Origin of the sequence: Kaistia hirudinis (genome assembly GCF_014196455.1) — a bacterium.
Taxonomy (GTDB): domain Bacteria; phylum Pseudomonadota; class Alphaproteobacteria; order Rhizobiales; family Kaistiaceae; genus Kaistia; species Kaistia hirudinis.
The window spans coordinates 850011-1048639 of the sequence record NZ_JACIDS010000002.1 but is presented as its reverse complement, the minus strand read 5'-3'; the positions used below and the strand labels follow the sequence as shown (position 1 = coordinate 1048639).

198 protein-coding genes, 4 tRNA genes and 3 pseudogenes (1 of these 205 only partly in view) are annotated in these 198629 nt (G+C 66.2%); 89 read left to right on the top strand and 116 right to left on the bottom strand.

Annotation, left to right across the window (positions count from 1 at the left end; all coding sequences use genetic code 11):
- The 8 genes from GGR25_RS10065 to GGR25_RS10030 all read left to right on the top strand — a co-directional run.
- Positions 1-294: GDP-mannose 4,6-dehydratase (locus GGR25_RS10065; RefSeq protein ID WP_183398586.1), on the top strand; the 294-nt coding region annotated here is incomplete at its 5' end.
- 291 nt (positions 295-585) lie between these two features.
- Complete coding sequence (locus tag GGR25_RS10060) at positions 586-1908, top strand: alkaline phosphatase family protein (RefSeq protein WP_183398585.1); 1323 nt, start codon at positions 586-588, stop codon at positions 1906-1908.
- Between the two features lie 95 nt (positions 1909-2003).
- A complete protein-coding gene (locus GGR25_RS10055) occupies positions 2004-3191 on the top strand; it encodes a glycosyltransferase family 4 protein (RefSeq protein ID WP_183398584.1) in 1188 nt (395 codons plus the stop codon).
- An 89-nt stretch (positions 3192-3280) separates the two neighbouring features.
- Complete coding sequence (locus tag GGR25_RS10050) at positions 3281-4237, top strand: glycosyltransferase family 2 protein (RefSeq protein ID WP_183398583.1); 957 nt, start codon at positions 3281-3283, stop codon at positions 4235-4237.
- Positions 4238-4281: 44 nt separating this feature from the next.
- Positions 4282-5448 carry a glycosyltransferase gene (locus tag GGR25_RS10045; RefSeq protein WP_183398582.1) on the top strand — a complete coding sequence of 389 codons (1167 nt, stop codon included), beginning with the start codon at positions 4282-4284 and terminating at the stop codon, positions 5446-5448.
- Positions 5445-6041, top strand: coding sequence for an LbetaH domain-containing protein (locus GGR25_RS10040; RefSeq protein WP_183398581.1), 597 nt, complete (start codon positions 5445-5447; stop codon positions 6039-6041). Before GGR25_RS10045 ends, GGR25_RS10040 begins: the two co-directional genes overlap by 4 nt.
- A 36-nt stretch (positions 6042-6077) precedes the next feature.
- Complete coding sequence (locus tag GGR25_RS10035) at positions 6078-7043, top strand: NAD-dependent epimerase/dehydratase family protein (protein WP_183398580.1); 966 nt, start codon at positions 6078-6080, stop codon at positions 7041-7043.
- 26 nt (positions 7044-7069) lie between these two features.
- Positions 7070-7867 (top strand): GDSL-type esterase/lipase family protein, encoded by a 798-nt coding sequence (locus GGR25_RS10030; protein WP_183398579.1) that lies wholly within the window; start codon positions 7070-7072, stop codon positions 7865-7867.
- Between the two features lie 12 nt (positions 7868-7879).
- On the opposite strand, the gene GGR25_RS10025 is transcribed toward GGR25_RS10030, so the two are convergent.
- From GGR25_RS10025 to GGR25_RS09960, 14 genes are all read right to left on the bottom strand, one after another.
- Positions 7880-8527 carry an exopolysaccharide biosynthesis protein gene (locus GGR25_RS10025; RefSeq protein WP_183398578.1) on the bottom strand — a complete coding sequence of 216 codons (648 nt, stop codon included), beginning with the start codon at positions 8525-8527 and terminating at the stop codon, positions 7880-7882.
- Positions 8528-8632: 105 nt separating this feature from the next.
- Complete coding sequence (locus GGR25_RS10020; protein ID WP_246409392.1) at positions 8633-9169, bottom strand: DUF2076 domain-containing protein; 537 nt, start codon at positions 9167-9169, stop codon at positions 8633-8635.
- A gap of 27 nt (positions 9170-9196) precedes the next feature.
- Positions 9197-9922, bottom strand: coding sequence for a Bax inhibitor-1/YccA family protein (locus tag GGR25_RS10015; RefSeq protein ID WP_183398577.1), 726 nt, complete (start codon positions 9920-9922; stop codon positions 9197-9199).
- 32 nt (positions 9923-9954) lie between these two features.
- A complete protein-coding gene (locus tag GGR25_RS10010; RefSeq protein WP_183398576.1) occupies positions 9955-10719 on the bottom strand; it encodes an anti-sigma factor family protein in 765 nt (254 codons plus the stop codon).
- Positions 10703-11260 (bottom strand): sigma-70 family RNA polymerase sigma factor, encoded by a 558-nt coding sequence (locus tag GGR25_RS10005; RefSeq protein WP_183398575.1) that lies wholly within the window; start codon positions 11258-11260, stop codon positions 10703-10705. The genes GGR25_RS10010 and GGR25_RS10005 overlap by 17 nt, the downstream gene beginning before the upstream one ends.
- 103 nt (positions 11261-11363) lie before the next feature.
- The gene (locus GGR25_RS10000; RefSeq protein WP_183398574.1) at positions 11364-12647 is read right to left on the bottom strand and encodes an ArgE/DapE family deacylase; all 1284 of its coding nucleotides are present in this window, start codon (positions 12645-12647) and stop codon (positions 11364-11366) included.
- 77 nt (positions 12648-12724) lie between these two features.
- Positions 12725-14446 (bottom strand): hydantoinase B/oxoprolinase family protein, encoded by a 1722-nt coding sequence (locus tag GGR25_RS09995; protein ID WP_183398573.1) that lies wholly within the window; start codon positions 14444-14446, stop codon positions 12725-12727.
- Complete coding sequence (locus GGR25_RS09990; protein WP_183398572.1) at positions 14446-16470, bottom strand: hydantoinase/oxoprolinase family protein; 2025 nt, start codon at positions 16468-16470, stop codon at positions 14446-14448. The genes GGR25_RS09995 and GGR25_RS09990 overlap by 1 nt, the downstream gene beginning before the upstream one ends.
- A gap of 14 nt (positions 16471-16484) precedes the next feature.
- Positions 16485-17531, bottom strand: coding sequence for an Ldh family oxidoreductase (locus GGR25_RS09985; protein ID WP_183398571.1), 1047 nt, complete (start codon positions 17529-17531; stop codon positions 16485-16487).
- A 2-nt stretch (positions 17532-17533) separates the two neighbouring features.
- A complete protein-coding gene (locus tag GGR25_RS09980) occupies positions 17534-18349 on the bottom strand; it encodes an ABC transporter ATP-binding protein (protein ID WP_183398570.1) in 816 nt (271 codons plus the stop codon).
- Positions 18346-19233: an ABC transporter ATP-binding protein gene (locus tag GGR25_RS09975; protein ID WP_183398569.1), complete on the bottom strand. Its 888-nt coding sequence runs from the start codon at positions 19231-19233 to the stop codon at positions 18346-18348. Before GGR25_RS09975 ends, GGR25_RS09980 begins: the two co-directional genes overlap by 4 nt.
- A gap of 2 nt (positions 19234-19235) precedes the next feature.
- Positions 19236-20108 (bottom strand): ABC transporter permease, encoded by an 873-nt coding sequence (locus GGR25_RS09970; protein ID WP_183398568.1) that lies wholly within the window; start codon positions 20106-20108, stop codon positions 19236-19238.
- 3 nt (positions 20109-20111) lie between these two features.
- A complete protein-coding gene (locus GGR25_RS09965; protein ID WP_210299867.1) occupies positions 20112-21134 on the bottom strand; it encodes an ABC transporter permease in 1023 nt (340 codons plus the stop codon).
- A gap of 74 nt (positions 21135-21208) precedes the next feature.
- The gene (locus GGR25_RS09960) at positions 21209-22810 is read right to left on the bottom strand and encodes an ABC transporter substrate-binding protein (RefSeq protein ID WP_183398567.1); all 1602 of its coding nucleotides are present in this window, start codon (positions 22808-22810) and stop codon (positions 21209-21211) included.
- 424 nt (positions 22811-23234) lie between these two features.
- Between GGR25_RS09960 and GGR25_RS09955 the strand changes: the two genes are divergently transcribed.
- A complete protein-coding gene (locus tag GGR25_RS09955; RefSeq protein ID WP_183398566.1) occupies positions 23235-23870 on the top strand; it encodes a helix-turn-helix domain-containing protein in 636 nt (211 codons plus the stop codon).
- On the opposite strand, the gene GGR25_RS09950 is transcribed toward GGR25_RS09955, so the two are convergent.
- Entirely contained in the window at positions 23871-24776 is a 906-nt protein-coding gene (locus tag GGR25_RS09950; protein WP_183398565.1) for a LysR substrate-binding domain-containing protein, read from the bottom strand. It lies immediately after the preceding gene.
- A gap of 100 nt (positions 24777-24876) precedes the next feature.
- Between GGR25_RS09950 and GGR25_RS09945 the strand changes: the two genes are divergently transcribed.
- Both GGR25_RS09945 and GGR25_RS09940 read left to right on the top strand, forming a co-directional pair.
- Positions 24877-26043 (top strand): MFS transporter, encoded by a 1167-nt coding sequence (locus GGR25_RS09945; RefSeq protein ID WP_183398564.1) that lies wholly within the window; start codon positions 24877-24879, stop codon positions 26041-26043.
- A 33-nt stretch (positions 26044-26076) separates the two neighbouring features.
- Positions 26077-27114, top strand: coding sequence for an aldo/keto reductase (locus tag GGR25_RS09940; protein ID WP_183398563.1), 1038 nt, complete (start codon positions 26077-26079; stop codon positions 27112-27114).
- Positions 27115-27239: 125 nt separating this feature from the next.
- Here the strand turns inward: GGR25_RS09940 and GGR25_RS09935 are convergent.
- The 3 genes from GGR25_RS09935 to GGR25_RS09925 form a co-directional block, all read right to left on the bottom strand.
- A tRNA-Met gene (locus GGR25_RS09935) sits at positions 27240-27316 on the bottom strand.
- Positions 27317-27520: 204 nt separating this feature from the next.
- Positions 27521-29302 (bottom strand): aspartate--tRNA ligase, encoded by a 1782-nt coding sequence (gene aspS / locus GGR25_RS09930; RefSeq protein ID WP_183398562.1) that lies wholly within the window; start codon positions 29300-29302, stop codon positions 27521-27523.
- Between the two features lie 99 nt (positions 29303-29401).
- The gene (locus GGR25_RS09925) at positions 29402-30088 is read right to left on the bottom strand and encodes a Crp/Fnr family transcriptional regulator (RefSeq protein WP_183398561.1); all 687 of its coding nucleotides are present in this window, start codon (positions 30086-30088) and stop codon (positions 29402-29404) included.
- A gap of 415 nt (positions 30089-30503) precedes the next feature.
- Between GGR25_RS09925 and rnd the strand changes: the two genes are divergently transcribed.
- On the top strand, positions 30504-31664 hold the full coding sequence (gene rnd, locus GGR25_RS09920) for a ribonuclease D (RefSeq protein WP_183398560.1): 1161 nt from the start codon (positions 30504-30506) through the stop codon (positions 31662-31664).
- A gap of 12 nt (positions 31665-31676) precedes the next feature.
- Here rnd and ppx read toward each other — a convergent pair whose 3' ends face one another.
- The 4 genes from ppx to GGR25_RS09900 form a co-directional block, all read right to left on the bottom strand.
- Positions 31677-33221: an exopolyphosphatase gene (ppx, locus tag GGR25_RS09915; RefSeq protein ID WP_380146343.1), complete on the bottom strand. Its 1545-nt coding sequence runs from the start codon at positions 33219-33221 to the stop codon at positions 31677-31679.
- On the bottom strand, positions 33208-35403 hold the full coding sequence (locus tag GGR25_RS09910; protein WP_183398559.1) for an RNA degradosome polyphosphate kinase: 2196 nt from the start codon (positions 35401-35403) through the stop codon (positions 33208-33210). The genes ppx and GGR25_RS09910 overlap by 14 nt, the downstream gene beginning before the upstream one ends.
- Positions 35404-35488: 85 nt before the next feature.
- On the bottom strand, positions 35489-36199 hold the full coding sequence (locus tag GGR25_RS09905; protein WP_343068007.1) for a P-loop NTPase family protein: 711 nt from the start codon (positions 36197-36199) through the stop codon (positions 35489-35491).
- Positions 36200-36236: 37 nt separating this feature from the next.
- Entirely contained in the window at positions 36237-37367 is a 1131-nt protein-coding gene (locus GGR25_RS09900) for an AI-2E family transporter (protein ID WP_183398557.1), read from the bottom strand.
- A gap of 132 nt (positions 37368-37499) precedes the next feature.
- On the opposite strand from GGR25_RS09900, the gene purM reads away from it, so the two are divergent.
- Together purM and purN are read left to right on the top strand one after the other, a co-directional pair.
- A complete protein-coding gene (gene purM / locus GGR25_RS09895; RefSeq protein ID WP_183398556.1) occupies positions 37500-38573 on the top strand; it encodes a phosphoribosylformylglycinamidine cyclo-ligase in 1074 nt (357 codons plus the stop codon).
- Entirely contained in the window at positions 38570-39229 is a 660-nt protein-coding gene (gene purN / locus GGR25_RS09890; RefSeq protein WP_343068006.1) for a phosphoribosylglycinamide formyltransferase, read from the top strand. Before purM ends, purN begins: the two co-directional genes overlap by 4 nt.
- Here the strand turns inward: purN and GGR25_RS09885 are convergent, their stop codons facing one another.
- Both GGR25_RS09885 and GGR25_RS09880 read right to left on the bottom strand, forming a co-directional pair.
- Positions 39230-39985 (bottom strand): SDR family NAD(P)-dependent oxidoreductase, encoded by a 756-nt coding sequence (locus GGR25_RS09885; RefSeq protein ID WP_183398555.1) that lies wholly within the window; start codon positions 39983-39985, stop codon positions 39230-39232.
- Between the two features lie 9 nt (positions 39986-39994).
- Positions 39995-42088: a molybdopterin-containing oxidoreductase family protein gene (locus tag GGR25_RS09880; protein WP_183398554.1), complete on the bottom strand. Its 2094-nt coding sequence runs from the start codon at positions 42086-42088 to the stop codon at positions 39995-39997.
- A gap of 763 nt (positions 42089-42851) precedes the next feature.
- Between GGR25_RS09880 and GGR25_RS09875 the strand changes: the two genes are divergently transcribed.
- A complete protein-coding gene (locus tag GGR25_RS09875) occupies positions 42852-43598 on the top strand; it encodes a helix-turn-helix domain-containing protein (protein WP_183398553.1) in 747 nt (248 codons plus the stop codon).
- 272 nt (positions 43599-43870) lie between these two features.
- Entirely contained in the window at positions 43871-44278 is a 408-nt protein-coding gene (locus GGR25_RS24570; RefSeq protein WP_210299866.1) for a hypothetical protein, read from the top strand.
- A gap of 99 nt (positions 44279-44377) precedes the next feature.
- Here GGR25_RS24570 and GGR25_RS09865 read toward each other — a convergent pair whose 3' ends face one another.
- Both GGR25_RS09865 and GGR25_RS09860 read right to left on the bottom strand, forming a co-directional pair.
- Complete coding sequence (locus tag GGR25_RS09865; RefSeq protein ID WP_183398551.1) at positions 44378-44935, bottom strand: DsbA family protein; 558 nt, start codon at positions 44933-44935, stop codon at positions 44378-44380.
- 129 nt (positions 44936-45064) lie between these two features.
- Entirely contained in the window at positions 45065-46267 is a 1203-nt protein-coding gene (locus GGR25_RS09860; RefSeq protein ID WP_183398550.1) for a GGDEF domain-containing protein, read from the bottom strand.
- Between the two features lie 200 nt (positions 46268-46467).
- Here GGR25_RS09860 and GGR25_RS09855 point away from each other — a divergent pair, with 200 nt between their 5' ends.
- Entirely contained in the window at positions 46468-47334 is an 867-nt protein-coding gene (locus GGR25_RS09855) for a 23S rRNA (adenine(2030)-N(6))-methyltransferase RlmJ (RefSeq protein WP_183398549.1), read from the top strand.
- Here the strand turns inward: GGR25_RS09855 and GGR25_RS09850 are convergent.
- Entirely contained in the window at positions 47318-47947 is a 630-nt protein-coding gene (locus tag GGR25_RS09850) for a TetR/AcrR family transcriptional regulator (RefSeq protein WP_183398548.1), read from the bottom strand. The genes GGR25_RS09855 and GGR25_RS09850 overlap by 17 nt on opposite strands.
- Positions 47948-48068: 121 nt before the next feature.
- Between GGR25_RS09850 and GGR25_RS09845 the strand changes: the two genes are divergently transcribed.
- Positions 48069-48824 (top strand): SDR family NAD(P)-dependent oxidoreductase, encoded by a 756-nt coding sequence (locus tag GGR25_RS09845; protein ID WP_183398547.1) that lies wholly within the window; start codon positions 48069-48071, stop codon positions 48822-48824.
- Positions 48825-48864: 40 nt separating this feature from the next.
- Positions 48865-49899 (top strand): aldo/keto reductase, encoded by a 1035-nt coding sequence (locus tag GGR25_RS09840; protein WP_183398546.1) that lies wholly within the window; start codon positions 48865-48867, stop codon positions 49897-49899.
- A gap of 122 nt (positions 49900-50021) precedes the next feature.
- Here the strand turns inward: GGR25_RS09840 and GGR25_RS09835 are convergent, their stop codons facing one another.
- Positions 50022-50966, bottom strand: coding sequence for an alpha/beta hydrolase family protein (locus tag GGR25_RS09835; RefSeq protein ID WP_210299865.1), 945 nt, complete (start codon positions 50964-50966; stop codon positions 50022-50024).
- A gap of 139 nt (positions 50967-51105) precedes the next feature.
- Here GGR25_RS09835 and GGR25_RS09830 point away from each other — a divergent pair, with 139 nt between their 5' ends.
- Positions 51106-51486 (top strand): winged helix-turn-helix transcriptional regulator, encoded by a 381-nt coding sequence (locus GGR25_RS09830; protein ID WP_183398545.1) that lies wholly within the window; start codon positions 51106-51108, stop codon positions 51484-51486.
- A gap of 150 nt (positions 51487-51636) precedes the next feature.
- Here the strand turns inward: GGR25_RS09830 and GGR25_RS09825 are convergent, their stop codons facing one another.
- Positions 51637-52620: a LysR family transcriptional regulator gene (locus tag GGR25_RS09825; RefSeq protein WP_210299864.1), complete on the bottom strand. Its 984-nt coding sequence runs from the start codon at positions 52618-52620 to the stop codon at positions 51637-51639.
- Positions 52621-52709: 89 nt separating this feature from the next.
- On the opposite strand from GGR25_RS09825, the gene GGR25_RS09820 reads away from it, so the two are divergent.
- On the top strand, positions 52710-53189 hold the full coding sequence (locus GGR25_RS09820) for a cupin domain-containing protein (RefSeq protein ID WP_183398544.1): 480 nt from the start codon (positions 52710-52712) through the stop codon (positions 53187-53189).
- A gap of 41 nt (positions 53190-53230) precedes the next feature.
- Here the strand turns inward: GGR25_RS09820 and GGR25_RS09815 are convergent, their stop codons facing one another.
- Positions 53231-54205 (bottom strand): glutathione S-transferase family protein, encoded by a 975-nt coding sequence (locus GGR25_RS09815; RefSeq protein ID WP_183398543.1) that lies wholly within the window; start codon positions 54203-54205, stop codon positions 53231-53233.
- A 179-nt stretch (positions 54206-54384) separates the two neighbouring features.
- Between GGR25_RS09815 and GGR25_RS09810 the strand changes: the two genes are divergently transcribed.
- The 6 genes from GGR25_RS09810 to GGR25_RS09785 all read left to right on the top strand — a co-directional run bounded on the left by GGR25_RS09810 (position 54385) and on the right by GGR25_RS09785 (position 58370).
- Positions 54385-54828 (top strand): hypothetical protein, encoded by a 444-nt coding sequence (locus GGR25_RS09810; RefSeq protein ID WP_183398542.1) that lies wholly within the window; start codon positions 54385-54387, stop codon positions 54826-54828.
- A 15-nt stretch (positions 54829-54843) separates the two neighbouring features.
- Positions 54844-55539 carry a ribonuclease T2 family protein gene (locus GGR25_RS09805; protein ID WP_183398541.1) on the top strand — a complete coding sequence of 232 codons (696 nt, stop codon included), beginning with the start codon at positions 54844-54846 and terminating at the stop codon, positions 55537-55539.
- Positions 55540-55549: 10 nt separating this feature from the next.
- On the top strand, positions 55550-56152 hold the full coding sequence (locus GGR25_RS09800) for a glutathione S-transferase family protein (protein ID WP_183398540.1): 603 nt from the start codon (positions 55550-55552) through the stop codon (positions 56150-56152).
- 41 nt (positions 56153-56193) lie between these two features.
- Positions 56194-57036 (top strand): inositol monophosphatase family protein, encoded by an 843-nt coding sequence (locus GGR25_RS09795; protein ID WP_183398539.1) that lies wholly within the window; start codon positions 56194-56196, stop codon positions 57034-57036.
- A 271-nt stretch (positions 57037-57307) separates the two neighbouring features.
- On the top strand, positions 57308-57640 hold the full coding sequence (locus GGR25_RS09790; protein WP_183398538.1) for a DMT family transporter: 333 nt from the start codon (positions 57308-57310) through the stop codon (positions 57638-57640).
- Between the two features lie 85 nt (positions 57641-57725).
- Positions 57726-58370: a dihydrofolate reductase family protein gene (locus tag GGR25_RS09785; RefSeq protein ID WP_183398537.1), complete on the top strand. Its 645-nt coding sequence runs from the start codon at positions 57726-57728 to the stop codon at positions 58368-58370.
- Between the two features lie 79 nt (positions 58371-58449).
- On the opposite strand, the gene GGR25_RS09780 is transcribed toward GGR25_RS09785, so the two are convergent.
- Positions 58450-59100, bottom strand: coding sequence for an outer membrane protein (locus tag GGR25_RS09780; RefSeq protein WP_183398536.1), 651 nt, complete (start codon positions 59098-59100; stop codon positions 58450-58452).
- A 375-nt stretch (positions 59101-59475) separates the two neighbouring features.
- Here GGR25_RS09780 and GGR25_RS09775 point away from each other — a divergent pair, with 375 nt between their 5' ends.
- From GGR25_RS09775 to GGR25_RS09755, 5 genes are all read left to right on the top strand, one after another.
- Positions 59476-60231 (top strand): SDR family oxidoreductase, encoded by a 756-nt coding sequence (locus GGR25_RS09775; RefSeq protein ID WP_183398535.1) that lies wholly within the window; start codon positions 59476-59478, stop codon positions 60229-60231.
- Positions 60232-60308: 77 nt separating this feature from the next.
- On the top strand, positions 60309-62216 hold the full coding sequence (uvrC, locus tag GGR25_RS09770) for an excinuclease ABC subunit UvrC (RefSeq protein ID WP_183398671.1): 1908 nt from the start codon (positions 60309-60311) through the stop codon (positions 62214-62216).
- Between the two features lie 560 nt (positions 62217-62776).
- Positions 62777-63997, top strand: coding sequence for a putative bifunctional diguanylate cyclase/phosphodiesterase (locus tag GGR25_RS09765; protein WP_183398534.1), 1221 nt, complete (start codon positions 62777-62779; stop codon positions 63995-63997).
- A 53-nt stretch (positions 63998-64050) separates the two neighbouring features.
- Positions 64051-65769 (top strand): circadian clock protein KaiC, encoded by a 1719-nt coding sequence (gene kaiC / locus GGR25_RS09760; protein WP_183398533.1) that lies wholly within the window; start codon positions 64051-64053, stop codon positions 65767-65769.
- Complete coding sequence (locus tag GGR25_RS09755) at positions 65766-66068, top strand: circadian clock KaiB family protein (protein WP_183398532.1); 303 nt, start codon at positions 65766-65768, stop codon at positions 66066-66068. Before kaiC ends, GGR25_RS09755 begins: the two co-directional genes overlap by 4 nt.
- 39 nt (positions 66069-66107) lie before the next feature.
- Here the strand turns inward: GGR25_RS09755 and GGR25_RS09750 are convergent, their stop codons facing one another.
- Entirely contained in the window at positions 66108-67322 is a 1215-nt protein-coding gene (locus GGR25_RS09750) for a GTP-binding protein (protein WP_380146372.1), read from the bottom strand.
- 402 nt (positions 67323-67724) lie between these two features.
- Positions 67725-68687 (bottom strand): acetamidase/formamidase family protein, encoded by a 963-nt coding sequence (locus tag GGR25_RS09745; protein ID WP_183398530.1) that lies wholly within the window; start codon positions 68685-68687, stop codon positions 67725-67727.
- Positions 68688-68831: 144 nt separating this feature from the next.
- Between GGR25_RS09745 and GGR25_RS09740 the strand changes: the two genes are divergently transcribed.
- Both GGR25_RS09740 and GGR25_RS09735 read left to right on the top strand, forming a co-directional pair.
- Positions 68832-69245, top strand: coding sequence for an MbcA/ParS/Xre antitoxin family protein (locus GGR25_RS09740; protein ID WP_183398529.1), 414 nt, complete (start codon positions 68832-68834; stop codon positions 69243-69245).
- Positions 69239-69964, top strand: a complete 726-nt coding sequence (locus GGR25_RS09735; protein ID WP_210299901.1) for an RES family NAD+ phosphorylase — start codon at positions 69239-69241, stop codon at positions 69962-69964. The genes GGR25_RS09740 and GGR25_RS09735 overlap by 7 nt, the downstream gene beginning before the upstream one ends.
- Positions 69965-69980: 16 nt before the next feature.
- Here the strand turns inward: GGR25_RS09735 and GGR25_RS09730 are convergent, their stop codons facing one another.
- Positions 69981-70397, bottom strand: a complete 417-nt coding sequence (locus tag GGR25_RS09730) for a VOC family protein (RefSeq protein WP_183398527.1) — start codon at positions 70395-70397, stop codon at positions 69981-69983.
- Between the two features lie 554 nt (positions 70398-70951).
- On the opposite strand from GGR25_RS09730, the gene GGR25_RS09725 reads away from it, so the two are divergent.
- Positions 70952-71965, top strand: coding sequence for a hypothetical protein (locus tag GGR25_RS09725; protein WP_183398526.1), 1014 nt, complete (start codon positions 70952-70954; stop codon positions 71963-71965).
- Positions 71966-72002: 37 nt separating this feature from the next.
- On the opposite strand, the gene GGR25_RS09720 is transcribed toward GGR25_RS09725, so the two are convergent.
- Positions 72003-72344: a hypothetical protein gene (locus tag GGR25_RS09720; RefSeq protein WP_183398525.1), complete on the bottom strand. Its 342-nt coding sequence runs from the start codon at positions 72342-72344 to the stop codon at positions 72003-72005.
- 227 nt (positions 72345-72571) lie between these two features.
- Between GGR25_RS09720 and GGR25_RS09715 the strand changes: the two are divergent.
- Positions 72572-72787: pseudogene (locus tag GGR25_RS09715) on the top strand (slipin family protein); the annotation flags it as partial.
- Positions 72788-72853: 66 nt separating this feature from the next.
- Here GGR25_RS09715 and GGR25_RS09710 read toward each other — a convergent pair.
- The 5 genes and pseudogenes from GGR25_RS09710 to GGR25_RS24700 form a co-directional block, all read right to left on the bottom strand.
- Entirely contained in the window at positions 72854-73132 is a 279-nt protein-coding gene (locus GGR25_RS09710; protein WP_183398524.1) for a hypothetical protein, read from the bottom strand.
- 29 nt (positions 73133-73161) lie between these two features.
- A complete protein-coding gene (locus GGR25_RS09705; protein WP_210299863.1) occupies positions 73162-73479 on the bottom strand; it encodes a hypothetical protein in 318 nt (105 codons plus the stop codon).
- A 192-nt stretch (positions 73480-73671) separates the two neighbouring features.
- A complete protein-coding gene (locus GGR25_RS09700; RefSeq protein ID WP_183398523.1) occupies positions 73672-74094 on the bottom strand; it encodes a VOC family protein in 423 nt (140 codons plus the stop codon).
- A 108-nt stretch (positions 74095-74202) separates the two neighbouring features.
- Positions 74203-75090 (bottom strand): DUF1254 domain-containing protein, encoded by an 888-nt coding sequence (locus tag GGR25_RS24705; protein ID WP_343068016.1) that lies wholly within the window; start codon positions 75088-75090, stop codon positions 74203-74205.
- A gap of 102 nt (positions 75091-75192) precedes the next feature.
- Positions 75193-76536 (bottom strand): annotated as a pseudogene (locus GGR25_RS24700) (DUF1254 domain-containing protein); the annotation flags it as partial.
- 249 nt (positions 76537-76785) lie between these two features.
- Between GGR25_RS24700 and GGR25_RS09690 the strand changes: the two are divergent.
- Positions 76786-78306, top strand: coding sequence for an ATP-binding protein (locus GGR25_RS09690; protein WP_183398521.1), 1521 nt, complete (start codon positions 76786-76788; stop codon positions 78304-78306).
- A gap of 217 nt (positions 78307-78523) precedes the next feature.
- On the opposite strand, the gene GGR25_RS09685 is transcribed toward GGR25_RS09690, so the two are convergent.
- The 3 genes from GGR25_RS09685 to GGR25_RS09675 all read right to left on the bottom strand — a co-directional run bounded on the left by GGR25_RS09685 (position 78524) and on the right by GGR25_RS09675 (position 80951).
- Positions 78524-79228: an HAD family hydrolase gene (locus GGR25_RS09685; RefSeq protein WP_183398520.1), complete on the bottom strand. Its 705-nt coding sequence runs from the start codon at positions 79226-79228 to the stop codon at positions 78524-78526.
- Between the two features lie 381 nt (positions 79229-79609).
- The gene (rpsU, locus tag GGR25_RS09680; protein WP_183398519.1) at positions 79610-79867 is read right to left on the bottom strand and encodes a 30S ribosomal protein S21; all 258 of its coding nucleotides are present in this window, start codon (positions 79865-79867) and stop codon (positions 79610-79612) included.
- 79 nt (positions 79868-79946) lie between these two features.
- Entirely contained in the window at positions 79947-80951 is a 1005-nt protein-coding gene (locus GGR25_RS09675; protein WP_183398518.1) for a Tim44 domain-containing protein, read from the bottom strand.
- A 181-nt stretch (positions 80952-81132) separates the two neighbouring features.
- Here GGR25_RS09675 and trhO point away from each other — a divergent pair, with 181 nt between their 5' ends.
- Entirely contained in the window at positions 81133-81927 is a 795-nt protein-coding gene (gene trhO, locus GGR25_RS09670) for an oxygen-dependent tRNA uridine(34) hydroxylase TrhO (protein WP_183398669.1), read from the top strand.
- On the opposite strand, the gene GGR25_RS09665 is transcribed toward trhO, so the two are convergent.
- On the bottom strand, positions 81879-82148 hold the full coding sequence (locus GGR25_RS09665; protein ID WP_183398517.1) for a DUF3297 family protein: 270 nt from the start codon (positions 82146-82148) through the stop codon (positions 81879-81881). The genes trhO and GGR25_RS09665 overlap by 49 nt on opposite strands.
- Before the next feature lie 224 nt (positions 82149-82372).
- Between GGR25_RS09665 and GGR25_RS09660 the strand changes: the two genes are divergently transcribed.
- A complete protein-coding gene (locus GGR25_RS09660; protein WP_183398516.1) occupies positions 82373-82939 on the top strand; it encodes an NADPH-dependent FMN reductase in 567 nt (188 codons plus the stop codon).
- On the opposite strand, the gene GGR25_RS09655 is transcribed toward GGR25_RS09660, so the two are convergent.
- Positions 82920-83294 carry a diacylglycerol kinase gene (locus tag GGR25_RS09655; RefSeq protein WP_183398515.1) on the bottom strand — a complete coding sequence of 125 codons (375 nt, stop codon included), beginning with the start codon at positions 83292-83294 and terminating at the stop codon, positions 82920-82922. The genes GGR25_RS09660 and GGR25_RS09655 overlap by 20 nt on opposite strands.
- A gap of 204 nt (positions 83295-83498) precedes the next feature.
- Between GGR25_RS09655 and pgsA the strand changes: the two genes are divergently transcribed.
- From pgsA to GGR25_RS09625, 6 genes are all read left to right on the top strand, one after another.
- Positions 83499-84110: a CDP-diacylglycerol--glycerol-3-phosphate 3-phosphatidyltransferase gene (gene pgsA, locus GGR25_RS09650; protein ID WP_183398514.1), complete on the top strand. Its 612-nt coding sequence runs from the start codon at positions 83499-83501 to the stop codon at positions 84108-84110.
- A complete protein-coding gene (moaD, locus tag GGR25_RS09645; RefSeq protein ID WP_183398513.1) occupies positions 84107-84358 on the top strand; it encodes a molybdopterin converting factor subunit 1 in 252 nt (83 codons plus the stop codon). Before pgsA ends, moaD begins: the two co-directional genes overlap by 4 nt.
- Positions 84359-84361: 3 nt before the next feature.
- Complete coding sequence (locus GGR25_RS09640) at positions 84362-84823, top strand: molybdenum cofactor biosynthesis protein MoaE (protein WP_183398512.1); 462 nt, start codon at positions 84362-84364, stop codon at positions 84821-84823.
- A 75-nt stretch (positions 84824-84898) separates the two neighbouring features.
- Entirely contained in the window at positions 84899-85519 is a 621-nt protein-coding gene (locus GGR25_RS09635; protein WP_183398511.1) for a glutathione S-transferase family protein, read from the top strand.
- 112 nt (positions 85520-85631) lie between these two features.
- Positions 85632-86255, top strand: coding sequence for a glutathione S-transferase family protein (locus GGR25_RS09630; protein WP_183398510.1), 624 nt, complete (start codon positions 85632-85634; stop codon positions 86253-86255).
- A 102-nt stretch (positions 86256-86357) separates the two neighbouring features.
- The gene (locus GGR25_RS09625) at positions 86358-86801 is read left to right on the top strand and encodes a hypothetical protein (RefSeq protein ID WP_183398509.1); all 444 of its coding nucleotides are present in this window, start codon (positions 86358-86360) and stop codon (positions 86799-86801) included.
- Positions 86802-86864: 63 nt separating this feature from the next.
- Here the strand turns inward: GGR25_RS09625 and ndk are convergent, their stop codons facing one another.
- Complete coding sequence (ndk, locus tag GGR25_RS09620; protein ID WP_183398508.1) at positions 86865-87287, bottom strand: nucleoside-diphosphate kinase; 423 nt, start codon at positions 87285-87287, stop codon at positions 86865-86867.
- Positions 87288-87521: 234 nt separating this feature from the next.
- Between ndk and GGR25_RS09615 the strand changes: the two genes are divergently transcribed.
- The 7 genes from GGR25_RS09615 (at position 87522) to GGR25_RS09585 (ending at position 93757) form a co-directional block, all read left to right on the top strand.
- Complete coding sequence (locus GGR25_RS09615) at positions 87522-88037, top strand: DinB family protein (RefSeq protein WP_183398507.1); 516 nt, start codon at positions 87522-87524, stop codon at positions 88035-88037.
- A 55-nt stretch (positions 88038-88092) separates the two neighbouring features.
- On the top strand, positions 88093-88602 hold the full coding sequence (locus GGR25_RS09610; protein WP_183398506.1) for a pyridoxamine 5'-phosphate oxidase family protein: 510 nt from the start codon (positions 88093-88095) through the stop codon (positions 88600-88602).
- A gap of 553 nt (positions 88603-89155) precedes the next feature.
- Positions 89156-89377, top strand: coding sequence for a UBA domain-containing protein (locus tag GGR25_RS09605; protein ID WP_183398505.1), 222 nt, complete (start codon positions 89156-89158; stop codon positions 89375-89377).
- 12 nt (positions 89378-89389) lie between these two features.
- Positions 89390-89665, top strand: a complete 276-nt coding sequence (locus GGR25_RS09600; RefSeq protein WP_183398504.1) for a hypothetical protein — start codon at positions 89390-89392, stop codon at positions 89663-89665.
- Between the two features lie 220 nt (positions 89666-89885).
- Positions 89886-90602, top strand: coding sequence for a DUF4344 domain-containing metallopeptidase (locus GGR25_RS09595; protein WP_183398503.1), 717 nt, complete (start codon positions 89886-89888; stop codon positions 90600-90602).
- A 57-nt stretch (positions 90603-90659) separates the two neighbouring features.
- Positions 90660-92552, top strand: coding sequence for an ABC-F family ATP-binding cassette domain-containing protein (locus GGR25_RS09590; RefSeq protein ID WP_183398502.1), 1893 nt, complete (start codon positions 90660-90662; stop codon positions 92550-92552).
- Positions 92553-92596: 44 nt separating this feature from the next.
- Positions 92597-93757, top strand: coding sequence for a calcium:cation antiporter (locus tag GGR25_RS09585; protein WP_246409390.1), 1161 nt, complete (start codon positions 92597-92599; stop codon positions 93755-93757).
- 16 nt (positions 93758-93773) lie between these two features.
- Here the strand turns inward: GGR25_RS09585 and GGR25_RS09580 are convergent, their stop codons facing one another.
- Both GGR25_RS09580 and GGR25_RS09575 read right to left on the bottom strand, forming a co-directional pair.
- The gene (locus GGR25_RS09580; RefSeq protein ID WP_183398501.1) at positions 93774-94223 is read right to left on the bottom strand and encodes a DNA polymerase III subunit chi; all 450 of its coding nucleotides are present in this window, start codon (positions 94221-94223) and stop codon (positions 93774-93776) included.
- A 16-nt stretch (positions 94224-94239) separates the two neighbouring features.
- Positions 94240-95742, bottom strand: a complete 1503-nt coding sequence (locus GGR25_RS09575) for a leucyl aminopeptidase (RefSeq protein ID WP_183398500.1) — start codon at positions 95740-95742, stop codon at positions 94240-94242.
- A gap of 276 nt (positions 95743-96018) precedes the next feature.
- Here GGR25_RS09575 and lptF point away from each other — a divergent pair, with 276 nt between their 5' ends.
- From lptF to rsmA, 6 genes are all read left to right on the top strand, one after another.
- Complete coding sequence (gene lptF, locus GGR25_RS09570; RefSeq protein ID WP_183398499.1) at positions 96019-97188, top strand: LPS export ABC transporter permease LptF; 1170 nt, start codon at positions 96019-96021, stop codon at positions 97186-97188.
- A gap of 1 nt (position 97189) precedes the next feature.
- Positions 97190-98296, top strand: a complete 1107-nt coding sequence (gene lptG / locus GGR25_RS09565) for an LPS export ABC transporter permease LptG (RefSeq protein ID WP_183398498.1) — start codon at positions 97190-97192, stop codon at positions 98294-98296.
- Between the two features lie 35 nt (positions 98297-98331).
- On the top strand, positions 98332-100683 hold the full coding sequence (locus GGR25_RS09560; RefSeq protein WP_210299862.1) for an LPS-assembly protein LptD: 2352 nt from the start codon (positions 98332-98334) through the stop codon (positions 100681-100683).
- Between the two features lie 117 nt (positions 100684-100800).
- Positions 100801-101733, top strand: a complete 933-nt coding sequence (locus tag GGR25_RS09555) for a SurA N-terminal domain-containing protein (RefSeq protein WP_183398496.1) — start codon at positions 100801-100803, stop codon at positions 101731-101733.
- Between the two features lie 4 nt (positions 101734-101737).
- The gene (pdxA, locus tag GGR25_RS09550) at positions 101738-102796 is read left to right on the top strand and encodes a 4-hydroxythreonine-4-phosphate dehydrogenase PdxA (RefSeq protein WP_183398495.1); all 1059 of its coding nucleotides are present in this window, start codon (positions 101738-101740) and stop codon (positions 102794-102796) included.
- On the top strand, positions 102793-103662 hold the full coding sequence (rsmA, locus tag GGR25_RS09545) for a 16S rRNA (adenine(1518)-N(6)/adenine(1519)-N(6))-dimethyltransferase RsmA (RefSeq protein WP_183398494.1): 870 nt from the start codon (positions 102793-102795) through the stop codon (positions 103660-103662). The genes pdxA and rsmA overlap by 4 nt, the downstream gene beginning before the upstream one ends.
- 9 nt (positions 103663-103671) lie before the next feature.
- On the opposite strand, the gene gmk is transcribed toward rsmA, so the two are convergent.
- From gmk to fabD, 7 genes are all read right to left on the bottom strand, one after another.
- A complete protein-coding gene (gene gmk / locus GGR25_RS09540; protein ID WP_246409388.1) occupies positions 103672-104364 on the bottom strand; it encodes a guanylate kinase in 693 nt (230 codons plus the stop codon).
- A 13-nt stretch (positions 104365-104377) separates the two neighbouring features.
- Complete coding sequence (locus GGR25_RS09535; protein ID WP_183398493.1) at positions 104378-105265, bottom strand: YicC/YloC family endoribonuclease; 888 nt, start codon at positions 105263-105265, stop codon at positions 104378-104380.
- An 89-nt stretch (positions 105266-105354) separates the two neighbouring features.
- The gene (mltG, locus tag GGR25_RS09530) at positions 105355-106713 is read right to left on the bottom strand and encodes an endolytic transglycosylase MltG (protein ID WP_183398492.1); all 1359 of its coding nucleotides are present in this window, start codon (positions 106711-106713) and stop codon (positions 105355-105357) included.
- A gap of 133 nt (positions 106714-106846) precedes the next feature.
- Entirely contained in the window at positions 106847-108109 is a 1263-nt protein-coding gene (fabF, locus tag GGR25_RS09525) for a beta-ketoacyl-ACP synthase II (protein WP_183398491.1), read from the bottom strand.
- Between the two features lie 73 nt (positions 108110-108182).
- Positions 108183-108419 (bottom strand): acyl carrier protein, encoded by a 237-nt coding sequence (locus tag GGR25_RS09520; RefSeq protein ID WP_104218330.1) that lies wholly within the window; start codon positions 108417-108419, stop codon positions 108183-108185.
- Positions 108420-108685: 266 nt separating this feature from the next.
- The gene (gene fabG / locus GGR25_RS09515; protein ID WP_183398490.1) at positions 108686-109423 is read right to left on the bottom strand and encodes a 3-oxoacyl-[acyl-carrier-protein] reductase; all 738 of its coding nucleotides are present in this window, start codon (positions 109421-109423) and stop codon (positions 108686-108688) included.
- A gap of 14 nt (positions 109424-109437) precedes the next feature.
- On the bottom strand, positions 109438-110379 hold the full coding sequence (gene fabD / locus GGR25_RS09510; RefSeq protein ID WP_183398489.1) for an ACP S-malonyltransferase: 942 nt from the start codon (positions 110377-110379) through the stop codon (positions 109438-109440).
- 277 nt (positions 110380-110656) lie between these two features.
- On the opposite strand from fabD, the gene GGR25_RS09505 reads away from it, so the two are divergent.
- Positions 110657-110935: a hypothetical protein gene (locus tag GGR25_RS09505; protein WP_183398488.1), complete on the top strand. Its 279-nt coding sequence runs from the start codon at positions 110657-110659 to the stop codon at positions 110933-110935.
- A 5-nt stretch (positions 110936-110940) separates the two neighbouring features.
- Here the strand turns inward: GGR25_RS09505 and GGR25_RS09500 are convergent, their stop codons facing one another.
- Both GGR25_RS09500 and GGR25_RS09495 read right to left on the bottom strand, forming a co-directional pair.
- Complete coding sequence (locus GGR25_RS09500; protein ID WP_183398487.1) at positions 110941-111915, bottom strand: polysaccharide deacetylase family protein; 975 nt, start codon at positions 111913-111915, stop codon at positions 110941-110943.
- A 42-nt stretch (positions 111916-111957) separates the two neighbouring features.
- Positions 111958-113181, bottom strand: a complete 1224-nt coding sequence (locus tag GGR25_RS09495; RefSeq protein WP_183398486.1) for an MFS transporter — start codon at positions 113179-113181, stop codon at positions 111958-111960.
- A gap of 111 nt (positions 113182-113292) precedes the next feature.
- Here GGR25_RS09495 and GGR25_RS09490 point away from each other — a divergent pair, with 111 nt between their 5' ends.
- The 6 genes from GGR25_RS09490 (at position 113293) to GGR25_RS09465 (ending at position 117516) form a co-directional block, all read left to right on the top strand.
- Positions 113293-113466, top strand: coding sequence for a hypothetical protein (locus GGR25_RS09490; RefSeq protein WP_183398485.1), 174 nt, complete (start codon positions 113293-113295; stop codon positions 113464-113466).
- Positions 113467-113616: 150 nt separating this feature from the next.
- Entirely contained in the window at positions 113617-114096 is a 480-nt protein-coding gene (gene rpsF / locus GGR25_RS09485; protein ID WP_183398484.1) for a 30S ribosomal protein S6, read from the top strand.
- On the top strand, positions 114096-114371 hold the full coding sequence (gene rpsR / locus GGR25_RS09480) for a 30S ribosomal protein S18 (RefSeq protein ID WP_183398483.1): 276 nt from the start codon (positions 114096-114098) through the stop codon (positions 114369-114371). The genes rpsF and rpsR overlap by 1 nt, the downstream gene beginning before the upstream one ends.
- A gap of 129 nt (positions 114372-114500) precedes the next feature.
- Complete coding sequence (locus tag GGR25_RS09475) at positions 114501-115427, top strand: hypothetical protein (RefSeq protein ID WP_183398482.1); 927 nt, start codon at positions 114501-114503, stop codon at positions 115425-115427.
- Positions 115428-115477: 50 nt separating this feature from the next.
- Positions 115478-116038: a 50S ribosomal protein L9 gene (gene rplI / locus GGR25_RS09470; protein WP_183398481.1), complete on the top strand. Its 561-nt coding sequence runs from the start codon at positions 115478-115480 to the stop codon at positions 116036-116038.
- A gap of 218 nt (positions 116039-116256) precedes the next feature.
- Complete coding sequence (locus tag GGR25_RS09465) at positions 116257-117516, top strand: cyclopropane fatty acid synthase (RefSeq protein WP_183398480.1); 1260 nt, start codon at positions 116257-116259, stop codon at positions 117514-117516.
- A 17-nt stretch (positions 117517-117533) separates the two neighbouring features.
- Here GGR25_RS09465 and GGR25_RS09460 read toward each other — a convergent pair whose 3' ends face one another.
- Positions 117534-118757 (bottom strand): DUF1501 domain-containing protein, encoded by a 1224-nt coding sequence (locus GGR25_RS09460; RefSeq protein ID WP_183398479.1) that lies wholly within the window; start codon positions 118755-118757, stop codon positions 117534-117536.
- Positions 118754-120274, bottom strand: a complete 1521-nt coding sequence (locus GGR25_RS09455) for a DUF1800 domain-containing protein (RefSeq protein WP_183398478.1) — start codon at positions 120272-120274, stop codon at positions 118754-118756. Before GGR25_RS09455 ends, GGR25_RS09460 begins: the two co-directional genes overlap by 4 nt.
- A 326-nt stretch (positions 120275-120600) precedes the next feature.
- Here GGR25_RS09455 and GGR25_RS09450 point away from each other — a divergent pair, with 326 nt between their 5' ends.
- On the top strand, positions 120601-122088 hold the full coding sequence (locus GGR25_RS09450; protein ID WP_183398477.1) for a replicative DNA helicase: 1488 nt from the start codon (positions 120601-120603) through the stop codon (positions 122086-122088).
- A 25-nt stretch (positions 122089-122113) separates the two neighbouring features.
- On the opposite strand, the gene GGR25_RS09445 is transcribed toward GGR25_RS09450, so the two are convergent.
- Both GGR25_RS09445 and GGR25_RS09440 read right to left on the bottom strand, forming a co-directional pair.
- On the bottom strand, positions 122114-123073 hold the full coding sequence (locus GGR25_RS09445) for an ATP-grasp fold amidoligase family protein (RefSeq protein WP_183398476.1): 960 nt from the start codon (positions 123071-123073) through the stop codon (positions 122114-122116).
- 159 nt (positions 123074-123232) lie between these two features.
- Positions 123233-123631: a VOC family protein gene (locus GGR25_RS09440; protein WP_183398475.1), complete on the bottom strand. Its 399-nt coding sequence runs from the start codon at positions 123629-123631 to the stop codon at positions 123233-123235.
- A gap of 92 nt (positions 123632-123723) precedes the next feature.
- On the opposite strand from GGR25_RS09440, the gene alr reads away from it, so the two are divergent.
- From alr to GGR25_RS09415, 5 genes are read left to right on the top strand one after another with little or no spacing between them, the layout of a single operon-like run.
- Positions 123724-124896, top strand: a complete 1173-nt coding sequence (gene alr, locus GGR25_RS09435; protein WP_246409386.1) for an alanine racemase — start codon at positions 123724-123726, stop codon at positions 124894-124896.
- Between the two features lies 1 nt (position 124897).
- Positions 124898-126346 carry a DNA repair protein RadA gene (gene radA, locus GGR25_RS09430; RefSeq protein ID WP_183398474.1) on the top strand — a complete coding sequence of 483 codons (1449 nt, stop codon included), beginning with the start codon at positions 124898-124900 and terminating at the stop codon, positions 126344-126346.
- Positions 126347-126404: 58 nt separating this feature from the next.
- A complete protein-coding gene (locus tag GGR25_RS09425; RefSeq protein WP_183398473.1) occupies positions 126405-127124 on the top strand; it encodes a CvpA family protein in 720 nt (239 codons plus the stop codon).
- A gap of 37 nt (positions 127125-127161) precedes the next feature.
- Entirely contained in the window at positions 127162-128628 is a 1467-nt protein-coding gene (purF, locus tag GGR25_RS09420; RefSeq protein ID WP_183398472.1) for an amidophosphoribosyltransferase, read from the top strand.
- A gap of 49 nt (positions 128629-128677) precedes the next feature.
- Positions 128678-129415: an SDR family NAD(P)-dependent oxidoreductase gene (locus tag GGR25_RS09415; RefSeq protein ID WP_183398471.1), complete on the top strand. Its 738-nt coding sequence runs from the start codon at positions 128678-128680 to the stop codon at positions 129413-129415.
- 19 nt (positions 129416-129434) lie between these two features.
- Here GGR25_RS09415 and GGR25_RS09410 read toward each other — a convergent pair whose 3' ends face one another.
- The 5 genes from GGR25_RS09410 to panB all read right to left on the bottom strand — a co-directional run bounded on the left by GGR25_RS09410 (position 129435) and on the right by panB (position 133313).
- Positions 129435-129815 carry a helix-turn-helix domain-containing protein gene (locus GGR25_RS09410; protein WP_183398470.1) on the bottom strand — a complete coding sequence of 127 codons (381 nt, stop codon included), beginning with the start codon at positions 129813-129815 and terminating at the stop codon, positions 129435-129437.
- Positions 129805-130128 (bottom strand): type II toxin-antitoxin system HigB family toxin, encoded by a 324-nt coding sequence (locus GGR25_RS09405; protein WP_183398469.1) that lies wholly within the window; start codon positions 130126-130128, stop codon positions 129805-129807. Before GGR25_RS09405 ends, GGR25_RS09410 begins: the two co-directional genes overlap by 11 nt.
- Positions 130129-130168: 40 nt before the next feature.
- Entirely contained in the window at positions 130169-131581 is a 1413-nt protein-coding gene (gene der / locus GGR25_RS09400) for a ribosome biogenesis GTPase Der (RefSeq protein ID WP_183398468.1), read from the bottom strand.
- A 151-nt stretch (positions 131582-131732) separates the two neighbouring features.
- The gene (locus GGR25_RS09395; RefSeq protein WP_183398467.1) at positions 131733-132410 is read right to left on the bottom strand and encodes a tetratricopeptide repeat protein; all 678 of its coding nucleotides are present in this window, start codon (positions 132408-132410) and stop codon (positions 131733-131735) included.
- A gap of 84 nt (positions 132411-132494) precedes the next feature.
- On the bottom strand, positions 132495-133313 hold the full coding sequence (panB, locus tag GGR25_RS09390; protein ID WP_183398466.1) for a 3-methyl-2-oxobutanoate hydroxymethyltransferase: 819 nt from the start codon (positions 133311-133313) through the stop codon (positions 132495-132497).
- A 255-nt stretch (positions 133314-133568) separates the two neighbouring features.
- Between panB and GGR25_RS09385 the strand changes: the two genes are divergently transcribed.
- Both GGR25_RS09385 and GGR25_RS09380 read left to right on the top strand, forming a co-directional pair.
- Positions 133569-134009, top strand: a complete 441-nt coding sequence (locus GGR25_RS09385; RefSeq protein ID WP_183398465.1) for a L,D-transpeptidase — start codon at positions 133569-133571, stop codon at positions 134007-134009.
- Between the two features lie 120 nt (positions 134010-134129).
- Complete coding sequence (locus GGR25_RS09380) at positions 134130-134600, top strand: L,D-transpeptidase (protein ID WP_183398464.1); 471 nt, start codon at positions 134130-134132, stop codon at positions 134598-134600.
- Between the two features lie 158 nt (positions 134601-134758).
- Here the strand turns inward: GGR25_RS09380 and GGR25_RS09375 are convergent, their stop codons facing one another.
- On the bottom strand, positions 134759-135988 hold the full coding sequence (locus GGR25_RS09375; protein ID WP_183398463.1) for a hypothetical protein: 1230 nt from the start codon (positions 135986-135988) through the stop codon (positions 134759-134761).
- The gene (locus tag GGR25_RS09370; RefSeq protein WP_246409384.1) at positions 135985-136875 is read right to left on the bottom strand and encodes a DUF6502 family protein; all 891 of its coding nucleotides are present in this window, start codon (positions 136873-136875) and stop codon (positions 135985-135987) included. The genes GGR25_RS09375 and GGR25_RS09370 overlap by 4 nt, the downstream gene beginning before the upstream one ends.
- A 326-nt stretch (positions 136876-137201) precedes the next feature.
- On the opposite strand from GGR25_RS09370, the gene GGR25_RS09365 reads away from it, so the two are divergent.
- On the top strand, positions 137202-138551 hold the full coding sequence (locus tag GGR25_RS09365) for a glycosyltransferase (protein WP_183398462.1): 1350 nt from the start codon (positions 137202-137204) through the stop codon (positions 138549-138551).
- A gap of 13 nt (positions 138552-138564) precedes the next feature.
- Here GGR25_RS09365 and GGR25_RS09360 read toward each other — a convergent pair whose 3' ends face one another.
- The 19 genes from GGR25_RS09360 to GGR25_RS09270 are packed head-to-tail and all read right to left on the bottom strand — an operon-like array spanning position 138565 to position 156815.
- The gene (locus tag GGR25_RS09360; protein ID WP_183398461.1) at positions 138565-138822 is read right to left on the bottom strand and encodes a DUF1467 family protein; all 258 of its coding nucleotides are present in this window, start codon (positions 138820-138822) and stop codon (positions 138565-138567) included.
- Positions 138823-138825: 3 nt separating this feature from the next.
- On the bottom strand, positions 138826-139230 hold the full coding sequence (gene mce, locus GGR25_RS09355; RefSeq protein WP_183398460.1) for a methylmalonyl-CoA epimerase: 405 nt from the start codon (positions 139228-139230) through the stop codon (positions 138826-138828).
- A 49-nt stretch (positions 139231-139279) separates the two neighbouring features.
- Positions 139280-140959: a ribonuclease J gene (locus GGR25_RS09350; RefSeq protein ID WP_183398459.1), complete on the bottom strand. Its 1680-nt coding sequence runs from the start codon at positions 140957-140959 to the stop codon at positions 139280-139282.
- Positions 140959-141792: a biotin--[acetyl-CoA-carboxylase] ligase gene (locus GGR25_RS09345; RefSeq protein ID WP_183398458.1), complete on the bottom strand. Its 834-nt coding sequence runs from the start codon at positions 141790-141792 to the stop codon at positions 140959-140961. Before GGR25_RS09345 ends, GGR25_RS09350 begins: the two co-directional genes overlap by 1 nt.
- A gap of 2 nt (positions 141793-141794) precedes the next feature.
- A complete protein-coding gene (gene nuoN / locus GGR25_RS09340; protein WP_183398457.1) occupies positions 141795-143231 on the bottom strand; it encodes an NADH-quinone oxidoreductase subunit NuoN in 1437 nt (478 codons plus the stop codon).
- Between the two features lie 16 nt (positions 143232-143247).
- The gene (locus tag GGR25_RS09335; RefSeq protein ID WP_183398456.1) at positions 143248-144759 is read right to left on the bottom strand and encodes an NADH-quinone oxidoreductase subunit M; all 1512 of its coding nucleotides are present in this window, start codon (positions 144757-144759) and stop codon (positions 143248-143250) included.
- Between the two features lie 11 nt (positions 144760-144770).
- Positions 144771-146867: an NADH-quinone oxidoreductase subunit L gene (nuoL, locus tag GGR25_RS09330; protein ID WP_183398455.1), complete on the bottom strand. Its 2097-nt coding sequence runs from the start codon at positions 146865-146867 to the stop codon at positions 144771-144773.
- 8 nt (positions 146868-146875) lie between these two features.
- On the bottom strand, positions 146876-147184 hold the full coding sequence (gene nuoK, locus GGR25_RS09325) for an NADH-quinone oxidoreductase subunit NuoK (protein WP_183398454.1): 309 nt from the start codon (positions 147182-147184) through the stop codon (positions 146876-146878).
- Positions 147185-147204: 20 nt separating this feature from the next.
- Entirely contained in the window at positions 147205-147813 is a 609-nt protein-coding gene (locus GGR25_RS09320) for an NADH-quinone oxidoreductase subunit J (RefSeq protein WP_183398453.1), read from the bottom strand.
- 6 nt (positions 147814-147819) lie between these two features.
- The gene (nuoI, locus tag GGR25_RS09315) at positions 147820-148308 is read right to left on the bottom strand and encodes an NADH-quinone oxidoreductase subunit NuoI (RefSeq protein WP_183398452.1); all 489 of its coding nucleotides are present in this window, start codon (positions 148306-148308) and stop codon (positions 147820-147822) included.
- Positions 148308-149354 (bottom strand): NADH-quinone oxidoreductase subunit NuoH, encoded by a 1047-nt coding sequence (nuoH, locus tag GGR25_RS09310; protein WP_183398451.1) that lies wholly within the window; start codon positions 149352-149354, stop codon positions 148308-148310. The genes nuoI and nuoH overlap by 1 nt, the downstream gene beginning before the upstream one ends.
- Before the next feature lie 7 nt (positions 149355-149361).
- A complete protein-coding gene (gene nuoG, locus GGR25_RS09305) occupies positions 149362-151455 on the bottom strand; it encodes an NADH-quinone oxidoreductase subunit NuoG (protein WP_183398450.1) in 2094 nt (697 codons plus the stop codon).
- Positions 151455-151793, bottom strand: a complete 339-nt coding sequence (locus GGR25_RS09300) for a pentapeptide repeat-containing protein (protein WP_210299861.1) — start codon at positions 151791-151793, stop codon at positions 151455-151457. The genes nuoG and GGR25_RS09300 overlap by 1 nt, the downstream gene beginning before the upstream one ends.
- A gap of 2 nt (positions 151794-151795) precedes the next feature.
- Entirely contained in the window at positions 151796-153103 is a 1308-nt protein-coding gene (gene nuoF, locus GGR25_RS09295; RefSeq protein ID WP_183398449.1) for an NADH-quinone oxidoreductase subunit NuoF, read from the bottom strand.
- 9 nt (positions 153104-153112) lie between these two features.
- A complete protein-coding gene (gene nuoE / locus GGR25_RS09290; protein WP_183398448.1) occupies positions 153113-154042 on the bottom strand; it encodes an NADH-quinone oxidoreductase subunit NuoE in 930 nt (309 codons plus the stop codon).
- Positions 154042-155232, bottom strand: coding sequence for an NADH-quinone oxidoreductase subunit D (locus GGR25_RS09285; RefSeq protein WP_183398447.1), 1191 nt, complete (start codon positions 155230-155232; stop codon positions 154042-154044). Before GGR25_RS09285 ends, nuoE begins: the two co-directional genes overlap by 1 nt.
- An 8-nt stretch (positions 155233-155240) precedes the next feature.
- Positions 155241-155858: an NADH-quinone oxidoreductase subunit C gene (locus GGR25_RS09280; protein ID WP_183398446.1), complete on the bottom strand. Its 618-nt coding sequence runs from the start codon at positions 155856-155858 to the stop codon at positions 155241-155243.
- A gap of 7 nt (positions 155859-155865) precedes the next feature.
- Positions 155866-156459 carry a NuoB/complex I 20 kDa subunit family protein gene (locus GGR25_RS09275; RefSeq protein ID WP_183398445.1) on the bottom strand — a complete coding sequence of 198 codons (594 nt, stop codon included), beginning with the start codon at positions 156457-156459 and terminating at the stop codon, positions 155866-155868.
- On the bottom strand, positions 156450-156815 hold the full coding sequence (locus tag GGR25_RS09270; protein WP_183398444.1) for an NADH-quinone oxidoreductase subunit A: 366 nt from the start codon (positions 156813-156815) through the stop codon (positions 156450-156452). The genes GGR25_RS09275 and GGR25_RS09270 overlap by 10 nt, the downstream gene beginning before the upstream one ends.
- Before the next feature lie 564 nt (positions 156816-157379).
- Here GGR25_RS09270 and GGR25_RS09265 point away from each other — a divergent pair.
- Entirely contained in the window at positions 157380-158450 is a 1071-nt protein-coding gene (locus GGR25_RS09265) for an FUSC family protein (RefSeq protein WP_183398443.1), read from the top strand.
- Complete coding sequence (locus GGR25_RS09260) at positions 158450-159082, top strand: phosphoribosylanthranilate isomerase (RefSeq protein ID WP_183398442.1); 633 nt, start codon at positions 158450-158452, stop codon at positions 159080-159082. The genes GGR25_RS09265 and GGR25_RS09260 overlap by 1 nt, the downstream gene beginning before the upstream one ends.
- 24 nt (positions 159083-159106) lie before the next feature.
- On the opposite strand, the gene GGR25_RS09255 is transcribed toward GGR25_RS09260, so the two are convergent.
- The 6 genes from GGR25_RS09255 to lon all read right to left on the bottom strand — a co-directional run bounded on the left by GGR25_RS09255 (position 159107) and on the right by lon (position 166613).
- On the bottom strand, positions 159107-161755 hold the full coding sequence (locus GGR25_RS09255) for a bifunctional diguanylate cyclase/phosphodiesterase (RefSeq protein WP_183398441.1): 2649 nt from the start codon (positions 161753-161755) through the stop codon (positions 159107-159109).
- A 3-nt stretch (positions 161756-161758) separates the two neighbouring features.
- Complete coding sequence (locus tag GGR25_RS09250) at positions 161759-162874, bottom strand: TRAP transporter substrate-binding protein (protein WP_343068003.1); 1116 nt, start codon at positions 162872-162874, stop codon at positions 161759-161761.
- A 260-nt stretch (positions 162875-163134) separates the two neighbouring features.
- Positions 163135-163211 (bottom strand) — tRNA-Asp (locus GGR25_RS09245).
- A 303-nt stretch (positions 163212-163514) separates the two neighbouring features.
- Positions 163515-163590, bottom strand: a tRNA-Val gene (locus GGR25_RS09240).
- A 122-nt stretch (positions 163591-163712) separates the two neighbouring features.
- On the bottom strand, positions 163713-163985 hold the full coding sequence (locus tag GGR25_RS09235; protein ID WP_183398440.1) for an HU family DNA-binding protein: 273 nt from the start codon (positions 163983-163985) through the stop codon (positions 163713-163715).
- A gap of 198 nt (positions 163986-164183) precedes the next feature.
- The gene (gene lon / locus GGR25_RS09230; RefSeq protein WP_183398439.1) at positions 164184-166613 is read right to left on the bottom strand and encodes an endopeptidase La; all 2430 of its coding nucleotides are present in this window, start codon (positions 166611-166613) and stop codon (positions 164184-164186) included.
- A 287-nt stretch (positions 166614-166900) separates the two neighbouring features.
- On the opposite strand from lon, the gene GGR25_RS09225 reads away from it, so the two are divergent.
- Positions 166901-167992, top strand: a complete 1092-nt coding sequence (locus GGR25_RS09225; protein WP_183398438.1) for a linear amide C-N hydrolase — start codon at positions 166901-166903, stop codon at positions 167990-167992.
- 73 nt (positions 167993-168065) lie between these two features.
- Here GGR25_RS09225 and clpX read toward each other — a convergent pair whose 3' ends face one another.
- The 6 genes from clpX to GGR25_RS09195 all read right to left on the bottom strand — a co-directional run bounded on the left by clpX (position 168066) and on the right by GGR25_RS09195 (position 174682).
- On the bottom strand, positions 168066-169334 hold the full coding sequence (gene clpX / locus GGR25_RS09220; protein WP_183398437.1) for an ATP-dependent Clp protease ATP-binding subunit ClpX: 1269 nt from the start codon (positions 169332-169334) through the stop codon (positions 168066-168068).
- 234 nt (positions 169335-169568) lie between these two features.
- On the bottom strand, positions 169569-170204 hold the full coding sequence (locus tag GGR25_RS09215) for an ATP-dependent Clp protease proteolytic subunit (protein ID WP_183398436.1): 636 nt from the start codon (positions 170202-170204) through the stop codon (positions 169569-169571).
- Positions 170205-170445: 241 nt separating this feature from the next.
- Positions 170446-171801 carry a trigger factor gene (gene tig, locus GGR25_RS09210; RefSeq protein ID WP_183398435.1) on the bottom strand — a complete coding sequence of 452 codons (1356 nt, stop codon included), beginning with the start codon at positions 171799-171801 and terminating at the stop codon, positions 170446-170448.
- Positions 171802-171874: 73 nt separating this feature from the next.
- Positions 171875-171959, bottom strand: a tRNA-Leu gene (locus GGR25_RS09205).
- 125 nt (positions 171960-172084) lie between these two features.
- Complete coding sequence (locus GGR25_RS09200; RefSeq protein WP_183398434.1) at positions 172085-173056, bottom strand: phytanoyl-CoA dioxygenase family protein; 972 nt, start codon at positions 173054-173056, stop codon at positions 172085-172087.
- Positions 173057-173209: 153 nt separating this feature from the next.
- Positions 173210-174682 (bottom strand): NAD(P)H-hydrate dehydratase, encoded by a 1473-nt coding sequence (locus GGR25_RS09195; RefSeq protein ID WP_183398433.1) that lies wholly within the window; start codon positions 174680-174682, stop codon positions 173210-173212.
- Between GGR25_RS09195 and GGR25_RS09190 the strand changes: the two genes are divergently transcribed.
- From GGR25_RS09190 to glnA, 3 genes are all read left to right on the top strand, one after another.
- A complete protein-coding gene (locus GGR25_RS09190; protein WP_183398432.1) occupies positions 174681-174839 on the top strand; it encodes a hypothetical protein in 159 nt (52 codons plus the stop codon). The genes GGR25_RS09195 and GGR25_RS09190 overlap by 2 nt on opposite strands.
- Before the next feature lie 165 nt (positions 174840-175004).
- Positions 175005-175343, top strand: a complete 339-nt coding sequence (locus GGR25_RS09185) for a P-II family nitrogen regulator (RefSeq protein ID WP_073051175.1) — start codon at positions 175005-175007, stop codon at positions 175341-175343.
- Positions 175344-175465: 122 nt separating this feature from the next.
- Positions 175466-176875, top strand: coding sequence for a type I glutamate--ammonia ligase (gene glnA, locus GGR25_RS09180; protein WP_183398431.1), 1410 nt, complete (start codon positions 175466-175468; stop codon positions 176873-176875).
- Positions 176876-177023: 148 nt separating this feature from the next.
- On the opposite strand, the gene GGR25_RS09175 is transcribed toward glnA, so the two are convergent.
- Positions 177024-177197, bottom strand: a complete 174-nt coding sequence (locus GGR25_RS09175) for a DUF2735 domain-containing protein (protein WP_183398430.1) — start codon at positions 177195-177197, stop codon at positions 177024-177026.
- 435 nt (positions 177198-177632) lie between these two features.
- Between GGR25_RS09175 and GGR25_RS09170 the strand changes: the two genes are divergently transcribed.
- The 3 genes from GGR25_RS09170 to GGR25_RS09160 all read left to right on the top strand — a co-directional run bounded on the left by GGR25_RS09170 (position 177633) and on the right by GGR25_RS09160 (position 180082).
- The gene (locus tag GGR25_RS09170) at positions 177633-178667 is read left to right on the top strand and encodes a glutamine synthetase beta-grasp domain-containing protein (RefSeq protein ID WP_183398429.1); all 1035 of its coding nucleotides are present in this window, start codon (positions 177633-177635) and stop codon (positions 178665-178667) included.
- A gap of 172 nt (positions 178668-178839) precedes the next feature.
- Entirely contained in the window at positions 178840-179586 is a 747-nt protein-coding gene (locus GGR25_RS09165) for a 5-formyltetrahydrofolate cyclo-ligase (protein WP_183398428.1), read from the top strand.
- Positions 179587-179656: 70 nt separating this feature from the next.
- A complete protein-coding gene (locus GGR25_RS09160; RefSeq protein WP_380146345.1) occupies positions 179657-180082 on the top strand; it encodes an acyl-CoA thioesterase in 426 nt (141 codons plus the stop codon).
- Between the two features lie 15 nt (positions 180083-180097).
- Here the strand turns inward: GGR25_RS09160 and GGR25_RS09155 are convergent, their stop codons facing one another.
- Both GGR25_RS09155 and GGR25_RS09150 read right to left on the bottom strand, forming a co-directional pair.
- A complete protein-coding gene (locus GGR25_RS09155) occupies positions 180098-180712 on the bottom strand; it encodes a hypothetical protein (RefSeq protein WP_210299859.1) in 615 nt (204 codons plus the stop codon).
- A gap of 134 nt (positions 180713-180846) precedes the next feature.
- Positions 180847-181530, bottom strand: coding sequence for a DUF1045 domain-containing protein (locus GGR25_RS09150; protein ID WP_183398426.1), 684 nt, complete (start codon positions 181528-181530; stop codon positions 180847-180849).
- Positions 181531-181719: 189 nt separating this feature from the next.
- Here GGR25_RS09150 and GGR25_RS09145 point away from each other — a divergent pair, with 189 nt between their 5' ends.
- Positions 181720-182016, top strand: a complete 297-nt coding sequence (locus tag GGR25_RS09145; protein ID WP_183398425.1) for a hypothetical protein — start codon at positions 181720-181722, stop codon at positions 182014-182016.
- A gap of 74 nt (positions 182017-182090) precedes the next feature.
- Here GGR25_RS09145 and recO read toward each other — a convergent pair whose 3' ends face one another.
- Together recO and GGR25_RS09135 are read right to left on the bottom strand one after the other, a co-directional pair.
- A complete protein-coding gene (gene recO, locus GGR25_RS09140; RefSeq protein ID WP_183398424.1) occupies positions 182091-182843 on the bottom strand; it encodes a DNA repair protein RecO in 753 nt (250 codons plus the stop codon).
- 173 nt (positions 182844-183016) lie between these two features.
- Positions 183017-184339 carry a porin gene (locus tag GGR25_RS09135; protein ID WP_183398423.1) on the bottom strand — a complete coding sequence of 441 codons (1323 nt, stop codon included), beginning with the start codon at positions 184337-184339 and terminating at the stop codon, positions 183017-183019.
- Between the two features lie 391 nt (positions 184340-184730).
- On the opposite strand from GGR25_RS09135, the gene apbC reads away from it, so the two are divergent.
- Positions 184731-185864 (top strand): iron-sulfur cluster carrier protein ApbC, encoded by a 1134-nt coding sequence (apbC, locus tag GGR25_RS09130; RefSeq protein ID WP_183398422.1) that lies wholly within the window; start codon positions 184731-184733, stop codon positions 185862-185864.
- 3 nt (positions 185865-185867) lie between these two features.
- Here the strand turns inward: apbC and GGR25_RS09125 are convergent, their stop codons facing one another.
- The gene (locus GGR25_RS09125) at positions 185868-186752 is read right to left on the bottom strand and encodes an NAD(P)H-binding protein (RefSeq protein ID WP_183398421.1); all 885 of its coding nucleotides are present in this window, start codon (positions 186750-186752) and stop codon (positions 185868-185870) included.
- 218 nt (positions 186753-186970) lie between these two features.
- On the opposite strand from GGR25_RS09125, the gene GGR25_RS09120 reads away from it, so the two are divergent.
- Positions 186971-187354, top strand: a complete 384-nt coding sequence (locus tag GGR25_RS09120) for a winged helix-turn-helix transcriptional regulator (protein WP_183398662.1) — start codon at positions 186971-186973, stop codon at positions 187352-187354.
- 16 nt (positions 187355-187370) lie between these two features.
- On the opposite strand, the gene GGR25_RS09115 is transcribed toward GGR25_RS09120, so the two are convergent.
- Positions 187371-187754 (bottom strand): hypothetical protein, encoded by a 384-nt coding sequence (locus GGR25_RS09115; RefSeq protein WP_183398420.1) that lies wholly within the window; start codon positions 187752-187754, stop codon positions 187371-187373.
- A gap of 79 nt (positions 187755-187833) precedes the next feature.
- A complete protein-coding gene (locus tag GGR25_RS09110; protein WP_183398419.1) occupies positions 187834-188424 on the bottom strand; it encodes an NUDIX domain-containing protein in 591 nt (196 codons plus the stop codon).
- 121 nt (positions 188425-188545) lie between these two features.
- On the opposite strand from GGR25_RS09110, the gene GGR25_RS09105 reads away from it, so the two are divergent.
- Complete coding sequence (locus tag GGR25_RS09105; RefSeq protein ID WP_183398418.1) at positions 188546-189187, top strand: ThuA domain-containing protein; 642 nt, start codon at positions 188546-188548, stop codon at positions 189185-189187.
- A gap of 139 nt (positions 189188-189326) precedes the next feature.
- On the opposite strand, the gene GGR25_RS09100 is transcribed toward GGR25_RS09105, so the two are convergent.
- From GGR25_RS09100 to GGR25_RS25095, 3 genes and pseudogenes are all read right to left on the bottom strand, one after another.
- Positions 189327-190280: a helix-turn-helix domain-containing protein gene (locus GGR25_RS09100; protein ID WP_183398417.1), complete on the bottom strand. Its 954-nt coding sequence runs from the start codon at positions 190278-190280 to the stop codon at positions 189327-189329.
- Positions 190281-190419: 139 nt separating this feature from the next.
- Positions 190420-191061, bottom strand: a complete 642-nt coding sequence (locus GGR25_RS09095; RefSeq protein WP_246409382.1) for a LysR substrate-binding domain-containing protein — start codon at positions 191059-191061, stop codon at positions 190420-190422.
- A 54-nt stretch (positions 191062-191115) separates the two neighbouring features.
- Positions 191116-191301, bottom strand: a pseudogene (locus GGR25_RS25095) (helix-turn-helix domain-containing protein); the annotation flags it as partial.
- 91 nt (positions 191302-191392) lie between these two features.
- Here GGR25_RS25095 and GGR25_RS09090 point away from each other — a divergent pair.
- On the top strand, positions 191393-191575 hold the full coding sequence (locus GGR25_RS09090; RefSeq protein ID WP_183398415.1) for a hypothetical protein: 183 nt from the start codon (positions 191393-191395) through the stop codon (positions 191573-191575).
- Between the two features lie 29 nt (positions 191576-191604).
- The gene (locus tag GGR25_RS09085) at positions 191605-191775 is read left to right on the top strand and encodes a hypothetical protein (RefSeq protein WP_183398414.1); all 171 of its coding nucleotides are present in this window, start codon (positions 191605-191607) and stop codon (positions 191773-191775) included.
- Between the two features lie 10 nt (positions 191776-191785).
- Here GGR25_RS09085 and GGR25_RS09080 read toward each other — a convergent pair whose 3' ends face one another.
- The 6 genes from GGR25_RS09080 to GGR25_RS09055 form a co-directional block, all read right to left on the bottom strand.
- Positions 191786-193798: an aldo/keto reductase gene (locus tag GGR25_RS09080; protein WP_183398413.1), complete on the bottom strand. Its 2013-nt coding sequence runs from the start codon at positions 193796-193798 to the stop codon at positions 191786-191788.
- A gap of 92 nt (positions 193799-193890) precedes the next feature.
- The gene (locus GGR25_RS09075; RefSeq protein ID WP_183398661.1) at positions 193891-194739 is read right to left on the bottom strand and encodes a carbohydrate ABC transporter permease; all 849 of its coding nucleotides are present in this window, start codon (positions 194737-194739) and stop codon (positions 193891-193893) included.
- 14 nt (positions 194740-194753) lie between these two features.
- Positions 194754-195683 (bottom strand): carbohydrate ABC transporter permease, encoded by a 930-nt coding sequence (locus GGR25_RS09070; RefSeq protein ID WP_183398412.1) that lies wholly within the window; start codon positions 195681-195683, stop codon positions 194754-194756.
- Positions 195684-195782: 99 nt separating this feature from the next.
- Entirely contained in the window at positions 195783-197102 is a 1320-nt protein-coding gene (locus GGR25_RS09065; RefSeq protein ID WP_246409380.1) for an ABC transporter substrate-binding protein, read from the bottom strand.
- 692 nt (positions 197103-197794) lie between these two features.
- Positions 197795-198379, bottom strand: coding sequence for a nitroreductase family protein (locus GGR25_RS09060; RefSeq protein ID WP_183398411.1), 585 nt, complete (start codon positions 198377-198379; stop codon positions 197795-197797).
- Between the two features lie 65 nt (positions 198380-198444).
- Positions 198445-198629, bottom strand: the 3' portion of a protein-coding gene (locus GGR25_RS09055; protein WP_183398410.1) for a putative bifunctional diguanylate cyclase/phosphodiesterase. The gene runs 1975 nt beyond the window's last position; the window shows 185 of its 2160 coding nt (coding positions 1976-2160); its start codon lies off the right edge, out of view; the stop codon is at positions 198445-198447.

Below are 198629 nucleotides of genomic sequence, written 5' to 3'. Positions count from 1 at the left end.
CACACGGTGCGCTCCTTCGTCGAGAAGGCGTTCGCGGAAGTCGGCACGACGCTCGAATGGAAGGGCGTCGGCGTCGAGGAGAAGGGCGTCTGCACGAAGACGGGCAAGGTTCTGGTCGAGATCGACCCGCGCTATTTCCGCCCGACCGAGGTGGACCTTCTGATCGGCGACCCGGCCAAGGCGCACGCCAAGCTCGGCTGGAAGCACGAGACCGGCATCGACGGCCTCGTCAAGGACATGATGGCCGCCGATCTCCTCATCATGGCCAACGCCCCGGTCCTGCATAATGCGTAACGGCGCGATCCCCCGCTCACCCTGCCCCAACGGAGCCACCGGCTTCGCAGCGAGGCGGTGCCGCGGCGGGATTGCGCACCAACCCCACGACATGGCGGAGGCGCGAGCCGCCATGTTCCCGACGCGCCCCCTCGCGCCCGGTCGCCGCGCCGGACTTACGCGGCGGGATGAACGAATGAAATCCGCCCGATTCCGATCGCCCCACAAGATCGAGGTCCAGCCACTGTTTCGAAATGCTCATCTCGTTTGACGCATTGATAAAGTGATCTGATCAAGACACGAGGCCATCCGATGAACGCTGGAAACCAGTCCGTAATTTCGCTGGAGCTCAATGAAGTCAATTTCGATTTCATCAAGCTCTACATCGCGAAGGGCGAGCTTCCCAACTTCGCGAAGCTGCTCGAAAACTACACGCTCTTCGAAACGATTTCGGAGAAGCACTATCCCTATCTGGAGCCGTGGATCCAGTGGCCGACCGTCTATAGCGGCAAGAGCTACTCCGAGCACCAGATCTTCCGCCTCGGCGACGTCGTCGAGACCGACTACCCGCAGATCTGGGAAGCGCTGGAAGAGCGCAAGCTGCGCGTCGCGGCGATCTCGCCCATGAACGCGGCCAATCGCTGCGAGAGCGCGGCCTTCTTCGTTCCCGATCCCTGGACGGTCACCGATGTGACCGGCGACCGCCAGCTCAAGCAGCTCTACGAGCTGGTGCGCTTCATCGTGAACAACAATTCCTCGTCCAAGTTCTCGGTGTCGGTCCTCTCGCGCTTCCTGCTTGCCTTCGTGAAGACGCTGCGCCCGCAGTCGATCCCGCAATATATGCAGATCTTCAAGCTCGCGTCCAAGTACAAGTGGGCACGCGCCATGGTCCTGGATCGCCTCCTCGCCGACATCTTCATCGAAGCCTGGAAGAAGACGCGACCGGACTACGGCTCGATCTTCCTCAATGCCGGCGCGCATATCCAGCACCACCATATGTATGAATGCGCGGCCTATAGCGGCCAGGAATCGAACCCCGAGTGGTACAGCAAGGCCGGCAAGGACGGGGTCGACCCGGTCCTCTCTGTCTACAAGCTCTACGACCAGATCATCGCGGAGCTGCAGCGCCTGCCGCACACGCGCTTCATGATCACGACCGGCCTCAGCCAGACGCCGAATCCCAAGCGCGTGTTCCAGTATCGCTTCGTCCAGCATGAGAGCGTGCTGCGGCGGCTCGGCGTCGAGGACGCACATGTGGTGCCACGCATGTCGCGCGACTTCCTCGTCGAGTTCCCGAACGCGGAAGCGGCGGCCAAGGGCGCCGAGCGCATGCGCCAGGTCTATTGCGCCGGCGCGCCGATGTTCGAGGTCGAGGATCGCGGCGACAGCCTGTTCTGCAAGATCTGCTATTTCGGTGAGCGCGAAGCGTTCACCACGGCGACCGTCGGCAACCAGACCGTCGACCTCTCCAATGACGTGGTGCTCGTCTCGATCGAGAACGGCATCCACCAGTCGATCGGCTACCACGTCGACACCGGCTTCAAGAAGCAGAAGGGCGAGGATCGGCGCCAGATCCCGCTCACCTCGCTCTACGGCAAGACCCTCGAGGTCTTCGCCGTCGAAGAGGCCGCCTGAGCCATCGCCGCCGGCCCCCGCGAGGCGGCTGGCGACAGAACGAGGAGCCGGCTCCGCCCGCGGCGCCGGCTCATAGATCTGCCGAGGACTTCTTCTTGCGCATCATCGTGCACGACTATTCCGGTCACCTCTTCCCCGCGCAGCTCTCGCGCGCCCTGGCTCGGGAAGGACACGAGGTGTGTCACGTGTTTTCGGCGAGCTTCCAGACGCCCAAGGGCAATCTGGTCCGCCGCGACGACGATCCGGCCACGTTCCGCATCCGCCCGGTGCGCCTCGAAAAGCCCTTCGCCAAGGACAGCCTGTTCCGCCGCCGCGCGCAGGAGATCGAGACCGGCCAGCGGGTCGCCGAGATCGTGGCCGAGGAAAAGCCGGACGTCGTGATTTCGACCAGCGCCTCGCTCGACAGCCAGCGCATCATCCAGCGCCAGGCCAAGGCGAGCGGCGCGAAATTCGTGTGCTGGCTGCAGGACATCAACAGCGTCGCCATCGAGCGCGTCGTGAGCCAGAAGCTCGGCCCGATCGGCAAGCTCATCGGCCGCCACTATCACAAGATGGAATACGGCATCCTCGAGCGGTCGGACCACATCATCCCGATCACCGAGGATTTCGTCCCGATCCTGGTCGAGAACGGCATCGAGACGTCGCGCGTCTCCGTCGTCGAGAACTGGGCGCCGCTGGACGAGATCGTGCCGGTCGCGCGCGACAATGACTGGTCGCGCGAGAACATGCCCCATCCGGGCCTGCGGATCGTCTATTCCGGCACGCTCGGCTACAAGCACAACCCGCAACTGCTGATCGACGTCGCCCGCGCCGTCGATGGCCATGTCTATGTGTTTTCGGAAGGCGGCGCCGCGAGCGCCCTCGCCAGCCAGGCAGCCGAGCTCGGCGTCGCGAACCTTTCCGTGCATCCCTGGGTCCCGGCCGAGCGTCTCTCCGAGATGTTCTCCGCCGCCGACGTCTTCATCGCCATGATCGAGGAAGATGCGGGCATCTTCTCCGTTCCCTCCAAGGTGCTCGGCTATCTCTGCGCCGGCAAGCCGATCGCCGCGGCGATCCCGGAGAAGAACCTCGCCCGGCGCATCATCGAGCGCGAACAGGCCGGCGTCGTCGTCAATCCGGGCAGCGGCGCCTCGCTGGTCAAGGCCGTGAAGCCGCTCCTCGCCGATCAGGACATCCGCGTGCGCATGGGCCGGAACGGCCGCAACTATGCGCTCAAGACGTTCGACATCGGGCCGATCACGCAGAAATTCGAGGCCATTCTTGCGGATGTAAGGAAGGCCTGAACCGATGAGCTGCCAGGATCGTCCGACCGAAGACCATATCCGACCGGCGCCGTGCCGGCGGACGGCGCTTTGACATTCAGGGTACGACAATGCCGCACGTATCGATCGTCATCCGCAGCTACAACGAGGCCGAACATATCGGCAAGCTGATGCGCGGCATCGCCTCGCAGGGCTTCAGCGATCACGAGGTGATCCTGGTCGATTCCGGCTCCACCGACGAGACGGTCGCGATCGCCGAGGCGCATGGCGCGCGCATCGTGCATATCGAGAAGTCCGAATTCTCCTTCGGCCGCGCGCTCAATATCGGCTGCGCCGCGGCCAAGGGCGAAATCCTCCTGTTCGCCAGCGCCCATGTCTATCCGCTCCGCACCGACTGGCTGGAGCACATGGTCGCCCCGTTCGCCCGCGACGGGGTCGAGCTCGTCTATGGCCGGCAGGTCGGCAATGACGTCACCAAGTTCTCCGAGCACCAGGTGTTCGAATCCTGGTTCCCGGCGCGCTCGGTGCCGCGCCAGGCCGGCTATTTCTGCAACAACGCCAATTGCGCGATCCGCCGCTCTTCCTGGGAGAACCGGCGCTATGACGAGACGCTGACGGGCCTCGAGGATCTCGCCTGGGCGAAGCTCGCCCAGCAGCAGGGCGGCCAGATCGCCTATGTCGCCGATGCCGTGATCGCCCATGTGCATGATGAGAGCTGGGGCCGGGTGCGCAACCGCTACCGGCGCGAGGCGATCGCGCTGAAGCGGATCGAGCCGAGCATTCGCGTCGGCTTCCTCGATTTCCTGCGCCTGACGACGAGCAATGTCGCCGCGGACCTGCGCAGTGCGCGCGCCAGGCGTCAGCTGAAGCAGGAATGGGCGTCGATCCTGCTGTTCCGCTTCAACCAGTTCTACGGCACGTGGCGGGGCCACGCCGACAGCGCGCCGATCGACAGCGCGCTGCGCGAGCGCTTCTACTACCCGGCCGCAGAACCCCAGCACCACCATCCCCATGCGCATAAGGATGGCTCGGTCGCGGCCCTCGAGCGGAGCATCCAGTACGACTGAGACCGGCGCGTGCCGGTAACCGTACTCTGTCCGATCATGAGCCGATGAAGATCCTGAACCTCATTCCTTCGGTCGACCCCCGCCATGGCGGGCCGGTGGAGGCGCTCCGCATTGCGGCCGAGGAGCTCGGTCCGGCAGGACATGTCGTCGAAGCTTTGAGCCATGATCATCCCGGCGCCGAGCACGTCGCGCGCTTTCCGGTCAAGACGCATGCGAACGGCCCGGGCATGCTGCGCGGACGCCTCGTCCCGGAGTTCGCGCGCTGGCTCAAGGCGCATGGCCGCGAATATGACGTCGCCGTCGTGCATGGCCTGTGGACCTTCGCCGCCTATGGCGGCCATGGCACGCTGCGCGAGATCGGGCTGCCCTATGTCGTGTTCTCGCACGGCATGATGGACCCCTGGTTCAACAAGGCCTTCCCGGTCAAGAACCTCGCCAAGCAGGCTTTCTGGATGACCATTCAGGGCCCGGTCCTGCGCGACGCCGCCTTCGTGCTGTTCACCTGCGAGGAGGAGCGGCGCCTCGCGCGGCTGGCGTTCCGGCACAATGGCTATCGCGAGCGCGTGGTCGCCTTCGGCTCGGCGGATGCGCCCGATCGCCCGGCAGCGCAGCACGCGGCCTTCCGCGCGGCCCTGCCGCAGCTCGATGGCCGCCGCTTCCTGCTGTTCCTCAGCCGCATCCATCCGAAGAAGGGCTGTGACCTGCTCATCGAGGCCTTCGCGTCGGTCGCCTCGTCCGCCCCCGATCTCGATCTGGTCATCGCCGGGCCGGATCAGGTCGGCTGGCAGGCGAAGCTTCAGGCGCTGGCCGCCGAACGCGGCCTCACCGGACGAGTTCATTTCCCCGGCATGCTGGCCGGCGACGCCAAATGGGGTGCGTTCCGCGGCGCCGAGGCTTTCGTGCTGCCGTCGCATCAGGAGAATTTCGGCATCGTCGTCGCGGAGGCCATGGCCTGCGGCACGCCGGTGCTGATCTCCGACAAGGTCAATATCTGGCGCGAGATCGAAGCGAGCGGCGGCGGCCTGGTGGAGGACGATACCGTCGCCGGGACGAGAGCGTTGCTCGCGACCTTCCTCGCGCTGACGCCCGATGCGCGGCGGGCGATGGGTGCGAAGGCCCGCCTCGGCTATGAGCGCCATTTCGGGACCGTCGCTGCCGCGCGCGATCTCATTGACACTCTCAACGACGCCATCGCGGCGGGGGCCAGATGACGGATCCGAACGAACCTGTCCGGGCCGAAGGCGTGCTCGACGCGCGGGCCAGCAGCGCGGTCAAGGGCGGGGCGTATTTCTCGCTCAAGCATCGGCTGTTCCGCGCGGTCTGGAACGTCGTCTGGCTGCTGCTCGCTTCCTGGACGCCGCCGCCGCTGCATGGCTGGCGCGCCTTCCTGCTGCGCCTCTTCGGCGCCAAGATCGGCAAGCGCACGCGCATCTATGGCAGCGCGCGGATCTGGTATCCGCCGAACCTCGAAATGGGCGACTACTCCGTCCTCGGCTGGAAGGTGAACTGCTACAGCCAGGGCAAGGTGATCCTCGAGGATTACGCCAATGTCGCGCAATACGTCCATCTGGTGACGGGCACGCACGACATCGACGATCCGAGCTTCCAACTCTACACCAAGCCGATCCGGATCTGCCGCTATGCCTGGCTCGCCTCCGACTGTTTCGTCGGTCCGGGCGTGACGGTGCATGAGGGCGCGGTGCTCGGCGGGCGGGCGGTGGCGTTCAAGGATCTCGAGCCCTGGACCGTCTATGTCGGCAATCCGGCGCGCGCGATCCGCAAGCGGGCTCCGTTCGAGCTCTGATCTCAACAATCGACGGACAGAAGGAACGGCCGGGCCATGGGCGAGAAGATCCTCATTACGGGCGGATCGGGCTTCATCGGTTCGGAGGTCGTCGCCATCGCGCTCGCCCGCGGCGACGAGGTCCTCAATCTCGACATCAACCCGCCGCGCGACACGGCGCAGGCGCCCTTCTGGCGCCAGATCGACGTGCGTGACCGCGATGCCGTCATGGGCGCGATCACGGCGTTTACGCCGGACCGGCTGCTGCATCTCGCCAGCGACATCGACATCACCATTCAGAACCTCGCGGAATTCCGCACGACGATCGGCGGCACGGCCAATGTGCTGGCGGCCGCCGCGCAGCTGCCGCAGCTGAAGCGCTTCGTGCACGTCTCGACCCAGTTCGTGGTCAAGCCGGGCGTCGAGCCGCGCGACGAGCGCTTCCTCGATCCCTACACCGTCTATGGCGAGGCGAAGGCAGAGACGGAGAAGCTGGTCTGGAACGCCAACCTTTCGATGCCCTGGTTCATCCTGCGCCCGGTGATCATCTGGGGGCCGCACCACCCGACCTTCGCGCGCGAGATCTTCCGCCACATGCGCTCGGGCCGCTATCTGCACCCCGTCGACCGCACGCCGATCTCCCGCGCCTTCGGCTATGTCACCAATGTCGCCGACCAGATGATGGCCTTCGCCACCATGGACGCCGCGCAGGCGAAGCGGCACGTCTATTATGTCGGCGACGAATCGATCGACTACGACATGTGGGCCGATGCGTTCTCGGTCGGGCTGACCGGCAAGCGGGCGCGGCGCATTCCGGTCTGGCTGCTGAAGCTGCTCGGCAAGGCCGGCGACATCGCCAAGGCGGCGGGCGTCCGCTCGCCGATCGATTCGGGGCGCGCCTTCCGCATGTCGACGTCGAGCCGGGTGGATCTCGCGCCGACCATCGCGCTGACGGGCACGCCGCCGGTCGCATTCGACGAGGGCGTGAAACGGACGCTGGCCTGGCTGCGCACCGCATCCTGACCGGCGCTGGTGACGGAGAGCTGCCGTTGATATCGAGGATCGGCCGTGCCGTCCGCTCCCTGTGCCGGACCATCGCCCCGGCGCTGCTGCTGGCCGCCGCGATGATGGTTGCGGGCGGATCGGCACGCGCGGAAAACGCCTGCCCGCCGGCGGCGATCGCGGTCGCGACCACGCCCGTGCCCATGCAGTATGTCGCGAAGCTCGAAGCCCATCTCGACAAGATGACGCGGCTCGACCAGAGCGACGCGGAGATCGTGCTGTTCGGCGACAGCCTGGTGGAGGGCTGGCCCGCCGGCATGGCGCCGTTCGACCGCTTCAAGGTGGTCAATCTCGGCATTGGCGGCGACGCGACGCAGAACGCGCTCTGGCGGCTGCAGCAATACCAGCCCAACGCGCTCGCCCCGCGCTACGTCATCATGACGCTCGGCACCAATAATCTCGGCGCCGGCGACCCGCCCTGCGGCATCGCCGAGGGCGTGCGGCGGACGCTCGACGGGCTGCATGCGCTCTGGCCGAGCGCCGAGATCGTCTTCATCGCCATACCGCCGCGCGGCGACTATCTCGATTTCCGCGACGAGGACCGGCGCGCCGCGAACGACGAGATCCAGCGCTCGATCGCCGAGCGGCCCTTCACCAAATACGTCAATGTCGATGCGGTGATCAGCTGCGATTTCGCCGGCAATATCGGCTTCTTCGACCGGCTCGTCGGATGGCTCTTCCCGCCGGCCTGGCGCTGCGGCAATTACCGCGCCGACGCGATCCACTTCAACGCCAATGGCTATGCGACGCTCGGCGCCGTCCTCGGCGGCAAGGCGACGAACTGACGGCGCCGCCGTTCACGCGAACGCGTTGACGATGATGAAGATCGCCGATTTCACCAGCGCGTAGATGACGCCATAGACCAACAGCACCGAGGCCGCGGCCACGATCAGGCCGGCCACGATCCACACGCCGTCGCGCTCGAGCACGCCGAGCGCCAGCACGCAGATGGCGAGCGCCGGCAGCATGTTGCCGAGCGGGATCGGCAGGAACAGGATGACCGCGAGCAGAAAGCAGATCGTGCCGATCGCATATTCGAAGGGCGGACGGCTGATCACGCTGAAGCGGGGTCGCAACAGCCGTTCCGCGCGGGCGAGCCAGGGCGCGGCCCGCTGCATCAGCGCCGCGAAATCGCGCCGCGCGATCGAGCGATTGGCGATGAAGCCGGGAAGCCAGGGCCGGCGGCCGAGAGCCAGCTGCGCGGCGAGGAAGATCAGCGGCGCGCCGAGGACGGTCGAGGTCCCCGGCGGGGTCGGCAGGACATTGGGGATGGCGAAGATCAGCAGCAGCGCGCCGATCGCGCGGTCCTTCATCGCGATGAGCAGATCGGCGATCGAGATCCGGTGACGGCTCTTGTCTTCGGCGATATCGCTCAGCAGCTCAGACAGCCGACGCGGCCTGGCGGGCGCGGCATCCGCCGGGCTCTCTGACTCATCAACAAGCATGCGCTCTCTTCAGTCCGCAGGACGGGCGGCTTCCCGCACCAACCGTGCGTAGCATGAAGCCGGGACGGATGTCATCCGCCCCGACCGATCGGTAACATGTGCAGTTCAGAACTCGTCGTCGCCGCCGAAGAGGCCGTCGAAGAACCCGCCGCCCTCTTCCGCCGCCGGTGCCTCGGCAGGCGGCTCGGGCGCGGCCGGCTCGGCGGCCTCCGCCGTGCCGCTGCTGAACATTCCGGCGACGGCGTTGCCGATCAGCACGCCACCGGCGACGCCCATCGCCGTCTGCGCCGCGCCGGCGAGGAAGCCGTCGCCCCTGCCCGGCTGCATCGGCGGCCCGGGCTGCTCAGCCGGCGCCGCGCGTGGCGGCTGGCCGCCGCCGAACAGGCCGGAGAACAGGCCGCCCGCCGGACGGCTCGAGGCCTGCCGCTCCAGCTCCGCGATGCGGCGCTCGGCCTCCTTCAGCGCGTAGTCCTGCATGACGATGGTCTGCGCCATGAAATAGGGCGCGCCGGGCTGCCGCGCGACCCGCTCGCTGATGAGGGCATCGGCCTCCGCATCGCGCGGACCCGCCTGCCGCTCGACATCGCCGAGGCGGCCGAACAGCCCTTCGATCGCCTGACGGTCCTCATTGGCCAAAGCCATGACGCGACCTCCTTTCGCTTCCCGGTCCTATTCCTGCCTCTGGCCGGTGAGGCTCAGCAGCAGCTGGAACAGGTTGATGAAGTTCAGATAGAGCGACAGCGCGCCCATCACGGCGAGCTTCTGCTGGGTTTCGCCGTCGAAGTGCTCGGCATACTGCTCCTTGAGCGTCTGCGTATCCCAGGCGGTAAGGCCGACGAAGACGACCACGCCGATGATCGAGATGGCGAACTGCAGCGCGCTGGAGCCGAGGAAGATGTTGACGATGCTCGCGATGATCACGCCGATGAGGCCCATGATCAGGAACGAGCCGAAGCGCGAGAGATCCCGCTTCGTCGTATAGCCATAGAGGCTGGTGGCGCCGAACATAGCGGCCGCGATGAAGAAGGTGCGGGCGATGCTGGTCCCGGTGAAGACCAGGAAGATGGACGCCATGGAGAGGCCCATCACGGCGCAGAACGCCCAGAACATCATCTGCGCGCCGGACGCCGACATGCGCTCGATGCGGAAGGAGAAGAACAGCACGAAGGCGAGCGGCGCCAGCATCACGACCCATTTCAGCGGGGTCGAAAAGATCGGCACATAGAGCGCCGGCGTCGTGCCGACCAGGAAGGCGACGATGCCGGTGAGCACCAGGCCGAGGCCCATATAATTGTAGATGCGCAGCATGTGCTTGCGCAGGCCCTCGTCGAAGAGGGCGCCGCTCGCGCGCGCGCCGGCACCCTGCCAGCGAAATCCGGTGTTCGGGGTATTCATCCGTTGCTCTCCCTCATAAGGCATTCATTCGTTCAGTGCAGCGATCCGGCGAGCCGTTCCGCGGCCTTGCCGAGATCGTCGGTCGTGCTCGCGGCGACCAGCGCATAGGCGACATCGCCCATCTGCCAGTAGGCCGCGTTGAGATCGCCATCGTGGACCAGCGTCGCCGGCACGACGTCGAAGCGCCCCGGCCGCGCAGCGAAGAGCGAGACGGTGCCGAGGCCGCCGCTGCGGATCGCCATCTCGACGCTCGGCCCATAGGTGGCCGGGAAGATCTGCGCATCGGCGACCTTCCAGTCCTCCGGCAGGGTGGGAATGCTGATCGCCGTCGCGGCACGGATCTCCGCGGGGTCGAAGGCGGCGGACGCCGTCTGCGAGTGCATGCCGGCGCGCAGCAGCGCCGTGCGATGCGCCCGCAGCGCGTCGGCGACATAGTCCGGCGTCGCGGCCGAGGCGGCGACGCCGATCGGGCCGAGACCGGCATGGGCGATCCAGCCGAGACCGACCAGAACGGCGGCGGCCGCGACGCGGCGGAAACGGCGGAACAGGCGGTCCCGCGCGAGGCCGCGCTCCAGACGCCGCGCCGCATCCGCGGTGCCGATGCGCACGATGCGCGGCATCTCGGCGAGCGCCAGGCGCAGTTCGTCGCGGATGCGCAGATCGGCCATCATGCGCATCGCCGCTTCCGGATTGCCCGAGAGATAGGCCTCGACCTCGATCCGCCGCGCGGGCGGCAGCTGGTCCTCGACATAGGCTTCGAGATCGAACTCGGCGACCGCGTCAGGGCGATGTTCCATCGGACCCTCCCACCAGCTTCAGACTGGGCTTGGCGTCGGCGGCAACGCGCTTCGGCACATTTTCTTCCAGCGCCCGGAGCGCGGCGCGCGCCCGCCCGAGGCGCGACATCAGCGTTCCGATCGGGATGTCGAGCGCATCCGCCGCCTCGGCGAATGTCAGCCCCTCGATGGCGACGAGATGCAGTGCGGCGCGCTGCTCGTCCGGCAGCATCATGAAGGCCCGCCGCACCTGTGCGAGGCGCACGTGATGATCCTGCACCGGCTCGATATGCGGATATTGGAGTTCCGCAGCACGCTCGATGCGGGTCGATTCCGCGCGGCGGGCGCGCTCCCGATCGATGAAGGCGTTATGAAGGATCGACAGCAACCACGGGCCGAGCCCTCGTCCCTCTTGAAAGGTCGAGCGGCGCTCATAGGCCCTGAGCAGGGCGTCCTGGACGAGGTCCTCGCTCTCCGTGTCGCTGCGCGTCAGGGAGCGCGCATAGCGGCGGAGCGAGGCCAGATGCCCGATGACGTCGAAACGGCGGTTCTGCGCGACCATGACCCTTATACGGAGCCGGTCGCGTTCCTAATCCCGCGCGAACCACGAAATTTGCCGACGCGACCCGTCCCTCGTCCAGAGATGGGAACGCGGCGGCGGGATTTCAGGCGGAAATCGGCCGCACGCCGCACCACTCCGCGATGAAGAGCGCAATCGCCTTGGTCGTCTCGCGCATGCTGGCGAGGTCCGTCCGCTCGCTCGCCGAATGGCTGCCCGAACCGCAGGGCCCGTAACAGAGCGTCGGAATGCCGTAATAGAGATCGTATTGCCGCGTATCCGAGGTCGCGGTCATGCTGAAGCTCTCGAGCGCCGTGCCGAAGACGGCCTCATGCGCGCGCGCCAGCACCGCCTCGGCGTCCGTGCCGGGATGGAAGACATGGCCCTCGGCCTGGAAGCCGATCCAGGTGACCGCCGGTGACTTGTCCGCGCCGAGGCGCTCGGCCGTCGCCGCGACCGTATCCAGCACCCATTGCCGGACATCGGGCAGCGGATCGCCGGGCAGCACGCTCAACCGGCATTCGATCTCGCACCAGGCCGGCACCGAGCCGAGCCAATCACCGCCACGGATCTTGCCGCAGGAGAATTTGACCGGGTTCTCGATATGGCCGAACCAGGGATGCGTTTTGGCGCGCTCATTGATGCGCGCGGTGAGCTGCATCAGGTCGCCGATATAGTCATAGGCGGCGAGGATCGCGCTCGCGCCGGCCTGCGCCTGCAGGACATGCACGGGCTTGCCGAGGATACGGACGCGGAACCAGACGGAGCCGAGTTCGGCGCGCAGCAGACGGTTGTCCATCGATTCCGGGATGAGGCAGGCATCGGCGCGATAGCCGCGCTCCAGCGTCGCGAGCGCGCCATTGCCGGTGCACTCTTCCTCGCACACCGTTTCGACGAAGAGATCGGCCGCGGGCTCGAGGCCCATGTCGCGCAACGCGTCCAGCGCGAAGACCATGGTCGCCACGCCGACCTTCATGTCGTTGGCGCCGCGGCCATACATGAAGCCGTCCTCGATCTTCGGGACGAAGGGTGGATGGGACCACTGCTCTTCGGGGCCGGCCGGCACCACGTCGATATGGCCCTGCAGGATCAGGCTGCGACCCTTGGGCTCGCCGGCGCGCCAGCTTGCAACCACCTGGACGGCCTTGGTGTAGTCGACATCGACGATCGCGGACGCGCCCGGCTTGCCCTCGATGGGCACCTCGGAAATCGTGAATTTGTCCACGTCGCCGCCGCGCGCCGCGAATTCGGCGGCGAGCCAGTCCTGGCACGGCCCCTCATTGCCGCGCGTACTCGGGAAGGAGACGAGGCTGGCGAGCCAGTCGATCTGCTTCTGCCAATTGGCATCGACGGCCGCGGCAATCGCGTCCTTGAGGGCGTGGGTCGTCATGGACGCATCTCGATCCTGTTCGCATCAATGCGAGGAGTTCGCCGGCGCGTCGATCAAGACGATGCGCCGGCACTGCACTATTCGAAGGCGTGCGGATAGTTCGCGCGGGCGAACGCTTCCGAGATGTAGCCGGCCTTCAGGTCGCTCTCGACGGCCTCCTTGGTCCGCTCGGCCGGCGGGCCGTAGCCGCCGCCACCGCCCGTCGACAGTTCGAGCACGGCGTCCTTCGGCACGAGGAAGCGCGTCGTCTTGGGGATCGACACGAAATGTCCGTTCGGGAAGCGCACGCCGGCGCCGTTCGGCCGCGCCGTGCCACCGCCGACGAGGCCCCAGGGCGCGTTCTTGGTCCGCTCCACCGCCGTGGTGATGTAGGTGTCCTCGGTCATGCGGAAGTGGAAGTCGATGCCGGGGCCGCCGCGCCACGTGCCGGGGCCGCAGGAATCCTGCGCCAGCGCCATCTTGTCCATGATCCAGGGGTTCTTCGATTCCCAGACCTCGATCGGCGAGAAGCGCGTCGCGGATTCGGAGATGTGCAGCATGGTGCCGCCATCGCCGCCGTTCCAGGCGCCCTGCCCGGTCGGATGCGGCGAGCCGTCCGCCCAGGGCTCGCCCGTCGCCTGCCGCGTCCCCCAATAGACGACCGACGCGATGCAGCCGCCGCTCTGCGCGGGCACGGCGGTCGGCAGCGCCTTGGCGATCGCGTTGTAGATCACCTCGATCGCCTGCAGCGCCGGCCAGCCATAGAGGAAGCACGGCGCCGGCGGCAGCGGATGGAACATGGTTCCCGGGCGGGTCAGCACCTCGACGGGCCGGAAATGCCCCTCATGCGGCGCCTCGCCATAGCCGGCCAGCATGCTGATCGCGACGCGGCTTGCCGAGATGGTGGAGGGAACCGGGCAGTTGACGGGACCGGCCTGCGTCTCGGGGACATGGGTGAAATCGAGGCGCACATTGGAGCCCTCGATCTCGACCGCGACCTCGAACGGGATCGGATCGTCGGTGATGCCGTTCGAATCCATCTCGCCGCGGCCGACATAGCGCCCGTCCGGGATGGCCTCGAAATAGGACCGCACGACGCGCTCGCCGTGGTCGAACATCGCTTCGACGGCATGGCTGAAAGCCTCGCGGCCGAAGCGGCGCACTACCTCCTGGAAGCTCGTGGCGCCGACGCGGCAGCCGACCACCTGCGCATTGAGATCGCCGGCAACGAATTTCGGCACGCGGCTATTGGCGACGACCATGCGGTAGATGTCGTCGTTCAGCTCGCCGCGCTTGTAGATCTTCACGCCCGGATAGATCGTGCCTTCCTGGAACACGTCGACCGTATCGGTGCAGTAGGGATCCTTGCCGGCGATATCGAGCCAATGGCCCTTGATCGCCGTATAGCCGATCAGTTCGCCGTCCTCGAGGAAGACGGGATTGACCACGGCGAGGTCCTGCGGGTGCGAGCCCGTGCCATAGGGCCAGTTGTACATGATCATGTCGCCGGGGAAGACATTCGCCTCCCCGCCGACATTCTTCACCGCCTCCTCGACGCAGAAATTCAGCGTGCCCATGAACATGGGCAGGCTCGGCGCCTGGGCGAGCAGGCGCATCTGCGGATCGTAGATCGCGACCGCGAAATCGAGCACCTCATAGATGACCGGCGAAAAGGCCGTGCGCACCAGCGCGCGCTTCATCTGGTTGGCGGCCGAGTTGAGCGCGTGGCGCACCACCTCGGTGGTGATCGGATCGGCCTTGGCGGCATCGCCCGAACGCGCGACGCCGGCACGGTGAAGGACAGGGGTCCGGTCGAGCATCACTTCGCCTCCGCGCGGATCAGGTTGAGCTCGCCCTTGGCGCCGGTCTCGGCGGTCCAATGGGCGTCGAGATAGAGCGTTGCCGTGCTCTCGGTGACGATGGCGGGCCCGACGAGCGGCTTGGTGATCGCCGCGCGCGGCACGACGCGGAACGGCATGCGCCGCCCCTCCTCGAAGGAATAGGCGTCGAAGATCTCGTCGCCCGCGACGGCGTCGGCGGCCTTGAACACCTGTTCGCGGCGCGGCAGCGGCGCCCGCACCGTGGCGCGGATCGAGACGATCTCCACCACCTCGCTCATCGTGCCGCCGAAGGTGCGCAGATATTCGGCCGCGAAGGCGGCGCCGGCCTCGTCCGCGGTCCAGGCGATCGCATCGCCGGCGAGCGGGGTGTCGATCGAGAGCCAGTGCTCCTGGCCCTTGTAGCGCAGATCCAGCCGCGCGCTCCTGACCGTGCCGTGCTCCAGATGGTCGCCGCGGGCCGCGACCTCGGCGAAGAGGTCGGCGAGGATGCCATTGGCGACGGCGAGGTTGGCGTCGCCCAGATCCATGATGCGGGTGCGCGCCGAGGACTGGACCATGTCGGCGCCGAGCAGCCCCCAGGCCGAGAAGTTTCCGGCGAGCGGCGGCACGACGATGCGGTTCATCTTGAGCTCGTCGGCGAGCAGCGTCGCCATCAGCGGGCCGGCGCCGCCGAAGGGCAACAGCACCATGGCGCGCGGATCGAGCCCCTGCTCGACCGAGACCTCGCGCATCGCATTCGCCATGGACGAAGCGGCGATGCGGAGAATGCCGATCGCGGTCGTCTCGACATCCTGCCGGATGGCGGCCGCCACCGGCTCGATGGCGGCCTTCGCCTTGGCGAAATCGAGATTGATGCCCGAGGCGAGCTTGCCCGGCCCGAGCATGCCGAGAAAGGCCGCGGCGTCGGTCATGGCCGGCTCGGTGCCGCCCTTGCCATAGCAGGCCGGTCCCGGCGCGGCACCGGCGCTGCGCGGGCCGACGCGCATCAACCCGCCGACGTCGATGTGGGCGATCGAGCCCCCGCCCGAACCGATCGAGCGCACATCGACCCAGGGCGTCTGGATCGGCATATTGTCGATCACGCCCTCATAGAGCACCTGCGGCTGGCCATTGAGAATGAGCGCCGTATCGAAGCTCGTGCCGCCGACATCGGCGGTGACGAGGCCCTCGATGCCGAGCTGCGTCGCGATCTCGCTCGCGCCCTGCGCACCGGCGACGGGGCCGGACATGATCGTCTCGAACGGCCGTTCCTCCGCCTCCGCGAAGGTCATGGAGCCGCTGCCCGAGCGCGTGATCAGCGAGGTGCCGCGGAAGCCGAGTTCGCGCAGCCGCCCGTCCAGGCGTTTCAGATAGTTGGACATGCGCGCCCGCACGAAGGCGTCGATCACCGTGGTCGAGGTGCGCTCATATTCGCGGTATTCGCCCGAGATCTTGTGCGAGAGCGAGATACCGCCCGCGAAGCCGCCGGCCCGCAGCAGCTTCTCGACGGCCAGTTCATGCGCCGGATTGGCATAGGCATTGATCAGGCAGACCGCGATCGAATCGACGCCCTCGGCCTGGAGCGCGGCGAGCGCCGGGGCGACCGAGGCCTCGTCGAGCGGCCGGTAGACGCTGCCGTCCGCCTTGACCCGCTCGGACACTTCGAGACGCAGATGCCGCGGCACCAGCGGCTCGGGCTGGCGCCAGAAGAGGTTGTACATCTCGGCCCGATCGCCGCGGCGGATCTCCAGCACGTCGCGGAAGCCGGCGGTGGTGATGAGCCCGACCTTGGCGCCGCGCCGCTCCAGGAGCGCGTTGAGGCCGACCGTCGTGCCATGCAGGAAGAATTCGGCCTTCTCGATGACGGCGCGCGGCACATGCCCGCTCACCGCGGCCACGACGCCCTCTTCGGGCGCATGCGGCACGGTCGGCACCTTGCCTTCGACGGTCTCGCCGGTCTCGTCGTCGTAGTAGACGAGGTCGGTGAAGGTGCCGCCGATATCGACGCCAATCCGGGTGGCCATCGCTTCCTCCTGCTTCAGTCGGTTGGAGCGCCCGCGAGGGCGCTGAGTTCTTTGAGAAGGGCCGGCGCGATCGGAATGCCGATCTCGGCGGCGCGGCGGCGTAGTGCGTAGCGCCGATCGCCCGGCAGCCGTTCCTGGCCGGCATCGGCGATGCGGCCGACCAGCGTCTCGACGCGGTCGACGAAGCTGCGCCCCGCCCCCGCATCGGGATCGATCACGATGAGCAATTGCCCTGTCTTCGGCGTTTCCGCGCCGGGATGGGCCGACCAGTCGACCTCAAAGGAGAACTGGCCGCCCGTCAGCGCGGCGGCGAGGATCTCGACCATCATGGCGAGCGCCGCGCCCTTATAGCCGCCGAAGGGCAGCAGCGCGCCGCCATCGAGGATCGCCTTCGGGTCGGTGGTCGGCGCGCCGGTCCGGTCGACGCCGGAGCCGGGCGGCAGGCTGCGGCCCTCGCGCGCGGCGATGCGCACATCGCCATTGGCCAGCGCGCTCGCCGCCTGGTCGAAGACGATGGGATCGCCGCCGGCGCGCGGCGCGGCGAAGGCGATCGGATTGGTGCCATAGACAGGCTTCGAGCCACCGATCGGCACGACGCAGGCGAACGAATTGACGAAGGAGAGCGCCACGAAGCCCTGCCGCGCGAACGGCTCGACATCCGGCCAGAGCGCGCCGAAGTGATGCGACTGGCGGACGGCGAGCAGCGCGATGCCGCAGGCTTTCACCTTTTCGAGCAGCAGCGGCGTGCCGGCGGCGAGCGCGGGCTGCGCGAAGCCGTTGCGCGCATCGACGCGCACGAAGGCGGCCGCCACATCCTCGACGACGGGCTCCGCCTTGCCGTCGACCCAGCCGCTGGCGAGCGTCGAGAGATAGCCCGGCACGCGGAAAAGCCCGTGGCTCTTCGAGCCGTCGCGCTCCGCCGAGGCGCAATTGCGCGCCAGGATGGCGGCGACGCCGGGCGCAGTGCCGGCCTTGACGAAGATCGCTTCGAGCAGCGCGACGAGATCGTCGAAGGCGATATGCGCAATCGCTTCGCGCGACGAATTGGATGGGGATGTCATGGTCATGTTCCGGCGGCTTCCGATCCGGCGCGGATCGCGTCGCGAAGCTTCGCCTCTTCGGGCGTCACGACCGGCACCGCACCGATGAGCTGGCGGGTATAGGCGGTCTTGGGATCGGAGAATATGGCCTCGACCGGGCCGGTCTCGACCAGGCGGCCTTTCTGGAACACGCTGACCCGCGTCGCGATGGCGCGCACCACGGCGAGGTCATGCGTGATGAAGATATAGGTCAGGCCATGCGCGACGCGCAGGCGATGCAGGAGTTGCAGCACGCGCGCCTGCACCAGCACGTCGAGCGCCGAGGTCGGCTCGTCCAGCACGATCAGTTCCGGCTCGCAGGCGAGCGCGCGGGCGATCGCGATGCGCTGGCGCTGGCCGCCGGAGAGGCCGCGCGGCGAGCGGCGTGCCATCTCGCCGTCGAGCCCGACCTCCTCCAGCAGCGCGGCGACACGCCCGGCCCGCTCGCGCGAAGGGCCGATCTCATGCACGTCGAGCGGCAGGCGCACGCTGGCGCCCACGCTGCGGCGCGGATTGAGGGCGGAGAGCGGGTTCTGCTGCACGAGCTGGATCGCGCGCTTCTGCTGCCGCGAGCGGAGGCCCGGCAGCTTCACGCCGTTGAAGCGCACCTCGCCCTCGGTCGGCTGCATCAGGCCGAGCACGAGATTGGCGATCGTCGTCTTGCCGGAGCCGCTTTCGCCGACGATGGCGTGGCACTCGCCCCGCTCGAAGGCGAGCGAGACATCCGCCAGCGCGACGACGCTGTGCCCATCGGCCTCGAAGGTCTTGCCCAGCCGGTCGAGTTCCAGGATCGGCGTCATGCGCGCGCCTCCACCGGCTCGCCGCAGCCTTCATGAACGATGAGCGGACTCTCGAATTCGGGGCTGCGCTCCGGCAAATCGGGCAGGCCGCCGCCGGAGATTTTCGGGATCGCGGCGAGAAGCGCGCGCGTATAGGGATGGCGCGGCTCCGCGAACAGCTGCGCCGTGGTGCCGTGCTCGACGATACGGCCGCGATAGATGACATAGACGCGGTCGGAGAATTCGCGGACCACGCCAAGATTGTGCGAGATGAGCAGCACCGCCGTCCCCCGCTTCTCCGTCAGGTCGCTCATGAGGCCGAGGGTCTGCGCCTGCACCGTCACGTCGAGCGCGGTGCCCGGCTCGTCGGCGATCAGTAGCGCCGGCCGGTTGGCGAGCGCCATGGCGATCATCACGCGCTGGTTCATGCCGCCCGAGAGCTGGAACGCATAGGAATCGAGCGCGCGTTTCGGATCGGGGATCGAGACCTCGGCGAGCGCCGCCTCCGCCCGGCGATCCGCCTCGGCCGCCGAAATGCCTCGGTCGCCCGAGCGCAGCACGTCGCGGAACTGGCCGCGGATGCGGAAGGTCGGGTTCAGCGCCGAGGTCGGATCCTGGAAGATCATGGCGACGCGGTTGCCGCGCCGGCGCGCGATGTCCCGACCGCCGGAAATTGCCTCGATGCCGTCGAAGCGGATCGAGCCGGTCGCATGAACGCGCGGGCTTTCCTGCAGCAGCCCCATGGCGAGACGCGCGGTCACGGACTTACCGGAGCCGCTCTCGCCGACGAGCGCCACCTTCTCGCCGGCCCGCACATGCAGCGAGATGCCATGCAGGACCGGATGGCCGCGACGTCCGCCAAAGGCGAGACGGAGATCACGAATGGTGAGGACGGGTTCGCTCATGGTCAGCCCTCCGCCTCGAACGCTTCGCGGAGGCCATCGCCGACCAGGTTGAAGCCGAGCACGACGAGCAGGATCGCGATCGCCGGCCAGAGCGACAGCCACCAGGCGTCCGGCATGTATTTGGCGCCCTCAGCCACCATCGAGCCGAGATCCGGCGTCGGCGGCTGCACGCCGAGGCCGAGGAAGGAGAGCGAGGAGGCCATCAGGATGACGAAGCCGACATCGAGCGTCATCTTGGTCAGGATCGAGGGCCAGCAGTTCGGCAGGATCTCGCGGAAGAGGATATGCGCCGTCGACGCGCCGACCGTCTCGGCCGCCAGCACATAGCCTTCGGAGGCCTCGGCGCGGGTGACATTGTAGATGAGGCGCGCATACCAGGGCCACCACATGGCGGTGATCGCCAGCATGCCGTTCAGCAGCGTCGGCTCCAGGAAGCCCATGATCGCCATGGCGAGGACGAGCGGCGGCACGGCGAGGAAGACGTCCGTGATGCGCATCAGCACATATTCGGTCCAGCCGCCGCGATAGCCGGCGACGAGCCCGACGATGACGCCTATCGGCGTCGCGATCGCCAGCACCACGACTGCCATGATCAGGGAGAGGCGGTAGCCGTAGATGATGCGGGTGAAGAGATCGCGCCCCATCGTATCGGTGCCGAGCATATAGGGCGAGGCGGGCGCGGCGCTCATCGCCGCAAAATCGCCGATCGGCCCGACATGCTCCGGGAATGGCGTCACATAGTCCGCGGCGAGCGCCAGCAGCACGATCGCCACGACGATGACGAGCCCCGCCACGGAAAGCGGATTGCCGAAGAAGGCGGCGACGGCGCGGGAGCCGCCGCGCTTCGCGATGACCGGAGAGCCGGGTTCGGACATGCCTCAGCCCCTCCCCGCCGCAAGGCGGATGCGCGGATTGATGATCGAGACGAGGATGTCCACGACGATGTTCATGATCAGGAAGGCCGCCGCGATGATGAGGACGGTGCCGACGATCGCGTCGAGATCCTTGCGGATGATCACGTCGACGCCATAGCGGGAGATGCCGGGCCAGCCGAACACCTTCTCGACCAGGAAGGCGTTGCCGAGCATGGCCGCGAATTCGAGGCCGAGGATGGTGAGCGTCGGGATGAAGGCGGGGCGGAAGGCATAGCGCGTCGCGATGCGCAGAGGGCGGAAGCCATAGGCCCGCGCCATCTCGATATAGGGCCGGTCATAGACCTCGATCATGTTGGACCGGGTGAGGCGCGCGGTCTGTCCGAGCCCCGCCATGGCGAGCGCGACGGCCGGCAGGATCAGGTGATGCAGCGCGTCGAAGAAGGCGGGGACGTTGCCGGCCAGAAGCGTGTCGACGAGGAAGAAGCCGGTGACGTCCGGCGGGACCGGCGTCGATTCGAGCAGGCGGCCCTCGATCGGGAAGACCGGCCAGAAATAGCCGAAGAAGAGCTGCAGGATGACGCCCCAGACGAAGGCGGGCGTGCAGACGCCGATGAGCGCTATGAGGCGGCCGACATGATCCGGCAGGCGGCCGCGGAAATGCGCCGACAGGATGCCGATCGGCAGGCCGATCAGCACCATAATGATGGCCGACACGATGACGAGTTCCAGCGTCGCCGGCAGGAACTGCGCGATATCGGTCGTGACCGGCCGGTTGGTATAAAGCGACTTGCCGAGATCGCCGCGCGACAGCGCCTTGACGAATTCCCAATACTGGATAGGCAGCGGCGCATCGAGATGGCGCTCCGCGCGCAGCGCCGCCACCTGCGCAGCGCTGGCATTGGGGCCGAGCGCGATACGGGCCGGATCGCCCGGCATGACCCGCGCGATCGCGAAGATCAGCATCGAGATGCCGACCATGACGATGAGGGCGGCGCCGAGCCGCCGGAGGGCGGATTTCCAGATCATAGCCGATACTCCTGCGCGCGCCGCAGTCTCATCCGGGTATCCCGGCGGCCGAGGCCGCCGGGATGGGGCTCTGCCTATTCGGCGATGGAGATGTCGCGGAACACGAGGTTGAAATTGTCGAGCGTCTGCTTCGACTTGTCCTCGAGCTTCGGCACGCCGACCGGGTCGCGCACCACCATCACGCCGGTGAATTCATAGGCGTTGATGGCCGGCGCCAGATCGCGGAGCGTCTTGTTGAGCTCCTTGTAGATCGCCTCGCGCTTGGCCGGATCGGTCTCGGTGCGACCGGCCTCGAGCAGTTCGTCGACCTTGGCGTCCTTGAGATGCTCTGCGGACATCCAGGTCGGCGGGACCTTGGACGAATACATGTTGTAGAGCAGCGAATCCGGATCCGGCGTCACCGCGGCGACGGCGATCTCGACCGCATGCGGGGCCGTGTCGGGCTTGGTCACCTGCTCGGAGACGAGCGCCCAGGGCGTCTTGATGACCTTCACCGGGAAGCCGAGCTTGGAGAACTGCGCCTGCATCAGAAGCGCGATGCGCTCGCGGGCCGGCACCTCGGCGATCCAGGCGATGTCGATCGGGCTGGTCTTCGGATCATATTTGCACTTGGCGAGCTCTTCCTTCGCCTTGTCCATGTCCTGCTTGTAGTCCGGCAGGTCCTTGTCATAGCCGAGGAGGCCGCTCGGCAGCGGGCCCTTCATCGGGATGCCCTGCGCGTATTTGTCGTTGACCTTCAGGATCTTGAGCGTGGTCTCATAGTCGAACGCATAGGTCAGCGCGAGGCGGCAGTGCACGTCGTCAAGCGGGGCGCGGGCGGTGTTGAGCTTGATATATTCGCCCGTCGCGCCGCCGGCCTCGGTCACCAGCTTGATGCCCTTCTCGCCCGCCAGCGCACGGATGACTTCGGGCGGCAGCCACAGGTCCGAAATGTCATGCTCGCCGCGCGACATCAGCGCGCGAATGGTCGGCGCCTCGATGCCGTAGCGATAACGCACCTTGTCCGGCGCGTTCTCGGCGAAGCCGAGGAAATAGTCCGGGAACTTGACCATGACGGTCTCGGATTGCGGGTTCTGGCTCTCGACCTTGTAGGCGCCGGAGCCGGCGTCGTGCGACGACATCCAGGCCTCGGCATAATCGCCGAACTCGCCATATTTGCCTTCGGCCTTGTTGGCGAGGACGGTCTTGGAATCGACGATCGGCAGGCGGACCAGCGCAGCCAGGAACGGCGCATAGGGCTCGGTCAGCGTGAACTTGACGGTGGTCGGATCGACCGCCTCCACCTTCTCGACGCGGCCGGCGAAGAGGCTGGAGAAGCCCTGCCCCATCGCGATCATGCGGTTCAGCGAGAAGACGACGTCATCGGCGGTGAGCGGGTTGCCGGAATGGAACTTCACGCCGTCCTTCAGCTTGAAGGTCCAGGTCTTGCCGTCGGTGGTCCACTCGGTGGCGAGCAGCGGCTCGACGCCGGGGCCGCCGGCCTTCGGGTAGACCAGCGTGTCATAGATGTTCACGGCCAGAACGGTGTCGGCGTAGTCCGTCACCTTCGACGGGTCGATCTCGCCGATCGGCGATTCATCGAGACGCAGCACGCGCTCGGCGAATGACGGCGTGGCCAGGAAGGCGGGCAAAGCCAGCATCGCGACCGAGGCCAGCACCTTTGTACTGAGTTTCATCGCTAGTCCCCTCATCATTGATTGGAAGCCTTGCCAGATGTCCGCACCGGCGCGGCCCGAGGGGCCGCCGGCGAGCCTCTGCCCGCTTCTAGGCCTCAACCATAGCGAGGAAACAAATTTCGTATAGGCTATTCTTTCCGCATCGCCGCTTCACGCTTGCGCAAAATGACATTCTCTGTCGGCTTCGCATATTGGTTGCGCAAGGCGCCACGGCGTATATCGCGTTCGGAATCGCTATATATTTCTGGAGGTTGCCCGAATTGCGCTGATCGGACCGAGCTCGGCGACCGCGCATTTCGCGGCTGGAATCTGTGCACAAATTGTCGACGGAAATTTCGCGGGACGCCTGCGGAGCGCGCGCAGCCTGCTTTGCCAACGCGCAGGAAATCCTGTAGTTGAAAATTGTTTCCGATAGGAACTGTGCATGTCCCCCTCGACCAAGCCGCTTCGCAAGCCCAAGGCCGGCGACGCCGAAGCCGCAGCCCAGCGCAACGATTCCATCGCGCAGATCCTCCGCCGCCGGCGCCGCGATGCCGGCCTGACGCTGCAGGAACTGGGCGAGCGCTGCGCCCTCGCCGCTTCGACGCTGTCGAAGATCGAGAACGGCCAGATGTCACCGACCTACGACACGATCCTGCGCGTCGCGAGCGGGCTCGGTCTCGACATGGCGGAGCTCTTCACCGGCACCTCGTCCAACGACGTCACGGGCCGCCGCACCGTCACGCGGCGCGGCCAGGGCGTGATCCGCGGCACGGCGCAATATTCCTACGAGATGCTGGCCGCCGAGCTGTCGGGCAAGCAGTTCATCCCGCTCCTCACCACGATCAAGGCGCATACGATCGAGGATTTCCCGAGCCTCGTGCAGCATGTCGGCGAGGAATTCTTCTACGTCCTCTCGGGCAAGGTGACGCTCTACACCGAGCATTACGCGCCGACCGAGCTCGAGGCCGGGGACAGCTGCTATTTCGACAGCACCATGGGCCATGCCTGCGTGTCGTCCGGGGACCAGGACGCGCAGATCCTGTGGATCTGTTCGCGCATCGTCGCCCCGCTGATCTAGCTAGCCCACCCGTCCCCGCTCGGCGAGGAAGTCGAGCAGCGCTCGGACGCGGACCGGCAGGGGCCCGCCCTGGCCGATATAGACGGCGTGGAAGGCCTCGCGGTCGCCCGGGTTGAGATCCTCCAGCACCGGCACGAGGCGGCCCGCCGCCACATCCGCGCGCACCGTGAAGGCCGCGAGCCGCGCCAGCCCGCCGCCGCCGATCGCGATATGCCGCAGCGCCTCGCCATCGCTGGCCCGCACGCGTCCCGCCGCCGGCACGACGACGGTGTCTCCTGCCCTCCCGAGCGGCCAGCCGTCGACGGTGCGGACATAGCTGAAGCCGAGCCTGTTGTGGCGCTCGAGGTCCTCGATCGTCCGCGGCGTGCCCAGGCGTTCGAGATAGGCCGGCGCGCCGACGATGACCATCGCGGTCTCGCCGAGCTTGCGAGCGACGAGGCTCGAACTCTTCATCGGCCCCGCCCGGACGGCGACGTCGGTCCGCTCGGCGAGCAGGTCGACGATCACATCCGTCAGCATGAGGTCGATCGACACGCCGGGATAGGCGCCGAGGAATTCGGCGAGGATGGGCGATAGAATGTGCGTCGCATAGGAGGCGCTGGTGTTGAGGCGGATGCGCCCGACCGGCTGCTCGCCCGCCGCGGCGCCGCGCTCGGCATCCTCGATATCCGCCAGGATGCGCGCGGCCCGCTCATAGAAGGCCGAGCCCTCCGGCGTGAGGCGGAAGGCGCGTGTCGAGCGGTTGACGAGCCGTGTGCCGAGCCGCGCCTCCAGGCGCGCCACCAGCTTGCTCACCGCCGATGGCGTCATATGGCAGGCGCGCGCGGCGGCCGAGAAGCCGCCTTGCTCGACGACACAGACGAACACCTGCATCTCCCCCGAACGGTTGATCTCGCTGCGCGGCACTGGTCTTTCAATTCACAGATGATGTTCCTATCGGCAGTCTACGTCACGCCAGCCATGCGGTCTATCTCCTGAGCCGAAACGCGGCTTTGCGGGAAAGATCATGCCTCTAGCGCTTTATGCCCTGACGGCCGGTGCCTTCGGCATCGGTGTCACGGAATTCGTCATCATGGGTCTGCTTCTGGAGGTCAGCGCCGATTTCGGCGTCTCGATCGCCGCGGCGGGCCTGCTCATTTCAGGCTATGCGCTCGGCGTCGTCGTCGGCGCGCCGGTGTTGACCGTGCTCACGGCGCGCTGGCCGCGCAAGACCGTCCTCCTCGCCTTGATGGCCATCTTCGTGGCCGGCAACGCCGCCTGCGCGCTGGCGCCGAGCTATGGTCTGCTGATGGCGGCGCGCGTGCTGACCGCCCTCGCCCACGGCACCTTCTTCGGCGTCGGGTCGGTGGTGGCAACGAGCCTTGTCGCGGCGGATCGCAAGGCCTCGGCCATCGCGATCATGTTCACCGGCCTCACCGTCGCGACCATTCTCGGCGTGCCGCTCGGCACATGGATCGGCCAGCATCTGGGCTGGCGCGCCACCTTCTGGGCCGTAACGCTGGTCGGCCTGGCGGCGCTCGCGGTCATCGCCCTGCTGGTGCCGAAGGACGGCCGGCCATCCGATGTCGGCGACTGGCGCGCGGATCTCGCGGCCATCCTGCGCGCGCCGGTGCTGCTCGGCCTGCTCACGACCGTGCTCGGCTATGCCGGCGTCTTCGCGGTCTTCACCTATATCGCGCCGATGCTGACCGGGATCAGCGGGCTCGCCCCGGCAGCGGTCTCGCCGGTCCTGTTCGTCTTCGGCGGCGGCCTCGTCGTTGGAAACCTCGTCGGCGGACGCCTCGCCGATCGCAGCCTGCTCGCCACCGTCTTCGGTACGCTCGCCGCTCTCGCGATCGTGCTCGCCTTGATGACGCCGGGGCTTGCCTCGCCGATCGCGGCCGTCGCGCTGACCGGCCTTCTCGGCATGGCGGGCTTCGCCACCGTCGCGCCGCTGCAGATGTGGGTGCTGTCGAAGGCCGAAGGCGCGGGCCAGAGCCTCGCCTCCTCCTTCAACATCGCCGCGTTCAATCTCGGCAATGCCGTCGGCGCCTGGGCGGGCGGCGCCGTGATCGAGCATGGCCCCGGCCTCGCCGCCGTGCCGCTCGTCGCCGCCCTCTTCCCGCTCGCCGCGATCGCCATTGCCGCGATCGCAGCGCGCGCCGGCCGGCCGGCCCTCGGCACGGCGCACTAACCCCTCCTCTACCCTCACCGCAAGGAGCGATCCATGGACTATCGTTTTCTCGGCCGGTCCGGCCTCAAGGTTCCGGTCCTCAGCTTCGGCGCAGGCACCTTCGGCGGTTCCGGCCCGCTGTTCGGCGCCTGGGGCAACACGGATGTGGATGAGGCGCGCCGCCTCGTCGACATCTGCCTCGAGGCCGGCGTCAACCTGTTCGACACCGCCGACGTCTATTCGGGCGGCGCGTCCGAAGCGGTTCTCGGCGCCGCGCTCAAGGGCCGGCGCGATCAGGCGCTGATCTCGACCAAGACTAGCCTGCCGATGGGCGATGCTCCGAACGAGGCCGGCTCGTCGCGCCATCGCCTGATCCGTGCCGTCGAGGACGCGCTGAAGCGGCTCGGCACCGATTATATCGACCTCCTGCAGCTGCATGCCTTCGACGCCGCGACGCCGGTCGAGGAGGTCCTGTCGACGCTGGATGCGCTCGTGCGCGCCGGCAAGGTGCGCTATGTCGGCGTTTCCAATTTCTCGGGCTGGCAGATCATGAAGGCGCTCGGCGTTGCCGACCAGCATGGCTGGCCGCGCTATGTCGCCAACCAGGTCTACTATTCGCTGATCGGCCGCGACTATGAGTGGGATCTGATGCCGCTCGGCGCCGACCAGGGCCTCGGCGCGCTGGTGTGGAGCCCGCTCGGCTGGGGCCGCCTGACGGGCAAGATCCGCCGTGGCGCACCATTGCCCGAACAGAGCCGCCTGCACGAGACCGCGAGCTTCGGCCCGCCCGTCGACGACGAACTCCTTTATCGCGTCGTCGATGCGCTCGAGGAAATCGCCGGCGAGACCGGCAAGACCGTGCCGCAGGTCGCCCTCAACTGGCTGATCCAGCGCCCGACGGTTTCGAGCGTGATTATCGGCGCGCGCAATGAGACGCAGCTGCGCCAGAATCTAGGCGCCGTCGGCTGGACGCTCACGGCCGAACAGATCGCCACACTCGACGCGGCCAGCCGCGTGACCGCGCCCTATCCGCACTTCCCCTATCACCGGCAGGAAGGCTTCGCGCGGCTCAACCCGCCGATGATCGGCTGAAATCAGCCAAGCGGCCCGGCCCCGAATTGCATTGGGGTCGGGATCTTGGAGATGAACCAAGATCCGCAAGGTCGAGGCCAAAAAGAAAAACCCCACCAACTCATCGAGTTGACGGGGTTTTTACTTGGTTGCGGGGACAGGATTTGAACCTGTGACCTTCAGGTTATGAGCCTGACGAGCTTCCGGGCTGCTCCACCCCGCGGCAAGCGCGGCGTCGCCGTCGCGCAGTGGTGATATAGAGGTACCCACCTGCTTTGAGAAGCCCTCCAGGCGATATTTTCATTTCGTCCACAGGGCATGACGGCATTAGCCGGAAAAGAAACGGGCGGGCACCGTAGTGCCCGCCCGCGAAATCGAGTGAACCGGGGCACGTGCCGAGGCCGTGCCGCCGGGAAGCGCCGTGCCGTCAGTTCGGCAGGTTCAGGCGGATGTGCAGTTCGCGCAGCTGCTTGGTCGTCGGATCGTTCGGCGCGCCCATCAAGAGATCCTGCGCCTGCTGGTTCATCGGGAACAGCGTGATCTCGCGCAGGTTCTGCGCGCCGCAGAGCAGCATGACGACGCGATCGATACCGAAGGCGGCGCCGCCATGCGGCGGAGCGCCATACTGGAAGGCGCGATAGAGGCCGCCGAAGCGCTCCTCGACATCGGCACGGCTGAGACCGACCAGTTCGAACGCCTTGACCATCGTCTCCGGCGACTGGTTACGGATCGAGCCCGACGCGATCTCGAAGCCGTTGCACACCGCGTCGTACTGGAACGCCTTGATGGTCAGCGGATCCTGCGTCGTCAGCGCCTCGAGACCGCCCTGCGGCATCGAGAAGGGATTATGCGCGAAGTCGAGCGCCTTCGTTTCCTCGTCCCATTCATAGAGCGGGAAATCGACAATCCAGCACAGCTCATAGCGCTCGGTGTCGACGAGGTTCAGATCGGTGCCGACGCGCGTGCGCGCCTCGCCGGCGAACTTGTAGAACTTCCTCGGATCGCCCGCGACGAAGAAGACGGCGTCGCCCTCGCCGAGGCCGAGCTGCGTGCGGATCGCGTCGGTGCGCTCCTCACCGATGTTCTTGGCGACGGGGCCGGCCCCTTCCAATGCACCAGCCTCGGTGCGCCAGAAGATATAGCCGAGGCCCGGTTGGCCCTGCTGCTGCGCCCAGCCGTTCATGCGGTCGCAGAAGGCCCGCGAGCCGCCGCCCTTGGCCGGGATCGCCCAGACTTCGGCCTTCGGATCGGCCTCGATCATGCGCGCGAACACCTTGAAGCCGGAGCCGGCGAAATGCTCGGTCACGGCCTGCATCTCGATCGGGTTGCGCAGATCCGGCTTGTCGGAGCCGTATTTGCGGATCGCCGTGTCATAGGGAATGCGCGGCCAATCCTTGGTGACCGGCTTGCCGTCAGCGAACTGCTCGAAGACGGACGTCATGATCGGCGTCATCGTCGCCCAGACGTCTTCCTGCGTGACGAAGCTCATCTCGAGGTCGAGCTGGTAGAATTCGCCCGGCAGGCGATCGGCGCGCGGATCCTCGTCGCGGAAGCACGGCGCGACCTGGAAATAACGGTCAAAGCCCGCGACCATCAGGAGCTGCTTGTACTGCTGCGGCGCCTGCGGCAGGGCGAAAAACTTGCCGGGATGGATGCGGCTCGGCACGAGGAAGTCGCGCGCGCCTTCCGGCGACGAGGCCGTCAGGATCGGCGTCGTATATTCCGTGAAGCCGGCATCGCCCATGCCGCGGCGCATGGCCGTGATGATCTGCGACCGCTTGACGATGTTGGCGTGCAGGCTCTCACGGCGCAGGTCCAGGAAGCGGTATTTGAGGCGCGTATCCTCGGGATAGTCCGGCTCGCCGAAGACGGGGAGCGGCAGTTCCTTGGCGGCACCGAGAACCTCGATCCCCTCGGCGAAGACCTCGACCGCGCCAGTGGCGAGGTTGGCGTTGATCGTCTCCGGCGTGCGGCGCTTCACGACGCCGTCGATCTTGATGCACCACTCGGCGCGCAGCTCTTCGGCCGTCTTGAAGGCGGGCGAATCCGGGTCGGCGACGACCTGGGTGATGCCGTAATGGTCGCGCAGGTCGATGAACAGAACGCCGCCATGATCGCGGACGCGATGCACCCAACCCGACAGGCGGACGGTTTCGCCCGCGTGAGAGTCGCGGAGCTGGCCGCAGGTGTGAGTGCGATAGCGATGCATGGTCGGATCCGCCGGATTCTCGGGTGTTCCAGGTTCCTTGCGGTTCCTGGCGCGACCGCCGGCCGCGCGCGCGGAAAAGCGCACGCGTGACATCCCTTGTCAAGCAAGCGCCAGCGCGCCCGGTGCCCTGCGCGGCGCTTCGGCCGCCACCTTGCCGGCGAGATCGGCATTGAGCAGCGCGCCGAGCGCGATGCCGATCGCCGGCCGCCGCGCCATCAGCGCGGACAGCGCTTCGCGGTCCCACGAGACATAGCGGGCGCCGGGAGCGACTGTCACGGTCGCTGAGGCGAGCGTGCCGCGCAGCAGCGCGACTTCACCAATGAACGTTCCCGCCGGCACCGTGAAGCGCACGCCATCCTTGGAGATGCTGATCTCGCCGGAGATGACATAGGAAAGCTGCGTCACCGGCGCATTGCGCCAGGTCAGAAGCTCCGTTGCCTCGGCCGTATGCCAGCGCGCGATGCGCATCAGGCGGCGATACTCGCCAGGAGAGAAGAAGGAGAAGCTGCGGTAGAGCTCGATCTCGTCCGCATTGAGCCCGAACACCGAGCGATCGAGCAGGAGGAGCGCGATCATGACGCCGTTGACGCCAAACATCACGACGCTCCAGAAGACCGGGCCCCACAGCACCTCCGGCGGCACCGCGAAGAAGTAGACGGCATTCAGGACCGTTCCCGCGAGCAGGAAGACGCGCAGGAGCAACTGGCTCTTGAAGAACATGGCCGCGACGGAGAGAAGCGCCGCCACATGGACGAGGCTGTTCGCTACGATTTCGAGCGTCGACATTGGATTGCACCGAATGATGGGTTCGGAACGCCTGTCCCCGTGGCGCTCCACGACCGAGAGATGCCGCATCCCGCGTCTGCATCCTATGAAGGCGGTCACAGTGCGCTGCCGCGGCGCTTCGCCTCCGATGCCCCTTGCATTCCGCAAGCAGCACCCCATCTAGGGTTCATCCCGCAAGAGCAGGAAGCGTGCCGGTCAGACGGCGGCGCTCCAACGCCGGTTCAGGACGGATGTACTCCGGACCGGCGGGCTCAGGCAGGCGGCGCCGGCGCCGCCAAGCCAGGGGTCAGAGATCGCCCAGGCCCGTAGTCGATGCCACGCAGGAGAGTTCCCGCGGGCCTTCGCCGGAGCCTGGGCTTTCCTTTTGCCGACATGCGCGCGACAAGCGCATTTCGCTGCGCTATTAGAACAGGCCATGTCAAATCTGATCGTCTCGACCGAAGACCTCGCCGCCGCCTGCCAACGTTTCGCCACCCATTCCTACGTCACAGTCGACACGGAATTCATGCGCGAAACGACCTACTGGCCGAAGCTCTGCATCATCCAGATCGCGAGCGAAGACGAAGCCGTCATCATCGATGCCGAGGCGCCTGGCCTCGACCTCGCACCCGTCTTCGCGCTCATGGCCGATGAAAAGGTGATGAAGGTCTTCCACGCCGCGCGCCAGGACATCGAGATCGTCTGGCATCTCGGCGGGATCCTGCCGCATCCGATCTTCGACACGCAGGTCGCCGCCATGGTGTGCGGCTTCGGCGAATCGATCAGCTACGACCAGCTGGTCAGCCGCATCACCGGCCATTCGATCGACAAGACCTCGCGCTTCACCGACTGGAGCCATCGCCCGCTCTCGGCGCACCAGATCGACTATGCCCTCGCAGACGTCACGCATCTGCGCGACGTCTACAAGTCGCTCCGCGACAAGCTGGACCGCCAGCAGCGAAGCGAGTGGGTGAGCGAGGAGATGGCGGTTCTCACCTCGGTCGATACCTATCAGGTCGAGCCCGAGCAGGCCTGGAAGCGGCTCAAGCTTCGCATCAAGAAGCCGCTCCAGCTCGCCGTGCTGCAGGAACTCGCCGCCTGGCGCGAGCGCGAGGCGCAGGCCCGCGACGTGCCGCGCGGCCGCGTGATCAAGGACGATGCGATCTACGAGATCGCCGAGCAGCATCCGACGACCGCCGAAGCGCTCGGTCGCCTGCGCAGCATTCCCAAGGGTTTCGAGCGCTCGCGCGTCGGCGAGGAGATCCTCGCCATGGTGCAGAAGGCCGCCGCGATCCCGAAGGACAAGCTCCCCCGCGTGCCGAAAACCCGCTCGACCGCCGACAACAATGGCGCTGCGGTGGATCTGCTCAAGGTACTGCTCAAGATGACCAGCGAAGAGCACGGCGTCGCAGCGCGGGTGATCGCGACGGTCGACGAGCTCGAGGCGATCGCCAATGACGACAATGCGGACGTGCCGCCGCTCGCCGGCTGGCGCCGCGAGCTGTTCGGCGACAATGCGCTGAAGCTCAAGCGCGGCGCGATTGCGCTGCGCCTCGAAGGCCGGCGCGTCACGCTGATCGACAACGGCCGCGCCTGACCCGAAGCGACGCTATTCGATGATGATTGCCGGCCGCATGCCGGCGATCTTGGCGAGCTGCGCGATCCGGCGGCCGAGACGGCTGCCGGCGAGCATCTCCCGATCCGGCGGCAGCACCAGCGCGAGCTGGTCGCCGCGCGCCTCGATCCGCGTCCGCGGGATCACCCCGGCCATGGCGCCCGAGACGAGATAGGCGACGCGCAAAGCGGCGCCGAGCGCCCGCGCCCGTTCCATCAGCCGCGTCGATGCGAGTTCCCGGATGCGCGAGGAGAGATGCTCGTCGACGAGACCCTCGTGCCGATAGTAGTTCGCGAGCGCCAGATAGGCCCGGCCGGGATGGTCGATGCCGACGAAGGCGCCATGGGCGATCAGGTTCAGGCTCTGCTCGCCGCGATAATCCGGATGACCGCGCCAGCCGATATCCGCCAGAAGGCAGGCGGCGATGCGCAGCCGCGCCTCCTCTTCCGTCTCGTCCAGACCGAGCGCCGCCATGGCCTCGGCCGTCCACGGGCCGAGCTCGTTGGCGTGTCCCGGCGAGCGGGAGCGCAGCAAGGCGAGCTCGGACGAAGCGGAAATCAGCGGATCGCTCGCCCGTTCGGCCGGATCAAGCAGGTCGTACAGCAGCCCCTCGCGCACGCCGAGCGCCGAGATGATGATCTGCGAAGGCCGCATGGCACGGATCACCTGCTCCAGCACCACGGCGCCATAGGGCAGCAGGACACGGCGATTCTTCGACACCGCCTCGATCGAATCGAGCGAATCGGCGTCGCGCCGCGCAACCATGCGGCAGAACTCCAGCGCCTCGTCCGCCGGCATCGCATATTCATGCATGATGTGCAGCGGATAGGCCTTCTGGCGCATATGCAGCCGCGCCAGCGAGCGCCAGGTGCCGCCGATCGCATAGAAGGGCCGGCCGGCGCCGGTCGGCAGCACCTTGGAGGAGGACAGCGCCTCCGCGGCGATCTTCTCGGCCTTCTTCAGCGTCTTTTCGGAACTTTCCTCGAGCCGCAGGCCGCCGAGCGGGAAAGTCTCGCCGTCGCCGATCTCGTTGCCCCTGACATCGACCACCTCGAGGCTGCCGCCACCGAGGTCGCCGGCGATGCCGTTCGGATTGTGGATGCCGGAGAGAACGCCCATCGCCGAGAGGCGCGCCTCTTCACGGCCCGACAGCAGCGAAACCTCGACGCCGGTGATCCGCTCGATCTCGGCGAGGAAGGCGGGCCCGTTCGAGGCCTCGCGCGAGGCCGCCGTCGCCAGCACATGCAGCGACTTGACGCCCATCTGCTCGCACAGGCCCATGAAACGGCGGACCGCCGCGAGCGAGGCCGCGACCGCATCGTCGTTCAGCCGCCCAGTCGCGGCGATGCCGCGGCCGAGACCCGCCAGTTCCTTCTCGTTGAACAACGGCATCGGCGAGCGGCTCAGCCGCTCGTATACGACGAGGCGAACCGAGTTCGAACCGACATCGATGATCGCGATGGGGCCGTTGCCATCGAGACGACCGGGGGCGAACTCGCCGGTCGCCGTCACAGGGGCTGCGCGCTCAGTGCTTGGCACGGTTCCCGATCGAGCGCGGCGAGCTGGTCTTGAGCGATTTTCCACGTCCGGAGAGACTCGGGTTGGTCATGAAATACTGATGGGCGTTGAAGGGCTGCTCGCCCTTCTTCGGGTGGATGCGCCGCGAGGTGCCGTCCGAAAGAATCTCCCAGCTCTGCTGGTTGTCCTTCAGATTGGCGACCATGATCTGGTCCAGCACCTGCTCGTGCACCGTCGCGTTCTGCATCGGGATCATCGCCTCCACGCGGCGATCCAGATTGCGAGGCATCATGTCTGCTGAACCGATATAGACAATCGCTTCCGGCGAGGGCAAGCCGTGGCCGTTGCCGAAGCACAGGATCCGTGCGTGCTCCAGGAAGCGGCCGACGATCGACTTGGCGCGGATCCGGTCGGAAAGTCCGGGAACGCCGGGCCGCAGGCAGCATATGCCGCGCACGATAAGATCGATCTCGACGCCGGCCCGGCTCGCGTCATAGAGCGCGTCGATGATCTGCGGATCGACGAGCGAGTTCATCTTCATCCAGATCGCGCCCGGCCGCCCGGCCTTCACATGCTCGATCTCGGCATAGATCAGGTCGAGAATGCGCTTGCGCAGGAAATGCGGCGAGGTGGAGAGCGCTTCCATCTCGACCGGCTCGGCATAGCCGGTGATGTAGTTGAAGATCCGCGCGACATCGCGGGCGATGACCGGATCGTCGGAGAAAAAGGACAGGTCCGTGTAGATGCGGGCGGTGATCGGGTGATAATTGCCCGTCCCGATATGCACATAACTCCGGAGCGCCCCACCCTCGCGACGCACGACCAGCGAGAGCTTGGCGTGCGTCTTGAGCTCGATGAAGCCATAGACGACCTGCACGCCGGCGCGTTCCAGATCGCGCGCCCACTTGATGTTCGCCTCTTCGTCGAAGCGGGCCTTGAGTTCGACCAGCGCCGTGACGGACTTGCCGGCCTCGGCGGCCTCGGCCAGCGCCTGCACGATCGGCGAGTTCTTCGAGGTGCGGTAGAGCGTCTGCTTGATCGCGACGACATCGGGGTCGAGCGCGGCCTGGCGCAGATACTGCACCACGACGTCGAACGATTCGTAGGGATGGTGGACGATCAGGTCCTTCTGGCGGATCGCGGCGAAACAGTCGCCGCCATGCTCCCTTATGCGTTCGGGAAATCGGGCCTGATACGGCGGGAACTTGAGGTTCGGCCGATCAATCCCCACCAGTTGCGAAAGGTCGTTGAGCGCCAGCATGCCTTCGACGAGGAAGATCTCGTCCGGCAGCACGGCGAGCGCGCCAGCCACGAAGTTGCGAAGCGATTCGGGCGTCGCGGCCTCGATCTCCAGGCGGATCACAGACCCGCGGCGCCGGCGCTTGATGGCCGTCTCGAAGAAGCGGACGAGATCCTCCGCCTCTTCCTCGACCTCGAGCTCGGAATCGCGGATGACGCGGAAGGCGCCCTGCCCTTCGACGACATAGCCGGGGAACAGCCGCCCGGTGAACAGCGACACGAGCTGCTCGAGGCTGATGAAACGATCGACGCCCGGCGCCGAGTCCGGAAGGCGGATGAAGCGGTCGATCGTCATCGGGATGCGCATCAGCGCCGTCATGCGCGCGCCCGTCGCCGGCCGCACGAGCTGCAGCGCGAGCGAGAAGCCGAGATTCGGAATGAACGGGAACGGGTGCGCCGGGTCGATGGCGAGCGGCGTCAGGATCGGAAACACCGAATCGAGGAAATAGGCCTCGAGATAGGACTTGTCGGCGTCGGTCAGCTCGCTGACATCGACGGCCATGATTCCGACCGAGGCCAGCTCGGCGCGAAGCTGGACCCAGCGCTGCTGCTGGTCGCTCGCCAGGATCGAGACCGCCTCGCCAATGCGCATCAGCTGTTCGCTCGGGGTCAGGCCGTCATCGCTGTTCGGCCCGACGCCTTCGAGCTGCTGCCCGCGCAGGCCCGCGACGCGGACCATGAAGAACTCGTCGAGATTGTTCGCGGAAATCGACAGGAAACGCAGCCGCTCGAGCAGCGGATGGTTCGGATTGCCCGATTCCTCGAGGACGCGTCGGTTGAACTGAAGCCAGGAGAGCTCGCGATTGACGAAGCGCTCGGGGCTGTGCCGCAAGCGCTCAGCGTCGGCCTGCGTGGCGCTCAGGGCCTCGAGGGCCGCCTGGGCATCCGGATTGGTCTGGTCCATCGTGTCCTTCCCCTCGGTACGCGCCTGCTATACCGCGCCAATATGACGATTTCGTCATGGCTCGGCAAAGCCGTCTCACGATCGCTCAGAAAGGCAGTTCGGGCTCGTTGCCGAAGTCGCGGTCGAGCACCTCCGCCGCAAGCTGGCGCGTGACCGGCCGACCGGCGGCGAGCGCGGCCTCGTCGAGCGCGGCCACGACATGGTTGGCCGCCTCCAGCGAGCGTTCGATGCGGCGCACGATATAGGTCGCGAGCGCCGGATCGACGCGGAGCTGGCGGTCGGCGAACAGCTTGACCAGGACGCGCTCGAGCAGCGCGTCGTCGGGCGGCAGCAGTTCCACCAGCAGCGCGGCGCGAAGGCGCGAGATGAGATCCGGCAGGGCCAGCGCCATCGCCGCCGGCGGCTGGCGGCTCGTCAGCAGCAGATGCGCGCCGCGCTCGCGCGCCCGGTTGATCAGGTGGAACATCGCCGGCTCGTCGATGACGCCGCGATCGACATCCTCGACGAGCAGCCGCCCGCCGGCGAGCAGCGGCTCGACGTCCTGTTCCCGAAGGTCACGCGCCGCGATCTGCGCCGCGCCGGCCGCCTCGCTCCAGATATGCCCCAGATGCGTCTTGCCGGACCCGGCGGGGCCGACGAGCAGCACGATTCGGCTCTGCCAATCCGGGAAGCGGTCGATCAGGGCAGCCGCGTTCTCGTTCGCCGTGCCGATCAGGAAATCGGCCCGCGTCATCTGGGGGTTATGCGGCAGGCTGAGGGCGAGCTGGCGGACGCTGCCGCCTTGCGACGGGGACACTCCGGTCTCCTCGTCGCCCTCCCCGCCCGCTTCGGAGCTATTCATCGTCGTCTATGGTGCCGACACCGCGATAGATGGGGCTTGTGAGGTAGCGGGCGAGCGCAAAGCGCATCAGCACCGCGATCGCCGCCGTTGCCGGAACGGCGATCAGCAGGCCGATGAAGCCGAACAGGACGCCGAACGCGAACAAGCCGAACATCAGCCAGACCGGATGCAGGCCGACGGAGCGCCCCACAAGGCGCGGCTGGAGAATGTTGCCCTCGAAGAACTGGCCGGTGACGAAGATCGCCACCGTTACCGCAACCCAGATCCAGTCCGGCCAGAACTGCACCAGCGCCACGCCGACCGCGACGACGAAGCCCACCGTCGAGCCGACATAGGGAATGAAGCTCAGCATGCCGGCGCCGAAGCCGATCAGCAGGCCGAAATTGAGGCCGAGAATGGCGAGGGCGAAGCCATAGAACGCGCCGAGGATCACGCAGAGCAGGCCCTGGCCGCGCACGAAGCCGGCCACCGCTGTGTCGATATCCCGGGCAATCATGCGGATCGTCTCGACATGGTCGCGCGGCAGCCAGCTATCGATACGCGCGATCATTCGGTCCCAGTCGACCAGCAGATAGAAGGCGACGACCGGCGTCACCACCAGGAGCGAGACGACGTCGATCAGCGCCGCACCGCCGCTCCAGATCTGCTGCATCAGCGTGGTCAGCCAGCTCGCCGCCTGGCTCATGAGCTGGCCCATCGAGGCTTTCAGCTGCGCCTCGTCGATGCTGAAAAGCTGGCCGAAGCGCGTGTTCAGGAACGAGGTGAAGAACTGCTGCAGCTGCTGCGCATAGGTCGGGATCTTCTCGATGAAGGCGACGAGTTGGTTCGCAAGGATCGGCACCAGCACGACGAACAGCAGCACGAGCAGGACCACGAACACGACGAGAATGACGAGCGAGGCCGCAAGGCGGCTGAGGCCGAGCCGCTCCAGCCAGTCAGCCACGGGATCGAGCGCATAGGCCGTCGCCATGCCCGCGATGAACGGCAGCAGCACGGTGCGGAACATGAACAGAAAGATCAGGAAGACCGCGAGGGTCACGAGCCAGAAACCGATCTGTCGCTGCAAGGTCACGGCGCGGCTGCCCCAGGGGTTACGATCGGCGAGGCCGTTCAGGCTCGTCATCCAGATAGGGCGAGTGCGCGAGCCGGGTCAAGCCGACGAATATCGGGGCCGGCGGGGCGCCAATGCTCGATTTGCGGTTGACGCCGCGCCGCTGGCATGATCCTCCCTCGGCATCGAAACCGGGACGAGCCGATGAACGACAGGACGCGCGCGCCGAACGCCCTCCGCTATGCCGATGCCGGCGTGGACATCGATGCCGGCAACCGGCTCGTCGACCGCATCAAGCCCCTCGTCAAGGCGACGCGCCGGCCGGGTGCGGACGCGGAGATCGGCGGGTTCGGCGGGCTGTTCGATCTGAAGGCCGCTGGCTATTCCGATCCACTGCTCGTCGCGGCAAATGATGGCGTCGGCACCAAGCTCAAGGTCGCGATCGACAGCGGCATTCACGACACGGTCGGCATCGACCTCGTCGCCATGTGCGTCAACGATCTTGTGGTGCAGGGCGCCGAGCCCTTGTTTTTCCTCGACTATTTCGCGACGGGCAAGCTCGACGTGGACGCGGCGACGGCCGTGGTCGCCGGCATCGCCGAAGGTTGCCGCATCGCCGGCGCCGCGCTGATCGGCGGCGAGACGGCCGAAATGCCCGGCCTTTATGGCGACGGCGACTATGACCTCGCGGGCTTCGCCGTCGGCGCGGTCGAGCGCTCCGGCCTGCTGCCGCGCGCCGACATCGCGGCCGGCGACGTGCTGCTCGGCCTCGCCTCTTCCGGCGTCCATTCGAACGGCTTCTCGCTGGTGCGGAAGATCGTGGAACTCGCGGGCGTCGACTACGCCGCGCCTGCCCCGTTCGCTCCCGAGGCGACGCTCGGCCGTGCGCTGCTGGAGCCGACGCGGATCTATGTGAAGCCGATGCTCGCCGCGATCCGAAAGACCAATGCCGTCAAGGCGATGGCTCACATCACGGGCGGCGGCTTCATCGACAATATCCCGCGCGTTCTGCCCGATGAACTCGCCGCGGCCATCGATCTCGACGCGGTCGTCGTGCCGCCGGTCTTCGGCTGGCTCGCCCGGACCGGCGGGGTCGAGACGCGCGAGATGCTGCGCACCTTCAATTGCGGTGTCGGCATGATCGTGGTCGTCGCCGCCGAGGCGGCGGACTCGGTCGCGGCCAGCCTCCAGGTGGAGGGCGAGCGCGTGATGCGACTCGGTTCGCTGGTACCGCGGACGAGCGAAGGCGTCGTCTTCTCCGGGACGCTCTCGCTGTGAAGCGCAAGGTCGGCATCCTGATCTCGGGGCGCGGCAGCAACATGTCGGCGCTGATCGATGCGGCTGAAGATGCTGATTTTCCTGCCGAAATCGCTCTCGTCCTATCGAACCGCGCCGACGCCGGCGGCCTCAAGGTCGCCGAAGACGCAGGCCTCGCGACGGCCGTCGTCGACCACAAGGCCTATGCCGACCGCGCGAGCTTCGATGCCGCGGTCGATGCACGGCTGCGCGAGGCCGGGGTCGAGATCGTGTGCCTCGCCGGCTTCATGCGGCTGCTGACGCCTCCCTTCGTCGAGGCCTGGCGCAACCGGATGATCAACATCCACCCATCGCTGCTGCCGCTTTTCCCCGGTCTTCATACGCATGAGCGGGCGATCGAGGCGGGCATGCGGCTCGCCGGCTGCACGGTGCACTTCGTGCGCGCGGAGATGGATTCGGGACCGATCATCGCCCAGGCTGCCGTGCCGATCGCCTTTGACGATACGCCGGAAACCCTTGCAAAACGGGTACTTAGCGCCGAGCACGAGATCTATCCGCTGGCGCTGGCGCTGGTCGCGGGCGATCTCGTCTGGGTCGAGGGCGAGCGGATCGCCTATGCCAGCGAGCTGCCGCTGGACCTTCAGGACCTGATCACCGCGCCCGCATTCGAGGGCTGATCAGACCAGGAACTGGCCGCCGCTCGCGTCGATGCACTCGCCGGTCACCCAGCGCGCATCGTCCGAGACGAGAAACGCAACGATATCAGCGACATCGCCGGTTTCACCGACCCGGTTGAACACCGAGCGCGACGCCGCGATCGCCGCGCCTTCCGGCCGGTTCACCCAGGCGCTCATATCCGTGCGGATGATACCCGGCAGCACGGCGTTGACCGTGATTCCGCGCGGGCCGAATTCCTTTGCGAATGAACGGGTTAGGTGGTTGAGACCGGCTTTGGTCATGCCGTAGAGCATCGCATCCGGCAACGCTTTCCGCGACAGGCCCGAGGAGATGTTGACGATCCGCCCGCCGTCGTTGAGTTTCGGCGCCAGCGTCTGCGTCAGGAGAAACGGCGCGCGGAGATTGACCGCGACCAGCGCATCGAACGTCTCCGCATCGGCCTCAGGCCCCTCGGGAAGCTGATGGCCGGCATTATTGACGAGAATATCGAGAACGGCACCCTCGCCGATCTTGTCCTCGACCTGCGCCAGAATCGATTGGGCTGCCGAAACCTCGGCAAGATCGGCGCCGACGAGAAACGGCCGTGCCGCAAAGCTCGCGATTTCTTCAGCCAGCGCCGCAGCCGCATCGGCGTTCCTGGCATAATGAATGCCGACATGGGCGCCTTCGCGGGCGAGGCGCAGCGCGATCGCCCGGCCGATGCCGCGCGAAGCGCCGGTGACGAGAGCGGTTTGGCCGGATAATCTCGACGTCATTTCAATGCCTTAGCTCGCGATTGGCCGCAGCCAGACCTTGGTGTCGTGCACCGCCGCGCCGCCGAAGGGCGCGACCGGGTCGGCGCCCGTCAACGTATTGATTCCATTGCCATCCTCGAAGGCGCTGTTCGCCCAGATGCCTTCGGAGATCACGACGCCGCGCTTAAGCCCGTCGAAGAAGCGCGCATGCAGCCGCACGGTGCCGCGCTCATTGCCCATCGCCAGCAGGCCGCCATTGGCGATACCGAGCGCCGCCGCATCGTCGGGATGGATCATCACCTCGGGCCGCCCCTCCTTGGCGATCGATCCCGGCGTCTCGTTGAAGGAGGAATTCAGGAAGGAGCGCGACGGCGAGGTGGCGAGTCGGAAGGGATGGCGCGCATCGGCCGCCTCGATCGCCTCCCAATGGTCGGGCAGGTCCGGCATCGCCGCGAACGGACCGACCGTGCCGTAATTCTCGGTGCGGACCTTCGTCCAGTCGACGCGGAAATGATACTTGCCGTCCGGATGGCCGAAGCCGTCGAGGAAATGGGCGCGTTCGAACGGCGTCTGGCAATCGAGCCAGCGCTTCTCTTCGAGCTCCTCCAGCGTGCCGCGATTGGACCGGCGCAGCAGATCGTCGATCAGTTCGCGCTCGCTCATGAAGAAGCCGGGATGGGTGAGGCCGAGGCGGGTGGCGAGGCCGGTGATCACCTGATGGTTGGTGCGACAGCCTTCCGGCGGCTCGACCTGCTTGCCGCCGAAGATGATGTATTGGTGGCCGCCGCCCTTGTAGATGTCGTCATGCTCCAGGAACATGGTCGCCGGCAGCACGATATCGGCCATCTTCGCCGTATCGGTCATGATCTGCTCGTGCACTGCGACGAAGAGGTCCTCGCGCGCGAAGCCGGCCTTGACCTTGGTCTGGTCCGGGCAGATCGAGACCGGATTGGTGTTCTGGATGATCATGGCGGTGACCGGCGGCCCGCCCTTCAGCGCATCCGAGTCATTGGTCAGCACGTCGGCGGTGCGCGACTGGTCGAGCTGGCGCACGGAGCGGTCGATCAAATCCTCGCCCTCGATCACCGACGCGTCGAGCTTGAAGATGCCGCTGTTCGAATGGAACGCGCCGCCGCCCTCATATTGCCATGACCCGAGCACGGCGGGGATCGAGAGCACGGCATGCATCGCCACCGCGCCGTTCCTCTGGCGCGAGAAGCCATAGCCGATGCGGAAGAAGGTCCGCTTCGTCGTGCCGATCAGCTTCGCGAATGCCTCGATCTCGGCGACCGAGAGCCCGGTGATCGCGGCCGCCCATTCCGGCGTTTTCGCGCGAAGATGCGCCTCCAGCTCCGCCGGCGCGTCGGTGTAGCGCGCGAGATAGGCGCGGTCGGCATGGCCGTCGCGGAAGAGGATGTGCATCAGCGCGCAGGCGAGCGCGCCATCCGTGCCGGGCTTGAGGCAGAGCGCAAGATCGGCCTGCTTCATGGTCTCGTTCTGGTAGATGTCGATTGCAACGATCTTCGCGCCGCGCTCCTTGCGCGCGCGGATCGCATGCGTCATGGCGTTGACCTGCGTCGCCACTGCATTGGTGCCCCAGAGCACGACGCAATCGGCCTTCACCATCTCGCGCGGATCGGCGCCCGCGATCCGACCGGCCCCGGCGATATAGCCCGTCCAGGCCATGTTGACGCAGATCGTGCCATAGAAGCCGGAATAGCGCTTCTCATGCCGGAGGCGATTGATGCCATCGCGCTGCACGAGGCCCATGGTGCCGGCATAATAATAGGGCCAGACCGTCTCGGCGCCGAGTCGCGCCTCGGCCTTGATGAAGGCCTCCGCGATCTCGTCGAGCGCCTCCTCCCAGCCGATCGGCGCCCATTCGCCACCGCCCTTTTCGCCTTTGCGGCGAAGGGGTTGCGTCAAGCGGTTCGGATTATGAATCCGCTCGGCATAGCGCGCGACCTTGGCGCAGATGACGCCGGCCGTATAGTCATTGTCCTTCGCCCCCCGAACCCGCCCGATCCGCTTCCCGTCGAGCACCTCGACATCGAGCGCGCAGGTGGACGGACAATCATGCGGACAGGCCGAATGGCCGATACGAAGGGGAACGTGCTGGTTCATCGGGCGTGGGGCTCGCTGGTGGTGCGAGAGGTGTTATGGCGCGATGCGGCAGGGGTGTCGAGGGAGGGAACGACACCGCGCGGTGTCGTCGAGCAACACCGGCGCGTCACCCTGCAGTTTGAAAGCCGACGTGCCCTCGCACCTCTGTGTGATGCGAGTTCTAGGTTCAAGCTCATAACGTCTACCCACGAACGAGCCAGGCTGCACCGAAGGCTGGCAAGTTCATCTCCAGAGAACAGTCTTAGTGCCCCACGCCTGGGGGACAGAACGTTGCAACGAATCCAGAATGGCCCTTTTCCGTATTTCAGCCATTGATGTGGGTTCGCCGTTGATGCACGTTATAGACGCAGTCGGTTAGGCGCAGGTTGCGCCTTGCATTTCGCACCTTGTTACCCATATCGCAAAATTGAGATACGACCGAACATGCCGTGTATGATTATGTGCTTCCTCAAGGAGGACAAGAGGACTGACGTGATTGAGGAATGGTATGGCGCCCAGACGAAAGCAGTGCAGGGCGTGTTCATTTCTCGACTGCGGGTCATGTCCCAAGCGAGCCAAACCGACTGGAATATCAAACACGTCAAGCCGCTAAAGTCATTCAAGGGCCTGCTAGAGATTCGCTTTAAGGCCGATAATGTCCAACGGCGGATTCTGAGTACCCATCGACCCAATAGCGCATTCACTATGCTTTACCCGGCGACCGAAAAAAATGACAGGTTCGTCCCCCCCGATGCTCCCAACCAGGCCAAGCAGCGAAAGCTCATTGTCGAATCCGATAGCACAAGAGAGCGCCCGCACCCTTTCAAGTTGGGATGACGATTTCCTTGCTTTGCTCGATGACAAGGACTTTCGGACCGCATTTGCAGCGGATCATGTTCGCTCGTGGATTGCCACTCAAATTCGCGCCCTGCGCGAGCAGAGTCCTCGCAAGTGGACACAAGCCGAACTCGCCGAGAAAATGGGCACTCGCCAGAGCGTGATTTCACGCCTGGAGGATCCAGACTATGGCAAGATCACCTTGGCTACGCTTTTTGAGATCGCCTCGGCGCTGGACGTGCCCCTATTTGTAAGTTTTGTCGGCTGGAGCAAATGGCTTAAGGAGATGGCCGATGTTTCTCGTGAGGCGGCAGAAACCGAGAGTTTTGATCTTGCGTCAATTCGGAACGAGCGAGCACTTGAATGGGTAACTAGATGGCAGAGCCAAGTGACGCAAACGGTGTCCGATACCCTTTTTGAGACGCTTCGGCACCATCTGGATGTTATTCATTCAGGCCAATCTACTCGATCATCGGCTTTGTCGTTAAATTCGATGCCTATTGCTTATACTCACCGACCCACACCCTCCACGCAACTGGCCAACAGCTCTTGGCATCGCCAAGCGATTAACGAATTTCTTTCCGAAGAAAGTGGACCACCAGCGCGAATTTCTGCCAACGAACTAGATTTCTCTAGACAAGATTTGCCGGAAGGCTTTCCCCAGATGCCATATATGCAAGGTCCGGGCGAATGAAACTTGTCAATATAGAGACGTCTCGTGTCACTCGGATATATCCCCCAGATGAGATCCAGCCATGGGGCGGGTTTTACGCTCCTGCTTTGGCGAAGGCCATCGTCGACCACTATGAGTTCCAATCCCCACCCTCCCCGAACCCGGAGACTCCGAATTCTATAATATTGACAGGTGGTCGGGTACTGGTAGACGGCTCGACGCCCATTAACATCAAGTCGCTGGGACTATATCCTGACGGTTTCATTGTTGACACATATGAGACCGCCGGATCGATGGCCGTGGCCATGGAATTTGAAAGATGGCTCGTCGAGAATTTTGCGTTCCGCTACCCGAAAAAATCTCCAAGGAATCTATACGACAGCAATCTTATTGTAGACTTCGACGAGGACATCAGCAGATCGCTGGGTATATTAGTCAGTATGGGACAGGCAATTGGCGGCGCACTTTATCAGACATACGAGACTTATGTGCCCCTCGGCGTTCATGCGATTGCATTCTCAGCAGACCCGGAATACGTCACGACTCATGGAATTCAATTCAAAACTGATTTTTCCATAGTCAGGCGTCTAGGGCACCCGCATAGCGGCAATCGCTACTTCTGCACCGCGCCCTTGCCTAACCGTACTCACTTCGATCTTCTAATTAATCTTGAAAATATCGCACTGGGACGCATCGCCTAGACTGAGCGCAATATAAAAGCTGCGGATTCAGTGGGTGATGGTCGCGATGCATGATCCCTCCCGGATGGGTCAGTAGAATGGACGACACATCCCCCCTCCTCACCCCAACAACCGCTCCGCCCACTTCGCCACATCATCCCCGCTGCCGAGATCGGCCTGCACCAGCCCGTCGACCATGAAGGTCGGGGAGACGTGGATGCCGTTCTGGCGGGAGTATTTGGCGTGCCACTTGATCTCTTTTTCGAGCTCGCGCGCCTCATAGGCGTCCCAGAGCGGAACGCCGCTATAAGCAATGAGGCGGTCGATGATCTGGCGCGGGGTGGCGTCGAGATTGGGGCCGCCGAAATGGTGGTCGAACTCGAATTCCTCGCGATGCGCGGCGATGGCGTCCAGCACCTTGCGCGCCGTGTCCTTGCCGCCCGGCAGCATCGAGGCGGCGAGGATGCAGCGGACCAGCAGGCCTGAGAGCATGTGCCAGGGCTGCGAGACGAAGCGCAGCTTGACCGTGATCTTGTCCACGCCGGCGGCGGCCAGCAGCGCATCGACCTTGCCATAGGCGCGGCAGGAGAAGGGGCAGGTCGGCTCGAGGAAGATCTCGAAGAGGCGCGGGCCGCTGCCGAAGGTGAGCGGGTCGGCGTGGCGGGCGGCGTCGGTCATGTCGGGGTCTCCTGCGATGGCGTGGGCCGCGGTGCGGCCGAAGGCTTGGGGCAAGGAGCATGGCGCAGAAGGCGCGCCGCGGGAAGGCGCGAGGGCGCCGCGTCCACGGCTTCCGGCCGTCGGCCGCGCTCAGGCGCGGAGATCGGCGGGCGCGGTGCGGAAGGCGATCTCCTTCGCATCCGGCAGCCCCGCCACGGCATAGCGGTTGCGGCCGGCGGTCTTGGCGGCGTAGAGCGCGGCATCCGCGGCGGCGGTGAGCGCATCGCCGTTCTGCCCGCGCTGCCACTCCGCTCCGCCGATCGAGAGCGTCAGCGTGATCGCCTTGCCGTCATGGGCGAGCGGCGCGGTCTGCACGGCGCCGACCAGCGCGGCGGCCATGGCGCCGGCCTGCTCCGCGCTCGTGCCGGGCAGGACGACGCAGAATTCGTCGCCGCCCGTGCGGGCGATCATGTCGCCAGGCCGCAGCCGCGCCCGCACGGTGCGCGCGACATGCACGAGGCCGGCGTCGCCCGCGCCATGGCCGTGGCGGTCGTTGAGCTCCTTGAGCGCATCGAGATCGACGACGAGGAGCGCGAGCGGGCGGCGGGTCGCGTTGGCGGCCGCGATCTCGTCCGTGATGCGCTCGGCCAGCGCACGGCGATTGGGCAGGCCGGTCAGCTCGTCATGCAGCGCCTTGTGCTCGAGCCGCGCATAGAGGCGATCGACCACCATCAGCACCAGACCGAAATTCCAAAGCACGCCCGAGAAGACCACCACCAGCACCGCGCTCGGCTCGAGGGTGGCATAGAAGGCGCGGCTGGTGATGCCGAGCAGCGTCATGCCGTTGCCGATCGTCTCCATGCCATGGGCGGCGATGGCGAGGCCCATGGCGCCCATGGCGATCCGCCGGCCGACGCGCCGCCCGCTCGTGCGGTGCAGGTCGAGAATCGAGGCGACGAGCGGGATCGACTGCGCGACGGCATAGACGACGTTGCGCATGCTGTAGTCGGGATCGACGAAGGTCAGCGGGATCAGGATGAGGGCGGTGACCAGGACGAGCGCCGCGATCCAGGCCCAGGGGACGGGACGGCCCTCGAAACGGCGGATGCCGGCCCAGAACAGCGAGAAGGCGAACACGACGAGAAGGTTGCCGAGGAAGATCGGCAGCATGTCGTCCATGAACGAGGCGGAGGCGAGCGTCACGCCGCTCACCACTGCCGTGATGCATGCGAGCGCCCAGATTCCGGCGGCGCTCAGCTGCTCATAGGAGCGGTAGACGACGACCCAGACGATCGCCATCAGCAGCGAGTTCAGCAGGACAACGAAGTAGAGCGTCGTGAAGTCGAGCGCCATTGCGGCACGAACCTCCCCTGCGCGCCTTCCAGCGCCCCTTTGTCTCCTGTCGAGTCTGCCCTGCCCGCTGCGCTAACTGCCGCAAGTGCGCGGCCGGGTAAACCTCAAATTGCATCAGGGAGCGAACAAAAGGTTTCCGCCGCCTGGCCGGGCGGCGATCCGCGCTCCACTTGTTCGCCGATCGGCGGTAGAAGGCGGGCATGAACTATCGCCACGCCTATCACGCCGGGAACTTCGCCGATGTCGTCAAGCATGCGAGCCTCACGCTCGTCATCGAGCGGCTGAAGGCCAAGGACAAGCCCTTCCGCATCATCGATACCCATGCGGGGATCGGGCTCTACGACCTGGCCGGCCCGCTCGCCGCCAAGACGGGGGAATGGGAGCGCGGCATCGGCCGCCTCGTCGGGCCGGATCTTGCGCCCCGGCCGATGGCGAAGAAGCTCGCCGCCGCGCTGACGCCCTATCTCGCCGCGGTGCGGGCCGCCAATCCGGGCGGACGGCTCAAGCATTATCCGGGATCGCCGATGATCGCGCGCGCGCTGATGCGCCCGGTCGACCGGCTGACGGCGGTGGAGCTGCACCCGGACGACTATCGCACGCTCGCCGCCCGCTTCGCCGGCGACATCCAGGTCAAGGCGATCGAGCTCGACGGCTGGCTGGCGCTCGGCTCCTTCGTGCCGCCCAAGGAGCGTCGCGGACTGGTGCTGGTCGATCCGCCCTATGAGCAGGCGGACGAGTTCGCGACGCTGGCCGACGGCTTCATCAAGGCCTATCGGCGCTGGCCGACGGGCGTCTATGCGCTCTGGTATCCGGTCAAGGATCTCGTCGCCGTCAAGCGGCTCTGGCAGACCCTGGCGGAGAGCGGCATCCAGCGCCTGCTCGCCGCGGAGCTGTGGGTGCGCGACCGTGCGACGCCGGAGAGCTTCAACGGCACCGGCCTCGTCCTGTGCAACCCGCCCTATGAGCTGGACCGCACGCTGGACGAGATGCTGACCGGCCTCGTGCCGATCCTCGGCGAGGACGACAAGGCCGGCCGGCGCGTGTGGTGGATCAGGGGCGAGGAATAGCGGACGCCGCGCCGTAGCGCAGCCCGTCGACGAGCAGCGCGACCATGCGCTCGGCATGGCCGGGCCGATCTTCGCGCGCCTGCATGCCGAGGCGCGCGGCCGCGTTCAGAAGTTCATCGGCCTCGACATCGGCGCGGATTTCGCCTGCCGCGATCGCTGCGTCCAACAGCTGGCGCAGCGCCGGCACGAGCCGCGCCTGGAAATAGTCCGGCAGACAGCTGTAGGACGGATCGCCCGAATGCAGCGCGCCGGCGAGGCCGCGCTTGGTCGCGATGAACGCGGCATAGCGCTGCATCCACCGCGCGAGCGCCTCCCCGGGCGCGTATTCGGCGGCGAGGGCCGGCGCGGCGTCCGCACAGGCATCGACCTCGCGGCGGAAGACGGCGCCGACCAGATCGGCGCGCTGCGGAAAGTGGCGGTAGAGCGTGCCGACACCGACCCCGGCCTTGGCCGCGATCTCCCTGACGGGCGCATCGACGCCGGACGCTGCAAAGACCGCCAGGGCCGCATCCAGCAACGCACCCAGATTCCGCTGCGCGTCGGCGCGCGCGGGCTTGCCCTTCTCGGCCTGGCGAAAAGCGTCATCGCCCGGTTCGGCCGACTCCTGACTCATAACCCAAATCTTCTCTTGCTAAACGGAACAATGTTCCGTATTTAATCGGAATGACGTTCCGTTTCGTGAGAATAGCCCGATACGGCTGCGTTGACCACTCTTTCCCCTACAGGACACCCCTATGTCGCACAAACGCATCGCCCTCGTCACCGGGGCCAATCAGGGCATCGGATTCCAGCTTTCGAAGGAGTTGGTGGCCCATGGCGTCACCGTCCTGATGGGATCGCGCAATCTCGAGCGCGGCGAGGCCGCCGCCCGAGAGATCGGCGACGGCGCCATCGCGATCCAGATCGATGTGACCGATCCGGCCTCGATCGCCGCCGCCACGGCGCGCATCCGCACCGAGTTCGGGCGCCTCGACCTGCTGGTCAACAATGCCGCCATCTCGAACACGCGGGAGAGCGGCTTCACGATGGCGGACTACATCAAGACCAGCGGTGCCAGCATCGCCTCGCTCGACGAGATCCGCGCCGTCTGGGAAACCAATGTCTTCGGGGTCCTCGCCGTCTACCAGGCGATGCTGCCGCTGCTGCGCCTCTCCTCGGACGCCCGCATCGTCAATGTCTCCAGCGGCGCCGGCTCGCTCACCCTCAACGCCGACCCGTCCTTCCCCTACCGCTCGGTCTTCAACCCCGGTTATGGCGCCTCCAAGGCCGCGCTCAACGCCGTGACGCTCGGCATGATGATCGAGCTGGAAGGGAGCGGCATCAAGGTGAACCTCGTCTCCCCGGGCTTCACCAGCACGAACCTCAACAATTTCGAGGGCACGGAATCGCTCGAGGACGGCTCCCGCGAGGTGGTGCGCGTCGCCCTGCTCGGCCCGGACGGTCCGAGCGGCACCTTCACCATGTGGGAGAACGCGACGATCCCGTGGTGATCCGCCGCCGAACCCGTCCAGCCCATCCAAGGAGGCCGCCATGAACTACCGCACGCTCGGCAAGACCGGCATCAAGGTCAGCCCCTATGCCCTCGGTGCCATGATGTTCGGAGGGATTGCCAACGCCGATCACGACGACTGCATCCGCATCATCCACAAGGCGCTCGATTTCGGCATCAACTTCATCGACACAGCCGACCGCTACAGTGCCGGCGAATCCGAGGAAATCGTCGGCAAGGCCCTGAAGGGACGGCGCGACAGCATCGTGCTGGCGACCAAATTCTCGGGTCCGATGGGCGAGGATCCCAACCGGCAAGGCGCCTCGCGGCGCTGGATCGTGCAGGCGGTCGAGGATTCGCTCCGCCGCCTGCAGACCGACCATATCGATCTCTACCAGATCCATCGGCCGATGCCGGATACCGACATCGAGGAGACCTTGTCGACCCTCACCGATCTCATGCGGGCGGGCAAGGTGCGCGCCATCGGATCCTCGACCTTCCCGGTCTCCGAGATCGTCGAGGCGCAATGGGTGGCGGAGCGGCGCGGGCTGGCGCGCTTCCGCACCGAACAGCCGCCCTATTCGATCCTCGATCGCGGCATCGAGGGCGACATGCTGCCGACCTGCCAGCGCTACGGCATGGGCGTCGTGGTGTGGAGCCCGCTGTCGAAGGGCATGCTCACGGGCCGCTACCGCAAGGGCCAGCCGCTGCCCGAGGGCGGCACGCGCGCCCGGGTGTTCAGTCGGCAGATGTCGGATGAGCGCAGCCTCGACGCGGTCGAGCAGCTCATTCCGCTGGCGGCCGAAGCCGGGATGTCGCTCACCTACATGGCGATGGCCTTCGTCATGGCGCATCCGGGCGTGACGTCGGCCCTCCTCGGCCCGCGCACCATGGCCCATCTCGACGACCTGCTCGCCGGAGCCGAAACGCGCCTCACCGACGACCTCATGGACCGGATCGACCAGATCGTCCCGCCGGGAACCGATGTCGGGCTGAACGAGGCGGCCTACCGTCCCCCGGCGGTGACGCAGCCGGGCCTCCGTCGCCGCCCGGCCAGCGAGCGCGTCGCGGCCTGATCCCCGCGGCGCGCGGATCGGTTCGGTTGGCGCCCCTCAATAGCCCCGCGTGCCCGACGCGCTCAGGTCGAGCGCCGGGCCGGCCGGCGCCTGGGGTGGATCGGGGCGAGGAATAGCCGCCGTCATTTGACGAGCACGTGGCCCTGCGGCTCGGTCTCGTTCCGCAGCGCGTCGCAGGCATCCTGCCAGGCCGTGTCGCCGGGATAGAGTGCGCTGCGCAGGAAGGCCGCGCTCATGCGCTGGATCAGCGCGACCCGTTCGGGGCTCTCGTCCGAGGTCTCGGTGACCGTGTAGCCCGATATGCCGCCGAGCAAATGCTCCCCGCCATGGAGCGTCAGGAGGCCCCGGCCGTTCGGGCTGAGATAATAGGGATCATAGAACCAGTCCGGTCCGCGCACCGTCAGGGGCGAGCGATCCTGGTCGCCGGCAACGACCAGGGTCGGGACACGCAAGGGCGCGAAGTCGACACCGAGATAGGGTAGGTGTTCGGCGGCGAAGGCGCTGAGATCCTTGCCGCCGCGACCGCCGGCCGCCATCAGGATGCCGGCGCCGATCCGCGCATCGGACAGGTCTTCCCCCTCCCCGCCTTCCAGACCGATCATCCGGGCGCCGAGCAGCAGGGCCGTGGTATGGCCGCCGAAAGAATGGCCGACGGCCGCGATGCGTCCGTGATCGACCCGGCCTGCGAGCCCCGGCAATGCGCGTTCCAGAAGCGCGAGATGGTCGAGCGCCCGCTTTACGTCCTCGACGCGGATGCGCCAGATCGAGGCGCGGCGGGGATCGTCCTCGGCCAGCCCCATCCGCCGGGAATCGAGATGGGTCGGCTGGATCACGACGAAGCCGTGGGCGGCCCAATAGTCGGCGAGCGGCGCATAGCCATCCATCGACGAGCCGAAGCCGTGCGAAAAGACGATGACGGGCAGGTCGCGGCCCTCGACCGGAGCGGAAATCCGCAGTTGGAGATCGTCGCCGCGTCCCGGCGCAGCGAGGCGGATCGCGCGGACGGACGCCACCGGGATCGGCGCGTCCATATTGGCGTCTCGATAGATGCGGGTCGTCGGAATCATGGCCGTGTTCCTTCTGTCCGGGCGATCGGAACGCGGCGCGCGCCGGTTCGGATCGGGCCTCAGGTCTCAAATCTTGACCAGGACCGGATAGTCGACCATCAATTCGAGCGTCAAACGCATATCTTTAGGACCAGGTCATATGGGATTGACCACTGCCGGCGGCCCACGCTCCGATTGCCGGGGCATCAGCGAGGTGCTCAACCGCGTCGGAGACAAATGGACGGTACAGGTCGTCGTCGCCCTCCATGAGCGTCCGTGCCGGTTCAACGAGGTGAAGCGCAGCGTGAATGGCATCTCGCAGCAGATGCTGATCAAGACGCTGAAAACGCTGGAACGGGACGGCCTCGTCGAGCGAACCGTTCGCCCCAGCACGCCGCCCCAGGTCCAATATGCCCTGACGCCGCTCGGCCGTTCGCTGGCCGATCCGGTACACCGGTTGGCGGAGTGGGCGATGGCGCATCGGGACGCCATCCATGACAGCCAGGCACGGTTCGACGAACGCAGCACCGGAAACGACTGACGCTCCGCGGCTGCGCCCGCCCCTCAATAGCCCCGCGTGCCCGGCGCGTTCAGGTCGAGTACCGGGCCGGCCGGCGAGCGCGCGGCGGTTTGAGCCATCCGGGAGCTTCCGACGGAAAGAACCCTCAGCCCCCCGCGCACCAGCCGGCCGTCAGGGCGACGGGTGCCAGGCCTCGGCCGTGGCCTCGAAGCCCTGTCGGCGGACGATGTCGAGGATCATGCCGCGCAGCCAGCGGTGCCAGTCCTCCTCGGAATGGCGGGCGTGCCAATAGAGGCGGATGTCCGGAACCGCGATCGGGACCGGCGGGCGAAAGATCGCGAGGTCGAACTGCCGCGCCGCGATCTCTGCGAATTGCGACGGCACGACAGAGATGAGCCCGCCCTCGGCGACGCAGAGTGCGATCGCCGCAAATTGCGGCACCGCGACGACGACACGCCGCTCGCGGCCGATGGCGGCGAGCGCGAGGTCGGTCGCACCGGAAAAGCCGCCATCGATGGACCGCAGCGCATGGGGCTGCGCGCAGAATAGATCGAGCGGCATCTCGTCACCACTCTTCAGCCCCGAGGCCCGGATGGCGGGATCGTCGCGGCGGGCGATGACGGCGAAGGGGGAGCGGAACAGGATCTCCGAGGCGATCCAGTCGGGCATCACCAGCGGACGCTCCAGCGCGGCGTCGATTGCGTCGTCCTGCAGCATCCGCCCGACATCGCCGCGCGAACTGTCCAGCATGCGCAGGCGAATTCCCGGCGCGATCCCGGCGAACTCGCGGAAGAGCGCAGGTACGAGCGTCGTCGAGAAGAAATCCGCACCGAGCAGAGTCACCGTGCGCTCTACGCGCGCCGGGTCGAATGTCTCACCCGCGCCGAGGGCCGCCTCCAGCATGGCGAGAGCGCGCTGGACGCTCTCCTGCAGCGCTTCGGCGCGCGGCGTCGGCAGCATCTCGTTGCCGACACGCACGAGTAGCTGGTCGCCGAGATGATGACGGAGCCGGTTCAGCGCCGCGCTCACGGCCGGCTGGCTGAGGCCGATGCGCTCGCCGGCGCGCGTGACGCTGCGCTCCTTGAGCAAGGCGTCAAAGACACGCAGCAGGTTCATGTCGAAGGCATTGAAATTCACGTCAGCAATGACCTCCATATGATCTTTCGATTTCATCGCCCGACGGCGAAGCATTAGCAAATGGAGGACGAAAGCAATCGTCGATCCTCACAAACGGCAGACAGCAAATGCTTCACGTAAACGCCCGCAACGGCGGCGATGGGCGCCGCCATTTCCTTGCCACCAATGTCGAGGTCCTGGTCTCGGCGGATGACGGAGAGGACGCGATCTGCGTCGTCGAGCACCGCGTCCCGGCCGGGGACTCGCCGCCGCTGCATGTGCATCGCGACGAAGACGAGACCTTCGTCATCCTCGAGGGCCGCGTCCGCTTCCTGGTCGGCGACGAGGTCTTCGTGCTCCCGGCGGGCGCCGCCGCAGTGGCGCCGAAGGGCATCGCGCACAGCTATCGCGCCGAGTCGCCCGAAGGCGCGCGCTTCCTCACCGTGACGCGCGGCAGCGATTTCGAGACCCTGGTGAAGACTATCGGCCAGCGGACGGGTTCGACGGCGTTGCCGCCGCGGGTCGAGGTCACGCCGGAGATGGCAGAGGGCCTCGCCGCGGCCTGCGCCGCCAACGCCATCGACATCGTCGGCCCGCCGCTCACCTGACGGGGGATCTGCCATAAGCGGCCGGCCGGCGCGATATCAGGTCAGAGGCCCCGCGTGCCCGGCGCGCTCAGGTCGAGCGCCGGGCCGACCGGGACGATGCCGGTCGGGTTGATCGTGCGGTGGCTCTGGTAATAGTGCTTCTTGATGTGGTCCATATCGACCGTCTCGGCGATGCCGGGCACCTGGTAGAGCTCGCGCACATAGGACGACAGCGCCGGATAATCCGCTATGCGGCGGATGTTGCACTTGAAGTGCCCGACATAGACCGGATCGAAGCGCAGCAGCGTCGTCCAGAGCCGCCAGTCCGCCTCGGTCGGCGTGTCGCCGGTGAGATAGCGCTGCTTGGAGAGGATGCCCTCCAGCCAGTCGAGCGATTCGAACAGCGGGCCGACGGCCTCCTCATAGGCGGCCTGCGTCGTCGCGAAGCCGGCGCGATAGACGCCGTTGTTCACGGTCGGATAGATGCGCGCATTAAGCGCGTCGATCTCCGCGCGGAGCGGCTCGGGATAATAGTCGCCCGCCTTCGCGCCGATCCCGTCAAAGGCGGAATTCAGCATGCGGATGATCTCGGAGGATTCGTTCGAGACGATCGTCCGTCGCTCCTTGTCCCACAGCACCGGCACCGTGACGCGGCCCGTATAATGCGGGTCGGCGAGCGTATAGACCTCGTGCAGGAACTGCTTGCCGTTGATCTTGTCTTCCGTGACGCCGGGGCCGGGATCGAAGGTCCAGCCGTTCTCCAGCATCAGCCAGTTGACGACCGAATAGTCGATGATCCCCTCGAGGCCCTTGAGCGCGCGGAAGATCATGGTGCGGTGAGCCCAGGGACAGGCGCGCGCGATATAGAGGTGATAGCGCCCCGCCTCGGCCTTGAAGCCACCGGTACCGGTCGGGCCGGGACTGCCGTCGGCCGTCACCCAGTTGCGGAAGCCCGCGGCCTGCCGCTCGAAGCGACCGCCCGTGGTCTTGGTGTCGTACCACTGGTCTCGCCATTCGCCGTCGATCAAGAGGCCCATCGCCGCTCTTCCTTCCGCTCGCCATGCATTCTTGCTGCCCAACATGTGCGTCAGCGCGCGGCGTGTCACCAGAGGCACGCATGGCGACAAACCGTTCACAGTCCCGCGCGGTGCGCTTGACCCGCGCCCATCCGGGACGCATCGTTCGGCGGGTTTGACCTCAAGGGGGAATCGCGGCCATGGTCCGTGCGCTCTTCGCCATGCTGATGATCGCGCTGCTCGGCAGCGTCGCCGCGGCTGGAACGCGTGATCTCGACAATCCGGCCGTGACCGTCGGTCCGCTCTCGCGCGGCAGCGTGCCGACCTGCGACCAGAACTCGGTCCTCGGCAATGTCGCCAAGCGCTATCGCACCGTCCAGACCGATCTCTGGCAGACGGACCTCTCGATCGCGACCATCCGCAAGATCAACCAGACGGCCTTCCTGCCCGGCGATCCCGGCCTGCTGGATCGTCGCTTCTGCCATGCGAAGGTCGAGCTCTCCAACGGCCGGCCGGCCGACCTCTTCTATCTCATCGAGGAGCGGCAGGGCTTCGCTTCGATCGGCTGGGGCGTCGAATTCTGCGTCGCGGGCCAGGATCCGTGGCGCGTCTTTGACGGCGGCTGCCGCACCGTTCGCTACTAGGCCGGGAGGCGGCCGATGAGCCGGCTCGCGTCCCGCGTCGGCTCCCGTCCTGCCGGAGCCCTTGGCCGTCTGCTGGCCGCCCTCGCCGCGGCGGCGATCGTCTTCTTCTCCGCCGCCAGCCTGCCCGCCCGCGCCGACACGCCGGGCGATTTCGCCTTCTATGTCCTGTCGCTCTCCTGGTCGCCGACCTATTGCGAAAGCAACAAGGCCAAGGGCGACCGCCTCCAGTGCGGCGGGCGGCCCTTCGCCTTCGTCGTGCACGGGCTGTGGCCGCAATATGAGCGGGGCTATCCGAGCGACTGCTCGAGCCCGCGCGGCGATGGCGTCCCGCGCTCGATCGTCGACGGCATGCTCGACATCATGCCGAGCCCCGGGCTCGTTCGCCATGAATGGCGCCAGCACGGCACCTGCAGCGCGCTGAACCAGAGCCAGTATTTCGACGTCGTGCGGCGCGCCTTCGAGACGGTCAAGATTCCCGAGCGCTTCGTGGCGCCCGAAGCGCCCCTCACGGTCTCGCCGAACGAGGTCGAGGCGGCCTTCCGCGCCGTCAATCCGGGGCTGATGAGCAATGCGATCGCCGTTGCCTGCGACCAGCAGCGCCTCAAGGAAGTGCGGATCTGCCTGACGCGGAGCCTCGCCTTCCGCCCCTGCCCCGAAGTCGACCGCGGCGCCTGTCGCCGCGATCGACTCGTCATGCCGCCTGTGCGCTGAAAGACCTTTCATGCTGATCCTTCGATCGTCCGACGCCTCGCCCTTCGGCCGCAAGGTGAAGATCGCCGCGCATCTGCTCGGCCTCTACGACCGGATCGAGGTCGTCGCGACCGATACCGGCGATCCCGCCGACACGATCCGCAAGCAGAATCCACTCGGCAAGATCCCGGCGCTCGTCCTCGAAGACGGCAGCGTCGTCTATGATTCGCGCGTGATCGTCGAATATTTCGACCATCTGGCCGGCGGTGGCCGCATCATCCCGCAGGCGGCGGAGCGGCGCTTTCCCGCGCTCGTGCTGCAGGCGCTGGCCGACGGCGTCCTCGATGCGGCGCTGCTGCAGGTCTATGAAAAGCGCTGGCGCGACGAGCCACTGCGCAGCGATCGCTGGCTGGCGCACCATGCCGACAAGGTCGCGCGCGGGCTCGCGGCGCTGGCCGAGACCGATCTTTCCGGCGAAACGCATATTGGTCACATCGCCGTCGCCTGCGCGCTCGGCTATCTCGACCTGCGGTTCGAGGGAAGCTGGCGCGCGCAATATCCCGGCCTGGTGGCCTGGCTGGATGATTTCGCGGCCCGCACGCCCTCCTTCGCCGCGACGCGGCCCAAGGGCTGAGCTGCGCCGCGACACCGATCTGACCCTGGGGAGCTAGACCAATGCGTTTTTCGGTTCGCGACGCCGACACCGTCGCCGAGATTCTGCGTGAAGCCGCCGCAACCGAGATCATGCCGCGTTTCCATCACCTCGGTGCCGGCGCGATCCGCGAGAAGACCTCGGCCGAGGATCTCGTCACCGATGCCGACGTCGCGGCTGAAAAGGTCATTGCCGCGGCACTGGTGAAGGCCTTCCCCGGCTCGATCGTCATCGGCGAGGAGAGCGTGTCGGCCCGGCCGGCGCTGCTCGATGAGCTCGACGGCGCCGATCTCGCCTTCGTGGTCGACCCGGTCGACGGCACCAAGAACTTCGCCTCCGGCCTGCCCCTGTTCGGCGTCATGGCGGCGGTTGTCGCCCGCGGCGAGATCGTCGGCGGCATCATCCTCGACCCGGTGGCCGGCGACTGGTCGATCGCCGTGCGCGGCGAAGGCGCGTTCACGGTCGGCAAGGACGGCACGCGCGTGCCGCTCGAGGTCGCGCCGCCCAAGCCCGCCGCCAAGATGTCCGGCACGGCCTCCTGGTCGACCCTGCCCGAGCCGCTGCGCTCGCAGCTCTGCGCCAATCTCGCCAACACCCGCTCGGCGGCGAATTATCGCTGCGCGGCGCAGGAATACCGGATGATGGCGAGCGGCAATTCGCATTTCGCCGTCTATTCCAAGATCAATGTCTGGGATCATGCAGCCGGCTGGCTGATCCACCGCGAAGCCGGCGGCTATTCGGCCCGCTTCGACGGCACCCCCTATCTCGCCGCCCACCGCGACGGCGGCCTGCTGTTCGCGCCGACCGAGGAGTCCTGGCACGATCTGCACAAGGCGCTGTTCGTCGGGACGCAATACGCTGGTTGAGAGAGGGGCGAAGGGGCCGCCAAGGGACGCCCTGGCAGGCGTGAAGCGTCCGCCCTTTAGCCCGGAACGCCGTCATTCCGGCGAAAGCCGGAATCCATACAGCCTGAGGCGTATGATCGTTTGCCGCTTCGGCTGAATGGATCCCGTGTCGAGCACGGGATGACGGCGGAGACGGTGGCGCCTCGTCGCCCGCGTCCTTGTTCACGACAAGGTGAACGTGACGCCGTTGCGCGGAATTGTTCTAAGATCCGCCTCCAGCGGGGGATTGATCATGCCTGCCTATCTATATCTCGGTATCGCGATCGTGTCGGAGGTCATCGCGACCTCGGCCATGCGTGCATCGGATGGGTTCACCAAGCTGATCCCCTCCCTCGTCGTGATCGTCGGCTATGTGATTTCGTTCTACTTCTTGTCGCTGACGCTGAAGGTCTTGCCGGTCGGCATCGCCTATGCGATCTGGTCCGGCACGGGCATCGTCCTGATATCCGGCGCCGCCTGGCTGCTCTTCGGACAGAAGCTCGACGCCGCGGCGTTGATCGGCATCGGCCTGATCATCGCCGGTGTCATCGTCATCAACGCCTTCTCCCAGTCCTCGGCGCATTGAACGGGAGGCGCCGCCTCACCGCCGCTCCTGCTTGACTGTTTCTTCCTTCTATTTATCCATTCGGTTAAATCGAGGAGGACCGTTCATGCGGCCGCTGATCCTGAAAATGTCGATGTCGGCCGATGGCTTCGTCTGCGGGCCGGAGAACCAGGTCGAATGGGTGTTCGCCTCCATGGACGAGGGCGCCAATGCCTGGACCATGGATCTGCTCTGGAGCGCCGGCGTCCATGTGATGGGCAGCCGGACCTATTACGACATGGCCAGCTACTGGCCCTATTCGACGGAAATCTACGCCGCGCCGATGAACGAGATCCCGAAGGTGATCTTCTCGCGCGCCGGGCTCATCGAGCCGCCGCGCGCGCGGCTCGCCATCCGCCAATCAGACGGTGCCATCTCGCCGGGGGAGACGGCGGCGACCGACGCCGACCGCGCGCTGTCGCCCGTCGAGGCGGCCTGGGCCGAGCCGCGCGTCTCCGGCGATCTCGAAGGCACGATCGCGCGGCTGAAGGCCGAAGGCGGCAAGCCGATCCTCGCGCATGGCGGCGTCCGCTTCGCGCGCAGTCTGATGGCGGCGGATCTCGTCGACGAACTGCGCCTGCTGGTGCATCCGGTGCTGCTCGGGCGCGGCAAGTCGATCTTCAGCGAGCTGGCGGCGCCGAAGACGCTGAAGCTCCTCAGCGCCTCGGTCTTCGCGACCGGCGCCATGGCGCAGGTCTATCGTCCGGCCTGACCATCCCCCCGAAAAGACGATGCCCGGGACGGGCCCGGGCATCTTCTCGCGTGCGGGGTGGGAGCGCGCGGCAGAAAGGTCAGAACTTGTAGCCGACGCCAGCGCGGATCGTGCTGGTGTTGAGGTCGACATTCTGGCCGGTGAGCGGGCCGGTCTGGTAAAACTGCTCGCCGAAATCCGCGTACTGATATTCGAGGCGCGCGGTGACATGGTCGGTCACGGCCGCCTCGACGCCGGCGCCGAGCGTCCAGCCCCAATGGGTGTTGTCGGTTTCGTAGCCGCCCTTGCTGACGGTCGCGCCCGAGACGGCGCCGCCGCCCGTGCCATAGGCCATGACGCGGCCGAAGGAATAGCCGGCGCGGCCCCGCAGCGTCCCGTCCCAGTTCTGCTTCACCGAGCCATCGAAGCCGTAATTGCCACGGACATTGTCGATGTTCAGGTCGCCTTCGACGCCGAGCACGACGTTGTTGCCGAGGTCGTAGTTGTAGCCGCCATAGACGCCGATCTTGCCGCCTTCCGCGGTCGGCGTCGCCGGGGCGAGATTGTTGCGGACGTCGAAATCGCTCCAGCCATAGCCGAGGATCGCGCCGAGATAGGGCCCGGTCCAGGTGAAGCCCGTGGGGGCCGTGACGAGCGGCGAGGGATTATAGGAAAGGTCGGCGGCAAGCGCCGGGACCGCGCCGAGCGCGAGAGCCGCGGCGGCGAGCGAGAAAGTGCGGATACGCAGCATCGTGTTCTCCAGCGGTACACAACATGAAACACCACGGCCACGCACCGGAGACGCATCGGCCGATGCCCCAATCAACCGCCGCAATGCGGCGGAAGGGCAAGCAAATTGGGGCGACTTCGGGACAATGAACAGCGTTGCCGTAGAGCCGCACATTCCGCCCAAGACATTGTTTTCATGGATCTTTCTTGCGCGGCTCAAACGGCGACACCGAGGCCACGCCACATTGACGGCACAGGTGTTTCCGCCCGTTCACCATGCGGCGCGTCATAGCGTCCCGATCCGGGCAAGTGACAAACGGGCGGGCGCTTACCGAATCCGCGCGCCCGTCCTATCTAGGAGTACCGGCGAATGGGCGGCGGGGAGAGAAGTGCGGATATGGACAGGATAGCGCTCGTCACGGGCGGGGCTCGGCGGATCGGGCGGGCGATCGTCGAGGATCTGGCGGCGAACGGCTATGCGGTCGCGATCCACTGCAATCGCTCGGAGCGCGAGGCCAATGCACTCGCCGAGGCGATCCGCGCGCGCGGTGGCAGGTCCACCGTCGTCGTTGCCGATCTCGCGGACCTTGAGGCGACGCGGGCGCTGCCGGCCCTCGTGGCCGAGCGACTCGGGCCGGCGACGCTGCTCGTCAACAATGCTTCGATCTTCGAGGCGGACGGGATCGGCGACTTGGATCCCGAACGCTTCCAGCGCCAGCTGGCCGTGAACCTGACGGCGCCGGTGCTGCTGGCGGATGCCTTCGCGAGCGCCCTGCCCGCGCCGGCCAAAGGCCTCGTCGTCAATATGGTTGACCAGCGCGCCTGGAAGACGACGCCGCATTTCCTGTCCTACCAGCTTTCGAAATCGGCGCTGCTCACCGCGACGCGGACGCTGGCGCAGGCGCTTGCCCCGCGCATCCGCGTGAACGCCATTGGCCCCGGCCCGACCCTGCCCTCGCCGCGCCAGGACCCGGCGGATTTCGCGCGCCAGGCCGAGGCGGTCCTGCTCGGCCATGGGCCGGAGCTTGCCGAATTCGGCCGCACGATCCGCTATCTGCACGAGACCGGCTCGATCACCGGCCAGATGATCGCGCTCGACGGCGGCCAGCACCTTGCCTGGGAGACGCCCGACGTCGTAGGGATCAAAGAGTGAACGACAGCACGACACCAGACGGCAACGCTCCGGTTCCGCCGGAGACGGAAGCGACCGGGGACATCCCCGCCGAGGAGATGGCCTTCGAGGCCGGCGGCGAGCTGACGCCGCGCGGCCAGGGCGCGGCCGTGATCGCCGATTTCGTGACGCGCCTGCCGAATGCGCCCGGCGTCTATCGCATGTTCGACGCCAAGGGCACGGTCCTCTATGTCGGCAAGGCGCGCAATCTCAAGAAGCGCGTGACGAGCTATACGCGGATCGGCATGCAGTCGAACCGCATCATTCGCATGATCCAGCAGACGGCGACGATGGAGTTCGTCACCACGCGCACCGAGACGGAAGCGCTGCTGCTGGAAGCGAATCTGATCAAGCGCTTGCGGCCGCGCTTTAACGTGCTGCTGCGCGACGACAAGTCGTTCCCCTATATCCTGATCACGGGCGATCACGAGGCGCCGCAGATCGTCAAGCATCGCGGCGCGCATACGCGGAAGGGCGACTATTTCGGCCCCTTCGCCTCGGCGCTCGCCGTCGGGCGGACCGTGAACGCGATCCAGCGCGCCTTCCTGATCCGCACGTGCACCGACAGCGTCTATGAGAGTCGGACGCGGCCCTGCCTGCTCTTTCAGATCAAGCGCTGCTCGGCCCCCTGCACGGGCGAAATCTCGCTTCCCGACTATGCCGGCCTCGTCAAGGAGGCGAAGGGCTTCCTCTCCGGCAAGTCGAGCGCGATCCGCACCGATCTCGCCCGCGCGATGGAATCGGCGAGCGCCGAGCTCGATTTCGAGCGCGCCGCTATCTATCGCGACCGCATCGCCGCCCTCTCCCATGTCCAGTCGCACCAGGGCATCAACCCGCAGGGCGTCGACGAGGCAGACGTGATCGCCGTCCACCAGGAAGGCGGACAGAGCTGCGTGCAGGTGTTCTTCTTCCGCACCGGGCAGAACTGGGGCAACCACGCCTTCTATCCGCGCGCCGACAAATCGCTCGGCGAGGCCGAGGTGCTGGCCGCCTTCATCGCCCAGTTCTACGAGGACAAGCCCTGCCCGCGGCTGATCCTGATCAGCCACGAGATCGAGGAGATGGACCTCCTCGCCGAGGCGCTCAGCGAGCATGCCGGCCACAAGGTCGAGATCGCCGTGCCGAAGCGCGGCGAGAAGAAGGACCTCGTCGACCACGCGCTGACCAATGCGCGCGACGCGCTCGGCCGCAATCTCGCCGAGACGTCGAGCCAGGCCAAGCTGCTCGAAGGCGTCGGCGAGGCGTTCGGCCTCGAAGGGCCGCCGAAGCGGATCGAGGTCTATGACAACAGCCACATCATGGGCACCAACGCCGTCGGCGGCATGATCGTCGCCGGACCGGGCGGCTTCGTGAAGAACCAGTACCGCAAGTTCAACATCCGCTCGGAGGAGATCACGCCGGGCGACGATTTCGGCATGATGCGCGAGGTGCTGACGCGCCGGTTCTCCCGCCTCGTCAAGGAGCACGGCTCGCGCGAGAATGCGCCGCGCGACGAGGACGGCTTCGGCCCCTGGCCGGATCTCGTCTTCATCGATGGTGGCGCGGGCCAGCTCTCCGCCGCACGTGGCATCCTCGAGGAACTCGGCCTCGAGGGCGAAGTCCCGCTTGTCGGAATTGCCAAGGGACCGGACCGCGACGCGGGCCGCGAGAAGTTCTTCATTCCCGGCCGCGAGCCCTTCATGCTGCAGCCGCGCGACCCCGTGCTCTATTTCGTGCAGCGGCTCCGCGACGAGGCGCATCGTTTCGCCATCGGCTCGCATCGCGCCCGCCGCAAGACCGCGCTGACCAAGAACCCGCTCGACGAGATCGAGGGTATCGGCCCGACGCGGAAGCGCGCCTTGCTCGCCCATTTCGGCACCGCCAAATCCGTCAGCCGCGCCAGCATCCAGGATCTGATGAGCGCCCCCGGCGTCTCGGCCCAGATGGCGCAGACGATCTACGACTTCTTCCACACCGGCGCGGATTGACGCCCGTCGGGCCCTCGCACCCGTTCTGCGTGACGACGTCACGAAGCCGTGACTCACGGTAGATCGGGCCGTGTTTCTGTGACGGTTTAAGGCGATTCTTAGGAATTGGCCCGTCAGGGTTCCCGGTACCTCAATGGTGGGCGTCGGGGGAACTCATCATCTTGTCGAGGCGATACAGGCAGTGGGCTATCCGCGGCGCGCGCATAACGTCGACGGCGCTTGCCTGCGGGTGCATCGCCACGGGCGCGCTGGTTCTCTTCAACTACTCATTGCATAGTACACCACTCTGGCGGGTCGGGCCGGTGCACATGACGTCGCACCCCTGGACCGCGATCTGCCTGGTCGCGCTCGGCGCCGCCATTTGGGCTTCTGGCAGGCGCTACGCGCCGCGGCGTGAGCGGGCGAACCGTGCCTTTGCCGTCACCCTGTCGATGATCACGGCGGGGATCGTCGCATTTCGACTGATCACTGTTGCGAGCGGAAGGCCCGAGGCGTTCAGTTCAATCTCGCCTTTCCGGGCCCGCCTGGCGGCCGAAGCCCTGGCAGGGTCGCCGGTCGGCATGAGTCCCCAGACCATGGTGATGATGATCGGCCTCGCAGCCGCAGTTATTTCCATGCAGTTGCGCCGCTATGCCCTCGCCCAGCTGACGAGTGGCCTCGCGCTTCTGATCGTCGGCGCTGTCGCGATCGGCTACGCCACGCATCTGCAGGGCTTCTTCGGCCAGTTGGCGGCGCCGACCATGGCCGGTGGCCTGCTCGGCGGGACGGCCATCCTGGCATCCGTCGCGGACAAGACGCCCATGCGCCGGGTCCTCGCCAGGAAGTCGAGCGGCAGTCTCGTCCGGCGGCGCCTGCTTCTCGTCGCCGCCCCGCTGCTTCTGGTGGCGGTCATCGCCACGGTGTTCGGCCCGCAGGCGACGATCGAAGCGCTCCCGATCCTCTCGGCCCTGCTGATCGGCGCCGTCATCGTCGCGCTGATCGACGACACGAAACGCTCCTTGCGCGGCGCGCGGCGGCAGATTTCGACCGCCGACGCGCCGCTCGCGGCGAAACTCAAGGACGCCTGGACGCGCGGGGAGATCGTCGTCCTCTATCAGCCGCAGATCGACATGTCCTCCGGAAGCGTCACGAGCGTCGAGGCACTGGCGCGCTGGCAGCAGCCGGGCGGCGATGCCGTCGCGCCGACGGTCTTCATCCCCCTGGCCGAGCGGACCGGCCTGATCGACGCGCTCGGGCGATGGGTGCTGGCGAAGGCCTGTTCCGACATCGCCCGCCTGCCCGGACAGCTCTCCGTCTCGGTCAATGTCTCCCCGATCCAGCTCCGGCATCCGGGCTTCATCGATGCGGTCCGCGCCATCCTCGCGGAATCCGGTCTGCCACCCCAGCGGCTGGTGCTGGAAATCACGGAGAGCCAGCTGATGCCGGAAGGCGAGGCCGGACTGCGTCCGCTGGCGGCGATCCACGCCCTGGGGGTGACGATCGCCATCGACGACTTCGGAACGGGCTATTCGAGCCTCTCCTATCTCAACCGCTTCCCGGCCGACCATCTGAAGATCGATCGCTCCTTCATCCGGGAACTGCCCGGCGACAAGGCTGCCGGCGCGATCACGCGCGCGATCGTCGCCATGGGCCACAGCCTGGGGATGAGGATCATCGCGGAGGGCGTCGAGACAGCCGCCCAGGCTGATTTTCTTCAGGGCATCTGGTGCGATGCGGGTCAGGGATATCTCTATTCGCCCCCCTTGCCAGTCTCGGATTTGTCGGCCTTGATCACCGAGTAAGCTGGTTCGCGGCCGACGTGGGTCAGTGCGGACGCTGGACTGGAGTGGCACGCATGGCCGAGACGATCGGGTCGATCCGACCCGACAAGATTCCGACGGGAATCGCCGGGTTCGACGTCATGTCCGCAGGCGGCCTGCCGCTCGGCCGTGTCACCGCGGTCATCGGCGCCGCCGGAACCGGCAAGACGGTCTTCGCCATGCAGGCGATGCTGAACATGATCCGCCAAACTGGCCGGACCGGCCTCTTCATCTCGTTCGAGCAGTCGCCGCGGAGCGCGCTGTCGGACATGAATTCCTTCGATTGGGACGTGCAGCGGCTCGTCGATGCCGGCCAGCTGCTGTTCGTGGATGGCCGCCCCGATCCGGACATGATGATCAGCGGCGGTTTCGATATTGGCGGCCTGCTGTCGGCGATCGAAGGCGCCGGGGATTCGGGTGCCCCGCCCTTCGTGGTGCTCGACGGGATCGACGCGCTGCTGACGATCCTCGATTCGCACAGCGCGCAGCGGGGCGAACTCGTCCGGCTGCAAAGCTATGTCGAATCGCATCCCGGCACGGTGATCGTCACCGTGAAAGCGAGCCCGCTTCGCGGCGCCGGCTTCGAGGAGATGGCGCTCTACATGGCCGATTGCGTCGTCGAACTGAGCCGCGACGCGGAAGACGGCTTCTCGACCCGCGGCGTTGCGATCCAGAAATACCGCAGCTCCGCCCATGCCCAGGGACGCGTCGCCTTCGTCATGACGGCCAGCGGAATCGTGGTGGACGCGACCAATCCGGAGCCGCCCGCCATTCCCGTTTCGACGGAACGGCTGCCCACCGGCATTGCGCGCCTCGACACCATGCTCGGCGGCGGCCTTTTTCGCGGATCCAGCACGCTTCTGTCCGGCGCGCCCGGCACGGCGAAGACGACCCTCGGCACCCGCTTCCTGGCCGCCGTCTGCGAACGCGGCGAGAGGGCGCTCGGCATCAGCTTCGACGAGGCGCCGAAGGAGATCGTGCGCAACGTCGCCTCTGTCTGCACCGACCTCTCCGCGCACCTCGCCTCGGGCCTGCTCAGGATTCACGGCATGGCGGATCGATCGGCCGGCCCGGATGAATTCGTGCACGAGATCCTCGACCAGATCAGGCGGCATGCGCCGCGCCATGTGATGATCGATCCGATCTCGATCTTCACGGCCTCGCCAAGTTCGCAAAGCGCCGTGCGCCGGCTGACCCAGTTCTGCAAGCGCGAAGGGATCACGGTCGTCCTGACCAGCCTGCTCGAACGCAACGCGACGGAAGCCGAATCCTCGCGCTCTTATGTCTCGACCTTGTGCGACAACTGGATTCATCTATCCTACGTCGTGAACAACGGAGAACGCAACCGGGCATTGACCATCGTCAAGTCCCGCGGCACGGCGCACTCCAACCAAGTCGGCGAGCTGCTGCTGGACAGTCGCGGCATCACGATCGCCGATGCTTATGTCGAGGACGGAGCGGTTCTGATGGGCTCGCTGCGCTGGCAAAAGGAACGCGCCAATCATCTGGCGGCGGAGGCGGCCGAATTCGCCGCAGCCGAACGCGCCCGGCTGCTCCGGCGCTCGATCGAGGAGACGGAACGCCGCATTGCCGACCTCAGCCATGAACTTGCCGAAAAGCAGAGCGAGTTTGCCGTCTTCGTCGGCCGGTCGAAAGAGATCGGTCGACAGGAGGAGGAGCGGCGGGAGGAACTGAGCCAGTTGCGGAGCAATGCGCGGGCCAGCCACACTGCCGGTTCAGAAGAGGCGCCATGATGGCCCTGTCGAACAATGCCGAAGAGCGTGGCTGCGATCGCCACATTCTGGAGCTCTATGTGGCCGGCGACAACCTGTCGTCGCGGCGTGCCATCGACAATCTGGACGAGATCGTCAGCCGGCTGGCATCGCGCCCCGACGACGTCGTGGTCGTCGATGTGCGGCGCGATCCGAAGGCCGCCTTCTCCCGCCAGATCTTCGCGACGCCTTCGCTGGTCTCGATCCGCGCGGGCCGGCGGATCCTGATCGTCGGCGACCTGTCCGACCGCGACGCCGTTGTCGAGCGTCTCTCGCTCTGACCGGAGCCCGGTCCGTGACGGACCGGGGCTAAGCCTCGTTCACGCCACCCTGCCCCAATGCGGGAACGGATCGTCCAGATTGGCGGCCGCCTGCGTCAGGCCCGTGGTCACGCTGCCATAGAGGCAATTGTCGAGCACGGCGCGGATCGCGGCCTCGTCCATGGCGGGACCGCCGATGAAGACGAGTTCCTGCCGCCGGTCGCCCCAGGTCGGCGTCCAGTTGCGGCGCATCATCGCAACGCTCTCCTCGTCGCGCGGCCAGCGCTCGCGCGGCACGGCCGCCCACCAATAGCCGAGGCCCTCGGTGCGCAGGATCGAGCCGGCGATCGAGAGCTCGGCCAGCCAGGCTGGCCGCGTCGCGATCCAGAAATGGCCCTTGGCGCGGACGACGCCGGGAAAGCCGCGGCCAAGCGCCTTGTAGAGGCGCGCGGGATGAAACGGACGGCGCGCACGGTAGACGAAGGAGCGGATGCCATACTCCTCCGTCTCGGGCACGTGATCCTCGTGGTGGTAGAGCTCCTTCATCCAGAGCGGATGCGCGCGCGAGCGTTCCGGATCATAGAGCCCCGTATCGAGGACCAGGTCGAGCGGCGCCTTGGCGAAATCGGTCTCGACGATGCGCGCATCGGCATTGAGCCCGCGCACGACGCGGCGGACATCGGCCAGCGCATCGGGCGTGACATCGCGGACCTTGTTGATGACGACGACATCCGCGAATTCGATCTGCTCGACAAGCAGATCCACGAGCGTGCGGAAATCGCCCTCGCCGGCCGTCTCGCCCCGATCGGCGAGCAGGTCATGCGAGGTGTAGTCCTTGAGCAGGTTGACGGCATCCACGACGGTCACCATCGCGTCGAGCTGAGCGACATCCGACAGCGACTGCCCGGCCTCGTCGCGAAAATCGAAGGTCGCGGCCACCGGCAGCGGCTCGGCGATGCCGGTGCTCTCAATCAGCAGGCAATCGAACCGGCCTTCGGCGGCGAGGCGGCGCACTTCGGCGAGCAGATCGTCGCGCAGCGTGCAGCAGATGCAGCCATTGGTCATCTCGACCAGCTTCTCATCGGTGCGCGACAGCCCCGCCCCGCCATCCCGGACGAGATCGGCGTCGATATTGACCTCCGACATGTCGTTGACGATGACGGCAACCTTCCGCCCCTCGCGATTGTTGAGCACATGGTTGAGCAGGGTCGTCTTCCCGGCACCGAGAAAGCCGGAGAGCACCGTGACCGGCAGACGCCGATCCAAGCCAGACAGACGCGACATGCGTTCCTCATGTAATGTTATAACGTAACGTACATAGGAGACGCCAAAGTGGGAGGGAATGCAAGGGGGCGGGGTGCGGCGTGATGGCGGGGCGAGGAGGCGACGAGGCCACGTAGCGTCGGGTGAGGAGGTTCAGCTCCAGGACGGCTCTGCGAGACGGCTATTCTCTAGCGTCGCCCCACGCTCCGCCGTCATCCCGGGCTTGACCCGGGATCCATACAGCCGAGGTACCAGACGATGTGACGCCTCAGGCTGCATGGATCCCGACGTCCGCCGGGATGACTGAGAATGGGACCTGATGCGCGGCCTATTCCCAAGCGCTGGAAACGGCTTTGGCCGAGGACCTTACCGGACGTGAAGACGGGACCCGGCCACTGTCGTCGAGCGCGGCCCTCACCCCAACACCTCCTTCGCCAACATCCCGTGCACGCCCTTCTCGCCATTCACCGTCTGCGTCACGTGGAAATCGGCGGCGAGCGAGCAGAGGCGGTAGGCGTCGGCGGGGGTCATTGCGGTGCGGGCGGTGGTGATGAAGGCGATCATGTCGCGGAGCGCGATGCGCATCGCCTCGTCGAGGTCTTCGTCGAAGCCCATGGTCATGTAATGGGTCGGCGTTTCGGCGCGCGGCAGCTTGAGCAGAGGTTCGGTACCCGTCTTCTTGTGCAGGATGAAGGTGAAGGTGCCGGTGAGCGCGGTTTCGAGCGCCGTGATGCAGACCTCGCCATGGCCCTGCACGCCATGGCCATCGCCGCAGAGGAAATTCGCGCCCTCCGCCCAGACCGGCAGAAAAAGCGTCGAGCCGGCGCCGAGGTCCTTGTTGTCGAGATTGCCGCCATGGAGGCGCGGCTCGCGCGAGGAGAGTTCGCCATAGTGCGTCGGCGGCGCCACGCCCATGACGCCGAAGAAGGGCGCGAGCTTCAGCTCCGGCCCGAAGGGCAGACGGCAGGTGTTCTTGGCCCGGTCGATCGGGATGTGGATCAAGTCGAGCGCGGGGAGGATGAAATCATCCGGCAGCGTGCCCTCGAACGGCACCAGCGCGTTAAAGCCCCAATCGGCGCCGAGCTCTATCCTTTCGATCCGCACCTCCAGCATGTCGCCGGGCTCGGCGCCCGCGATGGCCACCGGACCCGTCAGCAGATGGCCGAAGCGCATCGGGAGGTCGGCTGCATGGATTTCGAGCAGAGCCGGCGCAACATGCATCCCCTGCCCTTCCGGCGGCAGCAGCCCTGGCGGCCCCGTAAACGTCTCGATCACGACGCGGTCGCCAGACTGCACGGTGAGCACCGGCTTGGTCGCGGCGGCGAAACGGCCCCATTGCACGGTCTGCGGCGTGGCTTTCAGGAAATGGTCGGTCATGGGCGGTCCCTGGCGCTGCGAAAGGCCCCTGCCATGATGCAATTCGGAGACCTTCTGGCCAGTCTTCTTCGAAGCCTGCGTCGCCATCTTGCCGTTTGACTAAACTTAGCCATATATATGCCATTCGTCATCAAGGAGACTGCGATGCCGCATGTCGTTCCGATCGCAGCGCGCGCCGCCGACTTCTCGCCCGAGCCGATCAGCGATGCCGAGGCCGGGGCGCTGCTGCGCGCCTCGCTCAATCTGTTCCGCCTCTGGAATTTGACCGATGCCGAAGCCGCGATCCTCTTGGATGTCGCCCCGCGCACCTTCGCGCGCTGGAAGGCCGGCAATCCCGGCCGCATCGACCGCGACCAGCGCACGCGCATGTCCAATCTGATGGGGATCCACAAGGCGCTTCGCCTGATCTTCAAGGAAGCGGACCGGGCCTATGCCTGGGTGCGCAAGCCGAACGCGGCCTTCGGCGACAAGACGGCACTGGCCGTGATGCTCAATGGCGAGCTGACCGATCTGATGCGCGTGCGCCGCTATCTCGATGCGGAGCGCGGCGCCTGGTGAGCGACCTCGCCGCGATCCCGATCCGCCGCGTCGCGTGGAAGCCGGGCGTGCGGATCATCCGCTCGATCTATCCGCCGGTCGACCTGTTCGAGGACATTGCCGATCCGGCCGACTGGCCGCTGCTGATCGCCGCGGAGCAGAAGACCAATCCGCGCCTGATGGAGACGATCGGCAATCTCGATCTCGTCCCGGCCGAGCGCCGCGTTTCCGGACCCGGCGCGTCCTATCTGATGGCGCCGTTCACCCATGTCAGCCGCGACCGGCCGAGCCGCTTTTCCGATGGCGCCTTCGGCCTGCTCTATGTCGGGCGAACCTTCGAGGTGGCGCTGTTCGAGACCATGCACCACCATGGCCGCTTCATGGCGGCGACACGCGAGGCGCCGGGCTGGACCTCGCAGTTCCGCGAGATCCTGCTCGATGTCGCGGCCGAACTGCACGATGTCAGCCAACTTGCTGACCGCGCCCGCTATCTTTCACCGGACAGCTATGCCGAAAGCCAGCGGCTCGGCGCCGCGCTCCGCGCCGCCGGCTCGGAAGGCATCCTCTATCCGAGCGTCCGCCTGCCCGGCGGCCAGTGCGCGGCACTGCTGTTCCCCGACCTCGCCGCCAACGCCATGCAGGGCCGCCACCTCGACTATCACTGGAACGGCGAACGCGTGGACCTCATTCGCGACGCGGGCTCGGGCGAGGTGTTTCGCGTGATGACGGCGAGCGGGTAACGCCGGACCGGCGCGCTCAGCCGCCGCCGCCGGACGCCGCGGCCGGATCCATCCAGAACGGCTCGAAGCCATTGCCGTCGGGATCCTCGAAGGTGCGGCCATACATGAAGCCCAGTTCCTGCGGCGGCCGGAAATCGCCCGTCCCACCCGCCTCGGAAGCCTTGGCCACGATCGCATCGACCTCTGCGCGGCTGTCGAAGGAAAGCGCGATCAGATGCGGGCTCGTCGCATGCGCGTCGGCGATCGGCTTCGATGTGAAGGTGGCGTAGAAATCGGGCACGAGCAGCATGAAATAGATCTCGTCCGACCAGACCATGCAGCTCGCCTGCTCATTGCTGAACTGCGGATTCTTTGTGAAGCCAATGGCCTCGTAAAAGCGCGTCGAGGCGGCCAGATCGCGCACCGGCAGGTTCAGGAAGATCATCTTGGGCATGGGTTGCTCCTCGAAGCAGGTTCGTCTGCGGCAGGATCGCCAATCTGACGACGAACGAGCCGGCGCTGAATCGACAACCGCGCCCGAACAATCCGACAGCGCCGACGATTTCTGTCAACGGCCGCGGGACCGTGAGCCGTCTGAGGACATATGATCTCCGGTCCGGACTACTTCTGCGCTCGCCGTTCCCCACGCCTGTGGGGCGTCCGTAGCGCAGAGAAAGAGCATCCGTCGACAGGCGGAAGGCTGCCGGTTCTATTCCGCACGGTCGCACCCAAGTTCTACCTCCGCGGACTATGGCTCGGTACTGACGTCCGCTATGGATCCAAGCAACCTCCAGGCCTGCCGTCGCGAATGTGCGCTTCGGGGTAGGAAGGGGAAAGGCGGGTTTCGGATAAGGATCTCAGAAAGCCGCCCCTCATGTAGCAAACAAGCTGCGACGGCAACGCACCTTGATTCCAGCGGTTGAGACAACCTTTGCGTTTGCATGCAAGCCCGCCTATTCTTTGATGCTAGATTTGCCGCCACTTCAAAGCTCTCAAGCAATTGATTTCATGGGCGACTACGATCCAGAAGCAGTTTTTGAGGGCCACAGGGATCGGTTCATAAAGGTCCTAGAGCCTCTGTTTCTGCCAGAAGACCCAATCAGTAACGATATAATCCGCTACTTCGCTTCTCTGCTTCGTGTCCTCGGAATGGAGGACAAGGGCTGGGACCCGTACGCCGAAAGCAGGAACATATTGAATGACCTCAATCGGTTGATGAAGCTTGAGCTTCCCGAAGATCGGTTCCCCGATGGTTGGACGGTGTGGAGACTTGGCTTGCTGCTGTACAGCCACATTGTCGAAATGGACGCGCCGTACGAGGTAATCATGAACCTCCTGCGCTTCCGTTTGGGAAAGGGCTACAGCCCCAATCCGTATTTCGATTTCCTCACTGCGAAGGAACAGAATAACTTCGCCAAGAACGGCATACGGACAGGTCGAAAAATCGAACTGATAAAGCAGCTGTCGAAAGATGCTGGTTTGGCAGTAGGCGACATGTATGACGAGTTTTACAACAGCCGATTGCGAAACGCGGTTCAGCATTCCGATTTCATCCTAACCGAGGATGATTTCCGGTCACGTAGCGGGATCAGCGGTACGAAGGCGTTTAAACTAACGTACGACGAACTCGATGCCCTGATTACCAAGGCAAAAGCGTTCATCGCCGCCTTCTTCCAACTTGATGTTGATGCACGCCTGGTATGGGGAGCGAGGAAGGGGCAGGCGATACCATATGACAGCCACTACAAAGGGCTGATGGAAGTTCTGGTCGATGACCGCGATATGATGTGCGGCTTCGCCGTGCATTGGCCGAACAACTCGCAGTCGATGTACCGCCGTACGGAAGCGGGTTCGGACATGGTGAACTGCATGGTGAACGTCAAGCAAGCAACCGTAGACTTGTGGGTGGACCGTTATGCCCAAAAGCCGGGAACGTTCAGCCCGCTTGTGGAGGACGGAGCCGACCCGGTCTATACCCCGCTGGACAAATCTGACGTCCGGCCCACGTGGCCCAAAGCGTAAAACCAGAGACTTGTTGTATAGTAGGAGAAGGTTGATTTCAGCGTCCGACTAGGCGGGTGGACCGATATACGGAATACCCGAACTCCCCCTGCGGATGCTCCTTCGCCCACGCCAAAACGTCATCGGTCGGCACAACAAGCGTGGTCTGCCCCTTCGGATGAAAGCAGTTCTTTCCATGCTTCATGTAGAAGGCGCCTGCATTGCGGACGTAGACGCGCCCACGGTTTCCGCCTTCGATTTCCGAGATCACGTATTGAAGCATATGGCCTTGCGTGTGCCGCACCACGGCTGTTTGCCCGATCTCTGCATGCCGATAGTAGGTTTCGATGTCCTTCTCGGTCTGATCGATGCACGGTGAGACGGGTCGGCTGTCTTCCATCTGCCTTGCTCCGGGCTTTGTGGCGGAAGCCCTCGTTACTATATTTCAGACCAAGTGACATCATTATGGGGGACTGATTGGCGAGAGGCTTGAAGCCCGAACGGCATCGCTGGTAGCCGAAGTGTGTCTCCGAGTTCTGGAAAAATGATGAAGGTTGCGTTCATTGGCTATGGCCTGATGGCAAGATCGTCCAGTCCCCGCCAAAGAACTTTGGGGTCATCGGAACCCTGATCCGTCGCCAGGAGGAGACGGCGGCGACGCGTTCGCTGCTTAATACGGCGAAGCCCATGGAGGACAATCCCCTGCTGCTGCGCCTGAAGGAGCTCGAATCGCTCGAAAGGCTGGTCGAGAAGATCGGCCGCGTCGATCTGCACGCCTCGGACGGCAAGGGGCTGGAGGCCATGCTGAAGGACCTCTTCCGCCTCGAGACGAAGGCGGCCTGACGACAAAGAAAAGGCCCGGCGGATCGCTCCGCCGGGCCTTTTCTCATTGGAAAGCGGGATGACCGCTTACGGCAGCATGGCGAGGCAGGCGCCGGCGGCCGTCGCGGCTGCCTTGGCGCCGCCGCGGCCGATCGTGCCGTTCATGACGAGGCTCTTGGTCTGGGTCGTGACGAGGGCGCGGATATCGGCACCGGCGGTGACGTTCGGCGCCGTCGCGTCATAGATCGTCTTGGCGTCGCCGCTGAGACCGGCCGCACAGGTCACGGCGCCCGCGGCGTCGGCATAGGCGTTGCCGGCGAAACCGCTGAGCAGCAGGGCCGCGGCCACCATCATGGACTTCTTCATTGCGTTTCCTTCCTTGAGCAGGCGCCGCTTCAGCGAACGCCGAGACGATTGACCGGGCCGCCGCGATTCATCGGCTGGACGCCGACGCCCGGGGCTCCGGCGCCGACACCGGGGGTAACGCCGACGCCCGGCGCGCCCTTGTCGTAGCAGCCGGCCGGATAGCCGGGACGCGTGCAATAGACGACGGGCGCCGTCGGCCGCGCGACGCAGCCTTGCGGAACGCCCACGGTCTTGCAGTAGACGACCGCCGCGGCCGTCGTCGGCGCACCGGCCAGCCCGAGCGCAAAGAGCATCACGCCGGCAAGGGCGGGAAGCGCTCCCCGGTTCGTTGTCTGCGCAGCCTTCATGAAACCATTCCTCCATCGCCTGCCCGTTTGGACAGGACGGACGCGACCGATCACCACCGATTCGCCGCGCGAACCGCGTCGGGGACCATCTCGCGAAGGCTATAGCGCGAGGCGTTGAGACGACATGAAGATTTTTGACCCAATTGTCGAATTGGGAGCATCATATTGCGCTGTCGGCCGCGGAAGAGCGATCTATTTCGCGCGCGCGGCCTTCTTGGTCATCTCGCCCCACTTCATGCCTTCGAGCTTCAGACCGTCCGGGTCGAGGAAGAATACGGCGTAGTAATCGTCGTAATACTCGGCGGCGGGGTCGACGATCGTGACGCCCTCGCGCTTCAGGAAAGCCTCGAGCGCGTCGACGTCCTTCCGGCTGCGCAGCTCGAAGGCGTAATGGTGGAAGCCGATATTGCCGAGGCGGTGCTTGTGTTTCTTGCCCTCGGCATCCGCCTCGCCGATCCAGAAGCGCGTCTTGCCATTGCTCCAGCCGATCTGGTCGCCATAGTCGCCGAGCACGAAGAAGCCGAGGAATTCGAACAGGCGGCCATAAAACGCCTTGGAGCGCTCATAGTCGCCGACGCGGATGACGAGATGATCGATACCGACGACACGCACCATGGCGGCCTCCCTGGATACAGCGGCTGCGGCGGGCCGGCCTGTCGCCGATCGGCAACTCCGGCGCGCGCATTCCTCACGCAGGGCGGGGTCCGGCCCGCCTCGTAGCGCTTACTCGACCGGCTGCGGGGCCGGAAACGTCCAGGTCCCATCAAGGATCGACGCCTGGGGCCGATAGAGGCGGACCGTATAGTTCCATCCCGGCTCGATCGGCAGGCAGTTCTCGACCTTGCCGTCGCAACCGCCGAACTGGATCGCGATCGCGCCGTCCTTGCCCTTCTTCGCCGTGACGTTGTTCAGCGAATAGGCATCGAGCGTGTTCGGCTGGTAATAGCCCTCGGCATTGTAGACGCTGACCGACCAGAAGCCGTCGACCGGCACATCCTTCACGTCGAGACGATAGACCGTCTTGCCGTTGTTCCTTTCCGGCGTGACGTTCAGATAGACCGCGTCCTTGTCCGGATTGCCGCCCCAGCCCGTTGCCGTGCCGATCAGGTGACGGATCGGATCGACCTCCAGTTTCGTGCCGAAGGCCTGCTTGAAGTCCGGGATCGTCGCGCCGAGGACGAGGAGCGCATCGCGCACCTTCTTCTGACTTTGCGGGTCGAAATTCGGCACCTCGAAACGGCCGAGCCCGCCCGGCTGCTCGACCTTGATCGCGTCCTGCAACGCGTGGACAGCGGCGATATCCTTCGGATCGTTCGGATCGACGAAGGTCCGGATGGCGGCGACGAGATAGCGCGAACCGGCCTTCTCCCGGTCGACCGTGTAGGCGCCGCCGCCATAGAGCACGGCAGGGGTGTAGTGGTCCTCGTTGATCCACTGCATCGACATGAAACGCTTGCCTGCGTCGGGCAGCGTGATGGTGACGGGCCCCGCCGCGAGATCGAAGAGCGCGGACGAATAGAGCGTGTCGCGGTTGAGGCGGATCACAGTCTGGTTGTCGATGGCCGCCGGCTCGCGGCGGTGCAGGAAACTGCCGAATGCGCCATCCTTCACGATGCTCGCAAAATAGAGATCGCTTTCGGCCCGGATGAAATTGTCGACCGTGACCGGGATGACGTCGCCCGTCGCCGGCGCATCGGCTTTCTTCTCGGCGATCTTCGTCAGCGGCGGCGATTTCCATTTGCCGTCGACCGCGGCCTGCTCCGGCCAATAGAGCCGCATCACCGCCAGGAACGGTCCCTGCGGCGCGGGCAGCCAGTTGGATTCCTTGTCCGCTCCGGGGCTGTCATGCTGGAGATAGAGCGTTATGCCGCCGTCGGCGTCGCGCTTGAGGCTCGGCAGCATAGGCGAGTTGATCAGATAGCGGTCGAGCGCGTTCGCATAGAGCAGGCTTTCCGGAAGCTCGTACATGGTGAGCGACCAGAACGCCTTGACCGGCGGCAACTGGCCGGGCGCAAAGCGAAGCTGATAGCGGTTCGCGCCGTTCAGCGGCTGGCCTTCACTGTCGACGAAATAGGCCGGATAGAGCGCCTCGGCGGCCGAATTGCCGTAGATGCCAAACGCCGCACCGGCCATGCGGGCGAGATAGTCGCCGTTCAGATGGGCTCGTGTGCCGAAACCGGCGGAGGAAGTCGCCTTGCCGGTGTCGATCTCGGTCTTCTTGTAGGTGTCGAGGGTTTCCCAGGCATCCGCCATGCCGCCCTTGATGGCGTCCAGCATCTCCGGGCTCAGCGTCTTCGCGTCGAACGTCCCGTCAGGTCCGACACCGATCCTGGCGAAGCGGGCCCGGATCTTGGTCTCCGCCGGGTTGGGCGACGTGAAGCCCATGAGGAAGTTCAGGATTGGGAAGAACTCCGGCGATGTCCGCTCCGCTTCGGGCGAGAGCGGCTTGACGAAATCGACCGGCGGCGCGGCCGGCGGCGGCGCCTTGCCGAGGAACGCCGAGAGCGGCTGAACCTTGTAGCCGGCCTGGATCTTCTTGACGTTGTCGATATCGGCCGGATCGAAGAGCTGGGTCCGGTAGAGAACGAACGCAAAGTCCGTCTCGGACCGGATCACCTTCTTGATTCCGGCCGGCGTCTTGCCCTTCCAGCCCGGCCCGGCGAGCAGATAATTGCCTGCACCATTGCCCGTCGCACGGCTGCCGACATAGGCGAAGTTGAACGTGTACATGTCGATGAACTGGAGCGAATAATATCGCTCCTTCTCGATCGCCGGCACCGACAGGACGATCGGTTCGGCGCGCAGATCGGCACCGACGTAAGAATAGGGCGTGTCCGAATTCGGCGTCTGGATCGCCTTGTCGGCCGGCGTATAGACCCGCGCATTGTTGACGATCGTGTTCCACGACGCCTTGAACTCGGGACTGCTGCGATCGACGAAATAGGAATATTGGATGCGGTAGCTGTCGACCATCGGGAAGCCGTAGATGGTTGCTTCCTTCGCGATTGTCCGCGCCTCTGCCGGTGACACCGTCTCGGCATGGGCCGGGGTCGGCATCGGGGTGCCGCTCGCGATCACAGCCGAAAGCAGGCCGACGGCGGCGAGCGCCAGATATGTCTGCATGGTCGTCCTCTCGGGCCTGGTCGCCATGCATGGCGAACCTCGAGCGAATTCTAGCGTACCTGTCGGAACGCGGCCATCCGACGCTCCGGCGCTTTCTGTGGACTGCGGCTTTGTGATCTCAGGCGCGCGGTGCCGGCCGTGCTAGAAAGCGTCGCCCGCCCCCATGCGGGAGAAAGGCGACGGATGCAGATCGAACTCGGCCGCAATCCTGCAACGTCCGGCGGCGGACCGGCGCTGATGGACGTCGAGGAGTTGCTGGCGACGCGCCTGCTCGTGCAGGGCAATTCGGGCTCCGGCAAGTCGCATCTCCTGCGCCGCATCCTCGAACAGAGCGCCGCCTTCGTGCAGCAGGTCATCATCGATCCTGAGGGCGATTTCGCGTCGCTGTCGGAGCGATTCGGCCATGTCGTGCTCGACGCGGAGCGGGGGCTCGCCGAGCTCGACACGATCGCGCGGCGCGTGCGCCAACATCGCGTTTCCGCCGTGCTCAATCTCGAAAGCCTCGACGCCGAGATGCAGATGCGCGCGGCCGGCACCTTCCTGAACGCGCTGTTCGATTGCGAGCGCGATTTCTGGTTTCCCGCGCTGGTCGTCGTCGACGAGGCGCAGCTCTTCGCGCCGGCCGTTGCGGGCGAGGTTTCCGAAGAGGCGCGCAAGCTCTCGCTCGGCGCGATGACCAACCTGATGTGCCGCGGCCGCAAGCGCGGCCTCGCCGGCATCATCGCGACGCAGCGCCTCGCCAAGCTCGCCAAGAATGTCGCGGCCGAGGCATCCAACTTCCTGATGGGCCGCACCTTCCTCGATATCGACATGGTGCGCGCCGCCGACCTGCTCGGCCTCGAACGGCGCCAGGCGGAGACGTTCCGCGAATTGCAGCGCGGCGAGTTCGTCGCCCTCGGCCCTGCCCTGTCCCGCCGGCCCCTGCCCGTCGTGGTCGGCGCGGTCGAGACGCAGCCGCGCGCCGGCACGCCGAAGCTGATGCCGCTGCCCGAGCAGGGCACGGAGGAGACGCGCGACCTCGTCCTGGCGCCCGTGCCGGTCGAATCGCAGCGCCCGCCCGCCGAGCGCCGCCCCGTCGCGCCGCCGCAGCCGACGACTAACGAGATCCTCGAGCGGCTGCTACGCGAACGCCCTGTCTCGGCCGCGCCGGCCGAAGAGGAGCTGTCCGGCCTGCCGCCGGAGGAGCGCGCCGCCGCCCATCGCGCGATCATCGACATGATGCTGGCCGAGCCGGAGGCGCTTTTTCGCCCCGAGGCCGTGCTCTACCAGGATTTCCTCGTCCGCTGCCGGATCGACCGGCTCGGCGGCACGCCGCTGCCGCTGCCCGAATTTCGCCTGGCGCAGAACATCGCGCGGGCGCGCATCGGCCGGCCGGCGCTGGGCGAGGCCGCCTTCGAGACCGCGCAGACGATCGCGCGCGACCTGCCGGAAGATCTGCAGCTCGTCTATCTGGCACTCGCCACCGCCGCGATCGCGAGCGAACCCTGCCCGTCCGATCTGGAACTCGCGCATCGCGCCGGCACGCATTCGGCCGGCCGGGCGCGGAGCCGCCTCAAGCATCTCGAAAAGACCGGCCATGTCGTGATGCGCATCGACATTCGCGGCAATCGCGCGGCCGTGCTGCCCGATATCGGTCTCGAAACCACGGCCGCCGACGCGCGCGGCCCCTCCGCCTTCAGCCCGCCTTCCGAAGCGGCGGAATAGCTGTCTGGAGCTATTCCTGCTTTGATTGAAGCACCGACGGCGCAACCCACTCCGCCGTCATCCCGGACTTGATCCGGGATCCATGCATCCGGAGCATTGGGAATCCAGATAGCTAGCAGCACGGCTGGATGGATCCCGGGTCAAGAGCCCGGGATGACGGAGCTTTGTCTGGGTGGGTTGGTATTCGACGCCCGATTCCGACAAGACATGCGCCGCGCTACGCGGCCGCGATCTCGCGCACCAGGTCCGGCAACTCCGAAAGATCGCGGATTTCGCGGAAGCGTTCGGCCTCCGTCGGCGTCTCGGCGTGCTCGACGCTCCAGGTCAGGTCGTGCGGGACATAGATGCCCCAGCCGCCGGCCTGGATCACGGGCACGATGTCGGATTTCAGCGAATTGCCGACCATGACGGCATGCTCCGGCCCGTCGGCATGGCGGGTGAAGATGCGCTCATAGGTGACGCGCGCCTTGTCCGAGACGATCTCGACGGCGTCGAACAGATCGCCAAGGCCGGACTGGGCGAGCTTGCGCTCCTGGTCGAAGAGATCGCCCTTGGTGATCATGATGATGCGATAGGCGCCCGAAAGGCGCTCCAGCGCGTCGCGCGCATGCGGCAGCGTCTCGACGGGATGGCGCAGCAAATCGCGGCCGGCGGCGAGGATCTTCTCGATCACGGCGGTGCTGACGCGCCCGTCCGTCACCTCGATCGCCGTCTCGATCATGGAGAGGGTGAAGCCCTTGATGCCAAAGCCATAGAGGGCGAGGTTGCGCTTTTCCGCCTCCAGGAGGCGGTCGGCGAGCACCTGCCTCTCGCCGTGCTCGGACAAGAGTTCAAGAAAGCGCGTCTCTGTCAGGCGGTAGAACTGCTCGTTCTGCCAGAGCGTATCGTCGGCATCGAAGCCGATCGCGGAAAGCTTCGCCATTCGCGGGTCTCGGGGATTTGAACGGGGGCCCGGGCCCAGTCTTAAGGCCAATCCCGGCGAAACGAAACAGCGCGGGATGGGCGGTATCGCCGCGGCGGATCGGCGACAGCACCCTTATCGCCATGCCGTGGGCCGCAAATCGGTCCACCACATGACGACAGGTAAGCGAAGACCCCGACGATGCCGCCGGGGAGGCACGCGTCGAGATGATCGTTCATGTGCGCAGACGAAGAAAGGGGCCGTGACGGCCCCTGCTCCATGCTCGATCGTCGCTGATCCGGAAGTCACGCAGCGTGCGGACGCGAACCAAAAATCCACGTCATGCTGCCGAAATTCGCAATCGACTTGTGACACGATCGACGGTGCGGCGCGCACCGGTCTTCAGACGGGGCGACGCGGCGCTCCGAACTTCTTCGGCTTGGGCTTGGGGCCGGCGATCAGTCCCTCGCGGATAGCCTGCTTGCGAGCGAGCTTGCGGGCACGGCGAACCGCCTCGGCCTTCTCGCGCACGCGCTTCTCGGACGGCTTCTCGTAGGAGCCGCGGAGCTTCAGTTCACGGAAGATGCCTTCGCGCTGCATCTTCTTCTTGAGCACCTTGAGTGCCTGATCGACGTTGTTGTCTCTAACCAATACCTGCAATGCCTACTGCTCCTTTCCGACCTGCGTGATTTCTCAGGTCGTCAAAACGGGGGCGGCGGATGCCACCCCCGGAATCGCCTTACGGGCGAACGTCCTGAATAGCCGAAAGCTTCCAGTCCTGACCACCCCTTCGGGTGAAAGTCCAGATTTCGGCTGTCTCGGTCGGCTTGTCAGGATCACCCGACACGATCGCGCCACTCGTCCGGTCGCGCATGACGTCGCGGCTTTCGTAGCGCATGGCCACTGTAGCATAATCCGTGTCGCCTTCGCGCCACGCTTCTGCAAGATCGCCCTGGAGCAGCTTGACGTCGCTGACATCGTTGCGGACGCCGCTCGTCGCGTTCTGCGAAAGCTCCTCCGAGAGATAGGACATGATCTCCGGCGTGGTCACCGCGCGAAGGGCCGCATAGTCCTCACGCGAGAAGGCGGACTGCACTTCGGCGAGGCGCTGCTCGAAGACGTCGAGGTCGGAATCGAGAATGCCGATCTCGTCCTGCGCGTTGCGGGCGTTGGCCGGACGGCTGGGCTTCGCCGCGCCGCTGCCAAGGCCGAAGCCGCCGAGACCGCCGAACGCAGGAGCGCCCTGCCCGCGGCCATCGAGGTTCTCGCGCATCGCCGGGCCGCCGGAAAGCGGCGCGCCGCCGGCCGCTGCGGCCGGACGATTGCGATTGGCGAGGAAGCGCATCAGCATCATGACGCCGAAGCCGATCAGTGCGATCTGAAGCAGGAAGCCGAGGCCGCCGGCGAGGCCGCCAAAGCCGTGGCCCATCATCATGCCGATCAGGCCGCCGAGCGCGAGACCGCCGAGAAGCGATCCGCCGAAGCCGCCAAAGAAGCCACCGCGCGAAGGCGCCGCGGCCTGCGCCGGGGTCGCGGCACGGGAGGGCTCGGTCATCGAGCGCTGGATCGGCGCCGAAGCGCCGGGAGCGGTGGCCGTCGGAGCGGGCGCAGAATAGGTTCGCGCGCCACGGCTGCCAAAGCTGCCGCCACGCCGCGCATCTGCGCTGTCGACGACCGAAAGGCTTGCGACCAACGCAATGGCGAGGATGGCGAGCGGTGCGGTGAAGCGCTTCAGGCGGTGCATGGATCTCCCCTTATCAAGGCCCAATACGGGCGACGAAGGGCTATATGGGGATCGCCGGACGCAATTCGTAGGGGTTTGGGTGAAGAAGCGGAGCGTCCGCCGCGCCATCCCGTCCTTTTGCCCGCCGGATGGCACGTGCTAAGAGGCGGGCCCGATGCCCAACTCATCCGTCCAGAGTGCCATGAGCTTCAAGGTTGCCGCTCTCTACAAATTCGCCGCGCTGCCCGATTGCGAGGTGCTCGCCGATAGGGTGCGCGACTTCTGCTCGGCGCGGGAGATCTGCGGCACGCTGATCCTCGCTCGCGAGGGCATCAACGGCACCGTGGCCGGCAGCGATGCGGCGATCGACGCGCTGGTCGCGGAACTCGATCGAGGCGCCGCCTTCGCCGGAAGGCTGGACGGCATGGAGATCAAGTTCTCCCGCGCGTCGGAAAAGCCGTTCGGACGCCTCAAGGTGAAGGTGAAGGCGGAGATCGTGACGATCGGCCTGCCCGCGGTCGATCCGACGGAGATCGTCGGCACCTATGTCGAGCCGGAAGACTGGAATGCGCTTATCGCGGATCCCGAGGTGCTCGTCGTCGACACGCGCAACCATTTCGAGGTCGCGATGGGCACGTTCGAGCGGGCGCTCGATCCGCAGACCGAGACATTCTCGGCCTTTCCGGCCTTCGTTCGCGAAAATCTCGATCCGGCGCGCCACAAGCGCGTCGCCATGTTCTGTACCGGCGGAATCCGCTGCGAGAAGGCCAGCGCGCTGCTCAAGTCGGAAGGCTTCGACGAGGTCTACCACCTCAAGGGCGGCATCCTGCGCTATCTCGAAACCGTGCCGCCCGAGGAAAGCCGCTGGCGCGGCGACTGCTTCGTCTTCGACGAGCGCATCGCCCTCGGCCATGGTCTCGTCGAGCGGACGCCGCCCGAAGGCCGGTCTCAGCCGGCCTCGCCCTCGCCGCCCGCCGAAGGCTCGTCGCGGAGATAAGCCTCGACCGGGCCGGTCAGCTTGATCGTCAGCGGATTGCCGAACCGGTCGCGCGCCTTGCCGGCAGCGACGCGCACCCAGCCTTCGCTGATGCAATATTCCTCGACATTGGTCTTCTCGACACCCTTGAAGCGGATGCCGATGCCACGCTCCAGGAGGGCGGCGTCGTAGAAGGGGCTGCGGGGATCGCTCGACAGGCGATCGGGAAGCTCGTTGCTCATGGCGTCCTCGGCTCGGCGGATCACGGCGCCCTTGGGGACGTCCGTCTGCGCGGGCGTTCCTCATAGCCGCGGTGCGCGCGCCTGCCAAGGCGGACCATGGGGCGGCGACTAGGGGGCCGGGCGGACGACAGGCTGTTCACCGGATGATGCCATCGGGACGGTTGCGCTGCAGCAACAACGAGACTAGCTGAACCTTATCATCCGCCCACCTTTGGAAGAGGCCCATGGCCCTGAAGCTCAACGTCATCATCGGCAGCACGCGGCCGGGTCGGATCGGCCCGACCATCGCCACCTGGTTCAACGACTATGCCCGCGCGCATGGAGCGTTCGATGCCACGCTCGTCGATCTCGCCGACTTCAAGCTGCCGGTCTATGACGAGCCGCGCCATCCGCGCCTCAAGCAGTACGAGCACGCCCATACCAAGGCCTGGAGCGCCAGCGTCGAATCGGCGGATGCCTACGCCATCGTGACGCCGGAATACAATTACTTCGCCCCGCCCGCGCTCGTGAACGCGCTCGACTTCGTCTACAGCGAATGGGGCCGCAAGCCGGCCGGCATCGTCAGCTATGGCGGCGTCTCCGCCGGTCTTCGCGCCGCGCAGGCGCTGAAGCAGCAGCTGACGACGCTCAACGTCATGCCGATCCCGCAGGGCGTCGCGCTGCCGATGGTCGCCTCGCTCATCGGCGATGACGACCGCCTGCAGCCGAACGAACTGATCCTCGCCAGCGCGAAGTCGATGCTCGACGAACTCGCGATCTGGGCCGAGGCGCTCAAGCCGACGCGCGGCTGAGCACGGTCGCCGCGGTGAGGCCAAGCACATAGAGCCCGGTCGCACCGAGCATGAGGAACACCGCCGCCGAGCCGAGATCCTTGGCCCGGCCGGCGAAGGACGAACGGCCCGGCGAGATCTCGTCGACGATGGTCTCGACGGCCGTGTTCAGCGCCTCCACCGCCAGCGTCACGAGGCAGAGAATCACATAGACGCCGATCTCCTGCCACGAGCGCCCGAGCCACGCGATCCAGGCGAGGCCGGCGGCAGCAGCCGCCAGCTCCATGCGCGCGGCCATCTCGCTCGTCACGAGAATGCGCAGGCCCGACAGCGACCAGCCGAAGGCCTTGCCGAAATGATCGATCCAGGCGCGCATCGCTCCTCCGGAGCCAAGAAGCCGCTATGAAGCGGCGGAAAGCGAGAGAGACGGCTGACGAAACGTGCCGTCCCCCTTACCGATGCAACATGTGATCTCTATGTCAGCCGTCTAGGGATTCAGACATGAGTGAGCCCGTCGACGGCATTTCCTTGTGACCGGGCGGGACGATAGGCTATCAGGAACCATGCTCCGGGGGACGCGATGAGCCAGCTGCGCGGCTTCGAGGCGAGACGACCGCAGCGCGCGCTGCTGCTGTCCTTGCCGAACATTCTGACCTATGGCCGCATCCTTGCGGTCCCGCTCGTCGTCTTCTGCGTGGTCGGAGGACGCGACCAATGGCGATGGATCGCGCTCGCGCTCTTCATCGTCGCCTCGATCACCGATTATTTCGACGGCTATCTGGCCCGAATCTGGAAGCAGCAATCCTCGCTCGGACGCATGCTCGATCCGATCGCCGACAAGCTGCTCGTCTCGGCCTGTATCCTCGCCCTCGTCTTCGAACGCACGATCGACAATCTGTCGATCTGGGCGGCGCTGATCATCCTGTCGCGCGAAATCCTCGTTTCGGGCCTGCGCGAATATCTGGCCGAACTTCGCGTCAGCGTGCCCGTGACGCGGCTCGCCAAATGGAAGACGGCAACGCAGATGGTGGCGCTCGGCTTCCTCCTTGCAGGACCCGCCGGCGATGTCCATTTCCCCTATACGACCCTCATCGGCCTCGTGCTCTTGTGGATCGCGGCGATCGTGACGCTCTATACGGGCTACGATTATTTCCGGGCTGGCCTGAGCCATATCCTGGAGGAAGAGCCTTGAAGCTGCGCTATTTCGCCTGGGTCCGCGAGCGGATCGGCACGGCGGAGGAGACGGTTGAGCCACCCGACTCGGTCGCGACCGTCGGCGATCTGCTCGGCTGGCTGCAGGGACGCGGCGAGACCTATGCGTTCGCCCTGGCCGAGCCGGACGCGATCCGCGTTGCGCTGGACCAGGACCATGCCGAGCGCGACGCCCCGATCGCGGGCGTGCGCGAAGTTGCCCTGTTTCCCCCCATGACCGGAGGATAGGCCATGGCGACGCTGCGCACGCTGATCACCGCGGACCCGATCGACACGGCGGGAGAAATCGCGGCGATCCAGGCGGGGCGGAGCGATATCGGCGCCGTGGTCAGCTTCACCGGTCTCTGCCGCGACGAGGACGGCCGGCTCGATGCGCTGGAGCTCGAGCATTATCCCGGCATGGCGGAGAAGGAGATCGGCCGCATCGCCGCGCAGGCGGCCGAGCGCTGGGAGGTTTCCGCCCTCACGGTCATTCACCGCCATGGCCGCATCCGGCCGGGCGAGACGATCGTCGTCGTGGTCGCCGCCTCCACCCACCGGCACGCGGCGTTCGAGGCGGCCGAATTCGTCATGGATTTCCTCAAGACCCACGCCCCCTTCTGGAAGAAGGAGCACGCGCGCGACGGCACGCCGACCGGATGGGTCGCGGCCAAGGCGAGCGACGACGACGCCAAGGCGCGCTGGAAGGATTGAACTGCGACCATCGGGGGCGTGCAATCGCGCGCGCAATCCGGCACTCTCGCGCCGCAACGGCAAGGGAGTTCCGCCATGCTTCGGATCTGGGGGCGCGACAATTCCAACAATGTGAAGAAGGTGCTCTGGTGCGCGGAGGAGATCGGCCTCGCCTATGAGCACATTCCGGCGGGCGGAGCCTTCGGTGTGGTCGACAGCGCGGAATATCGCGCGCTCAACCCGAACGGGCTCGTGCCGACGATCGAAGACGACGGCATCGTGCTGTGGGAATCGAACGCGATTGTGCGCTACCTCGCCGCCCGCTATTCGGATGGGGGTCTATACGAGACCGATCCCGGCCGACGCGCCCTCGCCGACCGCTGGATGGACTGGACGACGTCCAATTTCGCGCGGCCCTTCCGTGACGTGTTCTGGAACGTGATCCGCCTGCCGCCGGAAAAGCGCAACGAGGCCGAGAGCGCCTCGGGCCTCAAGCAATGCGCCGCACTGCTTCCGATTGTCGAAGCGGCGCTTTCCGAGCAGCCCTTCCTCTCCGGCGAGCGGCTCGGCATCGGCGATTTCCCCCTCGGCGTGTTCATTCATGGCTGGTTCCAGATGCCGATCGACCGCCCGCCGACGCCGGCGATCGAAGCCTGGTATGCGCGGCTGAACGCGCGCCCGGCCTATCGCAAGGCGGTGGCCCTGCCGCTCAGCTGACGCGGTCCATCCCGGCATGCTGGCTGCGGAGCGGCGGTTGCGCCCGCGCCCGCCGCGGTGCATCCCACCGCCGACGCCGGCATGTCGCCGGCGAATCGATGGGAAGGCCGGCATGCTGCGGATCTGGGGGCGCGATTTCTCCAACAATGTGAAGAAGGTGGTCTGGTGCGCCGAGGAGATCGGCCTCGCCTATGAGCACATCGGCACGATGAGCAACCCCTTCACGGCCGCGGGCGGTACGCCGCAGCGCCCGGCAGCGCCGCGCGGCCTGGAGCCGACGATCGACGATGACGGCCTCGTCGTCTGGCAGTCGCACAGCATCGTGCGCTATCTCGCGGCGCGCTATTCCGACGGCGTGCTCCACGAGCCGGATCCGGCCCGCCGTGTGCTCGCCGATCGCTGGATGGACTGGACGATCTCCACCTTCTCCCAGCCCTTCCGCGACCTGACCGCGAATGCGCTGCGCGCGGCGGACGGAGAGCGCGACAGCGCGGCGGTCGAATCGGCCCTCGCGCGCTGCGCAACACTGCTTCCGCTTGCGGAGGCGGAACTTGCCGAGCGGCCCTATCTCTCGGGCCAGCGCCTCGGCATCGGCGACTTCCCGCTCGGCACGCTGATCCACGAATGGTTCCAGATACCCACCGAACGCCCGGATTTCCCGGCGATCGCGGCCTGGTATGGCCGGCTCCTGACGCGGCCGGCCTATCGCAAGGTGGTGGCCGTGCCGCTTTCGTGAGCGGCACGCCGCGTCAATCATTTGTCAATCATGAACGATCCATCTTGCCGTCAAGGGCACGTTGCGACATGCTCCGGTCGCGGGCGGTAGATGGATTGACTTATGATTTTTTCAGCGATTGCCGCCGTCGCGATTGGCTGGCTTTTGCGCAGTTATTGGCTTGCCTTCATTATGGCGCTTGCGGTCAGCTTCGCTTCGGTCATGCTCAATGGGCTGATCTATTCCGATCGGCCCGATCTCAATGACTTTCAGTTCCGCACGGTGCTTGCGGGCTTCCTCGCTGGCGCGCTCGGCATCGTAGTCGCGTTTCTGCGCACGGCGTTTGACGAATATCGCGCGGAAAGCCGGGCTGCGCGGGCGAACCGCCAGGCCGGTGCCAAGGTCGCGGACGCGGACAGGCCGCGCATGTCGCTGACCCTGCTGCGGCGCCTCAGGCATGTCGACGCGCAGATGAAGCGTCTCGGCGGCGACATGAACAATCTGACGTTCAATCTGGTCGACCGCTGGGTCAACCGCGCGAGCTATCGCGACGCCGGACGCGAATGAGGCCGACAAAGCCGGCCTCAAGGCAACGCTCGCGGATCGTTCCGGGGGCTTGCCCCGATCCGTTCAGCCGACGAGTTCGACGCCGGAGAACCAGTAAGCGATCTCCTGCGCGGCCGTCTCCGGCGCATCCGAACCGTGGACCGAATTCTCGCCGATCGAGACGGCGAATTCCTTGCGGATCGTGCCCTCGGCCGCATTGGCCGGGTTGGTCGCGCCCATGACTTCGCGGTTCTTCAGGATGGCGTTCTCGCCTTCCAGAACCTGCACGACGGTCGGGCCCGCGGTCATCGTCTCGACCAGCTCGCCGAAGAAGGGCCGCTCCTTGTGGACGGCGTAGAAGCCCTCGGCCTGCGCGCGCGACATCCAGACGCGCTTCGAGGCGACGACGCGCAGGCCGGCCTCCTCGAGCTTCGCCGTGATCTTGCCGGTGAGGTTGCGCCGCGTCGCATCGGGCTTGATCATCGAGAAGGTGCGTTCGATCGCCATATCGGATCCTGTCATTTCGACGGTTGAAAAGTCGCGCGCTGTATAGCCGGAGAGCCCTGATGCGGCAAGCGATCCCGGCTCGACGGCGCGCCATCGCCCCCTTGCCGGCCCCGCCGGCAGGCGGCTAGGCTTGGCGAACAGAACAAGCCGGCAGCGGCCAGCACAGCGCGAGGTGACGTCGCGCTCGGGTCGTCCCAGCCGGCACCGATCACCGGGGAAACGCAGGGAGTTGCCGTGAAGGCTCATTTTTCGATGTTCGCCGGCTATAATCGCTGGGCCGACGCGCGCGTGCTCAAGGCCGCCGCAATGCTCGCCCCCGACGATTTCCTGGCCGATCACGGCGCCTTCTTCGGATCGGTCTGCGGCACGCTGAACCACATCGTCGTCACCAACCGGATCTGGATGCGCCGCTTCACCGGCACAGGTCCCACCCAGACACGGCTCGACGAGATCCTGACCACCGACATCCACGAACTCGCCGGTCTGATGCAGGCCGAGGACGAGCGCATCATCGCCTATATCGACACGCTCGACGAAGCCGCGCTCGCCGGCTCCTTCTCCTACCGCACGATCACCAACCCGGCTGAAATCCGCCAGCCGCTCGCCACCGGCCTCGCCCACTTCTTCAACCACCAGACTCACCATCGCGGCCAGGCGACGGCGATCTTGACGCGGATCGGCGGGCGGAACGCCGTCGAGGGGCTCGATCTGCTGCTGTTCCAGCGCGAGACCGGGATTGGGCTCGGATAGGCGCGCAACCATCGCGGACGGGCGACGTTCTTCCTTTACCGAAAAGGAGAACGGAATGGCCAACGAAGAAGACGTCTCGAAGACCCCCGCCGAGCTCGAAGAGCATGTGTGGAAGCTCGCGCGGAAGATCCAGTTCGCCTTGTTCACCCGACGCGATGGCGAGGCGATCGCGCAGTGGCCGCTGACGGCCCATGTCGATGCCGACCGGCGCGCGATCTTCTTCCTCGTCGAGGATGACGGCATTCGCTATCGCGACGTCGGCGCTTCGCCGGTGACGCTCGGCTTCGCCGATCACCCGAAATATCTCGTGATGCGGGGCGAGGCGACCCTCTCCAATGACCGCGAGATGATCCGGGAGCTCTGGTCGCCCTTTGCGAAGGCATGGTGGGATTCGCCCGACGATCCGACGATCCGCCTTCTGACCGTCGAGCCGACCCAGGCGGAATATTGGGACTCCGGCAACTCGCTGGTCGCCTCGGTGCTCATGCTCGCTGCCGCCGCAACCGGCGCCAAGCCGGCGGTCGGCGAGCACGCGAAGGTCGCGATGGCTGAGCCGCTGCCGTAGCGCCCAAATCCATCCCGCGCGCCGATTCAAAAAATCGTGTGCGCGGGAAGGGTGGCACGAAGCGTTTCAGCGTGTATTATTCCGTGATCAAGCGTGGTCGAGGGAGGACGATGTGCAGACTTGGCATGATGGCTTGCAGACTGAGCCCCCCGTCTTCGTTGCCCTCCCCCGGCGCCCCGGCATGCGGATGAAGCGCACCGCGCGAACGGTGCCGACGCAAAGCCTTTCGGCGTTCGCCAATGCCGGTGAGCACCTCCCCGAGCGCGCGCCGATCGAAATTCCCGCCGATTCCAAGGCCTGATCGCAAGAGATCCGTGCCGGCCCGAAGGCCGGCATGGTTCATCGCGAAGTCGAATAGGCCGTGAGCCAGCTAGTACTGCGCGCTCGGCCGCTCATGAGAGCGCCGTACGGCACAAGCCGGCTGAACGGCGCACGATCGCGGCGCGTGCCCGGCTTCCAGCCGATATCTCCAAGAAATCCGTCCTCGAAAGCCCGCATCTTGACTTCGGCCTCCATGAGAACAAAATAGGAACATAGAAAGCCGGGGATGAATATGGTCAGGACCGACTCGATCGAAACGCGGGATCCGATGCAGGAGCGCATCGACGACATCCTGAGCGCGCATGGCGGCGACGCCCGCTCGGCGATCGAGATGCTGCTGATCTATGGCGACGGCGTCGCCGACAGCCTGTCCTTCGGCTATGTGCGCGGCCGCATCGTGACCTCGGCGCGGCTGGAACGGCGCGGTGGACGCCAGGACGGAAACGAACCGTGACGGAGAAGAGCCATGAACGAGCATCTTCGTGACTTCATCGCCCATCTGGCTGATGAGACCGAGCGCCGAGCCGGCTGGCTGGAACTGGAGGGCAGCGACGGCACCGCCCATCTCGTGGGCGGCAGTCTCGCTTGCCATGAGGATGGCGTGGCCTTCGAGGACGACAGCGGCTTGCTCGCAGAAATGCCCTATCGGCTGATCGCGGCGGTCCGCACCGGACGTCAGGGCGAGGCCGGCGCGGGGCGCCGCCGTCCCCTGCCCGCCTTCGCGCCGGACCTCGCGGCCTGAGGCGTCACGGTCCGGATTAAATCTTTGGACCGAGCCGATGGTTGCTTGCTTCGCCATCCCTTGGGGCGCAGCATGACGCATCGTTTCCGCTTATTTTGGCAGAATCTTGCGTCTTACATTGATTTTCCCGGCCGTTTTGGCCCTGTTTCTCCCGTTCGCAGCCGAGGCGGCCGTTCCGGATATCGAGCCGCGGACACCGGATCAGCTGAGCGACTCGGAGATGGCCGAGATCGTCGACTTCATCGTCGGCAACGCCGTTTTCGCGCTTTATCACCAAGCCGGCCACATGATGGCGATGCGCTATGGCCTCGGGCCCGCCGACGAGGAGACGGCGGATCGTTTCGCGACCCTGACGCTGCTCGAGCCGCGCTCCGGTGCCGGCAACCAGACGCTGGTCGATGCGATTGATTCGTATCGCCTCGCCGCGCACCAGCAGGGCGTCGCGCCCGGCGGCCATGCGACGCTTCCCGACGCCCATTCGGTCGACGAGGCCCGCGCCAGCGCGATCGCCTGCGCCATGGCGGGCTCGGATCCGGACGGCTTCGCCGACATCGCCGAGGCCATGGGGCTTTCCGCGCCGAAGCGCATGGCCTGCGCCGAGAGCTGGCGGAAGTCCGTGGAGCACTGGAAATCGTCGCTGAAGGCAATCCTGCGCCCGGCCGGCACTACCGGACCGGCCCTGCCGATCGCCTATGACCCACCCGTCGACCAGGACGTCGCCGAGGCCACCATTCTCGAGGACAATCACGTGCTCGAGGAGGTCGCGGCGAAGCTCGGCGCCACCTATGACTTCGCCGCGCCGCCCAAGGTGCGCGCGATGCATTGCGGCGAAGCGACGTCGCGCTATGACGCCGACCGGAACGAACTCGTGCTCTGCTACGAGCTGTCGGCCTATCACGGCCAGCTGATCCTGCGCGACATCGAGAGCCGCAGCTGACGGCCGCGCGCAATCGCGCCCTTGCATAGGCACGGCCGGCGCGGCACATAGCCGGCCATGCTGCATGTCAACGACGTCACCTATCGGATTGCCGGCCGAACGCTCCTCGAAGGCGCCTCCATCGCGCTGCCTGATGGCGTGAAGGCCGGCTTCGTCGGCCGCAATGGCGCGGGCAAGACGACCCTGTTCAAGCTCGTCACCGGCGAGATCGCGCCGGAGAGCGGGTCCATCGGCCTGCCGCGCGGCGCGCGCATCGGCCAGGTGGCGCAGGAGGCGCCCGGCACGGAGCAGTCGCTGATCGATTTCGTGCTCGATGCCGATCGCGAGCGCACGGCGCTGCTCGCCGAGGCGGAGACCGCGCACGATCCCGCCCGCATCGCCGAGATCCAGCTGCGCCTCGCCGATATCGGCGCCCATTCCGCCGAGGCGCGGGCCGGCGCGATTCTGTCCGGCCTCGGCTTCGACGCGGAGGCGCAGCGCCGTCCCTGCTCCGCCTTTTCCGGCGGCTGGCGCATGCGCGTCGCGCTCGCGGCGGTGCTCTTCTCGGAGCCCGACCTGCTCCTGCTCGACGAGCCGACCAATTATCTCGATCTCGAAGGCACGATGTGGCTCGAAAGCTATGTCGGGCGCTATCCGCACACCGTGTTCCTGATCAGCCACGACCGCGACCTGCTCAATCGCGCCGTCGACATGATCGTGCATCTCGATGCGGGCAAGCTCGTCGCCTATCGCGGCGGCTACGATTCGTTCGACCGCCAGCGCCGTGAGAAGCAGGCACTGCAGCAGAAGCTGAAGAAGAAGCAGGACGAGCAGCGCCAGCATCTCCAGGCCTTCGTCGATCGCTTCAAGGCCAAAGCCTCCAAGGCGCGGCAGGCGCAGTCGCGCATGAAGGCGCTCGAAAAGCTGCAGCCGATCGCCGGCATCGTCGATGACGACGTGACGCCGTTCTCGTTCCCGCCGCCCGCCCGTCGCCTGTCGCCGCCGATCATCGCGCTCGATGGCGTCTCGGTCGGCTATGAGGCCGAGAAGCCGATCCTGAAACGGATCGACCTCAGGATCGACACCGAGGACCGGATCGGCCTGCTCGGCGCGAACGGCAACGGCAAATCGACGCTGGCGAAGCTCATCTCCGGCCGGATGGAGCCGATGTCGGGATCGCTGCGCCGCGCCGACCGGATGGAGATCGCCTTCTTCGCGCAGCACCAACTCGACGAACTGCGACCGGCCGAGAGCCCGGTCGAGCATATCCGGTCGCTGATGCCGGACGCGACGGAATCGCAGGTGCGCGCGCGGGTCGGCGCCATGGGCTTCCCGACCGCCAAGATGGATACGCCGGCGCGCGAACTCTCCGGCGGCGAGCGGGCGCGGCTGCTGCTCGGCCTCGCCACCTTCCGCGGCGCGAACCTCCTGATCCTCGACGAGCCGACGAACCATCTCGACATCGACAGCCGCGAAGCGCTGGTGCTGGCCCTCAACGATTTTCCGGGCGCCGTCATCCTCATCAGCCATGACCGCCATCTCGTCGAGGCGACCGTCGACCGGCTGATCCTAGTCGCCAATGGCGGCGTCGCGCCCTTCGAGGGCGACATGGAGGATTATCGCCGGCTGATCCTGCAGGGTCCGGACGATGGCGCCGCGTCGGCGCGCCGCGACGAAGCGGGCAAATCCGCCTCGGCGCAGGATCGCCGCCGCGAGCAGGCGCAAAGGCGCGCCGAGCTCGCGCCGCTCAGGAAAAAGATCAAGGACGCCGAATCCTTGATGGAGAAACTTCAGAAAGAGATTCAGAAGCTCGACGCGCAGCTCGCCGACGGTAATCTCTATCTGCGCGACCCAGCCAAGGCCGGATCGCTCGCCAAGTCGCGCGCCGACGCCGCCGCGGCCCTCGCCGCGGCGGAAGAATCATGGCTCGAAATGTCGTCGGATTACGAGAGCGCCGCGGCCGACGGCTGATCGCCGGCCCAGACCGACAAAGCCTATCCACGCCGGAGGACACGATGCCGCAGACGCCGGAGGAGATCCAGATGACCGCGCGCCCGCAAGCCGATTTCGTCACGCGAGCGGGCGGATCGATCGGATCGGCGTTTCTTCCCCTCATCGCACTGGCCCTCGCCTTGATGCTGCATCTTGGGAAGACGGGAATGGACGGCGTCCCAATGCCGTATGAAGCCTTCCTGACGCTCCCCATCGTCGGCATAATGGTTTGGACGGTCTTCGTCGTGCTGCGCCATGCCGAGGCTATCGCCCATCGCATCGGCGAGCCCTATGGCACGCTCGTGCTCACCATCGCCGTGACGGCGATCGAGGCGTCGGTCATCGTTTCGATGATGATGCACGGCGCGAACAACCCGACCCTGGCGCGTGAATCCGTGTTTTCGACAGTGATGATCGTCTGTGCCGGCGTCGTCGGCATCTGCCTGACGGTCGGCGGGCTGCGCCACCGCGAGCAGGATCTGAATCGCCAGGGCACAAGCGCACTGCTCGCCGTGCTGATCGCGCTGACCGGACTGACGCTCGTGCTGCCCGATTTCACCCTGACCGCGGGTGTGGGCAATTTCTCGACCTTGCAGCTCGTCTTCGTGAGCCTGCTCTGCCTCCTGCTCTACGGGTCGTTCCTGTTCGCGCAGATGACGCGCCACCGCCACGACTTCGTCGATGATCTGGGTCCGCCGGAGCATGGCGGACACGCGGCCGCCGCGGGCGGGCTGAAGATCCGCTTCGTCCTGATGCTGATCGGCCTCGTCGGCATCGTGCTGCTCGCCGAATATGTCGCTGCGGGCATCGAGCAGAGCCTCGCGGAACTCCAGGTGCCGCAGTCGGATGCGATCGTCGGCGCCTTCATCGCGACGCTCGTGCTCCTTCCCGAATCGATCTCGGCCATCAAGGCGGCCAATCGCAACGAGTTGCAGCGCAGCATCAACGTCGCGCTCGGTTCGGCCTGCGCGACGATCGGGCTCACCATCCCCGTCGTCGCGGTGGCGAGCCTCATCACGGGGCGCGGCCTGACGCTCGGCCTCGCCCTCGGTGACGTGACGCTGCTGGTGATCGCGCTCTCGGTCAGCATGGTCAGCTTCGGCACCGGGCGCACGAACGCGATGACCGGCGGCGTCCATCTGGTGATCTTTGTCGCCTATCTGCTGCTGATCGCCGTTCCCTGAACGGCGGACCGGCACCTCAGGCCTTCTTCTCCCAGCGCCCGGCCTCGGATTGCTGCCAATAGGTGGCCGCGTGGCCTGCGGCCTTCACCTGGCGCCAGGCGCCCCGCGCCGCATCGAGTGCATCGGGATCATTGCCGTCGAAGAGCAGCACGATGCGGTCATAGCCGGCCGCATCGCCGATCGGCGCGCCATCGACCAGGAAGCGCACGCTCGCTGCGTTCGGATTGGCGTTGTCGGCCGTGAGTACGATCGGCGTGCGCGGCGCGTTCGGATCGCGCCACGTCCCATGCGGCAGGAAGGATTCCTCGCGCCAGGTCCACAGCAGCGCGTCGAGCGCCTCGCAGCGCTCGGGCGAGCCCGCCTCGACCACGACGCGCCAACCTCGCTCGAGGCATTTCTCGAGCATGGGCGGCAGGACCGCCTCGAGCGGCTGGCGCTGCAGATGGTAGAAGAGGACCTCCGTCATGGGGCGCGCACGCGCATCAGCCCTCGTAATTGTCGGCGACGAGGCGGTCGAGCAGGCGTACACCCCAGCCGGACGCCCAGGAGCGGTTGGTTTCCGACTGCGGCGAGCTCATCGCCGTTCCGGCGATGTCGAGATGAGCCCAGGGCGTGCCGTCCTTGACGAAACGCTTCAGGAACTGCGCCGCCGTGATCGAGCCGGCGTCGCGCCCACCGGTGTTCTTGATGTCCGCGAACTTCGATTCGATCTGTTTGTCATAGGCTTGGCCGAGCGGCATGCGCCAGACCTTTTCGCCCGTCGCCTCGCCGGCCTTGGCGAGCGCGCTTGCGAGCGTATCATCGGTCGAGAAGAGGCCGGCATGATCATGGCCGAGCGCGACGATGATCGCGCCGGTCAGCGTGGCGAGATCGACGATCACGCGCGGATCGAACTCCTTCTGCACGTACCAGAGCGCATCGGCCAGCACGAGGCGGCCTTCGGCATCCGTGTTGATGATCTCGATCGTCGTGCCGGACGCGGCCTCTACGATATCGCCGGGGCGCTGCGCATTGCCGTCGGGCATGTTCTCGACGAGGCCGATGATGCCGACGACATTGGCCTTCGCCTTGCGGCTCGCCAGCGCATGGATGAGGCCGACCACGGCGGCGGCACCGCCCATGTCGCCCTTCATGTCCTCCATGCCGCCGGCCGGCTTGATCGAGATGCCACCCGTATCGAAGACGACGCCCTTGCCGACGAAGGCGACGGGGCGCTCCTTCGATTCAGCACCGTTCCAGTGCAGCGCAACGAGGCGGGGTGGGCGGACCGAACCCTGGTTGACGCCGAGCAGCGCGCGCATGCCGAGCTTCTTCATCTGCTTCTCGGTCAGCACCTCGACCGTGACGCCGAGCCGCTCGAGGCTCTCCGCCTTCTCCGCGAATTCGACGGTGCCGAGCACATTGGCCGGTTCGTTGACCAGTTCGCGCGCCAGGATGGCGCCCTCGGCGACGGCCTCGCGGGCGGCCCAGGCCTTCTTCGCCTTGCCGGCCTCGGGATGGATGATCTCGAGCGCGGCCGGCGCCTTCTTCTTGGCGTCGTCGCCCTCCCCGTTCCGCCGGCTCTTGTAGCGGTCGAAGCTGTAGGAGCGCAGCACCGCGCCGAGCGCGATCTCGGCGGCCTGGTCGGGCGTGAGCGCAGCGCCATCCGGCGCTTCAGCGAAGAGGGTCGCCGACTCGCCGCGCCGGAGCGCGCCCATCAGCGCGCCGCCGAGCCGCGGATAATCGGCCTCGGCGAGCTCGCCAGCCTTGCCGAGCCCGACGAGCAGGACTCGATCGAACTCCGTTCCGGCCGGCACCAGCACGTCGAGCACGGCAAAGCGCGCGCCCTTGTAGGAGGCCGCCGTCGCCGCCCGCGCGAGCAGCGCCCCGACGCCCGCCGCCTCGGCCGCCGGCGGCAGCTTCAGGCCGTCATCGGTAAGGAAGACGGCCGTGCCCTTGTCGGAAGGGGCGCTCTTGCGGAAGCTGACTGTGGATATCTCGGTCATCGGAGGCTTTCGGGGAACTGGAACGTCGGGCGGGATGCCAACATGCACTTGCGGGCGAGATTGCCGTCCGCAGCGGCCCTCTGGCAAGGGCCGCGATATCGCTGTAGACATTCACGCATCGTTAAGCGCGTTCATTAGCGGTGCATTCACCTAAATGGTTCACCCATCATGCAATAGCGGACGCGGGGCACGTCCGTCGACCAGGACACACCATCGGACGGCAGCCTGCCGCGCCGGCCGAAAGGATGTCGTCATGCGGGTGGAGTGTGCCTCGGCATGAAGCTGATCGGCTGGTACGTCTTCAAGCGCATGCTCGGCGCTTGCCTGCTGAGCCTTGGCGGGCTCGCCGGCACAGTCTGGCTCAGCCAGGCGCTGCGTGAACTGAACCTCATCACCTCCAAGGGCCAGAGCATCCTGACCTTCCTGCACGTCTCGGGCCTCATCTTCCCGGGACTGCTGTTGATCGTCTGCCCGGTCGCGGTGCTGATCGGGGTGATCTACACGCTGAACCAGCTGAACGCGGATTCGGAGCTCGTCATCATCAACGCCAGCGGCGCCTCGCCGGCGATGATCCTGCGGCCGGCCCTGCTGCTCGGCGTGCTCGGCACGCTCGTCGTCGCGGGCATGTCGCTCTATCTCGTGCCGCGTTCGCTGCAATCCTTCCGCGACCTCATCACCAATGTGAACACGGACCTGATCTCGAGCTTCGTCCAGGAGGGCGCCTTCGTCCCGATCGGCGACCAGTTGGTCTTCCACATCCGCGACCGCAAGCCGGACGGGACGATGGAGGGCATCTTCATCCGCGACGAGCGCGAGCCCGGCCAGAGCAACGTCTATATCGCCGAGAAGGGCCAGGTGCTGAAGAACCCGCTCGGCACATTCCTGGTGATGCAGAACGGGACGATCCAGCAGCGCGCCTCGGACAAGGATTCAATGTCCGTCATCCAGTTCGAATCCTACGCCTTCGACCTCTCGACCTTCACGAGCGCCGCTGCCCTTCCCTCGCTCAAGGCCGCCGAGCGCGACACGTCCTATCTCCTCTCGCCCGATCCGAACGACCCGGAATTCCAGAAGCGGCCGGACTCCTTCCCCGCCGAGCTGCATGACCGCCTGTCGAGCCCGCTCTACACGCTTCTGTTCGCGATCCTGCCCGTGCTCGCACTCGGCCAGGCGCAGACGACGCGCCGCGGCCGTGGCGTCGTCATGCTCGGCACCGTCCTCGTTGCGACGGGGCTGCGCGTCGGCGGACTCATGCTAGCGGGTCTGTCGGCCAATCACCCGGTTGCCATCCCGGCGCTCTATGCGCTTCCCATCGTTGGGATCGTGATCTCGATCGTGGCGATCATGCGCGGCTTCAAGTTCTCGAGCTCGGAAGGCATCGGATCGCTCGTGGTCGAATCCCTGCAGCGGCTGCTGCCGCGGCGTCGCGTCACGGATGGTGCCTGACATGCTGCGCCATCCCACGCTGAGCTTCTATTTCGCCAAGCGCTTCGCGCGGATGGCTTTCATCATCTTCCTGGTGGTCTTCGTCCTCATCGCGTTCGTCGACTATCTGGAGCTCGCCCGCCGCTCCGTGCAGCGCGAGAACTTCGACGCCTTCTGGTACCTCGTCATCTCGCTGACGCGCGTGCCGACCGTCATCGAGCGCGCCCTCCCCTTCACCGTGCTGTTCGCGGCCATGGCGAGCTTCGTCCTGGCCAATCGCCAACTCGAGCTCGTCGTGGCGCGCGCCTCCGGCCTGTCGGCCTGGCAGTTCATTCTGCCTGCCTGCGTCGTTGCGCTGATCTTCGGCATTTTGGCCACAACGGCCTTCAATCCGCTCGCCACGGAGTTGAAGGAAGAGTCGATACGGATCCTCAATCGCCTCACCGCGGAGGCGACCGGTTCGCCGACCGATGGCGAGACCCAGCAGGGCGCTCCGATCTGGCTGCGGCAGTCGGGCCTCGAGGGAAGCTCGATCCTCGGCGCGAAGAACAGTTACAACAAGGGCCTGTCGCTCGCCGGCGTGACGGCCTTCGTGTTCGATCTGGACAACAGGCTGGACCGCCGAATCGACGCCCGTTCGGCCGAGTACGAGCCGGGGAAATGGGTGCTGCACGACACCACCCTGACGCGGATGTCGGAGCGTCCCGTCCATGTCGACAAGTTGGAGCTGCCGACCGACCTGCGGCCCGACCAGGTCAGCCAGCAGCTGGCGAATCCCGAGACGATCTCGTTCTGGTCTCTCCCTGATTTCATTGAGATATCAAAGCGTTCCGGCGTTCCGAGCACGGGCTATGAGATGCGCTACCAGTCGCTTCTCGCGCAGCCCATCCTGTTCCTCGCCATGGTGCTCGTGGCATCCACAGTCTCGCTCCGCTTCTCCCGTTCGAGGGACCTCGGACAGGTGATTCTGACTGGCGTGATCGTGGGCTTCGTGCTTTATGTTGTGTCGGAGTTGGCGATAGGATTGGGGAGGAGTGGCGTCGTGAATCCGGCGATTGCAGCTTGGTCTCCGCCCCTCGTCGCGACTCTCGCGAGCATTACGGTCTTGCTGAACAGGGAGGACGGATGAACCGCTTTGCCGTCCTTCATGGCGGCGGGAAATGCTTGCTGAAGTCCCTTCGCGCAGCCGCTGCGGTGGCCCTGTGCGCGATGCTGGTTGCTTCTCCCGCTTCCGCACAGTCGGTCCAGTCGGTGGCCGGCTCCCTGGGCTTCGCCGGCGAATCCGGGCTCAAGACCGAGCCGGGCGCCAAGATGCTCCTGGAGTCCGACCAGCTCGTCTATGACTATGACAAATCCACGGTTTCGGCCGTGGGCGCGGTCAAAATCTATTATGACGGCTACACACTGGAAGCGCAGAAGGTCAGCTACGACCAGAAAAACAAGAAGATGATCGCCGAGGGCGGCGTGAAGATCGTCGACAAGACGGGCACCGTGGTGACCGCCGATACGATCGACATCACGGATGACTTCGCCACCGGCTTCGTCTCCGCGCTCCGGCTCGACACGCCCGACCAGACGCATTTTGCGGCCGAGAAGGCCTATCGCGACCAGGGCAAGACGACGACCTTCTATCGCGGCGTCTACACGGCTTGCGAACCCTGCCGCGAAAATCCGAAGAAGGCGCCGGTCTGGCAGGTCAAGGCGGCCCGGATCATCGTCGACCACAACGAGCATATGATCTATTTCCGGTCCGCGAGCCTCGAGTTTCTCGGAATGCCGGTCGCCTATTTCCCGGCTTTCTCGGCGCCCGATCCGACCGTGAAACGCAAGAGCGGCTTTCTGGTTCCGTCGGCCGGATACAAGTCCGCGCTCGGCGCCTTCGTGAAGGTTCCCTATTTCTGGGCGCCCGCCGCGAATTATGACCTCACCTTCACGCCCGTCGCCTATACGCGCCAGGGCCTGCTGCTCGACTTCGATTGGCGTCATCGCCTCGACTTCGGCCAGTACAGCATTTCGGCGGCCGGCATCGACCAGCTCGATCCGGAAGCCTTCGTCGAGAGCGGCACGCGCAATTCCGGCGACATCCAGTTCCGCGGCGGCGTGCGCACGATCGGCGAATACTATCTGAACAAGCTCTGGACGCTGGGCTGGGACGTCACCGCGATGTCCGACCGCACGTTCACGCGCGATTACAGTGTTCTCTCGGCCTCGAACGATGTCGCCGTCTCGACGCTGCACCTGACCGGCCAGAGCGCGACCAACTATTTCGATCTGCGCGGCTATTATTTCCAGGTCCTGACCAACGATACCGGGGACCAGTACAATCAGGAACGCCAGCCGATCGTCGCGCCGGTGGCCGACCAGAGCTACATCTTCCAGGACCCGATCCTGGGCGGCCAGCTCTCGATGAAGAACAACGTCGTCAGCCTGACGCGCCAGCAGACCGACTATGTCGATTCCGACAATCTCGGCTACTACAAGCAGGGCGACGCGCTACTCGGCATCTATGGCAATTTCAACCGCGCCAGCACCGAGTGGACGTGGGAGAGCAGCCAGATCGGCCCGATGGGCATGGTGTTCAAGCCCTTCGCCTATCTGAAGGGCGACGCGTTCTATCTCGACCAGCAGCAGTTCCCCGGCGTGTATGACAATGGCGGCTATGGCCGCATCATGCCGGCGGGCGGCATGGAATGGCGCTGGCCGATCCTGATGGCGTCCGGCAGCTCTTCCGTCGTCATCGAGCCGATCGCGCAGATCATCGCGCGTCCCGACGAACAGCTCGCCGGCAAGCTGCCGAACGAAGACGCGCAGAGCCTCGTCTTCGACGACGCCTCGCTCTTCGCCTGGGACAAGTTCTCCGGCTATGACCGCGTCGAAGGCGGCACGCGCGCCAATGTGGGCTTCCGCTATGTCGCCGATCTCGGCGAGATCGCGACCATTCGCGGCGTCGTGGGCCAGTCCTACCAGATCGCCGGCCTCAACTCCTTCGCCGTCCAGGACGTGACCCAGACGGGCGCCGTCTCCGGCCTCGAGAGCAACGTGTCCGACTATGTCGGCAGCATGACCCTCGACGGCGGCGCGGGCTATTTCCTGACGGCGAATGCGCGCCTCGACGGGAGCACGCTTGACCTCAACCAGGCGCAGATCACGGCGACAGGCAAGGCGGGCAACGTCACCGCGTCGGCGTCCTATCTCTTCCTTCGCGAGCAGCCCGCCATCGCTAGCTCGTATGCGGGCCAGGAGACGGACACGGTGAGCGGACGTGCTTCCTGGCAGTTCACCGAGACGTGGCGCCTGTTCGGTTCGCTCGCCTGGGACTTCCACGAAGACCAGATGGCCGGCAACAGCCTCGGCCTCGCCTATGACGACGAGTGCACGACGTTCTCGATCGCCTATAGCGAGACGACGCAGGACTACACCGACCTGCAGACCTCCAAGTCCCTGATGGTCAGCCTTCAGCTCCGCACGATCGGCGGGACGCAATTCAAGAGCGATCTCGGCGGCTCCAGCAACTGATCGAGCGGAATGGATCCGGCAGCTTCATGCTTTTGCCGGATTTCTGCTGTTTGGAGGGGTTGGACGCAGAGCATGCGCCGCGCGATACAGCTAGAGATGGGATCGACGATTTCAGCCATGCAGACTGTCATTCGAAGGGCTGCGTTCCTGACGGCGCTCGTTCTGGCGACCGCCTTCGCCATGGCTCAGCCAGCCGCAGCGCAGCAGGCCGCCGTCAAGGCGACCGTCAACGGCCAGCCGATCACGAGCTACGACGTCAGCCAGCGCGTCAAGATGCTGACGCTGTTCCATCAGAAGACCAATCCGAAGCAGGCGCTTGAGGATCTGATCGACGAGACGCTCGTGGATCAGGCCGCCAAGAAGCGCAACATATCGGTGCCCGACGCCCAGATCGATCAGCGCTTCAACGGCATCGCGAAACAGGTCAAGCTCTCGCCGGAGGCCTTCTCGAAGGCTCTTAAGCAGAACGGGGTCGAGCCCGATTCACTGCGCAAGCTGCTGCGCGCCCAGATCATGTTCGGCAACGTCATGCGCGCCAAGGCGAGCGCCGCCTCGGCCGATGTCAGCGAGGCCGACATCCAGGCCGAGCTCGCCAAGGAAGGCATCAATGCCGACGCGGCGACGATGAAGGAATACCGGCTGCAGCAGATCGTGTTCGTCGTGCCGAAGGGCTCGCCGCCCGGTCTGGTGCCGCAGCGCCAGCGCGAGGCCGAGGCTTTCCGCCAGCGTTTCTCGGGCTGTGACAACAGCCTGAACCAGGCGAAGGCGCTGAAGGGTGTGGTCGTCGTCGACGCGGGCCGCCGCGACACCAGCCAGATCGAAGGCGATTTCGCCGAGGCGCTGGCCAAGGTCCCGGCCGGCGGCACGCTGAAGCCGGAGGTCTCCGCCCGTGGCGTCGAGGTCATTGCCGTGTGCTCGGTCAAGGAAATCCAGAGCACGGCCGGCGTCCGCGCCGAGGTCGAGCGCCGCCTGACCGCCGAGCAGACGAAGGATCTCGACAAGACGGTGAAGGCGGAGCTTCGAAAGGACGCCATAATCTCCTATAACTAGGGCCATGGCGCAGACTGAAACATTTCGTCCCCTCGCCCTGACGATGGGTGAGCCGGCCGGCATCGGTCCCGATGTCACGCTGATGGCGTGGAAAGCGTGGCGTGAGCGTTCGCTTCCGGCATTTTACTGCCTTGCCGATCCCGACGTGCTTCGGGATCGCGCGGAAAGGCTGGGCCTCGACATCCCGATCGAGACCATCGCCGCCGCCGACGCGGCCGCGGTCTTTCCGCATGCGCTGCCTGTCGTACCACTCGAATCGAAAGCCTTTGCCGAGCCGGGCCGCCCTGAGCGGACCGCTGCGCTCGGCGTGATCGAGGCGATTGCGCGCGCGGTGGGCGACGTGCGGGCCGGCCTCGCCTCCGCGATCGTCACCAATCCGATCAACAAGAAGATCCTATTCGATGCCGGCTTCCAGCATCCCGGGCATACCGAGTTCCTGGGCATGCTCTCGGCTGCCTGGAGCGGCAGCCCGGCGCGGCCGGTCATGATGCTGGCCGGGCCAGGACTGCGTGCCGTTCCGGCGACGATCCATGTGCCGATCGCGTCGGTGCCCGGCATGATCACCGATCGGCTGATCATCTCGACCGGGCGCACCATCGACAATGAGATGCGCCGCCGATTCGGCATAGCGCGGCCCCGAATCGCCGTCGCCGGCCTCAATCCGCATGCTGGCGAAGGTGGCGTAATGGGAACCGAGGACGATGCAGTCCTCCGGCCGGCGGTTGCCGCGCTGCAGGAGGAAGGCATCGACGCGATCGGACCGCTCTCGCCGGATACGATGTTCCATCCGGCCGCACGGACCCGCTATGACGTCGCGCTGTGCATGTATCACGACCAGGCGCTGATCCCGACCAAGACGATCGCCTTCTCCGAGACGGTGAACGTCACGCTCGGCCTCCCCTTCATCCGCACCTCGCCGGATCACGGCACCGCCTTCGACATCGCGGGCACGGGCCAGGCGGACTTCTCCAGCCTTGCGGCGGCGCTTCGCCTCGCCGACGAACTGGCGCGGCATGAGGCCGACTACAGAGCAGAACACAGCTCGGCCAGGCAGATCGCGTGAACGCCATGGATGGATTGCCGCCGCTACGCGACGTCATCGCGCGGCATGGCCTCCGGGCGGTCAAGGCGCTCGGCCAGAACTTCCTGCTCGATCTCAATCTCACGGGTCGAATCGCCCGCTCCGCGGGTCCGCTGAAGGGCGTTACCGTCATCGAGGTTGGTCCGGGACCTGGCGGTCTTACCCGTGCGCTGCTGATGGAAGGCGCCGAGAAGGTCGTCGCGATCGAGCGCGACGCGCGCTGCCTGGAGGCGCTCGCCGAGATCGCGGCGCATTATCCGGGTCGGCTCGAGGTCATCGAGGGCGATGCGCTCGCGACGGACTACCGGGCATTGGCGCCCGCCGCGGGGCCTGTGCGGATCGTCGCCAACCTGCCCTACAATATCGCGACGCCGCTGCTGATCGGCTGGCTCCAGACCGAACCCTGGCCGCCATTCTTCGATCGGATGACGCTGATGTTCCAGCGCGAGGTCGCGGAACGGATCGTCGCGACGCCGGACGACGATGCCTATGGCCGGCTGGCGGTGCTCGCCGGCTGGCGCGCCGAGGCGCGGCTGCTGTTCGACATCTCGCCCAAGGCGTTCACGCCGCCGCCGAAGGTCGTGTCATCGGTCGTCGAACTTATTCCGCGAGCCGAGCCCCTGCCCTGCGACCGCGCCGCGCTGGAGCGCGTCACGGCAGCCGCCTTCGGCCAGAGGCGGAAGATGCTGCGCCAGAGCCTCAAGAGCCTCGGCGTCGATCCGCTACCGCTTCTGGCCACTGCGGGCCTGGTCGAGACCGCACGAGCGGAGGAGATCGACGTCGCGGGTTTCGTGCGCCTCGCCAATGCGCTTTCGGCGCAGCGCGCGGGCGAACCCGGAACGGCGTGAGCCGGCGGCTCAGCCGCCGCTCTCGATCTCCTCGGACAGCAATTCCTCGACGAACGCCTCGAGCCAGGTCGTGCGGGCGCGCTTCATGCGCTCGGCGTAGAGGATCGCCTGTGCCTTCTGCAGCGAGGTCTGCAGGTCCTTGTTGATGATGACATAGTCATAGTCGCGCCAGTGTGAGATCTCGCCCCGCGCATTGGCGAGGCGGCGCGCGATCACATCGGGCTTGTCCTCCGCCCGGCGCTCGAGCCGCGCGGCGAGTTCGGTCATGGTCGGCGGCAGGACGAAGATCCGCACGAGATCCTGCGGCATGGCCTTGGCGACCTGGTCCGCGCCCTGCCAGTCGATATCGAACAGCACGTCGAGCCCCGACGACAGCGCCTTCTCCACCGGCGCCTTCGGCGTGCCGTAGCAATTGCCGTGCACCTGCGCCCATTCGAGCAGGTCGCCATGATCGCGCATGCGATCGAACGTCTCCTGGTCGATGAAGTGGTAGTGCACCCCCTCGATCTCGCTCGGCCGGCGCCCGCGCGTCGTCACCGACACGGACAGCACGATGTCCTTGTCCTGCTCCATGAGGTGGCGCGCGATCGTGGATTTGCCCGCGCCCGAGGGCGAGGAGAGGACCAGCATGAGCCCCCTGCGCTCCGACTTGGCGCTGGCCGCGGTCACCGCCGCCGTTGTCCTCGTTCCGATTGGCGTCATGAACGGCTCATTCCTATTCGAGATTCTGGACCTGCTCGCGCAGTTGGTCGACGGCTGCCTTGAGTTCGAGGCCGATCGCCGTCAACGAGCGATCATTCGCCTTGGAACACAGCGTGTTGGTCTCGCGATTGAATTCCTGCGCGAGGAAATCGAGCTTGCGGCCGACCGCGCCACCCTCGGCGAGCAGCGCACGGGCGGCGCCGACATGCGCCTCCAGGCGGTCGAGCTCCTCGCGGATATCGGCGCGCGTCGCCAGCAGCGCCGCCTCCTGATAGAGCCGGTCAGGGTCGAGCGCCGGCGAGGCGCCGAGGAGGTTCGCCACCTGTTCGGCGAGGCGGACGCGAATGGCCTCCGGCGTGCGCGCGGGCGCGGTCTCGGCAGCGGCCCGCAGCCGGTCGACCTCATCCAGCCGCGCGCCGAGGATCGCCCCGAGCTGCGCGCCCTCGCGCGCCCTCGCGACCACCAGCTCGGCGAGCGCGATGTCGAGATCGTCGAGAATACGGGCGCTGACCGCCGCGACCGCTTCGGGGTCGTCCTCGGCATCCACCGTCTCGACGACGCCGCGGATCGCCAAGATGCCATCAAGGGTCGGCGGAGCCGCCGCGATCTCGGCGCCGACGCGGCGCATCAGCTCGAGCAGCGAAGCAAGCAGTTCCTCATTGACCTTGAGCTTGGTGGCGCTCGCCTCGCGCTGCAGCGACAGGCTCGCCTGAAGACTGCCGCGATGCAGCCGCCCGCCGATGCGCTCGCGCGCCGGCTGGTCGAGATGATCCTGACCGGGCGGAAGGCGGAGGCGCACATCGAGGCCCTTGCCGTTCACGCTCCGCAGTTCCCAGGCCCAGCGATAGCCGAAGCCGGCACCGGCGGCGCGGGCAAAGCCCGTCATGCTCATCAACGTCATGGATCGTCCGAGGCTCCGCGCCGAAAGAAAGCGACAGTAGTCCGGGGCCCGGCTGCGCTCAAGATTGGCAATGGCTGGCAGGAAAACGCCTAGCCGGCGTTCGGCTTGCGCTTGGGCGTCGGGGTGCCCGGCGAGGGCTCGGGCTTGGCCGGGACATCATAGCCCGCGGTGTCGTTCGCAGCGCTGCCATCCGTGGCATCCGCCGGGCTCTCCGCCGCCGGATCCTGGCCCGCAGCGGCCGGATCTTCGTCGAGCGCATCGCCCGGACCGCCGGCGAGCGCCGCCGTCGCGGTGCCATCCGCCTTCTGCTTCGCCAGCACCTGGCGGTAGCGCGCGACGTTCTTGCGATGCTCCTGATAGGTCTCCGAGAAGGAGTGCCCACCCGTGCCGTCGGCGACGAAATAGAGATCCTTCGTGCGCGATGGATTGGCGACCGCGGCGAGCGACGCCTTGCCTGGATTGGCGATCGGCCCCTTCGGCAGGCCGGCGATCTTGTAGGTGTTGTAGTCGTTCTCGGCGTCCAGGTCGGCCTTGGTGATCGACGCGCCGCTCGGCAGCCCGGCACCGCCATAGACGCCGTAGATCACGGTCGGGTCCGACTGCAGGCGCATGTTCTGCTTGATGCGATTGATGAAGACGGCGGCGACGCGGCTGCGCTCATCCGCCATGCCCGTCTCCTTCTCCACGATCGAGGCGAGCGTGACGAGCTGGTCCTGCGTCTCGATCGGCAGATCCTTGTCGCGGCTGTTCCAGACGGCGGTCAGCACGCGATCCCGCTCGCGGATCATCCGGTCGATGATGTTCTGGCGCGAATCGCCGCGCGTGTAGCGATAGGTGTCGGGGAGAAGCGTGCCCTCGGCGGGAACCTCGGCAACCGCACCGATCAGCACGGGATCGGCATTGAGCCGGTCCACGATCTGCTGCGACGTCAGCCCCTCGGGAATGGTCACCGAGTAGACGATCGACTTGCCGCTGACGAGCTCGTTCATGATTTCGCGCATGCTCGAATGCGCGGGGATCAGATATTCGCCGGCCTTGAGGTCGTCCTGGACGCGCGCGGCGCGCACGCCGGCGATGAAGATCCATTTCGACGAGATCAGCCCGCGCTCATGCAGCGTCTCGGCGATCGTCGACAGGCCCATGCCACGGTCGATGGAGACGGTCCGCGGCTGGTCGAAATGGCTGCGCTCCTCGAAGCGCATCTTGCCGAAGAAGAACACGCCGGCGACGCCGAGCACGCCGACGACGATGATCGTCATGGCGAAGTTCATGACGATCACGAGGGGATGGCGGGCCTGCTTCGAACGCGTCGGCGGGGGCGGCAGCCGCTCGGGGCGCAGGGTCTCGCCCGGGCTACGCGGATTGATCCGCTGTCCGACGTCGGGCGCCCTTACGTCATCCGTGACGTTCTTCTGAGCAGCTCCGTCAGGCAGGCTCGAATCGTTCATAACACCCTACTTTTCGGATCCGAGGGAATCAGGCGCGGAGCAGCCGGAACCCTTCAGGCGACTGTATGGACGATTATGGCGAAAGCGCGAAGGCGCCCGCCATAAAGCGGCGGGCGGGCCTGCGTCGTCGGGATCAGACCTCGTGCCGGCGGAACACCAGCGAGGCATTGGTGCCGCCGAATCCGAAGGAATTCGACACGGCGACGTCGATCTTGCGCGGGCGCGCGACGTTCGGCACGAGATCGATGGCCGTCTCGACCGAGGGATTGTCGAGATTGATCGTCGGCGGCGCGATCTGGTCGCGGATCGCGAGCAGCGAGAAGATCGCCTCGACCGCGCCGGCAGCGCCGAGCAGATGGCCGGTCGCCGACTTGGTGGAGGACATCGACGTCGTCGAGGCGGCATTGCCGAGCACGCGCTCGACCGCGGCGAGTTCGATCTCGTCCGCCATCGTCGAGGTGCCGTGGGCGTTCACATAGTCCACGTCCGACGGCGAGACGCCGGCGCGCTTCAGCGCTGCGGTCATGCAGCGATAGGCGCCGTCGCCATCCGGGGTCGGAGCGGTGATGTGATAGGCGTCGCCGGAGAGGCCGTAGCCGATGACCTCGCCATAGATCTTGGCGCCACGCGCAAGAGCGTGTTCGCGCTCTTCCAGGACGACGATGCCCGAGCCCTCGCCCATGACGAAACCGTCGCGGTCGCGGTCATAGGGGCGCGAGGCCTGGGTGGGACGGTCGTTGAAGCCCGTCGAGAGCGCCTTGCAGGCGGCGAAGCCGGCAATGCCGATGCGCGAGATCGGGCTCTCGGTGCCGCCGGCGACCATGACGTCGGCATCATCGAGCGCGATCAGCCGCGCCGCATCGCCGATCGCATGCGCGCCGGTTGAGCAGGCGGTGACCACCGAATGGTTCGGACCCTTGAAGCCGAAGCGGATCGATACCTGCCCCGAGGCCAGATTGATCAGGCGGCCCGTGATGAAGAACGGGCTGATGCGCCGCGGTCCCCGGTCACGGAGGACATGGCCGGCCTCGACGATGCCCTGGAGCCCGCCAATGCCCGAGCCGATCAGCACGCCGGTGCGGATCTGGTCCTCGTAATTAGTGGGGAGCCAGCCCGAATCATGCACCGCCTGGTCGGCCGCGGCCATCGCATAGACGATGAACTCGTCGACCTTGCGCTGCTCCTTGGGCTCCATCCAGTCGTCGGGACTGTACTTGCCCTCGTCCTTCGAGCCGCGTGGGATCGCGCACGCAATCTGGCAAGGCAGGTCGTCGACTTCAAACTCGGTGATCCGCGCGGCGCCACTGCGGCCGGCGACGAGATTCTGCCAAGATGGTTCGACGCCGCAACCGAGCGGCGACACCATACCCATCCCGGTAACGACGACACGTCTCATGCGCTTCTCCCGGACCGGACTCAGATCGAATCCGGCCGCCGTTCTTGTCTGTGCTCTGGCGTAAGCCGGAGGCTCAGCCGGCGTTCTTCTCGAGGAAGCTGACGGCGTCGCCGACGGTCAGGATCGTCTCGGCGGCATCGTCCGGAATCTCGACGCCGAACTCTTCCTCGAAGGCCATGACCAGCTCGACCGTGTCGAGGCTGTCCGCGCCGAGGTCGTCGATGAAGCTCGCGCCCTCGGTCACCTTGTCGGCTTCGACGCCGAGGTGCTCGATGACGATCTTCTTAACCCGGTCAGCGATATCGCTCATTTCTCAAACCTCGACTTGCTCGTTTCATTAAACTCTGTGCGACCTCTCGCACCGGGAATGCATCGTTCGGCGCAGTTCCCGTAATCGTTCCGCGATATCGTCACTAGTCTGGTGTCACCGTCAATCCGCTGCTTCGTCGTAGCCCCGCGCTCGAAGAGCAGTCCGATCGATGGGCGGTCCTAACACAGTTTCCAAACCTTGACCAGCGCCGCCGCCCCCTCTGCGGGCACGGCCGGCGCTGCCGGAAACCGGTCGGGATTTCCCTTTTAGATCATAGCCATGCCGCCGTTGACGTGCAGCGTCTGGCCGGTGACATAGGCCGCTTCGTCGGAGGCGAGATACACGACTGCGGAGGCGACTTCTTCACCGCTGCCGAGTCGCTTCGCCGGCACGCGCTCCAGGATCGCCGCACGAATCTTTTCGTTCAGCACGTCGGTCATCGCGGTCTCGATGAAACCGGGGGCAACGCAGTTCACGGTGATGTTGCGGCCGGCCACCTCGCTCGCGAGCGACTTGGACATACCGATGAGGCCGGCCTTGGCGGCGGTATAGTTGCCCTGCCCCGGATTGCCGGTTACGGCGACCACGGAAGAGATGTTGATGATGCGGCCGGAGCGCTGGCGCATCATGCCGCGGAGCGCGGCGCGCGCGAGGCGGAAGGGCGCCGTCAGATTGACGTCGAGCACCTGCGCCCAGGCTTCGTCCGAAAGCCGCGCAAACAGCATGTCGCGCGTGATACCGGCATTGTTGACGAGAATGTCGAGACCGCCCAGCGCTTCTTCGACGGCGGGGACCAGCGCCTCGACCTCGTCGGACGAGGCGAGATTCGCCGGGAACACATGGGCGCGTTCGCCGAGTTCGGCCGCGAGCGCGTCGAGAGCCTCGCGGCGGGTTCCGGAGAGCGCGACGGTCGCGCCCTGCCCGTGCAGCTGCGTGGCGATCGCCTTGCCGATGCCGCCGCTCGCGCCTGTGACGAGCGCGCGCTTGCCGGTCAGATCGAACATCAGAACCCTCTCCTTCAGGTCAAAGCGGCGATGGCCGCGGGCACGTCTTCCGGCTGGCCGACGGCGAGCGTCGTGGCACCCGGCGCGATCCGCTTGGCGAGACCGCTCAGCACCTTGCCGGCGCCGACTTCGACGAGGCGATCGACACCGTTCGCGGCGAGCCATTCGACCGATTCGCGCCAGCGCACCATGCCGGTAACCTGCTGGACGAGGCGATCGCGGATCTCGACCGGATCGCTGATCGGATAGGCGAGCACATTGGCGACGATCGGCACGCGCGGCGCGGCGATCTCGACGGAGGCCAGCGCCTCGGCCATCGCGTCGGCGGCCGGCTGCATCAGGCGGCAATGGAACGGCGCGCTCACCGGCAGAAGGATCGCGCGCTTGGCGCCCTTCGCCTTGGCGATTTCGAGCGCACGCTCGACCGCGGCGCGCGTGCCGGAAATGACGACCTGGCCCGGGCCATTATCATTGGCGGCCTGGCAGATGTCGGAACCGGCCGCCTCGGCGGCGACGGCCGTCGCCGCCTCGAAATCGAGGCCGAGCAGCGCCGCCATGGCGCCCTCGCCCACGGGAACCGCCGCCTGCATGGCCCGGCCGCGAATGCGCAGCAGGCGCGCGGCATCGGCGAGCGACAGGCTTCCGGCCGCCGCGAGGGCCGAATATTCGCCGAGGGAATGGCCGGCAACATAGGAAGCGGCCTTCTCGAGCACGAGGCCCTCGGCCTCGAGCGCCCGCATGGCCGCGAGGCTCACCGCCATCAGCGCCGGCTGCGCGTTGGCCGTCAGCGTCAAGGTGTCGATCGGGCCTTCGAAGATGACCGAGGAGAGCTTCTCGCCGAGCGCCTCGTCAACTTCCTGAAAGACTGCGGCTGCCGCGGGATGAGCCTCGGCCAGCGCCTTGCCCATTCCGACAGCCTGGCTGCCCTGCCCCGGAAACGTCAGCGCCGTCGTCATCCGAAACGCGCTCCTCGTCGAGTTCTGTCCCCGAAAACAGGGGCTCCATCGGCGGCGGCTAATCGCTTTTCCGGCCCGCGAAGTCAAGTCCGCCCGGCTTTCCGGCCCGGGGGCGGGTTGGCGCGCAACGCGAAAAAACATGGCCGCCTTATTAAAATTCGTTCATGTCGGCGCCGGACCGTTGCCTTGGAAATGGAGGGCGCCAGATCCATTGTGTCTCCTTCACGCATCCCCCGAGCGGGAAGGGAGACGGGATCGAAAGACGTGGAGTTATCCGATGAAAGCCATCGCAATCCTCGCTCCGGCCGCCCTCCTGATGGCCGCGGCCCCCGCCTTCGCCGTCGACTTCGACAGCGGCCGCGTGACCGGCATGAACCAGCAGACCGGCCAGATCGCCCTCGATAACGGGCATCAGTATACGGTGGAGAACCCCTCGCAGCTCATCGGCGTTCGCCCCGGCGAGCAGGTGAACGTGACGTTCGAAGGCAAGAAGGCCATCGGCTTCTCCGAGGACCCGTCGCAGTTCGACAGCTCGTCGGGCGTCCCGGCGCAATGACCAACTCAGCCGGGGGCAGGCTTCGCGCTGGCCCCCGGCACCCCGTCCTTCTTGGACGGCTTGTCGTAGCGGGCGGTGTCGCCCGGCTTCTCGACGAAGCAGGCGTCGTTGGTCTGCGCGGTCCCGGCCTTGAGCAGCGTGCCGACCGTGACGAAGCGATAGCCCTGCGCCTTCAGCTTCGGAATGATCGTCTTCAGCGCTTCGGCGGTGTGCTTGCCGCGCCCATTGGCGTGCATGACGATGATCGAGCCCGGCTTCACCCGCGCGAGCACGCCCTTGGCCATCGGCCCGGCGCCGATGCCCGACGGATCGCCTGACACGACATCCCACTGGATCGGCGTCTCGCCCATCGCCCGAACCGCGGCGAGGCTCTCGGGCGAACACGAACCATAGGGGAAGCGGAACAGACCGCTCGCCGCCGGCGTACCCGCTGCCGGGCAGACGGACGCGACGCGCGCGCGAAGCTCCTTCAGCACAGCCTCGGTCCGGCCGATCTCCTGCGCGACCTTGGCCGCATCGGCGCGATCGAGATTGGCATGATCATAGGTGTGGTTGCCGACCTCGAAGAGCGGATCGGCGAGAAGCTGCATGGCGCGCTGCTCATGGCTCTGCGCCCAGCGCCCGCCCATGAAGAAGGTCGCGGGCGCGCCCTGCGCGCGGAGCGTATCGACGACCGCGCCGTCATAGCCCGCAACTTCGCCGCCGGCCTCGCAGAGATCGAAGGTCAATGCGATCAGCTTCTCGCCGGCCGGCAACTTGACGCGTCGCACCACGCCCGTGCCGGCATCCGCCGGACCCGACCAGAGCGCGGGCTCGGCGGCTGGCACGGCGACGCGGTCCGCCGCGCCGGCGCGGCGCGAGAGGTTCTCACCGGCCTTGCCGGCGAGGTCGGAGGGCGAAAAACAGGCGGCCGGCGGATCGGCGAATGCGAGCGTCGGCAGCAGCAAAGCGAGCGGAAGGATCAGGGCACGTTTCGACATGGCGGCCAAGGACGCCGCCAAAACGGCGGGAAAATGGCGAAATCAGTGCCGTTTCGGGGGTGCGACATTCGGCAGGAACATCGTCAACAGTCCGAGCAGCGGCAGGAAGGCGCAGATCTGGAAGACGAACTCGATCGAGGTCATGTCCGCCAGTTCGCCGAGCGCCGCCGCGCCGATGCCGCCCATGCCGAAGGCGAAGCCGAAGAAGAGGCCCGAGACGAGGCCGACCTTTCCGGGCACGAGCTCCTGCGCATAGACGATGATCGCCGGGAACGCCGAGGACAGGACGAAGCCGATGATAACGGTCAGCACGACCGTCCAGGGCAGCGAGGCGTGCGGCAGCAGCAGCGTGAACGGCAGGACGCCGAGGATCGAGAACCAGATCACGAACTTGCGGCCGAACCTGTCGCCGATCGGCCCGCCCGCCACCGTTCCGGCCGCCACTGCGCCCAGGAAGATGAACAGGAAGATCTGCGAATCGCGGACGGAAACGCCGAAGCGGTCGATCAGGAAGAAGGTGTAGTAGCTGGTCAGCGACGCCATGTAGAAGAACTTGGAGAAGATCAGCACGGCCAGGATGACGACGGAGCGGATGACCAGCCGTCGCGGCAGCGCCGAGGCGACGGCGTGGACCGCCTTCTTGCCGATGCCGGCGCGGTGCTGCGCGCGATACCAGATGCCGACGCGCGACAGCAGCATGATGCCGATCAGCGCCGCGACCGCGAACCAGGCGACCGCGCCCTGCCCGCGCGGCAGGATGATCAGCGCGGCCAGCAGCGGCCCGACGGCCGAGCCGAAATTGCCGCCGACCTGGAACAGCGACTGCGCGAGGCCGTGCCGTCCACCCGACGCCATGCGGGCGACGCGCGAGGATTCGGGATGGAAGATCGAGGAGCCGAGGCCGATCATCGCCACCGAAAGCAGGATCAGTGGATAGCTGGTGGCACTTGCCAGCAGCAGCAGGCCGATCAGCGTGAAGCCCATGCCGATCGGCAGGGAGAACGGCATCGGCCGCTTGTCTGTATAGATGCCGACGATCGGCTGCAGGATCGAGGCGGTGAGCTGGAAGACGAGCTGGATCATGCCGATCTGGCTGAAGTCGAGCGCGAACTCGTCCTTCAGGATCGGATAGATCGCCGAGATCACCGACTGCATCAGATCGTTGAGCAGATGCGACAGGCTGATCGCGACGAGGATGCCGAAGGCCGTCTTCTGGGCGAGGTCTCGCCCCGCCGCGCCGGGCGTGGCTGATGCGCTCTGGCTCACTTTTCCGATACCTCGATGAGATGACCGAGGAAGGGCGAGCCGAAAGGCGGGCGTTCCGCTGGTCCTGAAAGGACCGGCACTATGCCTCCGCCCACGGGCGAAGAAAAGTATATGATCATGATGATTGCATCACAAATTCTGATCGAAGCTTTCCGGGCCGCGACGATCCGAGCGACACGCGCTCAGCGGGAAAGCCCGCGCGAACGGCGCGGCCGGAGAGTTTCCTCCGGCAAGCCATCCTTGCTTTTCAAGCCGATCGCGTATATGGACCGCCCGTCGCAATGACACCCGGCCGGGGGTTGAACGGAAGGCGGTTCGCCGCAGGGATCGAAAAGGATCCCGTCTTCCCGTGTCTCCGCTCTCGAAGTGAACCGATCCGCCTTTCTCTAAGGCTTCGGTGAGGCTTGGCGCCGGGAAGATCGAAGGAAGGGCACTATGCCGCTTTACGAGCACGTATTTCTGTCCCGACAGGATGTGTCGGCACAGCAGGTCGAGACGCTGACCGAGCAGTTCAAGGGCATCATCGAGGCCAATGGCGGCTCCGTCGCCAAGATCGAGCAGTGGGGCATCAAGTCGGTTGCGTTCCGCATCCGCAAGAACCGCAAGGCTCACTACACGCTCCTCAATATCGACGCGCCGGCTGCCGCCGTCGCCGAGATGGAGCGTCAGCAGCGCATCAACGAAGACGTTCTGCGCGTCCTGACGATCCGCGTCGAGGCTCTGGAAGAAGGCCAGTCGGCCATGCTCCAGAAGCGCGATCGCGATGATCGTGACGACCGTGGCGGCCGCTTCGGCGACCGTGGCGACCGTCCGCGCAGCGGCGGCTTCCGTGGTGGCGATCGTGACGGCGGCGGCGGTGGTTTCCGCGGCGAGCGTCGTCCCCGTTCCGAAGAGAGTGAAGGTGGAGCAGAATAATGGCTGAGTTCGGCACTTCCAGCGCCTCGACCAGTTCGAGCTCCGGCGGCCAGCGCCGCCCGTTCTTCCGCCGTCGCAAGACCTGCCCGTTCTCCGGCCCGAACGCGCCGAAGATCGACTACAAGGACGTGCGGCTGCTGCAGCGCTACATCTCCGAGCGCGGCAAGATCGTTCCCTCGCGCATCACGGCCGTCTCGGCCAAGAAGCAGCGCGAGCTGGCCCAGGCCATCAAGCGCGCGCGCTATCTCGGCCTGCTGCCCTACGTCATCAAGTAAGACGACGCGCGCCGCCCGGACGGACCGGACGGCGCGTTTCCATCGGCGGGTCACCGCCGATCCATCCGGGTTGGGGTGCGGGCGCAATGGCTACGCACCTCTAACCGCTCTCGCGGCGGGACAGCGAACATGACGGCACGCAACATCCTCGTCGGCCTCGGAGCCGGCCTCGCGGCGGCCCTGCTCTTTGCAGGCCTCGTGACGGGAACGACGCTCGCGCTGCCGCTCTTCCTGCTCTCCCCTCTCCCCATCGCCATTGCCGGTCTCGGCTTCGGAACGCTCGCGGGCGCGATCGGCGCCGGCTTTGCGGCAGCCCTGATCGGGGCAGTGCTCGCCCCGCAATCCGGCATCTTCCACCTTCTCGCCTTCGGCGCGCCCGTCGCCTGGGCGGCGCATCTGATCGGCCTCTCACGTCAGAACGCGGCAGCCTCCGAGGAGCGCGAGTGGTTTCCGCTCGATCGCGTCCTGTTCCGCCTCACCATCGCTGCAGCCATCGCCGTGATCCTGGTCGGGATGATGTTCGGCTATCATCCGAAGAGCTGGACCGACATGGTGCTGACCGGCGCCGAGGCCATGTTTGCCGGCGCAGGCAGCGACGCGCCGAGCCGTGCCGATCTCGAGCCGATCGTCAGCATGAGCGTCTCGCTGATGCCGATCACGAGCACCGTGCTGGTGCTCACGGTCATCGTCTTCAACAGCTGGCTCGGCGCGCGAATCGCCCGCATGTCCGGACAGTTGCAGCGGCCCTGGACCCCGGTCTGGACCGTGTCGCTGCCGCAGCTTGGCGCGGTCGTGTTCGGCCTCGGCCTGCTCGCCTGGTTCTTTCCCGGACCGGTCGGCTATATCGGCGGCACCTTCCTCGGTGCCAGCGTCTGCGCCTTCGCCATGACCGGCTTCGGACTGCTGCATTTCGCGCTCGCCGCGCGGCCGGGCCGCGGCGCGATCCTCTTTGCCACCTATCTCGCAACCGTGCTCTTCGCCCTGCCGATCGCGGTCGCGGCGATCGGCGGACTAGCCGATACGCTGCTCGGCCTCAGAAGGCGGCGGCAGAGCTGAAATACCCTTATCCCTCAATCGAATGAACTGACGAACTAAAGGAGATCAATATGGACGTCATTCTGCTGGAACGCGTCGCCAAGCTCGGCCAGATGGGCGAGATCGTGCACGTCAAGGACGGCTTCGCCCGTAACTTCCTGCTGCCGCAGGGCAAGGCGCTCCGCGCCACCGAGGCGAACAAGAAGCGCTTCGAGAACGAGAAGGTTCATCTCGAGGCCCGTAACCTCGAGCGCAAGCAGGAAGCGGGCACGGTCGCCGAGAAGCTCAACGGCCAGATCTTCGTGGTCGTGCGCCAGGCGGGCGAGACCGGCCAGCTCTACGGTTCGGTGTCGAGCCGCGATATCGCCGACATCGCCACCGAGGCCGGCTTCTCGATCGCCCGCAACCAGGTCGTCCTCGATCACCCGATCAAGACGATCGGCCTGCATGCGATCACGATCGCCCTGCATCCGGAAGTCGAATCGACCGTGACCGTAAACGTCGCCCGCAGCGCCGACGAGGCCGAGCGGCAGCAGCGCGGCGAGGACCTCACGGTCCGCGAGACCTTCGAGCTCGAGCCGCTCGAGGACGAGGAAGCTCTCGAGGCCGAAGAAGGCGACGAAGAGGTCTGATCCTCCGACGCCAAGGACGCCTTACTTTCAAGGGAGCGCCCCGGTTTGCCGGGGCGCTCCTTTTTTCATTTGGGAAGCGTGCTTTTCGGGTCACGCCCACGCGCTTGTAATCATGGCGAAATCGAGGCTAACATTCATGTGACGGTCGGATGAAACCGGCGAAACATAAGCTTGCCCTCGGTGAAACGAGGCCTCAGGAGAAAGGGCAGCGGATCGCCATGAACCAGTTGCTCGTCAACTATCTGTCGCGGGTCCTCGTGAAGGGCTCGCTCGAATTCGTTGACCCTAGCGGCAAGGTCCATCGCTTCGGCGATGGCAGCGGGGAGACCGTTCGCGTCCGCGTGACGACGAACAAGGCCCTTCGCCAGCTCTTCCTCAATCCCGAGCTCAAGCTCGGCGAGGCGTTCATGGACGGCACCTTCGTGGTCGAGAAGGGCTCGATCTACGATTTCCTCGCCGTCACGCTGCAGAACATCGGTGGCGGCGGTCGCACCCTCTGGGCGCGAATCATCTACCGGCTGCGCGTGATGACGCGGCGGGTCCGCCAGTGGAACACGCCGTTCCGCGCCAAGCAGAACGTCGCCCACCATTACGACCTCGACGGGCGGCTCTATTCGCTCTTCCTCGACAGCGACCAGCAATATTCCTGCGCCTATTTCGAGACGCCGGAAACGACGCTCGAGGATGCGCAATACGCCAAGAAGCGGCATCTGGCGGCCAAGCTGGCGCTCCAGTCGGGCCAGCGCGTGCTCGACATCGGATCGGGCTGGGGCGGCCTTGGCCTCTTCCTCGCCAATCACGCCGATGTCGACGTCACCGGCGTGACGCTCTCGGAAGAGCAGCACAAGGTGTCGAACGCGCGCGCCGGCGAGCAGGATCTCGCCCATCGCACGCGCTTCCTGCTCCAGGATTATCGCTCGCTGAAGAGCCGGTTCGACCGGATCGTCTCCGTCGGCATGTTCGAGCATGTCGGCGTCGGGCACTATGACGAGTTCTTCAAGAAGGTTCGCGACCTGCTGACCGATGACGGCGTCATGGTGCTGCACTCGATCGGGCGCTTCGACGGGCCCGGGGAAACCAATTCCTGGATCCACAAATACATCTTCCCGGGCGGCTACATTCCCTCGCTCTCCGAGGTGCTGCCGGCGATCGAGCGGGCCGGGCTCAAGGTCACGGATATCGAGATCCTGCGCCTGCACTATGCGGAGACGCTGAAGGCGTGGCGCGAACGGTTCCTGGCGCGCTGGGACGAGGTCAAGGCGCTCTATGACGAGCGCTTCTGCCGGATGTGGGAGTTCTACCTGGCGGCGTCCGAGACGGCGTTCCGCTATCAGGATATGATGAACTTCCAGATCCAGATCGTGCGCGATCAGCACGCGCTGCCGATGACGCGCGACTATATCTGGCAGTCCGAAGAGGCGCTGCGCCGGCGCGATCTCGCCGGCACGCGTCCTTCGCTCAAGATCGCGGGCGAATAGCTCCGCCCGCGATTGCCTCACGCGATCAGATTGTCCAACGGCTTCGCCATCAGGCTGCCGGGGAAGACGTCGTTTGCAAGGACGCGTTCCGAGATACCGAGATGGTCGCGGAGCACGCCCTTGAGCACGGCGCGGAGATCCGTCGTCGGCTTCAAGTCGCGGCCCTGATAGAGCTGGGTCGGACCCAGCCCCGGCCAGTCGGCGACGATCCTCCCGCCCCGCACGGCGCCGCCAAGAAGCAGCGCCACCGTGCCCGTGCCGTGATCCGTCCCGTCCGTCCCGTTCATCTGCGCGGTGCGGCCAAACTCGGTCACCGCCACCACGACCGTGTCCTTCCAGGCCGGCCCGAGTTGCAGAGCGAGAGCGTCGAACGCGCCGTCGAGCGCCTGGAGCAGCTTGTCGAGCCTTCCATCCTCCGGCCCCTCCTGCGCATGGGTGTCCCAGCCGTCATAGCTGATGGCGGCCACGCGCGGACCGTCCTCGCGCGCCAGCAGCTTGCCGGTGCCCGCCGCGACCGAGCGGAACTGCCCGGCCATGTCCCGGCCCGGCGCGCCGCCGGTTCCGGCCAGCATGTCGATCTTGCGGCCGGCCGCGAAGATGCGGGCAAGCTCCTGGTCGGAATGGGTGTAGAGGCTCAGCAGCCGGTCGGCCGTATCGGGCCCGCTCGCCTGCAAATTGGTCGGCATCCAGGTGAAGACCGGCGCGTCGCCGCGCAGCACCAGCGGCACGACCGGGCTGACGGCGAGGCCGGCGACCGGCCGCACGGCATCGCCCTTCGGGAGCGCGGCGACAGCCCGATTGAGCCAGCCCGAATCGCTGAAGCGCGGATTCTCGGTGCCGTTCTCCAGCACGTCCTGGCCGTCGAAATGGGAGCGGTCGCGATAAGGCGTCGCCACGGCATGCACCACCGTCGCCTCGCCGCTCGCGAAGCGGCGGCGGAAATTCGGCATCGCGTCGTTGAGCGCGAAGATGCCGTCGAGCTGCGATGCGCCGCCGATTTTGGGCGCTCCGACGGCGAGATCGCCACGGAGCGACGCATAGGCCGGATCGCCGATCGGCGGCACGACGGCGAGACCGTCGAGCGCGCCGCGCAGAATCACGACGACGAGGCGCGGATCGCGGCTCTGGCCGGCGAAGGCATAGCGCGGCATCTGCGACCAAGCGACCAGCGACGCGGCGCCAGCGAGGAAGACGCGGCGGGAGGGATGGGCGAAGCCGCCCTTGGCAAGATCATTGGTCATGTGCGGCTCCACTGGAATTCGGGGCTCATGAGCAGCAGCGCCGCAGCCTGGCGCCCGCTTTCGGCGCGCTCCATCGTGCGGCGCGTATCGTCGGAAAGGCTTGGACCGAACAGTTGTGTGGCGATCGCCGCGGGCCCATCGTCGAACCGCACGCGCTGGGCGATGCTGTCGGCGATGGCGAGGCGGGTGGTCAGGCCATCGGGCGAAAGCCACGACGCGGCATCGTCGTGGTAGCCCTCCGGCGACGGCGGGCACCATGGTTCCTGTCCCAGTTCACGCAGCAGGCTGACGAGGCGCTTGCCCTCGATCGGAACGCCATAGGCGCGCATGCTGGCGACGAGAAAGAGCTGCGGCGTCAGGAACTTGCGCTCCCCCGCCCAGGAGGCATCGTTCTCGACCAGAGCGCGGGAGACGGCCTTGAGGTCACCGCCCGTCGCGGTGAATGTCGCGGCCACGGCATCGACGATGGCCGGAGGCGGCGAATCGGCCACGAAATGGCGGACGAGCTTGGTCGCGACGTGACGCGCCGTATCCGGGTGAACGGCGAGATCATGCAGCGCGGCGAGGCCCTGCTGGTCCGCCGGCTGCTTGCCGCCGGGCGCCGGATAGGTCTTGCCCATCAGCCGGCGATCGCCCGGCTCGTGCCAATCCGCCTTGAAGGCGAATGTCCCGGCAGCCGGCTTGTCGACGTCCCGCGCGAAGGTCCAGCCGGTGAGCATGCGGGAAAACTCGGTCACGTCGGCCTGCGTGTAGCCGCCGTCGACGCCGACGGTGTGGAGCTCGAGAATCTCGCGGGCGTGATTCTCGTTGAGCCCCATGTGCCGCTTCTGGCCGGCCGGGGAATGCGGCCCCGCCGAATCGACATTGTCGAGCGAGAGCAGCATGGCCGGGTGGCGCGTCGCCGCGACCAGCATGTCCTCGAAGCGGCCGAGCACATGGGGACGGATCGCCTCGCGCTCGAAGGCGCCGGCGAGGCCGCGGATCTGCTCGTTCTTGTCGGATTGGACCGCGAAATGATTGGTCCAGAAGGCGACCAGCCGCTCGACATAGCCGATCTCGGCGGCGAGCTGACGCGGCACACGGGCATCGATCTCGTCGAGATAGATGACCATGGAGCGGTTCTGCGGCCCCGCCGGTGGCTTGGGCGGAGCGGCGGCCGCCATGCCAGCGGCTGCAGCACCGGCGGCCATGCCGCCATTTCCGCCAACCGCCATCATGGCGGGGGCCGCGGGCGGCGGGGCGCTCTTCATGGCCGCAACCGCCGCAGCCGGCGCCGTGCCCTTGGCGGGCATGTCCGCGGTCTTGCGGGCCGCGGAGCGTGCCACCTGATCGTGCCGGATCGCGACGAAGGCGTCCGGTGTGCTCGGCAGGCGGTCATCGTCGAGACGCGTGATATCCGCCGCGTCCAGCTCGGCGAGAACCGCCGCCTTTGGATCGACGGCGATTCGCTCGATATCGCCCGGCCTCGGACCGAGGCCGAATCGCTTCAAGGCCAGTGCGGCCTCTTCCTGAGACATAAACGTGCTCCTTCGTTCGCCCCAGCCCGCTTCAACGGTGCGAAGACGCGCCGGCTTTCGCCTGCGGTCCCGAGAAAAAGCAGCACTTCACCTTCCCGGCCGCGGTGCGGCCCGGTGACAACAACTCCTCGGTTGCGAGTTATCCCGCCCTGTGAATTGCGGGACGAATATCGGCCCGATTGATTACGGCGCCCGAACGGATCAAATAACGTCCCCCGACTGTGGCAGGGTTGAGGCTCGGGCGGGCGGGGAGCATCCCGATCGGATTCACCCGGCGGGCACAAATTCGTGACAAGATCTGTTTTGGACGAGCGGCGAGAGTGACGATGAACCTTCCTGCCCGTGCCATCCAGGCGCAATTGACCGAGGCCTATCGCCAGGCACCGCACAATATCGAAGCGGAGCAGGCGCTTCTGGGCGCAATCCTCGTCAACAACGAGGCGTTCTATCGCGTCTCGGACTTCCTTGAGCCGACCCATTTCTTCGAGCCGATCCACCAGCAGATCTATGAGGTCGCGGCGCAGATCATTCGCGCCAACAAGGTTGCGACGCCGGTCACGCTGAAGACGTTCCTGCCCTCCGACCTCGCCATTGGCGACCTCAACCTGCCGCAATATCTGGCGCGCCTCGCTGCCGAGGCGACGACGATCATCAATGCGGAGGATTATGGCCGCGCGATCTATGACCTGGCGCTGCGCCGCGCGCTGATCGGCATCGGCGAGGATGTCGTCAACATCGCCTATGACGCGCCGATCGACATGCCGCCCCGCGCGCAGATCGAGGACGCGGAGCGGCGGCTCTTCGCGCTGGCCGAGACCGGCAAATATGACGGCGGTTTCCATACCTTCGAGGAAGCGCTCAAGGCCGCCATCGACATGGCGAGCGCCGCCTATCAGCGCGACGGGCACCTTTCGGGCATCGCGACCGGCCTCGACGATCTCGATCAGAAGATGGGCGGCCTGCAGCCGTCGGATCTGATCGTCCTCGCCGGACGCCCAGCCATGGGCAAGACCTCGCTCGCGACCAACATCGCCTACAACATCGCCAAGGCCTATCGCGGCGAGTTGCAGCCTGATGGCACGATGAAGACGGTGAATGGCGGCATCGTCGGCTTCTTCTCGCTCGAAATGTCGGGCGAGCAACTGGCGACCCGCGTCATCGCCGAGCAGGCCGGCGTCTCGTCCTCCCATATCCGGCGCGGCTCGATCGACGAGCGGCAGTTCGCGCGCGTCGTCGCGGCCTCGCAAGAGATGGCGCGCATCCCGCTCTATATCGACCAGACCGGCGGCATCTCGATCGCGCAGCTGACGGCGCGAGCGCGGCGGCTCAAGCGTCAGCGCGGCCTCGACGTACTGGTGATCGACTACCTCCAGCTGCTCTCCGGCTCGGGCAAGCGCTCCGACAACCGCGTGCAGGAGATCACCGAGATCACGACGGGGCTGAAGGCGCTCGCCAAGGAACTGGCCGTGCCGATCATCGCGCTGTCGCAGCTCTCGCGTCAGGTCGAATCACGCGACGACAAGCGGCCCCAGCTCTCGGATCTGCGCGAATCGGGCTCGATCGAGCAGGACGCCGACGTGGTGATGTTCGTCTATCGCGACGAATATTACCTCAAGGGCAAGATGCCGAAGGAAGGCACCGAAGAGTTCTTCAAGTGGCAGGCCGAGATGGAACAGGTCACCGGCCTCGCGGAAGTCATCATCGGCAAGCAGCGCCACGGTCCGACCGGAACCGTCGTGCTGCAGTTCGAGGCCGAGATCACGCGCTTCTCCAACCTCGCGCGCCGCGACCACCTGCCCGAATCCTACGAGTAAGGCCTCAGGCAGGGGCTCCGGCTCTTCACGAAGTCTCCGAGGCCGGTTCGCCCATGGCCTGGTCCCGTCGGATTCGCCGTTGCGGCCGTGGGCGAATTTCGTGCTTGCGAAATAGCACAGTGATCATCGCGCGCGTCATCGGGAACGGAATGCGCCAGTAGCCGCCGATGATCTCGTCGACGCTGTCCGGCTGGAAATGCGGCAATCCGGACCATGAATAGACCGTGAGCTCGCCGACCCGGAACGTCTGGCCGCAGTCATAGATATCGACGCGGAGGTGATCCCGTCCCGCGGCGAGCCGCTCGGCCACCGCCAGCATGTCGTCCAGGCGTTCGGGACGCGGCATCTCCTCCGGGTGCGGCTCGCGCGACGAGCGCCAAGGCAGGCGAGTCCAGTCGGGCGTGTGGAACCCCGTCGTTCGATCACGGTCGCTGGCCGCGACCAGAATCGTCTCGATGATTCGCGCCTTGCCGTCGAAGACGAAGATCTTGCGTTCCGGCGGTGGTTCGCCACGCGCGTCGAAGAGCAGCCTCTCGACGATCAGCCCAGGCGCCAGGTGCTCGTAGCCCGGCTCCCCCATCGCCGTGCCGTGATTATAGGCCAGCCATTGCCGCGCCGACTCACGCATCTTGGCGACATCCGGCGCTGTGCCGGCTTCGACGATCTCGACGTGACCATAGCCATGCGTGCTCTTGAGGACGTAGGGCACCGACAGGCTGTCGAAGGGGATCTGGTCGGGATCCCGGCCGAACCACAGCAGCTCCGGCAGATACTCGGCCCCCACGCGCTCCGCCACGAACTGCCGCGTCGCGTATTTGTCGCTGAAGATCGCGAAGTCCGGGTTGAGGTCGAACAGCTTTCGCCACTGCATCTTCTCGCTGAAGCGCCGCGGGCGCAGCAGGGAGAGTTCGCGACCCTCCTCACGACGATAGAGCGCGCGTGTGGCGTCGATGATCTCCCGCCACCTGGCGATCCGCACCGGCATGAGACGGTCGCGCAGTTCAGAAACAACCAGCCTCATCAGCCCCCCACGGCCAATTCATGCAACCTTGGCGACGCGCCCTTTCGCGTCCCCGTCGGCATCATCCGAAGAAAGTTCAAGAAGATTGATCGGCGCTTGGTTCCCGCCGATGGCGCCTGCGGCTCAGGATTCCGTCGGCTGCAGCAGATCCCAGAGATTGCCGTAGAGATCCTCGAACACGGCGACGGTCGCGTAGGATTCATGCCGCGGCGTCTCGCGGAATACGAGCCCCCGTGCGCTGAAGGCCGCGTAGTCCCGGGCGAAATCGTCCGTCTCCAGGAAGAAGCCGACGCGCCCGCCGGTCTGGTCGCCGATCCGCGCCATCTGCTCGGCGCCTTCCGCCTTGGCGAGAAGCAGCGCCGCGCCGCCCTGCCCCTTCGGCGCCACCAGCACCCAGCGCTTGCCCGGCCCGAGCGGCGTGTCCGTCACCAGCTCGAAATCGAGCACGGTGGTAAAGAACGCGATCGCCCGGTCGTAGTCATCGACCAGGAACGTCACATGGGCGAGGCGGCTTCCGGCCATCAGCGGGTTCCCTGTAGGAGACATCCGGGCCGCGGTGCCCCGCAATCGCCCTTCTTCCATGCGAAGAGCTACCGTTGATCACGAGCATTGTCATGCAGGAATCGGTTAGTCTCGCAGCCATGGCCGCGCCGCATCAGAAGTTCACGAACCCCATCGCCGACACCGACACCGCCGGTCCCGGCGATGCCAGCCGCCTTACCATCGATCTCGGCGCGCTTGCCGGCAATTGGCGCCGCCTGGCGCGCCTCGCCGGCCCGGCCGAGACGGCTGCGGCCGTCAAGGGCGATGGTTATGGCATCGGCCTCGAGGCAGCCGGCGCCGCGCTCGACCGCGCCGGCTGCCGGACCTTCTTCGTCGCGGTGCCATCCGAAGGCGTGCGCCTCAGGCGCGTGCTGCCGCGGGCGACGATCTATGTGCTGAACGGCCTCACGGCCGGCAATGCGAATGCGCTCGCGGCCGCTGGATTGCGACCAGTCATTGGATCGCTGGAAGAATGGCGCGAATGGTCGGCCTGGCGGGCTGACGGCGGACAGGGCGAGGCCGCGCTGCACATCGACACGGGCATGAACCGGCTCGGCCTGACGGCGGACGAGGCGCAGAGCGTCGCGTCCGCCGACTGGCAGCAGCAGGGGCTCGCGCTGGTCATCAGCCATCTCGCCTGCGCCGATACGCCGGCCCATGCGCTGAACCAGCTCCAGCTGGAGCGCTTTCGCGCCGCGGCGGGCCTGTTCCCTGGCCTGCCTGCCTCGCTCGCCAATTCGGCCGGCATCCATTCCGGTCCCGACTACCGCTTCGACCTGGTGCGCCCCGGCATCGCGCTCTATGGCGGCGTCTTTCGCGAAGGCGTGGCCCCGCTGGATGTGGTGGCGACCGTGGAGGCGCAGGTCCTGCAGGTGCGCGACGTTGCGGCCGGCGAGCCGATCGGCTATGGCGCCGCCGAGACGGTGAAGCGCCCGAGCCGCGTCGCCATCCTCTGCGTCGGCTATGCCGATGGCTATCCGCGCGCGTCAAGCTCGACCGACGCGCGGTCGGGAGCGAGCGTCTTCCTGCACGGACAGCGCGCGCCGCTGCTCGGCCGGATTTCGATGGATCTCATGGCGATCGACGTGACCGACATTCCAGCCGCCCGGCGCGGCGACTGGACGGAACTGTTTGGCCCCAACATCGCCGTCGACGAGGTCGCCGGCTTCGCCGGAACCATCGGCTACGAATTGCTGACCAGCCTCGGCGGGCGCTATCAGCGCCGCTACACCGGAGGCGTTTGACGTGGCGAAGGCACCGAAGAGCCAGTTCATCTGCCAGAATTGCGGCGCCGTCAGCGCGCGCTGGCAGGGCCGCTGCGAGGCCTGCGGCGAATGGAACACCATTGTCGAGGAGAACGTCTCCGGCGGCATCGGCGGCGGTCCCGGCCGCGGCTTCGGTAAGGGCCGCGTGGTCGAGCTGCAGGCGCTCTCCGGCGAAAGCGGCGAGGCGCCGCGCATTGCATCCGGCATCGCGGAGCTCGACCGCGTCACCGGCGGCGGCTTCGTGCGGGGTTCGGCCCTGCTCGTCGGCGGCGATCCGGGCATCGGCAAGTCGACGCTGCTGCTGCAAGCCTCCGCGGCGTTGGCCCGCCTTGGCAAGCGCGTCGTCTATATCTCCGGCGAAGAGGCGATCGCGCAGGTGCGCCTTCGCGCGACGCGGATGGGCGTCGCCAATGCGCCGGTGGCGCTCGCGGCCGAGACCAGCGTCGAGGACATCCTCGCGACGCTGGAGGCAGGCCCGCCGCCGGCGCTCGTGATCCTCGATTCGATCCAGACGCTGTGGACGGCCACGGTCGATTCGGCGCCGGGCACGGTGACGCAGGTGCGCGCGGCCGCCCAGGCGATGATCCGCTACGCCAAGCAGTCCGGCGCGACGGTCATTCTCGTCGGCCATGTGACGAAGGACGGCCAGATCGCCGGCCCGCGCGTGGTCGAGCACATGGTCGACGCCGTCCTCTATTTCGAAGGCGAAGGCGGCCATCATTTCCGCATCCTGCGCGCCGTGAAGAACCGCTTCGGCGCGACGGACGAGATCGGCGTGTTCGAAATGACGGGATCGGGCCTGCGCGAAGTCCCGAACCCGTCGGAGCTTTTCCTCGGCGAGCGCAACGCGGCCTCGCCCGGCGCTGCCGTCTTCGCCGGCATGGAGGGCACGCGGCCGGTGCTGGTCGAGATCCAGGCGCTCGTCGCGCCCTCCCCGCTCGGAACGCCGCGCCGGGCCGTGGTCGGCTGGGATGGCGGGCGCCTCGCCATGGTCCTTGCCGTGCTCGAATCCCATTGCGGCGTGAAGCTCGGCAATAACGACATCTACCTCGCGGTCGCCGGAGGGCTGAAGATCGTGGAGCCCGCGGCCGATCTCGCCGTGGCCGCGGCGCTCGTCTCATCGCTCGCCGGTATTGCTCTGCCGCCGGATTGCGTCTATTTCGGCGAAGTCAGCCTGTCGGGCGCCGTGCGGCCCGTCGTGCATGCCGTGCAGCGGCTCAAGGAGGCCCAGAAGCTGGGTTTCGGACGCGCGATGCTGCCGGCGGCTTCGATGGACCGGGAAGCCGGCTTCGGATCCGGCATGACCGGGCTCGATCAGCTCGCCGGTCTCGTCGCGGCGATCGCCGCATCGGGACCGAAGGGTGGTCGCACGGAAGCCGTGGCATCGCGGCAGCGCCGGACCGAGACGGACGAAGCCGTGCGTTCCTGACGCGGCGTGGATTGGATCGCCGGGTTCGCCCGGTGGATGGCGGGGGTCGCAGGAGAACATGTCGGTCACCATCCTCGATGGCGTCGTACTGGTCGTCGTGCTCCTGTCGGCGATGCTCGCCATGGTGCGCGGTTTCGTGCGCGAGGTGCTGTCCGTCGCCTCCTGGGTCGTCGCCGCCGCGGCCGCCTATTATTTCTACAAGCCGTTGCTCCCCTATGTGGAGCCCTATATCTCGAACAAGAACATCGCCGTTGTCGCCGCCGCGGCCGGCGTTTTCTTCGTGACTCTGCTCATCGCGAGCTTCATCGCGATGAAGATCTCCGATTTCGTCATCGACAGCCGCATCGGCCTGCTCGACCGCACGCTCGGCTTCGTGTTCGGCCTGGCGCGCGGCATCCTCATCGTCGTCATCGCGTTCGCGTTTCTGTCCTGGATCCTCTCGGATCACCAGCCGGCATGGGTGGCGAACGCGCAAAGCGCCCCTATATTGAAGCGTCTCGGCGATCGGCTCGTTGCCGCCTTGCCCGAGGACATCGAAAAGACGATCCAGGACCGGCTGCATGGCGGCGGCGGTACCGAGGATGCGACGCCTCCGGCGGACACGCCGGACGCGGCGACCTCCGCGCCTGCTCCTGCCGCCAACGGGCCGCAGGCGCCGAACTATGGCGGCACCGAACGCAAGGGCCTGGATGCTCTGATCGACAATGGCGACGCGCCGGCCGAAGACCCGGACAATGCGCCGCAAGAGGGAACGAACGGGAGCCAGCCCAACCCCTGAGACGACCGCCGGTGTGGCGTCTCCGCCGAGGACGACAATGGACGACTTCTCGATGCTGCCCGTCGCGGCCGACGACGATCATTTCCACGAGGAATGCGGCGTTTTCGGCGTGTTCGACCATCCCGACGCGGCTGCGTTGACGGCGCTCGGGCTGCATGCGCTGCAGCATCGCGGCCAGGAGGCGGCGGGCATCGCCTCCTATGACGGCCGCCAGTTCGCGATCGAGCGTCATATCGGCCTGGTCGGCGACACGTTCACGCGCAAGGCCGTCATCGACCGCCTGCCGGGCTCGCGCGCGATCGGCCATAATCGCTATTCCACGACCGGCGGCGCGGGCCTGCGCAATATCCAGCCGATGTTCGCCGAGTTCGTCGGCGGCGGCTTCGCGGTCGCCCACAACGGCAACCTGACCAACGCCGCCACGCTGAAGCGCGAATTGCAGCGCCGCGGCTCGCTGTTCCAGTCGACCTCCGACACCGAGACGATCATCCACCTGATCGCGACCAGCAATCACGGCCGCCTGCTAGACCGTTTCGTCGATGCGATCCGGCGCATCGAGGGCGCCTATTCGCTCGTCGCGCTCTCCGAGAAGAAGATGATCGGTTGCCGCGATCCGCTCGGCGTGCGCCCGCTCGTGCTCGGCCGGCTCGACAGCGCCTATATCCTAGCCTCGGAGACCTGCGCGCTCGACATCATCGGCGCGAGCTACGTGCGCGACGTGAAGCCGGGCGAGATGCTGATCATCAACGAGAAGGGCATCGAGAGCATCTTCCCGTTCGAGCAGAGCCGCTCACGCTTCTGCATCTTCGAATATGTCTATTTCGCGCGCCCGGATTCCTCGGTCGACGGGCGCGGCGTCTATGCGGTGCGCAAGCAGATCGGCGCGGAGCTCGCCCGCGAGAGCGGCATCGACGCGGACATCATCGTTCCGGTGCCCGATTCCGGCGTCCCGGCGGCGATCGGTTATGCCGAGGCGTCCGGCATTCCGTTCGATCTCGGCATCATCCGCAACCACTATGTCGGCCGCACCTTCATCGAGCCGACCGACGCCATCCGCCACATGGGCGTCAAGCTCAAGCACAACGCGAATTCGGCGGTGCTCAAGGGGAAGCGCGTCGTGCTGGTCGATGATTCGATCGTGCGCGGCACGACCTCGATGAAGATCGTGCAGATGGTGCGGGATGCCGGCGCGTCGGAGGTCCATATGCGGATCGCCAGCCCGCCGACCACCGATTCCTGCTTCTACGGTGTCGATACGCCCGAAAAGTCGAAGCTGATCGCGGCACAGATGAGCGTCGACGAGATCGCGAACTATATCCGCGCCGACAGCCTCGCCTTCGTGTCGATCGACGGTCTCTACCGCGCCGTTGGCGAAGCGAAGCGGAACGGCAGCGCACCGCAGTTCTGCGACGCCTGCTTCACCGGCGAGTATCCGACCCGCCTCACCGACCACGAGGAGCGCGGCAAGGTCCAGGTCCTGTCACGGCTCGCCGAGGCGAGCTGACACCCAAGCCGCCCCGCCGCCGCCTCACCTTTCATCACGGAAGCCCGCCTTGTCCTCACCCGATCTTTCCGGCCGCCTCTATGTCGTCACGGGCGCCTCGCGCGGGATCGGATGGAATGCCGCAGTCGCGCTCGGCGCGGCCGGCGCGCATGTGGTCGCGATCGCCCGGACCGTCGGGGCGCTCGAGGAGCTCGACGACGCGATCCGCGCCAAGGGCGGCAGCGCGACGCTGGTGCCGCTCGATCTCAAGGATCTCGATGCGATCGACCGCCTGGGTCTTTCGATCTATGAGCGCTGGGGCAAGCTCGACGGGCTGCTCGGCAATGCCGGCCAGCTCGGCCTGATCACGCCGCTCGGCCATCTCGATCCGAAGGATTGGGACAATGTCTTCACCGTGAACGTCACGGCGAACTGGCGCCTGATCCGCTCGCTCGATCCGCTGCTCCAGCGTTCCGACGCCGGCCGCGCGCTGTTCCTGACGTCGAGCGTCGCCGAGAGCTGCCGTCCCTTCTGGGGCGCCTATTCCGCCTCCAAGGCGGCGCTCGAAGCGCTGGTGCGCACCTATGCGGCCGAGGTCGCCACGACCCGCGTGCGCGCCAATCTGCTCGATCCGGGCCGCATGCGCACGCAGATGCGCGCCAAGGCGGCTCCCGGCGAGGACGCGGCAACAGTCCCGCATCCGAGCGCCGTCGCCCCGGACATCGTGCGCATGCTCGCCCCCGATTTCGCCGACAACGGAACGCGCTTCGCGTTCCCGACCGGCACGGTCACGCGGTTTCTGGACTGAAACAGGGCGCGAGGGGCTGCTAGGCCGCCTGTTCCTGGCGTGAAGGCCTGATCAGGACTTCCGCCGGAATGCCGAGCCCCTCGTGAAGCCGGCGGATCATTTCGATGGAAAGTCCCCGTCGACGGTTCAAGATCTCGGCCACACGGGCGCGGGAGCCGATATATGGCTCGAGATCCTTGCGCGACAGTCCCTGCTGCTCCATGCGGAAGAGGATCGCGTCGACCGGATCCGGTAGATCCACCGGGATGGCTTGCGCCTCATAGGCTTCGACCAGAGTGGCGAGCACGTCGAGCCGGTCCCCCTCCGGCGATCCAGCGGCGGCGCCCCAAAGCGTGCCGATCTCCTGCATCGCTGCGTCGTAGTCGGCCTCGTTCCGGATCGGATGGATATCAGCTTTCATAGTCGATCCTCCTTGCGTCGATCTCGTCATAGAGGCGATGCGTGCCGATCCATTTGACCCAGACGATCTCGCGCTCATAGTCGGCGGCGACGATGAGCCGATAGTCGTTGCCTTTGACGTTGAAGACGACGCGATCTGCCGACACGATCGAAGCCGAGGCATAGCTGCGCTTCACGTCGGCCGCGTTTCGCCAATGTGCGCGATTCACTTCATGGAACCAGGAATCGAGCGCGGCCTTCACCGCCGACTGATCGCGGTGCCCCGCCAATCCGTCCACGAACTCCTTGAGCGTACGGCGCGCGATGATCCGCATGAAGACGGATCTTAGGTCGATCCCATATTGGGATCAATCCCTACCGCTTCTTCGCCTTGCCCTCGAAGGGGTTCTCGCCTTTCCGGAGGGTCAGGCGCAGCGGAACCGCCGTCAGGCCAAACGATTCGCGGAGGCCGTTCAGCAAATAGCGCGTATAGGCTTCCGGCAGCGCCTCGGGGCGGGAGCAGAAGGCGACGAAGGTCGGCGGGCGCGATTTCGGCTGCGTCATGTAGCGCAGCTTGACGCGGCGGCCGGAGACGGCGGGCGGCGGATGATGCTCGAGCGTCGCGGCCAGCCAGCGATTGAGCGCGGCGGTCGGCACGCGGCGGTTCCATGTGCCGTAGACCTTGAGCAGATCGCCCATCAACCGGTCGATACCGGAACCCGTCAGGCCGGAGATCGGCACCAGCGGCACGCCGCGCACCTGCGGCAGCAGCCGTTCGGCCATCTCGCGGAGATCCGCCATCGTCTTCTGGCGATCCTCGATCAGGTCCCACTTGTTGAGCGCGATGACCAGCGCCCTGCCCTCGCGCGCGACGAGATCGGCGATCTGCAGATCCTGCTTCTCGAACGGCATGGTGGCATCGAGCATGAGCACGACGACTTCGGCGAAGCGGACGGCGCGGAGCGTGTCGCCCACCGACAGCTTTTCGAGCTTGGTCTCGACGCGCGCCTTCTTGCGCAGGCCCGCCGTATCGAACAGCTTGAACGGGCGGTCGCGCCAGATCCAGTCGACCGAGATCGAATCGCGCGTGATGCCAGCTTCCGGCCCCGTCAGCAGGCGATCCTCGCCGAGCATCGTATTGATCAAGGTCGACTTGCCGGCATTGGGGCGCCCGACCACGGCCACCTTGATCGGCTTGGCCGGATCGATCGGCTCTTCGGCGATCTCTTCCTCGCCCTCGACGAAGATGATCTCGTCGGACTCCTCGTCCTCGGCCGCCTCTTCTTCCTCCTCGGGACGCTCGAAGGGCAGCAATGCCGCGAAGAGGTCGGCCATGCCCTCGCCGTGCTCGGCGGAGATCGCGACCGGCTCGCCGAAGCCGAGGCCATAGGCCTCCAGGACGCCCGCCTCGCCGACCTTGCCTTCGGCCTTGTTGGCGACCAGCACGACCGGCTTGCCGACACGGCGCAGCAGCTCCGCGAAATGCTCGTCGACCGGCGTCACGCCGACGCGTGCATCGATGACGAAGAGCGACACATCCGCCTCGGCGATGGCGGCTTCGGTCTGCGCGCGCATGCGGCCTTGCAGCGATGCCGGGTCGGCCTCCTCGAGGCCGGCGGTATCGATGACCGTGAAATAGAGGTCGCCGATCTTCGCCTCGCCCGGCCGGCGGTCACGCGTCACGCCGGGCGTGTCGTCGACGAGCGCGATCTTCGAGCCGACAAGGCGATTGAACAGCGTGGACTTGCCGACATTGGGGCGGCCGATGATCGCGGCGGTAAAGCTCATGATGTCGTCCGGCTCCGTCGGGCGTTGGTTGTTCGGCCAAAAAACGGCCCTGGGAAATCAATGCGCGGACCGGCGATAAAAATCAAAGCCCGGGCAATCCCGGGCTTTGGGTTCGGCTCGCGCTGGAGGGAGGTGGCGCCCGCGCTCCGCCTCAGCTCTTCGCCGCCGGCGGCGGATCGCCGGCCTTGCCGCGGATCAGCTCCTGCATCAGCTGAGCCCGGCTCTTCGCCGCCTCGGACGCGGTCGGGTCGGTGGCGATATCGTTGAAATAGCCGCGCGCCGCATCGACATCGCCGGTGCGCCAGGCGGTGAGACCGAGAATCTCGCGCGCCGCATTGCGCCAGGGCCCGCCCGTCGCGGCGAGATCGCCGATGCGCGTCTTCATGGCGGCGAGATCGGCGGTGTCGGAGAGCAGAAGCGCGGAACGCAGGCGCGACAGCGTCTTCAAGAGCGGCGAGGTGGACGGCGCCGCCGCAAGGTCGTCATAGGCCTTGACCGCCTCGTCCGTCTTGCCGGCGGTGGCAAGGTCCGCCGCCGAACGCATCTTCGCGAGGATCGGATAGCCGCCCGTGCCCGTCGCCTGAAGATCAGCCAGGGCCTTCATCGCGTCGTCGTGCTTGCCGTCATTCGCGAGGTTGAGCGCGTTGACGAAGCGGTCACCCGTCGCCGCCGCCTGCAGGCCACGCCAATAGAGCCAACCGCGCCATCCGGCAGTCGCCAGCACGATCAATATGGCGAGGAGAACGACATAGGGTCCGAAGCGCCGCCACAGCCTCTTGGCCTGCTCTTTGCGCAGGTCTTCTTCGACTTCACGAAAGATATCGGTCATCTAGTCCTCGGCGGCCTTCAGCGGCGGGCACCATAACGAAGCGCCCCCCGGCTGGCAAATGGCGGACGGCAGCGCTTCCCGCGATCAAGCCTTGGGCTTGTAGACATTGGCCTCGCCCGGGAAGGCGCGGGAGCGCACTTCGCCGGCATAGGACGAGACCGCCTCCTCGATCATCCCCGCCAGCGTGCCGTAGCGCTTGACGAATTTGGGCACGCGCGGCGAGAGACCGAGCATGTCCTCGAGCACCAGGATCTGGCCGTCGCAGGCCGATGACGCGCCGATGCCGATGGTCGGGCACGACACCTTCTCGGTGATCTCGCGGCCGAGCGTCTCGATCACGCCCTCGACCACCATGGCGAAGGCGCCAGCCTCATCGACGGCGATCGCGTCGGCCAGGACGGCGGCGGCGCTGGCCTCGCTCTTTCCCTGCACCTTGAAGCCGCCCATGGTGTGGATCGATTGCGGCGTCAGGCCGACATGGCCCATGACCGGCACGCCGCGCTCGGTCAGGAAGCGGATCGTCTCCGCCATGCGCCGGCCACCCTCGAGCTTGACCGCGCCGCAGCCCGTCTCCTTGAGCACGCGGGACGCGGTGCGGAAGGCGGCAGCCGGGCTTTCTTCATAGGAGCCGAAAGGCAGGTCGACGACGACCAGCGCGTGCTGCGAGCCGCGCATCACCGCCCGCCCCTGCAGGACCATCATCTCGACCGTCACGGGAATCGTCGATTCGAGGCCGTGCATCACCATGCCGAGCGAATCGCCGACGAGGATGAAGTCGACGAACGGATCGATGATAGCCGCGGTATGGGCATGGTACGACGTGAGCGAAACGATCGGCTGGCCGCCCTTGCGGCTCGCAATATCGATCGCCGTCAGGCGGCGGGATTGACCCTCGACGGACATCGGCGTTCTCCCTAGCGGACGCTGGCGCGTCCATTTCCATGGCGGCTTTCGATGGCGAGCCGCACGAGCGGTGTCCCTAGCATTATTCGCCGCCCCGTTCGACCATCGCGGTCGCATGACTGCCCAGCCTTGGCGCGGTGATTGTGTTTTCCATGCTACGCCCGCGCGAACTCTTCGCCCCCTCACTTACCGCTTGTTCAGTTCCTGAGTTCAAAGTGGCATAGTCCCACTTCAACTTTCAGGGCTGAACGTCCCATGGCCAGACCGAGATCGATCGGCGCCGCGATACTGATGATCGTCGCGCTCGCCGCGACTTTGCTGCCGGGATCCGCCTTCGCGGATGTCGTCGCGCGCATCAGCCTGTCTTCGCAACAGATGGTCGTCTATGTCGATGGCATTCCGACCTATGACTGGGCCGTCTCGACCGCACGAAGCGGCTATCGCACGCCGGTCGGAAGCTTCCGCCCGACCCGCATGCACAAGATGTGGTACTCGAAGAAGTACGACAACGCCCCTATGCCGAACTCGATTTTCTTCCTCGGCGGTTATGCCGTCCACGGCACGCCGCATATCCGTGCGCTCGGCCGTCCCGCCTCGCATGGCTGCGTGCGCCTCCATCCCGACAATGCGCGGACCCTGTACAGTCTCGTCAAGAGTTCGGGGATCGAGAATGCCAGGATCGTCATCACGCGCTGAGGAATCCGCCCGCCTTGTGAAGTTCATCACTGATAGCGACCGGAAGAATCGACATAACACTCCCATGAAACGGCGCGTCGTAACCGCCGTGAGCCAGACCTAGACAGCCGGACCCGAACCATGATTGCCCGCCTCACCGCCATCCTCACGATCTGCGCCGCCGCCATCGTCGGCTTTGCGGCACCCGCGTCCGCGTCGAACCCGCTCTTCCCCGCGCCTCCCGGCGTCAAGGCGACGGTCTCGCTGTCGCAGCAGCGCATGGACGTCTTCATCAAGCGCAAGGATGGACGCGAGGAGCGCTACACCTGGAAGGTCTCGACGGGCCGCAAGGGCTACGAGACCCCACCCGGCGCCTTCCGTCCGGACTATCTCGACGAACTGCACCATTCGACGAAGTACGAGAACGCGCCGATGCCCTATTCGGTGTTCTTCAATGACGGCATCGCCGTTCACGCGACGACGGAAGTCAACCATCTGGGCCGCCCGGCATCGCATGGCTGCGTGCGCCTCGACCCGTCGAATGCCGAGGTTTTCTTCCGCGCCGTCGCCGAACTGGGCATGACGCGGACGGCGATCTACGTCGAACAGTAAGGGCAAATCATCCGCCTCAGGCGGATCTTCGAGGCAGGAGTTCGATCTTCAAAACGGCGTCGCCCCCCGGGGCGGCGCCGTTTTCGCGTGCGGGCGACCGTGACGACCGCACGGGTCCACGCGCGAAGAAAGGTCATCGCCTGATCTTCCGGCGATGCTCAGCGAGGGCCGGAGTCCGGAGACGAGGGTTTCGACGGCCGGCCGCCGTCCGAGTCCTGGCCGCGAGACCCGGCGACCGCGGCTCCCAGCGCGCCTCCGATGGCTCCCCGGCCAACCCCGCCTGGGCTGTGGCCACCCCCCGGCCCCGGGCCATCGCGGCCTCCTGCCGGGCCTCCCGGGCCGCTGCCGAGACCGACCGCGCCCCGCATATTGCCGTCGATGCTCGGCTGGCCCGACGGAGGTGAGACTCCTCCGGGGGGAGACGATCCCGGTCCGCTGCCAAATCGGAGCCCCTGCCCGTCCAGCCGTCCGTCGGGGCCTTCGAAGCGCATCCCATCCAGACGCAGTTCGCCGGTGCGTCCCACCTCGACATTCAGCACCGCGCGCAGGTTCTCGTGCGGCGTCAATCGCTGGCCGAGCTCCGCGTCGCGGAACTCGAAACCTGCCCCGGTCCGGAACGTGGCGCCGCTGTGCTCGACATAGGTCTCCAGGGATATGCGGGCGACATCGCGCCCCTCGAACGGCGCATCGAGCGACACCCGGTTGACCTTGAAACCCCGGCCGCTTGCCGCGCCGCGAACGATGACGCGCCAGCCTTCGTATTGCTCGCCGATGCCGAGCAGCGGCAGATCGCCGATGCGAAGCGTCCAGCCCTGCATACGCGGCGTCCCGACGATCTGATCAGGCGAATCGCCGGCTGGCGCGACATGCGTTGCGACGATCTCGCCGCTCGCCGTCCTGAGGCCGAAGACGGCGATGCGGGTGCCGACCTGCCATGAGGGCGGCGCGACCGTATCGCCGAGCAGGACGCGCTGCCCGAGGACGGTGACGGCATGCTCCTCGATGCCGGAGACCGGGCCGATCACTTCGCTCAGCACGTCGATCCGGTCGGTGACCAGACGGTCCTTTCCATCGCGGCGCGCGACCGTGCGCGCCACCTGGCCGATGGCCAGCGCCGTGGCGCTGCGTTTCTCGCCATTGATCCAGACAGCGACGTCGCTCGGATAGCTGATGCGCGCGTCGTTGACGTAGATGCTGCCGAAGCGACGAATCGTACCGATGAAGCCGATGCGGCCACCCGCGCCCGCATCCGGCTCGCTCGTGATGCCCGTGCCGCCAATGCCGCGATCAGATGGCTTTTGTTCCTCGGCGCCGGCCGAAACCGTGGCGGCGCCTGCAACGCCAGCAAGCAGGGTAAGGAGGTGTCTGCGCGAGATCCGGCCGGTCATGTGCCTTCGTCCCCGGGCTTGCCGTTTTCGCGCGACGGACCGGCGTTGGCAGCCGCGTCTATCGACTCGTCGTCTACCACCTCTTCAGCATAGACATACACACCGAATATCCAGCGCCAAGACCCGCTCTCCTGCGGTGTCGCTGCGGCATGGGCGTCCCGGTTGACCGTCTGGAGCGCATCGATCGCAACGTCGCGTGATCGCTGCTCGAGCATCGCGGCGACATCGTGCGAAAGCCCGTCATAATGGACGGCGCGCTCCAGGAAGCGCGGCTGCGGGCTTTCCACGTTGGTCACGGCCGCGGCGATGTGATCGTGCAGATTGCGGCCGAGATAATAGAGCTGCTGGTCACTGCCGCTCTGGGGCACGAAGGCCGACTCGGACAGGACGATCCGATCGCTGGGGTCGCGCGTCACCAATCCCCGGTCGCGCCATTCGTCGAGCACGACGCGGGGCCGGACGTCGCGCGTGACCGATTCGACCAATGCGTCGAAGGACGGGCTGCCGTCCTCGCTGGAGCGCGGCAGCGGCAAAGGTCGTCCATCCGCATCGGTAAAGGCCGGATCGGCGAGCCAGCGCGCCAGAATCCGGCTCGTCCGGGAGACAGCGACCGGGACGACGTTCACGGGAGCCCCTGCCCCGCGCAGGCGGCTGACCTCCTTGCGATGAATACCCGTCAACAGGCTCACGCGGCTGTCGGTCTGGCTCTTGGATGGCAGGGCGAATTCGTGCTCCGCCACGTTCACATAGAGCTCGCGCAGCAGATCGGTGAGGGCCGGAAAGGTCACGCCGCTGCGGATGGCCAGACGGACCAATGGCCTCAGCAGCCGGGCCAAAGGGCCCTGCAGCTTCGCTCCGTCCAGTGAAGATCCGCCGATTTCGGTCATATCTCACACATAGAGTAGTGAACGTGGGACACAATCCCATTTTTTTAATGCGAACCAAGATTGACATTTTGTGGGTATTTTTCCCACATTGTTTTGCCACAGTCACCGCATAACAATCGAAACGTCGACCAAGGGCAGCGAGACATTGCACGGCCCCCGGAGAAAGCCGGGCGCCGAACCGATGGGCTCGTCTCCAGCACAAGGCGACATGAGATGGAGCGCATATTTTGAACACGTTCTTTGTCGATGCGACTGTGCCCCTGCGTTGGGGACCTCACCCGGTCGTCGGGATACCGCGCGTTGAATTCGCGATCGTACGGCAGGCGATGCGCCAGAAGACCGGCAGGGTCGCGTTCTTCAAGGTCGAGCGCAACGGCCAGACGCGCGTGCTGACCCCGCGGGAACTCAACTATCTCACCAGGCTGGTCGAGGGACGCCTCCGCAGCATCGAGGACGGAGCCGACGCGAGCTTCCTGCATCGTCTCGGGACGGTGACTACGGCGATCCGGGACGGCGCGGCGCTGTCGGGCAAGGAATTCGATCGCGTCTCGGCCGGCTATCTGAGCCGGCGGACGGATCGGCGCGGCCTCTCCTACCAATTGGCGAAGACGCTCATCCGCGGCCTCAAGCTGACGGGGCTCGGCGGGCGCGGTCGCAGCGGCGAGATCGATCCGCTCGCGATCCCGGGCGCACGCTGCTTCCTCTCGAGCGCCGGCCTGCATCATCTGGCCGCCAGCGGACGCTCCGTGCCCAAGACCGTGCACATCTCGACGGTGCTGCACGACCTGATCCCGATCGAGCAGCCGCACCTCACCGACCGCAGTCACGCGCGCAATTTCGAGCGCGATGTCAACTGGATGCTCGGCGAGTGTCGCCAGATCATCTGCGTCTCGAACCACACCGCCGAGCGTGCCGCCGCCTATGCGGCCCAAGCCGGCGTCGCCGTCCCGCCGCGGATCGCCGTGTCCCAGCTCGGTTCGTTCCTCAAGGAGGCCCTTCGCGGCCAGGCGCCGGAGCCCGTTCCGGCACTCGTCGGGCAGCGCTTCGCGTTCTATTGCTCGACGATCGAGATCCGCAAGAACCACATTCTCCTGCTGAAGCTGTGGTCCTCGCTCATCGACGAGTTTGGCGACCGCCTGCCCAAGCTCGTCTTCGGCGGGCGCTGGGGCTGGATGTATGGCGAGGCCAAGGCGTATCTCGAAGCCCATCCGGAGCTCGACCGCCACCTCGTCATCCTCAATCACATGAGCGACCAGCAGCTCGTCTGGCTCTATCGCAATGCCGCCTTCGGGCTGTACCCCTCGCTGGCGGAGGGTTGGGGGCTCGGCGCGGCCGAGAGCCTCGACTACGACCTGCCGATCATCATTTCCGATACGCCATCGCTCGCCGAGGCGACCCAGGGCCTGATGCCCGTCCTGCCGACCGGCGATCTCGAGGCGTGGCGCAATGAAGTCCGCCGCGCGATCACTGAGCCGGCATGGGGCGAGCGCCTGCGTCAGCAGATTTCGCTCGCCTATCGGCCGATCGACGAAACCGTATTCGCCAATCGTCTTCTGTCATTGGTCGATACTGCGGAGGGCACACCGACCGCACAGGCTCCAGGCGGGGCGGCGGACTATCCCGCATCCAACCATCTCGTTCCGAGCCTCGCCTTGCCGACAAGCCATGCCGCGTGACCGCGTCGGTCTGTCAGAACATGTGGCTGAGGAACTCGGGCGTCCAGCCTTTGACGGTGTAGGCGTACCAGAAGGCGAAGAGAATGATGGCGCTGACGATCGAGGTGATGATCGCCTTGCGGATCAGCATGGGCCGTATCGGCGCGCTGGCGGTCGTCCCGAGCGTCACGTCGCCCTCCTCCGCCTGGGTGCGGACGCCGAAAGGCAGGATCATGAAAATGACCAGCCACCAGATGATGAAGTAGATCGCGATGAGGCTGTAGATCCGCATGACTCAGGCCTGCTCCAGCTCGATCAGCGTGCCAAGAAAATCCTTGGGGTGCAGGAAGACGACGGGCTTCCCATGCGCGCCGATCTTGGCCCTACCCTCGCCGAGGATGCGGGCACCCTCGGCCGCGAGGCGCGCGATCGCGGCGTCGATATCCTCGACCTCGTAGCAGATGTGATGGATCCCGCCTTCAGGATTGCGCTCCAGGAATTTCGCGATCGGGGAATCGGCCCCGAGCGCGCCGAGCAGCTCGATCTTCGTGTTCGGAAGCGTCACGAAGACCGTCGTGACCCCGTGCTCAGGCAGATCCACGGGGGCCGACACCACGGCGCCCAGACGATCGCGATAGACCTGCACCGCCGCTTCCAGATTGGGAACCGCGATGGCCACGTGATTGAGCCGACCGATCATCGACGCCTCCGGCTTGGCAGCCCGCGCAAGGCGGCGCGGGCGCCAGCCGTCATACGATCGTGACGAAGACCGTGCAAAGGGGTTTTTTGCCCCAGCCTTCGCGCACCGCCGCGCGCACGGCGCGGCGCAGCGCGTCGCGCAGCAGTTCGACGTCGCGCCGGCGGGCGCGAGGAATGCTCTCGATGGTCCCGAGGACAGCCGACATGACCGTCTCTTCGAAAGGATGTCCCGATACGCCCTGCAGCGGCAGACCCGTCAAGGCGATCTCGGGATCGACCATCAGGCTGCCATTGCCGTCGAGGATCACGGAGACGGCGACATGACCGGCGAAGGACAGCTTACGCCGCTCTGGAACGCCGACGCCGTCGAGATCAGCGATGATGATGCCGTCCTTATAGAGACGGTCGCAGGGCACCTCGTCGATTTCCTGCGCGCGGCCGGGTGCGAGGCGGACGAGTGCGCCGTCCTCGATGTCGATCACCTGGCCGACGCCCATCTCGCGCGCAAACGCGGCATGGGCCACCAGATGCATCGGCTCGCCATGCACGGGGATCGCGATCTCCGGCCGGACCCAGCCATACATCTCGGCCAGTTCGTCACGCCGCGGATGGCCGGAGACGTGCACCAGCCGATCCCGGTCGGTGATCACCTGAACGCCCTGGTCGACGAGATGGTTGATGATGTTGCCGATCGCCTTCTCGTTGCCCGGGATCGGGCGCGCCGAGAAGACGACGATATCGCCCGGTGAAAGGCCGATGAACTTGTGATCATCGTCGGCGATGCGCGCGAGGGCGGCGCGCGACTCGCCCTGGCTTCCCGTCACGATCGCGACGACCTTGTCGCGCGGCAGGTAGCCATAGGCCTCTTCGTCGAGGAAGGGCGGGACGCCCTCCATATAGCCGAGCTCGGTCGCGACCTCGATCGAGCGGCGCAGCGCCCGGCCGACGACGACGACCTGGCGGTCATGCGCCTGCGCCGCCATCGCGATCGAGCGAATGCGCGCCATGTTGGATGCGAATGCGGTGAAGGCGACGCGGCCGGTCGCTTCGCCGACCAGCGCGTGGAGCTCGCGCGCGACCTCCCCCTCGCTCGGGCTGCGACCTTCGCGCATCGCATTGGTCGAATCGCAAACGAGCGCCAGCACGCCCTCATCGCCGATCGCGGCGAGGCGCTGGGCGTCGGTCTGCCAGCCGAGGACCGGCTCCGGGTCGAGCTTCCAGTCGCCCGTATGGACGACCGTGCCGAACCGCGTGCGGATGGCGAGCGCCATCGGCTCGAGGATCGAGTGCGCGACGGCGATGAACTCGACGTCGAAGCCGCCGAGGACGACGCGATCGCCCGGCGCGACGATCTCGATCGGAATGGGCGGCGATCCGGGATAGCTCGTGCGCTTCGCCTGCAGCAGGCCCGCGGTGAACGCGCTCGCATAGACGGGGACACGGAGGCGCGGCCACAGATCGAGCAGCGCGCCGAAATGGTCCTCATGCGCATGCGTGATGACGATGCCGAGCAGATTGTCGCGATTTTCCTCGAGGAAGCGGATGTCGGGGAGCACCAGGTCGACGCCCGGAAGGTCCGGGCCGGCGAAGCTGACGCCGAAATCAACGGCAAGCCACTGCCGGTCCCGCTTCGAGCCTAGGCCATAGACGGCAAGATTCATCCCGATTTCGCCGACCCCGCCGAGGGGGAGGAAGACGAACTCGTCCGGTCCACTGTGTGATGGATTCATTAGTTGGCCGACGCCACCGCACCGAAATGGACCTCGCCAGCGGCGACTGTCCGGACCTTACCCTGTGAAGACCGGATGACGAGTCTGCCCTCCTCGTCGATCGTCTCGAAAACGCCCGAGACGATCCGGTCACCGATTCTTACTGCCACATCTTCACCCAGTCCCGCAGCGCGGTCGAGCCAAAGGCGCCTCACGCTTGCGAATCCCCTGCCTTCGTCCCACACGCGCAACACGCTGGCGAATGCGTCCGCCAGCGCAACGAAGAGACGTGGGGCCGATATCGCATAGCCGAGCGAGGAAAGCGAGGCGGCTGGATAGGGGAGCCCTTCCGGCGCCGCGACGACATTGACGCCGATGCCGATCGCCACCGCGAATCCGCCTTCGGTCAACGGCTCCGCCTCGAGCAGGATGCCAGCCAGCTTGCCGCCGTCGAGCAGGACATCATTGGGCCATTTGAGGCGCAGCCTGTCGGCGCGACCGGGCGCACCGGCGCCGTCGAAGCCATCCAGCCCGACCTTGAGCTGCAGATCGGGTGCGATGGTGCGCAGCGCCTCGTCCAGCGACAGGCCGGCGACGAAGCCGAGCGTCGCCGCCGTCATGGGATCATGCGGCACGCGCAGCAGCAGCGTCGCGGCGAGATTGCCGTCCGGCGCCTTCCAGTCACGGCCGCGACGGCCACGACCGGCGGTCTGGCGCATCGTCACGAACCAGCAGCGACCGGCATCGCCGGCACGGGCGGCGGCGATGGCCTCCTGATTCGTCGACCCGGCTTCGGCGAATTCGACGAGACGAAAGCCCGCGCGCGCCGCGCCGGATCCGAGTTCGAATGCCACCGTCAGAAGAAGGTCTTGGCGGCGACGCTGGCCGCCGCGCCGAACGGGCCGGCAAAGACCACGTAGAGGATCACGAAGGCGCCGGAGAGGCCGAGCACGATCCGCAGCGACCCCGCCATCGGCTCGAACACGCCCGCCGGCTCGTCGAAATACATGATCTTGACGAGGCGGAGATAGTAGTAGGCGCCCACGACCGACGAGAGCACGCCGATGATCGACAGCGCATAGAGATGCGCCTCGATGGCGGCCAGGAAGACGTAGAACTTCGCGAAGAAGCCGGCGAGCGGCGGAATGCCGGCGAGCGAGAACAGCAGCGCGCCGAAGATAAACGCCTGAACCGGATGGGTACGCGAGAGGCCGGCGAGATCGCCGATCTCCTCGACCATGCGTCCGTCGCGCCGCATCGACAGGATGACGGCGAAGACGCCGAGCGTCATGGCGACGTAGATCGACATATAGAGCACGACACCGCGCACGCCCGCCTCGTTGGCGGCGGCGAGGCCGACCAGCGCGAAGCCCATATGGCCGATCGAGGAATAGGCCATCAGGCGCTTGATGTTCTTCTGGCCGATCGCCGCGAAGGCGCCGAGCAGCATCGAGGCGATGGCGATGAAGGTGATCACCTGCTGCCAGTCGCCGCTGGCCGGACCGAAGCCGCCGACCAGCACGCGCACGATGATCGCCATGGCCGCCGCCTTGGGCGCCGCGGCGAAGAACGCGGTGACGGGCGTCGGCGCGCCTTCATAGACGTCCGGCGTCCACATGTGGAACGGCACGGCCGAGATCTTGAAGGCGAGGCCGGCGATGAAGAAGACGATGCCGAACACCACGCCGACCGAGGCGCCGCCGGCCGTCAGCGCGGCCGAGATCGCCTGGAAGCCCGTATGGCCGGTGAAGCCGTAGATCAGCGAGCCGCCATAGAGCAGCAGGCCAGAGGAGAGCGCGCCGAGGACGAAATATTTGAGGCCCGCTTCGGTCGACTTCACGCTGTCGCGGTTGATCGCGGCGACGACATAGAGCGCGAGCGACTGCAGCTCGAGGCCGAGATAGAGCGCGATGATGTCGTTGGCCGAGATCATCAGCAGCATGCCGAGCGTCGCGAGGACGATCAGCACCGGATATTCGAAGCGGTCGAAATTCTCGCGCTTGGCGAAGCCCGACGACATGACGATCGCAAAGCCGGAGCCGATCAGCGCGAGCATCTTCATGAAGCGCGCGAAGGGATCGAGCACGAAGGCGCCGCGGAAGGTAACGCCGTCCTCGGCCCGGAAGAGCAGCGCCAGGCCGGCGACGATGATGACGATCACCGCCAGCGTCGAGACCAGCGGCGCGGAGCGCTCGCCGCCGAACACGCCGATCATGAGCAGCGCCAGCGCGCCGATCGCGAGGACGAGCTCGGGCAGGAGGGGCGCCAGCGTAGGGAGCGTTGCGATATCCATGGGTGACCGGTCCCGCTTACTGCGCCGCGACGGCGAGCTTGCCAGCGGCCGAGAGGGCCGCCTGGTAGTTGGAAATCAGGCTGTCGACCGAGGCCGACGTGACGTGGAACACCGGCGTCGGATAGACGCCGAAATAGAGCGTCAGCACGATGAGCGGCACCAGCAGCACCAGCTCGCGGGGCGTCAGATCGAAGATCCCCTTGAGCGAGGGCTTCTCGAGCGGGCCGAGCGCCACGCGGCGATAGAGCCAGAGGCTGTACGACGCGGAGAGAATGACGCCCGTCGCCGCGAAGAACGCGACCCAGGTGTTGGCGCGGAAGGCGCCGAGCATGGTCATGAACTCGCCGACGAAGGCCGACGTGCCCGGCAGGCCGAGATTGGCCATCGTGAAGAACAGGAAGGCGACGGCATAGAACGGCATGCGGTTCACGAGGCCGCCATAGGCGGAAATCTCGCGGGTATGCATGCGGTCATAGACCACGCCGACGCAGAGGAAGAGCGCGCTCGCGACCAGGCCATGCGACAGCATGAGGAAGATCGCGCCTTCGACGCCCTGCTGGTTCATCGCGAAGATGCCCATCGTCACGTAGCCCATGTGGGCCACGGAGGAGTAGGCGATCAGCTTCTTCATGTCCTCCTGCATCAGCGCGACCAGCGAGGTGTAGATGATCGCGACGACGGAGAGGGTGTAGATGAAGGGCGCGAAATCGGCCGAGGCCAGCGGGAACATCGGGATCGAGAAGCGCAGGAAGCCGTAGCCGCCCATCTTCAGGAGCACGCCTGCCAGGATGACCGAACCGGCGGTCGGCGCCTCGACGTGGGCGTCGGGGAGCCAGGTGTGGACCGGCCACATCGGCATCTTCACCGCGAAGGAGGCGAAGAAGGCGAGCCACAGCCAGGTCTGCATGCCGGCCGGGAAGGAATGCGTCAGCAGCGTCGGGATGTCGGTCGTGCCGGCCTGCCAGTACATCGCCATGATGGCGAGCAGCATGAGCACCGAGCCGAGCAGCGTGTAGAGGAAGAACTTGAATGCGGCATAGACGCGGCGCGGTCCGCCCCAGATGCCGATGATCAGGAACATCGGGATGAGGCCGGCCTCGAAGAACACGTAGAACAGCACCAGATCCGTCGCGCAGAAGACGCCGATCATCAGCGTCTCGAGGATCAGGAACGCGATCATGTATTCGCGGAAGCGCTTCTGCACCGAGTATTTCGACGCGATGATGCAGAGCGGCATCAGGGCCGTCGTCAGGATGACGAACAGCATCGAAATGCCGTCGACGCCCATCGAATAGCCGATGGTGCCGCCGAGCCAGTTCGTCCGCTCGACGAACTGGAAGCCGGTATTGGCGTTGTCGAAATCGCGCCAGATCAGCAGCGACACCAGGAAGGTGATCAGCGTGGTCCAGAGCGACAGCCAATAGATGTTGCGCCGCGTCGAGGCCTCGTCACCGCGGATCAACAGGAGCAGGAGCGCTCCCAGCAGCGGCAGGAAGGTGACCGTGGAGAGGATCGGCCAGTTGGTCATCTGTCAAATCCTCAGTGCGCGAACATCATCCACGTGACCAGCACGGCAATGCCGATCAGCATGGCGAAAGCATAGTGGTAGACGTAGCCCGTCTGCAGGCGCACGACGCGCTGCGTGACGTCGACGACCCGCGCCGAGATCCCGTTGGGACCGAACCCGTCGATCAGCCAGCCGTCGCCCTTCTTCCAGAGGAAGCTGCCGAGCCACTTGGCCGGGCGGACGAACAGGAAGTCGTAGAGCTCGTCGAAATACCACTTGTTGAGCAGGAACTTGTAGAGCAGCGGCTGCTCATCGGCGAGGCGCTTCGGCGTCGCCGGCGACACGATGTAGAACCAGTAGGCAACCACGAAGCCGAGCACCATCATCGCGGTCGGCGACCATTTGGCCCAGGCCGGAATCTCGTGGATGTCGTGCAGGACATGGTTGTCCGGGTTCATGAACAGAGCCTGCTTCCAGAACTCGCCATAACCCTCGCCGATGAAGCGGCCCTCGAAGCCCATGCCGGCAAAGAGCGCGCCGACCGACAGCACCAGCAGCGGCACCGTCATGACCCAGGGCGATTCATGCGCATGGCTCATCACCTCGTCCGAGGCGCGCGGCTTGCCATGGAACGTCATGAACAAGAGGCGCCAGGAATAGAACGAGGTCAGCAGCGCGGCGACGACGGTCATGAAGAAGGCATAGCCGGCCAGCGGATTGTGGGCGACGAAGGAGCTCTCGATGATCGCGTCCTTCGAATAATAGCCGGCGGTGAACGGGAAGCCGGTCAGCGCGAGCGAACCGATGATCATCGTCCAATAGGTGAGCGGGATCTTCTTCCGGAGGCCGCCCATCTTGCGCATGTCCTGCTCGCCCGAGACGGCATGGATCACCGAACCCGCGCAGAGGAAGAGCAGCGCCTTGAAGAAGCCGTGCGTCAGAAGATGGAACACGCCCGTGGCGAAGGCGCCCGTGCCGAGGCCGACGAACATGTAGCCGAGCTGCGAACAGGTCGAATAGGCGATGACGCGCTTGATGTCGTTCTGGACGAGACCGATCGTCGCCGCGAAGAAGGCCGTGGTCGCGCCGAAGAAGGTCACGACGGTCAGCGCCGTATCCGACAGGGCGAAGAGCGGCGACATGCGCGCCACCATGAACACGCCGGCGGTCACCATGGTCGCGGCATGGATGAGCGCGGAGACCGGGGTCGGGCCCTCCATCGCGTCCGGCAGCCAGGTGTGCAGCAGGAACTGCGCCGACTTGCCCATCGCGCCGATGAACAGAAGGATACAGACCGTCGTCAGCGCATCGAAATCCCACGACAGGAAGTGGATCTTCGTGCCGACAGCGCTGCCCGCATTGGCGAAGATCGTGTCGAACTCGACCGAGCCGAACATCACGAACACGCCGAAGATGCCGAGCGCGAAGCCGAAATCGCCGACGCGGTTGACGACGAACGCCTTGATCGCCGCCGCATTGGCGGAGGGCTTCTGGAACCAGAAGCCGATCAGCAGATAGGAAGCGAGGCCCACGCCCTCCCAGCCGAAGAACATCTGGACGAGGTTGTCCGACGTCACCAGCATGAGCATGGCGAAGGTGAAGAGCGACAGATAGGCGAAGAAGCGCGGCCGGTGCTCGTCATGGGACATGTAGCCCCACGAATAGAGATGGACGAGCGACGACACCGACGTCACCAGGATTAGCATGACCGCGGTCAGCGTGTCGATCCGCAGCGACCATTCGAAGGCGAGCGTGCCCGAATTCACCCAGGGCAGCACCGGCACGAGCACCGGCTGGCCCTCGGGCGAGGTCACCGTGAAGAACGCGATCCAGGCCAGGATGGCGGAGACGAACAGGAAGCCGGTCGTGATGATCTCGGCAGGACGCGAGCCCGGCGCGGCCGGGGCGTGGTGATCGTGACCGCCATGCCCGTGATCATCATGGCCATGGTCGTCGTGGCCGTGATCATCATGGGCGTGGTCGTCATGACCATGCGCATCGTGGCTCTGATAGAGAGCCATGCTCTCCTTCGGCGCGCCCGCCCGCGCAATGCGATAGCGTCCGATGAGCGTGATGAGGCCCGCAATGATGGCGCCGAGGAGCGGAAGGAAGACGATGGCCGAATACATCGAAGGCCTCAGCCTTTCATCAGATTGATGTCTTCAACCGCGATCGAACCACGATTGCGGTAGTAGACGACGAGGATGGCGAGGCCGATCGCAGCCTCAGCGGCGGCGACGGTCAGGACGAGCAGCGCGAAGATCTGGCCGACGAGATCGCCGAGGAAGGACGAGAAGGCGACCAGGTTCAGGTTCACCGCGAGCAGGATGAGCTCGATCGACATCAGGATGACGATCACGTTCTTGCGGTTGATGAAGATGCCGAAGACGCCGATCGTGAACAGGATCGCGGCGACCGTCAGATAGTGCGAAAGGCCGATCTGCATGGTGTTGGTTCCCTGTCCGCTCAGACGCCCTGGCCCGGCTTCACGTCGCGAAGCTCGACCTTCTGCGACCGCGAGACCTGCTCGGAGATGACCTGCCGCTTGACGCCGATCCTGTGATGCAGGGTCAGCACGATCGCGCCGATCATGGCGACGAGAAGCACGAAGCCCGCGATCTGGAAGAAGAAGATATACTTCGTATAGAGCAACTGGCCGATCGCGGCGGTGTTCGACACCTGCGCCAGATCCGGGATCGGCGAGGCGCCGCCACCCACGGCCTGCGGCGCGAAGGCCCAGCCGCCGACAACGACGACGAGCTCAGCCAGCAGCACGAAGCCGATCAGCGCGCCGATCGGGAGATACTGCAGGAAGCCCTGCCGCAGCTCCACGAAGTCGACGTCGAGCATCATGACGACGAAGAGGAAGAGCACCGCGACGGCGCCGACATAGACGACCACCAGCATCATCGCCAGGAACTCGGCGCCGAGCAGCACGAAGAGGCCGGCGGCGTTGAAGAAGGCGAGGATGAGGAAGAGGACCGAATGAACCGGATTGCGCGCCGACACGACCATCAGCGCCGAGCCGATGGTGATCGCCGAGAACAGGTAGAAGAAGAGGGTCTGGATGATCATGATCCCTCACCGATACGGCGCGTCGATGCTGATATTCTTGGCGATCTCGCGTTCCCAGCGGTCGCCATTGTCGAGCAGCTTCTGCTTGTCGTAGTAGAGCTCCTCGCGCGTCTCGGTCGCGAACTCGAAGTTCGGTCCCTCGACGATGGCATCGACCGGGCACGCCTCCTGGCAGAAGCCGCAATAGATGCACTTCACCATGTCGATGTCATAACGGGTCGTGCGGCGCGTGCCGTCATTGCGGCGCGGGCCGGCCTCGATCGTGATCGCCTGCGCCGGGCAGATCGCCTCGCACAGCTTGCACGCGATGCAGCGCTCCTCGCCGTTCGGATAACGGCGCAGCGCATGCTCGCCGCGGAAGCGCGGGGAGATCGCACCCTTCTCATAGGGATAGTTCAGCGTCTTCTTCGGGGCGAAGAAGTAGCGCATCGACAGGAAGAACGCCGAGACGAACTCCGTCAGGAAAATGGATCTGGCAGCCTGATCGAGACGCATTATGGAGCCCATCCCGTGAGCTGGAGGATGGCGGCCACGGCGACGACCATGAAGAGCGAGATCGGCAGGAAGACCTTCCAACCGAGACGCATCAGCTGGTCATAGCGGTAGCGGGGCACGAAAGCCTTGACCATCGCGAACATGAAGAACACCGCGCAGGCCTTGAGCACGAACCAGACGATGCCCGGGACCCAGGTGAACGGCGCGACATTGACCGGCGGCAGCCAGCCTCCGAGGAACAGGATCGCCGTCATCGCGCACATCAGGCAGATGGACGCGTATTCGCCGAGCATGAACATCATGTACGGCGTCGAGCCGTATTCGGACATGAAGCCGGCCACGAGCTCCGACTCCGCCTCGACGAGATCGAAGGGCGGGCGGTTGGTCTCGGCCAGCGCCGATACGAAGAAGATGACGAAGAGCGGCAGCAGCGGCAGCCAGTACCAGTCGAGGAAGCTGCCCGGCAGGCCGAGCTTGGTGCCGAGGCCGGTCTGCTGCGACATCACGATGTCGGAGATGTTGAGCGAGCCGACGCAGAGCAGCACGCCGACCAGCACGAAGCCGATCGACACCTCGTAGGACACCATCTGCGCGGCGGCGCGCAGCGACGACAGGAACGGATACTTCGAGTTCGAAGCCCAGCCGCCCATGATGATGCCGTAGACGCCGAGCGATGAGATCGCCAGCAGGTAGAGAATGCCGACATTGATGTTGGCGATCACCCAGCCGGGCGCGAAGGGGATCACCGCCCAGCCGGCGAGCGACAGCGTCACCGTCACCAGCGGGGCGAGCAGGAAGATGCCCTTGTTGGAGCCCGATGGGATGATCGGCTCCTTCAAGACGAACTTCAGCAGATCCGCGAAGGACTGCAGCAGGCCGAAGGCGCCGACGACGTTCGGACCGCGGCGCATCTGGACGGCAGCCCAGATCTTGCGGTCGGCGAGAAGGATGAAGGCGATCGAGATGAGGAGCAGCACGAGCAGCAGGAGGCTCTGCAGCACCATGATCACGCCGGGGATCAGATAGCCTTCGACGATACCATTCATGTCCGCGTCACTCCGCTGCCGCCGCGAGGCGGCCGGCCGCCAGCGCCGAGCACTCGGCCATGACGGCCGACGCGCGGGCGATGGGGTTGGTCAGATAGAAATCGGCGACCGCCTGGCCGAAGGTCGCGCTGCCGAGGGCGGGCGCGGACGCGGCGATCGCGGCCACATCCGCCGGCGCGCCGGCCTTCACCTGGTCGATCGCGGCCAGATGCGGCACCTCGGCATAGAGCGCCTTGCGCAGCTGCGCGAGCGAATCGAAGGGCAGCCGCTTGCCGACGACGTCGGAGAGAGCGCGGAAGATCGCCCAGTCCTCGCGTGCCTCGCCGGGCGGGAAGGTGGCGCGGTTGGCGATCTGCACACGGCCTTCCGTGTTCACGTAGGTTGCCGACTTCTCGGTATAGGCCGCCGCCGGCAGAATCACGTCGGCGCGGTGGGCGCCGGCATCGCCATGCGTGCCGATATAGACGACGAAGGCCTGGCCGAGCGCGGCCGTGTCGATCTCGTCGGCGCCGAGAAGGAACAGGACGTCGAGCGCCCCCTGCCCCGCCGCCTTGATCATGCCGGCCGTATCGAGGCCACCCGCTGCCGGAACGAAGCCGATGTCGAGGCCGCCGACGCGGGACGCCGCATTGTGCAGGACCGCGAGGCCGTTCCAGCCCTCGTCGCGGCCAGCGGCCGAAGCGATTGTCGCAGCCGCACCGAGCACTGCCGCGCCGTCGGAGCCGGCGAGCGCCGCCTGGCCGACGATGACGATCGGACGCTTGGCACCGGCGAGCGCCTGCCCGAACGTGCCATTGCCCGCGACCACATCGGCGAGCGTCTGCGCGCCGGCGCCGAGATGGTCATAGGAATAGGTGAGGTCGACCTTCTCGCCGACAAGGCCGATCTTTACGCCGCCGGCGCGCCAGCGCTTGCGGATTCGGGCATTGAGCACCGAGGCCTCGAGGCGAGGATTGGCGCCGACGATCAGGATGACGTCCGCCTGCTCGATGCCGGCGATCGTGGGATTGAAGAGATAGCCGGCGCGGCCCTTGGCCGGTTCCAGTGCGGCGCCGTCCTGGCGTATGTCGAGGTTCTTCGAACCGAGCGCCGTGACGAGCGCCTTCAGCGCATAGAGATCCTCGACCGCGGCCAGATCGCCGCCGATCGCGCCGATCTTCTCGCCGCCGGCCGCCTTCACCTTCGCCGCGATCGCCGCAAAGGCCTCGGACCAGGACACGGGCTTCAGCTTGCCGCCGACGCGCAGATATGGCCGGTCGAGGCGCTGCGTCTTGAGGCCGTCCCAGATGAAGCGGGTCTTGTCCGAGATCCACTCCTCGTTCACCGCCTCGTTGAGACGCGGCAGCACGCGCATGACCTCGCGGCCGCGCACGTCGACGCGGATGTTCGAGCCGACCGCGTCCATGACGTCGATCGATTCCGTCTTCACCAGTTCCCAGGGCCGGGCCTGGAAGGCATAGGGCTTCGAGGTCAGCGCGCCGACCGGGCAGAGGTCGATGACATTGCCCTGCAGCTCAGAGGTCAGCGCCTTCTCGAGATAGGTGGTGATCTCGGCATCCTCGCCGCGGCCGATCAGGCCCATCTCGGTGATGCCGGCGACCTCGGTCGTGAAGCGGACGCAGCGCGTGCAATGGATGCAGCGGTTCATCGACGTCTTCACGAGCGCGCCGATATATTTGTCCTCGACGGCGCGCTTGTTCTCGGCGAAGCGGTTCTTGTCAACGCCATAGGCCATGGCCTGGTCCTGCAGATCGCACTCGCCGCCCTGATCGCAAATCGGGCAATCGAGCGGATGGTTGATCAGCAGGAACTCCATCACGCCTTCGCGCGCCTTCTTCACCATCGGCGACTTGGTGAACATAACCGGCGGCTCGCCATTCGGGCCGGGCCGAAGGTCGCGCACATTCATGGCGCAGGAGGCCTGCGGCTTGGGCGGACCGCCCTTCACCTCGACCAGGCACATGCGGCAATTGCCGGCGATGGACAGCCGTTCATGGAAGCAGAAGCGCGGAACTTCGGCGCCTGCCGCCTCCGCTGCCTGCAGCAGCGTGTAGTCCGGCGGGACGTCCACTTCGATGCCATCAACGATGATCTTGGCCATTACTTCGCCTCTTGCATCGCCCGATAGGCCGCCTGCAGTTCCGTGACCGCAACGCCGTCTATCGTCATGCCGTCCACAAGACAGTCCTTGATGGAAACGCCCATCAGATTGACCTTGGAGAAGCGCGAACCCGACAGATTGACGTCGTGCACGCGCGCTCCCGAAACATTCGAATCCTCGACGGACAGGCCGGACAGGTTCGCGTTGCCGACGGCCCATCCCGACATGTTCACGTCGTCGAAGCGCGACCCGGACAGGTTGACGTCAGCGAAGGACGAACCCGCAAGGGTGGCCTCCTTGACCTCCAGCCTGTCGACGACGCGCTCGAGCTTCACCATCCCTACTCCGCCGCTTCCATCATCTCGCGCTCCACCGGCCGCGGATTGGCCGAATAGAGGTCGATCCGCTCCTCGATGAGCGGACGGAAATGACGGATCAGGCCCTGGACCGGCCAGGCGGCGGCATCGCCGAGCGCGCAGATCGTGTGACCCTCGATCTGGGTCGTGACCTGCAGCAGCATGTCGATCTCGCGCTTGTCGGCCTCGCCGCGCGCCATGCGCGACAGCACGCGCCACATCCAGCCCGTGCCCTCGCGGCACGGCGTGCACTGGCCGCAGCTCTCATGCTTGAAGAAGGACGAGATGCGCGCGATCGCCTTGATGACGTCCGTCGACTTGTCCATGACGAGCACGCCGGCGGTGCCGAAGGAGGACTTCACGGCACGGCAGCCGTCGAAGTCCATGATCAGCTCTTCGCAATCCTTGGCCGGAACGATCGGGCAGGACGCGCCGCCGGGAATGATGGCGAGCAGATTGTCCCAGCCGCCGCGCACGCCGCCGCCATGCTTCTCGATCAGTTCCTTGAACGGGATGCCCATCGCCTCTTCGACGATGCAGGGCGTGTTCACATGGCCGGAAATGCCGAACAGCTTGGTGCCGACATTGTTCGCGCGGCCGATCGAGGAGAACCAGCTCGGGCCGCGGCGCAGGATGGTCGGCGCGACCGCGATCGACTCGACATTGTTGACCGTGGTCGGGCAGCCATAGAGGCCGACATTCGCCGGGAAAGGCGGCTTCAGGCGCGGCTGGCCCTTCTTGCCCTCGAGGCTCTCGAGCAGCGCGGTCTCTTCGCCGCAGATATAGGCGCCGGCGCCATGGGCGACATAGATGTCCATGTCCCAGCCATGGACATTGTTCTTGCCGATGAGCTTCGCCTCATAGGCCTGGTCGATCGCCGCCTGCAGATGCTCGCGCTCGCGGATGAACTCGCCGCGGACATAGATGTAGGCGGCATGCGCGCCCATCGCGAAACCGGCGATCAGGCAGCCCTCGACGAGGTGATGGGGGTCGTGGCGCAGGATCTCGCGATCCTTGCAGGTGCCCGGCTCGGACTCGTCGGCATTGACGACCAGATAGTGCGGCCGGCCGTCATTGTTCTTCGGCATGAACGACCATTTGAGGCCGGTCGAGAAGCCGGCGCCGCCACGGCCGCGCAGGCCCGAGGCCTTCATCTGGTCGATGATCCAGTCGCGCCCGGCCGTCAGGATGGTCTTGGTGCCATCCCACGAGCCGCGCTTGAGCGCGCCCTGAAGGCCCCAATCCTGGGCACCGTAGATATTGGTGAAGATGCGGTCCTTGTCAGCCAGCATGGTCCGCCCTCATTCCTTCTTGCCCGACTGGGCAACCTGTTCCGTGCCCTTGTCCGGCCGGACGGCCGGATCGGACGCGGGCTTCGACTGATCGACCTGGTTCGGAACCTTGTCCTTGTCGGCCTCGGCCTGAACCTTGACCGCCGGGGCAACGGGCTCCTTGGCCGGCGCGGGATCGCCGGCCGGAACCGCCTCGCCCGCCTTGACGGAGGCTGCCTCGGCTTCGGCCTTGGCCTTCTCTTCCGCCGCCTTGGCGACTTCCGCCGCCTCGCGGGCCGCGATCGCCTCGACCGCCGCCTGGAGGCCGGCGCCCTTGCCGATCATCGAGCCATCATAGAGCTCGGGGCTGGTCAGCACGCGCTGTCCGCCGAGCGGCATCGAATTGAAGCGGTCGACCTGCGGGCCCGGCTTCAGCGGACGCCCGGCCTCGATGTCGTCGACGAGCTTGTTGAAGCTCTCGACGGTCAGGTCCTCATAGGTATCTGGCGCGATCTGCAGCATCGGCGCATTGACGCAGGCGCCGAGGCACTCGACCTCTTCCCACGACAGATCGCCATTCTCCGAGACATGGAACGGCTCGGGATGAATGCGCTTCTTGCAGGCCGAAATGATGTCGCCGGCGCCGCGCACCATGCAGGGCGTGGTGCCGCAGACCTGGATATGCGCCTTCTTGCCCACCGGGGCGAGCAGGAACATCGTGTAGAAGGTCGCGACTTCCAGCACGCGGATATAGGGCATGCCGAGGAAATCGGCGACGAAGCGGATCGCCGGCTCGGAGACCCAGCCTTCCTGCTCCTGGACGCGCCAGAGAATCTGGATGACGGCCGAGGCCTGCTTGCCCTCGGGGAACTTCAGAACGGTCTTCTCGGCCCAGGCCAGGTTTTCCGGCGTGAGCGCGAAGGACGCGGGTTGTTCGGCGGCGAGACGACGGACGGACATCAGCGGTCAACCTCTCCGAACACGATGTCGAGCGAGCCGAGGATCGCCGAGACGTCCGCGAGCATGTGGCCGCGGCACAGATGATCCATCGACTGGAGATGAGCGAAACCCGGCGCGCGGATCTTGCAGCGATAGGGCTTGTTGGTGCCGTCCGACACGAGATAGACGCCGAACTCGCCCTTGGGCGCCTCGACCGCGGCGTAAACCTCGCCGGCCGGGACGTGATAGCCCTCGGTATAGAGCTTGAAGTGGTGGATGAGCGCTTCCATCGAACGCTTCATCTCGCCGCGCTTGGGCGGTACCACCTTGCCGTCGGTCGACGAGACCGGGCCGCTCGCTTCCGTCGTCAGGAGGCGCTTCACGACCTGGCGCATGATCTTGATGCTCTCGCGCATCTCGGCCATGCGGACGAGATAGCGGTCGTAGCAATCGCCATGCGTGCCGACCGGGATATCGAAATCGAGCTCGGAATAGCACTCATAGGGCTGCGCGCGGCGCAGGTCCCAGGCGGCGCCGGCCGAGCGCACCATCACGCCCGAATAGCCCCACTTCCAGGCCTCTTCCAGCGAGATGACGCCGATATCGACATTGCGCTGCTTGAAGATGCGGTTGCCCGTGACGAGACGATCGAGATCGTCGAGCTGGCGCAGGCAGCCGTCGCAGAAATCGCCGATATCCTCGACGAGCTTCTGCGGAATGTCCTGGTGCACGCCGCCGGGCCGGACATAGGCCGCATGCATGCGCGAACCCGAGGCGCGCTCATAGAAGATCATGAGCTTCTCGCGTTCCTCGAAGCCCCAGACCGGCGGCGTCAGCGCACCGACGTCCAATGCCCAGGTCGTGACGTTGAGGATATGCGAGAGCAGGCGCCCGATCTCGGAATAGAGCACGCGGATCAGCTGGCCGCGCTTCGGCACTTCGATGCCGAGCAGCCGCTCGACGGCGAGCGCGAAGGCATGCTCCTGGTTCATCGGCGCGACATAGTCGAGCCGGTCGAAATAGGGCACGGCCTGGAGATAGGTCTTCTGCTCGATCAGCTTCTCGGTGCCGCGATGCAGCAGGCCGATATGCGGATCGACGCGCTCGACCACCTCGCCGTCGAGCTCGACGACGAGACGCAGAACGCCATGCGCGGCAGGGTGCTGCGGGCCGAAGTTGATGTTGAATGTGCGGAGCTGCGCTTCAGTCATGTCGGGCCTCAGCTCGGCTTGGTCTCGGCCTTCGCCTTCTCGTCGCCCGGGAGCACATAGTCGGTGCCCTCCCACGGCGAGAGGAAGTCGAAGTCGCGGAATTCCTGATTGAGGCGCACCGGCTCATAGACGACGCGCTTCTGCTCGTCGTCGTAGCGCACCTCGACATAACCCGTCACCGGGAAGTCCTTGCGGAGCGGATGGCCCTCGAAGCCGTAGTCCGTCAGCAGACGGCGCAGGTCCGGATGCCCGACGAAGAGGATGCCGTAGAGGTCATAGGCCTCGCGCTCGAACCAGTTGGCGCCCGGCAGGATCGGCGTGATCGAGGGAACCGGCGTCACGTCGTCGGTCTGGATCGTCAGGCGGATACGGAGGTTCCGCGCCGGCGAAAGCAGGTGATAGACGACGTCGAAGCGCTTCTCGCGCTCCGGATAATCGGCGCCGCAGACATCGACGAGCGAGACGAAGCCGCCCTTCGGATCCTTGGCGAGCCAGGCGACGACATCGGCGATCGCGTCATGGGCGACGCGCACATTGAGTTCGCCATAGGCGACCTCATAACCGAGGATCGCCTCGCCGCGGCTGGCGGCGATGTAGTCGCCGAGCTCTTTCAGGGTTTCGTCCATGCTCGCCTCAGCGCTCGATCGTGCCGGTGCGGCGGATCTTCCTCTGGAGGAGAAGCACGCCGTAGAGGAGCGCCTCCGCCGTCGGCGGGCACCCCGGAACATAGATGTCGACCGGCACGACGCGGTCGCAGCCGCGCACGACCGAATAGGAATAGTGGTAGTAGCCGCCGCCATTGGCGCAGGAGCCCATCGAGATGACGTAACGCGGCTCCGGCATCTGGTCGTAGACCTTGCGGAGCGCGGGCGCCATCTTGTTGGTCAGCGTGCCGGCGACGATCATCACGTCGGACTGGCGGGGCGAGCCGCGCGGCGCGAAGCCGAAGCGCTCGACATCGTAGCGCGGCATGGAGACCTGCATCATCTCGACCGCGCAGCAGGCGAGGCCGAAGGTCATCCACATGAGCGAGCCGGTGCGCGCCCAGGTGATCAGGTCATCGGCGGCCGCGACGAAGAAGCCCTTGTCGGCGAGCTCGCTGTTCACTTCCATGAAGAAGGAATCGTCATGGCCGATCGGACGCCCGGAGGCGTCGACGAGACCGCGCGGCTGCTGGGCGACCAGCGTTCCGGTTCCGGGCGCGTTGGAGGACGAACTCAATCCCATTCGAGCGCTCCCTTCTTCCATTCGTAGATGAAGCCGATGGTCAGCACGCCGAGGAAGGCCATCATCGACCAGAAGCCGAACCAGCCGAGATCGCCGAAAACCACGGCCCAGGGGAACAGGAAGGCGACCTCGAGATCGAAGATGATGAAGAGGATCGCCACCAGATAGAACCGCACGTCGAACTTCATGCGCGCATCGTCGAACGCGTTGAAGCCGCACTCATAGGCGGACAGCTTCTCCGGATCCGGATTGCGATAGGCGAGAAGGAACGGCGAAACGAGGAGCGCGATACCGATCACCAGGGCAATGCCGAGAAAGATCACGATCGGAAGATATTCGCGCAGAAGATCACTCATCGTCCGGCTCCAGGGCTCCATCGGGGGGTTCCGATGGTGCGGCGCAAAAATACCGCCAAGCACTTCACCCGGCTGGCAGATCGGCGCCTCTCACTGGGTGAGGCGGGGCAATCGGTTGCCGGGCATAAACACGAGGCGAGGCTTAGCGGAGCGGCGCGGAGGTGGCAAGCCCCGTGCCATGGCCCCGCTCGATCGGATCGAGAGCGGAATTCCCCGCGCCCTGCCCCGAAAACTGGACGAAATTAGAACTGGAACAATGAAAACATCAATACACGCGGCGAATTGTCCCGAGAGGATTTTGCAGTGCGGCGTATCGCGGGCCGACGCAAAAAAGATGCGGCCCCGCCCGATCCGCAGAAAAACACGCGCCGCGCCATTTCCGCGACAGACGGAGCGCTCCGTTCCAACCCGTCCGTTCGATCCTCAATCCACCCGAGTCGCGGCGGCACGCCAGGGGCCGAGCGTCGCCGCGCGCATGGCAGCAATGCACGGCCAGCCTTGCGGCCGGCACCATGTCCGGCCACCTTCTCTGCCACTGCAGCGAAGGGCGGACGAACACGCACGATGAAGCCACTGGAAACCCCGCGGCGGGGAGAAGGCGGGACGCGGCCCTTCGTGGCGCTCGACCGCGCGCTCGTCCTGCGCTCGGTCCGCTTCACGCTGACCGTGATGAGCCCGATCGTCGTAGCGCATTTCGTCGGCGCGCAGAGCTGGCTCGTCTTCGCGATGGTATCGGCGATCGTGGCCTTTGCGGGCGATGCGGCCGGCGAGCCCCTGCCCCGCCTCGTCTGGATGGCGACGGGACCGGCGGCGCTCGCACTGGGGCTGGCGCTGGGTACGTTGTCGCTCGGCCATCCGCTGCACGTCCTCGCGCTCTCCATGGCGGCGGGCTTCGCCTATGGCCTCGTCGAATCGGGCCACCCTCACCTCCTCCTCGCGGCGCGCTTCTTCGCCTTCGGTATCGTGCTCGCCGGCCTCGTCCTGGCGCCGGGTCCGTTCGACTATCTGGCGATCGCAATCATGCTCGTCTTCGCCTGGCTCGTCTCGCTCGCCTTCGATCTGCCAGGGCGCGGCTGGCCGCCGCTGACCGTCCCCCCGTTTGCCCGCCTCCTTCCCGGCGTCGCGCTGCGCTCGCGCGAGCGCTGGGCGTTCGCGACGACGGTCGCGATCGCCATTGGCTGCGCGCTGGCGACCACGGGCTGGACCAATGCGACGCATCCCTCATGGGCGTGCCTCGCCATCCTGATGGTCATGCGCTCGGAGGTCACCAGCAGCATCAGGCTGGGCATCGAGCGCGTCGTCGGCACCTTTGCCGGCGTGCTCGTCGCGGCGCTCGTCGCGCAGCCCGGCTCCGAGAACCTGATGCTGCTCGTCATGCTCGTCGCCGCCTTCGTGCGCTGGCCGGCCCAGCAGGTGAACAACGCGCTCGGCGTCTTCTGCCTGACCGTCTTCGTGCTGATGCTGATCGAAATCGTCACGCCCGACGGCCGTGAGGCCGCGCAATTGCTGCGCGAGCGCTTCTACGACACGCTGATCGGCGCGGTCGCCGCCGGCTTCGGCCTGCTGATCTTCCCGCTCATACGGCGCATCTTCATGATCGGCGCCCCTCCCGCCAGCCCGGACGGAGCCGCCTGATGGCGCGAGCGCCCGATTTCATCACCTTCACCGGCATCGACGATCGCACCCCGATCGAGGGGCTCGAAGACCTTTCCGCGCGCTATCCGATCGAATGGGGCGTGCTGCTCGATCCAGCGCAGCAGGGCAAGGTGCCCCGCTTCCCCAACCAGCAGACGGTGGCCCGTGTTGCCGCGAGCGGCCTTCGCCTCGCCGCCCATCTCTGCGGGGCGCATACAGAGGCGCTGCGCGATGGTGAGCCGGCGCATATGGCGCTGGCGCTCGCCCGGTTCGCGCGCATCCAGATCAACAGCCACAGCGTCAGCGTCGCCGAGGCCTCCCGCTTCGGCGCCCCGATCGGCAGGCGCTGCATCCTGCCCTGCACCGGCGATCGCTTTCCCGACGCGGACGCCGTGGACTGGCTGCATGACCTTTCGGGCGGCCGCGGCCTGGCGGCGGGCACATGGCCGCCCTACCCCGGCCGGCTTGCCGGCTATGCCGGCGGCATCGGGCCGGACACGGGCGCCTCCGTCGTCGCGGCGATCGGCGCCGATGGGCCCTACTGGATCGACATGGAATCGCGGATCCGCACCGATGACTGGCTCGATCTGGAACTCTGCCGCCGGGTGTGCCGGGCCGTCTATGGCGAGTGACGCCGTGCGGCGGTCAGAAGGGCCTCAGGAGCGCCGATCGCCGTCCAGCGGTCCCGGCTGGCCGAGCAGATAGCCCTGCGCCTCCGTGCATCCGATTCTCCGGATGATGGCGAGTTGCTCTTCGGTCTCGATCCCCTCGGCCGTCGTATCGATGCCGAGGCGCCGGGCAAGCCCGGCGATCGCCTCGACGATCGCGGCGCTGTCCGCATGCTCCGCCATGTCGTGGATGAAGGAGCGGTCGATCTTGATCTTGTCGAGCGGGAAGAGCCTCAGATGGCTGAGGCTTGAGAAGCCCGTCCCGAAATCGTCCAGCACGGTGCGCACGCCGAGCGCCTTCAGCCGCCGCAGCGTATCGCGATTGCGCTGCTCGCCGGTAAAGAGTGCCGTCTCCGTGATCTCGATCTCGACCCGCGCCGGATCGATCCCGGTCTCGCCGAGAATGGCGGCGAGCGTTGCGGCAATGTCCCCGACGGCGAGCTGAACGGGCGACAGATTGACGGCGATCCTGGGCGTACCCGGCAGGGCGCCGACATCGGTACAGGCTCGCCGGAGGACCCAGGCGCCGATATCGACGATCAGGCGGGTCTCCTCCGCCACGGCGATGAAGGCGTCGGGGGGAATCGGACCGCGCGTCGGATGGTTCCAGCGCAAGAGCGCCTCGAAGCCGCAGCGCTCGCCCGATGGCAGCGCGAAGATCGGCTGATAGGCCAGGTGGAACTGGCCCTCCGCCAGGGCGGCGCGCAGATCGGCTTCCATCTGAAGCCGGTCGCGCAGACGCGCCTCCATCTCCGGCGCGAAGACGCAGACCGTCGAGCGACCGCGCGCCTTCGCCTCGTAGAGCGCGAGATCGGCCCGCTGAAGCAGCGTGTCGGGATCCGAAGTGCGCGCGTCACCCAGAGCGACGCCGATGCTCACGCTGGTCCCGATGGTGTGGCCGAGCACCTCATAGGGCTGGCTCAGGGCGCGGATGATGCGCTCGCCGAGCGCCTGCGCGCCGGCCGGCTGGCCGGGCGACAGGCTGATGACGGCGAACTCGTCGCCGCCGAGGCGCGCGATACCGTCGGTCTGGTCGAGGCAGGCGGCGATGCGCTTCGCCACCGTGCGCAGCAGCGCATCGCCGACCTGATGACCGAGCGTGTCGTTCACCTCCTTGAAGCGGTCGAGATCGAGATAGAGCAGCGCGATCGGAGTGCCCCGGTCCTCGGCGAAACGGAGCGCCGCCCCGATCTGCTCCTGCAGAAGGACGCGATTGGGCAGCCGCGTCAGTTCGTCGTGATGGGCCAGGAAGCGGATGCGGCTTTCCTGCTCCGCCAGCGCCTCGTTCTGGCGCTGCGCTTCCTGCATCGCCTCGTTTGCGCGATGATTCGCTTCGGCGAGTTCAGCCAGGGCCTGCTTCAGCGGCGTCACGTCCGTCCGGATGGAGACGATGCCGCCGCGATCCATCGGCCGGTCATGCATCAGCAGCCAGCGTCCGTCGGGGAGGAGGATTTCCACCGGACCGACCGAGTTGCGATGCGCGCGCAGCGTCCGCTCGATAAAGGCCTCGGGGTTCGCCGTCGCCTGAGGATATTGTCCGAGTTGGACGCCCCTGCGCAGCATCTCCTCATAGGGCAGACCGCTCCTCAGAAGCGGAGCTATGAGGGGGAACAGCTCGCGATAGCGCTGGTTGCACATCACGAAACGGTCCTGTTCGTCCCACATGACGAAGCCGTCCGACATGGCGTCGATGGCGCTCGCCACGACGGCCGCGGAACGCGCACGCTCGGCATCCGCGCGCTCGCGCTGCCGAAGAGCGAAGAGGAGCGCCGCGCCGGAGGCGATGACCAGCACAGAGCGGATCAGAACCGCCAGGACCGTGCGGTCCCGTTCGCGCTCCCAATTGGCCAGCACAGGCCGGAGGTCCTGGGTCAGGACCACCCGCACATCCGAATAGAGCGACGTGCGCAGGACGGCGATCTCGCCGAAACCATCCGCCGTGTCTTCGAAAATCGCCTTTCCTTCGGGGACATTGCCTTTCGGGGCGCCGGGATCGAGCCGTCCCGTCCCCAGTTCGTCATGCGGAAAGGCCGCGATCAGCAAGCCGTTCGGACGTTCGAGCCGCAGCGTCGAGCCCGGCGGCATCTGCGTTTCCGCGAGGACATCGACCAGCGCGAGCAACGGAATCTCGGCGAGCGCGATCACGCCCCGCCAGGCCGGGACCGTCCGCGCGACATAAAGCGTCCATTGCCCCGTCTGCGCATTCCTGACGGGACCGATCAGGGCGATCGGCTCGCGCGCCAGTTCCGAGAAATCGAGCGCCACGGCGTGCCGGCCGGCCGTCTGCCGCGCCGCCGCCACGACCGTCCCGTCCGGCTGGACGAGGAGCAGGTCGCGATAGGCGAGCGTCTGGAAATTCAGCCCCCGCAGGAGTTGGCTGGCCGCGAAGGGTGTTTGCGGCGAGGCCCCGGCCGCTGCGAAGAGCGCCGGCAGGCTCGCCAGGGCCCCATGGACCTGCAGAAGCTGCCGGTTCAGCGCGTTCTCGACGGCTTGCGCAGCACGTTCGAGCGTCGCCTCGGCTCCGGTGACGAAGCTCTGCCGGCGGCCTTCCAGCAGGATGACGGGCCCCGCGACGCTGGCCACCAGGATGAGAACCGTCGCGGCGATGACGATCGCTCTCAGATGACGCCAGCGCATCGATCACTGTCCGCTCGGCCGAAGGTCACTTGCCTTGCCCTCGATACCGTGGACGCCAGCCAGATAGCGGTCCCAATCCGTCCTGCACACCTCCCCGCACCGATCGATCCACCGCGGAAGCACGACTTCGGTCAGGAGTTGGCGCCTTCGCTCCGCATCGGCCTTCGATGTCGCCACCACCGTCATCGGCCGCACCGAGCCGGTGCCGCAATCCAGCTTGCCCGCATCGCAGGCGAGGCCGCGCACCGTATCGGCCTCGGCCTGCGACCAGATGCGGCCCTCCAGCTCCGTCACGGCAGAGCTGATGGTTTCCTGCTCCGCGGGATCCAGCGCCGCCCAGGCGCTAGCGTTGGCCCCGAAGAACGACAGGCCCCAACTCAGCGCCATGGCGTGGACATGGGTCACATAGTTGTTGAGCCCGATCTCGTAGCCGCTCAGCGTGCCGGTCACGGCGCAATCGACGACGCCGTCGCGGAGCGCCGAGACGATCTGGCTGAAGGGCAGGATGACCGGGACCCCGCCCAGCGCCGACACCAGCTCGGACTGGCCGACCGATGATGTCCGGACCCGGCGCCCTGCCAGATCGTCGAGGCCGGAAAAGGCCGATGCGCAGAAGACGACCTGCGCCGGGTAGGTGTAGATGCCGAGCAGCTCGATATCGTAGCGATCGCGCAGGATCTCACGGAGCCTTCCGCGATAGGCCGCCACCGTGCGCCGCAGCGTGGCTATGTCGGGGTTGAGCACCGGAAGGTCGACGGCATTGAGCTCGGGCTCTTCGCCCGCCACCACGGCGAGCAGCGCCGTACCGAACCGCACGACTCCGAGGCGCATCAGCTGCAGCATCTCCTCGCCGCGAAGGCCGCCCCCGTCGAGGGGGCGAATGTTGGCCACGATGTGCCCTGCAGATCGGCGCGTGATTTCCGATTGCCAGAATGGCTGCTCGAGCTTGGTATATTGCGTGACGCCGCCGAGCCCGCCAACGATCTCGAGGTGAAGCGGGGCGCTGACCTGTTGGTCCGTCGCTCCGGCCGGACGTGCCGGGATCGCCAGGATGAAGACGATCAGGGCCGCGATCGTGAGAGCGAAGCCTTGCGACAGGATGCCGATTGCGGGTTTCACGCCCCGCGTTCGCTCTCGGCTCTCGGCCACATCACCACCTTGTCCCCCCGGAACCCCCGCGCCACTCTACAATCCGTCCAACGGCAAGTCATCCTGTCCCATTCTGACCGCAAGCTGCGGCTGGGATGACGCCGATCGCCTGGCGGCGCGACGCTGTGGACGTCTGCGCACCGCCGCATGCGCCGAATGGAATGCACGCAAGCGACGCAACCAAGATGGCTCAGTGGCCGCGTGATCAATCCGGGGAACTGGGAGATAAATGGCGGGAGTGACGGGGCTCGAACCCGCGACCTCCGGCGTGACAGGCCGGCGCTCTAACCAACTGAGCTACACCCCCGCTGGGGTCCTCTTTCGAGGCCGACGTGGCGTCGCCGCGTCGTGTGGGCGGTGAAGTACGGCACGCGTTCGGCCAAGTCAAGCAGCACCGACGCGTCTTGTGGATAAGAACGCGGCGGCTCGCCCGAACCACGCCGGAAACGCCCTGCCCGCCCGCTGCGAGACGACAGCGGCGCGCACAAAGCTCAGCCAGCGCAGAAGAAGCGGGGACGAACGCGGATGGCGATGGTCGCGGATCGGAAGACGATTCGCTGCGGCACGTCGGCTCGCAGCATGCGCACCGAGGGCATGCCCGGCGCGGATCTGGTGGGCGGTGAGAGACTCGAACTCCCGACATCCTCGGTGTAAACGAGGCGCTCTACCAACTGAGCTAACCGCCCGGCCCGGATCGACGGCGAAGCAATAGGCGATCTTGCGGTCGCCTTTCAACCCTCGCCGGAAGAGAACGCACAAACGGCCCCGCGCCGGGGGGCGCGGGGCCGTTTGCCAACTCACACGCGTCTTAGTTGACGGCGTCCTTCAGGCCCTTGCCGGCCTTGAACTTCGGCGTCTTCGAAGCGGCGATGGCGATCGTCTCGCCGGTGCGGGGATTGCGGCCTTCGCTGGCGGCGCGGGTCGCCACCGAGAAATTGCCGAAACCGATGATCTTGACCTCGTCGCCGGACTTCAGGGCTTCGGTGATCGCCTCGAACGTGGCATCGACGGCTTCCGCAGCGGCGGCCTTTGAACTCTTGGTACGCTCGGCAACGGCGGCGATGAGATCGTTCTTGTTCATGATGATCCTTTCCCTGGTCACGTGGCCGGGATGCCTAGCGAATGGCCCCGGCCGTGGCGCGACCAATCCCCGAAAATATCGGCGCTGGCAAGCGAAAATGGCTGAATTCCGCGCTTTTGACCGAGAATTCAGTGAATCCGCATACGAAAGCGCCCGCCGGAGAGGCGGGCGCTCGTATTTTTGCGGTTGTCAAGAGGCTCAGTGAGCCGTCAGGGCCGCACCATCGTCCTCGGCGGGGAGCGCCGCCTTGGTCTCGATCTTGGCCTCGTCCCAGACGATCGGCTCGGGCTTGCGGACCAGCGCATGGGCGAGAACATCGTCCATCCGGGCCACCGGGATGATCTCCAGACCGTTCTTCACATTGTCCGGAATCTCAGCCAGGTCCTTCGCATTGTCCTCCGGGATCATCACCTTCTTGATGCCGGCCCGAAGTGCCGCGAGCAGCTTCTCCTTGAGACCGCCGATCGGCAGGACGCGACCACGCAGCGTGATCTCGCCCGTCATCGCCACATCCTTGCGGACGGGAATGCCGGTCATGGTCGAGACGATCGCCGTCACCATGGCGATACCCGCCGACGGCCCATCCTTGGGCGTCGCGCCTTCCGGCACGTGCACGTGGATGTCACGCCGGTCGAACAGCGGCGGCTCGATGCCGAAATCGACGGCCCGCGAGCGGACATAGGATGCGGCCGCCGAGATCGATTCCTTCATCACGTCGCGCAGATTGCCGGTGACGGTCATGCGGCCCTTGCCGGGCATCATGACGCCTTCGATCGTCAGGATCTCGCCGCCGACTTCCGTCCAGGCGAGGCCCGTCACGACGCCGACCTGATCCTCGAGCTCGGCCTCGCCATAGCGATAGCGCGGCACGCCGAGATATTCCTCGACGACGGGCTCGTCGACCTTGATCGACTTCTTCTGCGTCAGGATCAGGTCCTTGACCGCCTTCCGCGCCAAAGTCGCCAGCTCGCGCTCGAGACTGCGGACGCCCGCCTCCCGCGTGTAACGGCGGACGACGAAACGCAGCGCCTCGTCGCTGACCGCGAACTCCTTGTCGGAGAGGCCATGGTTCTTCATGACCTTCGGCAGGAGGTGCTTGTGCGCGATCTCCAGCTTCTCTTCCTCGGTGTAGCCGGCGATACGGATGATCTCCATGCGGTCCATCAGCGGACCGGGGATGTTCAGCGTGTTCGCCGTCGTCACGAACATCACGTTCGACAGGTCGTAATCGACCTCGAGGTAATGATCGTTGAACGAGGAGTTCTGCTCCGGATCCAGCACCTCCAAGAGCGCGGACGAGGGATCACCGCGGAAGTCCTGGCCCATCTTGTCGATCTCGTCGAGCAGGAAGAGCGGGTTGGACTTCTTCGCCTTCTTCATCGACTGGATGACCTTGCCGGGCATCGAGCCGATATAGGTGCGACGGTGACCACGGATCTCGGCCTCGTCACGCACGCCGCCGAGCGACATGCGCACATATTCGCGGCCGGTCGCCTTGGCGATCGAACGGGCGAGCGAGGTCTTGCCGACGCCGGGCGGGCCGACGAGGCACAGGATCGGCCCCTTCAGCGTGTTCGACCGGCTCTGGACCGCGAGGTATTCGACGATGCGGTCCTTGACCTTGTCGAGGCCATAGTGATCCGCGTCGAGAACCTCCTGCGCATAGCGCAGGTCGTTCTTGACCTTCGACTTCTTGCCCCACGGAATGCCGAGCAGCCAGTCGAGATAGTTCCGCACGACGGTCGCTTCGGCCGACATGGGCGACATCTGGCGCAGCTTCTTCAGCTCGCCCTGAGCCTTCTCGCGCGCTTCCTTGGAGAGCTTGGTCTTGGAGATCCGCTGTTCGAGCTCGGCGAGCTCGTCCTTGCCGTCCTCCTGATCGCCCAGCTCCTTCTGGATCGCCTTCATCTGCTCGTTCAGATAGTACTCGCGCTGGGTCTTCTCCATCTGGCGCTTGACGCGCGAGCGGATGCGCTTCTCGACCTGAAGGACAGAAATCTCGCTTTCCATCAGCCCGAGCACGCGCTCCAGCCGCTCGCCAACGGTGCGGAGCGCCAGGATCTGCTGCTTCTCGGGGATCTTGATCGCGAGATGCGAGGCGACGGTGTCCGCGAGCTTCGAGTAATCCTCGATCTGCGTGACCGCGCCGACGACCTCGGGCGAGACCTTCTTGTTCAGCTTCACATAGTTCTCGAACTCGGACACGACCGAGCGCGCGAGCGCCTCGACCTCGACCTGGTCCCCATCGAGATCGGGGATCGGGTGGGCATAGGCCTCGTAATAGCTGTCATGATCCGTGTAGCGCTGGATCTCGGCGCGCGAGATGCCCTCCACCAGGACCTTCACGGTGCCATCCGGCAGCTTCAGGAGCTGCAGCACGGTCGCGAGGGTACCGATCGGATAGATCGTCTCGGGCTGGGGATCGTCGTCACTCGGATTCTGCTGCGTCGCGAGCAGGATGTGCTTGTCGGCGCGCATGACTTCCTCGAGGGCGCGGATCGACTTCTCGCGACCGACGAAGAGCGGAACGATCATGTGGGGGAACACCACGATGTCGCGTAAAGGCAGGACCGGATAGAGCTCGTCGCCTGTCGACAGGCCGATCGAACGCTTGGAATCGGTTGTCATTCTTGTTCCTTTCACAACCGGCACGGCCCCGAAGGCACCGTGCGGTCTTTCTGCCGGAGCCATGGCCCTTGGGAAAAGCCGGAGCTCGACTCGTCGCTTCGTGCGTCTTGCGACGCGTTGCTCATTAGGTGGCGTCGCTGCCGAAGGGTGTCAAGCCGGGCCCGTTGACCGATCGGTAACTCAGCCGCCTTGTCGTTCCGTGTGGCTTGATCATTGTCAGCCTCCTGAATTCGAAACACCCTAACCTGTCGCCTCGACCCGATCCTGCATTCAGGGAGATCTGACCCATGAACCGTCTCCGCGCCTCGCTCACCGCAGCCGTGGCCGCCATCGCCCTCACCACAGCAAGCCTCGTGCCGGCCGATGCCTGCACGCGCGCCGTCTATCTGGGTTCGGACGACGTCGTGATCACCGGCCGCACCATGGACTGGGCCGAGGACATGCACACCAATCTGTGGGTGTTTCCAAAAGGGATCGAACGCGACGGCGCCGCCGGGGCGAACACCCCCAAATGGACCTCGAAATATGGCAGCCTGATCGCGTCCGGCTATGATGTCGGGACGGCCGACGGCATGAACGAGGCCGGTCTCGTCGCCAATCTCCTCTATCTCGCCGAGTCCGATTACGGCACGACCGAGGGCAAGCCTGCTCTCTCGATGAGCCTGTGGGCGCAATATGTGCTCGACAATTTCGCGACCGTTTCGGATGCCGTCGCGGCTCTTGAAGAGGAGCCCTTCCGCGTCGTGACGGCCGAACTGCCGAACGGCAGGGCCGCGCAGCTTCACCTCGCGATCTCGGACGCGACCGGCGACAGCGCGATCTTCGAGTATCTGGAGGGCAAGCTCGTCATCCACCATGGCCGGCAATACCAGGTGATGACCAATTCGCCGAGCTATGATCAGCAGCTCGCGCTCAACGCCTATTGGCAGTCGATCGGCGGGCTGACCTTCCTGCCGGGCACCAACCGCGCCGCCGACCGCTTCGCCCGCGCCTCGTTCCTGATCAATGCGATCCCGACACAGGCCGACCCCAACTACATCGGCGCCGTTCCAGGCGGCAGCTTCGCCAACCAGGCGGCCGCCAGCGTGCTGAGCGTGATGCGCGCCGTGAGCGTGCCACTCGGCATCACGACGCCAGGACAGCCCAACATCTCCTCGACGCTGTGGCGGACCATCTCCGACCAGAAGGAGAAGGTCTATTTCTTCGATTCCTCGACCAGCCCGAATGCCTTCTGGGTGCCGCTCGCCGATCTCGACCTCAAGGAAGGGGCGCCGGTGAAGAAGCTGACGCTGGCCGGAGGCAAGGTCTATTCCGGCAATGCGGCGGACAAGTTCGAGGAGGCGAAGCCCTTCGCCTTCATGCCCGTCGACGTGAAATAGGCCCCGGCCCAACGAAAAGGCCCGGCGGATCGCTCCGCCGGGCCTTTGCATTCAGATATCCGAGCCTCGGGACTCAGCCGGCGTTAGCCGCCGCCTCTTCCTGCCGCTCGGCATAGATGTAGAGCGGACGGGCCTTGCCCTCGACCACCTCGGCCGAGATCACGACCTCCTGCACGCCGTCGAGGCCGGGCAGGTCGAACATGGTCTCGAGCAGGATCTGCTCCATGATCGAGCGCAGGCCGCGCGCACCGGTCTTGCGCTCGATGGCGCGCTTGGCGATCGACGTCAGCGCGTCCGGATGGAAGGTCAGCTCGACATTCTCCATCTCGAACAGGCGCTGATACTGCTTGACCAGGGCGTTCTTCGGCTCGGTCAGGATGGTGATCAGCGCCGCCTCGTCGAGATCCTCGAGCGTCGCCAGAACCGGCAGACGGCCGACGAATTCGGGGATGAGGCCGAACTTCAGCAGATCCTCGGGCTCGACCTGACGGAAGAGCTCGCCCGTGCGACGCTCTTCCGGCCCGGCGACGCGGGCGCCGAAGCCGATCGAGGTCTGACGGCCGCGATCCGAGATGATGCGCTCGAGGCCGGCGAAGGCGCCGCCGCAGATGAACAGGATGTTGGTCGTGTCCACCTGCAGGAATTCCTGCTGCGGATGCTTGCGGCCACCCTGCGGCGGCACGGACGCGACCGTGCCTTCCATGATCTTCAGAAGCGCCTGCTGCACGCCCTCACCCGACACGTCGCGCGTGATCGACGGGTTGTCGGACTTGCGGCTGATCTTGTCGACCTCGTCGATATAGACGATGCCGCGCTGCGCCCGCTCGACATTGTAGTCGGCCGACTGCAGCAGCTTCAGGATGATGTTCTCGACGTCCTCGCCGACATAGCCGGCTTCGGTCAGCGTCGTCGCATCGGCCATGGTGAAGGGCACGTCGAGGATGCGGGCGAGCGTCTGCGCGAGCAGCGTCTTGCCGCAGCCGGTCGGGCCGATCAGCAGGATGTTCGACTTCGCCAGCTCGACGTCGTTGTTCTTCGTCGCGTGGTTCAGGCGTTTGTAGTGATTGTGGACGGCCACCGACAGCACGCGCTTGGCGTGGCGCTGCCCGATGACATAGTCGTCCAGAACCGCACAGATCTCCTGCGGCGTCGGGACGCCGTCGCGCGACTTCACCAGCGAGGACTTCGATTCCTCGCGAATGATGTCCATGCAGAGCTCGACGCATTCATCACAGATGAAGACCGTCGGGCCCGCGATCAGCTTGCGCACCTCGTGCTGGCTCTTGCCGCAAAACGAGCAGTAGAGCGTGTTCTTGGTGTCGCCGCCGCTGACTTTGCTCATCCATCTACCTCGCTGCCGTCCGACCCTCGCTGGCGGAACGACCAATTCGTGTATGGTCCGGCTCGTACTTCATCGAACCGGCAGGCGAAAACCCCGACCCCAACGCCCCAGCCGACGGACGCAATCGGCCGGCACCAATCCAATCACGCTATCGCCGACTCGATCAAGATATACTTAATGACGCGGCCGGCACCGCCAAGCCGCGTCAGGCTGCGTTTTCGGGGGTTAGCCGGGTCAATCCTTCTTGATCGCGTCGAGCGCTTCGCGCGTGGTCAGCACCTGATCGATGAGACCGAACTTCACCGCCGCCTCGGCGACGAGGAAATTGTCGCGCTCGAGCGCCTCCTCGATCGTCTTGTAGTCGTTGCCCGTGTGCTGGACGTAGATCTCGTTCAGCCGACGCTTGAGGCTCTCGACTTCCTTGGCGTGGATCAGGATGTCGGTCACCTGGCCCTGATAGCCGCCAGACGGCTGGTGGACCATGATCCGCGCGTTCGGGAGCGCGAAGCGCATGCCCTTCTCGCCCGCCGTCAGCAGCAGCGAGCCCATCGACGCAGCCTGGCCGATGCAGAGCGTGGCCACGGCCGGCTTGATGAACTGCATCGTGTCATAGATCGCGAGGCCCGACGTCACCACGCCGCCCGGCGAGTTGATGTAGATCGAGATTTCCTTCTTCGGATTCTCGGCCTCGAGGAACAGCAGCTGGGCGCAGACCAGCGTGGACATGTAGTCCTCGACGGGCCCGGTGATGAAGATGATGCGCTCTTTGAGCAGGCGCGAATAAATGTCGTAGGCCCGTTCGCCGCGGTTGGTCTGCTCGACGACCATCGGCACGAGCGTGTTCATATAGAGGTCGATAGGGTCTTTCATGATCTTCCTTCGGCGACGTCAGATTGCCACAGGTCCAATGTCATCGCCCCGGCCGACCTCACTCGGAATGTCCGATTCCCGGGGCATTGCAGTGCCATACATATGGTAGGTCACCCGGCTTCGAAAGGGGTGCCCGTCCCGGCCCGATCGGACCCCGGCGCCAGCCGCGAATCCGCGGCGCCTTGAAATGCGCATGGCCGCGACGGGCGCGGCCATGCTGGATCGTCGGACGAAGCGCGGATTACGCCGCGGCGTCGGCGTCCTCGTCGTCCTTGAACAGCTCCTCGCGGGAGACCGTGCGGTCCGTGATGTCGGCGAGGGTCAGGAGATGGTCGACGACCTTCTCCTCGAAGATCGGCGCGCGCAGGCTCGCCAGGGCTTCCGGGTTGCTCTTGTAGAAGTCGTAGACTTCCTTTTCCTGGCCCGGGAACTGGCGGATGCGGTCGACGAGCGCGCGCTGGAGCTCCTCGTCCGTCACCTGGATGGCGTTCTGCTCGCCGATCTCCGACAGGACGAGACCGAGGCGCACGCGGCGCTCGGCGATCTTGCGGTAATCGGCCTTGGCGGCCTCTTCCGTCGTCTCTTCGTCCTCGAAGGAACGGCCCGAGCGCTCGAGATCCTGCGTCACCTGACGCCAGACATTCTCGAACTCCTGCTCGACCATGGTCGGCGGCAGTTCGAAGGAATGGCGCTCGTCGAGCTGGTCGAGGAGCTGGCGCTTGATCTTGGTGCGCGTCGCGACGTTGAGCTGGTTCTGCATCTGCTCGCGGATCGTCTCGCGGAGCTTCTCCAGCGATTCGATGCCGAACTTCTTGGCCCATTCGTCGTCGACGGTGACGGCGACCGGTGCCGAGACTTCCTTGACGGTGACGTCGAAGGTCGCGGCCTTGCCGGCCAGCTGCTTCGCGCCGTATTCCTCGGGGAAGGTCACGTTCAGGACGCGCTCATCGCCCTTCTTGGCGCCGATCAGCTGTTCCTCGAAGCCGGGGATGAAGCGGCCGGAGCCGATCTGGACCATGCCGTTCTCGTCGGCGCCGCCCTCGAAGGCCTCGCCGTCGATCTTGCCGACATAGGAGATCGTCAGGCGATCGCCATTCTCGGCCTCGCCGTCCTTGGGCTGGTACTCGCTCGAATCGCGGGCCAGCTTGGCGACCTCGGCGTCGAGTTCCTCGTCCGTGACCTCGGCGACCGGGCGATCGATCTTGATGCCCGTGACTTCGCCGACGGTGAACTGCGGCAGGACCTCATAGGTCATCTTGTAGGCGAGGTCGCGCTTGCCGGAGAGGATATCGCCGGTCTCGTCCTCGCTCTCGGGCAGCTCGAAGTTCGGCTGCACGGCGGCGCGCTCGCCACGTTCTTCGAGCGTCTTGCGCGCGTTCTCGTTGAGCAGTTCCTGGACGATCTCGGCCATCGCGGACTTGCCGTAGAGGCGGCGCAGATGAGCGGTCGGGACCTTGCCCGGACGGAATCCGTTCAGCTTCACCTGGCCCTTGAGCTGCTCCAGTCGAGCGCTCAAGCGGCTGTCGAGCTCGGTCGCGGGGACCACGATCTGGATTTCACGCTTCAGGCCCTCGTTGAGGGTCTCGGTCACCTGCATAATCAGTGCTTTCTCGTATCGGTCCGTTGGTCGGTTTCTGGCCGGCGGCGTTGTTCTTCTCGATGCGGACGTCTGGTGCGGGCGGAGGGACTTGAACCCCCATGGCGCAAGCCACTGGAACCTAAATCCAGCGTGTCTACCAGTTCCACCACGCCCGCGACGGCCGACGGCCGGAATGGCCCTTTGGCCGGACTGAAGTCCAAGGCGCCGCCTCTATAGCATCCGCGCCCGCGCGGTCAATCGAAAAGCCGATCGCCTTCCCGCCGGACGGGTTAGCCCGCGGTCAGCGCGGCAGCCTTTCCCAGCTCGGCAAGCCGCCGTCGTCCTTCACCCAGGGATGGTCAAAGACATAGCCGCGGTCCGATCCGGTGTAGCGGCCCGCCGCCAGCGCATCCGGAAAATGATAGTCCGATGGATAGGCTCCGAGCGAGGTGTAGTGTGTCACATAGGATCTGCGGGTCCGCGAGCGATCCTTCACCGGGGTACCTTCGTGCAGGACGTTGCCGTGCCAGATCAGCACGTCGCCCCGCTTCGGCAGAAACACGGCCTTCGAGAGGCTGAGCTTGTCGATCTCCTCGCGGAGGTAGGCGACGAAATCGGCCGGCGTGCGCGTGCTGTCGGGCTCCTGAACGAGGCTGCCGTTTCCCCAGTCGAATGGCGGGATGAGGCCGTGCCGGTGCGAGCCGGGATAATAGGCGAGCGGACCGGCGTCTGGATGAATGTCCTCGAGCGGGATCCAGCTGGCAGCCAGATGCGGCAGCTTCGTCTGGACGCGCACCCAGGGATAGTCGAGATGCGCGGGCTGCTCGCTGCCGCGCCAGAAGGTCAGCGATTGGATCACCACCGGCGCATCCTGAAACACGTGCCCCAGAAAGTCGCAGACGCTTGGCGTCAGGCTCAGTTGCCGGGCCGCGAGCGAGATATTCTCCAGGCAATTGAACTTGACGCCCGTGTCGGTCAGCGGGGATTCCGTCAGATCGCCGAGCCGATGGCGGACGCCCTTGTGCTCGACTTCGAGGTCGAATTGCGAACGATGCTCGCTCAGATATTCGACATCCGCGAGCAGGGCCTCGATCAGTCCGACATCGACGCTGTTCTCGAGCACCACGACCCCGAGTTCGCGCCACTGTTCCAGCTTCTCTTTGAGATTGTAGTCGGCATCGCGCGCGGCCGTCGTCAGGTAGGCTTCGATGTCGAATTCGGCCTTATCGGTGAAGAGAATATTGGAATTCCAGTGATCGGCGTCGACACCCACGGCTTTCCTCCCTCGGATCGCTGGCGTCTGGCGTTTCGTCACGCATCGCCGCTGTGCATTGCATTCAACCTTGCCGAGAATATCGCGTCTCGCAACCGCCTACAACGCACAGCAGCGTCGGTGGACCGTCGCTACCGAACAACGCTTCGACCGTCAGGCGCCGTCCAGCGCGGCGAAAACACGGGGCAGCGCTTCCGGCAGATCCTCCGCGATCAGGCCGCGGCCGGCGACGCTGCCCGCCTCGCCATGCAGATAGACCGCGGCGCTCGTTGCCTCGAAGGGCGGCATGTGCTGGGCGAGCAGGCCGCCGATCATGCCGGCGAGCACGTCGCCCGAGCCGGCCGTCGCCAGGAAGGGCGGCGCATTGTCCGCGACCGAGGCGCGGCCGTCGGGATGCGCGACGACGGTGTCAGGGCCCTTGAGCAGGACGACCGCCCCGGAACGCATCGCCGCCGCGCGGGTGCGCTCGATCTTGCCCGCCTGAGCGGCGAGATCCGGGAAGAGGCGCGCGAACTCCCCGTCATGCGGCGTCAGCACGACCGGCGCGGATCGCCCGGCGATCGCGCGGAAGAGGCGGTCAGGCGCGTCGCGATACGACGTCAGTGCATCCGCATCCAGCACCAGGGCCGCCCCGGAGGCGAGCGCAGCCTCGACCAGCGCGATCGTCGCCTCCCCTACCCCGAGCGCCGGTCCGGCGACGACGGCGTTGAAGCGCGAATCGGCGAGGAGATCGGCCAGCGCCGCGCCATCCGCCACGCGGCGGATCATGATCGCCGTCAGATGCGCGGCATGGGTCGCCAGCGCGTCCGGCGGCGCGGCGATCGTGACCAGCCCGGCGCCGATGCGCAGCCCGGCCCGCGCCGCCATGCGGGGCGCGCCGGTATGCAGCATGCCGCCGGAGAGGACCACGAGATGGCCGCGGTCATATTTGTGGCCCACGATGTCCGCCTGCGGCAGGGACGGCAACCAGACATCGGTACGGTTCTGCATAGCCATCGGCCGGATCGTCTCCAGCACCGCATCGGCGATGCCGATATCGGCGACGGTCAGCCGGCCGGCATGCGCCCGCCCCGGCAGCAGGACATGGCCGGGCTTCGGGCGAAAGAAGGTGACGCTTTCATCGGCATGGACCGCGACGCCCATCACCGCGCCGGTGCCGCCATGGATGCCGCTCGGCAGATCGACCGCGACGACGCGCGCGCCCGACGCTTTGATGACCCGCACGGCTTCGGCCGCCGCGCCGGTCAGATCGCGGTCGAGGCCGGCGCCGAACAGCGCATCGATCACCACGCCATCCGCCACCGGCGCGAGCGCGGCGAGCGGCAGCACCTCGCCCTTCCAGTCCGCCGCGGCGAGGGCCGCATCGCCCTTGAGCGCCTCGCGGAACCCAAGCAGCCCGAGCTCGACGCGATAGCCGCGCTCTGTGAGGATGCGCGCCGCGACGAAGCCGTCGCCGCCATTATTGCCTGGCCCGCAGAAGATCGAGACGCGCGTTCCGAGCGGCGCGCGGGCGACCGCGTCGGCAACGGCGCGGCCCGCCGCCTTCATCAGCTTGTAGCCCGGCGTGCCGGCTGCGATCGTCAGCCGATCCGCCTCACCCATTTCGGCCGGCGTCAACAGTTCCATGACTGAACTCTCCCGTCCGTCGATCACGGCATTAGATGCCGGCCGGCCGCTGCCGGCTCTGGCCCGTGCCGATCATGCTTTCCTACAATGGCGCAATGCCGCCGTCGCGACGATCCGCGCAGGCGATTTGTTGAAGCATTGTGCATTTGCCTATTGATCGCGCGTCGTTCCTCGCGTTTCAGTGGCAATCGAACGGACCGCCTGACAAATCAGCCCAATTTTCCGGCGTTTCGACATATGATGCTACATGGCACGGAGCCTGCAAGCGTGACGGAAGGCCGAGCTCGGCCCTCTCAGGCAAGCATTCGGAGATGCGGAGGCAATGAAGAAGATCGAAGCGATCATCAAGCCGTTCAAGCTCGATGAAGTGAAGGAAGCGCTGCAGGAAGTCGGCCTCCAGGGCATCACCGTGACCGAAGCGAAGGGTTTCGGGCGCCAGAAGGGCCATACGGAGCTCTATCGCGGCGCGGAATACGTCGTCGATTTCCTGCCCAAGGTGAAGGTCGAGATCGTGCTCGGCGACGACCTCGTCGAGCGTGCCGTCGACGCGATCCGCAAGGCGGCCCAGACGGGCCGGATCGGTGACGGAAAGATCTTCGTTTCCAACATCGAGGAAGCGGTTCGAATCAGGACCGGAGAGAGCGGGCTGGACGCCATCTAGCTCCTCGGATTATCAACGGCTTCCGGAGCCCTGGTGCGCCGGAATCCGTTTGTGCCGGCGGCTGCCATCTCAAGCCTTCGCTGCCCCCAACGGCACGAACCATTCGATGGAAGGAATCGCCAATGAAGACGGCCAAGGACGTCCTGAAGCTGATCAAGGATCAGGACGTGAAGTATGTCGACCTGCGCTTCACGGATCCCCGCGGCAAGTGGCAGCACGTGACGTTCGACGTCGGCATGGTCGACGAAGAGATGTTCGCCGAAGGCACCGCCTTCGACGGCTCCTCGATCGCCGGCTGGAAGGCGATCAACGAGTCGGACATGACGCTGATTCCCGACCCGGACAGCGCCTTCATTGACCCCTTCTTCGCGCAGACCACGCTCGTTCTCGTCGGCGACATCATCGACCCGATCTCCGGCGAGAGCTACAATCGCGATCCGCGCGCGATCGCGAAGAAGTCCGAAGCCTACATGAAGCAGCTGGGCGTGGGCGACACGGTCTATTTCGGGCCCGAGGCCGAGTTCTTCATCTTCTCGGACGTCAAGTACAAGACCGACCCGTACAACACCGGCTTCAAGATCGACGACCCCGAGCTGCCGATCAATACCGACACCGAGTATGAGGGCGGCAATCTCGGCCATCACGTCAAGAAGAAGGGCGGCTATTTCCCGGTTCCGCCGATCGACAGCCAGCAGGACCTGCGCGGCGAAATGCTCGCCCAGATGGCCGCGATGGGCGTCGCCGTCGAGAAGCACCATCACGAGGTCGCCTCGGCCCAGCACGAACTCGGCATCAAGTTCGCGCCGCTGACCAAGGTCGCCGACCACCTGCAGATCTACAAGTACGCGATCCACAATGTCGCGCAGGCCTATGGCAAGACGGCGACCTTCATGCCGAAGCCGGTCTTCGGCGACAATGGTTCGGGCATGCACTGCCACCAGTCGATCTGGAAGGACGGCAAGCCGGTCTTCGCCGGCAACCAGTATGCCGACCTCTCCGAGACCTGCCTCTACTATATCGGCGGCATCCTGAAGCACGCCAAGGCGCTCAACGCCTTCACCAACCCGTCGACCAACTCCTACAAGCGTCTGGTCCCGGGCTATGAGGCTCCGGTGCTGCTCGCCTATTCGGCGCGCAACCGCTCGGCTTCGGTGCGCATCCCCTACACGACCTCGCCCAAGGCCAAGCGCCTCGAGGTCCGCTTCCCCGACCCGACGGCCAATCCGTATCTCGCCTTCGCGGCGATGCTGATGGCCGGCCTCGACGGCATCAAGAACAAGATCCATCCCGGCGAGGCGATGGACAAGAACCTCTACGACCTGCCGCCGAAGGAGCTGAAGAAGATCCCGACGGTCTGCGGTTCGCTGCGCGACGCGCTGGAGAGCCTGCGCAAGGACAACGCCTTCCTCACGGCCGGCGACGTGTTCTCGAAGGACTTCATCGACAGCTACATCGAGCTGAAGTGGGAAGAGCTGATGGCGTATGAGATGACGCCGCACCCGATCGAGTTCGAGATGTACTATTCGGTCTAAGACCGACCCGGCGGGCGGCTCTGCCGCCCGCTCCTCAAACGAAAAGGCCGACCCGGATCACCGTGTCGGCCTTTTCAGTTTCGCGGGGCTACTTCGCCCGGTCCTGCGGCCCGGATCTCCCGGGCAATCCGCATCGGGGTGCGCAATCTCAGTGCGTGCCCGCCTGCTCGTCCTCGCGCATCGCTGCCTCATGGTACCAGGACGCCGAGTCGACGACCGGAAGGTCGGCGACGGCATATGGCTGGGGACCCGAGGCGCCGGCACGCGCCCGGACGGGGAACGGGATGATCGTGGCCGACTCCCGCTGTTCTGTCCTGTTCACGTTGGTCTCTCCTGACTGGCCGCACGAATGGCACGGCCGATGTCCCCCATATAACACGCGCGGGACCGGATTCGATCCTCGGCATCCCAAAAAATATGCAATTGCCTATCATTTGATCATGATGTGGCTTTGCTGGCCGATCCGTCAGTTCGGTCTTCCCACCCTGGCGGCGGACGGTGCGGGGCCGGCGGACGCGGCAAGTCGCCGCTGGCTGCTTCCGCGCCCTGCCCATATCGCAGGCGAAATGCGGGCTACATGGTGCGCTGCACGCGCGCGCGGCGGCGCGCGAAGGGCTCCGGCGCGTGGAATGGTGAGTGGCAGGTGCACATGGCATGCAAAATGCTACAGCAATGCTGTCGTAGTCGGGCTACCCATCGCGCGGCCGGACAGTTCGGAACGTGGCGCCTCCCGCGTCCCCAGCTATGAGAGAGTTGAATGACAAAATATAAGCTCGAGTACATCTGGCTCGACGGCTACACGCCGGTCCCCAATCTGCGCGGCAAGACCCAGATCAAGGAATTCGACCACTTCCCGGCGCTCGAGGAGCTGCCGCTGTGGGGCTTCGACGGCTCGTCCACGATGCAGGCCGAGGGGCGCAGCTCCGACTGCGTGCTGAAGCCCGTCGCCGTCTATCCCGATCCCGCCCGCAAGAACGGCGTGCTCGTGATGTGCGAAGTGATGATGCCCGACGGCGTCACGCCGCATGCCTCCAATGCGCGCGCCACGATCCTGGACGATGACGGCGCCTGGTTCGGCTTCGAGCAGGAATATTTCTTCTACAAGGACGGTCGTCCGCTCGGCTTCCCCGAGCATGGCTATCCCGCGCCGCAGGGCCCCTACTACACCGGCGTCGGCTTCAAGAACGTCGGCGACGTGGCCCGCCAGATCGTGGAAGAGCATCTCGAGCTCTGCCTCGAGGCCGGCATCAACCACGAAGGCATCAACGCGGAAGTCGCGAAGGGCCAGTGGGAATTCCAGATTTTCGGCAAGGGCTCCAAGAAGGCCGCCGACGAAGTCTGGATGGCGCGCTACCTGCTGCAGCGCCTGACCGAGAAGTACGGCATCGACATCGAGTGGCACTGCAAGCCGCTCGGCGATACCGACTGGAACGGCTCGGGCATGCACTGCAACTTCTCCACCAAGTTCATGCGCGAAGTGGGCGGCAAGGCCTATTTCGAGGCCCTGATGGAGCAGTTCGGCAAGAACCTCGAAGACCACATCGCCGTCTACGGTCCGGACAATCATCTGCGCCTGACCGGCAAGCATGAAACCGCGCCGTGGAACAAGTTCTCCTATGGCGTGGCCGATCGCGGCGCTTCGATCCGCGTTCCGCACTCGTTCATCAAGAACGACTACAAGGGCTATCTCGAGGATCGCCGCCCGAACTCCCAGGGCGACCCCTACCAGATCGCCTCGCAGGTGCTGAAGACCATCTCCGAGGTGCCGACCGAGATTTCGGTCGCCGCCTGAGACGACAAAAATCCAGAGGGACAAGAAGAGAGGCCGCGCACCCTGCGCGGCCTTTCCGTTTGAGGGCCGGCTCGTCATGATGTCCGCCGCCGGGCCTTGAGGCTGCTGTCCGTCCGGCAGGACCGGCACGTTGCCGTCCCGACCACCAGACTGAGCAGACGAGGACTTGAGGATGAACGGGAAGCAGCCAGTGCGCGAGCGCGTCTGGAGCGAATTGCGCAAGGTCGCGGTGGCCGACAGCCGGTTCCATTTCGATTTCGGCGAATTCATCGCCGATTTCGAGGGCGGCGGAGCGGCCTGCGCGCGGTTGACCGCGCATGAGTTCTACCAGCGCGCCGATCTGATTTTCATCGCACCCGACAATTGCATCGAGCGGCTGCGCCACCAGGCGCTGCGCGACGGCAAGCGCGTTCTGGTGACGACCTACAGCATCCGGCGCGGCTTCTGGCTGCTGGATCCGGCCGAGATCGCGCCCGAACTCCACCTCTATGCGGCGACGCTGGACGGCATGGAGCGCGTCGGACGTCCGGTCGATCTCGAGGCGATCGCGGCGCTGCCGCCGGTCGACTATCTCGTGACGGGAACCGGCGCGATCAATCACCAGGGCGTGCGCTTCGGCAAGGGCCACGGCTTCTTCGACACGGAATGGGCGATGCTGCACGAGCTCGGCCGGGTCGACGGCACCACCCCGGTCGCCGCCGTGGTGCATGACTGCCAGGTGCTGGACGAGGAGTTGACGCCGGAGGTGTTCGACAGCGTCGCGGACATCATCTTCACGCCGACGCGCACCATCACCGTCCCCGGCGCGCAGAAGCCGGATCGGGGGATCATCTGGGACCTGCTCGACCCGCATATGTATGCGACGATCCCGCCGCTGCAGGAGCTCCGCGCTCGCAAGGGCCTGCCGCCCGAGCTTTGAGCACCGCCGCAGTTCACGCCCGCCGCGACGACGCTATAGTGCCCAGACTGCCCTGCGGAGATCCTGCCACGTGACGTCCGAATCCCAGAACCTGCCGCCTCCGACGCTCAATCCCGACCACACCACCGTGCCGGTCCTGCGCACCATCGCGATGCCGCATGACACCAACCCGGCCGGCGACATTTTCGGCGGCTGGCTGATGTCACAGATGGATCTCGGCGCGTCGACCATCGCCACGCGCCGGGCGCGCGGCCGCGTCGTGACCGCGGCGGTCGACGGCATGTCGTTCCTGAGCGCGGTGGCGGTCGGCGACGAGGTGACGATCTATGGCCGGATCCTGTCGTCCGGCCGCTCGTCCATGCGGATCTATGTCGAAGCCTGGCGCCGCAACCGCGTCAGCGACGCGATCGACAAGGTCACCCACGCGACCTTCACCTTCGTCGCAATCGACGAGAACCGTCGCCCGCGCCCGCTCCCACCGGAGAGCGAAGCCTGAGGGCGCGTTCTTCCCTCAGGGCGCGCTGATCCGCGTGACGGCGAGGCCGACGATCACGTCGTCCTTGATCAGGTAGTTGAGGTTCTGAAGGTTCGATCCGTGCTCGCTCGAATAGGCGACGAAGCCATAGCGCGCTGCCACCGTGCCGAACTGCTGCTGCAATGCGGACTGGCTTGCGCCGAGCCCGGGCACGGAGAAATTGATGTCGTCGAGGCTGACCTTCGGCGCGACGCAGGGCTGGCTCTTGCCGACGGAGCTGAAATTGCCGCCCACCAGGTCCAGCGCGCCATTCGCATCCGTGCTGTTGGCGAGGAACCAGATATAGGCCGCCTGGCCGCCGATCGTCGCGGTGTAGCAGAGCCAGGAAGCATCCTGCCCGCCATCGCTCGCCGTCGCCACCGTACCGCCGAGCGCCGAGGCGACATCGCCCAGCGTGGTCTTGCCGAGGACCGCCGTGAGGCCGCCCGCCGAAATCGACGTTACCGGCGCCTTGGGCAATTCATGCTGCGTGCCCTCGGCCGCCGCGCCGCCGAGCAGCGCCGCCGGCAGTCCGGAGAGATGCCCCTCATCCGCCCTCGCCGCGCCAAGAAGAAGGGCCGAAACGGCTGCAGCGAGCACGATCGATCGCATGATGTCCCCCAAAGGCTTTCCCCGGCGCAACGCGTCTTCGATCAGGCCGCCCGAGAAGGCAGCCATGCGCTTGCGCCGTCGCCCGAATCGTAAGGCAAGGCGTTTAACGGGTCCATATCAAAGCGCTTGCGTCATCAGCCGAGCGGGGCGCTCGCGAGGATATCGAACGGCGCGCCGGGCTCCGGCTCGATGAAGATGGCGATCCGGTCGAGACGGAACGGCTTGCCGTCGAAGGCCGCGAAATGGCGCCGCGCCGCGGCCTCCACCAGTTCCGCGTCCTCGCGCGCGACCTTGCCCGTCAGCGACATGTGGAATCGGAAGGCGTCGAAGACATAGGGATAGCCCCAGCGGACGAGGTTCTCCTCCTCCTGCAGGGTCAGCCCCGATACGCGGCGGCGCGCGAGATCCTTTTCTGAAAGCGGCGCGCGAAAGGGCTCGAACGCTTCGACGACCCGGCCGGCCCAATCATCGAGGGCCGCCACCGGCTCGTTCGGCACGAAGGCGAAGAAGCGGCCGAGCCGGCGAATCACCAGTTCCGGCAGCAGGATCGGCGCCGACGCGCCCGCAAAGGCTTCGAAGGCCGCGATGAGCTCGGCCTCGCCCTGCCCCTCGGCCAGGCGGAAAGGCGCCTTCAGCGTCGCATGGAAGCCATAGCGGGCGGGATCGGCGAGATAGTGCGCCATCTTGCCGGCATCGAGGCCCTCGACGGGCGGGGGTGCGCCCCGCGCCCCGCTCGCCGCGTCGCGGCCGAGCCAAGCGGCGGCGGCGATCCAGAGCGGCTCGGTAGCGGATGGGGCCGCATAGATCGCGTAGCGCACGTCATCTTCCCTTCTGGGCGGTCGGGGCCGCACCGGCCAGTCCGGCGGCGCCCCGATTTCGCGCGGGACCCTATCATGCGGCGCCGACCAGCTTCCACAGGCCGATCGCTCATTGAGGGTCCGTTTACGCGGGACAGGCCAAGATGAATTCGATATAGGGAACTGAACGATGCTCCCGAGGAAAGCCTGATGAGATCATCGCTGCTCAAACTGTTCGTCGTCGGCGCCGTGCTGGCTCTCGGCGCGAGCGAAGCGTCTGCCCGCGGCGGCAGCACCTATGATGGCTATTCGCAGCTCTTGCCGGATTGGCAGGTCTTCGGTTTCGACCTGACACCGATCCCGAACGATGTCGCCTCGCTGATGGCGTTCAAGGCCTCGCTCGATCCGCGCACGCAGCAGGCGATCAATAATCGCTGCAATACGGACATCATCGTGCAGCCCTGGCGCTATTCCTCGAAGGTTCGCCGGTTCTGCTGGGGCCGTTGATCGGCCCTTTCGCTAGGTCGGCGCCCCCGGGCGCCCGACCAGGGATGCGCGAAGCCTCCTGATCTCCCAGATCGTCACGCCGCTTCCGACCTCTCCCGGGTCAGGCGGGCAAGCAATTCGTCACGCGCGGTCGGCAGGCTCAGCTGCCGCGGCGCGTAGAGATCGCGTGTCAGGAAATGGGCGGTGAGGCGGAGACCGTCGGTGATCTCCGCGGGGCCCCGGTTCGATCGCGTGTCGCCGCGCAGGAATGATGGCAGCGGCAACAGGCGGTCCTCATAGCCGACCGCGCCTTCGCGGCTGACCGCCCGCCCCGATCGCGGCGACACATAGGCGAGATCCTCCCGCGACCCGGTCCGCGCGCAGCGCTCGAGATCGAGCCCGAAGCCGAGCTCGTCGAGTAGCGCCAGTTCGAAGCGGACGAGAAACGCGCAAAGCTCATCGGTTCCGGGCGGGACATCCGCCGCGAGCACATCGAGCGCCGCCTCCAGGCCACCGAAAAGTGCGGCATGCGGCTCACGCTCCGGCAGAAGGTGCATGTGCGCGGTGAGAACCTGCAGCGTGAAGAGCGGGACAGCAGCGCCGATGACTCTCGCAGCCCGCAGCTGACGGGGCTCGATCGTGTATTGGCCGAGATGCTGATCGAGCCGTGCGCGCCAGAGCGCCACGACGCCATTGCCCGGCTGCAGCACCGCGGCCAGCGCGCGCGAACGACCGCCTCGGACCAAGCCCAGATGGCGACCATGCGCGCGGGTCATCAATTCGAGCACGAGGCTCGCATCGCCATGCCTGCGCACCGCCAGCACGATTGCGTCGTCCGACCACTCCATGATCAGACCCTGCGCGAGAAACGGCAGCGGGGCAAGCTCATCGAAGGCCGCGCGACCAATCGATCAGCCTGCGCTGCGGTCAAGCGAAAGCCGGGCGGCCATAACCGTCCGGACAATAAAAAAGTCCGGCGGATTGCTCCGCCGGACTTCTTAAATCCCGAAGGATCCTGGACTTACCAGGAACGCTTCAGCCAGAGGTTGACCGCCCAGGCGTCGCCGTCGCCGATGGCGCCGTCACCGTCAACCGAGGTGTAGCCGCCGTCGAGCATGACGTCGAGGCCCTTGACAGGGGTCCAGCCGGTCGAAGCCTGCAGACGCCAGGCGTTCAGGCTGTCCGCACCGCGCCAGGTGCCGTCGCCATCATACGAAGCATAGCCGCCGGAGATCGCCGACCAGACGGACGGGGTCCAGACATGCTTGTACGAAGCACCGGCGCTCCACGAGGTGCCGGGAGCAACAGCGGCGAGCTGGTTGGTGCCGAAGCCGCCGACGCCAGCAACCGAGGTGCCACCCGCGATACCCGTGAAGGAGTTCGCGTTGTCACCATAAGCGCCGAAGACGGTGAACTTGTCGCCGGCCGAGAAGCTGTCGAGCGCGAACTCGACATTGCCGCCGATGGCCCAGCCCGACTTAGCCGTATAGGTCAGCAGATCGCCGGTAGCAGAGGTCGGCGTCGGCTGATAGCCCGCGGTGACCGTACGGTCGAGCGCCAGATCGGTGTAAGCCGCAGCGATCTTCGTCGAGAAGATGCCCGAAGCATAGCTGACCGCGCCGATGACGTTCGGGACGTTATCCGAACCGCCCTGATAGTAGACGGTCGACGCGCCGAGAACCGGCGGAGTGCCCGTTGCATAGAGCGTCGTCTCGGACTCGATGCCGCCGGTGTTGCCGGTCGAACCACGATCGCGCTGGTCTTCGACCGAGAGCGCGAGGCCGAAGCCGTTGACAGCGTAGTTCAGCTGGATCTGGTCGGCGGTCGTGTCCGAACCGAACACGCCGGTGTCGGTGTAGCCACGGCCGAAGTCGAACAGCGACGTGAAGTAACCAGCCTTGAGCGGGCCAAGCTGCAGGTAGGCGCTGTCGAGGTAAGCCGACTTCGTGACCGAGTTGGCGGCCTGCGTCAGCGACTCGGTGAAGCCACCGGAGTTGCCCGTCTGAGCGCGGACGTCCAAGAAGCCCGTCAGGTTACCGAACTCGGTGACCGACGAAGCCGTCAGCTGGATCGACACTTCGGTGTAGAAGTTCGACCAGTCGGAATTCGGATAGGCGCCGACATAGTTGCCGTAGTCGGTGTGACCGACCGACGTACCGAACTTCACATAGCCGCCGACCTTGATGCAGGTGTCGGTGCCGGGCGAGTAGTAGAAGCCCGCGCCGAAAGCGTCGCAGACCTTCACGTAGTCGACCGGCTCGGCGACCGTGAGATCCGCCGCCTGAGCGCCGCCGGCCACGATCATGGCAGCGGCAGAGCCGAGGAGAAGGGTCTTGAAGTTCATTTCCTGACCTCCAAAAGGTTAAACCAGGAGACTAGCTTTCCTTCTCGTTGCCTGAAAACCGCCGCAAGGCTGTTTTCATGTCGGCCCGTTCGAAGTTCGTCACATCCCCGTTCAGCTGCACTACCTTGGTGGCCCCACCCCTGGGTGCCGGTAAAGCAACCGGAATCACGCAGTTCGATTCCGTGATTGGGATCATACCGAATGCCCCCTCATGCGCTATGACGGAAATGCAACACCAAGGGGGATCATCATCGCTTTGCCGGTAAGGTTTCGCTAAGACCTTGCCGCAGACATGGCATCGCGCGGCCCGAACTGGCCGTCCGGCGCCGTTTCGCGCCGTTTCCCCCACAGGATCGCCGTCCCCGCGGCCAGCTCGACACAGGTACATTTCATGGCAAATCCCGATCGCGACGCCATCCTCGCACGCCTCGCCACCGTTCCCGGCCCCGATGGCGGCGGCGATATCGTCTCGCTCGGGCTCGTCTCGGACATTCTGGTGAACGGCGGCAAGGTGATGTTCTCGATCACGGTCGACGCCGCACGCGCCGCGACGCTGGAGCCGCTGCGCGAACAGGCCTCGGCCGCCGTCCGGGCGCTGCCGGGCGTCGAGAGCGCGCTGGTGATCCTCACCGCCGAGAAGAAGGGCGGCGCGCAGCCGGCGGCCGCCGCGCCCCCGCCCCGGCCCGCAAAGCCGAGCGCGCCGACCTCGGCCTCCGGCAAGCCGGGCGTGCCCGGCGTCGGCGCCATCGTCGCGGTGGCTTCCGGCAAGGGCGGCGTCGGCAAGTCGACGACGGCGGTCAATCTGGCGCTGGCGCTCGCCGCGAACGGCCTCAAGGTCGGCCTGCTGGACGCCGATATCTACGGCCCGTCGGTGCCGCGCCTGCTCGGCCTCTCGGGCCGGCCGCAGACCGTGGACGGGCGGACGCTGAAGCCGATGGAAGCCTTCGGGATCAAGGCGATGTCGATGGGCTTCCTCGTCGAAGAGGAGACGCCGATGATCTGGCGCGGGCCGATGGTCATGTCGGCGCTGACGCAGATGCTGCGCGAGGTCGCCTGGGCGCCGCTCGACATTCTCGTCGTCGACATGCCGCCGGGAACCGGCGACGCGCAGCTGACCATGGCGCAGCAGGTGCCGCTCGCCGGCGCCGTTATCGTCTCGACGCCGCAGGATCTGGCGCTCATCGATGCGCGCAAGGGCCTCGCCATGTTCCGCAAGGTCGACGTGCCGATCCTCGGCATCGTCGAGAACATGAGCTATTTTCTGTGCCCGCATTGCGGCACGCGCTCGGACATTTTCGGCCATGGCGGCGCCCGCCATGAGGCGGAGCGGCTCGGCGTCCCGTTCCTCGGCGAGATTCCGCTGGAACTCGCGATTCGCGAGACGTCCGATTCGGGCAATCCGATCGTCGCCTCCGATCCGGCCGGCACCTATGCCGCGACCTATCGCTCGATCGCGACCATGATCTGGGAGGGCGTCTCGGGCGGGACGGGAGCCAAGGCCCCGCCCCGCATCGTCATCGAATAAGGCTCAGCCGACGAGCGCCGCGCGGTTCGCGACCAGGAAGTCGCGGACCGAGCCCGGCTCGCGGCCGGTCCAGTCCTTCACCACCGAGGTGGTGATCGCGTGGAAGCCCTTCGAGGCGTCGACATCGAAGGCGACGAGCTGCTCGGCCATGAAGGGCGGCAAGCCGGCGCCGACGAGGCCCTGCTTCAGGCCTTCCGCCGGCACGGCGATGTGCTGCACCGGCTTGCCCGAAATCTCGCTGGTCAGCGCGGCCAGTTCGTCGAAGGTGAGCGGCGCCGGGCCGGTGACGTCGAGAATCTGGCGTCCGGTGAAATCGGAGGCCAGAACCGCCGCAGCCGTGCGGGCGCAATCGGCGCGCAGGACGAAATTACGCGCGCCCTTGCCCGTCGCCGAGAAGAGCTGGCCGGTCTGGACAGCATGCGGCAGGCTCATCAGTAGATAGTCGGTGTAGATGTGGTCGCGCAGGATCGTCCAGCCGAGGCCGGATGCGGCCAGCGCCTGCTCGGTCCAATAATGGTCCGCAATCAGGCTCGGCCCGGGCGTCGGATAGGGCGCGGGTGCGGAGAGATAGGCGAGGTGTCCGAGCCCGGCCGCCTCGGCGGCAGCAACCGCGGCGCGATGCTGGGTGAGACGGCGGTCCGAACCGTCGAGCGCATCCGTGCTGATCAGCAGGCCGCGCGTCGCCCCGGCGAAGGCAGCCGGCAGACTTGCGGGATCGTCGAAATCGGCGGCCCGCACGTCGACACCGCGCGCCGCGAGATCCGCCAGCTTGGCGGGATTGCGCGTCGTAGCGATGATCGGGCCGACATTGGCTTCGAGCAGCGCGTCGACCACGATGCGGCCGAGATGGCCGCTGGCGCCGGTCACGAGATATTTGTCTGCGCTCACGGGAACACTCCTTGGGAAAAACGGGACCGCGCCATGACGGCGTGGTTACTGATCGTAACTAAGGGCTTGTTCGTCCGAGCGGAAGAGCGCATTTATCCTTGCCTAAGGCACACCGGCGGAACCGCCGCGGTCGTCTTGAGCAGGAGAAGCGCGCCATGAACCAGCAGCCGGGCCGCACCAGCCTTATCGATCGCGTGGCCGAATTGGTGCCGGACGACATGGTGCAGAAGCTGATCGGCCCGCGCGGCGATTTCACCGCCGCCTCGCAATGCCCCGTGCGCGACGTGCTCGACCGGCTTGGCGATGCCTGGAGTTTTCTGGTGGTGCTGCGCCTCTCGGAGGGGCCACAGCGCTTCAACGCGCTGAAGCGCAGCGTCGGCGGCGTGTCGCAGCGCATGCTGACCGTGACGCTGCGCAGCCTCGAGCGCGACGGTCTCGTCGAGCGGCGCGTCTTCCCGACGACACCGCCGCAGGTCGAGTACAGCCTTTCGGAACTCGGCCATTCGCTGGTCGGTCCGATGGCCGAGCTGACGCGATGGGCCTCGGCCAATCATGACGCCGTCCGGGGTGCCAGGGCGCGCTACGACGCCCTGCCCGGTTGAACGTCAGTCGATCGGCTCAGCACTTCACCTGATAGGTGCCGGCGACGGAGACGCCGTCGCGTCCGCTTCCGACGCGTCGCAGATGCATCGTGACGGTCGAGCCTTCGACGAACTCGGCCCTGCCCGACTGCAGCACCAGTTCGCCCTTGGTGCCATTGGTGCTGCGATACTCGATCACCAGCATCACGCTCGGCGGCACGCCGCCTGCGCCGACGCGCCAGACCTTGTTGTCGGGGCTGTCGACGATCACCTTGCTCTCGTCGCTGGAGCCGGCCGGCAAAGCCATGCTCCAGCGGGTCGACTTGCAGGACGGATCCTTGGCCGCAGCGGAAGCGGGCAGCACGGGCATGGTGGAAAGTGCGGCGGCAAGGGCCGCGGCGATCACGGGAAGTCGGTTCATTCGGATCATCCGCCAGTTGGAATCGGCAGCGAAGTCAATCACGGCCGGCTTGGGAAATCGAGGGCGACACGAGCGCCGATCAGGCCTTCACGAGGCCTTTCAGCGCGGCATGCTGCAGCAGCATGATCGTCTTGGCATCGCAGATCCTGCCATCGTCGACCATCGCCATCGCCTCGGGGAACGGGAGTTCGAGCACTTCGATGTCCTCGCCCTCCGCGACATGGCCGCCGCCGGCGCCGCTCCGATCCGCCGGCGTATAGCGGGCGACGAAGAGATGCAGCTGCTCGACGACGCTGCCGGGCGACATGAAGGAGACGAAGACCCGCTCGGGCGTCTCGATGGTGACACCCATCTCCTCCTCCGCCTCCTTCTTGATGCAGGTGACGGGATCGTCTGCATCGAGCAGGCCGGCGCAGACCTCGATCAGCGGCTCGGCATGGCCGCGTTTCCAGGCCGGAAAGCGAAACTGGCGGATCAGCAGGACTGTATTGCGGTCCGGGTCGTAGGCAAGAACCGCCGCGCCGTCGCCGCGATCATAGGTCTCGCGGATCTGGCGCTGCCAAGTGCCGTCGGAACGACGATAGTCGAAGACATTGCGGTGCAGTTTGCCCCAGTTTTCCGACAGAAGTACGGATTCGATCGGTCTGACGCGTTCGTTCCAGTCGCTCATGGTCACTCCTCGCGAGCCTCGCCGCTGCTTCTAGCCGATCGCCGCGCGAAGCGGCAGCCGCTTGACATCGATGGCGATCGGTCCTTTGACCGCAGGGCTGGATATGCGGAGGAGGAAAGCGATGCGGCGTGCACTGATCGTCTGGGGCGGCTGGGAAGGCCATGAGCCGCGCCAGGGCGCGGCGGTGGTGAAGGACATGCTGGAGGCGGCGGGTTTCGACGTGCGCGTCGAGAATTCGACGGCCGCCTTCGCCGAACCGGGCCTCGCGGATCTGAGCCTGATCGTGCCGATCGTGACCATGTCGACGATCGAGAAGGACGAGCTCGCCAATCTCGAGGCGGCCGTGCGCGGCGGCGTGGGTCTCGCCGGCTATCACGGCGGCATGGGCGATTCGTTCCGCAACGCGCCGCTCTACCAGTTCATGGTCGGCGGCCAGTGGGTCGCCCATCCCGGCGACATCATCGATTATCGCGTCGACGTCACGCGGCCGGACGATCCGCTCGTGGCCGGCATCGACAGCTTCGACTACCGCTCCGAGCAATATTACATGCATGTCGACCCGGCCAATGAGGTGCTGGCGACGACGACCTTCAGCGGCGCGCATGCGCCCTGGATCGACGGCGTCGTGATGCCAGTGGTCTGGAAGAAGCGCTATGGCGCGGGTCGCGTCTTCTATTCCGCCCTCGGCCATGTCGCGTCCGAATTCAGCGTGCCGCCGATGCGGACGATCTTCGAGCGCGGGCTGCTCTGGACGGCGCGCTGAGGGGTTTCGCGCAAAGCCGGCACGCGCCTTCCCGAGGCGAGTATTTCCCAACGGACGGCAAGTCTGGATGCCGGCTCGAGCCCGGCAATGACAACGGCCGGGCGCGTTGCGCCCTGCCGCACGCCACCCCGCTTAGGCTTCAGTCGAGAGTTTCGGTTCGCCGGCCGACCAGATCGCGCGGGGCATGGCCGAATCGGCGCCTGAATGCGCGCGTGAAGGTCGAGGGGTCGGGATAGCCGAGTTCCCAGGCGAGAGCGCTGATCGTGCCCCTCTGGCCCGGGATCGACAGGCGCCGATACGCCTCGTCGAGGCGCTCCCGCTGGATGTAGGCGGCCACGCCGCCATGCGGTTCGAAGGCGCGGTAGAGCGACGAGCGCGAGATGCCGAGCGCCGCTGCGATCATGGCGGGGCCCAAGCCCGGCGTGGCGAGGTTCCGGCGCACGATCCGGGCCGCCTTCTCGCGGACCGCATACATGAGCACGCCTTCCGCCCGCTCGAGATGCTCGGGCGACGGCGAGATGCAGGCGGCGACCATCGATCTCAGCGCGGCGGCGACGCCCTCCCGCCCGCCAGGGGGAAGCGCCGCCAGCTTGTCGTCGAGCGAGAGCATGAGATCGCCGATCAGGCCCGCCATGCCGGCATGGGGAAGCCGGACCGGCGCAGCGTCGAAGGCCTGCGCCTCGCTGCGGAACGCATCGCGGGGCAGGAACAGCGACAGGATGTGTCCGTCGTGGCCGGCGCCCTCGAAGGGTCGCGCGAGCGATCGGAAACCGACATCGGGCCTCGTCTCGGCGGCCGCAACCACCATGATCCAATCGTCGCGCACGGGGCGCTGCCAGTGCCGCCAGCGCCTGCCGACCCCAGCCGGCATCATGGCCTGCGTGAAGGTCAGCTCGCCGAGGTCCCAGCTGCGGTGCGTGGCGTCGTAACGATCCGCGCGGCCGTTCGCGAGCGTCAGATCGAACGTGTCGCGATAATGCGCGCGCCAGCCGTCGAACTGGTCCGCCGCGGCGAGATGGCGGGTGGCGAATTCGGCGCGCGGAATGGCACCGACGTCGGATGATGCGGATGATGGGGGCGTTTCGATCGGCATGCGCTCACTATGATGAGGCCGGTCTCGCGGAGACGGTCAGCGATCATGCAACCATGACATGCCTCGCTCTGTGCGATGTCCTGATTCAATTGTCCAGAGGGGGCGTTCCAGCGGTCATGAAACGGACACTCCCGGCGCGTCAGGCGGGAACCGAGAGCTCCCGCTTCAGCCAGTCCCGGAAGATGCGAACCTGGCGCTTCTTCGCCGTACGCTCGCTGGTCACGAACCAATAGGCGAGATCGCTGCACACCTTGCCTTCGAAGGGGCGGACGAGGCGGCCGCTCGCCAGCGCGTCGGCGACGACCATCTCCCAGCCGAGCATCACGCCCTGGCCGGCGAGAACAGCCTCCAGCGCCAGGATCGGATCGGAAAAGCGCGGTCCGGTCAGCTCCTGCATCGGCTCGCCGACGGCCTCGAACCAGTCGTTCCAGCGCACCATCGTGCCCTCATCATGGATCACGGGGACGCGGGCGAGATCGGCCGGCTTGGCGAGGCGCGGCAGCCAGTCCGGCGTTGCGACGGGGAAGAAGGGCTGCGGCAGCAGCCGCTCCAGTTCGAGGCCCGGCCAATTGCCGCGTCCGAGGCGGATCGCGCAGTCGATATCGCTGTGATTGAGGTCGATCAGCTGCGCGCTCGCCACGAAGCGGATCTCGGTTTCGGGATTGTCGCGCGTGAAACGGCCGAGCCGCGGCACGAGCCAGCGGGCCGCGAAGGCGGGCGCGACTGAGATCGTCAACAGGCAGCGCCGCGCATTGTCGAGCGCGGCGAGCGCGTCGATCAAGGCGTTAAAGCCCCTTGAGAGATGTGGCAGCGCTGCGGCAAGGGCCTCGCTCGGCCGCATTCCCTGCGAAGTTCTCTCGAAAAGGACAAACCCGAGCCGCTCTTCGGCCCGCTTCAGATGTTGACTTACAGCTCCTGGCGTTACGCCGAGTTCGTCGGCCGCAACGCCGAGATGCCCAGTCCGGGCGACAATTTCTATCGCCCGGAGCGCGTTCAATGGAACTTTGAATGGGTTCGCCATTCAGTTTTTCTAAAGTGTGACCGAGATCATGTCGATGGCGTCCGTTGTGGTCTATCCCCATCTTCCAAGGCGCAAGCCAAGGAGAACCACGATGACCATCATCGGAATCTACCGCGCCCTGATCGCCTGGGCCGCGCGCCCCGTGCTCACGCACGACAATGAGAACGAGCTCTGGCGCATGAGCGCCCACGATCTCGCAGACCTGCCGATCGGCCATGAACCGATCGATACAAAGTCCGCCTTCGAGGCGGAACGACGAGACCGCTGCGCCTGAGCGCAGCGGCAATACGAGAGGAGAAGACCATGTCCGTCACCCAGACCGCCGCCCGCGCCGTTCGCCCCGCCGACGCGCCGTCGCTGCAGGATCACTACAAGGTCCTGAACCGGCAGCTGCAGGCCGCGCTCATCCACGCTCGGCGCGAAAGCCGCCGCGAGGACCGCGAGCCCTGCGGCGGCGATTCGGCGATGGACTGATCGCCCTCGCCTATCCCCGGTCGAGCCAGGTGGCCTGTTCGGGGGTGAGGCGGATGTCGAGGGCGGAGAGGCTGTCCTCGAGTTCGGCCAGCGTGCGCGGGCCGATCAGCGGCACTACCGGGAAGGGCTGCGCGAGCACATAGGCGAGCGCGACATGGATCGGGCTGCGGCCGAGCTTCGCCGCCAGTTCCACCGCCCGGTCGCGCCGCGCGAAGTTCCGTTCGTTGTACCAGACGCGAACCAGCTCCTCATTGTCGCGCTTGTCGCGGCCGGCACGATCCGTGAAGAAGCCGCGGCCCTGGCTGGACCAGGCAAAGTTCGGGATCTGGCGATCGCGAAACCAGGCCTTCCATTCATCGTCCGAGGACGAGACGCAGCCGGGCCAGATCACGTCCTGCATTTCGGCAAGCGCAAAATTGTTGGAAAGCGCCCCCGGCTTCTGCTTGCCGTGCTTCTCGGCATAGGCCACGGCCGCGTCGAACCGCTCGCGCGTCCAGTTTGAACCGCCGAAAATGCCGCGAATGCGGCCAGCCTTGACCTCGGCATCCATGGCATCGACGAATTCGCCCACCGGGACGTCCGGGTTGTCGCGATGCATGAAATAGATATCGAGATAATCGGTCTGCAGGCGGTCGAGGGTCTGGGTCAGCTGCTTGCCGATCACATCAGGATAGCAAAGCGGGGTATGGGCGCCCTTGCCGATGACGACGGACTGCTCGCGCACGCCGCGATTGGCGAGCCATTCGCCGAGCAGCTTCTCCGTATAGCCGCTGCCATAGACCCAGCCCGTGTCGAAGAGATTGCCGCCGGCCTCGTAGAAGGCATCGAGCAGGATAGCTCCCGACGCAAAGGTCCGGAAATCCTCAAAGCCGAGCGCGACGATCGAGAGTTCCTTCCCGATTCCGGCCAGTCTGCGCCGCGGCACGGTCGTCCCGCCGGATTTCAGCAGCCGGCCCGAAAGCGTCAGCTTGCGATGGGCCGGCTTCTCGACGCTGAATTCAATGCCGGCATCGGCGCGCCATTTGTCGAGGACCCGCAGATTGCCAAGCGTATCGGCCCAGCTCATGCCGGGCGAATCGAGTTGTTGCCTGCCGGCGAAGATGGCCTCGGCGACGGCATCGGCCTCGAAGGAGTAGAGATGCCGCTGCTTGCCGGTGCGGATCGTCTCCGTCTGGCCACCCTTGATGATGTCGATGCGGCCTTCGCCGCCGCTGCGATCGCCGGCCGCGAACCAGAAATCCGGAACCTCGATGCGACCCTCGGAGCCGATGATGCGCAGGACGTTGTCGAGATTGGCCATGATCGCGCAGCTCACCTCGGCGATGATGCCGTTCTCGAACTGCAACAACGCCGAGGCCCAGTTATCGGTGCCTTCGGCGTTGAGATTGGCCATGCCCGACACTTTGACGGGGTCGAGGAAGGGCTTGCCCACCGTGGCGCCGGCGATGAAGCGGGTCATCGAGACCGGATAGCCGCCGACATCGAGAATGCCGCCGCCGGCGAGCGCGCTGGCGAAGAGGCGATGATCCGGCATGAAGCCCGGCATCTGGAAGCCGAAGCTCGACTTGATCGACCGCACTTCGCCGATCGTGCCGGAGGCCACGAGATCGTAGATCGCCTTGGTCTGCGGATGCAGGCGATACATGAAGGCTTCAGCCGCGAAGGTGCCGGCCTTGCGATGGGCGTGAAAGACGGCATCCGCCTCGAAGGCGCTGAGCGCGAAGGGCTTCTCGACAAGAACATGCTTGCCGGCCTCGGCCGCCTTGATCGCCCATTCGGCATGGCCGACATGCGGCGTCGCGATATAGATCGCGTCGACATCCGGATCCCTCAGGATGGCGTCATAGCCATCGAGGATGCGGGCCTCGGGGAAATCCTCGGCAAGTCCCGCCTTGCCGGGATTGCGGGTAGCGATCGCTTCGAGCTTGCCGAAACGGGAATCGAGCACGCCGCGGCGGAAATCCTTGGCGATGGCGCCTGGTCCGATAATGCCCCAGCGAACGGGGTTCTGGCTTTCGGCCATAGGAAGTCCTCTTTTCTTGCGAAGTCAGAATGAAGCGGAAGCAGCACCGCGGGAATGCGCGGAGCTGGAAGAAGGGCTGGATGCAGGGCGGCTCATTTCACGGCGCCCGCGGTGATTCCGGCAACGAAATAGCGCTGGAGAAACACGAACACGACGACCATGGGCAGCGTCATCAGCGTCGCACCGGCCATCAGCGCGCCCCAGGGCACGACATTCAGGCCGATCAGGCTGCCGAGCGCCACCGGCGCGGTGCGCGCGCCCGGCGTCGTGCCGACCAGAAGCGGCCAGAGATAGGAATTCCAGGACGCCAGGAAGAGGATGATCGAGAGAGCCGCAATCGCCGGGCGGACCAGCGGCATGGCGATGGTGAAGAAGATGCGCCACTCCCCCGCCCCGTCGACGCGCGCCGCATCGAGCAGCTCCTGCGGCAGGCCGCCAAAGCTCTGGCGCATGAAGAGCACGCCGAGCGAATTGAACAAGGGCGGCACGATCAGCGCGACCCAGGTGTTGGAGAGGCCGAGCTCGCGCGCGATCAGGATGTATTGCGGGATGACCACGACGGCATAGGGCACCGTCAGCGTCGCGACCAGCAGGCTGAACAGCACGTTCTTGCCGACGAATTCGAAGCGCGCGAAGGCATAGCCGGCCATCGAGGTCAGCAGCACCGACAGCACGGTGTAGATCAGCCCGATCATCACCGAATTGCCGAGCGCGCGCAGGAAGTTGGCCGAGCCGGCGAGCGCAGCGACATTGGCGAAGAAATGCGTTCCCGGCGCCGGCAGCGTCGGCGAGAAGATCGAGCTGTCAGGCAGCGTCGCGAACAGCAGCATGAGCGCAAGCGGGGCGAGCCAGAGCAGCGCCAGCGGCGTCATCACGGCCGTGAGCAGGATCGAGCCCCAGCGGCCGGAGCCGCCGGCCGGCCGCGCAAAGGTCGTCCGCATCTCGGGCAGCGTCGTCATGTCGGCGACCTCCTGGCGAGCAGCAGGTTGAACGCCGCCATCGCCGCCGCCATCGCCGCGATCGTATAGGCGATCGCCGAGGCATAGCCGAAGTTCAGGTTGCGGAAGCCCTGCTTGAATAGATAGGTGCCGAGCATCTCGATCGAGACGCCGCTCGACTGGGCGTCGGTGATCAGCCACGGCTCGGTGAACAGCTGCATGGTGCCGATGACCGAGAGCACCAGCGCGAAGACGATGACCGGCTTCAGCAGCGGCAGCGTGATGTGGCGGAAGCGCCGCCAGGCCCCTGCCCCGTCGATCGCCGCGGCCTCGTAGAGATCCTTCGGGATCGTCTGCAGGCCGGCGAGAATGATGATCGCGTTGTAGCCGGTCCAGCGCCAGGTGACGGCGATGATGATGGTCGCCATCATCCAGGTCGGGTCATGCAGCCAGTCGAGCGCCGGCAGGCCGATGGCGGTCAGCGCCTGGTTAACCGCGCCGTACTGGCCGTTGAACAGCAGGCGGAACACGACGGAATAGGCGACGTCGGACACGACGATCGGCGCGAAGAAGGCGAAGCGGAACAGCGGCCGGGCCGCGAGCTTCGGCGAATCGAGCGCCAGGGCGATGGCCGTCGCCAGCGCCAGCATGATCGGCACCTGCAGCACCAGGACGATCAGCGTGTTGCGCAGCGCGGCATGGAAGGCCTGGTCGACCCAAAGCCGGCGCCAGTTGACCGCGACGTCGACCGTCCATGGATTGACGCGGGTGTTCTGGAACGAGAGCAGGAAGGAATCGATCAGCGGCCAGAGCCAGAAAATCGCGAAGACGACGAGATAGGGCAGCAGGAAGCGATAGGGCACCGACCACTGACGGTCGATCGGCTTGCCGCGCCCTGCCCGTGCCGGCCGGCTTGTCGTCACGCTCGGGGAGATCGTCGCTGCCATGGGGAACCTGCGCTGGTTCGAAGACCAGCCCCGAGGGAAAAGGGGCTGGTCTCCGGGACGCGGTACGGCCCCTCGCGGGGCCGGGCCTCGCGTGTTCGGCTATTTGCCGGCGATCGGCAGGCCGGTGGCGCTGGCGATCTGGTTGGCTGCGTCATCGAGCACGGCCTGCGCCGAGCCGCCCTGACCCTTCAGGAAGTTGGTATAGGCGGCGCTGACCAGGCTGTCGGCCTCGGCGAAATACTGCGTGCCGCGCGAGGGCTTGATGTCGGGGAGTGTGCCGAGCACGACTTCCCAGATCCGCTGCCCACCCCAATAGGGCTGCTCTTCCTTCACGAAGGGGTCGTTCACCGCCTCGGGCAGGGTCGGCACGAGGCCGGAGGCCTTCAGCTGCGTGATCTGGCTGTCGGGACGGCCATTGGCGAAATTGACGAAGGCGAGCGCGGCCTTCGGGTTCTTCGACGAAGCGGGAATGGCGAGTGCCGAGCCGCCGATATTGGCCGTCTGGTTGCCGCCCTTCTCGAAGGCCGGGAGCTTGAAGACGCCCCATTTGCCGCTCTGGTCCGGGGCGTTGCCGCGGATCGAGCCTTCATACCAGCCGCCATAGACGGCACTGGCGAGCGCATTGGCCTTGATCGCCGTCAGCGTCTCGTCCCAGTTGCCACTCATGAACAGGCCGGCATCGTTGATCTTCTTGATCGTCTCCAGCGCCTGGACGCAGCCCGGCTGGCCGATCGTGATGCTCTCGCCCTTCTCGTCGAAATAGGCGCATCCGGCCTGGTTCGCGAGCATGCGGAACCAGCTCGTATCGCCATTGGTCGAGACGAACTTGGTGTTGCCGCCGGCCTTGGCGATCACCTTCTTGCCGGCCTCGATGAAATCGTCCCAGGTCACGATCGTCGCGGGATCGACGCCCGCCGCCTCATAGAGGTCGCGGCGATAGAAGACGACGGCGGGACCCGAATCCCACGGCAGGGCGTAGACCTTGTCGCCGACCGTCAGCTCGGTGAGCTTGAAGGCCGGGAACTTGGCGAGCAGCGCGCCCTCGTCCGCCGACATGGTCTTCAGATCGCTGAAGCATTCCGGGAAGCGGTTCCAGAACACCTCGGCCTCGCCGTTCTCGACCGAATAGACGTCGGGCATGTCGGTGCCACCGGCCGCGCAGCCGGCGAGGCCGCGGTCATAGACCGGCTGGTTGCCGAGGTCCTGCACCGTCACCTTGACGTTCGGATATTCCTTGTTGAAGGCCGGCACCACGGCCTGCAGCGCCGCCGCGGCGACGTTCCAGCTCCAGACCGTGATCTCGCCGGAAACATCGTCGGCGGCATGGGCCGCGCCGCCGAACAGTGTCGCGCCCGCGAGCAGCGTGGCGGCGAGAGCCCGCCCGGCAAAGCCGGGACGCATTGCGACTGTCGTCTTCATGTCGTTCCTCCCTTGAGAATCCGGAGCGCCCGCCCGCTTCCCCGCGCGGTACGGAAGCCTCGGCTCCCGTCTCCTCCCGCGCGGCCAAGCCGCCGAAACGCTCTTCTAAATTCCGGGATCATTAGGAGCGCATCGGCCAAGCCTGTCAAGACGAGCTCGGAACCCTTCGCAAATGCAGCGATTGGGGAACGATATCATCAATATATGGGGCAAAATGTGCTGCGTACATACGACATCTATCGATGCTGCAATGCATCCCCGACAACTCGGCACTGCGCAGAAATTACTATTCCGGAATAGATGCATATGATCCCGGAAGCGCCGCCATCAAAAAATTTGCGGCTCGAATGAAGCACCCTGCCTCCCGCCTTTGCGAGGCGGCAGGCAGGGTTCCGGAAGCTGGAGTCGATGCAGCGCAAAAGACCGCGCCCCGCCCTTTGTGGGCGGGGCGATGCGGCCCCTCTTCACCTCTCCCTGAGGGAGAGGTCGGACCGAGGTCCGGGAGGGTTTGCGGACTATCCGGAGGGTTCCCTAAACCCTCTCCCGCCGGCCTGCGGCCGTCGACCTCCCCCTCAGGGGAAGGTGAAGGAGAAACTTCACCGGCCGCGCCCGATGAAACGCGACCAAAGGCCGGGGCTCCTCCCTCTCGCGTCACAGCAGGGAGGAGCGCCGGACTGATGTTGAGCGTCAGACTATGGCGTCGGCCAGTGGCCGTGGAACGCGAACTCGGCGATCGGGCGGCGGGTGCGTGGGGCGCGCTCGCGCTCGGCCCCGCGTTCGCCGAGCAGTTCCGGATCGCCCGGGAAGCCGATCGTGAACCCCGTGCAGGGCTCGAAGCCCTCGGGCATTCCGATGGCCGCGGCGACCTTGTCGCTCTCGAAGCCGCCGAAGGGATGGACGGCATATCCGGCCGCGGTGGCCTGCAGCAGCAGATAGCCGAGGGCGATCCCCGTGTCGTGCCGGTTATGCCAGAGGCTGCTGCCATCCTCGGTGCGCAGCTGCGCCACCGTATAGCCGAGCACCGAGGCGCGCTTGATCCAGCGCTGATTGCCTTCGACGGCACAGGCGACGAGCGCGTCGAATGCCGGCTCGCCGCGGAACGCATAGACGAAACGCCAGGGCTGGGTGTTGTTCGACGAGGGCGCCCAGCGGGCCGCCTCGAAGAGCGGCGCGATCTCGGCCTCGGTCAGCGTGCGGTCCGGGTCGAAGGCGCGCGGGCTCCAGCGCTCCGCGATCACGTCCAGAATGGGATGGTCGGCCGGGGCAGGCTTTCTCACGTCAGATCCTCGTCATTGCTTTCGGGTGCATCATCTTCGGCCGATCCCGTCGCCGGCGCCACCCGTCAGGCGGTCCAGGGCACGACCAGCGGGCGACTGAGCGTCGCGACCAGGAAACTGCCGACCACCTCGGCCGTCATGGGGCGGGCGAAGGCATAGCCCTGCAGATGATCGCAGCCGGCAAGGCGGAGGATCGCGGCCTCCTGCTCGGTCTCGACACCTTCGGCCGTCACCGAAAGATCCAGCGCGC

Coding starts and splice junctions, on each gene's coding strand:
- GGR25_RS09785 (WP_183398537.1), top strand. CDS start 57,726: ATGCGGCCGCTGATCCTGAAAATGTCGATGTCGGCCGATGGCTTCGTC.
- GGR25_RS09855 (WP_183398549.1), top strand. CDS start 46,468: ATGAACTATCGCCACGCCTATCACGCCGGGAACTTCGCCGATGTCGTC.
- GGR25_RS10060 (WP_183398585.1), top strand. CDS start 586: ATGAACGCTGGAAACCAGTCCGTAATTTCGCTGGAGCTCAATGAAGTC.
- GGR25_RS09685 (WP_183398520.1), bottom strand. CDS start 79,228: ATGGCGAAGCTTTCCGCGATCGGCTTCGATGCCGACGATACGCTCTGG.
- GGR25_RS10010 (WP_183398576.1), bottom strand. CDS start 10,719: ATGGAACATCGCCCTGACGCGGTCGCCGAGTTCGATCTCGAAGCCTAT.
- GGR25_RS09105 (WP_183398418.1), top strand. CDS start 188,546: ATGCGGCGTGCACTGATCGTCTGGGGCGGCTGGGAAGGCCATGAGCCG.
- GGR25_RS09840 (WP_183398546.1), top strand. CDS start 48,865: ATGAACTACCGCACGCTCGGCAAGACCGGCATCAAGGTCAGCCCCTAT.
- GGR25_RS09380 (WP_183398464.1), top strand. CDS start 134,130: ATGATTGCCCGCCTCACCGCCATCCTCACGATCTGCGCCGCCGCCATC.
- GGR25_RS09815 (WP_183398543.1), bottom strand. CDS start 54,205: ATGGGCCTCTTGATCGACGGCGAATGGCGAGACCAGTGGTACGACACC.
- rpsF (WP_183398484.1), top strand. CDS start 113,617: ATGCCGCTTTACGAGCACGTATTTCTGTCCCGACAGGATGTGTCGGCA.
- GGR25_RS09465 (WP_183398480.1), top strand. CDS start 116,257: ATGAACCAGTTGCTCGTCAACTATCTGTCGCGGGTCCTCGTGAAGGGC.
- fabG (WP_183398490.1), bottom strand. CDS start 109,423: ATGTTCGATCTGACCGGCAAGCGCGCGCTCGTCACAGGCGCGAGCGGC.
- GGR25_RS09970 (WP_183398568.1), bottom strand. CDS start 20,108: ATGTCCGAACCCGGCTCTCCGGTCATCGCGAAGCGCGGCGGCTCCCGC.
- GGR25_RS09995 (WP_183398573.1), bottom strand. CDS start 14,446: ATGCTCGACCGGACCCCTGTCCTTCACCGTGCCGGCGTCGCGCGTTCG.
- GGR25_RS09740 (WP_183398529.1), top strand. CDS start 68,832: ATGCCGCATGTCGTTCCGATCGCAGCGCGCGCCGCCGACTTCTCGCCC.
- GGR25_RS10020 (WP_246409392.1), bottom strand. CDS start 9,169: ATGGCTTTGGCCAATGAGGACCGTCAGGCGATCGAAGGGCTGTTCGGC.
- nuoH (WP_183398451.1), bottom strand. CDS start 149,354: ATGAATGGTATCGTCGAAGGCTATCTGATCCCCGGCGTGATCATGGTG.
- GGR25_RS09120 (WP_183398662.1), top strand. CDS start 186,971: ATGGTGCAGAAGCTGATCGGCCCGCGCGGCGATTTCACCGCCGCCTCG.
- GGR25_RS09640 (WP_183398512.1), top strand. CDS start 84,362: ATGGCGACGCTGCGCACGCTGATCACCGCGGACCCGATCGACACGGCG.
- nuoI (WP_183398452.1), bottom strand. CDS start 148,308: ATGCGTCTCGATCAGGCTGCCAGATCCATTTTCCTGACGGAGTTCGTC.
- GGR25_RS09265 (WP_183398443.1), top strand. CDS start 157,380: ATGAAGCCACTGGAAACCCCGCGGCGGGGAGAAGGCGGGACGCGGCCC.
- GGR25_RS09235 (WP_183398440.1), bottom strand. CDS start 163,985: ATGAACAAGAACGATCTCATCGCCGCCGTTGCCGAGCGTACCAAGAGT.
- GGR25_RS09630 (WP_183398510.1), top strand. CDS start 85,632: ATGCTGCGGATCTGGGGGCGCGATTTCTCCAACAATGTGAAGAAGGTG.
- GGR25_RS10015 (WP_183398577.1), bottom strand. CDS start 9,922: ATGAATACCCCGAACACCGGATTTCGCTGGCAGGGTGCCGGCGCGCGC.
- GGR25_RS09600 (WP_183398504.1), top strand. CDS start 89,390: ATGAACGAGCATCTTCGTGACTTCATCGCCCATCTGGCTGATGAGACC.
- fabF (WP_183398491.1), bottom strand. CDS start 108,109: ATGAGACGTGTCGTCGTTACCGGGATGGGTATGGTGTCGCCGCTCGGT.
- GGR25_RS09170 (WP_183398429.1), top strand. CDS start 177,633: ATGACAAAATATAAGCTCGAGTACATCTGGCTCGACGGCTACACGCCG.
- GGR25_RS09835 (WP_210299865.1), bottom strand. CDS start 50,966: ATGATTCCGACGACCCGCATCTATCGAGACGCCAATATGGACGCGCCG.
- gmk (WP_246409388.1), bottom strand. CDS start 104,364: ATGACGCCAATCGGAACGAGGACAACGGCGGCGGTGACCGCGGCCAGC.
- nuoE (WP_183398448.1), bottom strand. CDS start 154,042: ATGTCCGTCCGTCGTCTCGCCGCCGAACAACCCGCGTCCTTCGCGCTC.
- nuoG (WP_183398450.1), bottom strand. CDS start 151,455: ATGGCCAAGATCATCGTTGATGGCATCGAAGTGGACGTCCCGCCGGAC.
- GGR25_RS24570 (WP_210299866.1), top strand. CDS start 43,871: ATGGCCGTGGCCATGGAATTTGAAAGATGGCTCGTCGAGAATTTTGCG.
- GGR25_RS09675 (WP_183398518.1), bottom strand. CDS start 80,951: ATGCACCGCCTGAAGCGCTTCACCGCACCGCTCGCCATCCTCGCCATT.
- GGR25_RS09070 (WP_183398412.1), bottom strand. CDS start 195,683: ATGGCAGCGACGATCTCCCCGAGCGTGACGACAAGCCGGCCGGCACGG.
- GGR25_RS09810 (WP_183398542.1), top strand. CDS start 54,385: ATGGTCCGTGCGCTCTTCGCCATGCTGATGATCGCGCTGCTCGGCAGC.
- GGR25_RS09145 (WP_183398425.1), top strand. CDS start 181,720: ATGAGATCATCGCTGCTCAAACTGTTCGTCGTCGGCGCCGTGCTGGCT.
- trhO (WP_183398669.1), top strand. CDS start 81,133: ATGAGCTTCAAGGTTGCCGCTCTCTACAAATTCGCCGCGCTGCCCGAT.
- GGR25_RS09085 (WP_183398414.1), top strand. CDS start 191,605: ATGTCCGTCACCCAGACCGCCGCCCGCGCCGTTCGCCCCGCCGACGCG.
- GGR25_RS09395 (WP_183398467.1), bottom strand. CDS start 132,410: ATGACCGATATCTTTCGTGAAGTCGAAGAAGACCTGCGCAAAGAGCAG.
- GGR25_RS09720 (WP_183398525.1), bottom strand. CDS start 72,344: ATGGAAGACAGCCGACCCGTCTCACCGTGCATCGATCAGACCGAGAAG.
- GGR25_RS09755 (WP_183398532.1), top strand. CDS start 65,766: ATGATGGCCCTGTCGAACAATGCCGAAGAGCGTGGCTGCGATCGCCAC.
- GGR25_RS09975 (WP_183398569.1), bottom strand. CDS start 19,233: ATGAGCGAACCCGTCCTCACCATTCGTGATCTCCGTCTCGCCTTTGGC.
- pgsA (WP_183398514.1), top strand. CDS start 83,499: ATGAGCCAGCTGCGCGGCTTCGAGGCGAGACGACCGCAGCGCGCGCTG.
- rplI (WP_183398481.1), top strand. CDS start 115,478: ATGGACGTCATTCTGCTGGAACGCGTCGCCAAGCTCGGCCAGATGGGC.
- GGR25_RS09115 (WP_183398420.1), bottom strand. CDS start 187,754: ATGAACCGACTTCCCGTGATCGCCGCGGCCCTTGCCGCCGCACTTTCC.
- GGR25_RS09155 (WP_210299859.1), bottom strand. CDS start 180,712: ATGCGATCGATCGTGCTCGCTGCAGCCGTTTCGGCCCTTCTTCTTGGC.
- GGR25_RS09135 (WP_183398423.1), bottom strand. CDS start 184,339: ATGAACTTCAAGACCCTTCTCCTCGGCTCTGCCGCTGCCATGATCGTG.
- GGR25_RS09665 (WP_183398517.1), bottom strand. CDS start 82,148: ATGAGCAACGAGCTTCCCGATCGCCTGTCGAGCGATCCCCGCAGCCCC.
- aspS (WP_183398562.1), bottom strand. CDS start 29,302: ATGCATCGCTATCGCACTCACACCTGCGGCCAGCTCCGCGACTCTCAC.
- GGR25_RS09605 (WP_183398505.1), top strand. CDS start 89,156: ATGGTCAGGACCGACTCGATCGAAACGCGGGATCCGATGCAGGAGCGC.
- GGR25_RS09555 (WP_183398496.1), top strand. CDS start 100,801: ATGCAGACTGTCATTCGAAGGGCTGCGTTCCTGACGGCGCTCGTTCTG.
- GGR25_RS09900 (WP_183398557.1), bottom strand. CDS start 37,367: ATGACGAGCCTGAACGGCCTCGCCGATCGTAACCCCTGGGGCAGCCGC.
- GGR25_RS09215 (WP_183398436.1), bottom strand. CDS start 170,204: ATGAAAGACCCTATCGACCTCTATATGAACACGCTCGTGCCGATGGTC.
- GGR25_RS09280 (WP_183398446.1), bottom strand. CDS start 155,858: ATGGACGAAACCCTGAAAGAGCTCGGCGACTACATCGCCGCCAGCCGC.
- GGR25_RS09910 (WP_183398559.1), bottom strand. CDS start 35,403: ATGGACCAGACCAATCCGGATGCCCAGGCGGCCCTCGAGGCCCTGAGC.
- GGR25_RS09440 (WP_183398475.1), bottom strand. CDS start 123,631: ATGGCCGGAAGCCGCCTCGCCCATGTGACGTTCCTGGTCGATGACTAC.
- GGR25_RS09475 (WP_183398482.1), top strand. CDS start 114,501: ATGACGGCACGCAACATCCTCGTCGGCCTCGGAGCCGGCCTCGCGGCG.
- tig (WP_183398435.1), bottom strand. CDS start 171,801: ATGCAGGTGACCGAGACCCTCAACGAGGGCCTGAAGCGTGAAATCCAG.
- GGR25_RS09700 (WP_183398523.1), bottom strand. CDS start 74,094: ATGGTGCGTGTCGTCGGTATCGATCATCTCGTCATCCGCGTCGGCGAC.
- purF (WP_183398472.1), top strand. CDS start 127,162: ATGGACGACTTCTCGATGCTGCCCGTCGCGGCCGACGACGATCATTTC.
- der (WP_183398468.1), bottom strand. CDS start 131,581: ATGAGCTTTACCGCCGCGATCATCGGCCGCCCCAATGTCGGCAAGTCC.
- GGR25_RS09795 (WP_183398539.1), top strand. CDS start 56,194: ATGCGTTTTTCGGTTCGCGACGCCGACACCGTCGCCGAGATTCTGCGT.
- GGR25_RS09775 (WP_183398535.1), top strand. CDS start 59,476: ATGGACAGGATAGCGCTCGTCACGGGCGGGGCTCGGCGGATCGGGCGG.
- GGR25_RS09705 (WP_210299863.1), bottom strand. CDS start 73,479: ATGAAGGCTGCGCAGACAACGAACCGGGGAGCGCTTCCCGCCCTTGCC.
- GGR25_RS10045 (WP_183398582.1), top strand. CDS start 4,282: ATGAAGATCCTGAACCTCATTCCTTCGGTCGACCCCCGCCATGGCGGG.
- GGR25_RS09535 (WP_183398493.1), bottom strand. CDS start 105,265: ATGACGTTGATGAGCATGACGGGCTTTGCCCGCGCCGCCGGTGCCGGC.
- GGR25_RS09990 (WP_183398572.1), bottom strand. CDS start 16,470: ATGGCCACCCGGATTGGCGTCGATATCGGCGGCACCTTCACCGACCTC.
- GGR25_RS09625 (WP_183398509.1), top strand. CDS start 86,358: ATGATTTTTTCAGCGATTGCCGCCGTCGCGATTGGCTGGCTTTTGCGC.
- GGR25_RS09885 (WP_183398555.1), bottom strand. CDS start 39,985: ATGACGTCGAGATTATCCGGCCAAACCGCTCTCGTCACCGGCGCTTCG.
- nuoL (WP_183398455.1), bottom strand. CDS start 146,867: ATGTATTCGGCCATCGTCTTCCTTCCGCTCCTCGGCGCCATCATTGCG.
- GGR25_RS09075 (WP_183398661.1), bottom strand. CDS start 194,739: ATGCGGACGACCTTTGCGCGGCCGGCCGGCGGCTCCGGCCGCTGGGGC.
- GGR25_RS09925 (WP_183398561.1), bottom strand. CDS start 30,088: ATGTCGACGCTCGAAATCGTAGCGAACAGCCTCGTCCATGTGGCGGCG.
- mltG (WP_183398492.1), bottom strand. CDS start 106,713: ATGAACGATTCGAGCCTGCCTGACGGAGCTGCTCAGAAGAACGTCACG.
- GGR25_RS10050 (WP_183398583.1), top strand. CDS start 3,281: ATGCCGCACGTATCGATCGTCATCCGCAGCTACAACGAGGCCGAACAT.
- apbC (WP_183398422.1), top strand. CDS start 184,731: ATGGCAAATCCCGATCGCGACGCCATCCTCGCACGCCTCGCCACCGTT.
- GGR25_RS09780 (WP_183398536.1), bottom strand. CDS start 59,100: ATGCTGCGTATCCGCACTTTCTCGCTCGCCGCCGCGGCTCTCGCGCTC.
- GGR25_RS09110 (WP_183398419.1), bottom strand. CDS start 188,424: ATGAGCGACTGGAACGAACGCGTCAGACCGATCGAATCCGTACTTCTG.
- GGR25_RS09385 (WP_183398465.1), top strand. CDS start 133,569: ATGGCCAGACCGAGATCGATCGGCGCCGCGATACTGATGATCGTCGCG.
- GGR25_RS09710 (WP_183398524.1), bottom strand. CDS start 73,132: ATGAAGAAGTCCATGATGGTGGCCGCGGCCCTGCTGCTCAGCGGTTTC.
- GGR25_RS09585 (WP_246409390.1), top strand. CDS start 92,597: ATGCCGCAGACGCCGGAGGAGATCCAGATGACCGCGCGCCCGCAAGCC.
- GGR25_RS09455 (WP_183398478.1), bottom strand. CDS start 120,274: ATGTCTCAGGAAGAGGCCGCACTGGCCTTGAAGCGATTCGGCCTCGGT.
- GGR25_RS09725 (WP_183398526.1), top strand. CDS start 70,952: ATGGGCGACTACGATCCAGAAGCAGTTTTTGAGGGCCACAGGGATCGG.
- nuoF (WP_183398449.1), bottom strand. CDS start 153,103: ATGCTGGCTGACAAGGACCGCATCTTCACCAATATCTACGGTGCCCAG.
- GGR25_RS09425 (WP_183398473.1), top strand. CDS start 126,405: ATGTCGGTCACCATCCTCGATGGCGTCGTACTGGTCGTCGTGCTCCTG.
- GGR25_RS09460 (WP_183398479.1), bottom strand. CDS start 118,757: ATGACCAATGATCTTGCCAAGGGCGGCTTCGCCCATCCCTCCCGCCGC.
- uvrC (WP_183398671.1), top strand. CDS start 60,309: ATGGCCTTCGAGGCCGGCGGCGAGCTGACGCCGCGCGGCCAGGGCGCG.
- GGR25_RS09065 (WP_246409380.1), bottom strand. CDS start 197,102: ATGAAGACGACAGTCGCAATGCGTCCCGGCTTTGCCGGGCGGGCTCTC.
- GGR25_RS10040 (WP_183398581.1), top strand. CDS start 5,445: ATGACGGATCCGAACGAACCTGTCCGGGCCGAAGGCGTGCTCGACGCG.
- GGR25_RS09845 (WP_183398547.1), top strand. CDS start 48,069: ATGTCGCACAAACGCATCGCCCTCGTCACCGGGGCCAATCAGGGCATC.
- GGR25_RS09865 (WP_183398551.1), bottom strand. CDS start 44,935: ATGACCGACGCCGCCCGCCACGCCGACCCGCTCACCTTCGGCAGCGGC.
- GGR25_RS09745 (WP_183398530.1), bottom strand. CDS start 68,687: ATGACCGACCATTTCCTGAAAGCCACGCCGCAGACCGTGCAATGGGGC.
- GGR25_RS09980 (WP_183398570.1), bottom strand. CDS start 18,349: ATGACGCCGATCCTGGAACTCGACCGGCTGGGCAAGACCTTCGAGGCC.
- GGR25_RS10005 (WP_183398575.1), bottom strand. CDS start 11,260: ATGGTCGCGCAGAACCGCCGTTTCGACGTCATCGGGCATCTGGCCTCG.
- GGR25_RS09635 (WP_183398511.1), top strand. CDS start 84,899: ATGCTTCGGATCTGGGGGCGCGACAATTCCAACAATGTGAAGAAGGTG.
- GGR25_RS10025 (WP_183398578.1), bottom strand. CDS start 8,527: ATGCTTGTTGATGAGTCAGAGAGCCCGGCGGATGCCGCGCCCGCCAGG.
- GGR25_RS09655 (WP_183398515.1), bottom strand. CDS start 83,294: ATGCGCGCCTGGATCGATCATTTCGGCAAGGCCTTCGGCTGGTCGCTG.
- GGR25_RS09335 (WP_183398456.1), bottom strand. CDS start 144,759: ATGACCAACTGGCCGATCCTCTCCACGGTCACCTTCCTGCCGCTGCTG.
- GGR25_RS09165 (WP_183398428.1), top strand. CDS start 178,840: ATGAACGGGAAGCAGCCAGTGCGCGAGCGCGTCTGGAGCGAATTGCGC.
- GGR25_RS09505 (WP_183398488.1), top strand. CDS start 110,657: ATGAAAGCCATCGCAATCCTCGCTCCGGCCGCCCTCCTGATGGCCGCG.
- GGR25_RS09090 (WP_183398415.1), top strand. CDS start 191,393: ATGACCATCATCGGAATCTACCGCGCCCTGATCGCCTGGGCCGCGCGC.
- GGR25_RS09945 (WP_183398564.1), top strand. CDS start 24,877: ATGCCTCTAGCGCTTTATGCCCTGACGGCCGGTGCCTTCGGCATCGGT.
- panB (WP_183398466.1), bottom strand. CDS start 133,313: ATGTCCGTCGAGGGTCAATCCCGCCGCCTGACGGCGATCGATATTGCG.
- GGR25_RS10000 (WP_183398574.1), bottom strand. CDS start 12,647: ATGACGACCCACGCCCTCAAGGACGCGATTGCCGCGGCCGTCGATGCC.
- GGR25_RS09790 (WP_183398538.1), top strand. CDS start 57,308: ATGCCTGCCTATCTATATCTCGGTATCGCGATCGTGTCGGAGGTCATC.
- GGR25_RS09610 (WP_183398506.1), top strand. CDS start 88,093: ATGGCCAACGAAGAAGACGTCTCGAAGACCCCCGCCGAGCTCGAAGAG.
- GGR25_RS09985 (WP_183398571.1), bottom strand. CDS start 17,531: ATGACATCCCCATCCAATTCGTCGCGCGAAGCGATTGCGCATATCGCC.
- lptG (WP_183398498.1), top strand. CDS start 97,190: ATGCTGCGCCATCCCACGCTGAGCTTCTATTTCGCCAAGCGCTTCGCG.
- GGR25_RS09410 (WP_183398470.1), bottom strand. CDS start 129,815: ATGAAAGCTGATATCCATCCGATCCGGAACGAGGCCGACTACGACGCA.
- alr (WP_246409386.1), top strand. CDS start 123,724: ATGCAGGAATCGGTTAGTCTCGCAGCCATGGCCGCGCCGCATCAGAAG.
- GGR25_RS09955 (WP_183398566.1), top strand. CDS start 23,235: ATGTCCCCCTCGACCAAGCCGCTTCGCAAGCCCAAGGCCGGCGACGCC.
- rpsR (WP_183398483.1), top strand. CDS start 114,096: ATGGCTGAGTTCGGCACTTCCAGCGCCTCGACCAGTTCGAGCTCCGGC.
- lon (WP_183398439.1), bottom strand. CDS start 166,613: ATGACAACCGATTCCAAGCGTTCGATCGGCCTGTCGACAGGCGACGAG.
- GGR25_RS09225 (WP_183398438.1), top strand. CDS start 166,901: ATGAACCGTCTCCGCGCCTCGCTCACCGCAGCCGTGGCCGCCATCGCC.
- nuoK (WP_183398454.1), bottom strand. CDS start 147,184: ATGCAGATCGGCCTTTCGCACTATCTGACGGTCGCCGCGATCCTGTTC.
- GGR25_RS09965 (WP_210299867.1), bottom strand. CDS start 21,134: ATGATCTGGAAATCCGCCCTCCGGCGGCTCGGCGCCGCCCTCATCGTC.
- GGR25_RS09580 (WP_183398501.1), bottom strand. CDS start 94,223: ATGACGGAGGTCCTCTTCTACCATCTGCAGCGCCAGCCGCTCGAGGCG.
- GGR25_RS09940 (WP_183398563.1), top strand. CDS start 26,077: ATGGACTATCGTTTTCTCGGCCGGTCCGGCCTCAAGGTTCCGGTCCTC.
- GGR25_RS09880 (WP_183398554.1), bottom strand. CDS start 42,088: ATGAACCAGCACGTTCCCCTTCGTATCGGCCATTCGGCCTGTCCGCAT.
- ndk (WP_183398508.1), bottom strand. CDS start 87,287: ATGGCGATCGAACGCACCTTCTCGATGATCAAGCCCGATGCGACGCGG.
- GGR25_RS09100 (WP_183398417.1), bottom strand. CDS start 190,280: ATGCCGATCGAAACGCCCCCATCATCCGCATCATCCGACGTCGGTGCC.
- GGR25_RS09320 (WP_183398453.1), bottom strand. CDS start 147,813: ATGATCATCCAGACCCTCTTCTTCTACCTGTTCTCGGCGATCACCATC.
- kaiC (WP_183398533.1), top strand. CDS start 64,051: ATGGCCGAGACGATCGGGTCGATCCGACCCGACAAGATTCCGACGGGA.
- GGR25_RS09765 (WP_183398534.1), top strand. CDS start 62,777: ATGAGTCCCCAGACCATGGTGATGATGATCGGCCTCGCAGCCGCAGTT.
- GGR25_RS09860 (WP_183398550.1), bottom strand. CDS start 46,267: ATGGCGCTCGACTTCACGACGCTCTACTTCGTTGTCCTGCTGAACTCG.
- GGR25_RS09575 (WP_183398500.1), bottom strand. CDS start 95,742: ATGACCGAGATATCCACAGTCAGCTTCCGCAAGAGCGCCCCTTCCGAC.
- GGR25_RS09500 (WP_183398487.1), bottom strand. CDS start 111,915: ATGTCGAAACGTGCCCTGATCCTTCCGCTCGCTTTGCTGCTGCCGACG.
- GGR25_RS09185 (WP_073051175.1), top strand. CDS start 175,005: ATGAAGAAGATCGAAGCGATCATCAAGCCGTTCAAGCTCGATGAAGTG.
- GGR25_RS09820 (WP_183398544.1), top strand. CDS start 52,710: ATGCTTCACGTAAACGCCCGCAACGGCGGCGATGGGCGCCGCCATTTC.
- GGR25_RS09365 (WP_183398462.1), top strand. CDS start 137,202: ATGCGCCAGAAGACCGGCAGGGTCGCGTTCTTCAAGGTCGAGCGCAAC.
- GGR25_RS09450 (WP_183398477.1), top strand. CDS start 120,601: ATGAACCTTCCTGCCCGTGCCATCCAGGCGCAATTGACCGAGGCCTAT.
- GGR25_RS09350 (WP_183398459.1), bottom strand. CDS start 140,959: ATGAATCCATCACACAGTGGACCGGACGAGTTCGTCTTCCTCCCCCTC.
- recO (WP_183398424.1), bottom strand. CDS start 182,843: ATGGAGTGGTCGGACGACGCAATCGTGCTGGCGGTGCGCAGGCATGGC.
- GGR25_RS09255 (WP_183398441.1), bottom strand. CDS start 161,755: ATGCGCTGGCGTCATCTGAGAGCGATCGTCATCGCCGCGACGGTTCTC.
- GGR25_RS09300 (WP_210299861.1), bottom strand. CDS start 151,793: ATGGTGAAGCTCGAGCGCGTCGTCGACAGGCTGGAGGTCAAGGAGGCC.
- fabD (WP_183398489.1), bottom strand. CDS start 110,379: ATGACGACGGCGCTGACGTTTCCGGGGCAGGGCAGCCAGGCTGTCGGA.
- GGR25_RS09080 (WP_183398413.1), bottom strand. CDS start 193,798: ATGGCCGAAAGCCAGAACCCCGTTCGCTGGGGCATTATCGGACCAGGC.
- GGR25_RS09800 (WP_183398540.1), top strand. CDS start 55,550: ATGCTGATCCTTCGATCGTCCGACGCCTCGCCCTTCGGCCGCAAGGTG.
- GGR25_RS09660 (WP_183398516.1), top strand. CDS start 82,373: ATGGCCCTGAAGCTCAACGTCATCATCGGCAGCACGCGGCCGGGTCGG.
- GGR25_RS09825 (WP_210299864.1), bottom strand. CDS start 52,620: ATGGAGGTCATTGCTGACGTGAATTTCAATGCCTTCGACATGAACCTG.
- GGR25_RS09275 (WP_183398445.1), bottom strand. CDS start 156,459: ATGGGATTGAGTTCGTCCTCCAACGCGCCCGGAACCGGAACGCTGGTC.
- GGR25_RS09595 (WP_183398503.1), top strand. CDS start 89,886: ATGGCCGAGATCGTCGACTTCATCGTCGGCAACGCCGTTTTCGCGCTT.
- GGR25_RS10035 (WP_183398580.1), top strand. CDS start 6,078: ATGGGCGAGAAGATCCTCATTACGGGCGGATCGGGCTTCATCGGTTCG.
- GGR25_RS09490 (WP_183398485.1), top strand. CDS start 113,293: ATGATCATGATGATTGCATCACAAATTCTGATCGAAGCTTTCCGGGCC.
- GGR25_RS09190 (WP_183398432.1), top strand. CDS start 174,681: ATGACTGAACTCTCCCGTCCGTCGATCACGGCATTAGATGCCGGCCGG.
- GGR25_RS09360 (WP_183398461.1), bottom strand. CDS start 138,822: ATGCGGATCTACAGCCTCATCGCGATCTACTTCATCATCTGGTGGCTG.
- GGR25_RS09375 (WP_183398463.1), bottom strand. CDS start 135,988: ATGACCGGCCGGATCTCGCGCAGACACCTCCTTACCCTGCTTGCTGGC.
- nuoN (WP_183398457.1), bottom strand. CDS start 143,231: ATGGATATCGCAACGCTCCCTACGCTGGCGCCCCTCCTGCCCGAGCTC.
- GGR25_RS09195 (WP_183398433.1), bottom strand. CDS start 174,682: ATGGAACTGTTGACGCCGGCCGAAATGGGTGAGGCGGATCGGCTGACG.
- GGR25_RS09405 (WP_183398469.1), bottom strand. CDS start 130,128: ATGCGGATCATCGCGCGCCGTACGCTCAAGGAGTTCGTGGACGGATTG.
- pdxA (WP_183398495.1), top strand. CDS start 101,738: ATGGCGCAGACTGAAACATTTCGTCCCCTCGCCCTGACGATGGGTGAG.
- GGR25_RS09520 (WP_104218330.1), bottom strand. CDS start 108,419: ATGAGCGATATCGCTGACCGGGTTAAGAAGATCGTCATCGAGCACCTC.
- GGR25_RS09690 (WP_183398521.1), top strand. CDS start 76,786: ATGCAGATCGAACTCGGCCGCAATCCTGCAACGTCCGGCGGCGGACCG.
- glnA (WP_183398431.1), top strand. CDS start 175,466: ATGAAGACGGCCAAGGACGTCCTGAAGCTGATCAAGGATCAGGACGTG.
- mce (WP_183398460.1), bottom strand. CDS start 139,230: ATGATCGGTCGGCTCAATCACGTGGCCATCGCGGTTCCCAATCTGGAA.
- GGR25_RS09445 (WP_183398476.1), bottom strand. CDS start 123,073: ATGCCGGTGCGGATCGCCAGGTGGCGGGAGATCATCGACGCCACACGC.
- clpX (WP_183398437.1), bottom strand. CDS start 169,334: ATGAGCAAAGTCAGCGGCGGCGACACCAAGAACACGCTCTACTGCTCG.
- lptF (WP_183398499.1), top strand. CDS start 96,019: ATGAAGCTGATCGGCTGGTACGTCTTCAAGCGCATGCTCGGCGCTTGC.
- GGR25_RS09805 (WP_183398541.1), top strand. CDS start 54,844: ATGAGCCGGCTCGCGTCCCGCGTCGGCTCCCGTCCTGCCGGAGCCCTT.
- GGR25_RS09590 (WP_183398502.1), top strand. CDS start 90,660: ATGCTGCATGTCAACGACGTCACCTATCGGATTGCCGGCCGAACGCTC.
- GGR25_RS09285 (WP_183398447.1), bottom strand. CDS start 155,232: ATGACTGAAGCGCAGCTCCGCACATTCAACATCAACTTCGGCCCGCAG.
- GGR25_RS09730 (WP_183398527.1), bottom strand. CDS start 70,397: ATGCCCAAGATGATCTTCCTGAACCTGCCGGTGCGCGATCTGGCCGCC.
- rnd (WP_183398560.1), top strand. CDS start 30,504: ATGTCAAATCTGATCGTCTCGACCGAAGACCTCGCCGCCGCCTGCCAA.
- purM (WP_183398556.1), top strand. CDS start 37,500: ATGAACGACAGGACGCGCGCGCCGAACGCCCTCCGCTATGCCGATGCC.
- GGR25_RS09960 (WP_183398567.1), bottom strand. CDS start 22,810: ATGAAACTCAGTACAAAGGTGCTGGCCTCGGTCGCGATGCTGGCTTTG.
- GGR25_RS09370 (WP_246409384.1), bottom strand. CDS start 136,875: ATGACCGAAATCGGCGGATCTTCACTGGACGGAGCGAAGCTGCAGGGC.
- GGR25_RS09260 (WP_183398442.1), top strand. CDS start 158,450: ATGGCGCGAGCGCCCGATTTCATCACCTTCACCGGCATCGACGATCGC.
- GGR25_RS09830 (WP_183398545.1), top strand. CDS start 51,106: ATGGGATTGACCACTGCCGGCGGCCCACGCTCCGATTGCCGGGGCATC.
- GGR25_RS09850 (WP_183398548.1), bottom strand. CDS start 47,947: ATGAGTCAGGAGTCGGCCGAACCGGGCGATGACGCTTTTCGCCAGGCC.
- GGR25_RS09270 (WP_183398444.1), bottom strand. CDS start 156,815: ATGAGTGATCTTCTGCGCGAATATCTTCCGATCGTGATCTTTCTCGGC.